Origin of the sequence: Streptomyces sp. NPDC056144 (assembly GCF_042264145.1) — a bacterium.
Taxonomy (GTDB): Bacteria; Actinomycetota; Actinomycetes; order Streptomycetales; family Streptomycetaceae; genus Streptomyces.
Map to the genome: position 1 here is coordinate 226,159 of NZ_JBHJVF010000007.1, position 218,301 is coordinate 444,459.

General features: G+C 72.7%; 189 protein-coding genes, 1 tRNA gene and 2 pseudogenes (1 of these 192 only partly in view). 110 read left to right on the forward strand and 82 right to left on the reverse strand.

The annotated features are described in order from the left end of the window. The 4 genes from ACFC0Z_RS22735 to ACFC0Z_RS22750 all read right to left on the reverse strand — a co-directional run. Positions 1–1,448 carry the 5' portion of an alkaline phosphatase D family protein gene (locus ACFC0Z_RS22735; RefSeq protein ID WP_376440845.1) on the reverse strand. 202 nt of this gene lie to the left of the window's left edge, so only the first 1,448 of its 1,650 coding nucleotides appear in the window; the start codon lies at positions 1,446–1,448; the stop codon falls past the left edge of the window. A 186-nt stretch (positions 1,449–1,634) separates the two neighbouring features. After that, positions 1,635–2,450 carry a thioredoxin domain-containing protein gene (locus ACFC0Z_RS22740; RefSeq protein ID WP_376440847.1) on the reverse strand — a complete coding sequence of 272 codons (816 nt, stop codon included), beginning with the start codon at positions 2,448–2,450 and terminating at the stop codon, positions 1,635–1,637. A gap of 53 nt (positions 2,451–2,503) precedes the next feature. Further along, positions 2,504–3,187 carry a hypothetical protein gene (locus ACFC0Z_RS22745; RefSeq protein WP_376441303.1) on the reverse strand — a complete coding sequence of 228 codons (684 nt, stop codon included), beginning with the start codon at positions 3,185–3,187 and terminating at the stop codon, positions 2,504–2,506. Positions 3,188–3,254: 67 nt separating this feature from the next. Beyond that, complete coding sequence (locus ACFC0Z_RS22750) at positions 3,255–4,580, reverse strand: DUF2252 domain-containing protein (protein WP_376440850.1); 1,326 nt, start codon at positions 4,578–4,580, stop codon at positions 3,255–3,257. A gap of 178 nt (positions 4,581–4,758) precedes the next feature. Between ACFC0Z_RS22750 and dnaE the strand changes: the two genes are divergently transcribed. Continuing rightward, positions 4,759–8,298 (forward strand): DNA polymerase III subunit alpha, encoded by a 3,540-nt coding sequence (gene dnaE, locus ACFC0Z_RS22755; protein WP_376440852.1) that lies wholly within the window; start codon positions 4,759–4,761, stop codon positions 8,296–8,298. 104 nt (positions 8,299–8,402) lie between these two features. On the opposite strand, the gene ACFC0Z_RS22760 is transcribed toward dnaE, so the two are convergent. Further along, entirely contained in the window at positions 8,403–8,573 is a 171-nt protein-coding gene (locus ACFC0Z_RS22760) for a hypothetical protein (RefSeq protein WP_360801868.1), read from the reverse strand. Between the two features lie 215 nt (positions 8,574–8,788). Between ACFC0Z_RS22760 and ACFC0Z_RS22765 the strand changes: the two genes are divergently transcribed. The 4 genes from ACFC0Z_RS22765 (at position 8,789) to ACFC0Z_RS22780 (ending at position 12,839) form a co-directional block, all read left to right on the forward strand. Then, complete coding sequence (locus ACFC0Z_RS22765) at positions 8,789–10,234, forward strand: NYN domain-containing protein (protein WP_376440855.1); 1,446 nt, start codon at positions 8,789–8,791, stop codon at positions 10,232–10,234. A gap of 20 nt (positions 10,235–10,254) precedes the next feature. After that, positions 10,255–11,226, forward strand: coding sequence for an ABC transporter ATP-binding protein (locus tag ACFC0Z_RS22770; protein ID WP_376441306.1), 972 nt, complete (start codon positions 10,255–10,257; stop codon positions 11,224–11,226). 91 nt (positions 11,227–11,317) lie between these two features. Then, positions 11,318–12,136 carry an ABC transporter permease gene (locus tag ACFC0Z_RS22775; RefSeq protein WP_376440858.1) on the forward strand — a complete coding sequence of 273 codons (819 nt, stop codon included), beginning with the start codon at positions 11,318–11,320 and terminating at the stop codon, positions 12,134–12,136. Between the two features lie 34 nt (positions 12,137–12,170). After that, a complete protein-coding gene (locus ACFC0Z_RS22780) occupies positions 12,171–12,839 on the forward strand; it encodes a DUF2567 domain-containing protein (protein ID WP_376440860.1) in 669 nt (222 codons plus the stop codon). A gap of 15 nt (positions 12,840–12,854) precedes the next feature. Here the strand turns inward: ACFC0Z_RS22780 and ybaK are convergent, their stop codons facing one another. The 4 genes from ybaK to ACFC0Z_RS22800 form a co-directional block, all read right to left on the reverse strand. Then, positions 12,855–13,355 carry a Cys-tRNA(Pro) deacylase gene (gene ybaK / locus ACFC0Z_RS22785; protein ID WP_376440863.1) on the reverse strand — a complete coding sequence of 167 codons (501 nt, stop codon included), beginning with the start codon at positions 13,353–13,355 and terminating at the stop codon, positions 12,855–12,857. A gap of 38 nt (positions 13,356–13,393) precedes the next feature. Then, entirely contained in the window at positions 13,394–14,131 is a 738-nt protein-coding gene (locus tag ACFC0Z_RS22790) for an LON peptidase substrate-binding domain-containing protein (protein WP_376440865.1), read from the reverse strand. Between the two features lie 11 nt (positions 14,132–14,142). After that, a complete protein-coding gene (locus tag ACFC0Z_RS22795) occupies positions 14,143–15,183 on the reverse strand; it encodes a hypothetical protein (protein ID WP_376440867.1) in 1,041 nt (346 codons plus the stop codon). 151 nt (positions 15,184–15,334) lie between these two features. Then, positions 15,335–16,930: an oxidoreductase gene (locus ACFC0Z_RS22800; protein WP_376440870.1), complete on the reverse strand. Its 1,596-nt coding sequence runs from the start codon at positions 16,928–16,930 to the stop codon at positions 15,335–15,337. A gap of 204 nt (positions 16,931–17,134) precedes the next feature. Here ACFC0Z_RS22800 and hisD point away from each other — a divergent pair, with 204 nt between their 5' ends. The 10 genes from hisD to ACFC0Z_RS22850 all read left to right on the forward strand — a co-directional run bounded on the left by hisD (position 17,135) and on the right by ACFC0Z_RS22850 (position 24,831). Next, positions 17,135–18,469 (forward strand): histidinol dehydrogenase, encoded by a 1,335-nt coding sequence (gene hisD / locus ACFC0Z_RS22805; protein ID WP_376440872.1) that lies wholly within the window; start codon positions 17,135–17,137, stop codon positions 18,467–18,469. After that, entirely contained in the window at positions 18,445–19,596 is a 1,152-nt protein-coding gene (locus ACFC0Z_RS22810; RefSeq protein ID WP_376440875.1) for a histidinol-phosphate transaminase, read from the forward strand. Before hisD ends, ACFC0Z_RS22810 begins: the two co-directional genes overlap by 25 nt. Beyond that, positions 19,593–20,186 carry an imidazoleglycerol-phosphate dehydratase HisB gene (hisB, locus tag ACFC0Z_RS22815; RefSeq protein WP_030205445.1) on the forward strand — a complete coding sequence of 198 codons (594 nt, stop codon included), beginning with the start codon at positions 19,593–19,595 and terminating at the stop codon, positions 20,184–20,186. The genes ACFC0Z_RS22810 and hisB overlap by 4 nt, the downstream gene beginning before the upstream one ends. 2 nt (positions 20,187–20,188) lie before the next feature. Beyond that, on the forward strand, positions 20,189–20,353 hold the full coding sequence (locus ACFC0Z_RS22820) for a hypothetical protein (RefSeq protein ID WP_015032910.1): 165 nt from the start codon (positions 20,189–20,191) through the stop codon (positions 20,351–20,353). After that, complete coding sequence (hisH, locus tag ACFC0Z_RS22825) at positions 20,350–21,000, forward strand: imidazole glycerol phosphate synthase subunit HisH (protein WP_376440878.1); 651 nt, start codon at positions 20,350–20,352, stop codon at positions 20,998–21,000. Before ACFC0Z_RS22820 ends, hisH begins: the two co-directional genes overlap by 4 nt. Then, positions 20,997–21,725 (forward strand): bifunctional 1-(5-phosphoribosyl)-5-((5-phosphoribosylamino)methylideneamino)imidazole-4-carboxamide isomerase/phosphoribosylanthranilate isomerase PriA, encoded by a 729-nt coding sequence (priA, locus tag ACFC0Z_RS22830; RefSeq protein WP_376440880.1) that lies wholly within the window; start codon positions 20,997–20,999, stop codon positions 21,723–21,725. Before hisH ends, priA begins: the two co-directional genes overlap by 4 nt. Continuing rightward, positions 21,722–22,138, forward strand: coding sequence for a RidA family protein (locus ACFC0Z_RS22835; protein ID WP_376440883.1), 417 nt, complete (start codon positions 21,722–21,724; stop codon positions 22,136–22,138). Before priA ends, ACFC0Z_RS22835 begins: the two co-directional genes overlap by 4 nt. Beyond that, positions 22,135–22,890 carry an imidazole glycerol phosphate synthase subunit HisF gene (hisF, locus tag ACFC0Z_RS22840; RefSeq protein ID WP_376440885.1) on the forward strand — a complete coding sequence of 252 codons (756 nt, stop codon included), beginning with the start codon at positions 22,135–22,137 and terminating at the stop codon, positions 22,888–22,890. The genes ACFC0Z_RS22835 and hisF overlap by 4 nt, the downstream gene beginning before the upstream one ends. 118 nt (positions 22,891–23,008) lie before the next feature. Further along, a complete protein-coding gene (locus ACFC0Z_RS22845) occupies positions 23,009–23,602 on the forward strand; it encodes an ArsR/SmtB family transcription factor (protein ID WP_376440888.1) in 594 nt (197 codons plus the stop codon). Next, a complete protein-coding gene (locus ACFC0Z_RS22850) occupies positions 23,599–24,831 on the forward strand; it encodes an MFS transporter (protein WP_376440891.1) in 1,233 nt (410 codons plus the stop codon). The genes ACFC0Z_RS22845 and ACFC0Z_RS22850 overlap by 4 nt, the downstream gene beginning before the upstream one ends. 4 nt (positions 24,832–24,835) lie before the next feature. Here ACFC0Z_RS22850 and ACFC0Z_RS22855 read toward each other — a convergent pair whose 3' ends face one another. Then, positions 24,836–25,471, reverse strand: a complete 636-nt coding sequence (locus ACFC0Z_RS22855; RefSeq protein ID WP_376440893.1) for a TIGR03085 family metal-binding protein — start codon at positions 25,469–25,471, stop codon at positions 24,836–24,838. A gap of 190 nt (positions 25,472–25,661) precedes the next feature. On the opposite strand from ACFC0Z_RS22855, the gene hisI reads away from it, so the two are divergent. The 11 genes from hisI (at position 25,662) to lgt (ending at position 35,059) form a co-directional block, all read left to right on the forward strand. Further along, positions 25,662–26,030 carry a phosphoribosyl-AMP cyclohydrolase gene (hisI, locus tag ACFC0Z_RS22860; RefSeq protein ID WP_351180773.1) on the forward strand — a complete coding sequence of 123 codons (369 nt, stop codon included), beginning with the start codon at positions 25,662–25,664 and terminating at the stop codon, positions 26,028–26,030. A gap of 11 nt (positions 26,031–26,041) precedes the next feature. Continuing rightward, positions 26,042–27,532, forward strand: a complete 1,491-nt coding sequence (locus ACFC0Z_RS22865; protein WP_376440896.1) for an anthranilate synthase component I — start codon at positions 26,042–26,044, stop codon at positions 27,530–27,532. 14 nt (positions 27,533–27,546) lie between these two features. After that, a complete protein-coding gene (locus tag ACFC0Z_RS22870; protein WP_376440899.1) occupies positions 27,547–28,206 on the forward strand; it encodes a TIGR02234 family membrane protein in 660 nt (219 codons plus the stop codon). 151 nt (positions 28,207–28,357) lie between these two features. Beyond that, positions 28,358–28,612, forward strand: a complete 255-nt coding sequence (locus tag ACFC0Z_RS22875; protein WP_376440901.1) for an HGxxPAAW family protein — start codon at positions 28,358–28,360, stop codon at positions 28,610–28,612. A gap of 76 nt (positions 28,613–28,688) precedes the next feature. Continuing rightward, entirely contained in the window at positions 28,689–29,297 is a 609-nt protein-coding gene (locus tag ACFC0Z_RS22880) for a DUF2752 domain-containing protein (protein WP_376440903.1), read from the forward strand. 144 nt (positions 29,298–29,441) lie between these two features. Further along, the gene (gene trpC, locus ACFC0Z_RS22885; protein WP_360807023.1) at positions 29,442–30,251 is read left to right on the forward strand and encodes an indole-3-glycerol phosphate synthase TrpC; all 810 of its coding nucleotides are present in this window, start codon (positions 29,442–29,444) and stop codon (positions 30,249–30,251) included. Positions 30,252–30,258: 7 nt separating this feature from the next. Then, entirely contained in the window at positions 30,259–30,528 is a 270-nt protein-coding gene (trpM, locus tag ACFC0Z_RS22890; protein ID WP_376440906.1) for a tryptophan biosynthesis modulator TrpM, read from the forward strand. Positions 30,529–30,958: 430 nt separating this feature from the next. Next, entirely contained in the window at positions 30,959–32,227 is a 1,269-nt protein-coding gene (gene trpB / locus ACFC0Z_RS22895) for a tryptophan synthase subunit beta (protein WP_376440908.1), read from the forward strand. Then, entirely contained in the window at positions 32,224–33,045 is an 822-nt protein-coding gene (trpA, locus tag ACFC0Z_RS22900; RefSeq protein ID WP_376440911.1) for a tryptophan synthase subunit alpha, read from the forward strand. The genes trpB and trpA overlap by 4 nt, the downstream gene beginning before the upstream one ends. Positions 33,046–33,117: 72 nt before the next feature. Continuing rightward, the gene (locus ACFC0Z_RS22905) at positions 33,118–33,984 is read left to right on the forward strand and encodes a DsbA family protein (protein ID WP_376440913.1); all 867 of its coding nucleotides are present in this window, start codon (positions 33,118–33,120) and stop codon (positions 33,982–33,984) included. 64 nt (positions 33,985–34,048) lie between these two features. After that, complete coding sequence (lgt, locus tag ACFC0Z_RS22910; protein ID WP_376440915.1) at positions 34,049–35,059, forward strand: prolipoprotein diacylglyceryl transferase; 1,011 nt, start codon at positions 34,049–34,051, stop codon at positions 35,057–35,059. Positions 35,060–35,132: 73 nt separating this feature from the next. On the opposite strand, the gene ACFC0Z_RS22915 is transcribed toward lgt, so the two are convergent. From ACFC0Z_RS22915 to ACFC0Z_RS22945, 7 genes are all read right to left on the reverse strand, one after another. Next, on the reverse strand, positions 35,133–35,969 hold the full coding sequence (locus ACFC0Z_RS22915; RefSeq protein ID WP_376440918.1) for an HpcH/HpaI aldolase/citrate lyase family protein: 837 nt from the start codon (positions 35,967–35,969) through the stop codon (positions 35,133–35,135). Next, complete coding sequence (locus ACFC0Z_RS22920) at positions 35,966–37,192, reverse strand: CaiB/BaiF CoA transferase family protein (protein ID WP_376440920.1); 1,227 nt, start codon at positions 37,190–37,192, stop codon at positions 35,966–35,968. Before ACFC0Z_RS22920 ends, ACFC0Z_RS22915 begins: the two co-directional genes overlap by 4 nt. Further along, a complete protein-coding gene (gene rbsK, locus ACFC0Z_RS22925; RefSeq protein ID WP_376440923.1) occupies positions 37,189–38,109 on the reverse strand; it encodes a ribokinase in 921 nt (306 codons plus the stop codon). Before rbsK ends, ACFC0Z_RS22920 begins: the two co-directional genes overlap by 4 nt. Beyond that, positions 38,106–39,689 carry an ADP-ribosylglycohydrolase family protein gene (locus tag ACFC0Z_RS22930; protein ID WP_376440924.1) on the reverse strand — a complete coding sequence of 528 codons (1,584 nt, stop codon included), beginning with the start codon at positions 39,687–39,689 and terminating at the stop codon, positions 38,106–38,108. Before ACFC0Z_RS22930 ends, rbsK begins: the two co-directional genes overlap by 4 nt. Then, on the reverse strand, positions 39,686–40,837 hold the full coding sequence (locus ACFC0Z_RS22935; RefSeq protein ID WP_376440926.1) for an ADP-ribosylglycohydrolase family protein: 1,152 nt from the start codon (positions 40,835–40,837) through the stop codon (positions 39,686–39,688). The genes ACFC0Z_RS22930 and ACFC0Z_RS22935 overlap by 4 nt, the downstream gene beginning before the upstream one ends. Continuing rightward, the gene (locus tag ACFC0Z_RS22940; RefSeq protein ID WP_376441309.1) at positions 40,818–42,017 is read right to left on the reverse strand and encodes an ADP-ribosylglycohydrolase family protein; all 1,200 of its coding nucleotides are present in this window, start codon (positions 42,015–42,017) and stop codon (positions 40,818–40,820) included. The genes ACFC0Z_RS22935 and ACFC0Z_RS22940 overlap by 20 nt, the downstream gene beginning before the upstream one ends. 587 nt (positions 42,018–42,604) lie before the next feature. Further along, complete coding sequence (locus ACFC0Z_RS22945; RefSeq protein WP_376440929.1) at positions 42,605–43,600, reverse strand: ADP-ribosylglycohydrolase family protein; 996 nt, start codon at positions 43,598–43,600, stop codon at positions 42,605–42,607. 265 nt (positions 43,601–43,865) lie between these two features. Here ACFC0Z_RS22945 and ACFC0Z_RS22950 point away from each other — a divergent pair, with 265 nt between their 5' ends. The 3 genes from ACFC0Z_RS22950 to ACFC0Z_RS22960 all read left to right on the forward strand — a co-directional run bounded on the left by ACFC0Z_RS22950 (position 43,866) and on the right by ACFC0Z_RS22960 (position 51,118). Further along, positions 43,866–44,594, forward strand: a complete 729-nt coding sequence (locus ACFC0Z_RS22950; RefSeq protein WP_376440931.1) for a VIT1/CCC1 transporter family protein — start codon at positions 43,866–43,868, stop codon at positions 44,592–44,594. A 502-nt stretch (positions 44,595–45,096) separates the two neighbouring features. After that, positions 45,097–49,665 (forward strand): glutamate synthase large subunit, encoded by a 4,569-nt coding sequence (gene gltB, locus ACFC0Z_RS22955; RefSeq protein WP_376440933.1) that lies wholly within the window; start codon positions 45,097–45,099, stop codon positions 49,663–49,665. Further along, positions 49,658–51,118, forward strand: coding sequence for a glutamate synthase subunit beta (locus ACFC0Z_RS22960; protein ID WP_376440935.1), 1,461 nt, complete (start codon positions 49,658–49,660; stop codon positions 51,116–51,118). Before gltB ends, ACFC0Z_RS22960 begins: the two co-directional genes overlap by 8 nt. A 138-nt stretch (positions 51,119–51,256) precedes the next feature. Here the strand turns inward: ACFC0Z_RS22960 and ACFC0Z_RS22965 are convergent, their stop codons facing one another. From ACFC0Z_RS22965 to ACFC0Z_RS22990, 6 genes are all read right to left on the reverse strand, one after another. Continuing rightward, positions 51,257–51,712 carry a hypothetical protein gene (locus ACFC0Z_RS22965; protein WP_376440938.1) on the reverse strand — a complete coding sequence of 152 codons (456 nt, stop codon included), beginning with the start codon at positions 51,710–51,712 and terminating at the stop codon, positions 51,257–51,259. Further along, a complete protein-coding gene (locus tag ACFC0Z_RS22970) occupies positions 51,709–52,047 on the reverse strand; it encodes a hypothetical protein (protein WP_376440940.1) in 339 nt (112 codons plus the stop codon). The genes ACFC0Z_RS22965 and ACFC0Z_RS22970 overlap by 4 nt, the downstream gene beginning before the upstream one ends. Then, entirely contained in the window at positions 52,044–57,176 is a 5,133-nt protein-coding gene (locus tag ACFC0Z_RS22975) for a caspase family protein (protein WP_376440943.1), read from the reverse strand. Before ACFC0Z_RS22975 ends, ACFC0Z_RS22970 begins: the two co-directional genes overlap by 4 nt. A gap of 69 nt (positions 57,177–57,245) precedes the next feature. Further along, entirely contained in the window at positions 57,246–58,124 is an 879-nt protein-coding gene (locus ACFC0Z_RS22980) for an alpha/beta hydrolase (protein ID WP_376440946.1), read from the reverse strand. Further along, the gene (locus ACFC0Z_RS22985; protein WP_376441311.1) at positions 58,121–58,840 is read right to left on the reverse strand and encodes an SDR family NAD(P)-dependent oxidoreductase; all 720 of its coding nucleotides are present in this window, start codon (positions 58,838–58,840) and stop codon (positions 58,121–58,123) included. The genes ACFC0Z_RS22980 and ACFC0Z_RS22985 overlap by 4 nt, the downstream gene beginning before the upstream one ends. Positions 58,841–58,845: 5 nt before the next feature. Then, positions 58,846–59,973 carry an LLM class flavin-dependent oxidoreductase gene (locus ACFC0Z_RS22990; RefSeq protein WP_376440949.1) on the reverse strand — a complete coding sequence of 376 codons (1,128 nt, stop codon included), beginning with the start codon at positions 59,971–59,973 and terminating at the stop codon, positions 58,846–58,848. Between the two features lie 105 nt (positions 59,974–60,078). Between ACFC0Z_RS22990 and ACFC0Z_RS22995 the strand changes: the two genes are divergently transcribed. Then, positions 60,079–60,654: a PadR family transcriptional regulator gene (locus tag ACFC0Z_RS22995; RefSeq protein WP_376440952.1), complete on the forward strand. Its 576-nt coding sequence runs from the start codon at positions 60,079–60,081 to the stop codon at positions 60,652–60,654. Next, a complete protein-coding gene (locus tag ACFC0Z_RS23000) occupies positions 60,654–61,373 on the forward strand; it encodes a VWA domain-containing protein (RefSeq protein WP_376440955.1) in 720 nt (239 codons plus the stop codon). The genes ACFC0Z_RS22995 and ACFC0Z_RS23000 overlap by 1 nt, the downstream gene beginning before the upstream one ends. A 1-nt stretch (position 61,374) precedes the next feature. Here ACFC0Z_RS23000 and ACFC0Z_RS23005 read toward each other — a convergent pair whose 3' ends face one another. Then, a complete protein-coding gene (locus ACFC0Z_RS23005) occupies positions 61,375–62,271 on the reverse strand; it encodes an aldo/keto reductase (protein WP_376440957.1) in 897 nt (298 codons plus the stop codon). 70 nt (positions 62,272–62,341) lie between these two features. Between ACFC0Z_RS23005 and ACFC0Z_RS23010 the strand changes: the two genes are divergently transcribed. Together ACFC0Z_RS23010 and ACFC0Z_RS23015 are read left to right on the forward strand one after the other, a co-directional pair. Then, entirely contained in the window at positions 62,342–62,707 is a 366-nt protein-coding gene (locus tag ACFC0Z_RS23010; RefSeq protein ID WP_376440960.1) for a MerR family transcriptional regulator, read from the forward strand. A 59-nt stretch (positions 62,708–62,766) separates the two neighbouring features. After that, the gene (locus tag ACFC0Z_RS23015; protein ID WP_376440963.1) at positions 62,767–63,147 is read left to right on the forward strand and encodes a VOC family protein; all 381 of its coding nucleotides are present in this window, start codon (positions 62,767–62,769) and stop codon (positions 63,145–63,147) included. A 23-nt stretch (positions 63,148–63,170) separates the two neighbouring features. Here the strand turns inward: ACFC0Z_RS23015 and ACFC0Z_RS23020 are convergent, their stop codons facing one another. After that, the gene (locus ACFC0Z_RS23020; RefSeq protein WP_376440965.1) at positions 63,171–64,172 is read right to left on the reverse strand and encodes an acyl-CoA dehydrogenase family protein; all 1,002 of its coding nucleotides are present in this window, start codon (positions 64,170–64,172) and stop codon (positions 63,171–63,173) included. After that, positions 64,172–65,317, reverse strand: a complete 1,146-nt coding sequence (locus tag ACFC0Z_RS23025) for an acyl-CoA dehydrogenase family protein (RefSeq protein ID WP_376440968.1) — start codon at positions 65,315–65,317, stop codon at positions 64,172–64,174. Before ACFC0Z_RS23025 ends, ACFC0Z_RS23020 begins: the two co-directional genes overlap by 1 nt. Before the next feature lie 58 nt (positions 65,318–65,375). Between ACFC0Z_RS23025 and ACFC0Z_RS23030 the strand changes: the two genes are divergently transcribed. The 5 genes from ACFC0Z_RS23030 (at position 65,376) to ACFC0Z_RS23050 (ending at position 71,083) form a co-directional block, all read left to right on the forward strand. Then, positions 65,376–66,512: an acyl-CoA dehydrogenase family protein gene (locus ACFC0Z_RS23030; protein WP_376440971.1), complete on the forward strand. Its 1,137-nt coding sequence runs from the start codon at positions 65,376–65,378 to the stop codon at positions 66,510–66,512. Then, the gene (locus tag ACFC0Z_RS23035) at positions 66,509–67,300 is read left to right on the forward strand and encodes an SDR family oxidoreductase (protein ID WP_376440974.1); all 792 of its coding nucleotides are present in this window, start codon (positions 66,509–66,511) and stop codon (positions 67,298–67,300) included. Before ACFC0Z_RS23030 ends, ACFC0Z_RS23035 begins: the two co-directional genes overlap by 4 nt. A 30-nt stretch (positions 67,301–67,330) precedes the next feature. Then, complete coding sequence (locus ACFC0Z_RS23040) at positions 67,331–67,957, forward strand: TetR/AcrR family transcriptional regulator (RefSeq protein ID WP_376440977.1); 627 nt, start codon at positions 67,331–67,333, stop codon at positions 67,955–67,957. Positions 67,958–67,975: 18 nt separating this feature from the next. After that, positions 67,976–69,133 carry an acetyl-CoA C-acetyltransferase gene (locus ACFC0Z_RS23045; protein WP_376440980.1) on the forward strand — a complete coding sequence of 386 codons (1,158 nt, stop codon included), beginning with the start codon at positions 67,976–67,978 and terminating at the stop codon, positions 69,131–69,133. A gap of 228 nt (positions 69,134–69,361) precedes the next feature. After that, the gene (locus tag ACFC0Z_RS23050) at positions 69,362–71,083 is read left to right on the forward strand and encodes a DEAD/DEAH box helicase (RefSeq protein WP_376440983.1); all 1,722 of its coding nucleotides are present in this window, start codon (positions 69,362–69,364) and stop codon (positions 71,081–71,083) included. On the opposite strand, the gene ACFC0Z_RS23055 is transcribed toward ACFC0Z_RS23050, so the two are convergent. From ACFC0Z_RS23055 to ACFC0Z_RS23075, 5 genes are all read right to left on the reverse strand, one after another. Continuing rightward, positions 71,008–71,931, reverse strand: coding sequence for a tyrosine-protein phosphatase (locus ACFC0Z_RS23055; protein WP_376440986.1), 924 nt, complete (start codon positions 71,929–71,931; stop codon positions 71,008–71,010). The two genes, ACFC0Z_RS23050 and ACFC0Z_RS23055, sit on opposite strands and share 76 nt — an antisense overlap. A gap of 109 nt (positions 71,932–72,040) precedes the next feature. After that, positions 72,041–73,132, reverse strand: coding sequence for an NAD(P)H-dependent flavin oxidoreductase (locus ACFC0Z_RS23060; RefSeq protein ID WP_376440989.1), 1,092 nt, complete (start codon positions 73,130–73,132; stop codon positions 72,041–72,043). Then, positions 73,132–73,896, reverse strand: a complete 765-nt coding sequence (locus ACFC0Z_RS23065) for a CoA-transferase subunit beta (protein ID WP_376440992.1) — start codon at positions 73,894–73,896, stop codon at positions 73,132–73,134. Before ACFC0Z_RS23065 ends, ACFC0Z_RS23060 begins: the two co-directional genes overlap by 1 nt. Further along, positions 73,893–74,753, reverse strand: a complete 861-nt coding sequence (locus ACFC0Z_RS23070) for a CoA transferase subunit A (RefSeq protein ID WP_376440994.1) — start codon at positions 74,751–74,753, stop codon at positions 73,893–73,895. The genes ACFC0Z_RS23065 and ACFC0Z_RS23070 overlap by 4 nt, the downstream gene beginning before the upstream one ends. Further along, positions 74,750–75,499, reverse strand: a complete 750-nt coding sequence (locus ACFC0Z_RS23075) for an enoyl-CoA hydratase family protein (RefSeq protein ID WP_376440997.1) — start codon at positions 75,497–75,499, stop codon at positions 74,750–74,752. Before ACFC0Z_RS23075 ends, ACFC0Z_RS23070 begins: the two co-directional genes overlap by 4 nt. 64 nt (positions 75,500–75,563) lie before the next feature. Here ACFC0Z_RS23075 and ACFC0Z_RS23080 point away from each other — a divergent pair, with 64 nt between their 5' ends. Next, a complete protein-coding gene (locus ACFC0Z_RS23080) occupies positions 75,564–76,331 on the forward strand; it encodes an SDR family oxidoreductase (RefSeq protein WP_376441000.1) in 768 nt (255 codons plus the stop codon). 1 nt (position 76,332) lies between these two features. Next, a complete protein-coding gene (locus tag ACFC0Z_RS23085; protein WP_376441003.1) occupies positions 76,333–77,214 on the forward strand; it encodes an SDR family oxidoreductase in 882 nt (293 codons plus the stop codon). A gap of 329 nt (positions 77,215–77,543) precedes the next feature. On the opposite strand, the gene ACFC0Z_RS23090 is transcribed toward ACFC0Z_RS23085, so the two are convergent. After that, positions 77,544–79,001: an ankyrin repeat domain-containing protein gene (locus tag ACFC0Z_RS23090; protein ID WP_376441006.1), complete on the reverse strand. Its 1,458-nt coding sequence runs from the start codon at positions 78,999–79,001 to the stop codon at positions 77,544–77,546. A 52-nt stretch (positions 79,002–79,053) separates the two neighbouring features. Further along, complete coding sequence (locus ACFC0Z_RS23095) at positions 79,054–79,938, reverse strand: hypothetical protein (RefSeq protein ID WP_376441009.1); 885 nt, start codon at positions 79,936–79,938, stop codon at positions 79,054–79,056. 189 nt (positions 79,939–80,127) lie between these two features. On the opposite strand from ACFC0Z_RS23095, the gene ACFC0Z_RS23100 reads away from it, so the two are divergent. Next, the gene (locus tag ACFC0Z_RS23100) at positions 80,128–80,931 is read left to right on the forward strand and encodes a serine protease (protein ID WP_376441012.1); all 804 of its coding nucleotides are present in this window, start codon (positions 80,128–80,130) and stop codon (positions 80,929–80,931) included. A 104-nt stretch (positions 80,932–81,035) separates the two neighbouring features. Here ACFC0Z_RS23100 and ACFC0Z_RS23105 read toward each other — a convergent pair whose 3' ends face one another. Continuing rightward, positions 81,036–82,778, reverse strand: coding sequence for a beta-galactosidase family protein (locus ACFC0Z_RS23105; protein WP_376441015.1), 1,743 nt, complete (start codon positions 82,776–82,778; stop codon positions 81,036–81,038). 83 nt (positions 82,779–82,861) lie between these two features. Between ACFC0Z_RS23105 and ACFC0Z_RS23110 the strand changes: the two genes are divergently transcribed. The 6 genes from ACFC0Z_RS23110 (at position 82,862) to ACFC0Z_RS23135 (ending at position 90,810) form a co-directional block, all read left to right on the forward strand. After that, positions 82,862–83,749, forward strand: coding sequence for an AraC family transcriptional regulator (locus ACFC0Z_RS23110; RefSeq protein WP_376441018.1), 888 nt, complete (start codon positions 82,862–82,864; stop codon positions 83,747–83,749). 89 nt (positions 83,750–83,838) lie between these two features. Next, positions 83,839–84,120, forward strand: coding sequence for a chorismate mutase (locus ACFC0Z_RS23115; protein ID WP_376441313.1), 282 nt, complete (start codon positions 83,839–83,841; stop codon positions 84,118–84,120). Continuing rightward, entirely contained in the window at positions 84,120–85,112 is a 993-nt protein-coding gene (locus tag ACFC0Z_RS23120; RefSeq protein ID WP_376441021.1) for an asparaginase, read from the forward strand. The genes ACFC0Z_RS23115 and ACFC0Z_RS23120 overlap by 1 nt, the downstream gene beginning before the upstream one ends. A gap of 29 nt (positions 85,113–85,141) precedes the next feature. After that, the gene (gene pepN, locus ACFC0Z_RS23125; protein ID WP_376441024.1) at positions 85,142–87,628 is read left to right on the forward strand and encodes an aminopeptidase N; all 2,487 of its coding nucleotides are present in this window, start codon (positions 85,142–85,144) and stop codon (positions 87,626–87,628) included. Positions 87,629–87,955: 327 nt separating this feature from the next. Continuing rightward, complete coding sequence (locus ACFC0Z_RS23130; RefSeq protein WP_376441026.1) at positions 87,956–89,380, forward strand: pyridoxal phosphate-dependent decarboxylase family protein; 1,425 nt, start codon at positions 87,956–87,958, stop codon at positions 89,378–89,380. Further along, positions 89,377–90,810, forward strand: a complete 1,434-nt coding sequence (locus ACFC0Z_RS23135) for a lysine N(6)-hydroxylase/L-ornithine N(5)-oxygenase family protein (protein ID WP_376441029.1) — start codon at positions 89,377–89,379, stop codon at positions 90,808–90,810. Before ACFC0Z_RS23130 ends, ACFC0Z_RS23135 begins: the two co-directional genes overlap by 4 nt. Positions 90,811–90,829: 19 nt before the next feature. Here the strand turns inward: ACFC0Z_RS23135 and ACFC0Z_RS23140 are convergent, their stop codons facing one another. Continuing rightward, on the reverse strand, positions 90,830–92,626 hold the full coding sequence (locus ACFC0Z_RS23140) for a bifunctional metallophosphatase/5'-nucleotidase (RefSeq protein ID WP_376441032.1): 1,797 nt from the start codon (positions 92,624–92,626) through the stop codon (positions 90,830–90,832). Between the two features lie 158 nt (positions 92,627–92,784). Here ACFC0Z_RS23140 and ACFC0Z_RS23145 point away from each other — a divergent pair, with 158 nt between their 5' ends. Both ACFC0Z_RS23145 and pyk read left to right on the forward strand, forming a co-directional pair. Next, positions 92,785–93,468 carry an SIMPL domain-containing protein gene (locus ACFC0Z_RS23145; protein ID WP_376441035.1) on the forward strand — a complete coding sequence of 228 codons (684 nt, stop codon included), beginning with the start codon at positions 92,785–92,787 and terminating at the stop codon, positions 93,466–93,468. A 136-nt stretch (positions 93,469–93,604) separates the two neighbouring features. Next, the gene (pyk, locus tag ACFC0Z_RS23150) at positions 93,605–95,032 is read left to right on the forward strand and encodes a pyruvate kinase (protein ID WP_376441038.1); all 1,428 of its coding nucleotides are present in this window, start codon (positions 93,605–93,607) and stop codon (positions 95,030–95,032) included. 11 nt (positions 95,033–95,043) lie between these two features. Here pyk and ACFC0Z_RS23155 read toward each other — a convergent pair whose 3' ends face one another. The 3 genes from ACFC0Z_RS23155 to ACFC0Z_RS23165 form a co-directional block, all read right to left on the reverse strand. After that, the gene (locus ACFC0Z_RS23155; protein WP_376441041.1) at positions 95,044–95,460 is read right to left on the reverse strand and encodes a cytidine deaminase; all 417 of its coding nucleotides are present in this window, start codon (positions 95,458–95,460) and stop codon (positions 95,044–95,046) included. Positions 95,461–95,504: 44 nt separating this feature from the next. Continuing rightward, entirely contained in the window at positions 95,505–96,293 is a 789-nt protein-coding gene (locus ACFC0Z_RS23160) for a helix-turn-helix domain-containing protein (RefSeq protein WP_376441044.1), read from the reverse strand. An 84-nt stretch (positions 96,294–96,377) separates the two neighbouring features. Next, a tRNA-Leu gene (locus ACFC0Z_RS23165) sits at positions 96,378–96,460 on the reverse strand. Positions 96,461–96,553: 93 nt separating this feature from the next. On the opposite strand from ACFC0Z_RS23165, the gene ACFC0Z_RS23170 reads away from it, so the two are divergent. After that, positions 96,554–97,207 (forward strand): response regulator, encoded by a 654-nt coding sequence (locus ACFC0Z_RS23170; RefSeq protein ID WP_360806953.1) that lies wholly within the window; start codon positions 96,554–96,556, stop codon positions 97,205–97,207. 70 nt (positions 97,208–97,277) lie between these two features. On the opposite strand, the gene ACFC0Z_RS23175 is transcribed toward ACFC0Z_RS23170, so the two are convergent. From ACFC0Z_RS23175 to ACFC0Z_RS23210, 8 genes are all read right to left on the reverse strand, one after another. Then, on the reverse strand, positions 97,278–97,994 hold the full coding sequence (locus tag ACFC0Z_RS23175; RefSeq protein WP_376441047.1) for an ABC transporter ATP-binding protein: 717 nt from the start codon (positions 97,992–97,994) through the stop codon (positions 97,278–97,280). Next, entirely contained in the window at positions 97,991–98,998 is a 1,008-nt protein-coding gene (locus tag ACFC0Z_RS23180) for an ABC transporter ATP-binding protein (protein WP_376441050.1), read from the reverse strand. Before ACFC0Z_RS23180 ends, ACFC0Z_RS23175 begins: the two co-directional genes overlap by 4 nt. A gap of 3 nt (positions 98,999–99,001) precedes the next feature. Then, the gene (locus tag ACFC0Z_RS23185; RefSeq protein WP_376441053.1) at positions 99,002–100,825 is read right to left on the reverse strand and encodes a branched-chain amino acid ABC transporter permease; all 1,824 of its coding nucleotides are present in this window, start codon (positions 100,823–100,825) and stop codon (positions 99,002–99,004) included. Between the two features lie 5 nt (positions 100,826–100,830). Continuing rightward, a complete protein-coding gene (locus ACFC0Z_RS23190; protein WP_376441056.1) occupies positions 100,831–101,760 on the reverse strand; it encodes a branched-chain amino acid ABC transporter permease in 930 nt (309 codons plus the stop codon). A gap of 129 nt (positions 101,761–101,889) precedes the next feature. Next, positions 101,890–103,128, reverse strand: coding sequence for a branched-chain amino acid ABC transporter substrate-binding protein (locus ACFC0Z_RS23195; RefSeq protein WP_376441059.1), 1,239 nt, complete (start codon positions 103,126–103,128; stop codon positions 101,890–101,892). Between the two features lie 518 nt (positions 103,129–103,646). Beyond that, the gene (locus tag ACFC0Z_RS23200; protein WP_376441062.1) at positions 103,647–104,531 is read right to left on the reverse strand and encodes a trypsin-like serine protease; all 885 of its coding nucleotides are present in this window, start codon (positions 104,529–104,531) and stop codon (positions 103,647–103,649) included. 169 nt (positions 104,532–104,700) lie between these two features. Next, positions 104,701–105,186, reverse strand: a complete 486-nt coding sequence (locus tag ACFC0Z_RS23205) for a PaaI family thioesterase (protein ID WP_376441065.1) — start codon at positions 105,184–105,186, stop codon at positions 104,701–104,703. A 67-nt stretch (positions 105,187–105,253) separates the two neighbouring features. Beyond that, a complete protein-coding gene (locus ACFC0Z_RS23210; protein ID WP_376441068.1) occupies positions 105,254–107,536 on the reverse strand; it encodes an FdhF/YdeP family oxidoreductase in 2,283 nt (760 codons plus the stop codon). Positions 107,537–107,666: 130 nt separating this feature from the next. Here ACFC0Z_RS23210 and polA point away from each other — a divergent pair, with 130 nt between their 5' ends. Together polA and ACFC0Z_RS23220 are read left to right on the forward strand one after the other, a co-directional pair. Then, positions 107,667–110,378 (forward strand): DNA polymerase I, encoded by a 2,712-nt coding sequence (gene polA / locus ACFC0Z_RS23215; RefSeq protein WP_376441071.1) that lies wholly within the window; start codon positions 107,667–107,669, stop codon positions 110,376–110,378. Between the two features lie 687 nt (positions 110,379–111,065). Beyond that, positions 111,066–111,407: pseudogene (locus tag ACFC0Z_RS23220) on the forward strand (serine hydrolase); the annotation flags it as partial. 175 nt (positions 111,408–111,582) lie between these two features. On the opposite strand, the gene ACFC0Z_RS23225 reads toward ACFC0Z_RS23220, so the two are convergent. Further along, complete coding sequence (locus ACFC0Z_RS23225; RefSeq protein ID WP_376441074.1) at positions 111,583–112,470, reverse strand: DUF4184 family protein; 888 nt, start codon at positions 112,468–112,470, stop codon at positions 111,583–111,585. Between the two features lie 252 nt (positions 112,471–112,722). On the opposite strand from ACFC0Z_RS23225, the gene ACFC0Z_RS23230 reads away from it, so the two are divergent. The 3 genes from ACFC0Z_RS23230 (at position 112,723) to ACFC0Z_RS23240 (ending at position 115,959) form a co-directional block, all read left to right on the forward strand. Further along, complete coding sequence (locus ACFC0Z_RS23230; protein ID WP_376441077.1) at positions 112,723–114,651, forward strand: lytic transglycosylase domain-containing protein; 1,929 nt, start codon at positions 112,723–112,725, stop codon at positions 114,649–114,651. A 152-nt stretch (positions 114,652–114,803) separates the two neighbouring features. Further along, positions 114,804–114,944, forward strand: a complete 141-nt coding sequence (locus ACFC0Z_RS23235) for an SPW_0924 family protein (RefSeq protein WP_360806931.1) — start codon at positions 114,804–114,806, stop codon at positions 114,942–114,944. A 10-nt stretch (positions 114,945–114,954) separates the two neighbouring features. Further along, positions 114,955–115,959, forward strand: coding sequence for a DUF3068 domain-containing protein (locus ACFC0Z_RS23240; RefSeq protein WP_376441080.1), 1,005 nt, complete (start codon positions 114,955–114,957; stop codon positions 115,957–115,959). On the opposite strand, the gene hrpB is transcribed toward ACFC0Z_RS23240, so the two are convergent. Together hrpB and ACFC0Z_RS23250 are read right to left on the reverse strand one after the other, a co-directional pair. Continuing rightward, positions 115,943–118,495, reverse strand: coding sequence for an ATP-dependent helicase HrpB (gene hrpB, locus ACFC0Z_RS23245; RefSeq protein ID WP_376441083.1), 2,553 nt, complete (start codon positions 118,493–118,495; stop codon positions 115,943–115,945). The genes ACFC0Z_RS23240 and hrpB overlap by 17 nt on opposite strands. Positions 118,496–118,580: 85 nt before the next feature. Further along, positions 118,581–119,420, reverse strand: a complete 840-nt coding sequence (locus tag ACFC0Z_RS23250; RefSeq protein ID WP_376441086.1) for a class I SAM-dependent methyltransferase — start codon at positions 119,418–119,420, stop codon at positions 118,581–118,583. Between the two features lie 355 nt (positions 119,421–119,775). Here ACFC0Z_RS23250 and rpsA point away from each other — a divergent pair, with 355 nt between their 5' ends. From rpsA to ACFC0Z_RS23270, 4 genes are all read left to right on the forward strand, one after another. Further along, a complete protein-coding gene (gene rpsA / locus ACFC0Z_RS23255) occupies positions 119,776–121,287 on the forward strand; it encodes a 30S ribosomal protein S1 (RefSeq protein ID WP_015032828.1) in 1,512 nt (503 codons plus the stop codon). 167 nt (positions 121,288–121,454) lie between these two features. Then, positions 121,455–122,393 carry a PAC2 family protein gene (locus ACFC0Z_RS23260; protein WP_376441089.1) on the forward strand — a complete coding sequence of 313 codons (939 nt, stop codon included), beginning with the start codon at positions 121,455–121,457 and terminating at the stop codon, positions 122,391–122,393. Between the two features lie 31 nt (positions 122,394–122,424). Next, positions 122,425–123,030, forward strand: coding sequence for a dephospho-CoA kinase (gene coaE, locus ACFC0Z_RS23265; protein ID WP_376441092.1), 606 nt, complete (start codon positions 122,425–122,427; stop codon positions 123,028–123,030). Between the two features lie 76 nt (positions 123,031–123,106). Next, entirely contained in the window at positions 123,107–123,475 is a 369-nt protein-coding gene (locus ACFC0Z_RS23270) for a tetratricopeptide repeat protein (protein ID WP_360806919.1), read from the forward strand. A gap of 25 nt (positions 123,476–123,500) precedes the next feature. Here ACFC0Z_RS23270 and ACFC0Z_RS23275 read toward each other — a convergent pair whose 3' ends face one another. Next, positions 123,501–123,773 (reverse strand): DUF6343 family protein, encoded by a 273-nt coding sequence (locus tag ACFC0Z_RS23275; protein ID WP_376441095.1) that lies wholly within the window; start codon positions 123,771–123,773, stop codon positions 123,501–123,503. Between the two features lie 85 nt (positions 123,774–123,858). Beyond that, positions 123,859–124,194, reverse strand: a complete 336-nt coding sequence (locus ACFC0Z_RS23280; RefSeq protein ID WP_376441098.1) for a hypothetical protein — start codon at positions 124,192–124,194, stop codon at positions 123,859–123,861. A gap of 248 nt (positions 124,195–124,442) precedes the next feature. Here ACFC0Z_RS23280 and ACFC0Z_RS23285 point away from each other — a divergent pair, with 248 nt between their 5' ends. The 3 genes from ACFC0Z_RS23285 to ACFC0Z_RS23295 all read left to right on the forward strand — a co-directional run bounded on the left by ACFC0Z_RS23285 (position 124,443) and on the right by ACFC0Z_RS23295 (position 129,546). Then, positions 124,443–127,313 (forward strand): DEAD/DEAH box helicase, encoded by a 2,871-nt coding sequence (locus ACFC0Z_RS23285; RefSeq protein WP_376441101.1) that lies wholly within the window; start codon positions 124,443–124,445, stop codon positions 127,311–127,313. After that, positions 127,310–128,581 carry an SWIM zinc finger family protein gene (locus tag ACFC0Z_RS23290; protein ID WP_376441104.1) on the forward strand — a complete coding sequence of 424 codons (1,272 nt, stop codon included), beginning with the start codon at positions 127,310–127,312 and terminating at the stop codon, positions 128,579–128,581. The genes ACFC0Z_RS23285 and ACFC0Z_RS23290 overlap by 4 nt, the downstream gene beginning before the upstream one ends. Positions 128,582–128,721: 140 nt before the next feature. Further along, entirely contained in the window at positions 128,722–129,546 is an 825-nt protein-coding gene (locus tag ACFC0Z_RS23295) for a chaplin (RefSeq protein ID WP_376441106.1), read from the forward strand. A 91-nt stretch (positions 129,547–129,637) separates the two neighbouring features. On the opposite strand, the gene ACFC0Z_RS23300 is transcribed toward ACFC0Z_RS23295, so the two are convergent. The 3 genes from ACFC0Z_RS23300 to ACFC0Z_RS23310 form a co-directional block, all read right to left on the reverse strand. Next, complete coding sequence (locus ACFC0Z_RS23300; protein WP_376441108.1) at positions 129,638–130,327, reverse strand: DUF2293 domain-containing protein; 690 nt, start codon at positions 130,325–130,327, stop codon at positions 129,638–129,640. A gap of 25 nt (positions 130,328–130,352) precedes the next feature. Continuing rightward, complete coding sequence (locus ACFC0Z_RS23305; protein WP_376441111.1) at positions 130,353–130,811, reverse strand: hypothetical protein; 459 nt, start codon at positions 130,809–130,811, stop codon at positions 130,353–130,355. A gap of 115 nt (positions 130,812–130,926) precedes the next feature. Then, complete coding sequence (locus ACFC0Z_RS23310) at positions 130,927–132,138, reverse strand: pyridoxal phosphate-dependent aminotransferase (RefSeq protein WP_376441114.1); 1,212 nt, start codon at positions 132,136–132,138, stop codon at positions 130,927–130,929. A 94-nt stretch (positions 132,139–132,232) separates the two neighbouring features. On the opposite strand from ACFC0Z_RS23310, the gene ACFC0Z_RS23315 reads away from it, so the two are divergent. Then, positions 132,233–132,946, forward strand: a complete 714-nt coding sequence (locus ACFC0Z_RS23315) for a winged helix-turn-helix transcriptional regulator (RefSeq protein ID WP_376441116.1) — start codon at positions 132,233–132,235, stop codon at positions 132,944–132,946. A gap of 13 nt (positions 132,947–132,959) precedes the next feature. Here the strand turns inward: ACFC0Z_RS23315 and ACFC0Z_RS23320 are convergent, their stop codons facing one another. Together ACFC0Z_RS23320 and ACFC0Z_RS23325 are read right to left on the reverse strand one after the other, a co-directional pair. Then, positions 132,960–133,310 carry a MerR family transcriptional regulator gene (locus tag ACFC0Z_RS23320; protein ID WP_376441119.1) on the reverse strand — a complete coding sequence of 117 codons (351 nt, stop codon included), beginning with the start codon at positions 133,308–133,310 and terminating at the stop codon, positions 132,960–132,962. Between the two features lie 26 nt (positions 133,311–133,336). Further along, the gene (locus tag ACFC0Z_RS23325) at positions 133,337–134,089 is read right to left on the reverse strand and encodes an SDR family NAD(P)-dependent oxidoreductase (RefSeq protein WP_376441122.1); all 753 of its coding nucleotides are present in this window, start codon (positions 134,087–134,089) and stop codon (positions 133,337–133,339) included. Between the two features lie 95 nt (positions 134,090–134,184). Between ACFC0Z_RS23325 and ACFC0Z_RS23330 the strand changes: the two genes are divergently transcribed. Next, positions 134,185–134,820 carry a uridine kinase gene (locus tag ACFC0Z_RS23330; RefSeq protein ID WP_376441316.1) on the forward strand — a complete coding sequence of 212 codons (636 nt, stop codon included), beginning with the start codon at positions 134,185–134,187 and terminating at the stop codon, positions 134,818–134,820. Here the strand turns inward: ACFC0Z_RS23330 and ACFC0Z_RS23335 are convergent. Together ACFC0Z_RS23335 and ACFC0Z_RS23340 are read right to left on the reverse strand one after the other, a co-directional pair. Further along, positions 134,817–135,731, reverse strand: a complete 915-nt coding sequence (locus ACFC0Z_RS23335; RefSeq protein ID WP_376441125.1) for a carbohydrate kinase family protein — start codon at positions 135,729–135,731, stop codon at positions 134,817–134,819. The genes ACFC0Z_RS23330 and ACFC0Z_RS23335 overlap by 4 nt on opposite strands. Next, entirely contained in the window at positions 135,728–136,645 is a 918-nt protein-coding gene (locus ACFC0Z_RS23340; protein ID WP_376441128.1) for a pseudouridine-5'-phosphate glycosidase, read from the reverse strand. The genes ACFC0Z_RS23335 and ACFC0Z_RS23340 overlap by 4 nt, the downstream gene beginning before the upstream one ends. 271 nt (positions 136,646–136,916) lie before the next feature. On the opposite strand from ACFC0Z_RS23340, the gene ACFC0Z_RS23345 reads away from it, so the two are divergent. After that, entirely contained in the window at positions 136,917–137,273 is a 357-nt protein-coding gene (locus ACFC0Z_RS23345; RefSeq protein ID WP_376441131.1) for a cupin domain-containing protein, read from the forward strand. A gap of 47 nt (positions 137,274–137,320) precedes the next feature. Here ACFC0Z_RS23345 and ACFC0Z_RS23350 read toward each other — a convergent pair whose 3' ends face one another. Both ACFC0Z_RS23350 and ACFC0Z_RS23355 read right to left on the reverse strand, forming a co-directional pair. Then, positions 137,321–138,613: an MFS transporter gene (locus tag ACFC0Z_RS23350; RefSeq protein ID WP_376441134.1), complete on the reverse strand. Its 1,293-nt coding sequence runs from the start codon at positions 138,611–138,613 to the stop codon at positions 137,321–137,323. Between the two features lie 54 nt (positions 138,614–138,667). Continuing rightward, entirely contained in the window at positions 138,668–139,216 is a 549-nt protein-coding gene (locus ACFC0Z_RS23355) for a methylated-DNA--[protein]-cysteine S-methyltransferase (protein ID WP_376441136.1), read from the reverse strand. Between the two features lie 234 nt (positions 139,217–139,450). On the opposite strand from ACFC0Z_RS23355, the gene ACFC0Z_RS23360 reads away from it, so the two are divergent. The 5 genes from ACFC0Z_RS23360 to ACFC0Z_RS23380 all read left to right on the forward strand — a co-directional run bounded on the left by ACFC0Z_RS23360 (position 139,451) and on the right by ACFC0Z_RS23380 (position 146,620). After that, positions 139,451–140,350 carry an MHYT domain-containing protein gene (locus tag ACFC0Z_RS23360; protein ID WP_376441139.1) on the forward strand — a complete coding sequence of 300 codons (900 nt, stop codon included), beginning with the start codon at positions 139,451–139,453 and terminating at the stop codon, positions 140,348–140,350. Positions 140,351–140,477: 127 nt separating this feature from the next. Continuing rightward, the gene (gene uvrB, locus ACFC0Z_RS23365) at positions 140,478–142,616 is read left to right on the forward strand and encodes an excinuclease ABC subunit UvrB (RefSeq protein WP_376441142.1); all 2,139 of its coding nucleotides are present in this window, start codon (positions 140,478–140,480) and stop codon (positions 142,614–142,616) included. 169 nt (positions 142,617–142,785) lie between these two features. Beyond that, positions 142,786–143,364, forward strand: coding sequence for a TerD family protein (locus ACFC0Z_RS23370; protein WP_376441145.1), 579 nt, complete (start codon positions 142,786–142,788; stop codon positions 143,362–143,364). 107 nt (positions 143,365–143,471) lie between these two features. After that, positions 143,472–145,409 (forward strand): TerD family protein, encoded by a 1,938-nt coding sequence (locus ACFC0Z_RS23375; protein ID WP_376441148.1) that lies wholly within the window; start codon positions 143,472–143,474, stop codon positions 145,407–145,409. 230 nt (positions 145,410–145,639) lie between these two features. Then, positions 145,640–146,620 (forward strand): TerC/Alx family metal homeostasis membrane protein, encoded by a 981-nt coding sequence (locus ACFC0Z_RS23380; protein ID WP_376441151.1) that lies wholly within the window; start codon positions 145,640–145,642, stop codon positions 146,618–146,620. Positions 146,621–146,724: 104 nt separating this feature from the next. On the opposite strand, the gene ACFC0Z_RS23385 is transcribed toward ACFC0Z_RS23380, so the two are convergent. The 3 genes from ACFC0Z_RS23385 to ACFC0Z_RS23395 form a co-directional block, all read right to left on the reverse strand. Beyond that, positions 146,725–148,005 (reverse strand): MFS transporter, encoded by a 1,281-nt coding sequence (locus ACFC0Z_RS23385; RefSeq protein WP_376441154.1) that lies wholly within the window; start codon positions 148,003–148,005, stop codon positions 146,725–146,727. A gap of 199 nt (positions 148,006–148,204) precedes the next feature. Then, complete coding sequence (locus tag ACFC0Z_RS23390; protein ID WP_376441157.1) at positions 148,205–148,861, reverse strand: MBL fold metallo-hydrolase; 657 nt, start codon at positions 148,859–148,861, stop codon at positions 148,205–148,207. A gap of 46 nt (positions 148,862–148,907) precedes the next feature. Beyond that, positions 148,908–149,603 carry a maleylpyruvate isomerase family mycothiol-dependent enzyme gene (locus ACFC0Z_RS23395; protein ID WP_376441159.1) on the reverse strand — a complete coding sequence of 232 codons (696 nt, stop codon included), beginning with the start codon at positions 149,601–149,603 and terminating at the stop codon, positions 148,908–148,910. 155 nt (positions 149,604–149,758) lie between these two features. On the opposite strand from ACFC0Z_RS23395, the gene uvrA reads away from it, so the two are divergent. Both uvrA and ACFC0Z_RS23405 read left to right on the forward strand, forming a co-directional pair. Continuing rightward, positions 149,759–152,821, forward strand: a complete 3,063-nt coding sequence (uvrA, locus tag ACFC0Z_RS23400) for an excinuclease ABC subunit UvrA (protein WP_376441162.1) — start codon at positions 149,759–149,761, stop codon at positions 152,819–152,821. A 119-nt stretch (positions 152,822–152,940) separates the two neighbouring features. After that, a complete protein-coding gene (locus tag ACFC0Z_RS23405) occupies positions 152,941–153,366 on the forward strand; it encodes a Rieske (2Fe-2S) protein (RefSeq protein ID WP_376441165.1) in 426 nt (141 codons plus the stop codon). Between the two features lie 27 nt (positions 153,367–153,393). Here ACFC0Z_RS23405 and ACFC0Z_RS23410 read toward each other — a convergent pair whose 3' ends face one another. Beyond that, on the reverse strand, positions 153,394–154,323 hold the full coding sequence (locus tag ACFC0Z_RS23410; RefSeq protein ID WP_376441168.1) for a hypothetical protein: 930 nt from the start codon (positions 154,321–154,323) through the stop codon (positions 153,394–153,396). A gap of 247 nt (positions 154,324–154,570) precedes the next feature. Between ACFC0Z_RS23410 and ACFC0Z_RS23415 the strand changes: the two genes are divergently transcribed. From ACFC0Z_RS23415 to ACFC0Z_RS23490, 16 genes are all read left to right on the forward strand, one after another. Then, positions 154,571–155,155, forward strand: a complete 585-nt coding sequence (locus ACFC0Z_RS23415) for a papain-like cysteine protease family protein (RefSeq protein WP_376441171.1) — start codon at positions 154,571–154,573, stop codon at positions 155,153–155,155. A gap of 5 nt (positions 155,156–155,160) precedes the next feature. Then, positions 155,161–155,982, forward strand: coding sequence for a hypothetical protein (locus tag ACFC0Z_RS23420; RefSeq protein WP_376441319.1), 822 nt, complete (start codon positions 155,161–155,163; stop codon positions 155,980–155,982). 117 nt (positions 155,983–156,099) lie between these two features. Then, complete coding sequence (locus tag ACFC0Z_RS23425; RefSeq protein ID WP_376441174.1) at positions 156,100–157,917, forward strand: hypothetical protein; 1,818 nt, start codon at positions 156,100–156,102, stop codon at positions 157,915–157,917. A gap of 71 nt (positions 157,918–157,988) precedes the next feature. Further along, the gene (gene uvrC / locus ACFC0Z_RS23430; RefSeq protein ID WP_376441177.1) at positions 157,989–159,992 is read left to right on the forward strand and encodes an excinuclease ABC subunit UvrC; all 2,004 of its coding nucleotides are present in this window, start codon (positions 157,989–157,991) and stop codon (positions 159,990–159,992) included. Beyond that, entirely contained in the window at positions 159,989–160,999 is a 1,011-nt protein-coding gene (gene rapZ, locus ACFC0Z_RS23435) for an RNase adapter RapZ (protein WP_376441179.1), read from the forward strand. Before uvrC ends, rapZ begins: the two co-directional genes overlap by 4 nt. Beyond that, positions 160,996–162,021 carry a uridine diphosphate-N-acetylglucosamine-binding protein YvcK gene (gene yvcK, locus ACFC0Z_RS23440; protein ID WP_376441182.1) on the forward strand — a complete coding sequence of 342 codons (1,026 nt, stop codon included), beginning with the start codon at positions 160,996–160,998 and terminating at the stop codon, positions 162,019–162,021. Before rapZ ends, yvcK begins: the two co-directional genes overlap by 4 nt. After that, the gene (gene whiA, locus ACFC0Z_RS23445; protein ID WP_046911893.1) at positions 162,012–163,001 is read left to right on the forward strand and encodes a DNA-binding protein WhiA; all 990 of its coding nucleotides are present in this window, start codon (positions 162,012–162,014) and stop codon (positions 162,999–163,001) included. The genes yvcK and whiA overlap by 10 nt, the downstream gene beginning before the upstream one ends. A 194-nt stretch (positions 163,002–163,195) precedes the next feature. Next, positions 163,196–166,153 (forward strand): M14 family zinc carboxypeptidase, encoded by a 2,958-nt coding sequence (locus ACFC0Z_RS23450; protein WP_376441184.1) that lies wholly within the window; start codon positions 163,196–163,198, stop codon positions 166,151–166,153. Between the two features lie 218 nt (positions 166,154–166,371). Continuing rightward, positions 166,372–167,382, forward strand: a complete 1,011-nt coding sequence (gap, locus tag ACFC0Z_RS23455; protein ID WP_376441187.1) for a type I glyceraldehyde-3-phosphate dehydrogenase — start codon at positions 166,372–166,374, stop codon at positions 167,380–167,382. Positions 167,383–167,490: 108 nt separating this feature from the next. Then, the gene (locus ACFC0Z_RS23460; protein WP_376441190.1) at positions 167,491–168,702 is read left to right on the forward strand and encodes a phosphoglycerate kinase; all 1,212 of its coding nucleotides are present in this window, start codon (positions 167,491–167,493) and stop codon (positions 168,700–168,702) included. A gap of 6 nt (positions 168,703–168,708) precedes the next feature. Next, on the forward strand, positions 168,709–169,485 hold the full coding sequence (gene tpiA, locus ACFC0Z_RS23465; RefSeq protein WP_376441193.1) for a triose-phosphate isomerase: 777 nt from the start codon (positions 168,709–168,711) through the stop codon (positions 169,483–169,485). A 109-nt stretch (positions 169,486–169,594) separates the two neighbouring features. Next, positions 169,595–169,825, forward strand: coding sequence for a preprotein translocase subunit SecG (gene secG, locus ACFC0Z_RS23470; RefSeq protein ID WP_030205174.1), 231 nt, complete (start codon positions 169,595–169,597; stop codon positions 169,823–169,825). A 77-nt stretch (positions 169,826–169,902) separates the two neighbouring features. Continuing rightward, a complete protein-coding gene (locus tag ACFC0Z_RS23475; RefSeq protein WP_309055485.1) occupies positions 169,903–170,238 on the forward strand; it encodes an RNA polymerase-binding protein RbpA in 336 nt (111 codons plus the stop codon). A 178-nt stretch (positions 170,239–170,416) separates the two neighbouring features. Next, positions 170,417–172,072 (forward strand): glucose-6-phosphate isomerase, encoded by a 1,656-nt coding sequence (pgi, locus tag ACFC0Z_RS23480; RefSeq protein ID WP_376441321.1) that lies wholly within the window; start codon positions 170,417–170,419, stop codon positions 172,070–172,072. A gap of 4 nt (positions 172,073–172,076) precedes the next feature. After that, the gene (locus ACFC0Z_RS23485; protein WP_376441196.1) at positions 172,077–172,577 is read left to right on the forward strand and encodes a PH domain-containing protein; all 501 of its coding nucleotides are present in this window, start codon (positions 172,077–172,079) and stop codon (positions 172,575–172,577) included. Continuing rightward, entirely contained in the window at positions 172,574–174,130 is a 1,557-nt protein-coding gene (locus tag ACFC0Z_RS23490) for a PH domain-containing protein (protein WP_376441199.1), read from the forward strand. Before ACFC0Z_RS23485 ends, ACFC0Z_RS23490 begins: the two co-directional genes overlap by 4 nt. A gap of 22 nt (positions 174,131–174,152) precedes the next feature. On the opposite strand, the gene pgl is transcribed toward ACFC0Z_RS23490, so the two are convergent. From pgl to tkt, 5 genes are read right to left on the reverse strand one after another with little or no spacing between them, the layout of a single operon-like run. Beyond that, a complete protein-coding gene (gene pgl / locus ACFC0Z_RS23495; RefSeq protein WP_376441202.1) occupies positions 174,153–174,923 on the reverse strand; it encodes a 6-phosphogluconolactonase in 771 nt (256 codons plus the stop codon). After that, on the reverse strand, positions 174,920–176,008 hold the full coding sequence (gene opcA / locus ACFC0Z_RS23500) for a glucose-6-phosphate dehydrogenase assembly protein OpcA (RefSeq protein ID WP_376441205.1): 1,089 nt from the start codon (positions 176,006–176,008) through the stop codon (positions 174,920–174,922). Before opcA ends, pgl begins: the two co-directional genes overlap by 4 nt. Then, positions 176,005–177,537 carry a glucose-6-phosphate dehydrogenase gene (gene zwf / locus ACFC0Z_RS23505; protein ID WP_376441207.1) on the reverse strand — a complete coding sequence of 511 codons (1,533 nt, stop codon included), beginning with the start codon at positions 177,535–177,537 and terminating at the stop codon, positions 176,005–176,007. The genes opcA and zwf overlap by 4 nt, the downstream gene beginning before the upstream one ends. A gap of 5 nt (positions 177,538–177,542) precedes the next feature. After that, entirely contained in the window at positions 177,543–178,661 is a 1,119-nt protein-coding gene (tal, locus tag ACFC0Z_RS23510; protein WP_376441210.1) for a transaldolase, read from the reverse strand. A 36-nt stretch (positions 178,662–178,697) separates the two neighbouring features. After that, on the reverse strand, positions 178,698–180,782 hold the full coding sequence (gene tkt / locus ACFC0Z_RS23515; RefSeq protein WP_376441213.1) for a transketolase: 2,085 nt from the start codon (positions 180,780–180,782) through the stop codon (positions 178,698–178,700). Positions 180,783–181,165: 383 nt separating this feature from the next. On the opposite strand from tkt, the gene ACFC0Z_RS23520 reads away from it, so the two are divergent. From ACFC0Z_RS23520 to ACFC0Z_RS23530, 3 genes are all read left to right on the forward strand, one after another. Continuing rightward, a complete protein-coding gene (locus ACFC0Z_RS23520) occupies positions 181,166–182,113 on the forward strand; it encodes a heme o synthase (RefSeq protein WP_376441215.1) in 948 nt (315 codons plus the stop codon). Positions 182,114–182,217: 104 nt separating this feature from the next. Then, positions 182,218–182,538 carry a hypothetical protein gene (locus ACFC0Z_RS23525; protein ID WP_376441218.1) on the forward strand — a complete coding sequence of 107 codons (321 nt, stop codon included), beginning with the start codon at positions 182,218–182,220 and terminating at the stop codon, positions 182,536–182,538. Positions 182,539–182,618: 80 nt separating this feature from the next. Continuing rightward, positions 182,619–183,728 (forward strand): amidohydrolase, encoded by a 1,110-nt coding sequence (locus ACFC0Z_RS23530; protein WP_376441221.1) that lies wholly within the window; start codon positions 182,619–182,621, stop codon positions 183,726–183,728. Positions 183,729–183,839: 111 nt separating this feature from the next. Here the strand turns inward: ACFC0Z_RS23530 and ACFC0Z_RS23535 are convergent, their stop codons facing one another. From ACFC0Z_RS23535 to ACFC0Z_RS23545, 3 genes are all read right to left on the reverse strand, one after another. Then, positions 183,840–184,811, reverse strand: coding sequence for a heme A synthase (locus ACFC0Z_RS23535; protein WP_376441323.1), 972 nt, complete (start codon positions 184,809–184,811; stop codon positions 183,840–183,842). 64 nt (positions 184,812–184,875) lie between these two features. Continuing rightward, entirely contained in the window at positions 184,876–185,643 is a 768-nt protein-coding gene (locus ACFC0Z_RS23540; RefSeq protein ID WP_376441224.1) for an ABC transporter permease, read from the reverse strand. Next, positions 185,640–186,584 carry an ABC transporter ATP-binding protein gene (locus tag ACFC0Z_RS23545; RefSeq protein WP_376441226.1) on the reverse strand — a complete coding sequence of 315 codons (945 nt, stop codon included), beginning with the start codon at positions 186,582–186,584 and terminating at the stop codon, positions 185,640–185,642. The genes ACFC0Z_RS23540 and ACFC0Z_RS23545 overlap by 4 nt, the downstream gene beginning before the upstream one ends. A 110-nt stretch (positions 186,585–186,694) precedes the next feature. Here ACFC0Z_RS23545 and ACFC0Z_RS23550 point away from each other — a divergent pair, with 110 nt between their 5' ends. The 9 genes from ACFC0Z_RS23550 (at position 186,695) to ACFC0Z_RS23590 (ending at position 194,168) form a co-directional block, all read left to right on the forward strand. Beyond that, on the forward strand, positions 186,695–187,507 hold the full coding sequence (locus tag ACFC0Z_RS23550) for a formate/nitrite transporter family protein (protein WP_376441229.1): 813 nt from the start codon (positions 186,695–186,697) through the stop codon (positions 187,505–187,507). A 103-nt stretch (positions 187,508–187,610) separates the two neighbouring features. After that, entirely contained in the window at positions 187,611–188,336 is a 726-nt protein-coding gene (locus tag ACFC0Z_RS23555; protein WP_376441232.1) for a helix-turn-helix transcriptional regulator, read from the forward strand. After that, positions 188,333–189,748, forward strand: a complete 1,416-nt coding sequence (sufB, locus tag ACFC0Z_RS23560; protein WP_376441235.1) for a Fe-S cluster assembly protein SufB — start codon at positions 188,333–188,335, stop codon at positions 189,746–189,748. The genes ACFC0Z_RS23555 and sufB overlap by 4 nt, the downstream gene beginning before the upstream one ends. A gap of 71 nt (positions 189,749–189,819) precedes the next feature. Next, complete coding sequence (sufD, locus tag ACFC0Z_RS23565; protein WP_376441238.1) at positions 189,820–191,001, forward strand: Fe-S cluster assembly protein SufD; 1,182 nt, start codon at positions 189,820–189,822, stop codon at positions 190,999–191,001. Next, positions 191,001–191,318: a bifunctional 3-phenylpropionate/cinnamic acid dioxygenase ferredoxin subunit gene (locus tag ACFC0Z_RS23570; RefSeq protein WP_376441240.1), complete on the forward strand. Its 318-nt coding sequence runs from the start codon at positions 191,001–191,003 to the stop codon at positions 191,316–191,318. Before sufD ends, ACFC0Z_RS23570 begins: the two co-directional genes overlap by 1 nt. A gap of 7 nt (positions 191,319–191,325) precedes the next feature. Continuing rightward, positions 191,326–192,090, forward strand: coding sequence for a Fe-S cluster assembly ATPase SufC (gene sufC / locus ACFC0Z_RS23575; RefSeq protein WP_030692513.1), 765 nt, complete (start codon positions 191,326–191,328; stop codon positions 192,088–192,090). After that, positions 192,087–193,355 carry a cysteine desulfurase gene (locus ACFC0Z_RS23580; RefSeq protein WP_376441243.1) on the forward strand — a complete coding sequence of 423 codons (1,269 nt, stop codon included), beginning with the start codon at positions 192,087–192,089 and terminating at the stop codon, positions 193,353–193,355. Before sufC ends, ACFC0Z_RS23580 begins: the two co-directional genes overlap by 4 nt. A 10-nt stretch (positions 193,356–193,365) precedes the next feature. Next, positions 193,366–193,833 (forward strand): Fe-S cluster assembly sulfur transfer protein SufU, encoded by a 468-nt coding sequence (sufU, locus tag ACFC0Z_RS23585; protein WP_360806786.1) that lies wholly within the window; start codon positions 193,366–193,368, stop codon positions 193,831–193,833. Then, positions 193,830–194,168 carry a metal-sulfur cluster assembly factor gene (locus tag ACFC0Z_RS23590; protein ID WP_351794751.1) on the forward strand — a complete coding sequence of 113 codons (339 nt, stop codon included), beginning with the start codon at positions 193,830–193,832 and terminating at the stop codon, positions 194,166–194,168. Before sufU ends, ACFC0Z_RS23590 begins: the two co-directional genes overlap by 4 nt. A gap of 66 nt (positions 194,169–194,234) precedes the next feature. Here the strand turns inward: ACFC0Z_RS23590 and ACFC0Z_RS23595 are convergent, their stop codons facing one another. Next, positions 194,235–195,335, reverse strand: a complete 1,101-nt coding sequence (locus ACFC0Z_RS23595; protein ID WP_376441246.1) for an oxidoreductase — start codon at positions 195,333–195,335, stop codon at positions 194,235–194,237. A 62-nt stretch (positions 195,336–195,397) separates the two neighbouring features. Between ACFC0Z_RS23595 and ACFC0Z_RS23600 the strand changes: the two genes are divergently transcribed. From ACFC0Z_RS23600 to ACFC0Z_RS23615, 4 genes are all read left to right on the forward strand, one after another. Next, positions 195,398–195,718 carry a DMT family transporter gene (locus ACFC0Z_RS23600; RefSeq protein WP_376441248.1) on the forward strand — a complete coding sequence of 107 codons (321 nt, stop codon included), beginning with the start codon at positions 195,398–195,400 and terminating at the stop codon, positions 195,716–195,718. Further along, complete coding sequence (locus ACFC0Z_RS23605) at positions 195,718–196,335, forward strand: TetR/AcrR family transcriptional regulator (RefSeq protein WP_376441251.1); 618 nt, start codon at positions 195,718–195,720, stop codon at positions 196,333–196,335. Before ACFC0Z_RS23600 ends, ACFC0Z_RS23605 begins: the two co-directional genes overlap by 1 nt. Positions 196,336–196,379: 44 nt before the next feature. After that, positions 196,380–197,366: a 2,3,4,5-tetrahydropyridine-2,6-dicarboxylate N-succinyltransferase gene (gene dapD, locus ACFC0Z_RS23610; protein ID WP_376441254.1), complete on the forward strand. Its 987-nt coding sequence runs from the start codon at positions 196,380–196,382 to the stop codon at positions 197,364–197,366. Positions 197,367–197,456: 90 nt separating this feature from the next. Beyond that, a complete protein-coding gene (locus tag ACFC0Z_RS23615) occupies positions 197,457–197,666 on the forward strand; it encodes a hypothetical protein (RefSeq protein WP_376441256.1) in 210 nt (69 codons plus the stop codon). Here ACFC0Z_RS23615 and dapA read toward each other — a convergent pair. Next, complete coding sequence (gene dapA / locus ACFC0Z_RS23620) at positions 197,639–198,583, reverse strand: 4-hydroxy-tetrahydrodipicolinate synthase (protein WP_376441257.1); 945 nt, start codon at positions 198,581–198,583, stop codon at positions 197,639–197,641. The genes ACFC0Z_RS23615 and dapA overlap by 28 nt on opposite strands. A gap of 131 nt (positions 198,584–198,714) precedes the next feature. Between dapA and ACFC0Z_RS23625 the strand changes: the two genes are divergently transcribed. Next, entirely contained in the window at positions 198,715–199,482 is a 768-nt protein-coding gene (locus tag ACFC0Z_RS23625; protein ID WP_376441260.1) for an SDR family NAD(P)-dependent oxidoreductase, read from the forward strand. A 9-nt stretch (positions 199,483–199,491) separates the two neighbouring features. Here the strand turns inward: ACFC0Z_RS23625 and ACFC0Z_RS23630 are convergent, their stop codons facing one another. Then, positions 199,492–199,935: a GNAT family N-acetyltransferase gene (locus ACFC0Z_RS23630; RefSeq protein ID WP_376441263.1), complete on the reverse strand. Its 444-nt coding sequence runs from the start codon at positions 199,933–199,935 to the stop codon at positions 199,492–199,494. A gap of 45 nt (positions 199,936–199,980) precedes the next feature. After that, positions 199,981–201,846 (reverse strand): endonuclease/exonuclease/phosphatase family protein, encoded by a 1,866-nt coding sequence (locus tag ACFC0Z_RS23635; protein WP_376441266.1) that lies wholly within the window; start codon positions 201,844–201,846, stop codon positions 199,981–199,983. 190 nt (positions 201,847–202,036) lie between these two features. Between ACFC0Z_RS23635 and ACFC0Z_RS23640 the strand changes: the two genes are divergently transcribed. From ACFC0Z_RS23640 to ACFC0Z_RS23650, 3 genes and pseudogenes are all read left to right on the forward strand, one after another. After that, complete coding sequence (locus ACFC0Z_RS23640; protein ID WP_376441269.1) at positions 202,037–203,524, forward strand: hypothetical protein; 1,488 nt, start codon at positions 202,037–202,039, stop codon at positions 203,522–203,524. 362 nt (positions 203,525–203,886) lie between these two features. Next, the gene (locus ACFC0Z_RS23645; RefSeq protein WP_376441272.1) at positions 203,887–205,317 is read left to right on the forward strand and encodes an alkaline phosphatase PhoX; all 1,431 of its coding nucleotides are present in this window, start codon (positions 203,887–203,889) and stop codon (positions 205,315–205,317) included. 66 nt (positions 205,318–205,383) lie between these two features. Continuing rightward, positions 205,384–206,022, forward strand: a pseudogene (locus ACFC0Z_RS23650) (GntR family transcriptional regulator); the annotation flags it as partial. A 209-nt stretch (positions 206,023–206,231) separates the two neighbouring features. Here ACFC0Z_RS23650 and ACFC0Z_RS23655 read toward each other — a convergent pair. Next, positions 206,232–207,458: a TerD family protein gene (locus tag ACFC0Z_RS23655; RefSeq protein WP_376441326.1), complete on the reverse strand. Its 1,227-nt coding sequence runs from the start codon at positions 207,456–207,458 to the stop codon at positions 206,232–206,234. 98 nt (positions 207,459–207,556) lie between these two features. Here ACFC0Z_RS23655 and ACFC0Z_RS23660 point away from each other — a divergent pair, with 98 nt between their 5' ends. After that, a complete protein-coding gene (locus tag ACFC0Z_RS23660; RefSeq protein WP_376441275.1) occupies positions 207,557–208,537 on the forward strand; it encodes an AraC family transcriptional regulator in 981 nt (326 codons plus the stop codon). 276 nt (positions 208,538–208,813) lie between these two features. On the opposite strand, the gene ACFC0Z_RS23665 is transcribed toward ACFC0Z_RS23660, so the two are convergent. Next, a complete protein-coding gene (locus tag ACFC0Z_RS23665; RefSeq protein WP_376441278.1) occupies positions 208,814–209,623 on the reverse strand; it encodes an NAD-dependent epimerase/dehydratase family protein in 810 nt (269 codons plus the stop codon). Between the two features lie 212 nt (positions 209,624–209,835). Between ACFC0Z_RS23665 and ACFC0Z_RS23670 the strand changes: the two genes are divergently transcribed. Beyond that, on the forward strand, positions 209,836–210,969 hold the full coding sequence (locus ACFC0Z_RS23670; protein WP_376441280.1) for a hypothetical protein: 1,134 nt from the start codon (positions 209,836–209,838) through the stop codon (positions 210,967–210,969). 10 nt (positions 210,970–210,979) lie between these two features. On the opposite strand, the gene ACFC0Z_RS23675 is transcribed toward ACFC0Z_RS23670, so the two are convergent. The 4 genes from ACFC0Z_RS23675 to ACFC0Z_RS23690 all read right to left on the reverse strand — a co-directional run bounded on the left by ACFC0Z_RS23675 (position 210,980) and on the right by ACFC0Z_RS23690 (position 218,073). Beyond that, positions 210,980–211,660 carry a GntR family transcriptional regulator gene (locus ACFC0Z_RS23675; protein ID WP_376441283.1) on the reverse strand — a complete coding sequence of 227 codons (681 nt, stop codon included), beginning with the start codon at positions 211,658–211,660 and terminating at the stop codon, positions 210,980–210,982. Between the two features lie 104 nt (positions 211,661–211,764). Then, positions 211,765–212,991, reverse strand: coding sequence for an amidohydrolase (locus ACFC0Z_RS23680; RefSeq protein WP_376441286.1), 1,227 nt, complete (start codon positions 212,989–212,991; stop codon positions 211,765–211,767). A gap of 88 nt (positions 212,992–213,079) precedes the next feature. Then, the gene (locus tag ACFC0Z_RS23685) at positions 213,080–215,965 is read right to left on the reverse strand and encodes a SpoIIE family protein phosphatase (protein WP_376441289.1); all 2,886 of its coding nucleotides are present in this window, start codon (positions 215,963–215,965) and stop codon (positions 213,080–213,082) included. Continuing rightward, positions 215,962–218,073, reverse strand: a complete 2,112-nt coding sequence (locus ACFC0Z_RS23690; RefSeq protein ID WP_376441292.1) for a SpoIIE family protein phosphatase — start codon at positions 218,071–218,073, stop codon at positions 215,962–215,964. The genes ACFC0Z_RS23685 and ACFC0Z_RS23690 overlap by 4 nt, the downstream gene beginning before the upstream one ends. Positions 218,074–218,301: the final 228 nt, after the last annotated feature.

Below are 218,301 nucleotides of genomic sequence, written 5' to 3' on the forward strand. Positions count from 1 at the left end.
TTGACGGCCCCCGAGGCCACCAGGGACAGCGTGCCCGGGGCCACGTGCAGCATGTCGTCGAGGTTGTCCGAGGTCACCGAGGTGACCACGAACTCGGTGGCCGCCGAGGCGGAGAGCGGATACGTCGCCGCCTTCACCGGTACGTCGTTGGCCCAGGCCATGTGGATGTCGCCGGTCAGGAAGACGGTGTTCCTGATGCCCCGCGAAGTCAGGTGCGCCAGGAGCTCCTTGCGGTCGTCGGTGTACCCGTCCCACTGGTCCACGTTGACCGCGAGGCCCTCCTTGGGCAGGCCCATGAGCTCGGCGAGCGGCTCCAGGAGGTGGGCGGGGAGGGAGCCGAAGGCGACCGGCGAGATCATCACCGAGGTGCCGACCAGCTGCCAGGCCGCGTCCGAGCCCGCGAGCCCGGCCTTCAGCCAGTCCAGCTGGGCGCGGCCGGTGATCGAGCGCTCCGGGTCGTCGACCGTGCCGCTGCCCGTCTTCGCGGGCGCGGAGCGGAAGGAGCGCAGGTCGAGCAGGTGGAGATCGGCCAGCCTGCCGAAGCGCAGCCGGCGGAAGACCGTGCCCTCGGTGGACGCGCGGACCGGCATCCACTCGAAGTACGCCTGCTTGGCGGCGGCGACCCGGGCCGCCCACTCGCCCTCGGCGCCGGGGGTGTGGTTCTCGGCCCCGCCGGTCCAGGCGTCGTTGGCGAACTCGTGGTCGTCCCATATCGCGACGAACGGGTGGGCCGCGTGCAGCGCCTGGAGGTCGGGGTCCGTCTTGTACGTGGCGTGCCGGAGGCGGTAGTCGGCCAGCGAGACGATCTCGTGGGCCGGCTGGTGCCGCCGGACGCCGTACTTCGCCTCGGGGTAGACCCCGGAGGCGTACTCGTACACGTAGTCGCCGAGGTGCAGGATCGCGTCCAGGTCGGCGCGGGCGGCGAGGTGGCGGTACGCGGAGAAGTGGCCGGCCTCCCAGTTGGCGCAGGAGACCACGCCGAAGCGGATGTTGGCGGCGGTGGTGTCGGCGGCCGGGGCGGTGCGGGTGCGGGCGGCCGGGGAGACGGCGCCGTCGGCGGTGAACCGGAACCAGTAGGCGGTGCCGGGGCGCAGACCCCGGACGTCCGCCTTCACGGTGTGGTCGGACGCGACGGTCGCGAGGGTCGAGCCGGTGGCGACGACCCGGGCGAAGGAGCGGTCCTCGGCCAGTTCCCAGTCGACCCGGGTGTCCGGGCCGAGCCCCGAGCCGGGCAGGGCCTCGGGGGTGGGGGTGACGCGCGTCCAGAGGAGGACGCCGTCGGGCAGCGGGTCGCCGGAGGCGACGCCGTGGAGGAAGACGGGTGCCGTGGAGTCCGCGCGGGCGGGGGAGGCGGCGCCGAGCAGGGCGGGCGCGGCGACGGCGGTGACGGCGGCGGCCTTGACGACCGTACGGCGCGTGGGGGCGGAGGTGAGGGGCTGTTGTGTCACGGGCAGTCAGATTACTGACGGGTAGTCCCGTTGGGCAGGCGAAAACCGGAAGTTCGTCGACTTGTCAGATAAATGTCGCCCGGCCCCGGACCTGGAGGTCCGGGGCCGGGCGACGGTGCGGGCGCGGGGCGCGGGGCGCGGGGCGCGGGGCGCGGGGTGTGGGGTGAGGGAGGCGGGGCGCGGGCGTCAGGCCTTGAGGGCCTTGTCGATCGCCGTCGTGAACTGCGCGGCCGTCATCGGGATGCCGTCGCCGCCCTCGACCGTGACCTTCTCGCCGTCCATCTTCAGCGTCGGGGTGCCGGTCACCCCGCTCGCGTCGAAGACCTTGGACATCTTCATCGCCCAGGCGTCGAACGTGCCGTTCTCCACGTTCTTCTTGAACTCCGCGTTGCTCTTGAGCGCCGGGACCGACTCCGCCGCGTCCAGGAGGTAGGAGTCCTTGGCGAACTTGTCCTGGGTCTCCTCCGGGTGGATGTCGGCCGAGTAGAGCGCGGCCTTGTACTGGAGGAAGGCCTCGGGGCTCACGTTCAGGGCCGCGCCGAGCGCCGAGAGCGCGTTCTTCGAGCCCTCTCCCGTGAGGTTGTCGTCGAGGAAGGTGGCGCCGACGTACTTCAGCTTGTACTTGCCGGACTCGACGTCCTTCTCGATCGTCGAGCCGACGCCCTGCTCGAAGGTCGCGCAGATGGGGCAGCGCGCGTCCTCGTAGATCTCCAGGGTCTTCTTCGCGGACGGCTTGCCGATCACGACCGTGGTGCCGTCGGTGCCCGTGGTGTTCTTCGGGGCGGTCACGTTCTTCGCGTCCGCCGCCGTCTCCCACTGGGTGGGCTTGTTCGACTGGACGACCGCGTAGCCGATGCCGCCGGCGGCGGCCAGGACGGCCACGGCCGAGACGCCGACGACGAGCTGCCGGCGGGCGCGCTCCTTCTTCGCCTGGCGCTCGCGCTCCTCGCGCAGTCGTTCGCGGGCGGCGGCCTTGTTGTTCTTGCTGTTGCGTGCGCTCATGATCGTGGACTCCGTGAAGGGGGAAAGACGGGGGGACTGCCCGGAGCTCGGGCTCAGGCTGCGAGGGCGAAGCCCTGCGCGGGCGGTCCCCGCCGCCCCACGGAGTGCACGAGAAGGCGCGTACGGGAGATCCGGGGCCGGACCACGGCCCGTCCGGCGCCGGCGGGCGCCGTCCCGACGCCCCGGAAGAAGGCCGCCACGAGCAGCAGCGGCCGGAACGCGAAGGCCTCCACCGCGCCGAGCAGCCGGGCGAGCGCCCGCTCCCCGCCGCGCAGCCAGCACGCGGCCCCGAACCCGACGCCGACGTGCGCCAGGAGCAGCAGCCACGGGACCGACGGATCGGGGGAGTCGAGCAGCGCGGTCACCCGCGCGCTCGCCGGGTCGGCCACCCCCGGCAGGGGCGTACCGATCGCGCCACCGCAGAGGACGTCCACGCCCATCGCGCGCAGCGACCCGGCGACCGGGCCGCCGGCGGCGCCGTAACAGACCGCCTGACCGCTGGTGAAGAGCGTGTCGGCGGCCAGCTCCAGCGGGACGAGGAGCCCGGCGATCGGGCCGAGGCCCCGCTCGCGCCCGGCCAGCAGGTACGCGACGGCGAAGACACCGGCCGCGACCGGGACGACCGTCCCGACCGGCAGGGGCGCCCCGGACAGCAGGACGTGGGACGCGACGGACAGCGTCACGACCAGGGCCGTGAAGAACGCCGCCCGCAGCACCCTCAGCTGCGTCCCCGCCATCTCTTCCATCGTCGTGGAGTGTGCCACGAAAGGGCGTAAGCGGCCCTTAAAGGAAACCTGTGGACAATCAGAGTCCCGGGATCCGGCCGTTGCGGAACAGGTCCACGAAGATCTGGTGGTCGGCCCGCGCCCGGTGGCCGTACGCGTGCGCGAAGTCCACCAGGAGGCCGGCGAAGCCGTCCTCGTCGGCCGCGATCGCCGCGTCGATGGCCCGCTCGGTGGAGAACTCCACGAGCGACTGCCCGCTCGACTCGTCCGCCGCCGCGTGCATCGTCGCCGTCGCCCGGCCCAGGTCCGCCACGGTCGCCGCGATCTCGTCGAGGTCGTCGATGTCCGACCAGTCCAGGTCCACCGCGTACGGCGAGACCTCGGCCACCAGCTGCCCGGAGCCGTCCAGCTCCGTCCAGCCGAGCCACGGGTCCGCGTGGGCCTGCAGCGCCCGCTGGGAGATCACGGTGCGGTGGCCCTCGTGGCGGAAGTACTCCCGGACCGCCGGGTCCGTGACGTGGCGGGAGACCGCCGGGGTCTGCGCCTGCTTGAGGTAGATCACGACGTCGTTCTCCAGGGCGTCGCTGTGGCCCTCGAGCAGGATGTTGTACGAGGGGAGGCCGGCAGAGCCGATGCCGATCCCGCGCCGCCCGACGACGTCCTTGACCCGGTACGAGTCGGGGCGGACGAGGCTGGACTCCGGCAGGGTCTCCAGGTAGCCGTCGAAGGCCGCCAGGACCTTGTAGCGGGTGGCCGCGTCCAGCTCGATCGTGCCGCCGCCGGCCGTGAAGCGGCGCTCGTGGTCGCGGATCTCCGTCATCGAGTCGAGCAGCCCGAAGCGGGTCTGCGCGCGGGCGGCGCGCAGCGCGTCGAGGAGCGGGCCCTCGGTGGTCTCCAGGGTGAAGGCGGGCACCTCGTCGCCCTTGGCGCCGGTCGCGAGGGCGTGGATCCGCTCGCGGTAGGAGGCGGCGTAGATCCGGACGAGCGAGGTGATCTGCTCGTCGGAGAGAGCCTTCGTGTAGCCGATCAGGGCGAGGGAGGCGGCGAAGCGCTTCAGGTCCCAGGTGAAGGGCCCCACGTAGGCCTCGTCGAAGTCGTTGACGTTGAAGATCAGACGCCCGTTGGACGCCATGTACGTGCCGAAGTTCTCGGCGTGGAGGTCGCCGTGGATCCAGACCCGGCCGGTCCGCTCGTCCAGGTACGGGCCGCCGCGCACCTCGCGCTCCAGGTCCGCGTAGAAGAGGCAGGCCGTGCCCCGGTAGAAGGCGAAGGCGGAGCCGGCCATCTTCCGGAACTTGACGCGGAAGGCCGCGGGGTCGGCGGCGAGGAGCTCGCCGAAGGCCGTGTCGAAGACGGCGAGGATGTGCTCACCGCGCTCGGCGACGGTGGGCTGCGGGACCGACATTCGAGTGCCTCCTGAGGGGCGGACGTGCTGAGAGACCGTTCGTGACATATAGGGACAGGTGTTCCCCGCCTGTCAACGCGCGACCCCCTCCCCGAGTGCCCCTCGATTGTCACTCGTGCGACGTAGACTTCCACGGTCCCCCCAGCCACCCCTGTGACCGCTACGGAGACCTTCCGCCGTGACCAAGCCGCCCTTCACGCACCTCCACGTCCACACCCAGTACTCGCTGCTGGACGGTGCCGCGCGGCTCAAGGACATGTTCAACGCGTGCAACGAGATGGGCATGACCCATATCGCGATGTCCGACCACGGCAACCTGCACGGGGCCTATGACTTCTTCCACACGGCGAAGAAGGCGGGTGTGACGCCGATCATCGGCATCGAGGCGTACGTCGCCCCCGAGTCCCGGCGGAACAAGCGGAAGATCCAGTGGGGCCAGCCGCACCAGAAGCGGGACGACGTCTCCGGTTCCGGTGGCTACACCCACAAGACGATCTGGGCGGCGAACAACACCGGACTCCACAACCTCTTCCGCCTCTCCTCCGACGCCTACGCCGAGGGCTGGCTGCAGAAGTGGCCCCGGATGGACAAGGAGACGATCTCGAAGTGGTCGGAGGGGCTCATCGCCTCCACCGGCTGCCCCTCCGGCGAGCTCCAGACCCGGCTGCGCCTCGGCCAGTTCGACGAGGCCCTCAAGGCCGCCTCCGAGTACCAGGACATCTTCGGCAAGGACCGCTACTTCCTGGAGCTGATGGACCACGGCATCGAGATCGAGCGCCGGGTCCGCGACGGGCTCCTGGAGATCGGCAAGAAGCTCGGCATCCCGCCGCTGGTGACGAACGACTCGCACTACACGTACGCGCACGAGGCCGGCGCCCACGACGCCCTGCTCTGCATCCAGACCGGCAAGAACCTCTCCGACCCGGACCGCTTCCGCTTCGACGGCACCGGCTACTACCTGAAGAGCACCGACGAGATGTACGCGGTGGACTCCTCGGACGCCTGGCAGGAGGGCTGCCGCAACACGCTGCTCGTCGCCGAGCAGATCGACACCACCGGCATGTTCGAGCCGCGCGACCTCATGCCGAAGTTCGACATCCCCGAGGGGTACACCGACACGACCTGGTTCCGCGAGGAGACCATGCGGGGCATGCACCGCCGGTTCCCGAACGGCATCCCCGAGGACCGCCTCAAGCAGGTCGAGTACGAGATGGACACGATCATCTCGATGGGCTTCCCCGGCTACTTCCTCGTCGTCGCCGACTTCATCATGTGGGCGAAGGCACAGGGCATCGCCGTGGGCCCCGGCCGAGGCTCCGCGGCCGGCTCGATCGTCGCGTACGCCATGGGCATCACCGACCTCGACCCCATCCCGCACGGTCTGATCTTCGAGCGCTTCCTCAACCCCGAGCGCATCTCCATGCCCGACGTCGACATCGACTTCGACGAACGCCGGCGCGTCGAGGTCATCCGGTACGTGACGGAGAAGTACGGCTCCGACAAGGTCGCCATGATCGGCACCTACGGCAAGATCAAGGCGAAGAACGCCATCAAGGACTCCGCGCGCGTCCTCGGCTACCCGTACGCCATGGGCGACCGCCTCACCAAGGCCATGCCCGCCGACGTCCTCGGCAAGGGCATCGACCTCAACGGCATCACCGACCCCTCCCACCCCCGCTACGGCGAGGCGGGCGAGATCCGGGCGATGTACGAGAACGAGCCGGACGTGAAGAAGGTCATCGACACCGCCCGCGGCGTCGAGGGCCTGGTCCGCCAGATGGGCGTGCACGCCGCCGGCGTCATCATGTCCAGCGAGCCGATCGTCGACCACGCCCCCATCTGGGTGCGCCACACCGACGGCGTGACCATCACGCAGTGGGACTACCCCCAGTGCGAGTCGCTCGGCCTGATCAAGATGGACTTCCTGGGCCTCAGGAACCTCACGATCATGGACGACGCCGTCAAGATGGTGAAGGCCAACAAGGGCATCGACCTCGACCTCCTCGCCCTCCCGCTGGACGACCCGAAGACCTTCGAACTGCTCCAGCGCGGTGACACCCTCGGTGTCTTCCAGTTCGACGGCGGCCCCATGCGCTCGCTGCTCCGGCTGATGAAGCCCGACAACTTCGAAGACATCTCCGCCGTGTCCGCGCTCTACCGCCCGGGCCCGATGGGCATGAACTCGCACACGAACTACGCCCTGCGCAAGAACAAGCAGCAGGAGATCACCCCGATCCACCCCGAGCTGGAGAAGCCGCTCGAAGAGGTGCTCGCGGTCACCTACGGCCTGATCGTCTACCAGGAGCAGGTGCAGAAGGCCGCCCAGATCATCGCCGGGTACTCGCTCGGCGAGGCCGACATCCTCCGCCGCGTCATGGGCAAGAAGAAGCCCGACGAGCTGGCGAAGAACTTCACGATCTTCCAGGCCGGTGCCCGGAAGAACAACTTCAGCGACGAGGCCATCCAGGCCCTCTGGGACGTCCTGGTCCCCTTCGCCGGCTACGCCTTCAACAAGGCGCACTCCGCCGCGTACGGCCTGGTCTCCTACTGGACCGCCTACCTCAAGGCCAACTACCCGGCCGAGTACATGGCCGGTCTGCTGACCTCGGTCAAGGACGACAAGGACAAGTCCGCGGTCTACCTCAACGAGTGCCGCCGCATGGGCATCAAGGTCCTCCCGCCGAACGTGAACGAGTCGGAGTCGAACTTCGCCGCCCAGGGCGACGACGTGATCCTCTTCGGCCTCTCCGCCGTCCGCAACGTCGGCACCAACGTCGTCGAGTCGATCATCAAGTCGCGCAAGGCGAAGGGGAAGTACTCCTCCTTCCCGGACTTCCTCGACAAGGTCGAGGCCGTCGTCTGCAACAAGCGGACCATCGAGTCGCTGATCAAGGCCGGCGCCTTCGACGAGATGGGCCACACCCGCAAGGGCCTGGTCGCCCATCACGAACCCATGATCGACAACGTGGTGGCGGTCAAGCGCAAGGAGGCCGAGGGACAGTTCGACCTCTTCGGCGGGATGGGTGACGAGTCGAGCGACGAGCCGGGCTTCGGCCTCGACGTCGAGTTCTCCGACGTCGAGTGGGAGAAGTCCTACCTGCTCGCCCAGGAGCGCGAGATGCTCGGCCTGTACGTCTCCGACCACCCGCTCTTCGGCATCGAGCACGTCCTGTCCGACAAGACGGACGCGGCGATCTCCCAGCTCACCGGCGGCGAGCACGGGGACGGCGCGGTCGTCACCATCGGCGGCATCATCTCGGGCCTCCAGCGCAAGATGACCAAGCAGGGCAACGCCTGGGCCATCGCCACCGTCGAGGACCTCGCCGGCTCCATCGAGTGCATGTTCTTCCCCGCCACCTACCAGCTGGTCTCCACCCAGCTGGTCGAGGACACGGTCGTCTTCGTGAAGGGCCGCCTCGACAAGCGCGAGGACGTGCCCCGGCTCGTCGCCATGGAGCTGATGGTCCCGGACCTGTCGAACGCGGGGACGAACGCGCCGGTGATCCTCACCATCCCGACGGTGAAGGTGACCCCGCCGATGGTCAGCAGGCTCGGCGAGATCCTCAAGCACCACAAGGGCAACACCGAGGTGCGGATCAAGCTCCAGGGCCCCCGGACCACGACCGTCCTCCGGCTCGACCGGCACCGGGTCACGGCCGACCCGGCGCTCTTCGGCGACCTGAAGGTGCTGCTCGGCCCGTCCTGCCTGGCCGGCTGACGGCCACCGGGGATTCCGTGCGCGCAAGGGGCGCGCCCGTCGTCACGGGCGCGCCCCTTTGCCGTGGGCGGGCCAGGGCCTGTCCGGCCCCGCGCCGCCGGCCGTCAGTTGTGGCCGAAGCGCTTCTGACGGCCCTTCCGCGCCATGTCACCCGGAGTGACCTGGGTGGCGCGCTGCTCGGCCTGCGACTCGAACGCGGACTGCTGGGCCTGCTGGGCGCCGCGCTCGGCCGGGGACTGCTTCTGACTGCGGTTCTGGTTGCGGTTCTTGGCCATGGGGATGCCTCCTCGGAGGGACCTAGGGGTCAGGGCCGCTGTCAGACTCACATACCGGACGAAGCGTCGCATTTTGGATCATTACGGACCGTACGCGTCGGGCGGACGTGATACTCGCCACGCCGATGATCCAGTTCCGGACGTCAAGCACCTGTCTCTCGGGCAGACTCGAAGGAAACCCGAAGCACCCTTGCGCACCCGAGGCCCGAAAGAGGGTGGAACACGTGGACCGCTGCGTCGTCCTGGTGGACGCCGGCTACCTGCTGGGCGCCGCCGCCAGTCTCCTCGCCGGGGAACCGGCCCGCTCCCGGATCGCCGTCGACCACGCCGCGCTCATCCAGCAGCTGCGCGAACGCGCCGAGATCGAGACCGGGCTGCCGCTGCTGCGGATCTACTGGTTCGACGGGGCACCCGACCGGGTGCCCCAGCCCGAGCACCGGCGGCTCCGCGTGATGCCCCGGGTCACCGTCCGGCTCGGCGCCCTGACCAGGAGCGACGGGCGCTGGGCGCAGAAGGGCGTCGACGCGGCCATGCACACCGAGCTGACCGAGCTCGCCCGGAACCGGGCCTGTTCCGACATCGTGCTCGTCACCGGCGACGGCGACCTCCTGCCCGGCCTCATGTCCGCCAAGGAGCACGGCGTCGCCGTCCACCTGTGGGCCGTGCAGGCCGCCGACGGCGACTACAACCAGTCCGAGGACCTCGTGGCCGAGGCCGACGAGCGGCGCGTCCTCGACCGGACCTGGATCACCCGGGCCGTCCGCGCCCGCGACCTCACCGGCCTCTGTACGCCCCCGCCCGCCCCGCGCCCCGAGATCGCCGCCATCCTCTCCGCGCCGCTGCCCGAGGCCGCCCTCGCCGCCTCCGCCGAACGGGCCGCCGAGGCCGCGGCCGCCGCCGTACGGAACGGGGGAGCGGACCCCTCGGAGGCGCCGGTCCTCGGCGTACACCCCGGAGCCCTGGTCAACGGCCGGCTGAACGGCCAGGCCAACGGACGCCCGGACGGCCGGCTCAACGGCCACGTGAACGGCGTCGGCGCACACGCCGACGGCCACCCGGACGGCCACGCCGACGGCCACCCGAACGGCCACCCGGACGGCGGCGCCCACGAGGAACCCGCTCCCGCCGCCAAGGGCGTCCCCACCCCCAAGGACCTCGCCGCGGGACTCCGCGGCCCCGGCGCCCCCGCCGGACCGCTCGCCCCCGTCCCGCAGGGCGCGAGCGCACTGCGCTGGTCCTCCGACCGGGGCTGGGTCGACCGCCCCGCCACCGCGCTCGGCGAACCGCCCGAGACCGCCTCCCTGCCCACCCTCGCCCTGCTCACCTCCGCCGAGCAGCGCTGGGCCGACCGCGAGGAGGACATCACCACCGTCGGCGGCGACCCCTTCGAGGTCGGCCAGGTCTTCGCCCGCCGCTGGATGGAACGCCTCCCCGAACAGAGCCACGTCCAGAAGCTCTCCACCCTCTACCCGCGCATCCCGCACCGCATCGACGGGGAACTCCTCCGGTACGCGGCACGGTTCGGCCTCCTCGCCCACAAGGACGACCAGATCGACGAGCACGACCGGTACGCGATCCGGGCCGGGTTCTGGCGCGAGATCGACGTCCGGGCCGCCGCCGAACACGCCCCCGCGCCCGGGCCCGGACCGGCGACCCCGTAGGCTCTTCCCCCGTGAGTACGGTGTGCGTGGTGCGGGACCTGGTCAAGACGTACCCCGCCACGCGGGGCAGGCGCGGCGCGCCCGCGACGCCCGAGGTGCGCGCCACCGACGGGATCAGCCTCGACGTGCGCGGCGGCGAGATCTTCGGGCTGCTCGGACCCAACGGGGCCGGCAAGTCCACGCTCGTGCGCCAGCTCACCGGCCTCCTGCGCCCCGACTCCGGCACCGTCGAGCTCCTCGGCCACGACCTCGTGCGCCACCCCGAGCGGGCGGCGCGGCTCCTCGCCTACCTCGGCCAGGAGTCCACCGCCCTCGACGAGCTCACCGTCTCCCTCGCCGCCGAGACCACCGGCCGGCTGCGCGGCCTCGGCGCCCGGGAGGCGCGTGCCGCGCGCGACGCCGTCCTGGCGGAGCTCGGCCTCACCCCGATCGCCGACCGGCCCCTCAAGAAGCTCTCCGGCGGACAGCGCCGCCTCGCCTGCCTCGCCGCCGCGCTCGTCGGCGAGCGGCCCTTCCTCGTCCTCGACGAGCCCACCACCGGCATGGACCCGGTCGCCCGCCGGGCCGTCTGGGCCGCCGTCGACCGGCGGCGCGCCGAGCACGGCACCACCGTCCTGCTCGTCACCCACAACGTCATCGAGGCCGAGACCGTCCTCGACCGCGTCGCCGTCATCGACCGCGGCCGGGTCATCGCCTGCGACACCCCCGCCGGACTCAAGGAACGCGTCGCCGGAGAGGTCCGCGTCGAGCTCGTCTGGCGCGAGGCCGCCCCCGTCCACCTGCCCGAGGTCGGCGCCCTGCGCGGACAGGCCCAGGAGACCGGACGGCGCTGGACGCTCCGGCTCGCCCCCGACGAGGCCCGGGCCGCCGTCGCCACCGTCACCGGCGGCGCCGCCTTCGCCGCGCTCGACGACTTCACCCTCGCCACGCCCAGCCTGGAGGACGTCTACCTCGCGCTCGGCGGGGCGACCGAGGGACTGGTGAAGGCGTGACCCCGCCGCGCCCGACCGGCACACCCTCTCCCGTACGAGCACCCCACGTGGCCCCCCACCTGCCGCACGTGACCTTCAGGAGCTGTCCGCAGTGAGCACCCTGCCCGCCGAGGTCCTGCCGACCGGCGCGCTCCCCGCCGCCTCCCCGGTCGAGGCCTCGCCCCTCGCCCCCCGCGCCCGGCTGCTGCCCTCCCTCGCCGCCGTCTACCGCGCACAGCTCTCGCGCGCCCGCGTGGCCCGCATCCCGCTGCTCTTCGTCGCCACCTTCCAGTCCGTCGGGATCATGGTCCTGATGCGCGGGGTCGTCGACGGGGGCTCCGAGGCGCGGGCCGTCGTCGCCGGGTCGACCGTCCTCGTCGTCGCCTTCGTCGCGCTCAACCTGCTCGCCCAGTACTTCGGGCAGCTGCGGGCCAGTGGCGGCCTCGACCACTACGCCACCCTGCCCGTGCCGCCCGCCGCCGTCGTGCTCGGCGCCGCCGGCGCGTACGCCTCCTTCACCGTCCCCGGGACCGTCGTCACCGCGGTCTTCGGCTCCGTCCTCTTCGGCCTCCCGCTCGGCCAGCTGTGGATCCTCGGCGCCGTCGTCCCGCTCGCCGGGGCCGCGCTGGCCGGACTCGGCGCCGCCCTCGGCCTCCTCGCTCCCCGCCAGGAACTGGCCACCCTCCTCGGCCAGCTCGGCATGTCGGCGGCGCTGCTCCTCGGCGTCCTCCCCGCCGAGCGGCTCCCCGCGCCCATCGACTGGGCACGGGACCTGCTGCCCTCGACGTACGGCGTCGAGGCCCTGGCCCGTACCTTCGAGCCCCGCCCCGACTGGGCGGCCGTCGGCCTCGACCTCGCCGTCTGCGCGGCGGTCGGCGTGATCTCCCTGGCCGCCGCCACCTGGGCCTACCGCCGGGCCGCCGTCCGCTGAGGCGGTTCATAGGGACACCTGGCACGATGGCGGGGTGACCGCACCCCTGACTCCGCCTCACCAGCCGCAGCCGCACGACCCCGCCTGGCCGCCGCCCCCGCCCGGAACGGACCCCGTCGGGGACCCGATCACCTCGGCCGAGGTCGTGCAGGGCATCGTCGTGACCCTGGTCTCCGCGGTCACGGGCGTGCTGCTCGGCGGACTGTGGCTGTGGCTGGCGCCGCGCGTCCAGCTGATCTCGGACGGCAAGGGCGTCTACCTCCGCGACTCCGAGGGCGAGTCGGCGATCGGCGCGGACGGTACGTTCGTCCTCCTCGCCCTGGCCTTCGGCGCCGTCGCCGCGCTCGTCGTCTTCCTGGCGCGCCGCAAGGGCGGGGTCCCGCTGGTGCTCGGCCTGGCCCTCGGCGGCGTCCTCGGCTCGCTGCTCGCCTGGGGCGTCGGCACCTGGTTCGGCCCCACGAATGACGTCGTCGCGCACGCGAAGGCCGTCGGCCCCCAGGTCGTCTTCGAGGCGCCCCTCGAACTGAACATGGCGGCCGCCGCGATGCTGGCCTGGCCGCTCGCCGCGATGATCGTCCACCTGACGCTCACGGCCCTCTTCGGCCCCCGCGACCCGGAGCCCGAGCACTGGGGCCCCCGGCCGCAGCCCGCGCCGCAGCCCCAGCAGGCGGCACCGACGGGGGCCTCGCAGAAGACCCTCTGAGGGTCCCGGGACGCCTCAGCCCCGGCCGATCGGCGCGACCACCGCGGAGGTGAGCGCCGCCAGGTCGGCGGGGGAGAGCTCGACCTCGAGGCCACGGCGGCCGGCCGAGACGCAGATCGTCGCGTGGCCCGAGGCCGAGGAGTCGAGGACCGTACGCAGCCGCTTGCGCTGGCCGAGCGGCGAGATGCCGCCCCGCACGTACCCCGTGGTCCGCTCCGCCGCCGCCGGGTCCGCCATCGCCGCGCGCTTCCCGCCGACCGCCGAGGCCAGCGCCTTCAGGTCCAGCTGGCCCGCGACCGGGACCACCGCGACCGTCAGCTCCCCGTCGACGTCCGCGACGAGCGTCTTGAAGACCCGGTCGGGGGAGACGCCCAGCGCCTCCGCCGCCTCCTCGCCGTACGAGGGGGAGGCGGGGTCGTGCTCGTACGCGTGCACGGTGTACGGGGTCCCGGCCGCGGTCAGCGCGACGGTCGCGGGGGTGCCCCCGGCGTTCTTCTTCTGCTGCTTCTTCGCCACGCGCTCTTCGCTCTCCGTGTCGCCGTGCCCGGGGGCTCTCAGTTGGGGTGCGTCGGACCCTGCGTCAGGTCCGTCAGCGGCAGCGAGGGCAGATGGCGGAGGACCGCCGTCTCCGCCCGCAGCAGCGCCAGCTCCTCGCGGAGCCGGGTCGCCGTGTCGGGCGCCTGGAGCAGCCGCTGCTTCGTCGGGATGTCGAGCACCGTCGCCGCCGCGACGAGGTACGACACCACCGACGGGTCGTCCGGCAGCTCGCTCGTCGTCAGCGACCGCTCCCGGGCCCCGGCCAGCCGCTTCTGGTAGTTCCTGAAGGCCCGCAGCACGCCCTCGGCGAGGGTGCCCGCGTCGTCGCCGGGCTCCTCCGGGACCTCCTCGACCTCGGCGACCAGGAACGGGCCGCTCGCGTCGACGGAGAGGAGCTTCACCCGGGTCGTCCCGGTCGTCATCACCTCGAAGGTGCCGTCGGCGCGCTCCCGGATGCTCGCCGCGTCGGCGATGCAGCCCATCCGGTGGAAGGCCTGGAGGAGGTCGGTGCCGAAGCCGGCGGCCGGGCCCTTCTCCGGCAGCGCCGTCTGGTCCGGCATGCCGGACGCGGTCGGCGCCACCTCACGGCCGTCGCGGATCGCGACGACGGCGAAGCGGCGCGGTTCCGCCTCGTCGATCGTGAGCAGCTCGCGCATCATGGCGCGATAACGCTCCTCGAAGACGTTCAGAGGCAGCACGAGGCCCGGAAAAAGCACCGCGTTGAGCGGGAACAGAGGCAGGCGAGCGGTGGTCACAGCGGCCAAGCCTAATGGCCGCCGCGCCCGCCTCGTCCGGGCCGTCCGCTTCCCGGTCGCCACAGCGGCGCCCGGCCCGCCGCCTCGGCCCGTACGCGCTCCCGCACGGCCAGGAAACGGAGCAGGGCGTCCTCCTGTGCGCCGCCGTGCGGAGCACCCCACGGGAAGGAGGTCGCGTGGGCGCCGATCCGGCGGAACTCGTCGAGCGCCTCGTCCCACCGCTCCCGCTCGACCAGCACGTACGCGAGGAGGTTGCGGACCTCCGCCGGCCAGGGGTCGCCCGGCGGGAAGGCGGCCGAGAGGGCGAGCGCCCGGTCGGCGGCCCGGTCGAGCCGGGTCGCGGCCGGTGAACGGTCCGGCCGGGGCAGCGCCCGGAGCCGGTCGTAGGCCGCGCGGACCGGCAGCGCCCTGACCAGGGAGTCGGGGGCGGCGTCGTCGGCGGCCTGCTCGGCGAAGTCGAACGCGGCCCGGTGCGAGCCGTACCACTGGGCGGAGAGGTACTTGAGGGCGGCGACGTGGCTGCCGTAGTGGTGGGGGGAGCGGCGCACGGCCTGTTCCCACAGCGACTCGAAGACCGCGTGCCCGGCGTGCGCCCCGCGCGCGTGGTCGAGGGCGAGCCGCCACGGCACCGGGTCGTGCGGGGCGCTCTCGGTGACCAGCCCGATCACCGGGTCGAGCTCCCGCAGCCGCTCGGCCCGGGCGGGGGACTCCCAGGCCCGGCGCACCGAGAGCTGCGCCGAGACGAGCAGGGCGTCCGGGTCCCGGGGCGCGGCGGCCAGCCAGTGCAGCAGCCAGTCGCTCCGGTGGTACGCGAAGGCGGCCAGCCGGGTGACGTACCGGTCGCGGTCCTCCCACTCGCCCGCGTCCCGGACCGTGGCGAGCAGCTTCGCCGCGGGCTCCGGATCGGCCAGGGCGGCGGCCACGAGAGCGGGCGCGAGCCGCTCGTCCGGGGCGTCGAGCAGCACGTCGTCGGCCGGCACGAGACCGGCGGTTTCCCGCGGGGTGTCCCGGGCCGAGCGGACGGCGCCGATCAGGGCGCGGAGCAAGGACATGGTGCGATGTATTTTCCCATCGGGACGTGATCGCGCATGTCGGGCGCACAACGCCTTCACCGCCGTCTCACCCGGTCCCCGCACCCGCGGTCCCAGGACCCGGCCCTCGCGACAGGCCCCGCCTCGGGCCCCGGCCCGGCGGGCGTTCCCCTCATCCCCGCCGCAGCAGCCGGGTCGCGCCCGCCGCGACCGTCGTGGCCAGGATCCAGCCGAGGAGTATCAGCGCCGCCGCGGCCCACTGCCACATCCCCTCGAGCCGCCAGTAGCCGTCCTGGCCGAGGTTGATCACCGGAAGCAGCAGGTCCAGCGCGTACAGCGTGCCGCTCCACTCGGGCGCCTCGTCGGCCTTGAGGGGGACCGGCCGGTAGTGGGTGAAGGCGAGCGTGCCCGCCGCCCAGAGCACCGCCATCCACAGCGCGGCCCGGCCCGGACGGTAGCCGTACGCCACCGTCCAGTCCTGCACGAAGCCCCACAGCTTCCCCGCCAGCGGCAGCGTCTCCCGCCGGCGCCGCTGCTTGGCGAGCAGCACCTCGCGCGCGTCCGCGTCCTCCCCGCTGTTCCGCAGGACCGTCGCCAGGCGTTCGTACGGCTCCGGGGCGTACTCCGGGGTCGCCGCCGCGACCCACTCCAGGCGCCGGGCCAGCGGGAAATGCCCGTACGGCACGAGGTTCTCGTAGACGAACCCGCCCATCGCCAGACCGCCCGGGCCCGGCCAGCTCGACCACAGGTCGATCAGGGTGACGATCCTGGCCCCGTTGAGCACCACCCGCCCCTCCGCCGGCCGCTCCCCGTTGAACCGCAGCTCCGGGGTGACGATCCGGCGCAGCGACACCTCCTCACGGCGCGACCCGTCCAGGAGGAAGCGCGCGTCGTGCAGGTCCACCGCGTCGCCGAACCGGCCGTCGTCGAGCCGGACCCCGCCGTGGCACTCGACGGGCTTGCGCCGGGCGCCCCGGGCGGGCGTCACCCCGTAGGGCGGGGTGCCCCGGCTGTTCCCCGTGTCCTCGTACACCCACGCCGCGTTCAGGTGGAGCGAGCGCTCCACCGTCAGCTGCGGCGCGTTGAGCGCGCGGCGCTGCTGCGCCCCGCGCAGCACGCTGCCCCGCAGGCTGAGCGAGACGCCGACCTTCGCGCCGCGCAGGCTCAGCTCCCCGTGCGTCTCGATCAGCTCGGCCTGGAGGTCCTGGGCCACCATCATCCCGTCGGCGGTGATCGCCCGTCCGCGCCCGTCGGGCCACACCCGGATCTGGTTGATCAGCAGGTCCGTGCCGATCTGGGCGTCGGTCAGCCGGATCCCGCGCCCGACCCGGCAGCGCGGCAGGTGCAGGTCGCCCGTCGTGTGCAGCCGGGCCGCCTCCAGCCGGGGCATCGCGCAGGCGACCATCCGCAGGGTGGCGAAGTGGGCCTCGGGGAGCACCACCTCGCCGTCGAACCGGCAGCCGTGCAGTTCCACGTACGGTCCTATCGTCCCGCCCGCCAGGTTGAGCACGCCCGTGATCCGCACCCCGCGCAGCTTCAGCGCCGCGACCCGCCCCGCCCTGGCCGGCGGCCCGTCGAGCAGCAGCAGGGCCACGACGTCGGCCCGCACGGACCGCTCGGGCCCCCAGTCCTGGGAGCCGAACGGATCGTCCCGTTCCTCGTCCCCCTCCGTCAGGTCGCAGGTCCTGCCGACCCGGAACGCCTGCCACACCGCCTGCTCCGGTCCCGTGAGCCCCTCCGGCACGCCGTCCTCGCGCGGCTCGGTCACCTGCCGCCCCCCTCGCTTCCCCGTGTTCGGCCGTCCGCTCCCACGAGCCCGCTGCCCGGGCCTCGTCGATTCGTACAGCCGTTCTTCCCGCCCTGTGACGGGCTGAACGCTAACGGTCAGGTGTGGCGTCCAGACGCCACTGAGGCGTGTATCAGCCAGTGATACGGAAACCGGGGCCGCGGAGCCGTCTGCGAGAATTGACCCGTGATCTCTCGAATCGATCTGCGCGGCGAGACCCTCCCCGAGGGTTCCGCTCTGCGCGACCTGCTGCCCCGTGCCGAGTTCGACGTGGAAGCCGCCCTGGAGAAGGTGCGGCCGATCTGCGAGGGCGTACGGCATCATGGCGCAGCCGCGGTGATCGAGTACGGGGAGAAATTCGACGGCGTCCGCGTCGAGAACCTCCGCGTCCCCGCCGAAGCGATCACCCGGGCCCTCGACGAGCTCGACCCGGCCGTCCGCGCCGCCCTCGAGGAGTCCATCCGCCGCGCCCGCCTCGTCCACCGCGAGCAGCGCCGCACCACCCACACCACCCAGGTCGTCCCCGGCGGCACGGTCACCGAGAAGTGGATCCCGGTCGACCGCGTCGGTCTGTACGTGCCGGGCGGCCGTTCGGTCTACCCGTCCTCCGTCGTCATGAACGTCGTCCCGGCCCAGGAGGCCGGCGTCGAGGGCGTGGCCGTCGCCTCGCCCCCGCAGAAGGACTTCGGGGGCCTCCCGCACCCGACGATCCTCGCCGCCTGCGCCCTCCTCGGCGTCGACGAGGTGTACGCGGCCGGCGGCGCCCAGGCCGTCGCCATGTTCGCGTACGGGACGGAAGGCCCCGAAGGCTGCGCCCCCGTCAACCTGGTCACCGGCCCCGGCAACATCTACGTGGCCGCCGCCAAGCGCCTCCTCAAGGGCCGCATCGGCATCGACGCCGAGGCCGGCCCGACGGAGATCGCGATCCTCGCGGACTCCACGGCCGACCCCCTGCACGTCGCCGCCGACCTCATCAGCCAGGCCGAGCACGACCCGATGGCCGCCTCGGTCCTCGTCACCGACTCCGAGGAGCTCGCCGCCGCCACCGAGGCCGAGCTGAAGACCCAGGTCGCCGCCTCCAAGCACGTCGACGACCGGATCGTCCCGGCCCTCGCCGGCCGCCAGTCCGCGATCGTCCTGGTCAACGACCTGGCCGACGGCCTCAAGGTCGTCGACGCGTACGGCGCCGAGCACCTGGAGATCCAGACCGCCGACGCCGCCGCCGTCGCCGACCGCGTCCGCAACGCCGGCGCGATCTTCGTCGGCCCCTGGTCGCCGGTCTCCCTCGGCGACTACTGCGCCGGCTCCAACCACGTCCTGCCCACCGGCGGCTGCGCCTGCCACTCCTCGGGTCTCTCCGTGCAGTCCTTCCTGCGTGGTGTCCACATCGTGGACTACACGCGCGACGCGCTCGCGGACGTCGCCCACCACGTCGTCACCCTCGCCGAGGCCGAGGACCTGCCGGCCCACGGCGCGGCGATCAAGGCCCGGTTCGGATGGAAGGTGCCGGGAAACCAGTGACCGAGATCGGGAACAGTGACCGCTCCCCCTGGGACGAACTCCCCATCCGCGACGAGCTCCGCGGCAAGTCCCCCTACGGCGCGCCCCAGCTCGACGTCCCCGTCCAGCTCAACACCAACGAGAACCCCTACCCGCTGCCCGAGGCGCTCGTCGCCCGGATCGCGGAGCGGGTCGCCGAGGCCGCCCGCGGCCTCAACCGCTACCCCGACCGGGACGCGGTCGAGCTCCGCACCGAGCTCGCCGCCTACCTCACCCGGACCGGCGGCCACCGCGTCGGCGTCGAGAACGTCTGGGCGGCCAACGGCTCCAACGAGGTCCTCCAGCAGCTGCTGCAGACCTTCGGCGGCCCGGGCCGTACCGCGATCGGCTTCGAGCCCTCGTACTCGATGCACGCCCTGATCGCCCGCGGCACCGGCACCGGCTGGATCTCCGGCCCGCGCAACGAGGACTTCACCATCGACGTGGAGGCGGCGGTCGCGGCCATCGCCGAGAACGCGCCGGAGGTCGTCTTCGTCACCTCGCCGAACAACCCCACCGGCACCGCCGTCGAGGCCGAGACCGTCCTCGCCCTGTACGAGGCGGCCCAGGCGGCCAAGCCCTCCCTGGTGGTCGTCGACGAGGCGTACGTGGAGTTCAGCCACCGCGCCTCCCTGCTGTCCCTCCTGGAGGGCCGGCCGAACCTGGTGGTCTCCCGGACCATGTCCAAGGCCTTCGGCGCCGCCGGACTCCGCCTCGGCTACCTCGCCGCCCACCCGGCCGTCGTCGACGCCGTCCAGCTGGTCCGGCTGCCGTACCACCTCTCCGCCGTCACCCAGGCCACCGCGCTCGCCGCCCTGGAGCACACCGACACCCTCCTCGGGTACGTCGAGCAGCTCAAGGCCGAGCGCGACCGCCTCGTCGCCGAACTGCTGGCCATCGGCTACGAGGTCACCCCCTCCGACGCCAACTTCGTGCAGTTCGGCAGGTTCGCCGACTCCCACGAGGCGTGGCAGCGGATCCTCGACCGGGGCGTCCTGGTCCGGGACAACGGCGTACCGGGATGGCTGCGGGTCACCGCCGGCACCCCCGAAGAGAACGACGCGTTCCTCCACGCGGTCCGTGAACTGATGAAGGAGCAGAAGCGATGAGCCGCGTAGGCCGCGTTGAGCGCACCACCAAGGAGACGTCCGTCGTCGTCGAGATCGACCTCGACGGCACCGGCAAGGTCGACGTGTCGACCGGGGTCGGCTTCTACGACCACATGCTGGACCAGCTCGGCCGCCACGGTCTGTTCGACCTGACCGTGAAGACCGACGGCGACCTCCACATCGACTCGCACCACACCATCGAGGACACCGCCCTCGCCCTCGGCGCCGCCTTCAAGCAGGCCCTCGGCGACAAGGTCGGCATCTACCGCTTCGGCAACTGCACCGTCCCGCTGGACGAGTCGCTCGCCCAGGTCACCGTGGACCTCTCCGGCCGCCCGTACCTCGTGCACACCGAGCCCGAGAACATGGCGCCGATGATCGGCTCCTACGACACGACGATGACCCGGCACATCTTCGAGTCCTTCGTCGCCCAGGCGCAGATCGCCCTCCACATCCACGTCCCCTACGGACGCAACGCGCACCACATCGTGGAGTGCCAGTTCAAGGCACTCGCCCGCGCGCTCCGCTACGCCTCCGAGCGCGACCCGCGCGCCGCCGGAATCCTCCCCTCCACGAAGGGCGCGCTGTAACAGTGAACGGCCTCTCCACCATCCTCATCGTCGTCGGGCTGTTCCTGCTCGGCGGCATCTACTCCTTCGTCAAGCAGCAGATGCCGAAGGGCCTGATCGTGCTCGTCTCGATCGGCGCCGCGATGTGCCTCTCCGCCGGTGTCCTGCGACTGGACGTGTGGTCATGAGCGTGACCGGCGGTTCCAAGAAGGTCGTCGTCTTCGACTACGGCTTCGGCAACGTCCGCTCCGCCGAGCGCGCGCTCGCCCGGGTCGGCGCGGACGTCGAGATCACCCGCGACTACGACACGGCGATGAACGCCGACGGACTCCTCGTCCCCGGCGTCGGCGCCTTCTCCGCCTGCATGGAAGGGCTCAAGGCGGCCCGCGGCGACTGGATCATCGGCCGCAGGCTCTCCGGCGGCCGCCCCGTCATGGGCATCTGCGTCGGCATGCAGATCCTCTTCGCCCAGGGCATCGAGCACGGCGTGGAGACCGAGGGCCTCGACGAGTGGCCCGGTACGGTCGAGCCGTTGAACGCACCCGTCGTGCCCCACATGGGGTGGAACACCGTGGACGCGCCCGAGGACACCCAGCTCTTCGCGGGCCTCGACGCCGACGCCCGGTACTACTTCGTGCACTCCTACGCGGTGCGCGAGTGGACCCTGGAGGTCGGCAACAAGAACATGCGCGCCCCCAAGGTCACCTGGGCCACCCACGGCGAGCCCTTCGTCGCCGCCGTGGAGAACGGCGCCCTGTGGGCCACCCAGTTCCACCCCGAGAAGTCCGGCGACGCCGGAGCCCAGCTCCTCACCAACTGGATCGGAACCCTGTGAGCACCCTCGAACTCCTCCCCGCCGTCGACGTCCGCGACGGCCAGGCCGTCCGCCTCGTCCACGGGGAGTCCGGCAGCGAGACCTCCTACGGCTCTCCTCTGGAGGCCGCCCTGGCCTGGCAGCGCTCCGGCGCGGAGTGGCTCCACCTGGTCGACCTCGACGCCGCCTTCGGCACCGGTGACAACCGCGAGCTGATCGCCGAGGTCGCCAAGGCCATGGACATCAAGGTCGAGCTCTCCGGCGGCATCCGCGACGACGCCTCGCTCAAGGCCGCCCTCGCCACCGGCTGCACCCGCGTCAACCTCGGCACCGCCGCCCTGGAGACCCCCGAGTGGGTCGCCAAGGTCATCGCCGAGTACGGCGACAAGATCGCCGTCGGCCTCGACGTCCGCGGCACCACCCTGCGCGGCCGCGGCTGGACCCGCGACGGCGGCGACCTGTACGAGACGCTCGCCCGCCTCGACTCCGAGGGCTGCGCGCGGTACGTCGTCACCGACATCGCCAAGGACGGCACGCTCCAGGGCCCCAACCTGGAGCTCCTGAAGAACGTCTGCGCGGCCACCGACAAGCCCGTCGTCGCCTCCGGCGGCGTCTCCTCCCTGGACGACCTGCGGGCCATCTCCGGCCTCGTCCCGCTGGGCGTCGAGGGTGCGATCGTCGGCAAGGCGCTCTACGCCAAGGCCTTCACCCTGGAGGAGGCCCTCGCGACGGTGGCCTCCGCATGACCGACTCCGTACGCAAGGTCGTGACCGGCGCTCCCTGGGAGGAGCAGTTCGGCTACTCCCGCGCCGTGGAGCTCCCGAACGGCACGGTCCTCGTCTCCGGCTGTACGTCGGTGGTGGACGGCCAGATCGCCGACGGCGGCCCGTACGACCAGGCCGTCAACTCCTTCAACGTGGCCTTCGCCGCGCTGAACCAGCTCGGCCTGGGCGCCGAGCACGTCGTCCGCACCCGCATGTACCTCACGCACGCGCGGGACGTGGACGAGGTCGGCCGCGCCCACAAGGAGCTCTTCGACGCCGTCCGCCCGGCCGCGTCGATGATCATCGTCTCCGGCTTCGTCGACCCGCGCCTGGTCGTCGAGGTCGAGGTCGAGGCGTACAGGAGCGAGGCGGCCCGCCCGGAGGTGTCCGCATGAGTCTCGCCGTACGCGTGATCCCCTGCCTGGACGTGGACAACGGCCGGGTCGTCAAGGGCGTCAACTTCCAGAACCTGCGGGACGCGGGCGACCCCGTCGAGATGGCCAAGTTGTACGACGCCGAGGGCGCCGACGAGCTGACCTTCCTCGACATCACCGCCTCCTCGGGCAACCGGGAGACCACCTACGACGTGGTGCGCCGCACCGCCGAGCAGGTCTTCATCCCGCTCACGGTCGGCGGCGGCGTCCGCTCGGCCGACGACGTCGACAAGCTGCTGCGGGCCGGCGCCGACAAGGTCGGCGTCAACACCGCCGCCATCGCGCGCCCCGAGCTCATCCAGGAGATCGCGGAGCGCTTCGGCCGCCAGGTCCTCGTCCTCTCCGTGGACGCGCGCCGCACCGCCACCGGCTCCTTCGAGGTCACCACGCACGGCGGCCGCCAGGGCACCGGCATCGACGCCGTCGAGTGGGCGCACCGGGCCGCCGAGCTGGGCGCGGGGGAGATCCTGCTCAACTCGATGGACGCCGACGGCACCAAGGACGGCTACGACACCGAGATGATCGCGGCCGTGCGCAAGCACGTCACGGTCCCGGTGATCGCCTCCGGCGGCGCCGGCAAGCTCGCCGACTTCGCCCCGGCCGTCGAGGCCGGCGCGGACGCGGTGCTCGCGGCCTCCGTCTTCCACTTCGGCGATCTCCGGATCGGCGAGGTCAAGCAGGCGCTGAAGGAAGCGGGCCACGAGGTCCGCTGACCTTCGTTCCGCTTCTGGGAAGGGTCCCTTCGGGGGCCCTTCTTCTTTGCCGAGACACGCAAGAGAAGTTGTGCAATTTGTGTTGCGCAACTTTCCTTTCGTATCTACGGTCCTTGTCATGCCCTCCTCCGAGAACCGCCGGATCACCGACCTCGGCACCCTCAAGGCCGTCTCCCACCCGCTGCGCATGCGCCTCTACCGCGCCCTCTTCGTGGCACGCACCGCCACCGCGTCCCAGCTGGCCGAGCAGGTCGACGAGGCCGTCTCCCTCGTCAGCTACCACCTGCGCAAGCTCGCCGAGCACGGGCTCATCGAGGCCGCCGAGTCCCCGTCGGCCGACGGCCGCGAGAGGTGGTGGCAGCCGAGCTCGTACGGGGTGAGCATCCACGAGGAGGACGTCAAGGACACCCCGGAGCTGGCCGCCGCGAGCGATGCCCTCGGCCGCACTCTCAACGAGCAGCGCGCCGAGCTCCACCGGCGCTTCCTCGACGAGCGCCTGACCTGGTCCGACGCATGGCGCTCCGCCGCCGTCAGCTCCGAATGGCTGCCCCGCCTCACCGCCGCCGAACTCGCCGCCCTCGGCGAGGAGCTCGACGCGCTGCTCCAGAAGTACGACCAGCGGGCCCGCGCCGCCGAGGCCGCCGGCGACACCGAGGGCCGCGAGAACGTCGCCGTCCACCTGCACGGCTTCCCCTACCGGGGGACGGCGTGACCACCGCCGTCGCGGCCCCCTCGGTCCCCGCCCACAGGAGCCCCCAGGTCCTGCGCTGGCTCGGCGCCTACACCGCCTCCACGCTCGGCGACAGCGTCTACCACCTCGCCCTCTCCTGGACCGCCGTCACCAGCGGCACCCCCGCGCAGGCCGGGCTCGTCATGGCCGTCTCGGCCGTACCCCGCGCGATCCTCATGCTCTTCGGGGGAGTCGTCGCCGACCGGCTCGGCCCCCGCCGGGTCGTCATCGCCTCCGACACCGTCCGCTGCCTGGTCGTCCTCGGCCTGGCCGCCGCCCTCCTCCTCGCCGCCCCCGGCCTGTGGATCCTCGCCGCCGTCGCCCTCGTCTTCGGTGTCGTCGACGCCCTCTTCCTGCCGGCCATCGGTGCCCTGCCGCCCCGCGTCGCCGACCACGACCAGCTCGCCCGCGTCCAGGGCATGCGCGGTCTCGCCTACCGTCTCGGCGCGGTCCTCGGCGCCCCGCTCGGCGGCCTCGCCGTCGCCCTAGGCGGCCCGGCCACCGCCTTCGGCATCGCGGGGATCCTCTTCGCCCTCTCGCTGCCGCTGCTTCTCGGGCTCAGGCTCCGCCCCCTGCCGGAGGAGGACCGGGCGGGCGACAGGACCGCCCTGCGCGACCTCGCCGACGGCCTGCGCTACCTCCGCGGCCACCGGACGCTCGGCCCGCTGATGATCGTCGTCCTCCTCAGCGACCTCGGCTTCGTCGGCCCCCTCAACGTCGGCCTCGCCGTCCTCTCCGACCAGCGCGGCTGGGGCGCCTCCGGCATCGGCTGGGTCCTCGCAGGCTTCGGCGTCGGCGCGGGCGGCGCCTCCCTGCTGCTGACCGTCAAGGGACACGTCCCCCGGGCCGGGCTCGTGATGGGCTGGACCATGGCCGTCGGAGCCGTGTCCATCGGCGCCCTCGCGTACGTCCCCGCGCTGCCGCTCGCCGTGCTCACAGCGGTCTCCATCGGCCTGCTCGCCGGACTCTCCGGGGCCCTCTGCAACGCCCTCGTGCAGACCGAGTGCGACCCCGCCTACCTCGGCCGCGTCAGCGCCGTCTCCAGCCTCGGCAGCCTCGGACTCGCCCCGCTGAGCTTCCCGGTGACCGGGGCCGCCATCGGTGTCTGGGGCCCCGGCCCGGTCTTCGTGGTCAGCGCGGCGGTCTGCGCCCTGTCCGGCGTGTACGCCCTCGTGGTCCCGGCCCTCCGCCGCGCCGAACTGCCCGCCTGAGGCCTCAGAGCCCCAGCTGCTTCGTCTCCCGCAGCCGCTCGATCGCCTCGGGCTCCCCGTCCAGCGCCACCTTCGCCACGTCCTGGCGGCCGTACAGGTACATCATCAGCTCGCCCGGCTCCCCGGAGGCCGTCACCACCGGGGTGCCGCGGTGGGCCACCGCCGTCTGGCCGTTCGGACGGCGCAGCACCAGACCCACCGGCGCCTTGCGGCCCATCAGCCGGGCCATCTTCTCCAGCCGCGACCAGAGCGCGTCCGAGAAGACCGGGTCGAGCTCCCGCGCCGACCACTCGGGCTGCGCCCGGCGGACGTCCTCCGCGTGGACGTAGAACTCGACGACGTTCGCCCCCTCGTCCACCTGCTTGATCGTGAACGGGGAGAACTTCGGCGGCCCCGAACGGATGAGCTGGACCAGCTCCGCGTACGGCTTCTCCGCGAACTCCGCCGTCACCCGGTCCATCCGGTCCTTCAGCGCCGGGACGACCGCCCCCGCCGCCGCGTCGGGCCGCCGCTCGCGCACCACCACATGGGCGGCGAGGTCCCGCGTCCGCCACCCCTCGCACAGCGTCGGGGCGTCCGGGCCCGCCGCCTCCAACAGGTCCGCGAGCAGAAGCCGTTCACGTTTCGCATGGGTCGACATGCCCGTCAGCGTACGACCGGGGGCACCGCTCCGCCCAGAGGACGCCCCGCAGGGCAGGGAGCGGGACCGGGGAGGGTCCGGGCCGGGACCGGAGCGCGCGGGTCCGGGACGGGACCGGGGCAGGCCCGGGGCAGGTCCGCCCAGTGGACGCCTCGCCGGACACCCTCCCGGATCGCGGCACAATGGCGCCATGACCAGCACGCCCCGGACCCCCAGCGACCTCGACCCCGCCATCGCCGCCCGCCTCAAGCGCAGCGCCGACGGGCTCGTCCCCGCCATCGCCCAGCAGTACGACACCGGCGAGGTGCTGATGCTCGGCTGGATGGACGACGAGGCGCTCCACCGCACCCTCACCACCGGCCGCTGCACCTACTGGTCCCGCAGCCGGAACGAGTACTGGGTCAAGGGCGACACCTCCGGGCACGTCCAGCACGTCAAGTCCGTCGCCCTCGACTGCGACGCCGACACCCTCCTCGTCAAGGTCGACCAGGTCGGAGCCGCCTGCCACACCGGTGCCCGCACCTGCTTCGACGCCGACGTGCTCCCCGTATCCCAGTAAGGTCTGGCGCCATGGATCTCGAGACCTTCCGCAAGCTGGCGGCCGACCGCCGCGTCATCCCCGTCAGCCGCAGGCTCCTCGCGGACGGCGACACCCCGGTCGGGCTCTACCGCAAGCTCGCCGCCGAACGCCCCGGCACCTTCCTCCTCGAATCCGCGGAGAACGGCCGCAGCTGGTCCCGCTACTCCTTCATCGGCGTCCGCAGCGACGCGACCCTCACGGTCAAGGACGGCGAGGCCCACTGGCTCGGCACCCCGCCCGTCGGCGTCCCCGTCGACGGCGACCCGCTGGCCGCCCTGCGCGCCACCGTCGAGACCCTCCACACCCCCCGCGACCTCGCGGGCGGGATGCCGCCCTTCACCGGCGGCATGGTCGGCTACCTCGGCTACGACATCGTCCGGCGCCTGGAGAAGATCGGCGACTCCACCCGCGACGACCTGGAGCTCCCCGAGCTCACCATGCTCCTCACCAGCGACCTCGCGGTCCTCGACCACTGGGACGGCACGGTCCTCCTGATCGCCAACGCGATCAACCACAACGACCTGGAGACCGGCGTCGACGAGGCGTACGCGCACGCCGTCGCCCGCCTCGACGCCATGGAGGCCGACCTGGCCCGCCCGGTCGCCACCGCCCCCGCCGCCCTCCCCGACTCCGCGCTCCCGGAGTTCAGCGCCCTCTGGGGCGGCCCGGCCTACCAGGACGCCGTCGAGGACATCAAGGAGCGCATCCGCGCGGGCGAGGCCTTCCAGGTCGTCCCCTCCCAGCGCTTCGAGACCCCCTGCGCCGCCTCCGCCCTCGACGTCTACCGGGTCCTCCGGGCGACGAACCCGTCCCCGTACATGTATCTGCTCCGCTTCGAGAACGGCTTCGACATCGTCGGCTCCAGCCCCGAGGCGCTCGTCAAGGTCGAGGACGGCCACGCGATGCTCCACCCCATCGCCGGCACCCGCCACCGGGGAGCCACCCCCCAGGAGGACCACGACCTCGCCGAGGAACTCCTCGCCGACCCCAAGGAGCGCGCCGAGCACCTCATGCTCGTCGACCTCGGCCGCAACGACCTCGGCCGGGTCTGCGCCCCCGGCTCGGTGGAGGTCGTCGACTTCATGTCCGTCGAGCGGTACTCGCACGTCATGCACATCGTCTCCACCGTCACCGGCAAGGTCGCCGAAGGCCGTACCGCCTTCGACGTCCTCACCGCCTGCTTCCCGGCCGGCACGCTCTCCGGCGCGCCGAAGCCCCGCGCGATGCAGATCATCGAGGAACTCGAACCCTCCCGCCGCGGGCTCTACGGCGGATGTGTCGGTTATCTCGATTTCGCCGGTGACGCCGACACGGCCATCGCCATCCGTACGGCCCTGCTCCGCGACGGAACGGCATACGTGCAGGCCGGAGCGGGTGTCGTCGCCGACTCCGACCCCGTCGCCGAGGACAACGAGTGCCGCAACAAGGCCGCCGCCGTCCTCCGGGCCGTCCACACCGCCAACCGGATGAACGACCACTGAGCCGGTAGGGGATAGTGGGGTACGTGAGTGCCGTACCCGTACCCCAGCCCCGGGCCGCCCGCGCGGCCGTCCCCACCGGCGGACGCCGCAGCCTGGCCGCGGCGCTCCTCCTCGGCGCCCTGGGCGCCACCGTCGTCCTGCTCTCGGCCGGCCAGATCTGGGCCGAGGGCACCGCGTCCGTCGGCGGCGGCTCCATCCCCGTCGAGGCAGACGGCGGCACCGTCACCGGCGTCCCGACGGCCCTCGCGATCGTCGGGCTCGCCGCCCTCTTCGCCGTCTTCGCGGTCCGCCGCACCGGCCGCACCCTCGTCGCCGCGCTCCTCGCGCTCAGCGGCGCGGGCGCCGCGCTCGCCGCCGTCCTCGGCGCCTCCGACGCCTCCGCCCTGGACGCCGAGGCCGCCCGCATCAGCGGCGACAGCGCCGCCGCCGTCGCCGGCCTCACCCACACCGCCTGGCCGTACGTGACCGCCGCCGGCGCCGTCCTCATCCTGCTCGCCGGACTCCTCGCCCTGCGCTTCGGCACGACCTGGCCCGCGATGGGCGGCCGGTACGAGCGCTCCGGCGCGCCGCGCGCCGCGCGCAAGGCCGCCGCGGGCGCCACGGCCGACCCGGACCGGCCCGAGGACCTGTGGAAGGCCCTGGACCGCGGCGAGGACCCCACGCGCGGGGAGTGACCCCCGGGCCGCGCCGGTCGGGCCCGTGCGCGACGCGTGATCGTCCAGGCACCCCCGATTCATCCTCCCGCGCCCTTGTGCTGGAGAATGAGCCCCGAGTGTCCGCGCACGCGAGACCTCACCACCGAGCAACAGCAACGAGGAGCAACTCATGGCGGGCAGCGCCCACGGACACACCCCGGCCGCCTGGACCGGTGTCATCATCTCCTTCATCGGCTTCTGCATCGCCGGTGTCTTCATGGTGGCCGCCAACCTGCCCGGCTTCTGGGCTGGCGTGGGTGTCATCGTCCTCGGCGGCATCGTCGGCGGCGCGATGAAGGCGGCCGGCATGGGCATGCCGAAGGAGTCGGCGGCCGTCGCCGCCGCCCGCGAGGCCGCGACGGCGACCGCGAAGGCCGCGTCCTGACGCGACACGACGCACCCGAGAGCGCGGTCCGGCCTGCCGGGCTGCGCTCTCGCGCGTAAAGGGCGAGAATCACCGGGTGGACGCGCAGCCGACGGCCCAGGCCGAGACCGACGAGCCCCTCGCCCCCGCCCGTACGGGTGAGCCTGAGGGATCCGCGCCGTGGGGTCCCGCGCGGCCGGGGTCCGCGCCGTCGGGATCCGCGCCGTCGGGATCCGCGCCGCCGGGATCCGCGCCGCGGGGATCCGCGCCGTGGGGACCCGTACCCCCGCCGACGCCCCCGCGACCGCACTCGCTCGCGCGGCGGCTGCTCGCCCCCGTCGCCACGCTCGCCGGAGCCGTCGCCGCCTTCGCGTACGTCGGGACCGTCGACCCCAACGAACCGGGGCACTACCCCGTCTGCCCGACCCTGCGCTTCCTCGGCGTCTTCTGCCCCGGCTGCGGCGGCCTGCGCAGCGCCCACGCCTTCGCCCACGGCGACCTCGCCGCCGCCATGGGCTTCAACGCGCTCGCCGTCATCGGCTACGTCCTCTTCGCCGTCGTCATGGTCGCGTGGCTGATCCGCGCCGTTCGCGGGGTCCCGATGCGCCTCACGATCACCCCCGCCTGGTGGTGGGTGATCGGATCCGTACTCGCCGCGTTCACGCTGGTCCGCAACCTGCCCATCGGCGCGGCCCTCGCCCCCTGAGCCGCCGCCCCCCGAGCTTCCGCGCATCCCAGCAGATGGACGCCACGGCGGCCGATGCGGGCCTGGAGGCATCCTGCGGATAGGATCGACATGGCTCAACCTGGTTCTTCATCAGCATCACCGTCCCGGAAGGGGGCCCCTCGCGTGAGTGTGCTCGACGAGATCATCGACGGCGTGCGCGCCGACCTCGCAGAGCGGCAGGCGCGGGTCACCCTCGACGAGCTCAAGGAGCGCGCCGCCAAGGCGCCGCAGGCCAAGGACGGCGTCGCCGCACTGCGCGGAGACGGCGTCAAGGTGATCTGCGAGGTCAAGCGCTCCAGCCCGTCCAAGGGCGCGCTCGCCGCGATCGCCGACCCGGCCGGACTCGCCGCGGACTACGAGGCGGGCGGCGCGGCCGTCATCTCCGTCCTCACCGAACAGCGCCGCTTCGGCGGCTCCCTCGCCGACCTGGAGGCCGTGCGCGCCCGGGTCGACATCCCCGTCCTGCGCAAGGACTTCATCGTCACGGCGTACCAGCTCTGGGAGGCCCGGGCGTACGGAGCGGATCTCGCGCTCCTCATCGTCGCCGCCCTGGAGCAGGAGGCGCTGGTCTCCCTCATCGAGCGCGCCGAGTCCATCGGCCTGACCCCGCTGGTCGAGGTCCACGACGAGGAAGAGGTCGAGCGGGCGGTCGACGCGGGGGCGCGGATCATCGGCGTCAACGCGCGCAACCTCAAGACCCTCCAGGTCGACCGCACCACCTTCGAGCGCGTCGCCCCCGAGATCCCGGCCGGCATCGTCAAGATCGCCGAGTCCGGCGTCCGGGGTCCGCACGACCTCATCGCCTACGCCAACGCGGGCGCCGACGCGGTCCTGGTCGGCGAGTCCCTCGTCACCGGGCGCGACCCGAAGGCGGCCGTCGCCGACCTCGTCGCCGCCGGTGCCCACCCGGCCCTGCGCCACGGGCGGGGCTGACCTCACGATGACCGCGCGCCGCGCCACGCCGACCGACCCGGGCAGTGCCCCGGGCGGATCGGTCGTGCCCGCGGACGTCGCGGGGCGCCGCGGGCGGCTCCGTACCGCCGCGGCTCCCGTCTCCAAGCACGCCCCGCTGGCCAGGGGCTGCCGACCGCGTGGCTGCCGCGCGCCCGCCCGCCGTGTCCACGGCCGCCGGGTCCGGTACGTGATCGGCTCCGAGCCGGGCCAGGTCAACGGCATGCGATGGCGCCCGCGCCCCGCGCGCACCTTCTGACACCACCGTCACTCAGACGTCTTGAGCTTCGGTGCCTTCGCACCCCCTTGTGGGCTGCGCCCCGCCGTTTCGTTGTGGGCAGTCGTTCCGCTGGGGCGGAACGGGTGGGCACAACGGAACGGCGCCCCCTGCCGGGCCTAGGCTCCCGCGCCTGAACCCGCACCCCTGGTGCGGCGTGCATCGGATGCGGGTTCAGGCACAGGGAGCTGAGGCGCCGCGAGGGGCGCCGTCCCGTGTGCCCACCCGCCCCCAAGCTCTTCGAGCAGGGGGGACCCCCGGCCCTGCGGGACGACTGCCCACACGGGGGCCCGGCGGGCGCGGCCCGCAGTCCGGCTCGGGCGCGGTGTTGGTGGAGGTGAGAGGGTCGCGCGCATACGGTGACCATCTACCGCATACATCCCGGGGCACCCACCCCGCGAGGAGCATCCGCATGTCCATCAGCGAGTTCTTCATTCCCGACCCCGACGGTCAGGTCCCCAGCCCCGAGGGCTACTTCGGCGCCTACGGCGGCAAGTTCATCCCCGAGGCCCTCGTCGCCGCCGTCGACGAGGTCGCCGTCGAGTACGAGAAGGCCAAGGCCGACCCGGAGTTCGCCCGCGAGCTCAACGACCTCATGGTCAACTACACGGGCCGCCCGAGCGCCCTCACCGAGGTCCCCCGCTTCGCCGAGCACGCCGGCGGCGCCCGCGTCTTCCTCAAGCGCGAGGACCTCAACCACACCGGCTCGCACAAGATCAACAACGTGCTCGGCCAGGCCCTCCTGACCAAGCGCATGGGCAAGACGCGCGTCATCGCGGAGACCGGCGCCGGCCAGCACGGCGTCGCGACCGCCACCGCCTGCGCGCTCTTCGGCCTTGACTGCACCATCTACATGGGCGAGGTCGACACCCAGCGCCAGGCCCTCAACGTGGCCCGGATGCGGATGCTCGGCGCCGAGGTCATCGCCGTGAAGTCCGGCAGCCGTACCCTCAAGGACGCCATCAACGAGGCGTTCCGCGACTGGGTCGCCAACGTCGACAGGACCCACTACCTGTTCGGCACGGTCGCCGGCCCGCACCCCTTCCCCGCCATGGTCCGCGACTTCCACCGCGTCATCGGCGTCGAGGCCCGCCGCCAGATCCTGGAGCGCGCCGGCCGCCTCCCCGACGCGGCCATCGCCTGCGTCGGCGGCGGCTCGAACGCCATCGGCCTCTTCCACGCCTTCGTCCCCGACGCCGACGTGCGCCTGATCGGCTGCGAGCCGGCCGGCCACGGCGTCGAGACCGGCGAGCACGCGGCCACCCTCACCGCCGGCGAGCCCGGCATCCTGCACGGCTCGCGGTCGTACGTCCTCCAGGACGAGGAGGGCCAGATCACCGAGCCGTACTCGATCTCGGCCGGCCTCGACTACCCGGGCATCGGCCCGGAGCACGCGTACCTCAAGGACAGCGGCCGCGGCGAGTACCGCGCCGTCACCGACGACGCCGCCATGCAGGCCCTGCGCCTGCTCTCCCGTACCGAGGGCATCATCCCGGCCATCGAGTCGGCGCACGCCCTCGCCGGAGCCCTGGAGGTCGGAAAGGAGCTCGGCAAGGACGCCCTGCTCCTCGTCAACCTCTCCGGACGCGGCGACAAGGACATGGACACGGCGGCCCGCTACTTCGGCCTGTACGACAACGGCGACAAGCGCGACAACGGCGCCGAGGGGGGCTCCAAGTGACCACCGGGAACATTCAGCTGCTCAGCGACACCCTCGCCCAGGCGAAGGCCGAGGACCGGGCCGCGCTCATCGCGTACCTCCCGGCCGGCTTCCCGACCGTCGACGGCGGCATCGCGGCGATCAAGGCCGTCTTCGACGGCGGCGCCGACATCGTCGAGGTCGGGCTCCCGCACAGCGACCCGGTCCTCGACGGGCCCGTCATCCAGACCGCCGACGACATCGCCCTGCGCGGCGGCGTCAAGATCGCCGACGTCATGCGGACGGTCAAGGAGGCCCACGAGGCCACCGGCAAGCCGGTCCTCGTCATGACGTACTGGAACCCGATCGACCGGTACGGCATCGAGCGCTTCACCGAGGAGCTCGCCGCGGCCGGCGGCGCCGGCTGCATCCTGCCCGACCTGCCGGTCCAGGAGTCCGCCGTCTGGCGCGAGCACGCCGACAAGCACGGTCTCGCCACCGTCTTCGTCGTCGCGCCCAGCAGCAAGGACGAGCGCCTCGCCACCATCACGGCGGTCGGCTCCGGCTTCGTCTACGCCGCCTCGCTCATGGGGGTCACCGGCACCCGCGCGTCGGTCGGCGAGCAGGCCGCCGACCTCGTGCGCCGTACCCGCGCCACCGCTGATCTCCCCGTCTGCGTCGGACTCGGCGTCTCCAACGCCGAGCAGGCCAAGGAGGTCGCCGGCTTCGCCGACGGCGTCATCGTCGGCTCGGCCTTCGTCCAGCGGATCCTCGACGCCGACGGCGACGAGGCCAAGGGGCTGACCGCCGTAAGGGAACTGGCGGCCGAACTCGCGGCGGGCGTGCGCCGCGTTTCGTAGCGCCTTCGCCCATTCGGGTGGATCTGTGACCGGGGAGGCACGCACGTGCCTCCCCGGTTCGTTGCTGTGGGCGTGAGCGAGAAGAACCGTGGTGACGGTAAGGGGAGCGCGCGGGAGCGCCTCCAGCAGCAGCGCGAGCGCGACAAGGCCCGGGCCAAGCAGCGGCGCGTCCTCGTCGTGTCGGCGGCCGTGGTCGGCGTCCTCGGCCTCGCCGCCGTCGTCGGCGTGATCGCGGCGAACAGCGGCGACGACGGCGGCTCGGACAAGGCGGGCCCGGTGGTCTATCCGACGGGCTCCATCGAGGGCGACAAGCCGGCCATTCCCACGGGGAAGACGGACGCCCCGTCGACGCTCGCGATCTGGGAGGACTTCCGCTGCCCGGCGTGCGCCCAGTTCGAGACCGTCATGCGGGACACCATCCACGAGCTGGAGGCCTCGGGCGCGCTCAAGGCCGAGTACCACCTCGCCACCCTCATCGACGGGAACATGGGCGGCAGCGGCTCGCTCCGCGCGGCGAACGCCGCCGGGTGCGCGCAGGACGCCGGCAAGTTCACCGCGTACCACGACACGCTCTACAGCAACCAGCCGCCGGAGACGGACGACGCCTTCGGCAAGAACAGCAGGCTGATCGAGCTCGCGGCGAAGGTGCCGGGACTCGACACGGACACCTTCCGGAGCTGTGTGAACGACGGCACCCACGACAGCTGGGTGAAGAAGTCGAACGAGGCCTTCCAGAGCGGCGGCTTCCGGGGCACCCCGACCGTCCTGCTCAACGGTGAATCGATCTTCCCGACCAAGGGGAACGAGCAGATCTCCCCGGAGAACCTGAAGAAGTGGGTCGCCGAGGCCAACAAGGGCAAGAAGCCCGGCACGGCCACCCCCTCGGCCCCGGCGGCCTCCGCCTCGGCCTCCGCTCCGGCCTCTCCCTCGGCGGGTTAGTTACCCATACGTTGCCGGGTGGGCTGCCGCCCCGCCCGCCCGGCAAGGTAGCGTCGGTCCTGCCATGGACCTTGCCTACATTCCCAGCCCGTCGACCGGCGTGATCAACCTCGGACCGATCCCGCTGCGCGGCTATGCCTTCTGCATCATCATCGGTGTCTTCGTCGCCGTCTGGTACGGCAACAAGCGCTGGATCGCCCGGGGCGGCACCGCCGGCACCGTGGCCGACATCGCCGTCTGGGCGGTGCCCTTCGGCCTCGTCGGCGGACGCCTGTACCACGTCATCACCGACTACCAGCTGTACTTCAGCGAGGGTCAGGACTGGGTCGACGCCTTCAAGATCTGGGAGGGCGGCCTCGGCATCTGGGGCGCCATCGCGCTCGGCGCGGTGGGCGCCTGGATCGGCTGCCGCCGCCGGGGCATCCCGCTCCCGGCGTACGCGGACGCCATCGCGCCCGGCATCGCCCTCGCCCAGGCCATCGGCCGTTGGGGCAACTGGTTCAACCAGGAGCTCTACGGCAAGCCGACCGACCTCCCCTGGGCCCTGAAGATCACCGAGAGCGCGAACCGCGAGGCCGGGCTCTACCACCCGACCTTCCTCTACGAGTCGCTCTGGTGCGTCGGCGTCGCCGCCCTCGTCGTCTGGGCCGACCGCCGCTTCAAGCTCGGCCACGGCCGCGCCTTCGCGCTGTACGTCGCCGCGTACTGCGCGGGCCGCGGCTGGATCGAGTACATGCGCGTCGACGAGGCCCACCACATCCTCGGCCTGCGCCTGAACGTGTGGACGGCGATCATCGTCTTCCTGCTCGCCGTGGCCTACATCGTGATCTCGGCGCGGCTGCGTCCGGGACGCGAGGAGGTCGTGGAGCCGAAGGCGGCCGCGGCCGCCGCCGTCGCGAAGGACGGCGCCGAGCCGGCCGACGAGGCGGACGCGGTGGACGCGGTGGACGGTGAGCCGAAGGACGCGGAGGGCGCCTCCGAGGACGGCGAGCCGAAGGACGCCGAGGAGAACGGTGCCGGCAACGGTGCCGGCAACGGTGCCGACAACGGCGCCGGGTCGGCGGCCAAGGGCTGACCTGCCCGTCACCCCCGTCGTGAGAGGGCCGCCGGAACCACTGGGTTCCGGCGGCCCTCTCGTGTGTACGGGGTCAGGCCCAGGCCGTACGGGAGGCGAGGGCGAGGACCCGGTGGGCGCCCTCGACGACGGCCGCGTCCACGAAGCGGCCGTCCGGGAGGGCCAGGGCGCCGTGGCCCGCGGACGCGGCCGCCTCGACGACCTCGCGGGCCGCGTCGATCTCCTCGGCGGTGGGGAGGTAGGCCCGCTCGATGACGGGCAGCTGGCGGGGGTGGATCGCGGCCCGGCCGAGGAAGCCGAGGGACCGGCCCCGGGCGCAGTCGGCGGACAGCCCGTCGAGGTCGCCGACGTCGGGGTGCACCGACTGGGCCGGGGGCGGGAGGGCCGCCGCGCGGGCCGCGACGACCACGCGGCCGCGCGGCCAGTCGAGCCCGGCGTCGTCCCGTACGCCGAGGTCCGCGCGGAGGTCGGCCTCGCCGAGGGCGATGCCGCGGACGGCGGGGTGGGCGGTGGCGATGGCGTACGCGTGCTCCACGGCGAGGGCGTTCTCCAGGAGCGGATAGAGGGGGAGACCCGGGGCGAGCTCCGCGATCCGGTGGATGTCAGTGGCGTGTGTCACCTTGGGTACACGAAGACCGCGGAGGCCGGGGAGGAGGGCCAGGGTGGGGATGTCGCGCGGGGTGTGGACGCGGACGTGCACCGGGACGGGGTGGGCGTCGGCGAGGAGGTCGACCGTGGCGTCGAGGGCGTACGCCTTGCGGTGCGGGGCGACGGCGTCCTCCAGATCGACGATGACGACGTCGGCGCCGGAGGCGAGGGCCTTGCGGACGACCTCGGGGCGGTCCCCGGGGGCGTACAGCCAGGTGAGAGGCGTGTGCAGCCGGTCCGTGCCGCGGTCGGGGCCGCTCATACCGCTCCCTGGGTGCGGAGGGCGTCGATCTCGGCGGGGGTGAGGCCGAGTTCGGCGAGGACGGCGGTGGTGTCGGCGCCGTGCGGGCGGCCGGCCCAGCGGATCGCGCCGGGCGTCTCGGAGAGCCGGAAGAGGACGTTCTGCATCCTGATCGGCCCGAGCTCGGGGTCCTGGACCTCGGTGACGGTGTCCAGCGCGCGGAACTGCGGGTCGTCGAGGACGTCCCGGACGTCGTAGACGGGGGCGATGGCGGCCTCCGCCTTCTCGAAGGCGGCCATGGCCTCGTCGCGGGTGTGGCGGGCGATCCAGTCGCCGACGGCCTCGTCCAGGACGTCTGCGTGCGCGGCGCGGCCGGTGCCGTCGGCGAACCAGGGCTCCTCCGTCAGCTCCGGCCGGCCGACGAGCCGGAGGACACGCTCGGCGATCGACTGGGCGGAGGTGGAGACGGCGACCCAGGAGCCGTCGGCGGTCCGGTAGGTGTTGCGCGGAGCGTTGTTGCGGGAGCGGTTGCCGGTGCGGGGCTGGACGTAACCGAGCTGGTCGTACCAGAGGGGGTGGGGTCCGATGACGGAGAGCATCGGTTCGATGATCGCCATGTCGACGACCTGGCCGCGGCCGGTCGTGTTCCTCGCGGTGAGCGCGGTCATCACGGCGTACGCGGTGGCGAGGGCGGCGATGGAGTCGGCCAGGCCGAAGGGGGGAAGCGTGGGCGGGCCTTCGGGCTCGCCGGTGATGGCGGCGAAGCCGCTCATCGCCTCGGCGAGGGTGCCGAAGCCGGGGCGCCGGGCGTACGGGCCGAGCTGGCCGAATCCGGTGACGCGGGCGAGGACCAGACGCGGGTTGACGGCGGAGAGCTCCTCCCAGCCGAGGCCCCAGCGTTCCAGGGTGCCGGGGCGGAAGTTCTCGACGATCACGTCGGCTCCGGCGGCGAGGGAGAGGAGGGTCTCGCGGCCGCCCGGCGAAGAGAGATCGAGGGTGATGTTCCGCTTGTTCCGGCCGAGGACCTTCCACCACAGACCGACGCCGTCCTTGGCGGGGCCGTGGCCGCGCGACGGGTCGGGCTTGCGGGGGTGCTCGACCTTGACGACGTCGGCGCCGAAGTCGCCGAGGAGGGTGGCGGCGAGCGGACCGGCGAAGAGGGTCGCGAGGTCGAGGACGCGCAGCCCCTGGAGAGGTGCGGGGGCGGACGCGGGTGCGGGTGCGGGTGCGGGGGACGGGCTCATACGGCGTCGGCCTCCTGGGCGGTGAGGGAGCCGAAGGCCGCCTCGATCTCGGTCCGGTACGGCATCGAGGTCGACGCCCCCTCGCGCTGTACGGAGAGGGCGGCGGCGGCCTGCGCCCAGGCGAGGGCCTCCGGGACGGGGCGGCGCTCGCCGAGAGCGACCGCGAGGGCGCCGACGAACGTGTCCCCGGCGGCGGTCGTGTCCACGGCCGTGACGCGCGGCGCGGGGACGGTGAAGGGCTCGGTGCCGCGGGCCGCGTACAGGCTGCCGGCGGCCCCCAGGGTGACGACGACCTCGGGGACGTCCCGGAGCAGGGCCAGCGCGGCGGCGCGGGGGTCGGTCAGGCCGGTCAGGGCGGCGGCCTCGTGCTCGTTGGGGACGAGGAGGTCGGTGGCGGCGAGGAGTTCGGCGGGGAGGCGCTGGGCGGGGGCCGGGGTGAGGACGGTGCGGACGCCGAGGCGGCGGGCGGTCGCGGCGCCCTCCACGACGACGGAGAGGGGGAGTTCGAGCTGGAGGAGGAGGCTGTCGGCGGTGCCGATGAGGGCCTCGTCGCCGTGGCTGAGAGAGGTGACGGTGGCGTTGGCGCCGGGGACGACGACGATCGCGTTGCCGCCCTCGTCGTCGACGACGATGTGGGCCGTGCCGGAGGGGCCCTCGGCGGTGCGGAGGAGGTCCGTGTCGACGGCGCAGTGCTCCAGGTTGGCCCGGAGACGGGCGCCGAAGTCGTCGGCGCCCACCGCGCCGATGATCGCCACCTCGGCGCCGGCGCGGGCCGCGGCGACGGCCTGGTTGGCGCCCTTGCCGCCGGGGATCGTGCGGAAGGCGCGGCCGGTGACGGTCTCGCCCCGGGCCGGGGCCCTCGGGACGTAGGCGACGAGGTCCATGTTCGTGCTGCCGAGTACGACGATGCCGGTCATGGGCGTACAGCCTCCAGGAGGGTCAGTTCGGCGAGAGTGTCGAAGCCGATGCCGTCGAAGGACGCGACCGAGGTCGCGAGACGGTTCTTGAGAGGGGAGGTCCAGCGGTCGGGCAGCCGGTCGGGGTGACCGGCGAGCAGCCCGGCGACGGAGCCGGCGGTGGCGCCGTTGGAGTCGGTGTCCCAGCCGCCCGACACCGCCGCGCAGACCGACCGGGAGAAGTCGCCGTCGGCGTGGGTGAGGGCGGCGGCGAGGAGAGCGGCGTTCGGGACGGCATGCACCCAGTGGTACCCGCTGAGCGCGGCGTGGAGCCGGTCCACGACGGAGTCGAAGTCCGGGATGGCGCGGGCGGTCTCGATGCCGAGGCGGACGGCGCGGGCGAGCCGGGAGTCCGGGGGGACCACCCCGAGACCGTCGGCGAGCGCCCGGTGGACGTCGGCGGTGCCGGTGGCGGCGGTGGCGACGGTCGCCGCGACGAACATGGCGCCGTAGATGCCGTTCGCGGTGTGGGTGAGGGCCGCGTCCCGATGGGCCTGCGCGGCGGCGGCGACCGGATCCCCGGGATGCGTCCAGCCGTGGACGTCCGCACGGATCTGGGCGCCGATCCACTCGCGGAAGGGGTTGCGGTGCAGGGCCGTCAGCGGGGGTTCGACGCCGTCGAGGAGGTTGCGGTAGGCGACACGCTCGGCCGTGAAGGTGCGGCCGGCGGGGAGCTCGTCGAGCCAGAGGCGGGCGACGTCGGCGGTGGTGAAGTCGCGGCCGTACCGCTGGAGGAGCAGGAGGTTGAGGAGGGGGTAGTTGAGGTCGTCGTCCTCCGGCATGCCGTCGATGTTCTCGGCGAGCGAGGTCCCGGCGGAACGACGGTTCCAGGGGTGGGCGACGAGGAGCGCGGGGGGTACGCCGCGGGCGGTGAACCAGGTGCGCAGCGGCCAGTTGCCGGCGGCGCGGGCGAGGGCGCGGATGGCCGGGAGAGGAAGCTTCTCGACGGGCTTGCCGAGCAGACAGCCGACGGCCCGCCCGACCCAGGCGGCGTGCAGCCGGTCACGCAGGGCGGTGCCTTCCCCCACCCCGCCCCTCCCCGCAGCGCCAACCAGCGACTCCGCCGCGGGCCTGCCGGGCCCCGGGGCCCCCGCTGCTCCGCACGGGGGCTGGCCGGGGGTCGGCGCTTCGCGCGTCGCGTGCAGGGCTTCGGCCCTTGCCCGCTGGGGTGTCGGCGCTTCGCGTGACGCGCGGGGGGTTCCCGGTGGGGGAGCGTTCTGTGGGGTCGGGTGTGAGGGGAAGGGTGTTGTCGGTGGGGGTGTGGCCGGGGTTGTCAGGGACTGGATGTCCCTCAGGGCGGAGGGCTCTTGGAGGAGGGTGGGGAGGGGGAGGGTGGTCAGGGTGTCCAGGAGTTCCTGGGCCAGGGGGCGGAGGTCCGGGCGGGGGTGGGGGGAGGCGCCTGCCGACGGCGGGGCCGGGGGGCCGCCCGCCGTTGTCCAGCGGGCCGCCAGGGCGGTGGCGTCGCGGCCGTCCTCCCGGGCCTGGCGGAGTTCGTGGCCCACCAGGTCCTCCGGCTGGACCCAGGTCAGACGGAGCGTCACCGGGCCGTGCCCGTCAGGGCGGCGAAGGCCGACTCGTGGGCCCGGCGGCGGGCCGTGTCGCGGGCGTGGATCTCGTGGGCGACCGTCGTCAGCGCCCGCGCCGGGGCGTGCAGGTCCAGGCGGCTCGCCTCGGCCACCCGCTTCGCCCACTCCGCCGGCACCGTCGCCTCGCCGTGCAGCGCGCCCACGATCGCGCCCGCCATCGTGGCGATCGAGTCGCAGTCACGGCCGTAGTTGACCGCGCCCAGGACCGTACGCCGGAAGTCGCCCTCGCCGACGAGCAGCATGCCGAGCGCGATCGGCAGCTCCTCGATCGCGTGGAGGCGGGAGGGGCGGCGGGCGCCGAGGGAGGGGGAGCGGTAGTCGGGGCCGACCGAGTCGAAGGGGGCGACCGCCTCGCGGAGGGGGGTGAGGGCGGATTCGAAGTTCGTGTGGCGGCTCGCCACTTCGGCCACGGAGTCGATGGCCGCTCTCGTGCCGTCCTTCGCCAGGGACAGCGCCGTGTCGACGACCGAGCCCGGCGTCGCGTCCGGTGCGCACGCCGCCGCGACCGCCGCCGCGAAGACGCCCGCCGCCTCCCGTCCGTACGAGGACTGGTGCGCGCCCGCCACGTCGATCGCCTCGGCGTACGCGGCGGCCGGGTGGGCCGCGTTCACCAGGCCGACCGGCGCCATGTACATGGCCGCACCGCAGTTGACGATGTTTCCGGTGCCGGCCTCCCTGGGGTCCACGTGGCCGTAGTGCAGCCGGGCCACGAGCCACTTCTCCGCGAGGAAGATCCGCTGGAGGGGGAGGGCCTCCGCCTCCAGTTCCGGGATCCAGACGGGCGTGGTGGTGAGTTCGGGGACGAGGTGGTCCGCGACCGCGTACGCGTCCAGGTGGCCGCGGACCCTCTCGTACACCCTGATCAGCGCGTGGGTCATCAAGGTGTCGTCGGTGACGTGCCCGTCGCCCTTGTGGTACGGCGCGATGGGGCGGGCCGTGCGCCACGCGTCGCCGTTCCAGGGGCCGACGATGCCGGTGACCCTGCCGCCGTGACGTTCCAGGATCTGCTGGGGGGTGTACCCCTCGACGGGGCCGCCGAGCGCGTCGCCGACGGCGGCTCCGACGAGACTGCCGGTGATCCGGTCATCCAGTGTGGGTGTCATGTCGGAATTGTCCACCTGGGGTGGCCGGTTCCGTGGCTCTGAGGATCCCGGCGAGTTCCACCAGATCCGTACCGGCGAGACGGGGCAGCGCGCAGCCCGCGAGCGTCCGGCAGGCGTCCCGCCAGGTCCCCGGGACCGAACGGCCGCCGCCCAGCGCGCCGGTGAGCGCTCCGGCGAGGGCGGGGGCCGAGTCGGCGACCCGGGACAGACAGGCGGCGGCCGGGACCGCGGCCGTCATCTCGCCGCGCGCCGCGGTGGTGAGGGCGAGGGCGACGGGGACGGTCTCGGCGGCGGCGATGCCGTAGCTGTAGACGTGGTCGACGATCTGGTGCTCCAGGAGCGGCACCAGTTCGAAGGCCGAACTCGCGGTCCTGGCCAGCTTCACGGCGTACCGGGCGTTGCGGCCGATCTCGGTGACCGGCGGGAGCTCGTCGAGCGCCGCCTCCACGGCCTCGTCGGCCGTCGCCCCCGCGAGGGCGGCGGCGACGGCGGCGGCCACGGCGCGGGCGCCGTGGACCCCGTCCCCGTCCTGGGTGTACCGGGCGTCGAACTCGGCGAGTTCGGCGGCGGCGCGGGGGTCGCCGGGGTGGACGACCGCGAGGACGGCGGCACGGACACAGGCGGCGTCGTCGAAGTAGTGCGGGTTGTCGTGGCCGGTGGCGGGCGGGCGCAGGCCGGTCGCGAGGTTGCCGAGGCCGGCACGGACGGAGATGCGGGCACGGAGGGGGAGGACGGCGGACTCGACCTCGGGGGCGCGGTCGGCGGCGGCGGCGACCTGGCCGGCGAGGGCGTTCCAGGCGAGGTCGACGGCGGCGCGGAGGCGGCGGTCGGGGGGCAGCGTGGCGAAGGCGGGGCCCGAGGCGGTGAGGATCGCCTCGGCGGTGAAGGCGGCCCACTCGGCGTCGTCGGAAGGACCGAGGCGGAGGGGCTCGGGCGGCTGGTTGAGGGCGATGGGGACGGGGAGGGTGGTGGTGGCGTTCTGCTCCGCGAAGGTGTCGAGCTCGCGGGTGAGGCGGCGGGTCCATTCGGGCATGCGGGCGGCGCGGTGGCGGGCGGCGGGCCAGCCGGCGGCGTCGCCTGCGGCGATGCCGAGGAGGAGGCCTTCGACCGCTTCGCGCGAAGCGCGTCGGCCCTGCGGCGCGCCCTGCGGGGCGGGGGCCTGCTCCTTGGTGCCCGGCACCTGGGTGTGGCCCTCGGGGCCGGGGCTCTGTGTGCCGGCGCCCGGCGCCGGGGCGTGGCCCTCCGGGCCGAGGGGCTGTGTGTCGGCGCCCGGCACCAGGGGGCGGTCCGGCGCGAGCAGGCCCTGCGGGCCCGTACCCGGCAGCGCGGGGTGGTCCCGCGGGGCAAGGCGCGAGGAGCCGGTGTCCGGCAACGGGTGCTGTGCCCACCCTCCCCCAAGCTCTCGGCTTCGCTCGAGCAGGGGGGACCCCCTTCGCCCTGCGGGACGACTGCCCACAGCGGCGGTGGCGGGGGCCACTGCGGTGGCGCGGGGCCCCACAGAGGTGGCGCCAGGGCCCGCGGCGGCGGTGCGGGGACCTGCGGCGGTGGTGCCGGGGTCCACAGCGGCGGCATGGGGACCTGCGGCGATGGTGCCGGGGCCCGCAGCGGCGGCATGGGGGTCCGCGGCGATGGTGCCGGGGCCCACTGCGGCGGCGCGGGGGCCCGCGGCGGTGGTGCCGGGGTCCGCAGTGGCGATACCGGGGTGTCGGGTCTCGGTCGTGGGGGAGGGGGTGTCCTCGGTCGGGGGTGTCGGCGGGGGCGTGGGCATCAGGTGGTCGTCTCTTTCGTCAGGAGGTCCGCGATGGCGAGGACGTGGTGGCCGCGCATGGACGGGAGGCAGCTGCCCGTCACGGGGGCGATGGCCGCGGCCCAGTCGGACGGGATCGCGGTCACCCCGCCGAGCGCGCCGGCCAGCGCGCCGGCGACCGCGGCCGTCGTGTCGGCGTCGCGGCCCATGTTGACCGCGGTCAGGACCGCCGTGCGGAAGTCGCCGCGGGCCGCCGCGAAGGCGCCGAAGGCGAGGCCCACGGCCTCCGGGGCGAGGTCGGTCCAGGGGTAGCCGCCGATGACGACCGCCGAGCGGACCTGGCGTTCGCGGGTCAGCGGGTCCGGCTGGACGCGCTGGGCGGCCACCACCGCGCGGCGCAGGGAGCGGGCCGTCCAGGAGTCCATGGGGATCACGGAGAGGGCTGCCGCGATGACGGACGTGACCGTCGCGCCGGTCATGGCCGCGGCCACGCCCGCCGCGACCGCCTGGCCTCCGTAGATGCCCTCGCCCTCGTGGCTGACGCTGCCGTCGATGGCGACCAGGCGGGCCGCTTCCGCCGGGCGGCCGGCCGCGAAGACGCCGAAGGGGGCCGCGCGCATGGCGAGGCCGTCGCTCCACGCGTGGCGGTGCTGGGCGGAGATGGGGGCCGCGAGGCCCCGGCGGAGGTTTTCGAGGGTGCCGCGTTCCGAGAAGCCCGCGCCCCGGAACGGGCCTTCGTCGAGGTCGGCGATCCAGCGGTGCCAGGCCCGTTCGACGTGGTGGACGGTCAACGCCGAGCCGTGCCGGGCCAGAAGGAGCGCCGAGAAGATCGCGTACTCCGTGTCGTCGGTGCCGGCGGGGTTGTCCGTCACGAAGCCTTCGATGCGGCCCCACTTGCGGCGGATCTCCGAGGGCCGCATGTTCTCCGCGGGCGCGCCGAGCGCGTCGCCGACGGCGAGGCCGAGGAGCGCTCCCCTCGCCCGTTCGCGCGTGTCGCATGCGGTGGTGGTCGCCATGTCGCGGCCCCTTCCTCGGGTGGGGCGCGCACGGTCGGCGCCCCGATGCCTGGATCTGTGCCACCACGGGCCGCGAACTCGCCGAAGAAACGTCTCTGTCACCCGGCTGACACCGCGCCAGATGTGCCGCGGGAAGGCCAACTGCACTGAGGCAGGCCTTAGTAAGTACGGCCTGCCTTGCTGGCGGACCCCTTACATCGGGCGTATTTTCGATGCTGTTGGGGGCGGCGGGTGCAACCCGGCCCGCCGGAACGAGGGGAGAGTCATGTCCATCATCGAAGCTCAGGCGCCACTGCACGAGGCCCACCGCGACAACCACACGCACCGTGACGTGAACGGCGGTTGGCTGCGCCCCGCCGTCTTCGGCGCGATGGACGGACTGGTCTCCAACCTCGCCCTCATGACCGGCGTCGCGGGCGGCGCCGTCTCCTCGCAGACCGTCGTCATCACCGGGCTCGCGGGCCTCGCCGCCGGCGCCTTCTCGATGGCGGCCGGCGAGTACACCTCCGTCGCCTCGCAGCGCGAGCTCGTCCAGGCCGAACTGGACGTCGAGCGTCGCCAGTTGCGCAAGCACCCCGTCGACGAGATGGAGGAGCTCGCCGCGCTGTACGTGTCCCGGGGCGTCGAGCCCACGCTCGCCCGCGAGGTCGCGATGCAGCTCTCCCGCGACCCCGAGCAGGCGCTGGAGATCCACGCCCGCGAGGAGCTCGGCATCGACCCGGACGACCTGCCCTCGCCGGTCGTCGCGGCCGTCTCGTCCTTCGGCTCCTTCGCGCTCGGCGCGCTGCTGCCCGTCCTGCCGTACCTCCTCGGCGCCACGGCCCTCTGGCCCGCCGTCCTGCTCGCGCTCGTCGGGCTCTTCGCCTGCGGTGCGCTGGTGGCCCGGGTGACGGCGCGCGGCTGGCTCTTCAGCGGCATGCGGCAGCTCGTCCTGGGTGGTGCCGCGGCGGCCGTCACGTACGGGCTCGGCATGCTCCTCGGGGCCGCGTTGTAGCGCGGAGGAAGGGGAAGCGCGGATTCCGTACCTGTACGGAATCCGTACCCGTGCGGATTCCGTACCCGTGCGGATTCCGTACCCGTACGCACCACCGAGAGGCCCTCAAAAGGGGCCTCTCCGGCATTTCGGGGCGCGATTTCGGGACGTAAGCCCCGGAAGGGTTGTGACGTATATCCCTGGTCCGATCCGCCGTAGCGGTGAGACACTATGCGGGACGCAACATATGTAGCCGGTTACCCGGCGGTTTCGAACTCGTGACCAAGGGGAATGAGAAACCACGGCATGAGCGTCCCCCCGGGCAACGAAGCCCGTCCTTCCTTCTGATCCCTTCTCGCGGGACAGCCCTCTGTCTCCGTGCCCTCATGTCGGTGATTGTCCGCATGCTGGAACGAAGTATCCACTTCGCGAGAAGCAGGTCATCATGTAACCTGCACGAAATTTCGCCAGGGCCAACGTCGTCCCCGGCATCGCACATGCCACGACGACGACGGGAGAGCCGATGCGTTCCGACGCCTGGTCGCCCATGGACGGTCGCCCCGCTCAGCAGGGGATGTACGACCCCCGTAACGAACACGACGCCTGCGGTGTCGGGTTCGTGGCCACCCTCACCGGTGTAGCCAGCCACGCGCTGGTCGAGCAGGCGCTGACCGTTCTGCGCAATCTCGAACACCGCGGCGCCACCGGCTCCGAGCCCGACTCCGGTGACGGCGCCGGCATCCTGCTCCAGGTCCCGGACGCCTTCCTCCGCGAGGTCGCCGGGTTCGAGCTCCCCGAGGCCGGCGCGTACGCCGTCGGCATCGCCTTCCTCCCCGAGGACGGCACGGACGAGACCGTCTCGCGCATCGAGACGATCGCCGCCGAAGAGGGCCTCACCGTCCTCGGCTGGCGCGAGGTCCCCGTCGCCCCCGAGCTCCTCGGCGCCTCCGCCCGCGCCACGATGCCGGTCTTCCGCCAGCTCTTCGTCAAGGACGCCGACGGCACGGCCGAGGGCATCGTCCTCGACCGCAAGGCCTTCATCCTGCGCAAGCGCGCCGAGCGCGAGGCGGCGACGTACTTCCCGTCGCTCTCCGCCCGCACCGTCGTCTACAAGGGCATGCTCACCACCGGCCAGCTGGAGCCCTTCTTCCCGGACCTGTCGGACCGGCGCTTCGCCTCCGCGGTGTCCCTGGTCCACTCCCGGTTCTCCACCAACACCTTCCCGAGCTGGCCGCTGGCCCACCCGTACCGCTTCGTCGCGCACAACGGCGAGATCAACACGGTCAAGGGCAACCGGAACTGGATGACCGCCCGCGAGGCGCAGCTCGTCTCCACCACCTTCGGCGAGGGCTCGCTGGAGCGGATCTTCCCGATCTGCACCCCGGACGCCTCCGACTCCGCCTCCTTCGACGAGGTCCTGGAGCTCCTCCACCTCGGCGGACGCTCCCTGCCCCACGCGGTCCTGATGATGGTCCCGGAGGCGTGGGAGAACCACGAGACGATGGACCCGGCCCGCCGCGCCTTCTACCAGTACCACTCCACGATGATGGAGCCCTGGGACGGCCCGGCCTGCGTCACCTTCACCGACGGCGTCCAGGTCGGCGCGGTCCTCGACCGCAACGGTCTGCGCCCCGGCCGCTACTGGGTCACCGACGAGGGCCTCGTCGTCCTCTCCTCCGAGGTCGGCGTCCTCGACATCGACCCCGCCAAGGTCGTCCGCAAGGGCCGCCTCCAGCCCGGCAAGATGTTCCTCGTCGACACCGCCGAGCACCGCATCATCGAGGACGACGAGATCAAGGCCGCCCTCGCCGCCGAGCACCCGTACCAGGAGTGGCTGGAGACCGGGGAGATCGAGCTCTCCGACCTCCCCGAGCGCGAGCACATCGTGCACACCCACGCCTCGGTCACCCGCCGCCAGCAGACCTTCGGCTACACCGAGGAAGAGCTCCGCGTCATCCTCGCCCCGATGGCCCGCACCGCCGGCGAGCCGCTCGGCTCCATGGGCACGGACTCGCCGATCGCGGCCCTGTCCGCCCGCCCGCGGCTGCTCTTCGACTACTTCACCCAGCTCTTCGCGCAGGTCACCAACCCGCCGCTGGACGCCATCCGCGAAGAGCTCGTGACGAGCCTGCGCTCCTCGCTGGGCCCCCAGGGCAACCTGCTCGACCCGACCTCCGTGTCGTGCCGCAGCGTCACCCTGCCCTTCCCGGTGATCGACAACGACGAGCTCGCCAAGCTCATCCACATCAACGCCGACGGCGACATGCCCGGCATGAAGGCCGTCACGCTCTCCGGCCTCTACCGCGTCTCCGGCGGCGGCGAGGCCCTCGCCGCCCGCATCGAGGCCATCTGCGCCGAGGCCGACACCGCCATCGAGGGCGGCGCCCGCCTCATCGTGCTCTCCGACCGGCACTCCGACGCCGAGCACGCGCCGATCCCCTCGCTGCTCCTCACCTCGGCCGTCCACCACCACCTCATCCGCACCAAGCAGCGCACCAAGGTGGGTCTGCTGGTCGAGGCCGGTGACGTCCGCGAGGTCCACCACGTCGCCCTGCTCATCGGCTACGGCGCCGCGGCGGTCAACCCGTACCTCGCGATGGAGTCCGTCGAGGACCTGGTCCGCGCCGGCACCTTCATCGAGGGCCTGGAGCCCGAGCAGGCCATCCGGAACCTGATCTACGCGCTCGGCAAGGGCGTCCTCAAGGTCATGTCGAAGATGGGCATCTCCACCGTCGCCTCCTACCGCGGCGCCCAGGTCTTCGAGGCCGTCGGCCTCGACGAGACCTTCGTCGCCACGTACTTCCACGGCACGGCCACCAAGATCGGCGGCGCCGGTCTCGACGTCGTCGCCAAGGAGGTCGCCGCCCGCCACGTCAAGGCGTACCCCGTCTCCGGCGTCCCCTCGGCGCACCGCGCCCTGGAGATCGGCGGCGAGTACCAGTGGCGTCGCGAGGGCGAGCCGCACCTGTTCGACCCGGAGACCGTCTTCCGCCTGCAGCACGCCACGCGCACCAAGCGGTACGACATCTTCAAGAAGTACACGGACCGGGTGAACGAGCAGTCCGAGCGCCTCATGACGCTCCGCGGCCTCTTCGGCTTCGCCGCCGAGGGCCGGACCCCGATCCCGCTCGACGAGGTCGAGCCGGTCTCCGAGATCGTCAAGCGCTTCTCCACCGGCGCCATGTCGTACGGCTCCATCTCCCAGGAGGCGCACGAGACCCTCGCCGTCGCCATGAACCGGCTGGGCGCCAAGTCCAACACCGGTGAGGGCGGCGAGGACCCGGAGCGCCTGTACGACCCCGAGCGCCGCTCCGCGATCAAGCAGGTCGCCTCCGGCCGCTTCGGCGTCACCAGCGAGTACCTGGTCAACGCGGACGACATCCAGATCAAGATGGCGCAGGGCGCCAAGCCCGGCGAGGGCGGCCAGCTGCCCGGCCACAAGGTCTACCCGTGGGTCGCCAAGACGCGTCACTCGACGCCCGGCGTCGGCCTCATCTCGCCGCCGCCGCACCACGACATCTACTCCATCGAGGACCTGGCTCAGCTGATCCACGACCTCAAGAACGCCAACCCGGTCGCCCGCATCCACGTGAAGCTGGTCTCCGAGGTCGGCGTCGGCACGGTCGCCGCCGGTGTCTCCAAGGCCCACGCGGACGTCGTCCTCATCTCCGGCCACGACGGCGGTACGGGTGCCTCCCCGCTGACCTCCCTGAAGCACGCGGGCGGCCCCTGGGAGCTCGGCCTCGCCGAGACCCAGCAGACCCTGCTGCTCAACGGCCTGCGCGACCGGATCGTCGTCCAGACCGACGGCCAGCTCAAGACCGGCCGCGACGTGGTCATCGCCGCGCTGCTCGGCGCCGAGGAGTTCGGTTTCGCGACCGCGCCGCTCGTCGTCTCCGGCTGCGTCATGATGCGCGTCTGCCACCTGGACACCTGCCCGGTCGGCATCGCCACCCAGAACCCGGCGCTGCGCGAGCGGTTCTCCGGCAACCCCGAGTTCGTCGTCAACTTCTTCGAGTTCATCGCCGAAGAGGTCCGCGAGCTCCTCGCCGAGCTGGGCTTCCGCACCCTGGAAGAGGCCGTCGGCCACGCCGAGATCCTCGACACCAGCCGCGCGGTCACGCACTGGAAGGCGCAGGGCCTCGACCTGGAGCCGCTCTTCTACGTCCCCGAGCTCGGCGAGGGCGAGGTCCGCCACGCCCGGATCGAGCAGGACCACGGCCTGGAGAAGGCCCTCGACAACCAGCTGATCCAGCTGGCCGCCGAGGCCCTGAACGCCGCCTCCGCCGAGGAGGCCCAGCCGGTCCGCGCCCAGGTCGCGATCCGCAACATCAACCGGACCGTCGGCACCATGCTCGGCCACCAGGTGACGAAGAAGTTCGGCGGCGCCGGCCTCCCGGCCGACACCATCGACATCACCTTCACGGGCTCCGCCGGCCAGTCCTTCGGCGCCTTCCTGCCGGCCGGTGTCACCCTCCGCCTGGAGGGAGACGCCAACGACTACGTCGGCAAGGGCCTCTCCGGCGGCCGCGTGATCGTCCGCCCCGACCGGGGCGCCGACCACCTGGCCGAGTACTCCACCATCGCGGGCAACACCATCGGCTACGGCGCCACCGGCGGCGAGCTGTTCCTGCGGGGCCGCACCGGCGAGCGCTTCTGCGTCCGCAACTCCGGCGCCCTGGTCGTCTCGGAGGGCGTGGGCGACCACGGCTGCGAGTACATGACCGGCGGTACGGCGGTCGTCCTCGGCGAGACCGGACGCAACTTCGCGGCCGGCATGTCGGGCGGCGTCGCCTACGTCGTCGACCTCGACCGGGACCACGTCAACTCCGGCAACCTGGAGGCGATCGAGGCCCTGTCGGACGAGGACAAGGTGTGGCTGCACGAGGTCGTGCGCCGCCACCAGGAGGAGACCGGCTCGACGGTCGCCGCGAAGCTCCTCGCCGACTGGGACGCGAACGCGGACCGGTTCAGCAAGATCATCCCCACCACGTACAAGGCAGTGCTCGCCGCCAAGGACGCCGCTGAGCTCGCCGGTCTCTCCGAGACCGAGACCACCGAGAAGATGATGGAGGCTGCGTCCCATGGCTGACCCCAAGGGCTTCCTGACCACCGGGCGCGAAGTCGCCCAGACCCGACCGGTGAGCGAGCGGGTCAGGGACTGGAACGAGGTCTACGTTCCCGGCTCCCTGCTCCCGATCATCAGCAAGCAGGCCGGACGCTGCATGGACTGCGGCATCCCGTTCTGCCACAACGGCTGCCCCCTCGGGAACCTCATCCCCGAGTGGAACGACTACGCCTACCGCGAGGACTGGTCGGCGGCGCAGGAGCGCCTGCACGCCACCAACAACTTCCCGGAGTTCACCGGCCGCCTCTGCCCGGCGCCCTGCGAGTCCGCGTGCGTGCTCGGCATCAACCAGCCGGCCGTCACCATCAAGAACGTCGAGGTCTCGATCATCGACAAGGCCTGGGACGGGGGTGACGTCAAGCCGCAGGCGCCCGACCGCCTCTCCGGCAAGACCGTCGCCGTCATCGGCTCGGGCCCGGCGGGTCTCGCCGCCGCCCAGCAGCTGACCCGGGCCGGCCACACGGTCGCCGTCTACGAGCGCGCCGACCGCATCGGCGGCCTGCTCCGCTACGGCATCCCCGAGTTCAAGATGGAGAAGCGGCACATCAACCGCCGCATCGAGCAGATGCGCGCGGAGGGCACCAAGTTCCGCACGGGCGTCGAGATCGGCCGCGACATGCCGGCGACGGCGCTCCGCAACCGGTACGACGCGGTCGTCATCGCCGCCGGCGCCACCACCGCCCGCGACCTGCCCGTCCCGGGCCGGGAGCTGGCCGGCGTCTACCAGGCGATGGAGTACCTGCCGCTGGCCAACAAGGTCGTCGAGGGCGACTTCGTGGCCCCGCCGATCACCGCCGAGGGCAAGCACGTCGTCGTGATCGGCGGCGGCGACACCGGCGCCGACTGCGTCGGCACCGCCCACCGCCAGGGCGCGGCCTCGGTCACGCAGCTGGAGATCATGCCCAAGCCGGGCGACGAGCGGAACGCCGGCCAGCCCTGGCCGACCTTCCCCATGCTCTACAAGGTCACCTCGGCGCACGAGGAGGGCGGCGAGCGGGTCTACTCCGTCTCCACCACCCACTTCGAGGGCGACGAGGACGGCAACGTCCAGTTCCTCCACCTCATCGAGGTCGAGTTCGTCGACGGCAAGCTGACCCAGAAGCCGGGCACGGAGCGGAAGATCCCCGCCCAGCTCGTCACGCTGGCCATGGGCTTCACCGGCACCGACGTGGAGAACGGCCTCGTCGCGCAGTTTGGTCTGGACCTCGACGAGCGGGGTAACATCGCCCGGGACGCGGACTTCGCCACCAACGTCGACGGCGTGTTCGTCGCCGGTGACGCCGGCCGCGGCCAGTCCCTCATCGTGTGGGCCATCGCCGAGGGCCGTTCCGCCGCCCGTGGCGTGGACCGCTACCTCACCGGAGCCAGCTCGCTGCCGGCCCCGATCCGCCCGACGGACCGCGCGCTGACGGTCTGAGAGGCATCTTGAACGTCCCGTACAACGACGTACGGAACTGAGCACGGCGCCCCCCGAATGTCCCCGACCGGACGACTGGGAGGGCGCCGTGGCGCGTCCGGAACCGGCACGGCACCCCGACCCCGTACCCCGGTCCGGTCAGGCGACCTGACCGGGGTAGATCCACGTGATCAGCGAGGCCGCCGTCACGGCGAGGACGCCCACCAGGCCCATCCAGCGGGCCCGGCCCGTCGTCCGGACGACGGCGTCGGCCCGCTCCTTCTCGTACGTGAGCAGGAACTCCCCGTCGGTGAGCACCTCGGTGCCGGGCCGCTCGTGCACGGCCGAGACCAGCATCCAGGAGGCCAGGAGCAGCAGCAGGAACGCCCCGGTGAGCAGGCCGATCACCCACCACCTCGGCCCCGTGGTCATGTTCCCGATGTTCTCCTGCCCCTTCAGCACGAAGATCACCGTGAGGAGTCCGGTGAGCGTGGCGAGGAAGTTCCGGTAGCCCTCGGCCTGCTGGAGCGCCGCCCGCAGCCGCTCGGGCGGGTCGGCCATCGCCCGTCCCCGCAGCTCGGCCTGGAACAGCTGGTCGTCGCTGTACTCGCTCACAGGGACAACAGCCCCTGCGGCGGAACCGCGATCCAGAACGAGGCCCCGCAGCCGTCCGGGACCTCGGTGGGCCGCTCCAGGTGCCAGGTGGCGCACTGGCAGCGGGCGGGCCGTGGCTTCCCGGTGGCCAGCAGGTCCCTCAGCGACTGGAGGGAGCTCCTGCCCTTGGTGACGTACTGGGCGCCGGTGATGACCTTCCTGGTCTCGCACTGGCACTGGGGGCACGCGCCGACGGCCTCCACGCCGTCGTCACCGCTCCGCACCCGCCAGGTGAAGGTGGTGAGGGGCCGGCTCTCGGGATAGGGCCTGCGCTGGTACGGGATGGTGGTACTCACGACTCCGGTCCTCCGGGTGAGGGAACGACGAGCGAGAACAGCCGGGCGTAACGGCGGAGGATGTCACGGACGCCGTCCTCGGACTGCTCCGTCTCCTCGGCACAGAGAACGACGTGCGCGTCGGTGACGGTTCCCGCGACGGCGGGGGCGCGGCCGGTCAACTGCTCGGTGAGGACGATGACATCTCGCCAGCCAGGGACGATCTCCCTTTCCTCGCTCGTGGGTTCGGACGTGGTGATGTCGAGCCCGAGGCAGGCGAAGGGTGCGTACCGCTCGTACGTCTCGCCGAGCGTCCAGCCGAACCGGCCCGCCACGAGGACGAGTTCGAGGGGGCCGAGGGTGCCGGGGCCCAGGAGGTCGGGCTCGAAGGCGGCGAGGTCGAAGTCGGTGGGGACGAGGTCGGCGAGGGCCTCGGTGACCGTGCCGGGGACCGGGGGTCCGCCGAGACAGCGGTACGAGTCGACGGCCCGCGCGGTCTCGCCGAGGGCAGACCCCCGGTCCTGGGCCAGGGCGAGGAACTCCCGCACTTCCAGGCTTTCCCGGAAGACCCGCCTGCGGGCGCGGAAGCGGACCAGATGCTCCGCGTCGGCCTCGTGGGGCTCCAGGGCCTGGGCCTCGGCCGTGAGGTCGGGAAGCGGGAGGGGCAGCAGGACGCGGGAACTCGCCACGCTCTCCAGGATGTCGGCCAGGCTGGCCCGGACCGTGGCCGCGTACGCGAAGAACACGGGGACGCCGAAGTGGTCGGAGTCGACGTCCTCGGGGTCCCACTCCGCTACGTGGATGGCCAGGGTGAACCTGAGGAGGCCCTCGAGCTCGACGGAAAGGCACTCCACCTGCTCCAGCAGCGTCTCGACGGGGTCCTCCAGGCAGCCGAGCGCCTCCAGGTGGAGCAGCTCCCGGCGGATGTCGTCCCGCGTCGCGCGGTGGTGCCGGCGGTGGGCGTGGAACACCACGCGCCAGCCGGGATGCGTGACCGCGGATCCCTCCGTCGTGGGCCCCGTCTCCCGTGCCGCCTCCACGACCCAGTGGTCCGGGATCCACTCCGCGCACTCCTCGGGCACGTCCGGCGCGGACACCCCGGTGGCCGCCGTGAGCCGGGCGATCTGCTCCGCCACCTCCCCGAGCGGCCGGTTCAGCTCCGCCCCGCGTTCCAGGAGCTGGCGGACGCTGATCCGCCCCGGGGGCAGCCAGGGACCCAGGGCGTCTACGTCGCGCGACAGCAGTTTCTTCTCGAAGGCGCTGAGCTGGTCGCGGTCGAGCGTCTCCTGGGGCACGCTGTCGAGGGCCGGGACGCCCAGCGGCTTCAGCGTCGCGAGGCGTTCGACGAGGTGCCGCCGCTGCGCCGGCTGGGGTGCGGTCACCAGGAGGTCGACGAGGTTCGCGTACGGGTACGAGGGGTTGCGGGCGGACCCGACGAAGAGGCCCTCGGGCTCCAGGGGCTTCGCCGACAGGTCGACCGTGTCGAGGACGCTCGTGTCCGGGAGGTCGATCCCGAGGCGCGTCAGGGAGTGGAGGGCGGGCAGGAGCCGGGAGGGGGCCATGCCGCGAAGGGCGGCCACGGCCAGGAGCGGGGCGTGCGCCGCCGGATGCCGGTCGGGCCCCGCCTGCCCGGCACCCTCGTAGGCCTGGTGGAGGGTCACCGTTTCCAGGGTGGGTGTGCCGAAGGCGCGCAGCTCCTCCATGCTCGGCGGTACGGGGACGTGGGCGCCCGCGATGGCCCACCGGCGTAACGCCCGTACGGCCTTCGCCAGAGGGACGTCCGCGGCCAGGGCGGCCTCCAGGGTCGGCCCCCAGCCGGGATCGAACATCTGATTGGACATCAGGATCGCGTCGAGGCCGATCGGCTCGGGATAGTGGCCGGGCGTGAACGGTGTCCCGGGGGGCGGCAGCACTCCCAGGGCGACCGTCCGCCAGGCCCTGAGGAGTCTGGCCCTGGCGGACCAGCCGCGCTCCCTGGAGAGGAAGCCGTCCCAGGCCCGCGCATGGGCGGAGTCCATGGCGAACACTCCCGTACCGCGCAGCGGCACCCGCACGCTGGGGACCTGGAACTCGAAGAACTCCGATTCGAGTATGCCGACCGTCTCGGCGGGCAGGTGGTCCAGGAGACAGACGGCGAGCGGGGGCGTGCTGCCGGCCAGGTCCCACAGCCACGACAGGGAGAGCTCGTCGAGGGCGGCCGCCGCGGTCGGTGCCGCGTCGAGCAGCTCCCTCATCACCGCCTTCTCGTCGTACGAGACCAGCGAGTTCCGGTTGACGCTCGGTTCCGGACGGTGCCGCTCCCGGAGGCTGAAGACGTACCCCTCGGGGCGGGGGGCGTCCTCCACGAGGATGCCGTCGAGGATCAGCTGCCCCGCCCCCCGGACGATCCAGCATCCGTCGCTCGCCTTCACGGCCGGGCCGCCCCACTCCGAGCTGCGTTTGGCCGGGGCGTGCAGCTCCCCGGGCTCCCAGACGTCCCGGCTGATCTCCGCGCCGTCCGGCCCCAGCTCCACCGCCGTCACCCGGAACTCGCTCACCCACAGCACGCGGCGCAGCGTCGCCACCACCGAGGGCAGGTCCTCCTCCTCGCCCTCCTCCTGGTTGAGGTAGAGCCGGACGACGGTTCCCCCGTGGCCCGGCGGGCTGTCCGTCGCGCCGATCTGGAGCAGTCCGGAGCCCGACTGGACGGTGGCGCGGAGCGGGGTGGCCGTGCGGGACGGGTGGCCGTACTCGTCGACCGCCTCCGTGAGGACCGCGACCTCGTCGGCCAGCATGAAGTAGCTGAACACGCCGATGCCGAAACGGCTGTTGAGCGGGACGGGTTCGATGCCGACGCGCCGCCAGTTCCGCCGCTCCTGCACGTAGTCGGGGTCCTGCGCGTACCGCTTGCCCGCCCGGGCGAACATCGTCGTGAGCTTCTCCCGGCTCATCCCGGAGCCCTCGTCGCGGCACTCGATGTAGGGACGGTCCCCGTCGTACCCCTGGACGAAGTGGATCTCGGGCTCGCGGTCCGGGGCGGCGAACCCCTTCCGCTTCACGCCGTACTGGACGCGCTGCCGCCGGTGCCGGCAGGCGTCCAGGGCGTTCTGGTACAGCTCCCGTACGGCGAGGGTCCGGTCCCCGTACAGCTGGGTTCCCATGAGCAGCGGGCGGATCTCGTCCTCGGCGAGGCGGAAGCGCTCCAGTGGCACGGTGTAGCTCGCGTCGGACGGCTTGAGGCCCTCGGTCGTCACCTTGCGCGGTACGCCCCTGAGCAGGTCGGGCGCGCTGCGCCCCTCGGCGTGCCAGCGCCGGTGCAGTGCGCGGACGGAGGCGTCGGCCGTCGCCGCGAGCTCTTCCAGGGCGGCGTACAGCGCGGGGTGCGGGCAGGCGAGGCGCAGCACGTGGCGGGTGGTCCCGTCCTCCTCGACCGGCTCCCAGGCGCAGTCCGCGAGCGCCGCGACCACGGCGGCCGGGGCGAGGGGCCTGCGGGCGCCCAGGTGGTCGACGAGCACGCTCGACATGCGGCGGGGGTCGGCGGCGAGCAGCGCCGCGAGCCACAGCAGGTAGGCGAGCTCCCAGGCGCGCCAGCTGTTGCCGGGGACGGGACGCTCGGTGCGGCTCCAGCCCGGGGTGCTGGAGGCGTCGATGCGCGGGCTCGACCCCGGCGGGACCGTCATGTGCGGCAGGACGCGGCGGAGGTGCTCGTCCACCTCGGTGGGACGCGCGCCGGTCGGCCCCTCGGCGCCCGCGGACAGGGCCTGGACGGCCCGGTCGAGCAGCTTGTTCACGGACGGGTAGTCCCCGGTGCGGTCCCACAGCCGGTCCCAGTCGGCGATGAAGCGGTGCCGCAGCCAGTGGTCGGCGGCGGTGGCGGCGTCGGTGAGCTTCCGCTGCCGCAGCGATTCGGCCGTGTGGTGCACGCGTCCGTGCGCCCGGCAGATGTCGGCCGCCTCGTCGCACACCACCCGCTGGTGGCCCTCGGTGGGCTCCTTGCCCCGGCCGCCCTCCTCCAGCCGGTCGAGCCGGTCGGGCCGCAGCTGCGCCAGCTCGCCGAGCGCGATCGCGACCACGCCCTCGTGCACGAGGGGAGCGGCGAGCAGCGCCGCCGTCTCGGCGGGGGAGAGGAGTTCGCGGCCGGTGAGCCGGGCGGCCTCGACGAGGAGGCCGAGGCTGTCCACGACCCGGATCGGGTAGTCCGGGTCGCTCCAGGGCGTGGCGAGGGCCGCGTCCGTGCCGAGGCGGCTCTTCGCGACCTCGCGCGCCAGGTCCTCCAGCTCGTCCTTGATCCGTTGGTGCGTCCCGTCCTCGCCCGAGGTGTGCCGCCAGAGGGCGGAGCCGGTGATCGCCTGCGCCCAGCGTTCGGTCTGCTGGGTGCCGCGGCAGACGATCAGCTCGTCCTCCAGGGACGGCAGGCACTTGAAGTCGACCGTCGGAGAGGCCTCCGCGAGGTCGGCGGTCAGGTGATCCACCCGGCTCTGGACGTACTCCCGGACCTCACGGAAGGTCCGCGGCGCGCTGGTGTACGACAGGGCCTGGGAGAGGGCGATCCCGAAGTAACTGCCCTTGCGGGGGTCGGCGTAGGCCGGCTGCCCGCGCCCGCTCGCGCGGAGCCACGCCACGTCCCGGTAGCCGGCGGTCGCCAGCGGGGTCTCGTGGATTCCGGCGGGCGCGGACGCGTCCTCGGTACGGCAGGTGTCGAGGCAGACGACGACCTTGACGCCCTTGGGCACGGTGCCGAGCAGGGCCTCGGGGCTGACCTCCACGATCGTGTGCGAGATCAGGGCGCCGCTGGCGCGGACCTGGGCGGCGGAGGAGAGGAGGTACTCGCGCTCGCCGACGGAGACGCCGTGGCAGGAGAAGTAGAGGAAGGCGGTGTCCCCGGCGGAGCAGGAGAGGAGGAACCTCTCCACGGCCACCACGATCGACCCGGCGTCCGTGTCGCGCCAGGCCGGGTCGGGATGGCCGGAGTACAGGGTGTCGACCTCGTAGTCGGACTCGGCGAGGGCCGCGCGGACCAGTTCGATGTCGCGGTCGACGAAGTCGAGCGGGGGGAATCGCTCGGCGAGGACCTCGTCCCGTTCCAGGAACGGGGTCCTTCCGACTCCGATGAGCAGCGCCCGGCGCCTGCCGGTGGACGCCTCTTCGGACACGTGAGTCGTCGAGCTCACCCGTACCCCCAACTCCCTTGTGCGGCACGCACGGACGTCCATGATTCCAGAACGTCCGGGGCGCTGCCCTCACTCTCGCGCCCGGAGCCACGCCTCCATTCCGTCCAGGGCCGCGTCCGCCTCCGGCAGCAGCCCCGCCGCGCCGAGGAAGCCGTGGAAGACGCCCGTGTGGAGGTGGACGGCGGTCGGGACCCCGGCCGCGGCGAGGCGGCGGGCGTGGGCGAGGCCCTCGTCGCGCAGGAGGTCGCAGTCGGCGAGGACGAGGAGGGTCGGCGGGAGGCCGGTGAGGTCCGCTGCCAGTCCGGGGGACGCGGCGGCCGGGTCGCCGTCCGGGCCCAGGTACTGGTCCCAGTACCAGCGCATGTGGGCCAGGGTGTGGAAGTACCCCTCCGCGAAGATCCGGGCCGAGGCGCCCGCGAGACGGTGGTCGAGCACCGGGTAGACGAGCAGCTGCCCGGCGAGCTCCGGACCGCCGTCGTCGCGGGCGCGCAGGGCGGCGGCCGCCGCCAGGTTGCCGCCGCTGGAGTCGCCCGCGAGGACGAGCGGCCGCCCCGGGTACGTCTCCGCCGCCCACGCCAGGGCCGTGCGGACGTCGTCCTCGGCGGCCGGGAAGCGGTGCTCGGGCGCGCGCCGGTAGCCGACGGAGACGACGGTCGCGCCGGTACGGTCGGCCAGCGCGCGGCACAGCCGGTCGTGAGTGTCCAGGTCGCACAGGACCCAGCCGCCGCCGTGCGCGAAGACGATCACGAGGGTGCTCGTGCCCTCGTAGAGGCGGACGGGGACGCCGTGGGCCGAGACGTCCGCGGTCGGCTCCGGGCTCTCCCGTACCCCTGCCCTCGCCGCCGCCCGCAGCGCCTCCACCCCCGCCTCGGGGCGGGGGAACGCCGCCGACATCGCGTCGCACAACGCCCGCGCCGCCGGTGAGAGATGGTCCGTGGTCCGTCTCATGCCGTCGCCCCTCCGTCCACCGTGAACTCGGCGCCCGTCACGTACGAGGACGCGTCCGAGAGCAGGAAGAGGACCAGCGGCGCGACCTCCTCGGCCCGGCCCATCCGGCCGAGCGGCAGATGCGACCAGTCCCGGCCGGAGGCGGTCACCGCCGCCGTCATCGGCGTGTCCACCGCGCCCGGGTGGACGGAGTTCACGCGCACCCCGTACGGGGCCAGGTCGCGGGCCGAGGAACGGGTGAGGCCCCGCAGCCCGAACTTGCTCGCCCCGTAGGCCGCGTGCCCCGGGACGCCGGTCCGCCCGGCGGTCGAGGACACGTTCACGACCGAGCCGCCGCCCGCCTCGCGCAGGGCGGGGAGCACCGCCTGGGTGCCCAGGAACGGGCCCAGCAGGTTGACCCTGAGGAGGAGTTCGAAGTTCTCGTACGTCTCCGACTCCACCGGCGCGGTCCGCCACAGGGCCGCGTTGTTGACGAGCCCGTCGACCCGCCCGTACGCGGCGAGCGCGGTCGTGACGACCGTCCGCCACTCCTCGGCCGAGGTCACGTCGTGCCGTGCGAAGACGCCCGCGCCGCCGAGCCCCGCCGCGACCGCGCGGCCCTCCTCCTCCCGTACGTCGGTGAGGACCACCCGCGCCCCCGCCTCGGCGAGCAGCCGCGCCTCGGCGGCGCCCTGCCCGCGCGCCGCGCCCGTCACGATCACCACCTTGCCGTCCATGGCGCTCACGCGGTGCCGTCCAGGCCGCGGAAGTGCGGGATGACCTTCGTGCCCCACTGCCGGACGGTCTCCAGGCAGACCTCCTGCGGCACCGTCCCCATCTGGATGAGGCACATGACCTCGTCGACGCCGATCTCCCGCAGCCGCTCCACGTAGGCGATGGCGGTGTCCGCGTCCCCGTAGGCGTGGTCGGTGTTGTACGTGCCGGTGTCGACCGGCCGCGCGGGGATGTCGGCCTCGTGGAGGCGGGCGATCAGCGCGTCCCGCTCGCGGGCCAGCGCGCCCGTGTGGTCCTCGTCCTCCGCGTACCCGGTGGGCGCGGGTGCGCCGCCGTACCAGTGGGCGATCGACTCGGCGAAGAACCGCTGGCCGCGGGTGCCGAGCCGCAGGGCGCGGTCGGCGTCGTCGAGGACGATCGTCGGGCAGAGGGCGGAGAAGTGGTCGTTGACCACGGTGGAGACGAGGCGGGAGCCGTCGCGGGCGGCGCGGGCCTCGTCGTACACCGCCCGCATCGCGCGGACGTCCTCCGCGCCCGCGAAGCCCATCACCAGCGCGCCGATGCCGAGTTCGGCGGCCTGGCGGAGCGAGTCGTGCTGCGAGCAGGCCATGAAGAGCGGCGGGTGCGGGGTCTGGACGGGGCGGGGCAGGACCGCGCCGGGGCCGATGTCGAGCGAGCCGTGCCACTCGAACTCCGGCTCGCGCCAGGCGGCGGCGAGGATCCGCAGGGCCTCCTCGGTCTGCGGCCGGGTGTCCTCGGGGCGGACCCCGAACATCCGCATCTCCTGGCGGGTCGCGCCCCGCCCGGCGCCGACGTCGAGCCGGCCGCCGGAGAGGACGTCGAGCATGGCGGCGCGCTCGGCGACGCGGACGGGGTGCTGGTAGCCGAAGGGCATGGTGACGACGCCGTGGCCGACGCGGATCGTGCGGGTGCGGGCGGCGACCCAGGTCAGGAAGATCTCGGACGCGCTCATGTGGGCGTACTGGGTGAGGGAGTGGTGCTCGACCGCCCAGACCCGGTCGAAGCCCATCTCCTCGGCGAGGACGGCCTGTTCGACGCAGTCGTGGATGACCTGGTGTTCGCGGGCGGGGGTGGGGTCGACGAGCTGTGCTTCGAAGATCATGGAGAACTTCACGGGACGCTCCTCCCGAAGGGAATGGCCCCCGAAGGGCCTATGCCTAATCGAAATACTTCTAGCAGGCATAGGTGGGGGAGGGAAGAGAGCCGTAGACTCCGGAGCGTGGATGAAGCGACCGTTCCCGATCTGCCCGCGACCGGCTGGGCGGTGCTCGGACTGCTCTCCCACGAACGGGAGTTGTCGGGTTACGACGTCAAGAAGTGGTCCGACCGGTCCCTCGGCCTCTTCTACTGGAGCCCGTCCTTCAGCCAGATCTACAGCGAGCTGAAGCGCCTGGAGAGCAAGGGGTACGCGCGCTCGCGGCTCGTCGCCCCCGAGACCGGCAGCCGGGACAAGCGCGTCTACCGGATCACCGACGAGGGCCTCGCCGCCGTCCGCCTCTGGGCCCGTACGGCCCCGCTCGACCCGCCGGTCCTCAAGCACGGGCCGATGCTGCGGCTCTGGGTCGGCCACCTCGTCGAACCCGCCCGCATGCGGGAGATCCTGACGGCCCACCGGGAGTACGCCGAGACCATGCGGCGGCGGGCCGAGACGGACGCCGCCGACGCGGGGGCGGACGAGGCATGGGCGTACCCCCGGCTCACCCTGGTGTGGGCCGAGCGGTACTACGCGTCCGAACGCGACCTGGCCGGCGCCATGCTCGCGGACATCGGGAAACTGGAGGGGGAGGACGAGTAATGGCACTCAGCCTGCGGAAGGTCGAGGAGACCGCGCCCGCGCTGGTCAGTCTCTACAAGACGGCGGGAGACTCGGTCAGGCGGCACGGCATGGACGGCCAGCGGGCCGCCGTGTACCTGGTCGTCGACTACTCGGGGTCGATGAAGCCGTACTACAACAACGGGGCCGTCCAGGCCCTCGCCGACCGGGTCCTCGGCCTCGCGGCCCACTTCGACGACGACGGCCGCGTGCCCGTGGTCTTCTTCTCCACCGACATCGACGCCGAGACCGACATCCGCCTCGACGACCACGCCGGACGGATCGACCGGATCGTCTCCGGCCTCGGCCACATGGGCAAGACCAGCTACCACCTGGCCATGGACGCCGTCATCGACCACTACCTCGACAGCGGCTCCACCGCGCCCGCGCTCGTCGTCTTCCAGACCGACGGCGGCCCGATCAACAAGCTCGCCGCCGAGCGGTACGTGTGCAAGGCGGCGAAGCTGCCGCTCTTCTGGCAGTTCATCGGCTTCGGCGACCCCGGCAGCCGCCAGTTCGAGTTCCTCCGCAAGCTCGACGAACTCGCCGTGCCGGCGAAGCGGACCGTCGACAACGCCGGCTTCTTCCACGCGGGCCAGGACCCGAGCCGGGTCCCCGACGCCGAGCTGTACGACCGGCTCGTCGCCGACTTCCCGGCCTGGCTGGCCGCGGCCCGCGCGCAGGGCATCGTCCGGCCCTGACTCAGGCGACCTCCTTGTCGAGCCGCGCGAACTGCTCCTCGGTGAGGCGGACGTCCAGCGCGCCCAGGTTCTCCACCAGGTGCGCCGCCGAGGACGTGCCGGGGATGGGGAGGACGTGCGGGGCCCGGTGCAGCAGCCAGGCCAGGGCCGTCTGCGACGGGGTCGCGCCGACCTCCGCGGCGACCTCGGCCACCGGCCCGTCCGGTCCCGCGTGCCCGCCCATCGCGACCGGGAAGAAGGGGACGAACGCGATCCCGCGCCCGGCGGTGTGCTCGACGACCGCCTCGTGGTCCCGGGTCGCCAGGTTGTAGAGGTTCTGCACGGCCGCGATCGGCGCGACTGCCTCGGCCTCCTCCAGCTGCGCGACCGTCACCTCGGAGAGCCCGATGTGCCGGACCTTCCCCTCCTCCTGGAGCCGCTTCAGCGCGCCCACCTGCTCGGCGACCGGGTAGTTCTCGTCGAGCCGGTGCAGGTAGAGGAGGTCGATCCGCTCGGTACGGAGCCGGCGCAGGCTCAGCTCGGCCTGCTGGCGCAGGTAGGCGGGGTGGCCCAGCGGCACCCACTCGGTGGGGGAGGGACGGAGGACGCCGACCTTGGTGGCGACGGCGACCTCGTCCCCGTACGGGCCGAGCGCCTCGGCGAGGAGCTCCTCGCCGGCCCCGAGGGCGTACGAGTCGGCCGTGTCGAAGAGCGTGACACCGGCCTCGGCGGCGGTCCGCAGCAGGGAGAGGGCGGCGGCCCGGTCGGCGGGGGCGTTCCAGATGTGGGCCTCGGGGCCGGTCGGGTCGCCGGGGCGGCCGTCGGCGAGGCGCATGGTGCCGTAGCCGATGCGGCGGACCGGGAGGTCCCCGCCGAGCTGGAATATCGTCTGGTCGGTGGAGTTCGTGTTGTTCGTCATGCCCTGAACCGTAGGAGCTCACATGGATGTGAGGTTCAAGCGGAGACGGGCGAATGTGAGGGGGGTCACAGTGAAGATCGGTGAACTGGCACAGGAGACCGGAGTGAACGTCCGGCTGCTCCGCTACTACGAGGAGCAGGGCCTCCTCGCGTCCGAGCGCACCCCGGGCGGACAGCGGGTGTACGGCCCCGACGCCCCCGCCGTCGTCCGCCGCATCCGCGCCCTCCTCGGCGCCGGGCTGCCGACCCGGGTGATCTCCGAGGTCCTGGACTGCGTCTGCGGCAGCGAGGCGGAGATCGAGCCCTGCCTCAGCCCGATCCTCGTCGCCCAGCTCGACGCGATCGACGAGAGGATCCACGACCTCCAGGGCACCCGCTCCTCGCTCGCCGCGCTCGTGGCGGCGACCGAGGGCCGTCAACTCGCCGCCAGCGGCTGAAGGATGGGGAATGGGGAATCGGGTGGTCGCGGGCCGCGCGGGCGGGCGATCATGACCGCATGAGTTCTCTCGTGCGACACGTGACCATCGACTGTGCCGACCCCCACGCCCTGGCGACCTTCTGGGCCGCCGCGCTCGGCTCCCAGGTCTCCGAGGACGACAACCCCGGGGACGACGAGGCGCTCGTCGAGTCGGCCGGCGCGGGCCTCCTCTTCATCCGGGTCCCCGAGCCCAAGGCCCTGAAGAACCGCGTCCACCTCGACCTCCAGCCGCAGGACCGCACCCGCGACGAGGAGGTCGAGCGGCTCCTCGCCCTCGGCGCCACCCTCCTCGACGACCGCCGCGAGCCGGACGGCACCGGCTGGGCGACCCTGGGGGACCCCGAGGGCAACGAGTTCTGCGTGGAACGCAGCGCGGCGGAGCGCGCGGCGACCGCCTGACCCTGCCGGGAGCGCCCGTCCCGTCAGACCTCCTGGAGCACCAGGGCCCGGCAGTGGGCCGGGTCGCCCCAGGTGTCGCGGAGGGGGCGGGCCTTGCGGAGCCAGAGGGCGAGGTCCAGTTCCTCCGTGTAGCCGATGGCGCCGTGGACCTGGAGCGCGCTGCGGGCCGCCGCGTAACCGGCCTCGCCCGTCGCCACCTTGGCCGCCGCGAGGTCCGGGCTCGTGAAGGTGACGGCCGCGCCGAAGAGCAGCGGGCGCGCGAACTCCAGGGCGAGGAGGGTGTCGGCCAGGCGGTGCTTCACCGCCTGGAACGCGCCGATCGGCGCCCCGAACTGGGTGCGCCCGCGCGCGTACTCCACCGTGCGGTCGAGCAGGGCCGCCCCGACGCCCAGGGACTGCGCCGCCGTCGCCAGCATCGCCCACCGCCGGGCGTGCGCCGCCGCGGCCGTCACCGAGGGCCCCGCCGCGAGGAGTTCGCCGCCGGGCGCCGGGCGGGCGAGGCGGCGGGCCGGGTCGGCGGAGACACGGACCGGGCCGTGGCCGGGTGCCTGCCACAGCTCCTCGCCCCGTACGACGAGCACCGCGTCCGCCCGGTCCGCGTCCAGGGCGTAGAGCGAGGCCGGGGCCGTTGCTCCCGCTGCCCGTATCGCGAGCGTCGCCGTCACCTCGCCCGAGGCCAGGCCCGGCAGGAGGCGTTTGGCCGGGTCCTCCTCGCCGAGGCGGGCCAGCTCGGTCAGGAGCGCCGCCGCCGCGACCGTCTCCACCACCGGGCCGGGCACCGCGTGCCGGCCCAGCTCCACGAAGGCGTGGGCCAGTTCGACGGGGAGCGGGCCGACACCCTCGTACGCCTCCGGTACCGCGAGCGCGAAGACGCCCGCCTCCGCGAGCCGCCGCCACAGGGCCCGGCCGGGCGCCGGGTCGCCCGCGCCCCAGGCCCGTACCGCCGCCGGGGTGTCCGACGCGCCGAGCATCGCGTCCAGGGAGCGGGCGAAGGCCCGCTGCTCCTCGGTGGGCAGGAAGCTCATCAGCGGCGCCCCTTCGGCAGGCCGAGCAGCCGCTCGGCGATGATGTCGCGCTGGATCTCGTTGGTGCCCGCGTACAGCGGCCCGGCGAGCGAGAAGACGTACCCCTCGGCCCATTCGGTGTCCGCCAACTCGCCCTCCGCGCCCAGGAGATCGAGCGCCGTCTCGTGCAGCGCGAGGTCGTACTCCGACCAGAAGACCTTGTTCAGGCTCGACTCGGCGCCCGACGGGGCGCCCGTCGCCAGCCGCGCCGCCGCGCCCGCCGTGAACAGCTGGTAGGCCCGCGCCCCGATCACCGCGTCCGCGACCCGGTCCCGCAGCGCCGTGTCCGCCGGATCGCCCTCCTCCCGCCAGAGGCGTACGAGCCGGTCGGCGGCGGCCAGGAAGCGGCCGGGGGAGCGGAGCATGAGTCCGCGCTCGTTGCCCGTCGTCGACATCGCGATCCGCCAGCCCTGCCCGGGCTCGCCGATGACGTCCTCGTCGGGGACGAAGACCTCGTCGAGGAAGAGCTCCGCGAAGGCCGGTTTCCCGTCGAGCCGCCCGATCGGACGGACCGTCACGCCCGGCGCGCGCAGGTCGAACATCAGGTAGGTGAGGCCCCGGTGGGGCCGGTCCGCGTGCGGGTCGCTGCGGAAGATGCCGAAGGCCCGGTCGGCGAAGGCGGCCCGCGAGGACCAGGTCTTCTGCCCCGACAGCAGCCAGCCGCCGTCCGTCCGCACCGCGCGCGAGGTGAGCGAGGCCAGGTCGGAGCCGGCCTCCGGCTCGGACCAGGCCTGCGCCCAGATCGTCTCGCCGGTCGCCATCGATGGCAGGATCCGGGCCCGCTGCTCCGCCGTGCCGTGGTCGAACAGGGTCGGCGCGAGGAGCTGGATGCCGTTCTGCGAGACCCGGCCGGGCGCCCCGGCCGCCCAGTACTCCTCCTCGAAGACCAGCCACCGCGCCAGGTCGACGCCCCGGCCCCCGTACTCCTCCGGCCAGGACACCACCGACCAGCGCTCGGCGGCGAGTTCGGCCTCCCAGGCCCGGTGCGCGGCGAAACCCTCGCGGGTCTCCAGGGAGGGGAGGGGCGTGGCGGGGACGTGGGCGCGGAGCCACTCCCGTGCCTCCTCCCGGAAGGCCAACTCGGCCCGCGTGTACGAGAGGTCCATCGGCCCACCCCACCCTCAGCCGTTCCCTAACAAGTGTTTGGTAGGTTAACGTACGGCCATGAGCAGCGTCGAGGAGTTCCGGGCCGAGATACGGGGCTGGCTGACCACCCACCTCGCCGGCGAGTTCGCCGCCCTCAAGGGCCGCGGCGGACCCGGCCGCGAACACGAGGCCTTCGCCGAACGGCTCGCCTGGGAACGGCACATGGCCGACCACGGCTGGACCTGCGTCGGCTGGCCCGAGGAGTACGGCGGACGCGGCGCCACCGTCGCGCAGCAGATCGCCTTCCACGAGGAGTACGCCCTCGCCGACGCCCCCGCCCGCGTCAACCACATCGGCGAACAGCTCCTCGGCCCCACCCTCGTCGACCACGGCACGGACGAGCAGAAGGCCCGCTTCCTGCCCCCCATCCGCGCCGTCCAGGAACTGTGGTGCCAGGGCTACAGCGAACCCGGCGCCGGCTCCGACCTCGCCGGGGTCCGCACCCGCGCCACCCTCGAAGGCGGCCGCTGGGTCGTCAACGGCCAGAAGATCTGGACCTCCCTGGCCCACGAGTCCCAGTGGTGCTTCGTCCTCGCCCGCACCGAAGCGGGCTCCCGCCGCCACGCCGGACTCTCCTACCTGCTCGTCCCCCTCGACCAGCCCGGCGTCGAGATCCGGCCCATCGTCCAGCTCACCGGCACCAGCGAGTTCAACGAGGTCTTCTTCGACAACGCCGTCGCCGACGCCGCCCACGTCGTCGGCGCCCCCGGCGACGGCTGGCGCATCGCCATGGCCACCCTCGGCTACGAACGCGGCGTCTCCACCCTCGGCCAGCAGGTCGGCTTCCGCCGCGAACTCGACGCCCTCGTCGACCTCGCCCGCCGCAACGGCGCCGCCGACGACCCCGACATCCGCGACCGCCTCACCCGCGCCTGGACCGGCCTCGCCGCCATGCGCGCCGGAGCCCTCTGCGGCACCGACCCCTCCGCCGCCAAGCTGTACTGGTCCCACTGGCACCGCGACCTCGGCGAACTCGCCCTGGAGATCGGCGGCCCCGCCGCCACCCTCGCCGCCGGACCGCCCTACGACCTCGACGACCGCCAGCGGCTCTTCCTCTTCTCCCGCGCCGACACCGTCTACGCGGGCTCCAGCGAGATCCAGCGGAACATCATCGCCGAGCGGGTGCTCGGCCTCCCGAAGGAGCCGCGCCCATGACCCGTACCCCACCGCCCGCCTACGTCCCCGGCCACGGCCTCCTCGCCGGACGCACCGCCGTCGTCACCGCCGCCGCCGGAGCCGGCATCGGCGGCGCCACCGCCCGCCGCTTCCTCGAGGAAGGCGCCCGCGTCCTCGTCAGCGACGCCCACGCCCGCCGCCTCAAGGAGACCGAGCAGGCCCTCGCCGCCGAGTTCGGCGCCGGATCCGTCGCCGCCCAGCCCTGCGACGTCACCGACGACGCCCAGGTCCAGGCCCTCTACGACACCGCCGAACGGCTCCACGGCCGCCTCGACATCCTCGTCAACAACGCCGGACTCGGCGGCACCGCCGAACTCGCCGACATGACCGACGAACAGTGGGACCGCGTCCTCGACGTCACCCTCGGCGGCACCTTCCGCTGCACCCGCGCCGCGCTCCGCCGCTTCCGCGACTCCGGCACCGGCGGCGTCGTCGTCAACAACGCCAGCGTCGTCGGCTGGCGCGCCCAGACCGGACAGGCCCACTACGCCGCCGCCAAGGCCGGCGTCATGGCCCTCACCCGCTGCGCCGCCGTCGAGGCCGCCGCCTACGGCGTCCGCGTCAACGCCGTCTCCCCGTCCCTCGCCATGCACCCCCACCTCGCCAAGGTCACCACCACCGAACTCCTCGACGAACTCACCGCCCGCGAGGCCTTCGGCCGGTACGCCGAACCCTGGGAGATCGCCAACGTCATCGTCTTCCTCGCCGGCGACTACTCCTCGTACATGACCGGCGAGACCGTCTCCGTCAGCAGCCAGCGCGCGTAGGCCCGCCGTGGATGGGCCCAGAATGGTCAGGTGTCAGCCACCAAAGCCTCCAAGAAGAAGACCCAGGTGAGCGCCGCTCCCGAGCGGCGCCGCGAACTCCTCGACACGGCGGCCGAGGTCTTCGCCGCCCAGGGGTACAACGCCACCACCGTCCGCAAGATCGCGGACGCCGCCGGCATGCTCGCCGGCAGCCTCTACTACCACTTCGACTCCAAGGAGTCGATGCTCGACGAGATCCTCTCCAGCTTCCTCAACGAGCTGTGGGAGGGGTACGACGCCGTCCTCGACGCCGGACTCGGCCCCCGCGAGACCATCGAGGCCCTCGTCACCGAGTCCTTCCGGGAGATCGACCGGCACCGCGCCGCCGTCGCCATCTACCAGAAGGAGTCCCGGCACCTCACCGACCAGCCCCGCTTCCACTACCTCACGGACTCGCAGCGCAAGTTCGAGAAGGCCTGGCTCGGCACCCTGGAGCGCGGCGTCGCCGCCGGTGTCTTCCGCGCCGACCTCGACGTCCGGCTCACCTACCGCTTCGTGCGCGACACCGTCTGGGTCGCCGCGTCCTGGTACCGGCCCGACGGCCTGCACAGCCCGGAGGAGATCGCCCGCCAGTACCTGTCGATGGTCCTGGACGGAATCGCCGTACGACCGACCTGACCCAACGGAGGAGACGTCATGCCCGAGGCCTACATCGTCGAAGCGGTCCGCACCCCCGTGGGCCGACGGGGAGGCGGCCTCTCGGCCGTCCACCCCGCGGACCTCGGCGCCCACGTCCTGAACGCCCTCGTCACCCGCTCCGGCATCGACCCGGCCGCCGTCGAGGACGTCGTCTTCGGCTGCCTCGACACCGTCGGACCGCAGGCCGGCGACATCGCCCGTACGGCATGGCTGGCCGCCGGCCTCCCCGAGGAGGTCCCCGGCGTCACCGTCGACCGCCAGTGCGGCTCCTCCCAGCAGGCCGTCCACTTCGCCGCGCAGGGCGTCCTCTCCGGCACCCAGGACCTCGTCGTCGCCGGCGGCGTCCAGAACATGTCGATGATCCCCATCGCCTTCGCCTCCCGGCAGGCCGCCGACCCGCTCGGCCTCACCGGCGGCCCCTTCCACGGCAGCGAGGGCTGGCTCGCCCGCTACGGCGACCAGCCCGTCAACCAGTTCCACGGCGCCGAACTCATCGCCGCCAAGTGGGGGATCACTCGCGACGACCAGGAGGAGTTCGCCCTCCGCTCCCACCGGCGCGCCCTGCGCGCCATCGACGAGGGCCGCTTCGCCCGGGAGACCGCGGCGTACGGGGACGTCGCCGTCGACGAGGGCCCGCGCCGCGACACCAGCCGGGAGAAGATGGCCGGCCTGCGCCCCGTCGTCGAGGGCGGCACCATCACGGCCGCCTGCTCCTCGCAGGTCTCCGACGGCGCCGCCGCGATGCTCCTCGCGAGCGAGCGGGCCGTACGGGAACACGGGCTGACCCCCCGGGCCCGCGTCCACCACCTCTCCGTCCGCGGCGAGGACCCGATCCGGATGCTCTCCGCGCCCATACCGGCGACCGCCCACGCCCTGAAGAAGACCGGCCTCACCATCGACGACATCGACCTCGTCGAGATCAACGAGGCCTTCGCCCCCGTCGTCCTCGCCTGGCTCAAGGAGACCGGCGCCGACCCGGCCCGCGTCAACGTCAACGGCGGCGCGATCGCCCTCGGCCACCCGCTCGGCGCCACCGGAGTGAAGCTGATGACGACCCTCCTCCACGAGCTGGAACGCACGGGCGGCCGCTACGGCCTCCAGACCATGTGCGAGGGCGGTGGCCAGGCGAACGTCACCATCATCGAACGGCTGTGACCGGGGGCCGGGGCGGCTTTGATCAACGGCTTTGATCTTGCCGGGAGATGTGACCTCGGCCACGTAGCAGGGGCTGGGATGGGGTGATCTGTCACGCGATCGGCCGGGCGCACTATTCTTCAGATAGACAGCCGGAGCCGTGTCACGTGTTCCGGGACAACAGCCGGGGCCCGCATCGCGCAGGTGCGGGCCCCGGCTGTGCCGCGAGTACCGGCCAGGAAGGCACGCATGACCCGCTCCGAACGCCCCCACAAGCGCAGCCCCCGCACCGCCCAGGCGAAGTCCACGTCCCAGTCGAAGGCCCCCCGCGGTGGCCGTCGTCCCGCCGCGCCCCCGCCGCCGAGCGAGTTCACGCCGCCCGAGACGGTGACGCCCGCGCTCCCCGCCGTGGCCTCCTTCGCCGACCTGGACATGCCCGAGGGCCTCCTGCGGACGCTGGGCGAGCAGGGCGTCACGGAGCCGTTCCCGATCCAGGCCGCGACGCTCCCGAACTCCCTCGCCGGACGCGACGTCCTCGGCCGGGGCCGCACCGGCTCCGGCAAGACCCTCGCCTTCGGCCTCGCGCTCCTCGCCCGCACCGCCGGCCGCCGCGCCGAGCCGACCGCGCCCCTCGCGCTGGTCCTGGTGCCCACCCGCGAGCTCGCGCAGCAGGTGACCGACGCCCTCACCCCGTACGCCGGAGCCCTCCGCCTGCGGATCACCACCGTCGTCGGCGGCATGTCGATCTCCCGGCAGTCCTCCGCGCTCCGCCGCGGCGCCGAGGTCCTCATCGCCACCCCCGGCCGCCTCCACGACCTCATCGACCGCGGCGACTGCCGCCTCGACCAGGTCGCCGTCACCGTCCTCGACGAGGCCGACCAGATGGCCGACATGGGCTTCCTGCCCCAGGTCACCAAGCTCCTCAAGCAGGTCGAGCCCGGCGGTCAGCGGCTCCTCTTCTCGGCGACGCTCGACAAGAACATCGACAAGCTCGTCAAGATGTTCCTCGACGACCCGGTCGTGCACTCCGTCGACCCCTCGGCCGGCGCGGTCACCACGATGGAGCACCACGTCCTGTACGTCATGGACGAGACCGACAAGAAGGCCGTCACGCTGCGGATCGCGGCCCGCGACGGCCGCACGATCCTCTTCCTCGACACCAAGCGGTCCGTGGACCGGCTCGTGAAGCGGCTCCTCGCCAACGGCGTCCGCGCCTCGGGCCTGCACGGCGGACGTTCGCAGCCGCAGCGCAACCGCACCCTGGACCAGTTCAAGACCGGCCAGGTCACCACCCTCGTCGCGACGAACGTGGCGGCCCGCGGCATCCACGTCGACGACCTCGACATGGTCGTCAACGTGGACCCGCCGATGGACCACAAGGACTACCTGCACCGCGGTGGCCGCACCGCCCGCGCGGGTGAGTCCGGCAGCGTCTTCACCCTGGTCCTGCCCGAGCAGAAGCGCGACATGGGCCGCCTGATGTCGAACGCGGGGATCAGCCCGCGCACGGCGCAGATCAGGTCCAGCGACCAGGAGCTCACCGACCTGACCGGCGCCCGGGAGCCCTCCGGCGTCCCGGTGGTCGTCGAGGTCCCGCAGCCGACCCCGCCGCGCAAGGCGACGGGCACGGCCGGCGGCGGCAGCGGAAGCGGCCGCAGCCGCGGCCGTCGCCGCCCCGCCCCGGCGGGCACCGGCGGCGGTACGGCCCCGGCGGCGGGCTCCGGCCGCACCGCCGGGTCCGGCACGGGCGGGGGCCGCGGCTCCGGCACCGGTACGGGTACGGGCCGGGGCTCCGGTTCCGGCAACGGCGGCGGCGGCCGAGGCCGCCAGGGCGCCGGCGCGGGCCGTCAGCCCTCCGCCGCCGGTTCCGGCACGGGCGGCGGCCGCGGTGGCCGTCAGGCGTCCGGCACGAGCCGTTCCCGCAGCGCCACGAGCTCGCGGAACTCCAGGCCGAGGCCCTCGGACACGTAACGGAACAGGCTTCCGTAGGAGACCCGGACCTGGTCGAGAGCCGCGTCGAGGTACGCGTCGCGCACCTCCTGGAACGGCACGATCAGGTCCGGGTTCTGCATGAACCCGCCCAGCTTCAGCCCCTCGCGCACCTTCGCGTCGTACGCGCCGCGGATGGTGTTCGAGGCCAGGTAGTCGGCGCGCGCCGAGGACGCCGGGACACCGAGCAGGGTGAGGAGCAGGTAGCTCGTCCAGCCGGTGCGGTCCTTGCCCGAGGTGCAGTGCAGGAGCAGCGGCCCCCGGGCCGGGTCCGCGAGGTCCCGCAGGGTCGCGCCGAACGCGGCCCGGTTCCCCGCGTCGGTGACGAAGATCCGGTACACCTCGGTCATGAACGCGGCCGCCCGCCCGCCGCCCAGCATCTGCTCCTGCACCACCGGGTCGCGGGAGCCGATCGCCTGGAGGATCTTCGCGAACAGCCCGTTGTCGTTGGTCGGCCGGGCCACGGCGGCCGGACCGGCCGGGAGCCGGTCGGCCCCGTCGTACTGCACCTCCAGGGGGATCCGCAGGTCGACGACGGTGCCGAGGCCGAGCCCGGCGAGCGTCGTCACGTCGGCGTCGGTGAGCTTGCCGAGGGCGTCGCCCCGGTAGGCGAGCCCGTGCCGGACGCGTCCTCCGTCGTACGTGAGGTACCCGCCGAGGTCGCGCACGTTGACCGCGCCCTGGAGCGGGATCTGCCGGATGGCGTTCGCCGACCAGGGGCGCGGACGGCCCGCGTGGCCCGGGCGGGCCTGGGCGGCCGCCGCGGGCACGGCCGCGAAGAGGGCGGTCGCACCGCCGGTGGTGAGCAGCGCGCGTCGGGACAGGGGCATGGCTGGACTCCCTTACGGACTGACGGACGGACGCGCCGGGCAGGCGCCTCCGGCTGACGGACTCGGGTGGGGCAGCCGTGGGCGGTGCGGGGCCCGCGGGGTTGGGCGGCTAAGGGGTGGGGGCCGATGTCGGCTGTTCGACCCGCGGCAGCCGGCTGAGGACCTCCGCGGCCTCGGTCATGATCCGGGCGACCAGGTCCTCGCAGCTCGGAAGGTCGTCGATCACCCCCGCCACCTGCCCGGACGCCATGATCCCGAGGTCCGTACGGCCCTCGACCATGGACGCCCGCAGCAGCATCGGGGTGTTCGCGGCCAGGATGACCTGGCTCCACGAGAGGTCCTTGCCGTGGCGCATCGCCAGGCCGTCGCGGACCATCGCGGGCCAGGAGAGCCCGGACAGCCTCCGGAACCCCGCCGCCCGGCGCACGGCCGCCGCCAGGGCCCGTACCCGCCCCGCGTTCTCCAGGGAGGCCACGAGGTCGGTACGGAGCATCCGGTGCGGCAGCCCGTCGACGGCCGTCGTGACGGTGACGTCCTTGACCGTGGCGGCCAGGTAGCGGGCCTTGACCGCGTCCGGCACGGTCGAGTCGGAGGTCAGCAGGAACCGGGTGCCCATGGCGATCCCGGCCGCGCCCTGCGCGAGCGCGGCGATCAGGCCCCGCCCGTCGCGGAAGCCGCCGGCCGCGATCACCGGGATGTCCACCGCGTCCACGACCTGCGGCAGCAGGACGCTCGTCGCGACCTCGCCGGTGTGCCCGCCGCCCTCGCCGCCCTGGACGAGGACCGCGTCCACGCCCCAGGCGGCGACCTTCTCGGCGTGCCGCCGGGCGCCGACGGAGGGGATGACGACGACCCCGGCGTCCTTGAGCTCGGCGATCAGCTCCTTCGACGGGGCGAGGGCGAAGGAGGCGACCCGTACGCCCTCGTCGACGATGATCCGGACCCGCTCGCGGGCGTCGCCCGCGTCCGCGCGCAGGTTCACGCCGAACGGCCGGTCCGTGCGGGATTTCACCTCGCGGACGGCGGCGCGCAGCTCGTCCACGGTCATGGTCGCGGACGCCAGGATGCCGAGCGCGCCCGCGTTCGCGGTGGCCGAGACGAGCCGGGGGCCCGCGACCCAGCCCATGCCGGTCTGCACGATCGGGTGACGGACGCCGACGAGACGGGTGAGCGGGGTCTCCATGGCGACTGTCGGGGCCATCAGGACCTGACCTCGCGGTCCCGCAGGCCCTTCGGGTCGATCACCTCGCGGATCAGCCGCAGCTCCTCCGCGCTCGGCTCGCGGGTGTGCGGGACCGCGCCGCCGACGCCGCCCTCGGTGTCGGTCGCGAGCTCGAAGCCGGTCGCGGCCCGCACCTCGTCGACGCTCACACCGGGGTGGACGGAGACGAGCCGCATCCGGTGGTCGGGGGTCGCGAAGTCGAAGACGCCGAGGTCGCTGACGACCCGCACGAGCCGGTGGAAGGGCGCGTCGCCCGCGTGGTCGTAGCCGACCCCGCAGATCATGTCGACGCGCTCGACGAAGACCCGGGGCGAGTGCCGGGGGATCCAGTAACTCACCGGGTTGTTGAGGGTGTTGACCGGCGCGCCGCGCACGCCGAGGAGCTGGCGGGCGGGCCGCTCCCAGTCGCCGACGCAGGAGATGTTCTGGTTGCCGTACCGGTCGATCTGGCTCGCGCCCATCATCACGTGCCGCCGCCCGCCGGTGACCATGGCGAGGTGGCGGCGGTACGGCAGCCAGCCCTCCGGCCGCCCGTCGAGGCCGACGACCAGCGCCTCGCCGTCGGTGAGGAGGAGCTCGGGGGAGAAGGTCCGCTTGGCGAGCTTCGCGCCGACGGACGGGACGAGCCCCATCGGGCTGGCGAGGATCTCGCCCGCGCCGCGCCAGGCCTCGGCGCAGGCGATCGCGCAGTACTCGGCGCGGGTGACGGCGGTGGCTCCGGGGGTCTTCGCTTCGGTGGTCATCGCGGCTGCTCCTCGCGCTCGGCGTGCCAGGCGCGGACGGCGGCCTGGTAGTCGTCCTCGCTCTTCCCGTCCAGGAACCGGGCCGCGAACTCGGGCCAGGGGGTGGTCGCGTAGAGCTTCTGGAAGGGCTCGTCGCGGTCGTGGTCGGGGACGCAGGAGGTGAAGTGCGCCCCGTTCGGGGTCTCGACGACGCCGGTGACGCTGTGGCGGCTGACCAGGAGCGACTGGGGGACCGTGTCGGCGGGGAAGGAGTCCACGATCCGTTCGCAGGAGACGTACGCGGTGTCGGCGGCCTCGCAGAAGAGGTCGTCGAAGTACGGGTCGGGGCCCAGGTACTGGCCGTTGCCGAGCCGGTCGGCGCGGTTGACGTGGACGAGGGCGGCGTCCAGCCGGAGGGCGGGGACGGCGACGAACTCCTCCCCGTCGGCGTACGGCGAACGCACGGTCCGCAGCTCGGGGTTGACCCGCATGACGTCGGAGCCGATGCCGGCGCGGACGGGCAGGAACGGCAGCCGGTTGGCGGCGGCGTGCAGGCCCCACATGAACATGGCCTCGTCGAGCTCGGTCAGCGCGAGGGTGCCGTTCTCGCGGGCGGCCCGGAAGTGGGGTTCGAGGGGGACGGAGTCGAGGGTGACGAAGGGGGCGACGAGCCGCCTGATCCGCCCGGCGGCGGCGAGGAGGCCGACGTCGGGGCCGCCGTAGGAGACGACGGTGAGATCGGTGATCTCGGACCGGAGCAGCGCTCTGACCAGGGCCATGGGCTTGCGGCGCGAGCCCCAGCCGCCGATCCCGATCGTCATCCCGGAGCGCAGCCGCCCCACGACGTCCTCGGGGGACATCCTCTTGTCGGCGCTCATCGCGGGTCCTCCTTTCCGAAGGTGTCGCGGACCCGGTCGGCGACACCGCTGAGGTTGGCCTCGAAGGTGAAGCCCTGCTCGAAGCGGTAGCTGCGGCGGACGTCCACGGGGTCGATGCCGTTGATGGCGGCCTTGGCGAGCCGGATGAGCACCCCGTCCTTGGCGGCGATCTCCCCGGCCAGCTCCAGCGCGCCGTCGAGCAGTTCGTCGCGGGGGACGACCTTCCACACCGACCCGTGGGCGTGCAGCTCGGCGGCGGTCGCCGTCCGCGAGGTGTAGTACAGGGCCCGCATGAGGTGCTGCGGCACGAGCCGGGAGAGATGGGTGGCGGCGCCGAGCGCGCCCCGGTCCAGCTCGGGCAGGCCGAAGACGGCGTCCTCGGCGGCGACGATCGCGTCCGCGTTGCCGGCGAGCCCGATGCCGCCGCCCAGGCAGTGCCCGGCGACCGCCGCGACGACCGGCACCTCGCACTCGTACACGGCGGCGAAGGCCTCGGCGCAGCCGCCGTTCGCGCCGATCAGGGCGGAGTGGCCGGGGTCGCGCTGGAGCTCCTTGATGTCGACGCCCGCGTTGAAGCCGCGGCCCTCGGCGGCGAGGACGACGCAGCGGACCTCCGGGTCGCGGCCCGCGGTGCGGACGGCGTCGGCGAGCGCGTACCAGCCCTTGACGGGAAGGGCGTTGACGGGAGGGAAGTCGACGGTGACCAGGGCCACGCCGTCGGTGGGGCGAGAGGTGGAGACACCCATGAGCGGATCAGCTACCTTTCCACCAAACGTTTGTTAGGTGACCTGAGGAGGAAGGTAGCAGCCCATGGAGCTGGACGGGAGGGTCGTGCTCGTCACCGGCGGAACACGCGGCGTCGGTGCGGGCATCGCCCGCGCCTTCCTCCGGGCCGGCGCCCGGGTCGCCGTCTGCGCCCGCAGACCCCCGGACGCGCCGGTCGAAGCGGCGGGCCGCACCGCCGACTTCCACCCGCTGGACCTGCGGAACCCCGAAGCCGTACGCGACTTCTTCACCACCACCCTGACCGCCCGGTACGGCCGCCTCGACACCCTCGTGAACAACGCGGGCGGCACGCCGTACCGCCTCCTGGGGGAGGGGGAGGCCGAACGGCACGCGCGGGTCGTCGAACTGAACCTCACCGCCCCGCTCGCCGTCAGCCTCGCCGCGCACCCCCTGCTCCGGGCCGCGCGCGGCTCCGTCCTGATGATCGGCAGCGTCAGCGGCACCCGCCCCTCGCCCGGCACGGCCGCGTACGGCGCGGCCAAGGCGGGCCTGGAGAACCTCGCCCGCTCGATGGCCGTCGAATGGGCCCCCGAGGTCCGGGTCAACACCCTGGTCCTCGGCATGGTCAGGACCGAACTGTCCCACCTGCACTACGGCGACGAGGCCGGACTCGACGCCGTCGGCCGGACCGTCCCCCTCGGCCGGCTCGCCGCGCCCGACGAGATCGGCGACGCGGCCGTCTTCCTCGCCTCCGACCGGGCGGCGTACGTCTCGGGGGCCTCGCTCCTGGTGCACGGCGGCGGGGAACGGCCCGCCTTCCTCGACGCGGCAACAGCGAACAAGGAGAGCTGACATGACCGATGGACTGTGTGCGGGCCGCGTGGCGATCGTTACGGGAGCGGGCCGGGGCCTCGGCCGGGCCCACGCCCTCGCCTTCGCGGCGGAGGGCGCGAAGGTCGTCGTCAACGACCTCGGCGTCGGCCTCGACGGCCGCCCCGGCCCCGACAGCCCGGCGGCGGCGGTCGTCGAGGAGATCAGGGCGGCGGGCGGCGAGGCGGTCGCCCACGGCGGCGACATCGCGACCACCGAGGGCGCGGCCGGGCTGATCGCGACGGCGCTCGACGCCTACGGCCGTCTGGACACCCTCGTCAGCAACGCGGGCTTCCTCCGCGACCGGATGCTCGTCAACCTCGACGAGGAGGACTGGGACGCCGTCATGCGGGTCCACCTGAAGGGCCACTTCCTGCCCCTGAAGCACGCCTCCGCGCACTGGCGGGCCGAGACGAAGGCGGGCAGGACCCCGGAGGCCCGCGTCGTCCACACCACCTCGGGCGCGGGCCTCCTCGGCAGCGTCGGCCAAGGCAACTACGCGGCGGCGAAGGCCGGGATCGTCGGCCTGACCCTGGTCGCGGCGGCGGAAATGGCCCGGTACGGAGTCCAGGTCAACGCCATCGCCCCGGCGGCCCGCACCCGCATGACGGAACAGGTCTTCGAGGGCCTGGAAGCCCTCCCCGAGGACGTGTCCCCGCTGGTCGTCTGGCTCGGCTCCACCGCGTCGACGGGCGTGACCGGCCGCGTCTTCGAAGCGGAAGGAGGCCGCCTCACGGTCATGGAGGGCTGGCGCCCCGGCCCCACGGACCACCACCCCACCCGCCGCACCCCGACGGAAACGGGCGAGACGGCCCGTAAACTCCTGGCCGCCTCGGAGCCTCCGCACCCGGTGTACGGGGCCTGAGGCCCGACGACTCCGGCCCCGCTCCGGTCCCGCGCCGCCCCCGCTCCGGCCTCGCGCCGCCCCGCGTCGGCCCCGCGCCTGCCCCGACCCCGGTCCCGGTCCCGACCCCGGTCCCGACCCCGGTCCCGGTCCCGACCCCGGTCCCGGTCCCGACCCCGGTCCCGGTCCCGACCCCGGTCCCGGTCCCGACCCCGGTCCCGGTCCCGGTCCGGTCCCGGTCCCGACCCCGGTCCCGGTCCCGACCCCGGTCCCGGTCCCGGTCCCGGTCCCGGTCCCGGTCCGGTCCCGGACCGGTCCCGGACCGGACCGTCAGGCCCGGTGAAGCCCCCTCACCGGCACCGCGGGCTCGTCCACTCCAGGCGGGCTCGTACGCGGGCGTCGGCGATGTGTTCCAGGGCCGCCACGGCCGTTTCGCGGGCCGGGCCGTCCGGGTCGCCGTCGGCGAGGAGGGCCGCCAGGGCGTCCACCGCGCGGGGGTCCTGGCGGATGGCCAGGCCGCGGGCGGCCTCCGCGACCGTCTCCGGGTCCTCGTCGGACAGGCGTTCCGCCAGCCCCTCCCGGACGAGCGGGGTGTCGTCGGGCAGTTCCGCCAGCGCGAGCGTCGCCCAGTCCCGTACCCGCGCGTCGCCGTCCCGGCTCAGCGCGAGCAGCACCCCCAGCGCCTCCGTGTGGCCGGGCGGGACGATCCCGGCCAGCGCGCCCGCGACCGCCCGCCGTACCGCCGCGTCCGCGTGCCCCGCCGCCGCGAGGAGCTCCGGGACCGCGCTGGCGTCCCCGCACTCCCCGAGGGAGAGGACGGCGGAGAGGAGCGGCTCCCGTGCCGGGCCCGCCGTCAGACGCCGCAGCACCGGGACCGCGCTCGGGCCGAAGCCCGGCAGCGCCCCGAGGACCCGCGCGCCCAGCGCCTGCCGCAGCGGGTCGCGGTAGGCGCACCAGCCGGCCGCCGCCACGAACGTCTCCTCGTCCGCCCGCCCCGCCAGTACGTCGACCGCCGTCGTCCAGTCGTCGAGCGCCGGGTCCCCGCACCGCAACGCCCGCGCCGCCAGCTCCTCGTGCGCCGTCCGCAGCCCCATCGCCGCCTCCAGGAGCGTCGCGATCGCCGCGTGCCCCGTCTGCCGCTCGGCACTCCGCGACGGAGCCCCGTTCTCCCGCAGCAGGTCGACGACGACGGTGATCCCGCCGTCCTCCCGTACCCGCCGCACCACCGCCTCGTACGTCTGCCCGCCGTCGTTCCCCGCGACGAGCCCCCGCCGCAGCTCGGCCGCGATGTCCGCGCCGATCCACCGCCGCGCCTCCCGCAGCGCCGCCTCCCGCCCCGCCGCCTCGTGGTCGAGCAGCGCCCGTACGCACGAGGACGAGCCCCGCCGGGCCGCCGCGACCAGCGGCACGACCCCGTCAGGACCCGGCCGGTCCGGGTCGGCGCCGTGCTCCAGGAGCGCCCGCACCGTCTCGGTGTGCCCGAGCCCGACCGCCCACGCGAGGGCCGTGTAGCCGTACGCCTCCTCCTGGTCGGCGGCCGCCCCGCCCGCGAGCAGCGCCCGCACGACCCCGGTGTGCCCGCCGCAGGCGGCCCCGCACAGCGGCAGCCCGCCGGGGTCCTCGGCGGCGCGCCCCGGGTCCGCCCCGGCGGCGAGCAGCACCCGCACGATCCCCGGCTCGTTCCCGACGGCCGCCTGGTACAGCGCGGTCTCCCCGTCCTCGACTCCCTCGGGGTCGGCCCCGCCCCGCAGGGCCCGTACGGCCCCGTCCTCGTCCCCGGCCCGGATCGCGTCGAACAGCGTGCTCATGCACCGACCCTGACCCGCCGTCGGCGTATGGCGCAAATCCGTTCCGCGCGTCTCAGGCCGCGCAGTCCACGACCGAGCCGCACACCCCGCACCGCGCCCGCAGGCTCCGACCCGCCGGGACCCGCAGCCGCTGGCAGCAGACCGGGCAGCCGAAGGCGACCCCCGCCGCCGGCGCCCCGCCGTCGAAGGCGTACGGGGCGCCCGTCGCCGCCCGCCCGAGCCGCCGCTCCCTGCCGTACCGCCGCCGCTCCGCCCATCCCGCCCCGGCCAGCGGCGGCACCCGCCGCTCCCGCTCCGCCTCGGCCCGGCCCCGTACCCACGCCTCGTACGCCACCGCGCTCGTGAACCACGGCGACGGGTCCTCCCCGAAGACCTCCGCCCGCTTCGCGAGGACGTAGCCGAACTCCTCCGGCGTCAGGTAGCCGAGCCTCTGCCGCTCCACCCCGTCCCGCCGGTACGCGTCGAGCAGCAGCCACCCGGCACCCAGATAGGTGGTCACGACGTCCGTGAGGATCTCGTTCTCCGCCGTGCCGGGGAAGCCGAGGCCGAGCCGGTGCAGCAGCACATGGGTGATCTCGTGCGCGAGGGCCGCCCCGATGTCCCGGCGGCGCGTCCTGAACCGGTCGTTGAGCTCGACGAAGTACTCCGGCCCCGCCGCGAGCTCCACGGTCGCCGCGTGCTCCATCGGGCGGAAACTCGCCACCATCCGGGCCTCGGGCAGGCGAAGGTGCGCCACGAGCGTCCGGGCGACCCGCTGGGTCCCGAGGTGGAGGTCCTCCGCGTCGCCGATGGCCATGTCGGCGGCGGCCACGCTCAGCGGGTAGCGGCGGACGCCGTCGGGGGAGACGCGGCGGTAGAGCGCGGTGAGGGAGGCGCGGACGGCGGCGAGGTGCGGAAATCCGTGCACCACACGGTCGGCCCCATCGCGGTTCGGCATACCGGATCCCCCCTTCGTTCCACTGTACGGTCATCTCACCGGTTCTGGCCGAAAAGGCTTCCTTGTGGGGGCAGTTGGGCGATGTCCATAATCCGGACATGCCTTGACGGGCGCATGTCATGTCCATGTGGCACGCCATGTGGCACGTCGTGTCGCGCCATGCCACGCCCCCGCCGGGCCCCACCCCCCATGACAGAAGGAAGACGAGTGAAGAAGAACCGACTGGTCAGCGCCCTTCAGAAACTCGCCGCCGCGGGCGCCGTGGTCCTCGCCGCGGTCAGCCTCCAGCCCACCACCACCGCGTCCGCCGCCCCCGCCCCCGTCGTCGGCGGCGTCCGCGCCGCCCAGGGCGAGTTCCCCTGGATGGTCCGCCTCTCCATGGGCTGCGGAGGCTCCCTGCTCACCCCGCAGATCGTCCTCACCGCCGCCCACTGCGTCAGCGGCTCCGGAAACAACACCTCCATCACCGCCACCGCCGGGGTCGTCGACCTCCAGTCGAGCAGCGCCATCAAGGTGAAGTCCACCAAGGTCCTCCAGGCGCCCGGCTACAACGGCACCGGCAAGGACTGGGCCCTCATCAAGCTCGCCTCGCCGATCACCACGCTCCCCACGCTCAAGATCGCCGACACCACCGCGTACAACAACGGCACCTTCACCGTCGCCGGCTGGGGCGCCACCCGCGAGGGCGGCTCGCAGCAGCGCTACCTGCGCAAGGCGACCGTCCCCTTCGTCACCGACGCCGCGTGCCAGTCGGCGTACGGCGGCTCCCTCGTCCCCGGCGAGGAGATCTGCGCCGGATTCAACGAGGGCGGGGTCGACACCTGTCAGGGTGACTCCGGCGGCCCGATGTTCCGCAAGGACAACGCCGGTGCCTGGATCCAGGTCGGCATCGTGAGCTGGGGCGAGGGCTGCGCACGGCCCGGCTTCCCGGGCGTCTACACGGAGGTCTCGACCTTCGCCGCCGCGATCACCTCGGCCGCGGCGACGCTGTAGCCCCGCACGCGGAAACCCGGGGTGTACGGGGACGGGCCACCGCCCCCGTACACCTCACCCCACCAGCACCCCGGGCACCTCACCCCATCAGCACCCCGGGCACCTCACCCCACCACCACCTCGGGCACCCCGCCCTCCAGCGCCAGCACCCACACCTCGTTCGCGCCCTCCCGCAGCACCGGGCCCGGCACGAACAACGCCTCCTGAGGGCCCACCGACCAGTACCGGCCCAGGCAGAAACCGTTCACCCACACGAAGCCCCGACCCGCCCCCGGCAGCCGCAGCTCCGCGTCGCCCGGACCCGCCACGTCGAGGAACCCCCGGTGGAGCCCCGGATCCGACACGCCGGCCGCGGGCCCGAACGGCACCTCCGCCACCGCCCCCGCCCCGAACGCGTCCAGCCGCAGCCCCCGCGCCACCACCCCGTGCAGGTACTGCCGCTCGTGCCGCACCCCGCCCGTGATCCCCTTCGCCTCCGCCAGCCGCGGCCCGTAGTTGACCCGCCCGAGCGACTCCACCCACAGCTCCACCACCGCCGGGCCGGCCACCGGCTCCGCCAGCACCGCCTCCTCCGCGTCGAGCACCCCCGCCAGGACCCCGTCCACGTACACCGTCGCCCGGTCCCGCAGCCCCGTCACCCCCAGCGGATACGGCCGCCGGGGCCCCGGCACCGCCACCCGGTAACGGACCACCCCCCGGTCCACCCCCAGCTCCTCGAAGGACGGCGGCATCGGCGCCACCACCTCCTCGTCGCCGAGCACCTCCAGGACCTCCCCGAGCGCCGCCCACTCCCCGAGCCCGCCCCGCACCGGCCCACCGATCCGCACCGGCGGCTCCGGCACCTCCGGCAGCGGCCCGTCCGCGTACTCCGCGAACACCTCGCGGAACGCCCAGAACTTCTCCGTCGGCCGCCCCGCCTCGTCCACCGGCGCGTCGTAGTCGTACGAGGTCACCGTCGGCCGCAGCTCCCCGTCGTGCAGCTCACCCGTCCGGTTCGCCCCCGCCCATCCGCCCGCGTTCGTCCCGCCGTGCGCCATGTAGAGGTTGACCGACGCCCCGCACTCCAGGATCTCCCGCAGCGCCCCCGCCGCCTCCGCCGCCTCCCGCACCGCGTGCTCCGTGCCCCAGTGGTCGAACCAGCCGCACCAGAACTCCATGCACATCAGCGGCCCCGACGGACGGTGCCGCCGCAGCGTCGCGAACGCCTCCCGCGCCCCCGAACCGAAGTTCGCCGTCGCGAGGACCCCCGGCACCGAACCACCCGTCAGCATGTGGTCCTCGGGCCCGTCCGAGGTGAACAGCGGCACACTCACCCCGCACCTGCGCAGCAGCCCCGCCACCCACTCCAGATAGCCCCGGTCGCTCCCGTAACTCCCGTACTCGTTCTCCACCTGCACCATCAGCACCGGACCGCCCCGGTCCACCTGCCGCTCCACCACCTGCGGAAGCAGCCGCCGGAACCAGCCCCCCACCGGAGCGCAGAACTCCGGATCGAGCGTCCGGACACGCCGCCCCAGCGGCCCCGTCAGCCAGTGCGGCAGACCGCCGTTCTCCCACTCGGCACAGATGTACGGCCCCGGCCGCACGACCGCCCACAACCCGGCCCGCTCCACCGCGTCCAGGAACCGGCCGAGCGCCTCCACGTCCCCGTACCGCCCCGGCTCCGGCTCGTACAGGTTCCACGGCACATACGTCTCGACACAGTTGAGGCCCATCGCCCGCAGCATCCCGAGCCGGTGCTCCCACAGCTCCTCGTGCACGCGGAAGTAGTGCAGCGCCCCCGACAGCAGCCGCACCGGCCGCCCGTCGAGCAGAAAGTCCTCGTCACCCACAGCGAACGTGCTCATGCCTCACCCTCGCCCTCTGGCGGCGAGAGGGTCCATGGACAAAGATCGTCGCAGTTTGGACGTACGAGAGGGCGGGCCGCGCGATGTACCACACCTGGATGCGCTACTTCACGCCCAGCCCCGTCCACCACCGCCTCGGACTCGTCTGCCTCGGCGTCGGACTCCAGCACGGCACCCTCCCCACCGTCGGCCCCCGCACCCTCGACCACCACGTCGCCGTCCTCGTCTCCGCCGGCGGCGGCTGGTACCGCGGCGCCGACGGCCGCCGCACCACCGTCACCGCCCCCGCCCTCATCTGGCTCACCCCCGGCACCCCCCACCACTACGGCGCCGACCCCGCCACCGGCTGGGACGAGGCCTTCGTCGACTTCTCCGGGCCCGCCACCGCCACGTACACCGAACTCGGCTACATCGAACCCGACCGGCCCGTCGTCCCCCTCTCCGACGCCGCCCCCGCCCGCGCCGCCATCGGCCGCATCGCCCGCGCCGCCCGCCCCGGCAACCCCCTCCTCGAAGTCGAGACCGGCGCCGCCGTCCACGAACTCCTCGTCGCCCTCCGCCGTGCCCGCGCCGACACCAACGCCGACGGCGACCCCGTCCTCGCCGCCCTCGCCCGCGACGCCTGCCGGCCCCTCACCGTCGCCGAACACGCCGCCCGCCACGGCATGACCCCCGCCGAACTCCGCACCGCCGTCCGCCGCGCCGCCGGATGCAGCCCCAAGGACTACCTCCTCACCGTCCGCCTCGGCCGCGCCAAGGAACTCCTCGCCGCCACCGACCTCCCCGTCGCCGCCGTCGCCCGCCGCGTCGGCTACGACGACCCCGCCTACTTCTCCCGACTCTTCACCCGACGCGTCGGCACCGCGCCCATCCGCTTCCGCGAACAGCAGGGACGTACCGTCCCCGGCGGCTGGAGCGACCGGGTTCCGGATCCCGAACACCCGCCCACCATCGCCGGAAGATCCGTCTAAGCTCCGTGACCATGAGCGACACGAGCAACCCGAACGACACCGCGGCCGGCACCGCCGCCGGCACCGCCGCGGGAACCACCGCGGACGTCATGGCCGAGCTGACCCGCCTGCGCGAGAGCATCGACAACATCGACGCGGCCGTCGTCCACATGCTCGCCGAACGCTTCAAGTGCACCCAGCAGGTCGGCGTCCTCAAGGCCGCCCACCAGCTCCCGCCCGCCGACCCCGCCCGCGAGGCCCGCCAGATCGCCCGGCTGCGGGAACTCGCCGAGAGCGCCAGACTGGACCCGGCCTTCGCGGAGAAACTCCTCAACTTCATCATCGCCGAGGTCATCCGCCACCACGAGACGATCGCGGACGGAGCACGCTGATGGCACGCGTGACGGTCTTCACCCTCGGAGGCACGATCTCCGCGCGCGGCGGCGACGCCGCCCGCATGACCGGCCAGGAGGTCCTCGCCGAACTCGGCGCACCCCACGGCGCCGAGGTCACCCTGCGCGACTTCCGCCGCGTCCCCAGCTCCTCCCTCACCCACGAGGACCTCGCCGCCCTCGCCGACGAGATCCGGCGGACCGTCGCCGACGGCTCCGGCGTCGTCGTCGTCCAGGGCACCGACACCCTGGAGGAGACCGCCTTCCTCCTCGACCTCCTCTGCACCACCGAACAGCCCGTCGCCGTCACCGGCGCCATGCGCCGCCCCGACCTCCCCGGCGCCGACGGCCCCGCCAACCTCGCCGCCGCCCTGGCCGTCGCCGCCGACCCCGCCTGCCGGAACCTCGGCGTCCTCGTCGTCCTCGCCGACGAGATCCACGCCGCCCGCCACGCCCGCAAGACCCACACCACCTCGGTCGCCACCTTCGCCTCACCCGGCGCCGGCCCCCTCGGCGCCGTCATCGAGGGCGAACCCCGCGTCCTCCTCCGCCCCGCCGTCCCCAGCGCCCTCTGCCGCCTCTCCTTCGACCCGGCCGTCCGCGTCGCCCTCGTCACCCTCTCCCAGGGCGACCGCGGCGAACTCCTCGACGCCGTCGACGACCGCTTCCAGGGCCTCGTCGTCGCCGCCTTCGGCGCCGGACACGCCCCCACCTGGCTCGTCGAACCCCTCGCCGAGATCGCCCGCCGCATCCCCGTCGTCCTCGCCTCCCGCACCGGCGCCGGAACGACCCTCACCGAGACCTACCGCGGCCCCGGCTCCGAGTACGACCTCCTCCACCACGGCCTCATCCCCGCCGGACCCCTCGACCCCGCCAAGGCCCGCATCCTCCTCCACGCCCTGATCTCCAGCGGCGCGGCCGCCCCCACGGGCTACGACCGCCCCCGCATCACCGCCGCCTTCGCCCACCTGAACGGCTCAGGGCTGGCCTGAGGAGAAATCCATCAGGCAGCATGGCACCCATGTCCGTACTGACGCGCGACGAAGCGCAGACCCGTGCCCAGCTCCTCGACGTCCACCGCTACCAGGTGGACATCGACCTCACCACCGGCGCCGAGACCTTCGAGTCCACCAGCACCGTCCGATTCACCGCCCGCGCCGCCGGGGACACCTTCGTCGAGCTCAAGCCCGAGACCCTGCACTCCGCCACCCTCGACGGACAGGCCCTCGACACCGCCGCCCTCGACGGCAACCGCCTCCCCCTCACCCTCACCGAGGGCGAGCACGAGCTCCGCGTCGCCACCACCATGCGGTACTCCCGCACCGGCGAGGGCATGCACCGCTTCACGGACCCCACCGACGGCGAGTCCTACGTCTACACCCAGCTCTTCATGGAAGACGTCCAGCGCGTCTTCGCCGCCTTCGACCAGCCCGACCTCAAGGCCGTCTTCGAGCTGAGCGTCACCGCCCCCGAAGGCTGGACCGTCCTCGCCAACGGCATCACCGAGCAGCAGGCCGACGGCGTCTGGAAGGCCGCCGCCACCCCGCTCCTCTCCACCTACTTCGTCTGCGTCGCCGCCGGCCCCTGGCACAGCGTCCGCACCGAGCACGCCGGACTGCCCTTCGGCATCCACTGCCGCCGCTCCCTCGCCCCCCACCTCGACGCCGACGCCGACGAGATCATCGCCGTCACCAAGGCCTGCTTCGACCGCTTCCACGAGAAGTTCGACGAGCCCTACCCCTTCGACTCGTACGACCAGGCCTTCGTCCCCGAGTTCAACGCCGGCGCCATGGAGAACCCCGGACTCGTCACCTTCCGCGACGAGTTCGTCTTCCGCTCCGCCGTCACCGTCACCGAACGCCAGACCCGCGCCATGGTCATCGCCCACGAGATGGCCCACATGTGGTTCGGCGACCTCGTCACCCTCCGCTGGTGGGACGACATCTGGCTGAACGAGTCCTTCGCCGAGTACATGGGCTACCAGACCGTCAACGAAGCCTGCTCCGACCTCTTCCCCGACACCTGGGTCGACTTCGGCGTCACCCGCAAGGCCTGGGGCTACGAGGCCGACCAGCGCCCCTCCACCCACCCCGTCGCCCCGGACCCCGAGGCCGTCCCCGACACCGCCTCCGCGCTCCTCAACTTCGACGGCATCTCCTACGCCAAGGGCGCCTCCGCCCTCCGCCAGCTCGTCACCTGGCTCGGCGAGGACGACTTCCTCGCCGGCATCAACATCCACTTCAAGCGCCACAAGTTCGGCAACGCCACCCTCGCCGACTTCATCGACAACCTCGCCGCCGCCACCGACCGCGACGTCCACGCCTGGGCCGAACAGTGGCTCCGCACCACCGGCGTCGACACCCTCACCCCCCGCCTCGACGGCGAAGGCACCCGCTGGCAGCTCACCGTCGACCGCGACGGGAGCCGCCCCCACCGCATCGAGGCCGGCGTCTACGACCGCCGCCCCGACGGCGAACTCGTCCTCCGCGAACGCCACGTCCTCGACGTCCCGCAGGAAGCCCCCCTCGACCTCACCGGCCCCCGCCCGGCCCTCGTCGTCCTCAACGAGAACGACCTCACCTACACCAAGCTCCGCTTCGACGAGGTCTCCGAGGAGACCGCCCTCCGCGGCATCTCCCGCATCCCCGACGCCCTCACCCGCGCCGTCGTCTGGAACGCGCTCCGCGACATGGTCCGCGACGGCGTCCTCGAACCGGTCGCGTACCTGGAGACCGCCCTCGCGCACCTCCCCGAGGAGACCGAACTCGCCGTCGTCCAGGGCGTCCTCGGCTTCGCCCGCACGCAGATCGCCGACCGGTACGTCTCCGAGGCCGAGCGCCCCGCCGCCCTCGCCACCATCGGCGAGATCGCCCGCGCCCTCCTCCGCCGCACCGAGGACGGCGACGCGCCCGGCCTGCGCCTCACCGCCGTCCGCGCGTACATCGGCAGCGCCACCACCCCCGACAAGATCGCCTCCTGGCTGGAGGAGGGCACCGTCCACGGCGGCCCCGAACTCGACCCCGAACTCCGCTGGCAGATCCTCGCCCGCCTCGCCGTCCTCGGCGCCACCGACGAGACCGTGATCGCCGCCGAGCTGGAGCGCGACCCCAGCGCCACCGGCCAGGAGGGCGCCGCCCGCTGCCGCGCCTCCCTGCCCACCGCCGAGGCGAAGGCGGCCGCCTGGTCGGCCCTCTTCGACACCGACGACCTCTCCAACTACCTGTTCACCGCCACCGCCCTCGGCTTCTGGCAGCCCGAACACGCCGACCTCGTACGGGACTACATCCCCCGCTTCTACGAGGACGCCGCCGCCCTCGGCGCCCGCCGCGGCCCGGCCATGGCCGAAGCCGCGGGCCGCTACGCCTTCCCGTCCTACGCGATCGACGAGGCCTCCCTCACCCTCGGCGAATCCCACCTGGCCGGCGACTCCGTGATCCCGGCCCTCCACCGCAAGCTGGTCGACCAACTCGACGACCTCCGCCGAGCCCTGAAGACCCGCCAGGCCTGACACCCCTGCCGGGGCGCCGCTCGCAGTCGTCTGCGGGCGCCGCCCCGCCGTTCCGTCGCGGGCCGCGCCGCCGTTTCGTTGTGGGCAGTCGTTCCGCTGGGGCCGGGGGTCCCCCCTGCTCGCAGAGCTTGGGGGCGGGTGGGCACAACGGAACGGCACCCCCTGCCGGGCCTAGGCTCCCGCGCCTGAACCCGCACCCCGTGCACGTCGCACACCCGGTGCGGGCCAGGCACAGGACCCGGGCGAGGGACCCGCAGGGTCCCTCATTCGGGTCAAAGCCCCGAATGCCCCGGACAACGCCCCGCGAGGCCCGCCACGCTGTCGTCCATGCGTGCCGCACCCCCACCCCTCGCCGGCGACACCCCCGGCCCCGCCGCCCTCCGCCCCCTCCTGGACACCGTCCTCGACGCCCTCCACGAAGGAGCCCAGGCCAGGGGAGGCCCCCTCCCGGCAGGCGGACCGGACCAGGTCGCACGGCACGTGACGGCCGCCCTCGGAGCCGTACTCCCCGAACACGGCACCGACCCCCACGAGGCCCTGCGCACGCTCGTCCACGCCCTCGCCGAAGGCGCCGCCGACCCCGCCCACCCCCTCTGCGCCGCCCACCTCCACACACCCCCGCTCGCCCTCGCCGCCGCCGCCGACCTCGCGGCCTCCGCGCTCAACCCCTCGATGGACTCCTGGGACCAGGCCCCGGCCGCCTCCGCCCTGGAAGCGGCGGTCACGGCAGCCCTCGCCGCCGAGGTCTACCCCGGGGACCCGGACCCGGACCCGGACCCGGACCCCACCGCCCCCACCCCCGACGCCCTCGTCACCACCGGCGGCACCGAGTCCAACCAACTCGCCCTGCTCCTCGCGCGAGAACGCCACGGCCGCCAAGGCCACCGACTCCGCGTCGTCGTCGGCGCCAACGCCCACCACTCCTTCCACCGCGCCGCCTGGCTCCTCGGCCTCCCCGAACCGATCCCCGTCCCCACCCCCGACGGCATCCTGACCCCCGCTGCCCTGGCCGAAGCGCTCGCACGCACCCCCGGCCCCGCCCTCGCCGTCGCCACCGCCGGCACCACCGACGCCGGCCTCGTCGACCCGCTCACCGCCCTCGCCGACGTCTGCGAGGCCCACGGGGCCGACCTCCACGTCGACGCCGCCTACGGAGGCCCCGTCCTCCTCAGCCCGACGCACCGCCGGCTCCTCGACGGCCTCCACCGCGCCCGTACCGTCACCGTCGACCTCCACAAACTCGGCTGGCAGCCCGCCGCCGCCGGCCTCCTCGCCGTCCGCGACACCGCCGACCTCGCCGTACTCGGCCACACCGCCGACTACCTCAACGCCGACGACGACACCGAGGCCGGCCTCCCCGACCTCCTCGGCCGCTCCCTGCGCACCACCCGCCGCCCCGACGTCCTCAAGACCGCCGTCACCCTCCGCGCCCTCGGCCGCACCGGCCTCGCCGCCCTCGTCGACACCTGCATGGAACGCGCCCAGGACCTCGCCGACCTCGTCGAGAAGACCCCCGGCCTCGACCTCAGGGCCCGCCCCACCCTCACCACCGTCCTCTTCCGCCCCAGCGGCGCCCCCGACCCGGCCGTCGCCGCGATCCGTCGCACCCTCCTCGCCGAGGGCCGTGCCGTCCTCGGCCGCGCCGAGGCCGACGGCCGCCTGTGGCTCAAGGCCACCCTGCTCAACCCCCACGCCACCCCCGACGACCTCGCACAGCTCATCACCCTCGTGGAAGGCAGCACGCACCGATGACCGGCAGCACCACCCCCACCCCCGACCCCGCACCCCAGGACCTCGACCAGCCCCACGACCTCGTCGGCATCGGCATCGGCCCCTTCAACCTCTCCCTCGCCGCCCTCGCCCACGGCATCCCCGGCGGCATCGCCGCCACCTTCTACGAGCAGAAGCCCGCCTTCCACTGGCACCCCGGCCTCCTCCTCGACGGCGCCACCCTCCAGGTCCCCTTCCTCGCCGACCTCGTCACCCTCGCCGACCCCGCCAGCCCCTGGACCTTCCTCAACTACCTCAAGAGCCGCGAGCGCCTCTTCCCCTTCTACTTCGCCGAGAAGTTCCACATCCAGCGCGCCGAGTACGACGCCTACTGCCGCTGGGTCAGCGAACGCCTCCCCGGCCTCCACTTCGGCCACCAGGTCGACTCCGTCCGCTGGAACCCCGAACGCCGCCTCTTCGAAGTCGACTTCACCCAGATCGACCCCACCGGCGAAGCCGAGGCCCTCGGCCGCGCCTACACCCGCAACGTCGTCCTCGGCGTCGGCACCGAGCCCTACGTCCCCGAACCGCTGCGCCCCCTCGCCGACGCCCCCGGCGTCCCCGTCGTCCACTCCGCCGACTACCTCACCCACCGCGAGACGCTCCTGCGCGCCGGCCACGTCACCGTCATCGGCTCCGGCCAGTCCGGCGCCGAGGTCTTCCTCGACCTCCTCCGCCACCGCCCCGAGGGCGCCGAGAAGATCCACTGGCTCGCCCGCACCGAGGCCTTCGCCCCCATGGAGTACTCCAAGCTCGGCCTGGAACACTTCACCCCCGACTACACCCGCTACTTCCACGCCCTCCCCGAGCCCGTACGCGGCGAACTCGTCCCCCGCCAGTGGCAGCTCCACAAGGGCATCGACACCGACACGATCGCCGCCATCCACGAGGAGCTCTACCGCCGCACCCTCCACGGCGGCTGGCCCGACGCCGTCCTCACCCCCGGCGTCCGCGTCCGCACCGCCGGACGCGTCGCCACCACCCAGGTCGAACTGCACCTCGAACACGTCCAGCAGGGCACCCGCTCCCGCCTCACCACCGACGCCGTCGTCCTCGCCACCGGCTACCGCGAACGCCCCGTCGACCGCATGCTCGCCGGCCTCGACCCGTACCTCCGCCACGACGCCGCGGGACGCGCCCGCATCGACGAGCGGTACCGCCTCGTCCTCGACCCCTCCGTCACCGGCGCCGTCTACGTACAGAACGCCGAGAAGCACACCCACGGCGTCGGCGCCCCCGACCTCGGCCTCGCCGCCTGGCGCAGCGCCACCATCCTCAACACCCTCACCGGCAAGGAGCCCTACCCCCTGCCCCGCCGCACCGCCTTCACCACCTTCGGCCTGGAAACACGAGAGGCGCCGAGCATCCCGGCACAGGACCGGAAGCTGACGCCTCTCGCGCAGAACGTGTGACGACCGGAAGGCCGGTCGACTAGAAGACCGGCACACCGTCCCGGGTCAGCTTCCAGTCCACCGAAGCGAACTGGCCCGGGTCGACCGTCCCCTTCGCCTTCACCCACTGGATGATGGTGTTACGGATCTCGTCCGAGTTCGCCCACAGCTGCTGCGCGTTCGCCACGTGCGGGAACGCGCCGCCGCCGCTCGCCCGGTAGTTGTTCACCGCGAGCACGAACCGCGCCGCCGGGTCGAGCGGCTTGCCCTCGAAGGACAGGCCGACGATCCGCTGACCGGCCGGCTTCGCGATGTCGATCTCGTACGTCAGACCCGACACGGCGTCGTAGTTGTAGTCGGGGGTGGCGGCGGCGTTGGTGAGCTTCGCCGTGTCGACGGGCGCGCCCGCCGGCGTCTGGACGTAGTACTTCGCCGAGTACTCCAGGTAGTCCTTGAGCTGGGCGCCCGTCAGGAGGCGGGCCTCCATGGTGTTCTCGAAGGGGTACAGGCCCGCCGCGTCCTTGATGGTGATCTCACCGGACGGGATGCGGGCCGTGCGGGAGAAGCAGGACGCCTGCGACAGGACCGGCAGGGCCGCGTACGCGCCACCGGCCAGCGCCGCCTTCACCGTCTCCGCCTGGACGACGTTGATCAGGTCGATGATCGGCTCGTCCTTCCACGGCGCGTCCGCCGTGGTCATCGCCGCCGTCGAGGTGCCGATGACCTGGTTGACGTACGCGACGACCTTCTTGTGCTCGTCCTCCAGGAGGCCGACGATCTCCGGGTCCTCGGCCACCGTGTTCGAGTTGAGAACCTGCGCGCCGACCTTCTCGACGACCCAGCGGCCCTTCTCCCACACCAGGTCGAAGTCGAACAGCGTCAGGCGCTGGCCCCACTTCAGCGGCTCGGACAGGACGACGTCCTGACCCGTCTCTTTGTTCTTCACCCGGTACTCGGGGATCTCGGTGTGCGCGTGACCGACGAGGATCGCGTCGATGCCCGGCACCTGCTCGGCGACGAGACCGGCCGCGTTCTCGATGTGCGGGAGCTGGTCACCGTACGAGGACGTGCCGCTCGAACCCGAGTGCGCCGACACGACGACCACGTCCGCGCCCATGGAGCGCAGCTTCGGCACCCACTTCGCCGCCTGCTCCTCAAGGCCCGGGAACACCATCTTGCCGGTGACGTTCGCCTTGTCCCAGATCGCGATGCCCGGGTTCGTCAGACCGAGGATCGCGACCTTCACGTCACGGCCGTGCGGGGTCCGCATCGTGTGCATGCTGTACGGGGCGAACGCCGGGCGCAGCGTCTTCGCGTCGAGCGCGTTGGCACCGAGCAGCGGGAAGTCGCACTGCTCCTCGAACTTGCGCAGCACCGGTATGCCGTAGTTGAACTCGTGGTTGCCGAGCGCGGCGGCGTCGTACCCGATCGCGTTCATCGCCTGCGCCATCGGGTGCACCGGGCCGCCGACCTGCGTGATCGGGTCGACCTTGGCGTAGTAGTACGAGAGCTGGGTGCCCTGGATCGTGTCACCGGCGTCGATGAGCAGCGTGTTGCACCGCCCCTTGGCGGCACGGACCTGGTCGACGAGCGTGGAGATCTTCGCGAGACCGACGTCGTTGTGCGCCTTGTCGTCGAACTCCCTGTCCGTGAAGTAGTCCCAGTTAAAGACATTTCCGTGCAGATCGGTCGTCCCCATCACGGTGAACGAGTACCGCTTGGCCGGCCGGGGACGCGGGCCGGCGGCCTCGGCGGGGGCGACGGCACCCGCGGCGAGGGCGGCTCCGGCTCCGACGGCGACGGAGCTCTCCAGGAACGTCCGGCGGTTCAACGGCATGTGCTTCTCCTTGGTTCGATGACGTCGTCACTGACGCACAACGCGCGTAGATTCTGGCTCAGGAGCAACACCCGGCAACAGGCCCTTCCGGTTACGGAGTGGGAAAATGTTGTACGGGCCACCGTTACCGCACACCACACACACCCAGGAGCGCCGACGTGACACACGACCACGCCACCCCCGACGCACCCCACGTGACGGTCCGTGGCGAAGGACGACTCGACGTCGAGCCCGACCGGGCCCGGATCTGGGTGTACGTCACGGCGCGCGGCACCGACCGCCCCACGGTCCTCGCCGACCTCACCCGCCGCAACGCCCAGGCGCTCGACCTCGTCAAAGCCCTGGGGGAGTCGGTCGAGAAACTGGAGACGGGCACCCTCTCCCTCTCCCCGGAACTCGGCAGGCGCGGCCGCGGCGAACGCGTCCACGCCTTCGTCGGCCGGGTCCGGATCGCCGCCACGCTGACCGACTTCACCGCCCTCGGCGAACTCGTCACCCGCCTCGCCGACCTGGACATGACCTCCGTCGACGGCCCCTGGTGGGAGCTGCGCCCCGACTCCCCGGCCTACGCCGAAGCCCGCCGCCTCGCCGTCACGGAAGCCGTCCAGCGCGCCCGGGCCTACGCGGACGCGCTCGGCACCTCGCTCGCCTCACTCCTCGAACTCTCGGACGCCGGCCTCGGAGGCACCGAGGCGCGCATGTCCCCGGTCTTCGCCGCGGGACCCGTCGGCTACGCCGCCGAGTCGGCGGGTGAAGGACCCTCGCTCGATCTCGAACCGCAACGGCAGACGGTCACCGCGGAGGTCGTCGCCCGCTTCACGATGACCCCTCCGACGCTCTGAAAAGAGGTGGGGAATTCGCTCATCAGAGCACCCCTGCGCACACATTCAAGACTTGTCAACAGCCTTTCACGAAAAGGTTGTTGAGTAGTCATGCACGACCAATTTCCTACCCGCCGGTAAGCCCTAGGCTCGACTCATGCGCCGAGCGAAAATCGTTTGTACCCTTGGGCCCGCCACCGACACATACGACCAGATCAAGGCATTGATCGAGGCCGGAATGGACGTGGCCCGCTTCAACCTCAGCCACGGCACCTACGCCGAACACGAGGAGCGCTACCAGCGCGTCCGCAAAGCCGCCGACGAGACCGGCCGCAGCGTCGGCGTCCTCGCCGACCTTCAAGGCCCGAAGATCCGCCTCGGCCGCTTCCGCGAAGGCCCCGTACTCCTTGAACGCGGCGACGAGTTCGCCATCACCGTCGAACCGATGGAAGGCGACCGCCACTGCTGCGGCACCACCTACGCCGGCCTCGCCGCCGACGTCACCGCAGGTGAACGCATCCTCGTCGACGACGGCCGCGTCACCCTCGAAGTCACCTCGGTCGACGGACCCAAGGTCCACACCCGGGTCATCGAAGGCGGCATGGTCTCCGACCACAAGGGCCTCAACCTCCCCGGCGTCGCCGTCTCCGTCCCCGCGCTCTCCGAGAAGGACATCGAGGACCTCCGCTGGGCCCTGCGCACCGGCGCCGACGTCATCGCCCTCTCCTTCGTCCGCAGCGCCCGCGACATCGAGGACGTCCACCGGATCATGGACGAGGAAGGCCGCCGCCTCCCCGTCATCGCGAAGATCGAAAAGCCCCAGGCCGTCGAGAACATCGACGAGATCGTCGCCGCCTTCGACGGCATCATGGTCGCCCGCGGCGACCTCGGCGTCGAAATGCCCCTCGAACAGGTCCCGATCGTCCAGAAGCGCGCCGTCAAACTCGCCAAGCGCAACGCCAAGCCGGTCATCGTCGCCACCCAGATGCTCGACTCGATGATCGACAACTCCCGCCCCACCCGCGCCGAGGCCAGCGACGTCGCCAACGCCGTCATCGACGGCACCGACGCCGTCATGCTCTCCGGCGAGACCAGCGTCGGCCGCTACCCCATCGAGACGGTCCGCACGATGAGCCGCATCGTCGAAGCCGCCGAGGAAGACGTCCTCGCCAAGGGCCTCCCGCCCCTCACCGAACGCAACAAGCCCCGCACCCAGGGCGGCGCCGTCGCCCGCGCCGCCGCCGAGATGGGCGACTTCCTGGGCGCCAAGTTCCTCGTCGCCTTCACCCAGTCCGGCGACACGGTCAAGCGCCTCTCGCGCTACCGCTCCCCGATCCCGCTCCTCGCCTTCACCCCGGACCCGGCGACCCGCTCCCAGCTCAACCTCACCTGGGGCGTGGAAACCTTCCTGGGCCCCCACGTCGACTCCACGGACGCGATGGTCGCCCAGGTCGACGAGGAACTCCTCCGCATCGGCCGCTGCCAGAAGGGCGACGTCGTCGTCATCACGGCCGGCTCCCCGCCGGGCGTGGCGGGCTCCACGAACCTGGTCCGCGTCCACCACATCGGCGACCCGCTGACGTAGGCGTCTCCCCTCTACCCTTCGTCGAGCTGATGATCCGCCCAGACATACGTCGCGGGCAGCAGCTCGACGACGGGAACGGCCCGGAGTTCCTCCCCGCTGCCGACGATGACCGTGACCTCGGGGAAGTAGTCGAGCATCACCTGCCGACACCGGCCGCACGGCGACACGACACCCCGCTCACGGTCCCCGACGGCGACGATCGTCCGCAGCTCGTAGATCCCCTGCGAGGCGGCGGCCCCGATGAGCACGAGCTCGGCACAGGGCCCACCGGTGAAGTGATACGCGTTGACGGCGGTCACGATCCGCCCGTCCACGCCCCGCCCGGCGGCGGCCATGGTGTGGTTGTCCCCACGACACCGAGTCCGCGCGACCTCGGCGGCGACCTGAACGAGCTCGTGGTCGACGGGATGCGGCTGCTGGATGCCCATGTGTTCTTCGCCTTCGTCGGTGGTGGGCCGCCGACGGTACAGGGTCAGTGCTTGGGCCCCACGTGCAGATCCATGAGCGCGACGGAGGCTTTGCGGGCGACGGAGATGTTGTACGGGTCGGTGCCCCTGGCGGTGGTCCGCCACTCGACACCGACCCGGTCGAGCGTGTCACCGAGCAGCTTGCGGATGTCGTCCGACTTGTTGGTGAAGAAGTACCGGGGGTACTCGTAGCGCTTGCGTACCCCGCCGATGACCTTCTTGGTCCAGTTGGTGATCCGGCAGCCGTCGGAGTGGATCAGCCCCCGAATGAATTCCCAGGGGTGGGCGTCGACTATCTCCTGCTGCCAGGCGGCGAGCGCGATCGTGCGCTCGTGCTTCCTGCCAGGCCCGTGCTGGGGGAACAGGCACGGTAGGTGCTGGGAGGTGATCTTCACCTCCTGGCAGCCCTGTCGTCGGACCTTGAATGCGGAATTATCAGGGAACACCGCTGTCATGGCGCTCGCGCAGTCGTCGATCAGGCCGGGCCAGGCGTCCCCGCACGTCACGGAGAGGCTTGGCACTTTCATGGCTCGGTTGTGGCTGATGTGGCCGTCGCCGAGATAGAGGCCCAGGAGGTACGCGTACGCCGCCTCGTCCAGCTCCCGGCCGTCGCAGCGGGGGCACATCGGGCTTCGCCTGCCCGGGCACTCTCCGCGCTTGGCGCGGTCCATGTGCTTCCAGTAACTGATCGTGCCCAGTGGCACGTTGAGCTCGCGGGCCACGTCCGCGTTCTTGCCGCCGTCCCGGAGCAGGGTGAGGGCTCGCTGTCGTACTTCCACGCCGTGAAAGATCATGCGATCACTCTGGGTGACGAAACGTCGCCGCGTGCAGCGAAAAGCGGACGTTCACGCGAAGGTGAACGTCCGCTTCAGAGTCTGTGCCGGGTGCGGGACTCGAACCCGCAAGCCCTCACGGGCAGATGTGTTTGAGACATCCGTGTATGCCATTCCACCAACCCGGCAGATCGCAAGTCGGAGTGTACCCGGTCACCGGTCCGGCCAGCAGCTAGGTAGGCTTCTTCGTGCAGCGTCCTGCCCTGGAACGAGGAGCCCCCGTGACCGCCCCCGAGTCGCCCCAGCCCGCCGACGACGCCGAGGCGTCGCACGTCCCGCCGCTGACGACCCGCGTCGTCATCGCCGAGGACGAGGCGCTCATCCGCATGGACCTCAAGGAGATGCTGGAGGAGGAGGGGTACACCGTCGTCGGCGAGGCCGGAGACGGTGAGAAGGCCGTCGAGCTCGCCCGCGAGCACCGTCCCGACCTGGTCATCCTCGACGTGAAGATGCCCGTCCTGGACGGGATCTCCGCCGCCGAGAAGATCGCCGGCGAGTCCATCGCCCCCGTCCTCATGCTCACCGCCTTCTCGCAGCGCGAGCTCGTCGAGCGGGCCCGCGACGCCGGCGCCATGGCGTACCTGGTGAAGCCGTTCAGCAAGAGCGACGTCGTCCCGGCCATCGAGATGGCCGTCTCGCGCTTCGCGGAGCTGCGTGCCCTGGAGCAGGAGGTCGCGGACCTCTCGCAGCGTCTGGAGACGCGGAAGCTCGTGGACCGCGCGAAGTCGATCCTGCAGACGCAGTACGGCCTGACGGAGCCCGCCGCGTTCCGGTGGATCCAGAAGACGTCCATGGACCGCCGCATGTCCATGCAGCAGGTCGCCGAGGCGGTCATCGAGGACGCCGAGGAGAAGAAGGCGGCCAAGGGCCAGTAGCCCTCGCCCTCCGCGTACGCGAGAAGGCCCGCCCCACAGCACTGTGGGGCGGGCCTTCGGTTCGTGGGGCTCAGTCCTCGCCGAGGTACGCCTTGCGGACGGACTCGTCGTGGAGGAGGTCGGGGCCCGTGCCGGAGAGCACGATCTTGCCGATCTCCATGACGTGGCCCTGGTCCGCGAGGGCGAGCGCGGCCTGGGCGTTCTGCTCGACGAGCAGGATGGTGGTGCCCTGGGCCTTGAGCTCGGTGATGGTCGCCATGATCTTCTGCATCATGATCGGGGAGAGGCCCATGGAGGGCTCGTCGAGCATGAGCAGCTTGGGCTGGGACATGAGGGCCCTGCCCATGGCGAGCATCTGCTGTTCGCCGCCGGAGAGGGTGCCGGCGGCCTGCTTGCGACGTTCGCCCAGGATGGGGAAGAGGTCGTAGGCGCGCTGGACGTCCTTGGCGATGCCGGCGGTGTCCTTGCGGAGGAACGCGCCGAGGAGGAGGTTCTCCTCGATCGTCATGCGGGGGAAGATGTGGCGGCCTTCGGGGGAGTGCGCCAGTCCCAGCGAGACGATCTTGTGGGCGGGGATCTTGCGGAGGGACTTGCCCTCGAACTTGATCTGGCCGCCGACGGGCTTGAGGAGCCCGGAGAGGGTCCGCAGGGTGGTGGTCTTCCCGGCGCCGTTGGTACCGATGAGGGTGACGACCTCACCGGCGTTGACGGAGAAGGAGATGCCCTTGACGGCCTCGATCTTTCCGTAGGCGACGCGCAGGTCCTCGACTTCGAGCAGTGCGGTCATGCGTCGTTCTCCTTGCCCGAAGCAGGGTCGTGCGGGGTGTCGTCCTCGGAGGCGTCCGCCTCGGGGGCCGCGGGGGCCTCCGGGGCGTCCTCGGAGTCGGCCTCGGAGTCGGCCTCGGCCTCAGCCGCCTCGGCCTCCGGCTCCGCGGCCTCCGGCTCCGCGGCCTCGGGGGCCTCGGCGGCCTTCGCCGGCGCGTCGACCGGCTCGCCCAGGTACGCCGCGATGACCCGCTCGTCGCCCTGGACGGTCGCGCTGTCGCCCTCGATGAGCTTCTGGCCCTGGACGAGGACGGCGACGCGGTCGCAGAGGTTGAAGATGAAGCGCATGTCGTGCTCGATGACGAGGACGGCGACGCCCATGTCCCGGATGGCGAAGATGAGTTCCTCGGCCGCGCGGGTCTCCTGCGGGTTCATGCCGGCCGTGGGCTCGTCGAGCAGGATGAGGCCGGGGTCGCTCGCGAGGGCGCGGGCGATCTCTAGCTTGCGCTGCTCTCCGTACGGCAGGTTCTTGGCGAGGTGCTGCGCCTTGTCCTGGAGTCCGATGAACTCCAGGAGTTCCATGGCGCGGTTCTCGGCCTCGGCCTCGGCCCTCTTGAAGCCGGGGAGCCGCAGGAGCGCGGACCAGAGGCCCTGCTTCATGCGGGTGTGGCGGCCGACGAGGACGTTCTCCAGAACGGTCATGTTGCCGAAGAGGCGGATGTTCTGGAAGGTGCGGGCGATGCCGGCGTCGGTGACCTTGAAGGACTTGGGCGGCAGGACCTGGCCCTTGTACCGGACTTCTCCCTCGGTGGGGATGTAGAGGCCGGTGAGGCAGTTGAAGAAGGTGGTCTTGCCGGCGCCGTTGGGGCCGATGAGGCCGACGATCTCGCCGCTGTTGACGGTGAGGTTGACGTCGCGGACGGCGGTGAGGCCGCCGAAGCGCATGGTCACGCCCCGGGCGTCGAGGACGGTCTCGCGGGCGGCCGGCTCCGTGGTGGACTCGGCCGTCTCGGTGGTGGTCGTCATGGCTCAGGCACCTACCTTGGCGGGCGACTCGTCGTGCTCGTGGAACTCCAGCTGGCGGCGGCGGTCCGCGATGATGCCCTCCGGGCGGAAGCGCATGATCAGGACGAGGGCGACGCCGAAGGCGAAGAGCTGGTACTCACCCATGAACTGGAGCTTGTTCGGGATGAGGAAGAGCAGTGCCGCGCCGACCAGGGGGCCGCTCATGGTGCCCATGCCGCCGAGGACGACGGCGGCGAGCAGGAAGGCGGAGTTGGGCGGGATGGGGCCGGCGAAGAGGTACTGCTCCGGGGTCACGGTGTACGTGACGTGGGCCTGGACCGTACCGGCGAGGCCGGCGAGGGAGGCGCCGAGGGCGAAGGCGATGAGCTTGACCCGGAAGCCGTTGATGCCCATGGCGAGCGCGGCGGTCTCGTCCTCGCGGATGGCGACCCAGGCGCGGCCGATGCGGCTGTTGCCGCTGCGGCGGAAGACCAGGACGACGACGGCCATGATCAGCAGCATCAGGAAGAAGTAGTTCGCGAAGCGGCCGATGGTGAACCCGGCGATCGTGTGCTCGGCGCCGAAGTCGAAGCCGAAGATGCTGAGGTTCGGGATCGAGGCGATGCCGTTGGAGCCGTTGGTGATGTCGGGTCCGGAGGTGCCGTCGGTGTTCATGACGGCGATGCGGAAGATCTCACCGAAGCCGAGGGTCACGATGGCGAGGTAGTCGCCGCGCAGCCGCAGGGTCGGGGCGCCGATGAGGACACCGAACACCAGGGAGGCTCCGGCGCCGACGAGGACGGCGGCCCAGAAGGGGAAGTGGACGCCGAACGGGGAGGTCGGGGCTCCGGAGACGAGGGCGGCCGCGTAGGCGCCGACGCCGAGGAAGGCGACGTAGCCGAGGTCGAGGAGACCGGCGAGGCCGACGACGATGTTGAGGCCCAGGGCGACGGTGGCGAAGATCAGGATGTAGACGCCGAGGGTCGCGTACTGGTCGTCGGTCTGGGTGAAGGGGAAGAGCGCGGCGGCGGTGAAGGCGCCGGCGATGGTGAGGTTCTGGTGCTTGGCGGTGAGCGAGGTGGCCTGTGCCATGAGGCCGGACTTGTTGACCGCGGCGAAGCCGAGGCCGGCCGTGATCAGGAAACCCATGAAGAGCTCGTCGTACTCGGTGCCGACGCCGTAGGTGAAGACGCCGAGTGCCACGGCGAGGACGCCTGCGATGATCAGGATCTCGACGGCGGAGTTCATGGCGGGCAGGCGGCGGACGGGTCCGTGGGTCGCGAAGGCGGCCTTGAACTGGGCCCAGCCGTTGCCGGACTTGTGCTTGAACTGGTCCCAGCCGGTGTCCTCGGGGTCCACGGGGTGGACGGCGGCCCGCTCGAACGGGAGGGCGAGGGCGCCGAGGAGGGCGACGAGGGAGGTGACGGCGACGACGAAGCCGCCGGGCTCCAGGTTGACGGGTCCGCCGAGCTCGATGCTGATGGCGCCGACCGTGAACCAGGTGATGGCGAAGGTGGCGAGCGCGGCGAGTTTGAGGGCCGCGTCGCCGCCGGCCGGGGTGAGCCAGCGGGTGCCCTTGACGCCGTACGTGGACAGTCCGAAGAGGACGGTCAGGACGCTGACGACGAGGACCTGGAGCTGGAGGCCCGCGGGGGAGCCGTAGTACGTGAGGTCGCCGGGGAAGCTGGGGGTCCAGGTCCAGGCGAGGAAGCAGCCGGCGGCCGTGAGGGCGCCGCCGCCGAGGGTGAGGGCGCGGGCGATCCGGGCGGGGACGAAGCCGATGAGGCCGGTTGCCGGGGTCGCGTCGGTCGCCGTGGGAACCGTCGAGTTCTCGGAGATGGTGGTCATGGTGCTCACGCCCTGTCCGCGACGCGCTCGCCCAGGAGGCCTTGTGGCCGGACGAGGAGTACGACGATGAGGAGTACGAAGGCCCAGACGTCGGCCCAGGACTGGCCGCCGAGCTGCTGCATGCCGGGGACGTGGCTGATGTACGCCGTCGCCAGGGTCTCGGTGACGCCCAGGACGATGCCGCCGATCATGGCTCCGTAGATGTTTCCGATGCCTCCGAGGACGGCGGCGGTGAAGGCCTTGAGTCCGAGGAGGAAGCCCATCTTGTAGTCGACGACGCCGTACTTGAGGCCGTAGGCGACGGCGCCGACGGCGGCCATCGCGGCGCCCAGGGCGAACGCGATCACGATGATGCGGTCGGTGTTGACGCCCATGAGCTTGGCGGTGTCGGGGTCCTGCGCGGTGGCCTGCATGCCGCGGCCGGTGCGGGTGCGCATGACGAAGAAGGCGAGGAAGGCCATGCAGATCGGGGCGGCGATCAGGAGGAAGACGTCACCGGTCTGGATGGTGACGGGGCCGAGTTCGATCGGGCCGCCGGGGATCTGGGGGAAGGTCCGGGCGGACTTCGCCTCGGGGTACCAGATCCACACCGCGTACTGGAGGGCCAGGGAGAGGCCGATGGCGGTGATGAGGGGGGCGAGGCGGGGGCCTCCGCGCAGCGGGCGGTAGGCGAGGCGTTCGGCGCCGACGGCTATGGTCGTCGCGACGAGCACGGCGCCTATCAGCATGAGCGGGAGGGCGACCCAGATGCTGGTCCCCGTCGGCATGAGGAGCCAGACGGTCAGGGCCCCGAAGCCACCGGTCATGAAGATCTCGCCGTGGGCGAAGTTGATGAGCTGGACGATGCCGTAGACCATCGTGTAGCCGACGGCGATCAGCCCGTACATGGATCCCAGTAGCAGGCCGTTGACCAGCTGCTGCGGCAGTTCGTTCACCGCATTGTCCTCCGAGACTTTCGACGGATGTGACACCGCGCGGGGTGCCTTGGTGCGGCCCCCCGCGCGATGTAGGTGGTGCTGGGTGGTGCTGTGTGGTGCTGAGTGGTTCCCCGGGAGGGGTGTGGATCAGCCGCCGAAGGTGTCGGACTTGACGGGCTTGTGGGCGCCGCCCTCGACCTTGTAGACGGTGAGCTGCTTGTTGGTGGTGTCACCGAACTCGTCGAAGGAGACCTTGCCGGTCACACCGTCGAAGGAGACACCCTGGACGGCCTCGACGACCTTGGCGCGGGCGTCCTCGGGGAGCTTGCCGCTGTTGCCGTCGACGACCTTCTTGACGGCCTCGATGATGGCCCAGGTCGAGTCGTAGGCGTAGCCGCCGTAGGCCTCGTAGGCCTCCTTGTAGCCACCGGCCTTGTAGTTGGCCAGGAACTCCTTGGCGGAGTCGAGGGACTCGATCGGCGCGCCGACGGAGGTGGCGATGTCGCCCTCGGCGGCGGCGGCGCCGGCCAGCTTCACGTACTCGGCGCTGAAGAGCGCGTCACCGCCGACGACGACGACCTTGGCGCCGGCTTCCTTGATCTGCTTGGCGAGGGGGCCGCCGGCGGGGTACTCGCCGCCGTAGTAGACGACGTCGGCGCCGGAGCTCTTGACCTTGGTGGCGACCGCGGAGAAGTCCTTGGTGTCGGGGTTGATGTGCTCGGTGCCGACGACCTTGCCGCCGAGCTTCTCGAACTCGCCCTTGAAGGTGCCCGCGAGGCCGGCGCCGTAGGTCTTCTTGTCGTCGATGATGTAGGCCTTGGTCTTCTTGGCCTCGTTGTAGACGTACTGCGCGGCGAACGGGCCCTGGATGGCGTCCGTGGTCGCGGTGCGGAAGTACGACTTGTAGCCGCGCTTCTTGTCGCCGGTGGACCAGTTGGTGCCCTGGGTGAGCGCCGGGTTGGTGTTCGCCGGGGAGATCTGGGCGAGCTTGGCGTCGTCGAAGACCTTCTGCATCGACTCGGCGACGGAGGAGTTCAGCGGGCCGACGACACCGAGGACGGCCTTGTCGGCGACGAGCTTGGTGGCGTTCTGCTGGCCGGCGGAGGGCTGGGCCTGGTCGTCCAGGGCCTCCAGCTTGAAGGTCACGCCCTTGACGTAGGCCTTCTTGTTGGCCGTCTTGACCGCGAGGTCGGCGGAGTTCTGGATGCCGAGGCCGAGGGCGGACAGTTCACCGGTGAGCGGGGCGTCGAGGCCGATGGTGACGGTGACGTTGCCGCCGTCGCCGCCCCCCGAGCCGCCCTTGTCGTCGCGGGAACCGCACGCGGTGAGGGTGAGAGCACCCGCGGTGACCGCGGTGGTGAGTATGAGCAACGAACGGTTTCGCACGAAGGGTCCTTTCCCTGGCGCGGCCCCCTCGGATGAGGCGGTGCCGTGAAGCTGCTGAGCGAGGGGTGCCGTTTGTCGAACGCCGGGCCGTACTGGGTTGGTACAGGGCCGTGCACTAGGACGCGCCCGGCGGCGCGGTGACTGGCGGTGACTCTAAGCGCAGGTGGGGAGGGTCGGGGAGCGCGGAGGTCAGGATGTGACTGTCTTGTTATGCCGAGGGGGTAAGTGGGGATGTAGGGGCGGGATTAATCGGGTGATAAGGGTGAGTAATGCGGTGTTCACATAGTGAGAACGCGCAGTTCCGCTAAGGGGCTTGAGCGATTCTTGGTACTGACGGTCCGCTGAGCGGACGCTCCGGATACCGGACAGTGGCCCAAACCTCAGCGGACGAATCGGCCCTTCCGCCCCCTCTGTGCACCTTCGATTCGAAGATCACTCAGTGTGACGATCAGCGAAGTGAGAGGGCGGGACGAGGGGGACGAGGGGGACGAGTGGCCGGATCCGTACGCCGACGGGGGTCACGGAAGACGTACGAACGGCTTCAGGAAGTCACGCGCTCCGGGCGTGTCCAGTCGATAGGTCACATTGGTCGCGTAGCAGGGCGTGTCGCCGGTGATCGTGGTCGCGACCAGGGTCCGCCTGCCGTTCAGCGTGGCGAAGTTGGGGCCGCCGGAGTCGCCGTAACAGGCGCCTCCGTTCCCCTGGGGCGCGGTCATGCCCAGCCGGATCCAGACGTTGTTGAGCGCGTTGAAGGTGACCGGTGCCTTCATGCGGACGCCGCCGCCCGGGTGGGTGTGGCCGCCGGGGCCGCGCCTGGCCTCCTCGGTGCCGTAACCGGCCACCGTGAAGGAGGTGTCGTTCAGGCCCTGCGGGCCGAGCGCGTCGAGGGCGCCGGCGCGGGGGAGCGTCGCCGGGGTGAAGGACCAGCGGGCCTTCACGGCGACGGCGGGCAGCTCGATCACCGAGATGTCGTGGGTGTCGGAGGCCGGGCCGGGGTAGGCGGGGTGGCTGTGGGCCGTGCCCTCGACGGCGACGGCGCGGGCGACGGCGGCCGGGTCGCCGGGGTGCTCGGCCGCGGCGCGGTCCAGGGCGCCCTGGACGTCCTGGTCGAGCGAGACGTGGAAGCGGACGTTCGCCGGCCAGTCGGTCGTGCAGTGGGCGGCCGTCAGGAAGGTGTCCGCGTCGATCATCGTGCCGGAGCAGACCCAGTCGACCCGGTCCGGGGTCGCCGGATCGTCGTCGGCGTCCCACGTCGCGACCAGGGCGCCGACCTCGGTGCGCTCGGGGGCGGGGGTCGCGTGGTACGTGTTGATCGCCGAGGCCGGGAGCGCGGTGGCGAGCACGGCGGCGCAGGCGGCGGCGGTGACGGCGGTCAGCGCGTAGGTGGTGCGTGCGGCGGTCACGGAGAGCCCCTCGGTGTATGAGTGGATCAGGTGTTCTCCCGCGGGGGAGGTTCGCCAGTGAAGCGGTTGTGGCCGTGTGGGGCAAGAGGGTCCGGAGAAACGGGAGTTGATACGCGAACGGCGCGGTGCGGGACGATGGTCCGTCCCGCACCGCGCCGTTCGCGCGTGCTTACGCCGCCGGGAGGTTTCCGGCGTCCTTCGGGTCGATCTCGCGGAGCAGGCAGGTGAGGCGCGCGGAGCAGACCCGCTTGCCCTGCTCGTCGCTGATCACGACCTCGTACGTGGCGGTGGACCGGCCGCGGTGCACGGGCGTGGCCACGCCGGTGACGAGGCCGCTGCGGACGCCCCGGTGGTGGGTGCAGTTGAGGTCCACGCCGACCGCGATCTTCGAGACCCCGCCGTGCAGCATCGAGCCGATCGAGCCGAGGGTCTCGGCGAGCACGCCGGAGGCGCCGCCGTGCAGGAGTCCGTACGGCTGGGTGTTGCCCTCGACCGGCATGGTGCCGACCACGCGCTCGGCGGAGGCCTCCAGGATCTGGATGCCCATCCGGTTGCCGAGGTGGCCGGCCGAGAAGAGCGCGGGCAGGTCGACGCCGAGTGTCGCGTACTCGTCGATGATCTCCTGCGGGAACTTCACGTGCTGCTGTTCACCCATGGCCCGGCTCCGTTCGTCTTCGTACGGCATCGCTTGAATCACCAGTTCGGTCAGCCTGAGCAAACGCTTAGGCGGAGGGTGATTGTTCCAGACGGACGACGACGGACTTGCTGGCGGGGGTGTTGCTGACGTCGGCGGTCGACTCCAGCGGTACGAGGACGTTCGTCTCCGGGTAGTACGCGGCCGCGCAGCCCCGGGACGTCGGGTAGTGCACGACCCGGAAGCCGGGGGCCCGCCGCTCGGTGCCGTCGGTCCACTCGCTGACCAGGTCCGTGTAGTCCCCGTCGGCGAGGCCGAAGGCCGCCGCGTCCTCGGGGTGGAGGAGGACGACCCGGCGGCCGCCCTTGATGCCCCGGTAGCGGTCGTCGAGGCCGTAGATCGTGGTGTTGTACTGGTCGTGCGAGCGGAGCGTCTGGAGCAGCAGCCGGCCCTCCGGCACGCGCGGGTACTCGACGGGCGCGGCCGTGAAGTTGGCCTTGCCGGTCTTCGTGGGGAAGCGGCGCTCGTCGCGCGGGCCGTGCGGCAGGCGGAAGCCGCCCGCGTTCGCCGCGAGGCGGGCGTTGAAGTCCTCGAAGCCGGGCACCACGCGCGCGATCCGGTCGCGGATCGTGGCGTAGTCCGCCTCGAACTCCTCCCAGGGCGTGGCCGAGGCGTCGCCGAGGACGGCCCGCGCCATCCGTGCCACGATCGCCGGCTCGGAGAGCAGGTGCGGGCTCGCCGGCGGCAGGTTGCCGCGGGAGGCGTGGACGAGGCTCATGGAGTCCTCGACGGTCACGATCTGCCGACCGCTCTTCTGGACGTCCTTGTCGGTGCGGCCGAGCGTGGGCAGGATCAGCGCGCGCCTGCCGGTGACGGCGTGCGAGCGGTTGAGCTTCGTCGACACGTGGACGGTCAGGCGCGCGGTGCGCATCGCCGCCTCGGTGACCTCCGTGTCGGGCGTCGCGCCCACGAAGTTGCCGCCCATCGCGAAGAACACCTTCGCGTCGCCGTCGCGCAGCGCCTGGATCGAGCGGACCACGTCATAGCCGTGGTGGCGCGGCGAGACGATCCCGAACTCCTTGTCCAGGGCGTCGAGGAAGGCGGGCGCGGGGCGCTCGAAGATGCCCATCGTGCGGTCGCCCTGCACGTTCGAATGGCCGCGCACCGGGCAGACCCCGGCGCCCGGGCGGCCGATGTTCCCGCGCAGCAGAAGGAAGTTGACGACCTCGCGGATCGTCGGCACGGAGTGCTTGTGCTGGGTGAGGCCCATCGCCCAGCAGACGATGGTCCGCTTCGAGGCGAGGACCATCGCGAGGGCCTTCTCGATCTCGGAGCGGTCGAGCCCGGTCGCGGCGAGCGTCTCGTCCCAGTCGGCGGCCTTCGCCGCCTCGGCGAACTCCTCGTACCCGTGCGTGTGCTCCCGTACGAACTCCTCGTCGACCGCCCCGGGCGTCTGGAGGACCAGCTTGTTGAGGAGACGGAAGAGGGCCTGGTCGCCGCCGATGCGGATCTGGAGGAAGAGGTCGGTGAGCGCCGCGCCCTTCAGCATGCCCTGTGGGGTCTGCGGGTTCTTGAACCGCTCCAGACCGGCCTCGGGCAGCGGGTTCACGGAGATGATCCGGGCACCGGCGGCCTTCGCCTTCTCCAGGGCCGAGAGCATGCGCGGGTGGTTCGTGCCCGGGTTCTGCCCGGCGACGACGATCAGGTCGGCGTGGTGCAGGTCCTCCAGGGAGACGCTGCCCTTGCCGATGCCGATCGTCTCGGTGAGCGCCGAACCCGAGGACTCGTGGCACATGTTGGAGCAGTCCGGCAGGTTGTTCGTGCCGAACTCGCGGGCGAAGAGCTGGAGGAGGAACGCGGCCTCGTTGCTGGTGCGGCCCGACGTGTAGAACAGCGCCTCGTCGGGGGAGCCGAGGGCGCGCAACTCCTCGGCGATGATCGCGAAGGCCCGCTCCCAGGACACCGGCTCGTACCGGTCGCCGCCCTCGGGCAGCAGCATGGGCTCGGTGATACGGCCCTGCTGGCCCAGCCAGTAGCCGCTGCGGGTCGCGAGGTCCGCGAGCGGGTGCGCGGCGAAGAACGCGGGCGTCACGCGGCGGAGCGTCGCCTCCTCGGCGACCGCCTTGGCGCCGTTCTCGCAGAACTCGGCGACATGCCGCTTGTCCTCCTCCGGCCAGGCGCAGCCGGGGCAGTCGAAGCCGTCCTTCTGGTTGACCTTGAGGAGGGTGCGGGCGGTGCGCAGCGCGCCCATCTGTTCGTGCGCGATCCGCAGGGTGTGCCCGATGGCGGGCAGGCCGGCCGCGGCGTGCTGTGGCGGTGTGACCTGCGGGGCGTCCTGGACCGGGTCACCGGCCGGGGGCTTGCTGACCATCGCGCTCTCCCTTGAGCGGTATTCCTGTGGCGTACGTCTCCGATCCTGTCACGCGGCACCGACAGGCCGACCACCCGGCTTCGCGGCCTGTGTGGACGGGAATGTCAGCGGTACGTGGCAGGATCGTCATGTGGCCGAGACAGCATCGAAGAACCCCGCAGACACCCGCCCCCGCCTGCTCCTCATGGACGGGCACTCCCTCGCGTACCGGGCGTTCTACGCGCTGCCCGCGGAGAACTTCACCACCGCGACCGGGCAGCCGACGAACGCGATCTACGGATTCGCCTCGATGCTGGCGAACACGCTCCGGGACGAGGCCCCCACGCACTTCGCGGTCGCCTTCGACGTGTCCCGCAAGACCTGGCGGTCCGCGGAGTTCCCCGAGTACAAGGCGAACCGCTCGAAGACCCCCGACGAGTTCAAGGGGCAGGTCGAGCTGATCGGCGAGCTCCTCGACGCGATGCACGCGCCGCGCTTCGCGGTCGACGGCTTCGAGGCGGACGACATCATCGCGACGCTCGCGACCCAGGCCGAGGCCGAGGGCTTCGAGGTCCTCATCGTCACGGGCGACCGCGACTCCTTCCAGCTGGTCACCGACCACACCACGGTGCTCTACCCCACCAAGGGCGTCTCCGAACTGACCCGCTTCACGCCGGAGAAGGTCCAGGAGAAGTACGGCCTGAGCCCCTCCCAGTACCCCGACTTCGCGGCCCTGCGCGGCGACCCGTCCGACAACCTCCCGGGCATCCCCGGCGTCGGCGAGAAGACCGCCGCCAAGTGGATCAACCAGTTCGGCACCTTCGCCGAGCTCGTCGAGCGCGCCGACGAGGTCAAGGGCAAGGCCGGGCAGAACTTCCGCGACCACCTGGAGGCGGTCAAGCTCAACCACCGCCTGACCGCGATGGTCCGGGACGTCGAGCTGCCGAAGACGGTGACCGACCTTGCCCGCGAGCCGTACGACCGCGGGGCCGTCGCGCTCGTCCTGGACACCCTGGAGATCCGCAACCCCTCGCTCCGCGAGCGGCTCCTCGCCGTCGACCCGGGCTCCGCCGAGGACGCCGCCCCGGCGCCCGCCGCGGGCGTCGAGCTCGACGGCAGCGTCCTCGGCGCCGGCGAGCTCGCCCCCTGGCTCGCCGAGCACGGCACCGAGCCCCTCGGCATCGCCACCGTCGACAGCTGGGCCCTCGGCACGGGGAACGTCGCCGAGGTCGCCCTCGCCGCCGCCGGCGGGGCCGCCGCCTGGTTCGACCCGAGCACGCTCGACGCGGCCGACGAGCAGGCCTGGGCCGCGTGGATCGCCGACCCGGACCGCCCCAAGGTCATGCACAACGCCAAGGGCGCCATGCGGGTCTTCCCCGAGCACGGCTGGACCGTCGCCGGCGTCACCATGGACACCGCCCTCGCCGCGTACCTGGTGAAGCCCGGCCGCCGTTCCTTCGCGCTCGACGCGCTCTCCGTCGAGTACCTGGGCCGCGAGCTCGCCCCCGCGGCCGCCGCCGACGGGCAGCTCGCCTTCGGCGCCGACGACACGGCCGAGGCCGAGGCCCTCATGACCCAGGCGCGGGCCGTCCTCGACCTCGGCGCCGCCTTCGACGAGCGGCTCGGCGAGGTCGGCGCCCGCGAGCTCCTCCACGACGTCGAGCTCCCCACGTCCGTCCTCCTCGCCCGCCTGGAGCGGTACGGCATCGCCGCCGACCGCGACCACCTGGAGGCCATGGAGCAGCAGTTCGCCGGGGCCGTGCAGCAGGCCGTGAAGGAGGCGCACGCCTCCGTCGGCCACGAGTTCAACCTCGGCTCGCCCAAGCAGCTCCAGGAGGTCTTCTTCGGCGAGCTCAACCTGCCGAAGACGAAGAAGACCAAGACCGGGTACACGACGGACGCCGACGCGCTCGCCTGGCTGGCCGGCCAGACCGAGCACGAGCTCCCCGTGATCATGCTCCGCCACCGGGAGCAGGCCCGCCTGCGCTCCACCGTCGAAGGCCTGATCAAGACGATCGCGGCCGACGGCCGCATCCACACCACCTTCAGCCAGACGGTCGCCGCGACCGGCCGCCTCTCCTCCACCGAACCGAACCTGCAGAACGTGCCGGTGCGGACGGACGAGGGCAGGGCCATCCGGCACGGCTTCGTCGTCGGCGAGGGCTTCGAGGCCCTCATGACCGCCGACTACAGCCAGATCGAACTGCGCGTCATGGCCCACCTCTCCGAGGACGAGGGCCTCATCGAGGCCTTCACCTCCGGCGAGGACCTCCACACCACGGTCGCCTCGCAGGTCTTCGGCGTCGAGCGGTCCGCCGTCGACGCCGAGATGCGCCGCAAGATCAAGGCCATGTCGTACGGCCTGGCCTACGGGCTCTCCGCCTTCGGCCTCGCCCAGCAGCTGAACATCGACCCGGGCGAGGCCCGCGGCCTGATGGACACCTACTTCGAGCGCTTCGGCGGCGTCCGGGACTACCTGCGCCGGGTCGTCGACGAGGCCCGCGCCACGGGGTACACGGAGACGATGCTCGGCCGTCGCCGCTACCTCCCCGACCTCAACAGCGACAACCGGCAGCGCCGCGAGGCCGCCGAGCGGATGGCGCTCAACGCGCCGATCCAGGGCACGGCGGCGGACATCGTCAAGGTCGCCATGCTGAACGTGGACCGCGCGCTCACCGAGGCGGGCCTCGCCTCCCGGATGCTCCTCCAGGTCCACGACGAAATCGTCCTGGAACTGGCCCCCGGCGAGCGCGACCAGGTCGAGTCCCTGCTCCGCACCCAGATGTCCGCGGCAGCCGACCTCCGAGCCCCCCTGGACGTCTCGGTAGGCGTAGGCCCGAACTGGGACTCGGCAGCCCACTGACAACCCCCGGCCTCAGGCGGGGGCCCGCACACCCGCCCCGCGGGCGCCGGCCCCCCGCCCTGACGGGCCGGCCGCCCACCCCCGTGTGGGCATGCGTCCCGCCGGGGCGGGACGGGTGGGCACACGGGACGGCGCCCCGTGCCGGGCCTAGGCTTCCGCGCCTGGACCCGCACCCAGGGGCCGGTGCCCCTGTCGTCCCGTACCGGCCCCCGAGCCCTGTGCGCCAGGTGGACCAGTACCAGGCGCGCCCCGCACCCCCCGCTCCCGAGACTGGGGAGCATGATCACGAGTCGCCGCCGCTCCCACCTGCGCGCCTGGATCCTCCTCGGCGCGCTCCTCAGCGCAACCGCCACGGCCAGCCCCGCCGAAGCGCACGGGCCACAGGCGCAGCAAGGGCAGCAAGGGCCGACCGGGTCGCAGAGGGCCGCGCCCCTCTGCACCTCCGCCCGCTACCCCACCCTCGCCGCCCGCCTCTCCCAGAACATCACCGCCGCCCTCAAGGACCGCACCGGCACCGTCTCCGTCGCCGTCCACGACCCGAAGCGCGGACTGCGCTGCCGCCTCGGCGACACCCGCCTGTACGACTCCGCCAGCATCGCGAAGGTCCTGATCATGCAGGCGGTCCTCGGCCGCGCCGAGGAACTCGGGCGGGAGCCCACCCGCCTGGAGGCCCAGCGGATGAAGGCGATGATCACCCGCTCCGACAACGCCGCCGCCACCGACCTCTGGCTCGGTCTCTCCCGCGCCCGGCTCAACAGGGTGCTCCGCGAGGCGGGCGCCGTGGACACCGTCCTCGGCCACGACCGCTACTGGGGCCTCACCCGCACCACCGCCCGCGACCAGCTCGCGCTGCTCGCCGCCGTCGAACGCCGTCCCGCCGCACTGACCCTGATGGGCCAGGTCGTCAGCAGCCAGGCCTGGGGCGTCACGGCCGGCGCCCCCCGTACGGTCAAGGTGCACCTGAAGAACGGCTGGCTGCCCCGCGCCACCCACGAGTGGCGCGTCCACAGCGTCGGCATCGTGCGGAACACGGCCACGGGGACCGCCGCCGCGGGCGCGACGGTCGACTACCGGCTCGCCCTCCTCAGCCACGACGACCCGACCATGAGCTACGGGGTCCGCACCCTGGAGGGCGTCGCCGTCGTCGTGCACCGGGCCCTCTCCGGTGGCCCGGCGGCCCGTGGCTTCACCCCGGAGGACGGAATCAGCGAGACCCCGGACGGGAGCGTTCCGTCGGGCGCTCCGGGACCTCTCCCGCGGGACCCTGCCCGGCCGGAGTGGGCCGCCGCCTTCCGAGGAGCCGCGCACCCGTCCCGTACAGCACGAGCCCGACGGCGAGCCCCGCGCCCGCCCCGAAGCAGGCCGTCGGAATGATGTCGAGGGGCGTCTCGATCCGGGTCCATCCCCAGTACGCGGCCCAGCGCAGCACCCGGTGGACGGCACCGGCCAGGACGCACCCGCCGATCAGCCCGGCCGCGAGCAGCCGCCCGCGCCGCGCCGGTACGGGTACGTCCGAGGGCAGTGCGACGCCGGGCCCGGCGGAGCGCAGCGCGCGCACGGTGAACCAGCAGAGGAGGGTGAGGGCGAGCGCGGAGCTCCCGTACTGCGCGTACAGGTAGACGGGGAACCCGGCCATCATCTCGCCGAGGAAGGGCAGCGCCCGGGTGCCCCAGCGGTCGAGGTGGGTGAAGGAGTCCCACACGACGTGGGTCGTCGAGCCGACGACGGCGGAGAGGAAGAACCAGCCGACGAGCGCCGCCGCCTGCCGGTCCCGCCAGGGACGGCCCCGCGCGAACCCGTACACCGGCCCGCGCCACCGGGCCGGCAGCAGCGCGGCGAGCGGCTCGCGGACGACCAGCCACAGACCCACGAGCGCCGCGGTGATCAGCACGTCGACCGTGACGATCCCGACGGGGGAGTGGGTGACGTCCCCGAGCTCCATCGCCCCGGGCACCGCCGTGGCGGCGAAGTACGTCATGTCGGGTGCGAAGGAACCGGCGACGAGGGCGCAGGCGACGAGCGGTCCGCGCCCGGTCCCGTCGCGGCGCAACCCGGGCAGGACGGCGGCGGCATGGCTGAGCGTGAACGGCAAGGCGGGCACTCCTCGTTCTGGTGCGGTGTCGGCCGGTACGGGGGGGAGCGGCCGCAGTGCAAGAGACCCCGCGACCCGCCGCCCGGTTCCCCGAACCCGTGCGCGGAAACCCTGGGACCAGGGAAGCAGGAGGTGACGAAAGCGTGAAACACGGTCAGACGTCGGTGCCTGGCGGACCTCGATTGGCATAAAGTCGCCGGAGGTCACACGCGGGGAGCGTGGGACGGACTCGATGGGGAGGGGACCACAGGTATGGCAGCGCAATTCGGCCGTCGACTGCGCAGAGGAGCCACCAGCGGTGCGGTCGTGGCCGCGGCCGTCGCCGCGCTCGCCGCCTCGCAGGCCCCGGAAACGATTCCGCAGGCCGCCGAGAACACCGGCGGCGACCGGGCCATCGGCGCGGGGGAGACCGCGACGCCTCCGGGCGACGCTTCCGCGACGGGCGACTCGGCGTACTACACGGACCTGCCGCCGCTGATCACCCCGAACAAGCCGGGTGCTCCCACCCAGCTGCCGGTGATCACCGGACCGGCCGAGGCCGGCATACCCGCGTCCGTCCTCGCCGCGTACAAGCGTGCCGAGCTCTCCATACGCTCGACCGACCCCGGCTGCAACCTCCCGTGGCAGCTGCTCGCCGGCATCGGCAAGGTCGAGTCGGGCCAGGCGCGCGGCGGTCGGGTCGACGCCAACGGCACCACCTTCTCGCCGATCCTCGGCCCCGCCCTGAACGGCAAGGGCTTCGCCCTCATCAAGGACACCGACCAGGGCGCCTACGACGGCGACGCCGTCCTCGACCGGGCCGTCGGCCCGATGCAGTTCATCCCGTCCACCTGGGCGACCTGGGGTCAGGACGCCAACAGCGACGGCAAGAAGGACCCGAACAACATCTACGACGCGGCGCAGGCCGCCGGTCTCTACCTCTGCCACGACGGCCGGAACCTCGCCCTCAAGGGCGACCTCGACCGCGCGGTCCTCAGCTACAACCGCTCGACGGAGTACCTGAACACGGTCCTCTCCTGGTTCGAGTACTACCAGCGCGGCACCCACCAGATCCCGGACGGCACCGGGGTGCTGCCGGTCGACCGCAGCGACCGGCGTGACCGCCCCGCGACCCACCCGCCGGTCTCGCCCACCCCGGCGCCGAAGACCCCCGCACCGGCGAAGCCCGAGCCGAACCCGGGCACGCCGGAGCCGAAGCCCTCCAAGACGACCGAGCCGCCGAAGGTCACGCCGAAGCCGACGCAGCCGACGGCTCCGCCGATCACGTCGCCCAGCAAGCCGCCGACGCCCACGCCCACGCCCACCCCGACGCCCACGCCCACGCCCACCCCGACGCCGACTCCCAAGCCGACGCCTACGCCGACTCCGACCCCCAAGCCGACGCCGACCCCGACGGTCCCGGCGGCCGACAAGGTCGCCCGTCTCTCGGTCGTGGCCACCGGCCCGCTGACGGCCACCACCGGCAACGCCTTCGCCAAGTCGCCCGCGGTCGCGGCGCTCGACTCCAAGGGCACGGCGGTCACCGGCGTGAGCGTCCGCTTCGAGATCGTCGGCGCCACGGACACCCGCTTCACCGGCGGCGCGACCACGGCGACCGTCACCACCGGCCCGGCCGGCATCGCCACCGCGCCCGCCCTGAAGGCGGGCGAGCAGACCGGCTCGTTCACGGTCCGGGCCACCGTCGTGGGCCGCACCCTGGACGCCGCCGTGTTCACCGGCACCGTCACCGTCCGCGGGGCCGACACCCTCACCCGCGTCGGCTCCGAGGCGCTCGTCGCCACCACCGGCACCGGCTTCACCCAGTCCGTGACGGTCAAGGCCACCGGCCAGGGCGTGCTCGTCCCCGGTGCCACCGTCACCGGTGTCATCGTGAACTCGAAGACGGATCCCCAGCAGAGCACCGAGGGCCCGTCCTTCAAGAGCGCCGCGGGCACGGCCGTGCGGACCAGGACCTTCACGACCGGCGCCGACGGCCAGATCACCCTCGGCGCCGGCGACCTCCTCGCGGGCGGCACGGCGGGCACGTACTACCTCCGGCTGTCCACGCCCGGCGGCGGCGTCCTCCACGTCGAGCTCACGGTCGAGGCGCCCGCGCCCACGACCGAGCCCCCGGCCCCGGAGCCGGCGCCCTCCGCGACGGACTCGGCCGAGTCCTCCCCGTCCCCCTCTCCCTCGGCCTGATCACGGGTTCCACCGAACGCCGTCCCCCGTCCGCATCGGACGGGGGACGGCGTTCGGCGTTACCCGGGTGAAACGTGTTCTCATCTCGCGGTCGCGTTGCTACGGTGCCCCAGCCCTGACGCCCTATCAGATCGAGCACCGGGAGGCCGACCATGCGCGCCCTTGTCGCCGTCGCCATCGGACTCGCCCCAGTCCTCCTCTTCGTCCTCCTCGTCTCCGTGGTCGATCTGCCACCCGACGGACCCACCTCGCCCAAGCCCCTGCTGACCGCCGACCCCGGCCCCAAGAAGTAAGGGGGCGACCGTGCGCCGCCGAGCCAGCCTGGTCCTCCTCGCCCTCGCCGTCTTCTGCGCCGCGATGGCACCCACCCTGCGGTGGTACGCCTTCCCCCGCCTCGCGAAGATCCCGCCGAACCAGTACCAGGAGACCGTCCTGGAGGCCCGGCCGGCGACCCTCCTCAACTACACGACCCTCAAGTCCGAGAAGGTCGAGAAGATCACGATCATCCAGACCCTCAAGGGCGACGTCGAGGCGTCGAAGCGGATCGAGCGCGACGCCGGACGGGACGTCGTCGTCTGGGACGCCCTCGCCTACGTCACCGGCCCCGACGGCAAGATGGTCTCCAAGGTCCCCGAGCGGTACATCTTCGACGCCCACACCCAGGACCCCGTCCACGCCACCGGCGAGTCGGTCGACGGCGACGCGGTCCGGCGCGAGGGCATCGAGTTCAAGTGGCCCTTCCTCACCGAGAAGCGCGACTACCAGTACTTCGACGCCCAGACCCGCACCTCCGCGCCCATCCACTACAAGGGCACGCAGAACTTCCGCGGCCTGGAGGTCTACTACTTCGAGCAGACCGTCCCGTGGACCAAGGTCCCCATGCCCAAGACCATGCCGATCGAGGGCATCACCCCGGACGTCATCGCGAGCACGGGCCTCACCCGCTGGTACACGACCAAGCGCATGTTCTGGGTCGAGCCGGTCACCGGAGCCCCGGTCAACGGCGAGGAGATCCACAAGGAGGAACTCCGCGACGCCAAGGCGCTCATGGGCAGGGACACCGTCACCGTCTTCGAGGGCCACGTGAAGATGCGCGCCGACTACGTCGACAGCATCGTCACGATGGTCGAGTCCAACCGCCTGACGGTCATGCTGCTCATCTCCTACGTGCCCTGGAGCCTCACCTTCCTCGCGCTGGCCCTGTTCGCCCTCGCCTGCTGGCTGGAGGCCCGCTCCCGCCGCCCGGAGGACCCGGACGACCCGGAGGCGGCGGCGGACCCGTGGGAACCCGTCACCGCTCCCGTCTGAGCCGCGCGCTCGTGTGCCGGGTGGGCTCCGCCACCGAGGGGTCCTCCGGCCACGGGTGCTTCGGATACCGCCCGCGCAGCTCCGCCCGCACCGCCCGGTAGCCCTCCCGCCAGAACGAGGCCAGGTCGGCGGTGACGGCCGCCGGCCGCCCGGCGGGGGAGAGGAGATGGACCAGGACCGGGACCCCCGCCACCCGGGGCGTCTCGGCCAGGCCGAACATCTCCTGGAGCTTCACCGCGAGCACCGGCCGCCCCTCGCCGTACCCGACCCGGATCCGCGACCCGCTCGGCACCTCGATCCGCTCCGGGGCCAGCTCGTCCAGCCGCCCGGCCTCGCCCGACGCCCAGGGCAGCAGCCGCCGCAGCGCCTCACCGGCGTCGATCCGCCCCAGATCGGCCCGCCGCACCGCCCGCGACAGCTCCGGTTCGAGCCACTCCTCGGCCCGCTCCACCAGCGCCCCGTCCGCCACGTCGGGCCAGGGATCCCCCAGCCGGGCGTGAAGGAAGGCGAGCCGCTCGCGCAGCTCCGAGGCCTCCCGGCTCCACCGCAGCAGCCCGAGCCCCTCGCGCCGCACCCCGTCGAGCAGCGCCTCCCGTACGAGAGCGGGCTCGGCGCCCGCCCCCAGCGGCCGTACCGTCAGCTCGACGGCCCCCAGCCGGTCCACCGAGCGCGCGACCACGTCCCCGTCCTCCCAGTGGACCTCCTCGCCCGTCGACCGCAGATGCCCCGCCGCCCGGCACGCGGTCTCCTCGTCCACCACGGCCGCGAGCCGCACCCGGGCGGTGGCGTCCCGGGCCGTCCGGTCCGCCACCGCGACCGCCAGCCACGGCGCGGAACGCACACCCGACCCGTCGGCCAGCCGGGCCCCGCTCCCCGACACCATCAGATAGCCGCCCTGCTCCCGTGCCCTGGCCACCCGCTCCGGAAAGGCCAGCGCGGTCACCAGACCCGCCACCGCGTCCTCGCCGCCCGCCGCCGGTTCCGTCCGCGCCTCCCCGGGACCGGCCACCTCGGCGGCCGAGCGCTCCAGGCGCCGGACCTCCGCCTTCCAGCGCGCCCCGTAGCCGTCGGCACCCCTGCGGGCCGACCGCCAGGCCGCCGCCAGATCGTCCCCGTACTCACGCGGCGGCTCCTCGCTGAGCAGCGCCACCACCTCGGCCGCCCGTCGGGCGCCGACCTCGGCGGCGCCGTCGAGCAGCGCCCGCCCCAGTCGGGGATGGAGACCGAGCCGGGCCAGCCGGCCCCCGCGCTCGGTGGCCCGTCCGTCCCCGTCCACGGCGCCGACCGCCGCGAGCACGGACCGGGCCGCCGCCATCGCCCCGGACGGCGGGGCGTCGAGCAGCGCGAGCCCCTCCGCCGTCGGATCGCCCCAGCAGGAGACCCGCAGGGCGAAGTCCGCCAGGTCGGCGATCCGGATCTCGGGGGCCGGGAACCTCGCCCGTGTCCCGTCCTCTGCCTCCGCCCAGCACCGGTAGACCGTCCCGAACGCCTCGCGCATCGAGCGCCCCGCCCGCTGGGCGGCCGCAGCGGTCGACACCGGCACCGTCGCCAGTGAACCGAGCCCCCGCGCGTGGTCCATCCGCGGCTCACGGGCCAGCCCCGAGTCCACGACGATCCGGACCCCCGGAACCGTCAGGCTCGACTCCGCCACCGAGGTCGAGAGGATCACCCGGCGCCGCCCGCCCGGCTCGGCACCCCGCAGCACGGCGTCCTGCACCGCCGCGGGCGCCCTGCCGTGCAGCTGGAGCACCTCCGCGTCCAGACCGGCGAGCAGCCCCGCGACCCGGGCGATCTCGCCCGTGCCGGGAAGGAAGCAGAGGATGTCGCCCTCGTGCCGCTCGGCCGCCAGCCGGACCGTCGCGGCCACATGGCGCAGCAGCGCCGGATCCACCCAGGTTCCGTGCGCCGGCCTGACCCCGGCGGGCGGCGGCGCGAACAGGGTGGCGTACCCGTGCCCCTCGCCTTCGCTCCGCACGACCGGCGCCGGACCGCCGCCGTCCTCGGAGGCGAGCAGCCGTGCCCACGCCTCCGCGTCGCTCGTCGCCGAGGCCGCGATCAGTCGCAGCTCCGGCCGCAGGGCCGCCCGGACGTCCACCAGGAACGCGAGGGCGGTGTCGGCGTCGAGGTGCCGCTCGTGGCACTCGTCGAGCAGGACGACGTCCACGCCCGCCAGCTCCTGGTCCCGCTGGAGGCGCTGGAGGAGGATGCCGGTCGTCACCACCTCGACGCGGGTCGCGGGACCGGTCCGCCGTTCGCCGCGCACGGAGAAGCCGACGGCGCCGCCGACCTCCTCGCCGAGCAGCCACGCCATGCGCCGGGCCGCCGCCCGCACCGCCATCCGGCGCGGCTCGGCCACCAGCACCCGGCGCTTCGGCCCGTCCCCTATGAGCCCCGCGAGAGCCAGCGGCACCAGCGTCGTCTTGCCGGTGCCGGGCGGCGCGTGCAGCACCGCCGTGCCGCGCTCCGCGAGCGCGGTCAGCAGCTCGGGGACGGCATGGCGGACGGGGAGCAGGTCGAGTGCGTCGTATCGGATCACGCACTCAGTCTCGTACGAGAGGGGAAAAGGCGAAGACGGTTGTCCACAGCCCTACCCCTCTCATATGACCAGTCCTCTTATACGTCTAGTTCTCGCGTTCGCAGACGAAGATCGCCGTGCCGGGGATCAGGTTCCCCCGCAGCGGGGACCAGCCGCCCCACTCCTGGCTGTTCCACGCCGGCCACTCCGGCTCGACCAGGTCCACGAGCCGGAAGCCCCCGGCCACCACGTCCCGCACCCGGTCCCCGATGGTCCGGTGGTGCTCGACGTACACGGCACGTCCCCGCTCGTCCTGCTCCACGTACGGAGTCCGGTCGAAGTACGAGGCCGCCACCGACAGGCCCTCGGGCCCCGGCTCGTCCGGGAACGCCCACCGGATCGGGTGCGTGACCGAGAAGACCCAGCGCCCGCCGGGCTTCAGCACCCGGCGCACCTCGCGGAAGACCCGTACCGGATCGGCGACGAACGGCACCGCGCCGTACGCCGAGCAGGCCAGGTCGAAGGAGCCGTCCCGGAAGGGGAGCACCCCGGCGTCCGCCTCGACGAGCGGCACGTCCCCGCCGATCCGCAGGGCGTGCTGGAGCTGCCGGTGCGAGAGGTCGAGGGCCACCGGCCGCGCGCCGCGCGCCGCGAGCCAGCGCGAGCACTGGGCCGCGCCCGCGCCGATCTCCAGGACGGACAGGCCCTTCAGCGCGTCCGCGGGACCGAGGAGCTCCGCCTCCTCCTCGTCGAGGCCCTCGGGACCCCACACGAAACGGTCGTCGCCGAGGAAGGCGCCGTGGTCGCTCTGGTACTCGTCCGCGTTCCGGTCCCACCAGCCCCTGCTGGCCCGGCTGCTCTCCGTTTCGTCGGCGTCACGCCGGGTGGCCTCGGCCTCGTCCTCGGCCGAGTCGTGCCGGTCGTCGTGCTCGTACTCTTGGTTCATCTCGCCCGCCGATGTAGTTTGCGCTCAGTGCCACCGTGCGGCCGGCCTCCCCGAAGAGGTGGAGCACGGCTCGAACGGCACGAATTTGCGCCGGGTTTGCACGGTTCCGTCCCGGGTGTGCGCTTCGCACATTGACCCTGTCCGGCTGCCCCCGTATGCTAAAGGTTGCGCTGCGGGCCTGCGCGCCTCAGACGGAGCAGGCCGCGCTCGCACCTGTTGTATGTCCCCTCGGTTTTCGAGGCGCCTCCCGTTCACGGGAAGGGGCTTCATTGGCTGTCCGGCTTCTTGGTGCGATACGGGCTCTCGGCGTAGCAGTACCTACGACTTTCTGTCCGTAACCGGAGCCCTTTCCCACATGACGAGCAGCACCGAGACCACCGCCACCAGCACCACCCCGCAGGTTGCGGTCAACGACATCGGTAACGAGGAAGCCTTCCTCGCCGCGATCGACGAGACGATCAAGTACTTCAACGACGGCGACATCGTCGACGGCGTCATCGTGAAGGTCGACCGGGACGAGGTCCTGCTCGACATCGGTTACAAGACCGAAGGTGTCATCCCGAGCCGCGAGCTCTCGATCAAGCACGACGTCGACCCGAACGAGGTCGTCAAGGTCGGCGACGAGATCGAGGCCCTGGTTCTCCAGAAGGAGGACAAGGAAGGCCGCCTGATCCTCTCGAAGAAGCGTGCCCAGTACGAGCGCGCCTGGGGCACCATCGAGAAGATCAAGGAAGAGGACGGCATCGTCACCGGTACCGTCATCGAGGTCGTCAAGGGTGGTCTCATCCTCGACATCGGCCTCCGTGGCTTCCTGCCGGCCTCCCTCGTCGAGATGCGTCGCGTCCGCGACCTCCAGCCCTACGTGGGCAAGGAGCTCGAGGCGAAGATCATCGAGCTGGACAAGAACCGCAACAACGTGGTCCTGTCCCGCCGCGCCTGGCTCGAGCAGACCCAGTCCGAGGTTCGCCAGACGTTCCTCACCACCCTGCAGAAGGGTCAGGTCCGCTCCGGCGTCGTGTCCTCGATCGTCAACTTCGGTGCCTTCGTGGACCTGGGTGGCGTCGACGGCCTCGTGCACGTCTCCGAGCTGTCCTGGAAGCACATCGACCACCCGTCCGAGGTTGTCGAGGTCGGCCAGGAGGTCACCGTCGAGGTTCTCGACGTCGACATGGACCGCGAGCGTGTCTCCCTGTCGCTGAAGGCGACGCAGGAGGACCCGTGGCAGCAGTTCGCCCGTACGCACCAGATCGGTCAGGTCGTCCCGGGTAAGGTCACCAAGCTGGTTCCGTTCGGTGCGTTCGTCCGCGTGGACGAGGGCATCGAGGGTCTGGTCCACATCTCCGAGCTGGCCGAGCGCCACGTGGAGATCCCGGAGCAGGTCGTCCAGGTCAACGACGAGATCTTCGTCAAGGTCATCGACATCGACCTCGAGCGTCGTCGCATCAGCCTCTCGCTGAAGCAGGCCAACGAGTCCTTCGGTGCCGACCCGGCCTCGGTCGAGTTCGACCCGACCCTGTACGGCATGGCCGCGTCCTACGACGACCAGGGCAACTACATCTACCCCGAGGGCTTCGACCCCGAGACCAACGACTGGCTCGAGGGCTTCGAGACCCAGCGCGAGGCCTGGGAGACCCAGTACGCCGAGGCGCAGGCTCGCTTCGAGCAGCACCAGGCTCAGGTCATCAAGTCCCGCGAGGCCGACGAGGCCGCCGCTGCCGAGGGCGCTGCCGCCCCGGCCGCCGGCAACGCCGGTGCGGGCATCTCGGGTGGTTCGTACTCCTCGGAGTCGGACGACAACTCCGGCGCCCTGGCGTCGGACGAGGCGCTCGCCGCCCTGCGCGAGAAGCTGGCCGGCGGCCAGAGCTGAACAGGCTCTCCGCTGAGCGCTAGCCGCTAGCGAAATCGAGGCCCGTTCCCCTTCGGGGGAGCGGGCCTCGGTCGTTTCCGTCCCTCTTCCGTGGAAGATCCGCCCGCCCGGGAATGGTGTTGCGGTACACGGCGTTCGCAGAGAGGAGACGAGGAGGAGCGGTAATCGTGCTTGATCCCCAGGATTTGTACGAATGGGACGCCAAGGGCCTGGCCGTCGTGGACGTGGCGCTGGCGCAGGAGTCGGCCGGGCTGGTCATGCTGTACCACTTCGACGGCTACATCGACGCGGGTGAGACGGGCGAGCAGATCGTCGAGAGACTTCTCGACACCCTCCCGCACCAGCTGGTGGCCCGGTTCGACCACGACCGGCTCGTGGACTACCGCGCCCGGCGCCCCCTGCTGACCTTCCGGCGCGACCGCTGGAGCGCGTACGAGACGCCGTCCATCGAGGTCCGCCTCGTCCAGGACGCCACCGGCGCACCCTTCCTGGTGCTGTCCGGCCCCGAGCCCGACGTCGAGTGGGAGCGGTTCGCCGCCGCCGTCCGGCAGATCGTCGAGCGCCTCGGCGTGCGCCTCTCGGTGAACTTCCACGGCATCCCCATGGGTGTCCCGCACACCCGGCCCGTCGGCCTCACCCCGCACGGCAACCGCACCGACCTGACGCCCGGGCACAAGAGCCCGTTCGACGAGGCCCAGGTTCCCGGCAGCGCCGAGTCCCTGGTCGAGTACCGGCTCTCCGAGTCCGGGCACGACACCCTCGGCGTGGCCGCGCACGTCCCGCACTACGTGGCCCGCTCGCCGTACCCGGACGCGGCCCTGACCGTCCTGGAGGCCGTCACGGCCGCCACCGGTCTCGTCCTGCCCGGGGTCGCCCACGCGCTGCGGACGGAAGCCCGCCGCACCCAGACCGAGATCGACCGCCAGATCGGCGAGGGCGACGAGGAGCTGGTCGCGCTCGTGCAGGGCCTTGAGCACCAGTACGACGCCGTGGCCGGCGCGGAGACCCGCGGCAGCCTCGTGGCGGAGCCGGTCGACCTTCCGTCGGCGGACGAGCTGGGCCGCGAGTTCGAGCGCTTCCTCGCGGAGCGGGAGGGCGACGCGTAGCCCCGCCGGGGCAGGCCCTAAGCTGCCGCTCATGCTGAAGGTGGGCCTGACCGGCGGGATCGGCGCCGGCAAGAGCGAAGTGTCGCGGCTGCTCGTCTCGTACGGAGCCGTGCTGATCGACGCGGACCGGATCGCCCGCGAGGTCGTCGAGCCCGGGACCCCGGGTCTCGCGGCCGTCGTCGCGGCGTTCGGGGAGGACGTCCTGACCCCGGACGGGACGCTGGACCGGCCGAAGCTCGGCTCCGTCGTCTTCGCCGACCCCGAGCGGCTGGCGACGCTCAACGCGATCGTGCACCCCCTGGTCGGGGCCCGGTCGGCCGAGCTGGAGCGCCGGGCCGGCGCCGGGGACGTCGTCATCCACGACGTCCCCCTCCTCACCGAGAACGGCCTCGCGCCGCTGTACGACCTGGTCGTGGTCGTCGACGCGTCCCCCGAGACCCAGCTCGACCGGCTCGTACGGTTCCGGGGCATGGCGGAGTCCGAGGCCAGGAACCGGATGGCCGCGCAGGCCACGCGCGCGCAGCGGCAGGAGATCGCGGACCTCGTGATCGACAACGACGGTCCGCTGGAAGCCCTGGAGCCGCAGGTGCGGAAGGTGTGGGAGGAACTGGAGCGCCGGGCGGGGTCCGCGGTCTGAGGCCGTCCGCGAGGACCGGCGGAATGCGGCCACGGGGTTCGGTGTTTCTCCCCACGATCGAGGGAAGGATGCCACCGTGGCCGACAGCAACCCGGAAACGCACGTCATCGACTTCCGCGCCGCCGAGCAGCTGCTGGCCGCGCGGGACCCTCGGGGCGCCGTCAAGCTGCTCGACTCGGTGATCGCCGCCCATCCCGAGAACACGGCGGCCAGGCTGCTGCGCGCCCGGGCGTTCTTCGCCGCGGCCCAGCTGCGCCCGGCTCAGCTGGAGTTCGAGCTGGTCCTGGAGCGTGAGCCGGACAACGCGTTCGCGCACTTCGCGCTTGCCCGCACCTACCAGCGCTCCGGCCAGACCGCCCAGGCCACCCGCCACTTCCGGCTCGCCGCCGCGCTCGACCCGAAGCCGGAGTACCTCCAGGCGGCGGACTTCGACCTGCCGAGCTGACGCCCAGCGGCCGCCGAGCCGACGCTCAGCGGTCGCGGCCGTCGCCGTGGTCGGGTTCGTACGGGGGGATGTCACGGCCCGGCTGCCAGTGGGGGCCCTGGTAGAGATGGCGGACGACCAGGGCGAGGTCGACCGTGACGACCAGGAAGAGGACGCCGCAGGCGGCGGCCCACCCCGGCCGGCCCACCAGCGAGAAGACCGTCGTGCCGAAGACGGCCCAGACCAGCCCCCACAGACTCAGCCAGAACCGAAGGCGCAGGGCGCTGCGCGCGGTGGCGGGCTCGTTTCCGGAACGCATGACGGTCGGCCTCCCGTCGTCCCTGTCCCTTCCAGGATGGACCCGGGGAAGGGGCGGGGGAAGGGAGGGGCGGGCGCGGACCGGGCTAGTGGATGACGCTGTAGCTGCGCCAGGGCAGGGTGTCCGGCACGATCTCGTTGCTGCTGTTGCTGGGGAGATAGGTGGAGTTCTCCCCCTTGCAGTTCAGGGTCCGGTACAGCACGACGTCGACCAGGGTCTCGTTCACGACCTTGGTCACGCCCGACGGCGCCATGCGGTGGCAGCCCTTCACCGAGGGGCTGGTCACGGTCACCGCGAACTCGCGCTCGGTCTCGTAGGAGAGGGTGCCGACCGCGCTGCGGCCGAGGCCCGAGCAGCCGGCGACCGCGATCGTGAGCAGTACGGCCCCGGTGGCCGTCGTGAGACGCCGGCGAACGGACATGTCGAATCCTCTTCTGTCGTGCGAAGGCGGCGGTCGGCAGCAGCCCGGGTCCACCCCTGGTCCTGGCGCCACCATGCCGCCTGCCGTACGCGGTGTCATCCGCTGATGGGCCGCACGGGGGAACGGGTCGCCGAGGCCGATTGTCAGACCCCACCCGTAAGGTCGGAGGACCAGGTAGGAGAACCAGGTAGGAGAACCAGGCGGAGCCTCCGGCAGGAGCCCGCCGCACACGGGGAGGAGAGCGGGGAATGCCCCTGAGCTGGATCGCGAGCGCCGCCGTCTTCCTCCCGGCCGCCCTGCCGCGCGAGGGCCGCGTCGCCTTCTGGGCGCCCGACGGGAGCCCCCTTCCCGACCCCGTGGCCTCGGTGGACGGCACCCTGGCGGACGGCGCCGAGCGGGTCGAACTGACCGTCGCCAGGAAGCACGGCAGCGGGGCGCGCGCCAGGACCGTCCCCGCCGTCACCCTTCCCGTCGTCTCCGCCCTGCCCCGTCTCGTCGCGGCCCGCCACCACCCGGCCGCGCACCCCGCCACCGCCTGCTGGGGCGCCGCCGCCCTGCACGCCCTCCAGCTGACCGCCCGCGGCAGGCTGCTGCCCGGCCTGACCGCCGAGTCCATGGACGCCTGGCGGGCCGGGCCGCTGGACGCCGAGGACATCGCCCACCTGCGGGCCGTCGCCGCGGCCATGCCGTACGAGGCCCACGCCGTGCCCGTGCCCGGCCGGGGCCCGTTGCGGCTGCCCGAGCCCGAGGCCCTCGTCCGCGCGTTCCTCGACGCGGTCGCCGACACCCTGCCGCGTACCCCCGCCGCGGCGTACGCCGTCGGCGCGCCGTTCGCCGCCCGCGAGCCGCAGCACCTGCCGCGCGCGCGTGCCTGGGCGGCGGAGGCCGCCGCCGGGATGGACGCGGGCGTGCGGGTCTCGCTCCGCCTCGACCTGTCGGGGTACGAGCTCTTCGACATCGCCGACACCGCCGCGGGCGAGGAGGGCGGCGAGCTGCGTCAGGCGGCCGCCGCGATCCTCCAGATCCACAGCCTCGCCGACCCGACCCTCGTCATCGACGCACACGACCTCTGGGCCGGCGAGGGCGAGCACTTCGGGCCGCGCGCGCGGATCGACGCGGTCCTCGCCCTGCGCAGGGCGGCCCGCGTCTGGCCGCCGCTCGCGCGGCTCCTGGAGCGGGACGTGCCCGACGTCCTCGCCGTCACCGAGGACGAGCTGTACGAGCTCCTCGGCCCCGCCGCGGCCCGGCTCGCCGACGCCGGGGTCGCCCTCCACTGGCCGCGCGAGCTCGCCCGCTCGCTCAGCGCCTCCGCCGTCGTCCGCCCCGCCACCGCCGCCCCGGGCTCGGCCACCGACGGCACGTCCTTCTTCGACAGCGAGGAGCTGCTGCGGTTCAACTGGCAGCTCGCCCTGGACGGGGACCCGCTCACCGACCGGGAGATGGACCTCCTGGCCGAGGCCCACCGGCCGGTCGTGCGCCTGCGCGACCAGTGGGTCGTGGTCGACCCCGCCCTCGTCCGCAAGGCCCGCAAGCGGGAACTGGGCCTCCTGGAGCCCGTCGACGCCCTCGCCGTCGCCCTCACCGGCACGGCCGAGGTGGACGGGGAGACCGTTCCCGCCGTTCCCGTCGGGGCGCTCGCCGCCCTCCGCGACCGGCTCATGGCCGGCCCCGAGGCCGTGCAGGCGCCGCCCGGCCTGACCGCCACCCTCCGCGACTACCAGCTCCGCGGCCTCGCCTGGCTCGACCTGATGAGCTCGCTCGGCCTCGGCGGCTGCCTCGCCGACGACATGGGCCTCGGCAAGACCGTCACCCTGATCGCCCTCCACCTGCGCCGCGCCCGCCGCGCCCCGACCCTCGTCGTCTGCCCCGCCTCCCTCCTCGGCAACTGGCAGCGGGAGATCGAGAAGTTCGCTCCGGGCACCCCCGTGCGCCGCTTCCACGGCGCGGACCGGGGCCTCGACGGCGTCGACGGCGGGTTCGTCCTCACCACCTACGGCACCCTGCGCACGAGCGTCGCCCAACTCGCCGCGCGGGAGTGGGGGATGGTCGTCGCCGACGAGGCGCAGCACGTCAAGAACCCGTTCTCCGCGACCGCGAAGGCGCTGCGCGAGATCCCCACCCCCGCACGCGTCGCCCTGACCGGCACCCCCGTCGAGAACAACCTCTCCGAACTCTGGGCGCTCCTCGACTGGACAACCCCCGGTCTCCTCGGCCCCCTCAAGGCCTTCCGTGCCCGCCACGCGAGGGCCGTGGAGAACAACGAGGAGATCGAGCACGAGCAGGCCGTCGAGCGGCTCGCCCGGCTCGTGCGGCCGTTCCTGCTGCGCCGCCGCAAGTCCGACCCGGGCATCGCCCCCGAGCTGCCGCCCAAGACCGAGTCCGACCACCCCGTCTCCCTCACCCGGGAACAGGCCTCGCTGTACGAGGCGGTCGTCCGCGAGACGATGACGCAGATCGAGGGCGCCGAGGGCATGGCCCGCCGCGGGCTCGTGATGAAGCTGCTGACCTCCCTCAAGCAGATCTGCAACCACCCCGCGCAGTACCTCAAGGAGCAGGCCCCGCGCGGCGGCGGCACCGCCCGGCTCGCCGGCCGCTCCGGGAAGCTCGCCCTGCTCGACGAGCTGCTCGACACGATCCTGGCCGAGGACGGGTCCGTGCTCGTCTTCACCCAGTACGTGACGATGGCCAGGCTCCTCGCCGACCACCTGGCGGCACGCGGCGTTCCCGCCCAACTGCTCCACGGCGGCACGCCGGTGGCCGAGCGCGAGCGGATGGTCGACCGCTTCCAGGACGGGGAGGTCCCCGTCTTCCTGCTCTCCCTCAAGGCCGCAGGCACCGGCCTCAACCTCACCCGAGCCGGACACGTCGTCCACTACGACCGCTGGTGGAACCCGGCCGTCGAGGAGCAGGCCACCGACCGGGCCTACCGGATCGGACAGACCCAGCCGGTGCAGGTCCACCGGCTCGTCGCCGAGGGCACGGTCGAGGACCGCATCGCCGAGATGCTCCGTGCCAAGCGGGCCCTGGCCGACGCCGTCCTCGGCTCGGGCGAGGCCGCGCTCACCGAACTGACCGACCGGGAGCTGGCCGACCTGGTGTCCCTGAGGAGGTCCGCGTGACCCCGCCACGCCCCACGCGCGGGGCAGGCCCCCGCCACGACGACCGCCGCCGCACCTTCCCGCCGGTGGCGCCGAGGAAGGCGCCCGACGGCGGGTTCGCCGCCACCTGGTGGGGCAACGCCTGGGTGGAGGCCCTGGAGGACACCGCCCTCGACCCGGCCCGTCTCGCGCGCGGGAAGGCGTACGCGGGACGCGGGCACGTCGACGCGATCACCGTCACCCCCGGCCGGGTCGTCGCCTACGTGCACGGCACCCGCCCCCGGCCGTACCGCACCGAGCTCAGGATGCGGACCCTCGGCGACGACGGCTGGGAGCGGTTCCTCGACGAGGCCACCGCCCGGCCCGAGCACATCGCGGCCCTGCTCGACAAGGACGTGCCGCACGCCCTGGAGGCGGTCGCGGGACTGCTGCCCGCACCCGGCGACCTCGTCCCGGACTGCTCCTGCCCGGACGACGGCTACCCCTGCAAGCACGCGGCCGCCCTCTGCTACCAGGCGGCGAGGCTCCTGGACGAGGACCCGTTCGTCCTCTTCCTGATGCGCGGCCGCGGCGAGCAGGAGCTGCTCGCCGAGCTCACCCGGCGGAACGCGGCGGCGTCCGCCGCCGAGACGACCGCCACCGCCCCGCCGATGGCGACGGTCTCCGCCCGCGTCGCGCTCGCCACGGCCGGCGGGTCCGGGCTCCCGCCGCTGCCCCCCGAGCTGCCGGTCCCGGACAGGCCCGGCCGCCCGGCCGTCTTCCCGCCCGACCCCGAGGCGCCCGACCCGCTCGCGCTCGACCTCCTCGCGAGCGAGGCCGCCGTCCGCGCCCACGCCTTCCTCGCGAGCGGGTACGACGCGGTCGCCGAGCTCACCCCCTGGCAGGACGCGGTACGGCTCGCCGCCGCGCACCCCGGCTCGGGGCTCACCGCCTCGACGCGTGCGCTCTACCGCGACCTGGCGTACGCGCTCGACCGCAGCCCCACGGAACTGGCCCGTGCCGTCGCCGCCTGGCGGCAGGGCGGTGCCGCCGGCCTCGCCGTACTGGAGGAGCCCTGGGACCCGCCGGCGGGTCCGTTCGACCGGGCCAGACCCGCGCTGCTCGCCGCCGACTTTCCCGCGTTCCGGCCGTGGCGCAACCAGCTCTCCACCGAATCGCTCCAGCTCAGGCTGGGCCGGGACGGACTCTGGTACGGCTACGAGTCGGACGCGGGACGCGAGGACTGGTGGCCGCGCGGAGCCCCCGACCCCGACCCGGTCGGTGCCCTCACGGACCTCCTGGGACGCTGAGTCGAGGGACGCTCCGACACCCGAACGGCACTCCACTCGAAGGGGTGAATCACGCCAACGGCCGGATCCGGCAACCGCGTTCGTCGCGTTTATTCCGGTACGGGCACTTGCCCGTGCACATCTCCGGAAGGCAGGAAGCCATGAGGCAGATTCGCCGAAGTGGTCTGGCCACTCTGATGGTCACGGGCGGAGCGCTCGCGCTCTCGGCGGGCGCCGCGCACGCCGACGCGGGCGCGCAGGGCGCCGCGGTCGGTTCGCCGGGAGTGATCTCCGGCAACACGATCCAGCTGCCCGTGCACGTCCCGGTCAACCTCTGTGGCAACACGGTCAACGTCGTCGGGCTGCTCAACCCGGCGGCGGGCAACACGTGTGCCAACACCTCGTCCGCGCCCGAGTCCGGTGGGTACGGCGAGGAGCGCGGCGGCGACCGCGCGCACAAGGACCTGCCCGGCACCCCGCGCGGCGGCGAGCAGGGCGGGGGCGGCTCCTCCGACAACGGCTCCGCGCACGGCGGTTCGTCCAACGGCGGCGGTGCCACGGCGGAGACCGAGGTCAAGGGCTCGCCCGGCCTCCTCTCCGGCAACGGCATCCAGCTGCCGATCGACCTCCCCGTCAACGTCAGCGGCAACTCGGTCAACGTCGTCGGCATCGGCAACCCGGCCGTGGGCAACACCGCGGTGAACGGCCCCGCGAAGCCCGAGCAGCCGGTCGAGATCCCGACGCCGCGCCCGCAGACGCCCGTCAGGAACGTGCCGGTCCCGCAGGCCGAGGAGACCGAGACGCCCACCCCGGCGCCCGCCCCCGTACCGGCTCCGGCGCCCGCCCCGCAGGGCGAGTCCCGCTCGGTCGCCCTGGCCTCCACCGGCTCGGACACCGTCGGCTACGCCGCCTCGGCGAGCGCCGCGCTGCTGCTCGGCGGCGCGCTGATGTACCGTCGCGCCCGCCGCGCCGGGGACCAGGCCTGACGGTCCCGCTCGCGCGCCGCACGGGCGCGTCCGACGTGCGCTGACGTCCGAGCCGTCAGCGCCGTGGGCGCCCCCGGTGTTCCCGGCGCCGTCAGCCGCGCCCCCGGCCGTACGCGCCCCCGGCCTCGGCGCGCCAGGTCCTGAGCACCGCCTCGATGGTGGGCGCGACCCGTGTCCGGGCCTGGTGCCGGGGAACCCCCTGCATCAGCAGGGTGTCGTACGGCGTGTCGACATGCCGTACCGAGGCGCGGACCGCGGCGGTGACGGCGCCCCGGTCGAGGGCCCGGCCGGCGGCCGTGCGCCCCACCCGTCCGCTGCCCTTCGCCGACGCGTGCTCCGAGATCTCCGTGGCACGGTCGACGGGGCAGGACGGGAAGAGCCGCAGCACCTCCGCCCTCAGGGCCGCGGTGATCTCGGCGTCGAGTGCGGCCCGCCGGGCCGCGTCCCGCGCCCGCCGCCGGGCACGCGCCTCCGCGTCCGCCAGACAGGCCGCCTCGGCCCGGGCGAGCGCCGCCTCCTCGACGAGCAGTCCCTGACGCTCGTACCGCGTCCGGCGCCGGTTGTGGCGGAGGACCACGGCCCAGAGGGTGCTGCCCTCCCGGGCCCGCCGGGTGAGCGCGGTGTCGCCCCGGCGCAGGAAGACCAGGTGTCCGAGGTCGGCGCAGTCCAGGCAGACCAGGGCGTTGAACTCGACGATCATCCGCTGCATCGGCCCCCGGTGGCACTCCGAGCACCGGCGGCGGCGCAGTGGTTCGACGACGACGGGTGCGACGAGGTCCATGTCCGGTCCTCTCTCCGGTGGCGCCTCAGCGGACGCCGGGCGCGGCGGCGGCGATGAACGTGTCGAGGGCTTCCTTCGCCTGCGCGGACCGGCGTGCGCGGTCCGCTTCGTCGACGGCCTCGTGCATGCAGTGGGAGTCCACGAAGGCGGCCTCGGCGAGGCGCCGGGTCTCCGGGTCGTCGCAGACCAGCTGGACGCGGAAGAGTGCCTGCCGGGCGGCGGTGCGCTGCCGGTAGGAGGCGTGGCGTGACGCCTCCGCCTCCTCGGATCCGGGGTTCGCGGCGGCGCGGAACCACCGGTCGTTCTGGCTGTGGCGGTAGTCGACGACAGCGCCCGCGAAAGCGCTGTAGGTCGAGATCCGTTCCTGGCGGAGCTGTTCGGTCCGGGCGAGCGCCGCCGTCCGTTCGGCGGCCCTGGCCTGGAAGTAGTGGGTGGCGATCACACCCAACAGCGTTCCCATCACGGCTATCAGCGCCACATCCATGGCCGGCTGCCCTCCCCGTCTCCCCGTGCGATGCCCTTGTGTCATGCCCGTATGTGGACCGGAGGATCCTCCGGACGCGAAGATCATGGCAGCTTCGGGGAGACGGCGCCGGACGTCACTGGCGGTAGCTGCTCAGGAAGCGGCCGATGCGGCTGATCGCGGCGTCGAGGTCGTCGGCGTACGGCAGGGTCAGGATGCGGAAGTGGTCCGGGCGCGGCCAGTTGAAGCCCGTGCCCTGGACGACCTGGATCTTCTCGCGGAGCAGGAGGTCGAGGACGAACTTCTCGTCGTCGTGGATCTTGTGCACGGCGGGGTCGAGGCGCGGGAAGGCGTACAGCGCGCCCTTGGGCTTCACGCAGGAGACGCCCGGGATCTCGTTGAGCTTCTCCCAGGCCCGGTCGCGCTGTTCGCGCAGCCGGCCGCCCGGGGCGGTCAGTTCGTGGATGGACTGCCGGCCGCCGAGCGCGGCCTGGATGGCGTACTGGGCGGGGGCGTTGGGGCAGAGCCGCATGGAGGCGAGCATCGTGAGCCCCTCCAGGTAGTTCCGCGCGTGCTGCCGGGGACCGCTGACGACCAGCCAGCCGGAGCGGAAGCCGGCCACCCGGTAGGTCTTGGAGAGGCCGCCGAAGGTGAGGACGACCAGGTCGGGGGCGAGCGTGGCGGCCGGGTGGTGGACGGCGTCGTCGTAGACGATCTGGTCGTAGATCTCGTCGGCGAAGACCATCAGGCCATGGCGCCGGGCGAGTTCGAAGATGCCCTCCAGGATCTCCTTCGGGTAGACGGCGCCGGTGGGGTTGTTCGGGTTGATGACGACGATCGCCTTGGTGCGGTCGGTGATCTTCGACGCCATGTCGTCGAGGTCCGGGTACCAGTCGGCGGACTCGTCGCACAGGTAGTGCACGGGCTTACCGCCCGCGAGCGTGACCACGGCCGTCCACAGCGGGTAGTCGGGGGCGGGGACGAGGACCTGGTCGCCGTCCTCCAGGAGGGCCTGGACGGCCATGGAGATCAGCTCGGACACGCCGTTGCCGAGGAAGACGTCGTCGACGTCCACGTCCGGCAGGCCCATCGACTGGTAGCGCTGGGCGACCGCGCGGCGGGCGGAGAGGATGCCGCGCGAGTCGGTGTAGCCGTGGGCCTTGGGGAGCATCCGGATCATGTCCTGGACGATCTCCTCGGGCGCCTCGAAGCCGAAGAGCGCGGGGTTGCCGGTGTTGAGGCGCAGGACGCTGTGGCCCGCCTCCTCCAGCGCGTTGGCGTGTTCGATCACCGGGCCGCGGATCTCGTAGCAGACCTCGCTGAGCTTGCTCGACTGCCGGAACTCCATGTCGGATCTCCCCAAGGTCCCCGTCGGTTTTGTGTTGCTTGGTTTTACCAAGTTAGAGCTTGGAAAGTCCAACAACATGTCTAGACTGCGTCGCATGCCACGTCAGCCACGCCGCCGCAGCTACGACCAGCACTGCGCCGCCGCGCGCGCCCTCGACCTCGTCGGCGATCGCTGGACGCTGCTCGTCGTCCGTGAACTCCTCGCCGGGCCGCGCCGCTACACCGACCTCCACGCCGACCTGCCAGGCGTCAGCACGGACATGCTCGCCGGCCGCCTCAAGGACATGGAGAGCGCCGCTCTCGTCACCCGCCGCCGACTCCCGCCGCCCGCCTCGGCGTTCGTGTACGAGCTCACGCCGCGCGGCCGCGACCTCCTGCCCGTCCTGCGCTCGCTCGCCGCGTGGGGCGCGCCCGACCTGGGCGAGCCCCGGCCGACCGACGCCGTCCGCGCGCACTGGTACGCCATCCCGCTCCTCGACGCGCTCGCCGAACTGGGCGCGGGCGTGGTCCAGCTGACCCTGGACGAGGGGGAGTTCCACGTCCGCGTCGGCGAGGACGGGGCGGTGGAGTACGGGGACGGGCGGTACGGCGGCGACGGGGTCGGGGCCGACACCCATCTGCGTACCGACGGGGCGACCTGCCGTGCCCTCGCCGAGGGGGCGCTGACCCTCGCCGAGGCGATCGGGGAGGGGCGCGCCGAACTCGTACCGGCGGGACTCGCATCGGCGGAACCCGTACCGACGGAACGGGCACCGGCCGGACCCGTGTCGTCGGCCGAACTCGCGCGTGAGGCCGCCGGGAAGGCGTGAGCGCGGACGGCTCTCAGAGTCCGGCGCCCGCCAGGCTCGCCGCGAGGCGGTCGCGGGCCGCCGTCTGCGCCGCGATCCGCGCGTCGATGACGGCGAGCCGCTCGCGGGCGATCTCCAGCCCCCGCGCCGACGGCGCGGCGGACCGCATGTCGCCGTCGAGGCACGAGCGGAACGCCGACACGTCGTCCAGCGTGAGCCCCGCGTCCAGCAGGTACCGGATGTTCGCGACCCGCGCGACGGCGCCCTCCTCGTACACCCGGTAGCCGTTGGCCGCCCGGGCCGACGCGACCAGTCCCGCCTGCTCGTAGTGGCGCAGCGCGCAGGGTGACACCCCGGTCCGCCGGGCCAGTTCACCGATGCGCAAGGGCGCCACCTCCTCGCGCAGTCGTATCACGTGACCAGCGCGCCGCCGTCGACCGGCAGGACGGTGCCGGTGAGGAAGGCCGCGTCGGGCTCGGCGAGCGCGGTGATCGCCCAGGCCACGTCCTCGGGCCTGCCGAGGCGGCCGAGCGGGGTGTGGGCGAGCTGCCAGGCCCGCAGCGCCTCGCGCCGCGCGGGGGAGAGGCCCATGTGCTCCGCGATCGGGGTCTCGATCGCGCCGGGCGCGACCGCCACCACCCGTACGCCGTCGGGCGCGAGCTCCACCGCCCAGCAACGGGTCAGGGTCTCCACGGCGCTCTTGGTCGCCGGATACACGGAGTTGCCGGGCCAGCCGCGCTGGCCGACCGTCGTCGACACGTTCACCACGACGCCCCGGGACTCCTTGAGCGCCGGAACGGCGGCCTGCGTGAGGAGGACCGGGGCGACGAGGTTGGTCTCCAGGAGCGGGGCGATGACGGAGCGGTCGAGCGTGCCGAGCGGGCCGCCGGCGGCGACGCCGGCGTTGTTGACGAGCACGTCGAGGCGGCCGTACGCGGCCAGGGCGGACCCGACGATCTCCTCGGGGGCGCCCTCGGCCGTCACGTCGGCGACGAACGGGTGGATGCCCGGGTGGCCTTCGGCCGCCTCGCGCAGCGGCTCGCTCCTGCGCCCGACGGCGACGACCGTCGCTCCCTTCACGGCGAAGGCGCGCGCGGTGGCCCGGCCGATGCCGGTGCCCGCGCCCGTGACGACGACGACCCTGGTGGGTGTGGTGGTGTCCATGGGGTCGATGGTCGAACCGTGACGCCAGTGGCAAGGTCAAGTCCCGAGGTGGCGCCGACGGGCGGGGCGCCGGGCAGGATGGGCGGATGAGTGGGATGCGATACGAGGCGATCAGCTGGGAGCGACTGGCCGAGGCGCTCGCCGGGTTCCTGGAGGCGGCGACGCCGTCCGACGGCGGTCCGTGGCTGAAGGTCGGCGTCGACGGGGCGCCCGCCGCGCCCGGCGGCGAACTCGCCGCCCTGCTGGCCGAGGCGCTCCGGGCGCGCGGGCGCGCCGTCCATCTGGCCGGGACCGGGGGGTTCCTGCGGCCGGCCTCGCTGCGGTACGAGTACGGGAAGCAGGACCCGGACGCGTACTACGACGGCTGGACCGACACCGGGGCCCTGTGGCGCGAGGTCTTCGGGCCGCTGGAGCCCGGCGGGACCGGGCGCGTCCTTCCCGACCTGTGGGACCCGGCCACGGACCGGGCGACCCGCAGCCCCTACGTCACGCTGCCGCCCGGCGGGGTGCTGGTGCTGCACGGCCCGTTCCTCCTCGGCCGCTGGTTCCCCTTCGACCTCACCGCGCACCTGCGGCTCTCGCCCGGCGCGCTCGCCCGGCGCACCGAGGAGACCTGGACGCTGCCCGCCTTCGCCCGGTACGAGACGGAGGTCGACCCGGCCGACGCCGCCGACGTCGTCGTACGCGCCGACGACCCGCGCCACCCGGCGTGGACGGGACTGCCCCGCTAGCGGTCGTCGCCGGGTCTTCCGCCGACGAGTGTGACCGCCTCCGCGCCCGCCCGGCATCCCGCCTCCGCGGCCTCCGCGGCGTCCGCGCCCGCGATCCGGGCCGCGAGGAAGGCGCCCGTGAACGCGTCGCCCGCGCCCGTGGAGTCCACCCGGAGCTCCTGCGGCACCGGCGGCGCCGTCACCCGCGCCGTCACCGCGCCGCCCTCGGCCACCACGGCGCCGGCCGCTCCGAGGGTGACGACGACCAGGGGGTGACGTCGGCTCAGCTCGGCGGCGGCCGCCGCCGGTTCGCGGCCCCCGGCCAGCATCCGCGCCTCGTCGGCGTTGGGCAGCAGGGCGGCGGCCCCGGCCGTCGCCGCCAGGAACCGGTCCGTCCCCAGCTCCGCGAGGAATCCGGCGGACGCCGGGTCGACGCTCACCGGAACACCCGCGTCGCCCGCGTCCCGCAGCGCCCGCAGGGCCGTCTCCCGGCTGGGCGGGGCGAAGAACAGGTAGCCGGACAGGTGCAGCGCGGCGATCCCGTCGAGCAGGTCGGGCGACCAGTCGGCGGGGGAGAGGCGCAGCGCGGCGCCGCTGTCGGTGAGGAAGGTCCGCTCCGCGGAGGCGTCGACGAGCGCGATCACCGTGGCCGTCGCCGCCTCCGGGTCCGCCACGAGCAGCGGGCGCACGCCCGCCCGCCGCAGCGCCCGCTCGTGCCACGCGGCCGCGTCCGTCCCGACCCGGCCGAGGAGCCGCACCTCGCAGTGGCCCGAACGCGCCGCCCAGCAGGCCGCGTTCGCCCCCGCGCCGCCCGGCAGGGTCCGGATCTCCGCCGCCGTGTCCGTCGCGGACGCCAGGGGCGTACGGTGCCGGGCGACGACGTCCGTCACCACGTCCCCGACGACGAGCAGCGCACCCGGTTGCGGGCTCACCGTCCCGGCCGCGCGGCGTAGGCGCCCGCGATCTCCGCCGCGAGCCGCACGTTGCCCCGTACCGCCGCGAGGTTCGCCTCCAGGGAGGCCCCTTCCGTGTGCACCGTCAGGTATTCGAGCAGGAACGGCGTCACCGCCTGCCCCGTGATCGCCTTCTCCCTCGCCTCCGCGAGGCCGCGCGCGAGGACCCGGTCGTGGAGGGCGGGGTCCAGCTGCTCCGCCTCCGGGACCGGGTTGGCCACGACGAGCGCCGCTCCCGGTCCGCCGAGCGCGTCCCGCGCGCGTATCACCCCGGCCACCTCCGCCGGGGAGCGCAGGGTCCAGTCGACGGGCTCTCCGGAGGAGGAGAGGTAGAACCCGGGGAAGTGCTCCGTGCCGTACCCGACGACCGTCACCCCGAGGGTCTCCAGGCGCTGCAGGGTCGCCGGCACGTCGAGGATCGACTTCACCCCGGCGCACACCACGGTGATCCCGACCTCGGCGAGCAGGCGGAGGTCGGCGGACTCGTCCTGGGTCTCGCTCCACTCCCGGTGGACGCCGCCGAGGCCGCCGGTCGCGAAGACCCGTATGCCCGCGGCGTCCGCGAGCCAGGCCGTCGCCGAGACCGTCGTCGCCCCCGTCACTCCCGCCGCCACGGCCGGGGCGAGGTCGCGGTGCCCCAGCTTCCGTACCGCCGGGTCCTCCGCGATCCGGGTCAGCGCCGCCCGGTCCAGGCCGACCCTGGCGGTGCCGTCGACCACCGCGACGGTGGCGGGGACGGCGCCCCCGGCCCGTACGAGCGCTTCGAGCTCCAGGGCCACGGCGAGGTTGCGCGGGCGCGGCAGGCCGTGGGCGATGATCGTCGATTCCAGCGCGACGACGGGACGGCCCTCGTGGAGCGCCTCCCGTACCTCTTCGGACACCTGTGTGGACATGTCCCATTCCTGGCGCGGCCACGGACCCCGCAAACCTCGGTGGCGAGCTCCTGCCACACGGGAACCGGGGGTACGGAATCCGTGACGGCGTCCGGGGTCCGGCGGGCGTCGCGGCGGCGGGACCCCGGCAGGCCCCGGCGGGGGCGTGGTGCGGAATCCGTCGCCGTCCTCACGTTCGGACAAGTGCCCTGGTGGGAGGCGAAGCGGAGGGCTTCCGTCCAGCGGATACCGGTCTTCTGACCGCCCAGGGCCCCGGCTACAGTCACCGCCCATGACCACTCATGACCTGCCGTCCTTCGTCGTGCACATCCCCGACGCCGAGCTCGAAGTCGAGCCCCTCGACCCCGACCAGATCATCTCCGGCACGCCGGAGGTGACCGGCAAGGTGCTGTGGGAGTCCGCCGACGGCAAGCAGCTGCGCGGCATCTGGCAGATCACGCCCGGCGTCGTCACCGACACCGAGGCGAACGAGCTCTTCGTGGTGATCAGCGGCCGCGCGACCGTCGCGGTCGCGGGCGGGGACACCCTGGAGATCGGCCCCGGCGACGCCTGCGTCCTGCGCGAGGGCGACCAGACGACCTGGACCGTGCACGAGACCCTGCGCAAGGCGTACCACATCAGCCTCTGAGGACCCTGTGTGTGGGGGGCCGTCTGCCCGCGCCCCCCACGCGTACGTCAGGCCGCGCGGACCGCGCCGCGCACGGCGAGCGCGGCCATCGGCAGCAGCAGGCACGCGGCCACCGCCGTGAGCGGCCCGTAGCCCGCCTGCGAGACGATCAGGCCCGCCGCCAGCCCGCCCAGACCGGCGGCCGTGTTCATCACGAAGTCGGAGAGGCCCTGGACCGCGGCCCGCGCCTCCTGCGGCACCGAGTCCGTGAGCAGCGCCGACCCGGACACCAGCCCGGCCGACCAGCCGAGGCCGAGCAGGAAGAGGCCCAGGGCGGTCTGTCCATGGCTCGACCCGGCCGTGCCCGCGACCAGCGCCGCCACGCCGATGAGGCCCACCGCGAGCCCGATCACCGACAGCCTGCCGAGCCGGTCGGAGAGCCAGCCCATCAGGGGCGAGAACGCGTACATGCCCGCGATGTGTCCGCTGATCACAAGGCCGATCAGCTGGATGTCCGCGCCGTGGTGCGTGAGCGCCACCGGGGTCATCGACATGATCGAGACCATCGCGGTGTGCGTGACGGCCACCGTGACCAGGGCGAGCCGGGCCCGCGAGGACTCCCGTACCGCCCGCAGCCCCGCGCGCAGGGAACGGCCCTCCGGCCGTGCGCCGGTCTCGGAGGCGGCGAGCGCGCGGGCGGTGAGGAGCGGGTCGGGGCGCAGGAGCAGCGCGACCACGACCGCCGAGACGACGAAGACGCCGGCGGCCCACACGAAGGGGCCCGCCGTCGCGGGGATGCCGAGGCCGGAGACGCTCTTCCCGGCAGGCGCGGCGATGTTCGGACCGAGGACCGCGCCGATCGTGGTCGCCCACACCACGGTCGAGATCGCCCGGGCCCGGTGGTCCGGCTCGGCGAGGTCGGCGGCGGCGAAGCGGGCGGCGAGGTTGGCGGAGGAGCCCGCGCCGAAGCCGACGAGTCCGACGAGGAGCAGCGGGAAGCTGCCGACGGCCGCGCCGAGCACCACCACGCCGGCGCCGAGCGCCCCGAGGAGGTAGGCGAGCACGAGCCCCGCCCGGCGGCCGCGCGAGGCCATCAGGGCGGCCAGGGGCATGGCGAGCAGCGCGGGGCCCGCGACGGTCGCGGTCGAGGCGAGCCCGGACAGCGCCTCCGTGCCGCTGACGTCCCTGGCCAGGACGGCCGCGAGGGCGACGCCGATGGCGATGCCGAGACCGCCGAGGATCTGGGTGACGATCAGGACGATCTGGATCCGGCGGCGCAGCGCGGGGAGCTCGGCCTCGGCCACGGGGCGGGATATGCGATCGGACAGGGCGACGTCAGGAGTGTCGGGCGTGTGGGTCACTTACGAGAGTGTGCCAGTCGTCCCACATGGTGGGAACGGCGAGTCCGGCCCCGGTCAGAACAGCGGCGCGGGCAGGACGCCCTCCAGGGCGAGCAGCTGTCTCTTGGTCTCCAGGCCGCCGCCGAACCCGCCGAGCCCGCCGTCGCTCTCCACCACCCGGTGGCACGGCACCACCACGGGCAGCGGGTTGGCGCCCATCGCCGTGCCGACCGCCTGGGCCGCACCCGGCTGCCCGACGCGCCGCGCCAGCTCCCCGTACCCCACGACCGTGCCGTACGGCACGCCGGTCGCCAGCTCGCGCAGCACCTGTCGGTTGAACCCGGTCGTCAGGCTCCAGTCCAGCGGGAGGTCGAAGGCGCCCGCGGCGCCCGCGAAGTACGCGTCGAGCTGCCGCACCGGCTCCGCGAGCAGCCCCGTGGCGCACTCCACCGGCTCCGTGCCCAGCTGCCCGGCGAGACGGTCGAGCATCCGCTCCCGCCGCGCCGCGTCGGCGTGGAACTCGACCCGCACCAGCCCCCGGCCGGTCGCGGCGAGGAAGAGCGGACCGATGTCGCTCGGCACCACCGCCCACTCGACGCCCGTCGGCTCCGCTTCGATCTCCATGCCGCCCACGGTACGACCCGCCACTGACAACCCGGCACGGAACGGCGGGACGAAAACGGCACGAAGGTCCCGTCCAAGATCACGTGCCGGTCTCACTCCGGTCTCACGAGCGGAAATTCCCCGGTCACGTGGTCGCCGGGCCCCCGGCGCGCCATAATCTCGCCCCGGTAGTACTACCCAGCGGTACCGACTGTTCTCGGACGACGGGGCACCAGGGGTGGAGGACACACGCTCATGCAGGGCACGGTCGACGGATTCAGCTACGGGCTCGTCACCCCGGTGGCCGCTTTCATCATGGCCTGTCTCGGCGGCGCTCTCGGGCTGCGGTGCACCACCCGGTCCCTCCGGCACCACGACACCTTCAAGGCCGGCTGGCTCGCCCTCGGCGCCACCTCCATCGGCACCGGCATCTGGACCATGCACTTCATCGCCATGATGGGCTTCTCGGTCCAGCAGGCGCCCGTCACCTACGACCGGCCCATCACCTTCGCCAGCCTGGGCGTCGCCGTCGTCATGGTCGGCATCGGGATCTTCATCGTCGGCTACCGCGGCGCGACCGCCCTGACCCTCGTCACCGGCGGCACCATCACCGGCCTCGGCGTCGCCACCATGCACTACCTCGGCATGGCCGGAATGCGTCTGCACGGCCGCGTCGAGTACGACACGACGACCGTCGCCCTCTCCGTGGTCATCGCCGTCGTCGCCGCCACGGCGGCCCTCTGGGCGGCCGTCTCCGTCCACGGCTTCCTGGCCAGCCTCGGCGCCAGCCTGGTGATGGGCGTCGCCGTCAGCGGCATGCACTACACCGCCATGTCCGCCGTCAGCGTCCACCTCCAGGGCGCCGCGGCCGTGCCGGGCCGCGGCGACACCGCGACCTCGCTCCTCCTGCCGATGCTGATCGGCCCGGCGGTCTTCCTCATCCTCGCCGCCGTGGTCGTCATGTTCGACCCGCTGCTCGTGATGGGCGACCCGGACTGGCAGCGCCCCGCCGCCCAGAGCGTGCACCGCCCGGGCGTGCCCGCCCCGCGCCACACCCCGTCCTACGGCGAGCCCGCCAACTGGACGGGACGGCCCGCAGGCCGCGGCGCCCGCAGGGCCGCCCCGCGGGGCGGCCACCGCTCCCAGGACTGGTGACGCGGGCCTTCCGCAGGCCTTCCGCAGGCCTTCCGCAGGTCTGATACGAGCCCGGTGCCCGGCCCTTCCGGCCCGGCGCCGCGCCGATCACCACCCGACTGTCAGTGGCGGGTCGTACGGTGGTTGCATGCGGCCCGTTTCCAAGATCGAACGTTCGGTGGCGCCCTTCGAGGTCGTCAGCTCCTACCAGCCCAGCGGCGACCAGCCCACCGCGATCGCCGAGCTCGAGCGGCGCATCCGCGCGGGCGAGAAGGACGTCGTGCTGCTCGGTGCCACCGGCACCGGCAAGTCGGCCACGACCGCGTGGATGATCGAGAAGCTCCAGCGCCCCACCCTGGTGATGGCGCCGAACAAGACGCTGGCCGCCCAGCTGGCCAACGAGTTCCGCGAGCTCCTGCCGAACAACGCGGTGGAGTACTTCGTCTCGTACTACGACTACTACCAGCCCGAGGCGTACGTCCCCCAGTCGGACACGTACATCGAGAAGGACTCCTCCATCAACGAGGAGGTCGAGCGGCTGCGCCACTCCGCGACCAACTCCCTGCTCACCCGCAGGGACGTCGTCGTGGTCGCCTCCGTCTCCTGCATCTACGGCCTCGGCACGCCCCAGGAGTACGTGGACCGGATGGTCCCGCTCAAGGTCGGCGAGGAGGTCGACCGCGACCAGCTGCTCCGCCGCTTCGTCGACATCCAGTACACGCGCAACGACCTCGCGTTCACCCGCGGCACCTTCCGGGTCCGCGGCGACACCATCGAGATCTTCCCGGTGTACGAGGAGCTCGCCGTCCGCATCGAGATGTTCGGCGACGAGATCGAGGCCCTCTCCACCCTCCACCCGCTCACCGGCGAGGTCATCAGCGAGGACCGCGAGCTGTACGTCTTCCCCGCCAGCCACTACGTGGCGGGCCCCGAGCGCATGGAGCGCGCGGTCAACGACATCGAGCGCGAGCTGGAGACCCGGCTCGCCGAACTCGACAAGCAGGGCAAGCACCTGGAGTCCCAGCGCCTGCGCATGCGCACCACGTACGACATCGAGATGATGCGCCAGATCGGCTCCTGCTCGGGCATCGAGAACTACTCGATGCACTTCGACGGCCGCGAGCCCGGCTCCGCGCCCAACACCCTCCTCGACTACTTCCCCGAGGACTTCCTGCTCGTCATCGACGAGTCGCACGTCACCGTGCCCCAGATCGGCGCCATGTACGAGGGCGACGCCTCCCGCAAGCGGACCCTCGTCGACCACGGCTTCCGGCTCCCCTCCGCCCTCGACAACCGCCCGCTGAAGTGGGAGGAGTTCCAGGAGCGGATCGGCCAGACCGTCTACCTCTCCGCGACCCCGGGGACGTACGAGCTCTCGCGCGGCGACGGCTTCGTCGAGCAGATCATCCGCCCCACCGGCCTCGTCGACCCCGAGGTCGTCGTCAAGCCGACCGAGGGCCAGATCGACGACCTGGTCCACGAGATCAGGCTGCGCACCGAGCGGGACGAGCGCGTCCTCGTCACCACCCTCACCAAGAAGATGGCCGAGGACCTCACGGACTACTTCCTGGAGCTCGGCATCCAGGTGCGCTACCTGCACAGCGACGTCGACACCCTGCGCCGCATCGAGCTGCTGCGCGAACTGCGCGCCGGCGAGTACGACGTCCTCGTCGGCATCAACCTGCTCCGCGAGGGCCTCGACCTCCCCGAGGTGTCCCTCGTCGCCATCCTGGACGCCGACAAGCAGGGCTTCCTGCGCTCCGGCACCTCCCTCATCCAGACGATCGGCCGTGCCGCGCGCAACGTCTCCGGCGAGGTCCACATGTACGCGGACCGGATCACCCCGGCGATGGAGCAGGCCATCGACGAGACCAACCGCCGCCGCGAGAAGCAGGTCGCGTACAACACGGCGCACGGCATCGACCCGCAGCCGCTCCGCAAGAAGATCAACGACATCGTCGCGACCATCGCGCGCGAGGAGGTCGACACCGAGGAGCTGCTCGGCTCCGGCTACCGCCAGGGCAAGGAGGGGAAGGCCGCCAAGGCGCCCGTGCCCTCGCTCGCCGCGCACGGCACCAAGGGCCGTGCCAAGGGCGGGAAGCAGGGCTCCACGGTCGAGCTCGGCGACCGTCCCGCGACGGAACTGGCCGCGATCATCGAGGAGATGACCGAGCGGATGCGGGCCGCGGCGGCGGAGCTCCAGTTCGAGGTGGCGGCCCGGCTCCGCGACGAAGTGGGAGAGCTGAAGAAGGAGTTGCGCCAGATGAAGGAGGCGGGAATCGCCTGACCTGAGGCGGGTGAGGGAGGCCGGTGGCGGGCGCAGGCGGTCCGGTGTGTTGCAAGACCGACACAAATCCGGACCGCGACGCTGCGGTGTCAGTGCCCCTGGCTAGGGTGCTGGACAACCGCACGCGCCGGACAGCGGGCGCGGGGAACGCAACGAGAGGGGCACACGCGTGACGGTCAACATGACCAAGGGTCAGGCCATCAGCCTGGAGAAGCAGGGCGGGGGCAGCCTCACCCAGGTGCGGATGGGGCTCGGCTGGCAGGCGGCACCCCGCAGGGGCCTCTTCGGCTCCCGTACCCGCGAGATCGACCTGGACGCCTCGGCCGTCCTCTTCGCGGACAAGCAGCCGGTCGACGTGGTCTTCTTCCGTCACCTCGTCAGCGACGACGGCTCCGTCAAGCACACCGGCGACAACCTGGTCGGCGGCGCCGGCCAGGGCGGGGACGACGAGGCGATCCTCGTCGACCTCCAGCGGGTCCCGGTTCACATCGACACGATCGTCTTCACCGTGAACTCCTTCACGGGCCAGTCGTTCCAGGAGGTGCAGAACGCCTTCTGCCGCCTCGTCGACGAGACGAACGGCCAGGAGCTCGCGCGCTACACCCTCGACGGCGGCGGCAACTACACCGCGCAGATCATGGCGAAGGTGCACCGGGCCGGTTCCGGCTGGCAGATGACCGCCCTGGGCAACCCGGCCAACGGCCGTACGTTCCAGGACCTGATGCCCGCGATCCTGCCGCACCTCTAGGCAGCACCGCGCGGCATCCCACCACAGCTCCCGGAGGCAGCAGGCCGCCGGGAGCTGTCCCGCATGAACGTGCTCCGGCACCAGGAAACACCGAGGGGACAGAGTCGATGACGGCCGAACTGGTCCGGGGGCAGAACCACCCCCTGCCCGACACCCGACTGGAGATCAGGGTGTCCGCCGGCCATCCCGTCCTCGTCGGAGCCACCCTCGGCGACGAACAGGGCAGGGTCCCCGGCGCCGAGGCGGTCGCGCACCCCGCCGCGCCCTCGCTCCCCGGCGTCGACGTCCCCCGGCAGGCCGCCGCCGACCAGCGCGTCGGCGTCGACCTGACCGCCGTCCCCGAGGCCGTCCACCGCGTCTCCCTCCTCCTCGTCCTCCCCGAGGGCTCCGGCGGCCCGGCCCGCTTCGGCGCGACCGCGGCCCCGTTCGTCGCCGTCACCGGGACCGACGGCGCCGGCATCGCCGGCTACACGATCACCGGACTCGGCAGCGAGTCCGCCGTCGTCGCCCTGGAGCTCTACCGCCGCCAGGGCGCCTGGAAGGTCCGCGCGATGGGCCAGGGGTACGAGGGCGGGCTCGCCGCCCTCCTCGGGGACCAGGGCCTGGAGCGCGCCGCCGACACGGCCGCGGCGATCCTGGGCGCGGCCACCGCCCCGGCCCGGCCGCCGCTCACCGAGCCCGCCCCCGTCCAGCCCCAGCCCGCCCCCACCCTGCCCGTCCCGGTCCTGCCCGCCCCGAGCGACGGAGCCGTACCCACCGGAGCCGTACCCACCGGAGCCGAAACCGCCGGCGCCGAACCGGCCAGTGGCGGTCCGATCAGCTACGCCCACCCCCGTCGTCGTCCCGCCCCGCCCGAAGCCGCGCCCCAGGCGACGCAGACGGCCCAGGCGCCCCAGCCCCCGCAGGGCCCGCCCGTCCCCGTCGCCGGGGACGCCTCCGGCTGGTCCATGGACGAGCGCCTCTACAACCAGGTGTGGGGGATGTTCGAGGACCTGGCCCGTACCGTCTCCGCCTACCGGGGCGCCTGCGAGTTCGCCGAGTCCCGGCTCGACCGCGAGCTCGACGAGGCCCTCACCGACTACCGCTCCCGCGTCGGCGACGCGAACGACGCCGCCCGCGCGACCGCCCGCGCCCGCCACGACGAGCTCGTCGGGCGCGCCAAGGAGGTCCTCGACCGCGACCTCGCCCAGCTCGTCGCCGAGTCCCAGGTCGTCGAGCCGGCCCTCCCGCCCGCCTACGCCCGCTGGGACAACCCCGTCTGGCAGGCCTACCGGCCCCCGGCCGAGGAGCCCATGGCCGTACGCCTGGGCGACCTCCACCTGCCCGAGAGCCCCGGCCTGCGGATTCCGATGCTGGTCCGGCTGCCGCTGGAGCGCGGGCTGTGGGTGGACAGCGGACGCGGCCACTCCGAGGCGGCCAACCTGCTCGACGAGGCCGAGCTGCGCCGGCTCGCCCTGGACAGCGCGGTCGCCCACGCGGCCCGGCTGCTCGCGGCCCACCCGGCCGGATCGTTCGCGGTCCACGCCGTCGACGCGGCGGGCGCCGGGGCGGCCGCGCTCGCCCCGCTGGTGGAGGCCGGCGTGCTGGCAGCCCCGCCGGCCCGGGGAGCCGCCGGGGTCACGGCGGTGCTCGAACAGCTCACGGAGCGGGTCGACCTGCTGCAGATGGCCCTGCGGAACGGCGCGACCGACGCCCTGCCGCCCGGCCTGGACACGGCACGGCAGCTCCTGATCGTGCACGACTTCCCGCACGGCTTCGACGACCGGGCGGTGACCCGGCTCCGGTACCTCGCCGACGAGGGCCCCGGCGTCGGCGTGCACCTCCTCATGGTGGCCGACCGGGAGGACGCCGCCGCGTACGGTCCCGTGCTCGACCCGCTGTGGCGTTCGCTGCTGCGGATCACTCCCGTGCCCGACGACCACCTCGCCGACCCGTGGGTCGGCCACGCCTGGTCGTACGAGCCCCCGGTCTTTCCGCCGGGCAGCGCGATCCTGCGGCAGGTCCTCGCGCGCATTGCCGAGGCTTCCCCGGTAAAGCGGTTCTGACCTGGGATTTTGAGGTCTCTTTATCCAGTCCTTTACCTTCTCTTGGTCTTTCGGGTACTGTTCTTCGTGCGGAGGGGAGTACTCCCCTATGTGCGGCGTTCCCGTCAATACGGACGGATCTCATCGATCCGGCCCGGGGCGTCGGCCCGGCGCGGCGTGAGCCGACCGGGTGGAAGAGACCTCCGGCAGCGACGAAGCTGATCATGTAGCCGTACGACGCCGGAGGCGCAGTGGACGTTTCTATGACCCTGTGGGTGCTGACCATTCTCGGTCTGTGCGCCCTCATCGGAGCCGACTTCTTCATCGGGCGGAAGCCCCATGACGTCTCGGTCAAGGAAGCCGGAATCTGGACGATCGTCTGGGTCGTGCTCGCCGTGCTCTTCGGACTCGGCCTGCTGGTGTTCGGCAACAGCCAGGCGTCCGGCGAGTTCTTCGCGGGCTACATCACCGAGAAGTCGCTCAGCGTCGACAACCTCTTCGTCTTCGTCCTGATCATGGCGAAGTTCTCGGTCCCCTCCCACCTCCAGCAGCGCGTGCTGCTCGTGGGCGTGCTGATCGCCCTGGTCCTCCGCGCGATCTTCATCGCCGCGGGCGCCGCGATCATCGCGAGCTTCTCGTGGGTCTTCTACATCTTCGGCGCGTTCCTGATCTACACCGCCTGGAAGCTCATCCAGGAGGCGCGCTCCGACGAGGAGGAGGACGAGTTCGAGGAGAACCGTCTCCTCAAGACCGTCGAGAAGAAGTTCGGCGTCGCCGACCGCTACCACGGCACGAAGCTCTTCATCCGGAACAACGGCAAGCGGATCATGACCCCGCTGATGGTCGTCATGCTCGCCATCGGCACCACGGACATCCTGTTCGCCCTCGACTCCATCCCGGCGATCTTCGGCCTGACCCAGGACCCGTACATCGTCTTCACGGCCAACGCCTTCGCCCTCATGGGTCTGCGCCAGCTGTACTTCCTGATCGGCGGCCTGCTCAAGAAGCTGGTCCACCTCAGCTACGGCCTGTCGGTGATCCTCGGCTTCATCGGCGTGAAGCTGGTCCTGCACGCGCTGCACGAGTCCGGGGTGCACGTCCCGGAGATCTCCATCCCGTTCTCGCTCGCGGTCATCTGCGGCGTCCTGATCGTCACCACGATCACCAGCCTCATCGCCTCCAAGAAGCAGGCGGAGCGCGAGAAGGAAGAGAAGGAAGCCGTCGAGGCCTGATACCGGTCGCCTGATACCTGACACGTCAGGCGCACGGCGAACGGCCGGCCAGGGGCACCCGCCCCGGGCCGGCCGTTCGCCGTTCCGCTGTCTCCGCCGGCCCGTCAGGCGGGCGCCGCCTCCGGCGCCTCGGCACGGGCCGGAAGCGTCTCCGGCAGGAGCGCGAAGCAGCCCAGGCTGACCAGGGCGACCAGGGTCAGATAGGCGGCGACGCCCCACGGCGGACCCGAACCGCCGTCCGAGAGCGTCGTGGCGACGATCGGCGTCAGGGCGCCCCCGAGGACCCCGGCGAGGTTGTAGCCGACGGCCGCCCCCGTACAGCGCACACGGGGCTCGTAGAGCTCCGGGAGGTACGCGGCGACCACCGCGAACATCGTGATGAAGGCCAGCATCGAGCCCAGGAACCCGAGGAACATCAGCAGCGGCCGCGCGGTGTGCAGCAGGGCCACCATCGGGAACATCCAGAGCGCCGAGGCGGCGCACCCGGCCAGACAGAGCGGTCGGCGGCCCCAGCGGTCCGCCAGGAGCGCGACGAACGGGGTGGCGGCCCCCTTGATCGCCACCGCCGCCATGACGCAGGTCAGCATGACCGTGCTGCTCACCCCGAGCCGCTCGGTGCCGTAGGCCAGCGCCCAGGTCGAGACCGTGTAGAACACCGCGTACCCGACGGCGAGCGCCCCCGCCGTGAGCAGCACCAGACGCCAGTGGCCGCGCGCGACCTCGGCCAGGGGCGCGCTCGCCCGCTGCCCGGAGGCGGAGAGCTCCTCGAACTGCGGGGTCTCCGCGAGCGAGGAGCGCAGCAGCAGCCCGGCCGCCGCGAGGACGCCCGCCGCCCAGAACGGCACGCGCCAGCCCCACGCGCGGAACTCCGCGTCGCTCAGGCCCGCCGTGAGCGCGAGCATCACGCCGTTCGCGAGGAGGAAGCCCACGGCGGGCCCGACCTGCGGGAAGCTCGCCCACAGCGCGCGCCGGTGCGCCGGGGCGTGCTCGGCGGTGAGCAGGACGGCCCCGCCCCACTCGCCGCCGAGGCCGAGGCCCTGGAGGAAGCGGAGCAGGAGCAGGAGGAGGGGAGCGGCGATGCCGATCGTCGCGTACGTGGGGACGCAGCCGACGGCGACGGTGGCGCAGCCGGTCAGCAGCAGCGAGGCGAAGAGGACCGGCCGGCGGCCGTACCGGTCGCCGACGTGCCCGAAGAGGACCGAGCCGAGCGGGCGGGACAGGAAGCCGATCGCGAAGGTGCCGAAGGCCGCCAGGGTCCCGGCGAGGGGCGAGAAGGTCGGGAAGAAGAGCGGTCCGAGGACGAGCGCGGCGGCGGTCCCGTAGACGAAGAAGTCGAAGAACTCGATGGCGGTGCCGACGAGCGAGGCCGTGGCGAGCCGGGTCATCGAGGGCGGGGCGGCCGCCGGGGGAGTGGACGTCGGGGGAGTGGACGCCGGAGGCGTCGGTGGCGACGGAGAGTCACTGGTGCGCATGTGGCGCCAACTACCCGACGGCGCTCGCGGTTACGCGGGGCGTGCGGTAGCGCGCGGCCGTCGGGCCGCGCGCCGTCCGTGCGACCGGGGCACCGGCCCCGGGCGCCTCCGGTCACCAGCCGCGCTCGCGCCACTCCGCGAGGTGCGGGCGCTCGTCACCGAGCGTGGTGTCCTTGCCGTGGCCCGGGTAGACCCAGGACTCGTCGGGCAGGACCGCGAAGAGCTTGGACTCGACGTCGTCCATGAGGGTCGTGAAGTTCCTCGGGTCCTTCCAGGTGTTGCCCACCCCGCCGGGGAAGAGGCAGTCGCCGGTGAAGACGTGCGGGTGGCCGTGCGGGTCGTCATAGACGAGCGCGATCGAGCCGGGGGTGTGCCCGACGAGGCGGCGGGCGGTCAGCTCGACGCGGCCGACCCGGATCGTGTCGCCGTCCTCGACCGGCACGTCCGTGGGGACCGGGATGCCCTCCACGTCGTACGCGCCCGCGTACGTGCGCGCGCCGGTGGCGCGGACGACCTCGGCCAGGGCCTGCCAGTGGTCGCCGTGGCGGTGGGTGGTGACGACGGCGGCGATGCCGTCGTCACCGATCAGCGTGAGCAGCGTGTCGGCCTCGTTGGCCGCGTCGATCAGCAGCTGCTCGCCGGTGGCCCGGCAGCGCAGCAGATACGCGTTGTTCTCCATCGGGCCGACCGCGACCTTCGAGATCATCAGGTCCGTCAGCTCGTGCACGTCCGCCGGTCCGCCGACCTTCACCGCTCCGCTGTACGTCATGGCCTCAGCCTAGCCCCGGCCACCGACAGGAGAGGGGCACCGGCCGCTACAGGGCGGGAAGCTCCGGGAGCGGGCCGCCCTCGGTCTTCAGGGCGGAGCCGTCGCGGCGGCCGGAGAGCCAGCCGAGGAGCTCCGGCGCGGGGCCCGACACGGTCACCGGGGTGCCGGTGCCCTCGGGCGCGCCGGTGGTCCAGGTCCCGGTGCCGTCGGTGGCCTCGATCCGGGTGGGCGGCACGCCGGCGGCGCCCGTCCAGCGGTCGGCGAGGAAGTCGACCTCCCGCCGGACGAACTCCTCGGGCAGGTCCTCCAGCTCGTAGCCGAGCCCCAGGTCGACGTGGTGCAGGTCCACCTCGACCCAGCGCCGGAAGGGGATCCGGTAGGCGTTGTCGGTGATGCCGTTGCGGAGCTCGACGACACGGTTCCAGTCGGCGGGCTCGGCGCTCACGGCCTGGAAGGCCTCGGCGGTCGCGCGGACGTCGGCGAGCTGCTCGGCGAGCGGGCGGCCGGAGTCGCGCTCGATGTCGGCGTCGCGGGTCGCGGCGTCGGGGTACATCGGACGGCCCTGGAACACGTTCACGAGAGCCTCGGCGTTACGGGCGAGGTGGGCGAGCACATGGCCGCGCGTCCAGCCGGGAAGCCGTGACGGCTCGGCCGTCACCGCGTTGTCCCAGGAGGCGGCCGCGGTCAGCAGGCGGTCGGTCGCTTCTTTGACGGAGACGAGATCACGTTCGTGGTCGATCATGGCGCCGACCCTAGCGCGCCACTCGTTCGGGTGAAGCGGTCTTCGGAACGCCGGAAATCGAATGTGCGTGCTATAGGCTCGGTGGAAGCATCCGGCATCCTTGGTTGTTGGGTGTGTCAGGCACATCCGCTCTCTCAAGAAAGGTGCGGACCGGCGTGACCGACCGTCTCATCGTCCGCGGCGCCCGCGAGCACAACCTCAAGAACGTCTCGCTCGACCTGCCGCGCGACTCCCTGATCGTCTTCACCGGACTCTCGGGGTCGGGCAAGTCCTCCCTCGCGTTCGACACGATCTTCGCCGAGGGGCAGCGCCGGTACGTCGAGTCGCTCTCCTCGTACGCCCGCCAGTTCCTCGGCCAGATGGACAAGCCGGACGTCGACTTCATCGAGGGTCTGTCGCCCGCCGTCTCCATCGACCAGAAGTCGACCTCGCGCAACCCGCGCTCGACGGTCGGCACCATCACCGAGGTCTACGACTACCTCCGGCTGCTCTTCGCCCGCATCGGCAAGCCGCACTGTCCGGAGTGCCGCCGGCCGATCTCCCGCCAGTCGCCCCAGGCCATCGTCGACCGGGTCCTGGAGCTCCCCGAGGGCAGCCGCTTCCAGGTCCTCTCGCCGCTCGTGCGCGAGCGGAAGGGCGAGTTCGTCGACCTCTTCGCCGACCTCCAGACCAAGGGCTACAGCCGCGCCCGGGTCGACGGCGTGACCGTGCAGCTGAGCGAGCCGCCGACGCTCAAGAAGCAGGAGAAGCACACGATCGAGGTGGTCGTCGACCGCCTCACCGTCAAGGACAGCGCCAAGCGCCGGCTCACCGACTCCGTCGAGACCGCGCTCGGGCTCTCCGGCGGCATGGTCGTCCTCGACTTCGTCGACCTCCCGGAGGACGACCCCGAGCGCGAGCGGATGTACTCGGAGCACCTCTACTGCCCGTACGACGACCTGTCCTTCGAGGAGCTGGAGCCGCGCTCCTTCTCCTTCAACTCGCCCTTCGGCGCCTGCCCCGACTGCACCGGCATCGGCACGCGCATGGAGGTCGACGCCGAGCTGATCGTCCCCGACGAGGACAAGTCCCTCGACGAGGGCGCTATCCACCCCTGGTCGCACGGCCACACCAAGGAGTACTTCGGCCGGATGATCGACGGCCTCTCCCAGGCCCTCGGCTTCCGCACCGACATCCCGTACGCCGGTCTTCCGCAGCGCGCGAAGAAGGCCCTGATGTACGGCCACAAGACCCAGATCGAGGTCCGCTACAAGAACCGGTACGGGCGCGAGCGCGCCTGGACCACCCCCGCCTTCGAGGGCGCCGTCTCCTTCGTGAAGCGGCGGCACAGCGAGGCCGAGAGCGACTCCAGCCGCGAGCGCTTCGAGGGCTACATGCGTGAGGTGCCCTGCCCCACCTGCGAGGGCACGCGCCTCAAGCCGATCGTCCTCGCGGTCACGGTCATGGACCGGTCGATCGCCGAGGTCTCCGCGATGTCCATCAGCGACTGCGCCGAGTTCCTCTCCCGCCTCACGCTCAACGCCCGCGACAAGAAGATCGCCGAGCGGGTCCTCAAGGAGGTCAACGAGCGGCTCCGCTTCCTCGTCGACGTCGGCCTCGACTACCTCTCGCTCAACCGGGCCGCCGGCACGCTGTCCGGCGGCGAGGCCCAGCGCATCCGGCTCGCCACCCAGATCGGCTCCGGCCTCGTCGGCGTGCTGTACGTGCTCGACGAGCCGTCCATCGGCCTCCACCAGCGCGACAACCACCGGCTCATCGAGACCCTCGTCCGGCTCCGGGACATGGGCAACACGCTCATCGTCGTCGAGCACGACGAGGACACGATCAACGTCGCGGACTGGGTCGTCGACATCGGTCCCGGCGCCGGCGAGCACGGCGGCAAGGTCGTCCACTCCGGACCCCTGAAGGAGCTCCTCGCCAACGAGGAGTCGATGACCGGGCAGTACCTGTCCGGCCGCCGGGCGATCCCCACCCCGGAGATCCGCCGCCCCGTGGACCCGGGCCGCGCGCTCACCGTCCACGGCGCCCGCGAGAACAACCTGCGGGACATCGACGTCTCCTTCCCGCTGGGCGTCCTCACGGCCGTCACCGGCGTCTCCGGATCCGGAAAGTCGACCCTGGTCAACGACATCCTCTACACCCACCTGGCGCGCGAGCTGAACGGCGCCAAGTCGGTGCCCGGACGCCACACGCGCGTGGACGGCGACGACCTCGTCGACAAGGTCGTGCACGTCGACCAGTCCCCGATCGGCCGCACTCCCCGGTCGAACCCGGCGACCTACACCGGCGTCTTCGACCACGTCCGCAAGCTCTTCGCGGAGACGATGGAGGCCAAGGTCCGGGGCTACCTGCCCGGCCGGTTCTCCTTCAACGTGAAGGGCGGCCGCTGCGAGAACTGCTCCGGCGACGGCACGATCAAGATCGAGATGAACTTCCTCCCGGACGTCTACGTCCCGTGCGAGGTCTGCCACGGCGACCGGTACAACCGGGAGACCCTGGAGGTCCACTACAAGGGCAAGTCCATCGCCGAAGTCCTGAACATGCCGATCGAGGAGGCCCTCGACTTCTTCGAGGCCGTCCCGACCATCGCCCGCCACCTGCGCACGCTCAACGAGGTCGGCCTCGGCTACGTCCGCCTCGGGCAGTCGGCGCCGACGCTCTCCGGCGGTGAAGCCCAGCGCGTCAAGCTCGCCTCCGAGCTCCAGAAGCGCTCCACGGGCCGCACGGTCTACGTGCTGGACGAGCCGACCACCGGTCTCCACTTCGAGGACATCTCGAAGCTGATCAAGGTCCTCTCCAACCTCGTCGACAAGGGCAACTCGGTGATCGTCATCGAGCACAACCTCGATGTGATCAAGACCGCCGACTGGCTGATCGACATGGGCCCCGAGGGCGGCAGCGGCGGCGGCCTCGTCGTCGCCGAGGGCACGCCCGAGGAGGTCGCCTCGGTCCCGGCCAGCCACACCGGCAAGTTCCTCCGCGAGATCCTCGGCGCCGACCGGATCAGCGACGCCGACGCCACCGTGCCGGCGGCACGCGGGGCGAAGAAGACGGCGGCGAAGAAGGCCCCGGCCACCGCCAAGGCCCCGGCGAAGAAGGCCTCGGCCACCGCCAAGGCCCCGGCCAAGAAGGCGGCCGCCACCAAGGCGACCGCCAAGAAGGCCACGCCCGCCAAGGCCCCGGCCAAGAAGGCGACCACCCGCGCCCGCAAGGCGTGAGACGGGACTGAGGCCGTCGCGGGGCCCCACCCCGGGGCCCCGCGACAGTCTCCCGGAGGCCGCCGGTATCGTCGGTTCGGTCACCCTTGCCCCGATCCCGACGCCCCCGTGGAGCACACATGTCCGGCCAGTCCAGCCGCCGCACCGTCCTGAAGGGTGCCGCCCTCGCGGGCGCCGCCGGGCTGGGAGTCGCCGCCTGCTCCACCGATTCCAAGCTCGGCCACGCCCAGGTCCCGACCCCGACCGCCCCGGTCCCGCTCGGCTCCCCGGACGAGGTCCCGGTCGGCGGCGCCAAGCTCTACCGCGAGCAGCGCGTCCTGGTCAGCTGCCCCGCCAAGGGCGAGTACAAGGCATTCAGCGCCCAGTGCACCCACGCCGGCTGCGTCCTCGACAAGATCGAGGACAACGAGGGCAACTGCCCCTGCCACGGCAGCCGCTTCGACGTGACGACCGGCAAGGCGCTCAAGGGCCCCGCCACCGTCCCGCTCCCCGAGGTCCCGGTCCGCGTCGAGGACGGCAAGCTCATCGCGGGCCCGAAGGCCTGACCCCGCCCCGCCGCGAGCCCGGATCCCTCACGACCAGTCCCAGTCGATCCCCAGGATCCCGGGCCGTACCCCCTGCTCCACGAGGTGCACCGTGCGGTGCCTGCCGCTCAGCGTCAGCTCCGCACGGCCGCCGCGCGGCGCGCCCGCCGAGGTCTGGGCGAACCTCCGGCACCGTACCGGCAGCGCCGCCTCGTCGAAGCGGACCTGGAGGACGTACTGCCCGCCGGCGAAGCTGAAGCCCCGCAGGTACTCCCCGCTCGGCCCCGCCGTGCCGTCCTCGAAGCCGTACGAGAACAGGTGCGTGTCCCCGGCCCGCAGCCGCGCGTCGAAGAGCAGCTCCGCGACGACCACCCCCGTACCGGCGTGCCAGCGCACCCGGCCCGTCCGGCAGTTCTCCACGGCCCGGACGCCCACCCGGGACGGATCGCACCCCGGGTCCCCGTGGTGGATGGCGAGGTAGCGGTCCACTCCGTCCCGGTGGGCCCGTACGACGTGCTGCGACTCGCGCCCGATCAGCTCGCGCCCCGCCCCGATCCGTACCCGCTCGTGGTGCCCCACCGTGTGCAGTCCGCCGTCCGTCGGTGACTCCATCTCCGCGAGGAGCTCCTCGACCGAGCCCGACGCCTCCACCAGGGAGCGGTACGAGCGGCCCGCCGGGCGCTCCACGTCGGACCGCCCGGCCGCGTCGTCCGCCAGGAGCCGCAGCAGCGAGTTCCCGGGAAGCTGGAGCACCTCCTCCAGGGCGCGCACGGCCTTCAGGGACTCCGGCCGCTGCGGGCGGCGGGCGCCCTGCTGCCAGTAACTGAGGCTCGTCACCCCGACCCGTACGCCGCGGTGCGCGAGATGGTGCTGCACCCGCTGGAGCGGCAGCCCGCGCACGGCGAACGCGGTGCGCAGCGCCAGATGGAAGGGGCCGGTGTGCAGCAGCTGCACCAGATCGGCCTCGGTGTGGCTCATGAGCACTCCTCGGAGAACTCGGTGAACGTTCACGACGGGGGAGCGGACCGTCGCGCCGCGTGCGGTGGGCGGGCAGGTGGGGCGAGGGCGTCCGTTCACACCCCGGCCGCACTGTTCACAGTCCGATGTCACCCCGCATTGAAGCGTGTTGACCCGCTTCCGACAACGGCCGATGCTCCTGACCAGCGTCCGGACGCGCTCCTCCACCACTCCCCACATCCCCACCCCCCGCCATGGGAGGAACGCGATGCGCAGCAGAAAGACCGTCCTCGCGGCACTCGCCGCAGCAGCCCTCTTCCTCGTCCCCACGACCTCGGCCTCCGCCGCGCCGACGGGCGAGGACTCCGCCCTCGCCTACCGGCAGCTGAACATCACCATGCAGGCGCAGCAGAAGACCAACTGGTGCTGGGCCGCGAGCGGCAACACCATCGCCACCTGGTTCGGCCGGAACTACAGCCAGAACCAGTTCTGCAACGCCGCCTTCAACCGTCAGCAGGGCTACGAGTGCCCCAACGACCAGGCGACCCTCGGCAACGTCCAGAACGGCCTGAGCTGGGCGGGCATCAACCCCGGCTCGTACGTCACCGGCTGGCTCCGCTACTCGACCGTCCAGACCGAGATCAACGCGAACCGGCCGATCGAGACCCGGATCCAGTGGTCGAGCGGCGGCGGGCACATGCACGTCCTGTACGGCTACGACGACTCCGGCAGCTGGGTCTACTGGGGCGACCCGTGGCCGTCCAGCGACCGGTACAACTGGGCCTCGCACGCCTGGTACGTCAACAACAACTCCTTCTCCTGGACCCACTCGCTCTACCGGATCGGGGCGTGACGACGATGAACGGACGTGCCATGGGCGCCGGTCTGCTGACCGCCGCCGCCCTCGTCGCCCTCGGCGCGCTGGGAGCCCCGCAGGCCGCCGCGGCGGAGAGCCTCCCGCCGGCGCCGACCCCCGAGCAGGCCGCGTCCGCGCCGGGGACCCTGGACACGCTGTCCCGGTTCTTCGCCCGCGACGGGGCGCTCGCCCGCTCGGCGGCGGCCCCGCGCGTCGAGGGCGGGTCCGTGCCGGTACGGATACTCTCCCCGGACTTCGTCGCCGGGAAGGCGGGAGCACCCGTCGCCCGCGTCGAGTTCCGGGCCAGCCGGGCCGTGGCCTCGGACGGGCAGAAGGCCTCGCTGTGGACGGTGAAGCAGCCCGGCGGCTGGCAGGTGGTGAACATCGCCACCGGTGACGACGAGATCCGGTACGCGGAACAGGGCGGGCGCGTGCTGCCCGGCGGGCTCGTGTTCCGCGAGCCGCAGATCGACGCGTGGTACGTCCAGAAGGGGGCGAAGGTGCTGCCCCTCGACGAGGACGCGGTACGCGCGGTCGGCAGCGCCGGGACGAGCCTGGAGGCGTACCGGAACCGGGTCGCGGCGGCGTACGGGGACAAGCTGCCGGGGTCGGCGTACGCGAAGAAGGGCACGGCGGGCGGGTACGCGCCCCAGGCGGCGGGAGCTCCCGCGCCCGCGGTCCGGGCGGCGGCCTCCGGGAACGGGGACGCGTCCCTCGTCACGGCCGGCTCCGCCGCGGCGGGCGCGGGCGCGCTCCTCGCCCTCGGTCTGACGGCCACGGCGACGGCGGCGATACGGAGACGGGGCGGCGCCCACGAGGGCTGACCCCGCTCGGCCCCGGGCGGGGCGGCACCGGCACCCCGGAGCCGCCCCGCCCGGCGGCATGCCCACGGACGGCCGATTCGGATCATCGGACTGATCCGGGCCTTACGTTCTGTCTTCATGTGTGCACGAGCAGTGTCCTCGGGGCGTGTGTGGGCGGTGCTGATGGCGGCGTTGCTGACGCCGAACGTCGTGGCCGGGGCCGTTCCCGCGACCGCGCGGGCCGTGCCGCCGCGCGTGCCGGAGGCGGCGCCCTTCCCGGCGGACACCGTCTGCGCGAAGCCGCAGCGGCTCGTGAACGGCGGCTTCGAGCTGCCGGGGATTCCCGACGCGGACTGGGACCAGATGGACGAGGACGCGGACCCCGGCTGGGACACCACCGCCTCCGACCGGCTCATCGAGGTGTGGTCCAGCGGCTTCCGGGGGGTGATCGCCGAGGAGGGCCGCCAGTTCGCTGAGCTGAACGCGACCGAGCCGTCCACGCTCTTCCAGGACATCGACACCGTGCCCGGCTCGCGGCTGAACTGGCGGCTCGCGCACCGGGGCCGCAGCGGGCTCGACACGATGGAGGTGCTGATCGGCCCGCCGGACGGCCCCTTGGTGAGCCAGGGGGCGCTGAGCGACGACGTGCAGGCGTGGGGCGTCCACCAAGGGACCTACACGGTCCCGGCCGGCCAGCGCCGGACCCGGTTCGGCTTCCACGCGGTAAGCGCTCAGGGAAGCCTGAGCAACGGGAACTTCCTGGACGGGATCTCCTTCGGCACCCCGCCGTGCCTCACGATCGACAAGAGCGTGGCCAACCTGTCCGGGCGGGCGGTGGCCGAGGTCGGTGACGTGCTGGAGTACACGGTCACCGTCGGGAACGGCGGCGGCGGCCAGGCCGACGGCGTGGTCCTCGACGACCTCCTGCCCGCCGCGCTCGCCTACGTACCCGGAAGCCTCGCGATCGTCTCCGGGCCCGGAGGTCCCGGCCCGCTGACCGACGCCGTGGACGCCGACGGCGGGGCCGTCGCCCCCGACGGGGGCCTGCGCGTCAACCTGGGCGAGGACGCCACCGGTTCGGCGGGCGGCAAGCTCATGCCCGCCGCGCGGACCACCGTCACCTTCCGCACGACGGTCCTCCCGCAGGGCCGGAGCACCTTCGCCCGCAACACCGCCACCGCCGGGTACACCGACCCCGTCGACGGGGCGCGCCTGACCGCCCGTGACACCGTCGCCGTCCCCGTTGCTCCCACGCTCGACCTGGCGGTCACCACGGCCGCCCGCAAGCCCGAGGTCCTCGCGGGGAAGGACGCCGTCGCCTACGACGTCGCCGTGACCAACCACGGCCCCATCGCCGCGACCGGCACCTCCGTCACGATCACCCTGCCCGCCGGGCTGAGGAACCCCGTCGTCACGGGCCCCGACGGCACGCCCTGCCCCGTCGACAAGGGGCGGGCGGTCTGTCCCCTGGGCGCGCTCGGGGTCGGGGCCTCGGCCGCCCTGACGGTCACGGGCACGACCGCGCCCGGCACCCGGCCCGGAACCCGGCTCCCCATCGCCGCGACGGTCGAGGCCGACCAGCCCGACCACGACCCCGCCAACGACACCCACGACACCCAGGCCCTCGTCATCGCCCCGCCGGTCTCCCAGCCCACGCCCACGCCCACACCCACACCCACGCCCACGCCCACACCCACACCCACACCCACGCCCACACCCGCACCGAGTGCGACGGCGAGCCCCGTCCCCACCACGACCGCGACTCCGCGGCCGACCTCGACCGCCACGCCCGCTCCGCCCCCCGGACCCGGCGACCACACGGGCCGGCCCAGGCCTCCGGGAGGCTCCCTCGCGGACTCGGGCCTGCCCGTCTCGCCGCTCGTCCTCCTGGTCGCCCCCGCGGGCGCGGCGCTCGTCCTGTGGGGCCGGCGCCTGTCCGGACGCCGTCGGCCGTAGCCGGCGCGCGGCCGTCGCCCCGGCCCGCGCGCCCATACGGGGTGTCAGTCCCCGCCAGTAGGGTGGGGAGCATGGCAGACCCCTCCAGCTACCGCCCCAAGCCGGGGCAGATCCCCGACTCCCCGGGGGTCTACAAGTTCCGCGACGAGCACCGCCGGGTGATCTACGTGGGGAAGGCGAAGTCCCTGCGTCAGCGGCTGGCGAACTACTTCCAGCCGATCGTCAGCCTGCACCCGCGCACGGCCACCATGGTGACCACCGCCGCCTCCGTGGAATGGACCGTCGTCTCGACCGAGGTCGAGGCCCTTCAGCTGGAGTACTCCTGGATCAAGGAGTACGACCCCCGGTTCAACGTCAAGTACCGGGACGACAAGAGCTATCCGTACCTCGCGGTCACGCTCAACGAGGAGTTCCCGCGCGTCCAGGTCCTGCGGGGCCACAAGAAGAAGGGCGTGCGCTACTTCGGGCCGTACGCGCACGCGTGGGCGATCCGCGAGACCGTCGACCTGATGCTGCGGGTCTTCCCCGTGCGGACCTGCTCGGCGGGCGTCTTCCGGAACGCGGCCTCGGCCGGCCGCCCCTGTCTCCTCGGCTACATCGGCAAGTGCTCGGCGCCTTGCGTGGGCCGGGTCACGCCCGAGGAGCATCACGAACTGGCCGAGGAGTTCTGCGACTTCATGGCCGGCCGCACCGGCACGTACATCCGCAGGCTCGAGAAGCAGATGATGATCGCGGCCGAGGACATGGAGTACGAGAAGGCCGCCCGGCTCCGCGACGACATAGAGGCCCTGCGGCGCGCCATGGAGAAGAGCGCGGTCGTCCTCGCCGACGCCACCGACGCCGACCTCATCGCCCTCGCTGAGGACGAGCTGGAGGCCGCCGTCCAGATCTTCCACGTGCGCGGCGGACGCGTGCGCGGCCAGCGGGGCTGGGTCACCGACAAGGTCGAGGCCGTGGACACGGCCGGGCTCGTCGAGCACGCGATCCAGCAGCTGTACGGCGAGGAGAGCGGCGACACCGTCCCCAAGGAGGTCCTGGTCCCGGCGCTCCCGGAGGACGTCGACGCGGTCACCGCCTGGCTCTCCGGCCGCCGCGGGTCGAACGTCTCGCTGCGGGTCCCGCAGCGCGGCGACAAGAAGGACCTGATGACGACGGTCGCGCGGAACGCGCAGCAGGCGCTCGTCCTCCACAAGACGAAGCGCGCGAGCGACCTGACGACCCGCTCCCGGGCCCTTGAGGAGATCGCCGAGGCCCTGGACCTGGACGCGGCGCCGCTGCGGATCGAGTGCTTCGACATCTCGCACCTCCAGGGCGAGGACGTCGTGGCCTCGATGGTCGTCTTCGAGGACGGGCTGCCCCGCAAGAGCGAGTACCGCCGTTTCCAGATCAAGTCCTTCGAGGGCCAGGACGACGTCCGGTCCATGCACGAGGTGATCAGCCGCCGCTTCAAGCGCTACCTCGCCGAGAAGGAGAAGACGGGGGAGTGGGGCGACGGGGAGAGCCCCGACACGCCCGGGGGCTCCGTCGCCGCCGACACGCCCGAGGACGACGGCCGGCCCAAGCGGTTCGCGTACCCGCCGCAGCTCGTCGTGGTCGACGGCGGGCAGCCGCAGGTCGCGGCGGCCCGGCGGGCCCTGGACGAGCTCGGCATCGACGACGTCGCCGTCTGCGGCCTCGCCAAGCGTCTGGAGGAGGTCTGGCTGCCCGGGGACGACGACCCGGTGGTGCTGCCCCGCTCCAGCGAGGGGCTCTATCTCCTCCAGCGGGTGCGTGACACGGCTCACGACTTCGCCATCCGCTACCAGCGCTCCAAGCGGACGAAACGCATCCGGACCAGCCCTCTCGACGCGGTCCCGGGCCTCGGTGAGACCCGGAAGCAGTCCTTGATCAAGCATTTCGGCTCGGTGAAGCGGCTCCGACAGGCGACAATCGAGCAGATCTGCGAGGTTCCGGGCATGGGCCGGAAGACCGCGGAGGCGGTCGTCGTGGCCCTCGCCCAGGCGGCCCCGGCGGCGCCCGCCGTGAACACGGCGACAGGAGAGATCATGGAAGACGACGGGGGCGGCACGGCATGACCGGGTACGGACAGCAGGACGATCAGCAAGACCAGCAAGACCAGCAGGACCGGCACGACCAGCGCGACGAGCACGACCGAGAAGACGGAGCACGACACGTGAGTACGGGCACCAAGGAGACCCCCGGCGACGACGGCGCCGAGGCGGCCATCCCCGAGCTGGTGATCATCTCCGGCATGTCCGGAGCCGGCCGTTCCACCGCGGCGAAGTGTCTGGAGGACCTCGGCTGGTTCGTCGTGGACAACCTGCCGCCCGCGCTGATCCCCACCATGGTGGAGCTCGGCGCCCGCTCCCAGGGCAACGTGGCCCGGATCGCGGTCGTCGTCGACGTCCGCGGCCGGCAGTTCTTCGACAACCTCAGGGAGTCCCTCGCCGACCTGGACGCCAAGCAGGTCACCCGCCGGATCGTCTTCCTGGAGTCCTCCGACGAGGCCCTCGTCCGGCGCTTCGAGTCGGTCCGCAGACCGCACCCGCTCCAGGGCGACGGCCGGATCACCGACGGCATCGCCGCCGAGCGCGACCTCCTGCGCGAGCTGCGCGGCGACGCCGACCTCGTGATCGACACCTCCAGCCTCAACGTCCACGAGCTGCGCGCCAAGATGGACGCCCAGTTCGCCGGCGAGGAGGAGCCCGAGCTGCGGGCCACCGTCATGTCCTTCGGCTTCAAGTACGGCCTGCCGGTCGACGCCGACCTCGTCGTCGACATGCGCTTCCTGCCGAACCCGCACTGGGTCCCCGAGCTGCGCCCCTTCACCGGCCTCAACGAGGAGGTGTCGAACTACGTCTACAACCAGCCCGGCGCCAAGGAGTTCCTCGACCGCTACACGGAGCTCCTCCAGCTGATCGCCGCGGGCTACCGTCGCGAGGGCAAGCGGTACGTGACCATCGCCGTGGGCTGCACCGGCGGCAAGCACCGCTCCGTGGCCACCGCCGAGCGGCTCGCCGCCCGTATCGCCGCCGAAGGGGTCGAGACCGTCGTCGTGCACCGGGACATGGGGCGAGAGTGAAGCCGTACCGTCGTCGCGCCTCCACCCTGACGGGGCGGCGCACGCTCCGCAGGAGGGGCGCCCAGCCCAAGGTCGTCGCCCTCGGCGGCGGCATGGGCCTCTCGGCGTCCCTCGCCGCGCTCCGGCGGATCACCGGCGACCTGACGGCCGTCGTCACGGTCGCCGACGACGGGGGCTCCAGCGGCCGGCTCCGGGAGGAGCTCGGCGTGCTGCCCCCCGGTGACCTGCGCAAGGCGCTCGCCGCGCTCTGCGGCGACGACGACTGGGGCCAGACCTGGGCCCGGGTGATCCAGCACCGCTTCCAGTCCAAGGGCGAGATCAACGGCCACGCCGTGGGCAACCTGCTGATCGTCGCCCTCTGGGAGCAGCTCGGCGACCCCGTGCAGGCCCTGGACCTGGTGGGCCGGCTGCTCGGCGCGCAGGGGCGGGTGCTGCCCATGTCCGCCGTGCCGCTGGAGCTCCAGGCCCTGGTCAAGGGCCACGACCCGGAGCGGCCCGACGACGTGGACACGGTCCGCGGACAGGCGACGGTGGCGCTCACCCCCGGCGAGGTGCACTCCGTGCACCTGGTCCCGCACGACCCGCCGGCGGTGCCGGAGGCCGTCGAGGCGGTCCTCGACGCGGACTGGGTGGTCGTGGGTCCCGGCTCGTGGTTCTCCTCGGTGATCCCGCACCTTCTCGTCCCCGAGATCCTGGACGCCCTGGTCGAGACCAAGGCCCGGAAAGTGCTCTCCCTGAACCTCGCGCCCCAGCCCGGAGAAACCGAGGGCTTCTCTCCGCAGCGTCATTTGGAGGTTTTGGGACGACACGCCCCTAAACTCGCCCTGGACGTGGTGCTCGCCGACGAGGCCGCCGTGCCCGATCGCGAGTCCCTCGCCGATGCCGCCAAGCGGCTCGGTGCCGCGGTCGAGCTGGCGCCGGTGGCCGGGCCCGACGGCTCCGCGAAGCATGACCCGGAGCTGTTGGCTGCCGCGTACGACCGTATTTTTCGGATGCATGGAAGGATCGGCCCATGGCGATGACGGCAGCGGTGAAGGACGAGATCTCCCGGCTTCCCGTCACCCGGACCTGCTGCAGGAAGGCAGAGGTCTCGTCGATCCTGCGGTTCGCGGGCGGGCTGCACCTGGTGAGCGGACGCATCGTGATCGAGGCGGAACTCGACACGGCGATGGCGGCGCGCCGCCTGAAGCGGGACATTCTGGAGATTTTCGGACACAGCTCCGAACTGATCGTGATGGCACCCGGCGGACTGCGGCGCGGCTCGCGCTTCGTCGTGCGGGTGGTGGCGGGCGGCGACCAGCTGGCCCGTCAGACGGGGCTCGTGGACGGCCGAGGCCGCCCCATCCGGGGTCTTCCCCCGCAGGTGGTCTCCGGTGCGACCTGTGACGCGGAGGCGGCCTGGCGTGGAGCCTTCCTCGCCCACGGCTCGCTGACCGAGCCCGGCCGGTCCTCCTCCCTGGAGGTGACCTGCCCCGGTCCCGAGGCGGCCCTCGCCCTGGTCGGCGCGGCCCGCAGGCTCTCCATCGCGGCGAAGGCCCGCGAGGTGCGCGGCGTGGACCGGGTCGTCGTCCGCGACGGCGACGCCATCGGCGCCCTGCTGACCCGGCTCGGCGCGCACGAGTCGGTGCTCGCCTGGGAGGAGCGGCGGATGCGGCGCGAGGTCCGCGCCACCGCCAACCGCCTGGCCAACTTCGACGACGCCAACCTGCGCCGCTCGGCCCGTGCCGCCGTCGCCGCCGGAGCCCGGGTGCAGCGCGCCCTGGAGATCCTCGCCGACGAGGTGCCCGAGCACCTCGCCGCCGCGGGCCGGCTCCGCATGGAGCACAAGCAGGCCTCCCTGGAGGAGCTGGGCGCGCTCGCCGACCCGCCGCTGACGAAGGACGCGGTGGCCGGCCGGATCCGCCGTCTGCTCGCCATGGCCGACAAGCGGGCGCAGGACCTGGGCATCCCCGGGACCGAGTCCAACCTGACCGAGGAGCTCGACGACAGCCTGGTCGGCTGACCCGGTCCGTCGCGCCGCCCCCCCGGGCGCCCGTCGACGGAATCCCGAACTCCGGGCCGCCGGTGCCTTTCTGAGGCGCCGGCGGCTTCGTCGTACACCCGTACGCCATCCGCGAGGCGCCCTTGACAGCCCCATGGGCCCCCACGAGCCTGGCGTCTGTTCTCTTCCGTGGCAGACGACAGCAAGGGGGGCACATGAGACGCAGAGCGAGTTCGATCCTCGCCGCGGCTTCACTGGTGATCGCGGGTCTGGCGGCGGCACCCGGCGTCGGGGCGCAGCCCGACCCCACCGGGGGCGACTACGAGCACCTTTCCGTGTGGCGGGCGACGGTCACCAAGGAGCAGGTCCCGCTGCTCCTCGAAGCGGGCGCCGACGCCCACGAGATGACCGAACAGGTGCCCGCGAAGGGCTCCGCCACCGTCGAGCTCTTCCTCACCGGGCGGCAGGCGGGGCAGCTGCGCGGCCGGGGCGTCCAGCTCGCCGAGCACCAGCTCACCGACGGGGCCGAGCGGCGGGTCGCCGCCGCGGGGGACGGCGTCTTCCGCCCGTACGGCGGCCCGAACGGCCTCAAGCAGGAGGTCCTCGACACCGCGCGGGCCAACCCCGGCCTCACCAAGGTCGTGTCGATCGGCAAGACCCTCAAGGGGCAGGACATCCTCGCCCTCAAGGTCAGCAAGGGCGCCCAGCGGACCAAGGACGGCTCCAAGCCCGCCACGCTGTACCTGTCGAACCAGCACGCGCGCGAGTGGATCACCCCCGAGATGACCCGGCGGCTGCTCCACCACTACCTCGACAGCTACGGCAAGGACGAGCGGATCACCCGCATCGTCGACTCCACCGAGCTGTGGTTCGTGCTCTCCGCCAACCCCGACGGCTACGACTTCACCCACGCCGACCCCGCCAACCGGCAGTGGCGCAAGAACCTCCACGACAACGACGGGGACGGCCGGATCACCGCCGGCGACGGCGTCGACCTCAACCGCAACTTCTCCTACAAGTGGGGCTACGACAACGAGGGTTCGTCGCCCGACCCGGCCGACGAGACCTTCCGCGGCACCGGCCCCATGTCGGAGCCCGAGACCAAGGCCCTCGACGCCCTCCAGAAGCGCATCGGCTTCTCGTACGGCGTCAACTACCACTCGGCCGCCCAGCTCCTGCTGTACGGGGTCGGCTGGCAGGTCGCCACCGACACGCCCGACGACATCGCCCTCAAGGCGCTCGCCGGCACTCCGCAGAACTCCGCCGTGCCCGGCTACCGGCCGCAGGTCTCCTCGGAGCTGTACATCACCAACGGCGAGGCCGACGGACACGCCGCCAACGTCAACGGCATGCAGATGTTCACCCCGGAGATGTCGACCTGCGCCACCGCCTCCCGGGTCGACCCGAACGACGCCTGGAACCCGGCCGACTGCGCCTCCGTCTTCACCTTCCCGGACGACGAGAAGCTGATCCAGGCCGAGTTCGCCAAGAACATCCCCTTCGCTCTCGCCGTCGCCGAGAGCGCCGCCCGCCCCGACCGGCCCGTCTCGCCCGTCGGCGCCGAGGCCGCCGCCCTCACCCCGAAGACCTTCACCACCTCCTACGCCCGCGGCGGAGACCAGGAGGTCGCGGTCACGGCGCGCAAGTCCCTGCGCGACAAGACCCTCACGTACCGGATCAACGGCGGCCGCCTCCACCGCGAGCGCCTCGACGCCTGGAAGGGCGGCGAGACCTACGGCGGCGAGGACAACCTGTACTACGACGAGTACCGCGCCGAGGTCGAGGGAGCCAGGCCGGGCGACTCCGTCGAGGTCCGCTTCACCGCCCGCACCCGCGAGGGCGCGGCGACCGCCTCCGCCCCCTTCACCTACACCGTCGCCGAGCGGCCCCGCGGCGACGTCCTCGTCCTCGCCGACGAGGGCGGCACCACGGCCGCGCGGCACACCGCCGCGTACGTGAAGGCGCTCGCCGACAACGGCAGGAAGGCCGTGGTCTGGGACGTCGCCACCCAGGGCACGCCCGACGCCCTCGGCGTCCTCTCCCACTTCCGCACCGTCGTCTGGTACACCGGCGCCGAGCAGCCCTCCGGGCCCACCCAGCTCGCCGTCCGCGCCTACCTCAACGAGGGCGGCAAGCTGATCAACGCGGGCGAGAAGTCCGGCGGACTCACCCGGGTCGGCCGGGCCGAGACCAACGACTTCGCCCAGTACTACCTCGGCGCCTACCACCGCGCCGCCCTCGGACAGCCGCCCGCCTTCGCCGGCGGCGGCGCCCTCGCGGGCGTCCGCGCGAGCCTCGGCGCCGCCGAAGGCAACCCGCTCGACAACGCCGGCGCGTACACCGTCACCTCCGACACCCTCACGCCGGACGCCTTCCCGCAGTTCGCGAGCAGCGCCTCCGCCGGCGACTATCCCGGCGTCCGCACCCCCTTCGAGCCCGCCGAGGGCACGACCTTCGCCGCCGTCCGGCACGCCGACAACACCTGGGCCCGGCTCGCCAGGACCGTCGACCTCACCGGCGTCACCGCCGCCGACCAGCCCCGGCTCGACTTCCAGGTCAGCTACGACACCGAGCCCGGCTACGACAACCTCGTCGTCGAGGCCCACACCGTCGGCCAGGACGACGACTGGACCACCCTGCCCGACCGGAACGGCTCCACCTCCACCGAGCCCCCGGCCGACTGCGGCGAGGGCTACTACCTGCGCGGCCACCCCTTCCTCACCCGGTACCTCACCCTCGGCGCCGACGGCTGCGCGCCCACCGGCACCACCGGCTCCTGGAACGCCTTCACCGGCCCCTCCAACGGCTGGCGGCAGGCCTCCGTCGACCTGAGCGCCTGGGCCGGCAAGCAGGTCGAGCTGTCGATCTCGTACGTCTCCGACCCCGGTACGGGCGAGATGGGCGCGTTCGTCGACGACACCCGGCTCGTCACCGCCTCCACCACCCAGGCGGAGGGCTTCGAGACCGGCCTCGGCCCCTGGACCACACCCGGCGCACCGGCCGGCAGTCCCGGCAACGCCGCGGACTGGGCGCGCTCCCCGGCGCTCTTCCACTCGCAGGCCGCCGTCACCACCGACGACACCGTCCTCCTCGGCTACGGCCTGGAGCACGTGCCCGCCGCGGCCGACCGGGCGAGGCTCGTCGGACGCGCCCTCGGGGTGCTCCGTCGCTGACGGAGAGTAATGGGGGCGAAGGTCCCACGGCGGCCCGTACCCCTTGGGGGGTATGGGCCGTCGGCCTTTTCCGTTCACTTTCCGGACGCGCGCGGTCGCGCTGGATGTCTCCCCCGGGCGCCTGGAGCGGTAGGGTCGTAAGCGGTCGGGGACATCCCAAAAATCAGATTTCTCGCCGGCGTCGAACACACCGGCGTAGCTAACGAGGAGATCGGTTCGTGACGATCCGCGTAGGCATCAACGGCTTTGGCCGCATCGGCCGGAACTACTTCCGAGCGCTCCTTGATCAGGGTGCTGACATCGAGATCGTTGCCGTTAACGACCTGGGTGACACCGCCACCACGGCCCACCTGCTGAAGTACGACACCATCCTGGGCCGCCTCAAGGCAGAGGTCACGCACACCGCCGACACCATCACGGTCGACGGCCACACCATCAAGGTGCTCTCCGAGCGCAACCCGTCCGACATCCCCTGGGGTGAGCTGGGCGTCGACATCGTCATCGAGTCGACCGGCATCTTCACCAAGAAGGCCGACGCCGAGAAGCACATCGCCGGTGGCGCGAAGAAGGTCCTCATCTCGGCTCCGGCCACCGACGAGGACATCACCATCGTCATGGGTGTCAACCAGGACAAGTACGACGCGGCCAACCACCACGTCATCTCCAACGCGTCCTGCACCACCAACTGTGTCGCCCCGATGGCGAAGGTTCTCGACGAGAACTTCGGCATCGTCAAGGGCCTCATGACCACGGTCCACGCGTACACCAACGACCAGCGCATCCTGGACTTCCCGCACAAGGACCTGCGCCGCGCCCGCGCCGCCGCGGAGAACATCATCCCGACCACGACCGGTGCCGCCAAGGCCACCGCCCTGGTCCTCCCGCAGCTCAAGGGCAAGCTCGACGGCATCGCGATGCGCGTCCCGGTCCCGACCGGCTCCGCCACCGACCTGGTCGTCACCCTCGACCGCGAGGTCACCAAGGACGAGGTCAACGCCGCCTTCAAGAAGGCCGCGGACGACGGCGCCCTCAAGGGCATCCTGTACTACACCGAGGACCCGATCGTCTCCTCGGACATCGTCAGCGACCCGGCGTCGTGTACTTTCGACTCCCTCATGACGATGGTCCAGGACGGCAAGACCGTCAAGATCCTGGGCTGGTACGACAATGAGTGGGGCTACTCCAACCGTCTCGTCGACCTCACGGTCTTCGTCGGTGGCCAGCTCTAAATAGACTTCAGGGCAGGCTTTCGATGTGAGCAGGGCTCGGGCAGCGCAACGCCGCGCTGTGCGGGCCCTGTTTGTGTGCTCCACCGCGTACCAAGGAGTCAGTGACAGATGAAGACGATCGACGAGCTTCTCGCCGAAGGCGTCTCCGGCAAGCGGGTGTTCGTCCGCGCCGACCTCAACGTGCCCCTCGACGGCACGGCCATCACCGACGACGGCCGCATCCGCGCCGTCGTCCCCACCGTGAAGGCGCTCGCCGACGCCGGCGCCCGCGTCGTGGTCGCCTCGCACCTGGGCCGCCCGAAGGGCGCCCCGGACCCGGCGTTCTCCCTCGCTCCCGCCGCCGCCCGCCTCGGCGAGCTGCTCGGCGCCGACGTGGCCTTCGCGACCGACACGGTCGGCGAGTCCGCCACCGCGACCGTCGCCGGCCTCGCCGACGGCCAGGTCGCCGTGATCGAGAACCTCCGCTTCAACGCCGGCGAGACCTCGAAGGACGACGCCGAGCGCGGCGCCTTCGCGGACCAGCTGGCCACCCTCGCCGACGTGTACGTCGGCGACGGCTTCGGCGCCGTGCACCGCAAGCACGCCTCGGTGTACGACCTGCCGGGCAAGCTCCCGCACGCCGCCGGCTACCTCATCGCCACCGAGGTCGGCGTCCTCAAGAAGCTCACCGAGGACGTCAAGCGGCCCTACACCGTGATCCTCGGCGGCGCCAAGGTCTCCGACAAGCTCGCCGTCATCGACGAGCTGCTCGGCAAGGCCGACCGTCTGCTGATCGGCGGCGGCATGGCGTACACCTTCCTCAAGGCCCAGGGCCACGAGGTCGGCATCTCCCTCCTCCAGGAGGACCAGATCCCGAAGGTGACGGAGTACATGGAGCGCGCCGCCGCGACCGGCGTCGAGCTGGTCCTCCCGGTCGACGTCCTCGTCTCCCGGGACTTCCCCGACCTGAAGACGAAGGCTCCGGCCGACTTCGAGACCGTCGACGCGGACAAGATCCCCGCGGACATGGAGGGCCTGGACATCGGCCCCAAGTCCCGGGAGCTCTTCGCCTCGAAGATCGCCGACGCCGAGACCGTCTTCTGGAACGGTCCGGTCGGCGTCGCCGAGCACCCCGACTACGCGGGCGGCACCGCCTCCGTCGCGCGGGCGCTGCTCAACTGCGACGGATTCACCGTGGTCGGCGGTGGCGACTCGGCCGCCGCCGTCCGCAACCTGGGCTTCGACGAGAATGCCTTCGGACACATTTCGACCGGCGGCGGCGCCTCCCTCGAGTACCTCGAGGGCAAGACGCTTCCCGGCCTCGCCGCACTGGAGGGCTGAACCCTTATGACCACCCGCACCCCGTTCATGGCCGGCAACTGGAAGATGAACCTCAACCACCTTGAGGCCATCGCGCACGTCCAGAAGCTCGCCTTCGCCCTGACGGACAAGGACTACGACGCCTGTGAGGTCGCCGTCCTCGTCCCCTTCACCGACCTCCGGTCCGTCCAGACCCTGGTCGACGGCGACAAGCTGAAGATCAAGTACGGCGCCCAGGACATCTCGGCACACGACTCCGGGGCCTACACCGGCGAGATCTCCGGCCTCATGCTGTCCAAGCTGAAGGCCGCCTACGTGGCCGTGGGCCACTCCGAGCGCCGCCAGTACCACGCCGAGAACGACGAGGTCTGCAACGCCAAGGTGAAGGCCGCCTTCAAGCACGGCGTCACCCCGATCCTCTGCGTCGGCGAGGGCCTGGACATCCGCAAGGCGGGCAACCAGGTCGAGTACACCCTCGCGCAGGTCGACGGCGGCCTGAAGGACATCCCGGCCGAGCAGGCCGAGACCATCGTGATCGCGTACGAGCCCGTCTGGGCGATCGGCACCGGCGAGGTCGCCACCCCCGAGGACGCGCAGGAGGTCTGCGGGGCGATCCGCGGCCGTCTCGCGGAGCTGTACTCGCAGGAGCTGGCCGACAAGGTCCGCATCCAGTACGGCGGCTCGGTCAAGGCCGGCAACGTCGCCGCGATCATGGCGCAGCCGGACGTCGACGGCGCCCTGGTGGGCGGCGCGGCGCTGGACGCCGACGAGTTCGTCAAGATCGTGCGCTTCCGCGACCAGTGACCTCACCGGTGAGTATGCGGTAGCGGAGTTACGTCGTACCCTTGCGGGGGTCGGGCAGGTGCCCGGCCCCCGTCCGTATAAGTCCGAGGAAGTTGGTCCAGCCGTGGTTATGGGGTTCTCGATCGCCCTGATCGTCTTCAGCGCGCTGCTGATGCTGCTCGTGCTGATGCACAAGGGGAAGGGCGGCGGCCTCTCCGACATGTTCGGTGGCGGCATGCAGTCGTCCGTCGGTGGCTCCTCGGTCGCCGAGCGCAACCTGGACCGGATCACCGTCGTGGTCGGTCTGCTCTGGTTCGCCTGCATTGTGGTACTCGGTCTGCTGATGAAGTTGGACGGGTAACTCCAATCACTGGACGCGCGTTGGGCCTTACGTAGACTGGGGCATCTTCGAGCACCATCACGCAGGGAGTTACGACCGTGGCAAGTGGCAACGCGATCCGGGGAAGCCGGGTCGGAGCGGGGCCGATGGGGGAGGCCGAGCGGGGCGAGTCGGCACCGCGCCTCCGCATCTCCTTCTGGTGCTCGAACGGGCACGAGACGCAGCCGAGCTTCGCCAGTGACGCGGCGGTCCCGGAGACCTGGGACTGCCCCCGTTGCGGATTCCCGGCAGGTCAGGACCGTGACAACCCGCCGGACCCGCCGCGCACGGAGCCGTACAAGACCCACCTCGCCTATGTGCGGGAGCGGCGCAGCGACGCGGACGGCGAGGCGATCCTCGCCGAGGCGCTCGCCAAGCTGCGGGGCGAGATCTGAGCATGGCGTGATGCAGTGATTCTTTGAAGACCCGACGAAGGGCCTTGGGCGCGAACTTCCGTTCGCGGCCAAGGCCCTTCGTCGCGTTCCGCTCGGCGTCGCGTCACCACCCTTCCGCATCAATTAGGTTGGAGGGGCAGCGGGGCAGACAAACGAGAAGAAATGGGCGATGTCCGATATGAATAACGAAGGCCGCACGAGGCTCAACCGACTGCCCGAGTGGGCGGCTCTCGGCAAGCACCGTGAGCAGCTGGGCGACACCCACCTGCGCGAGCTCTTCGCCGCCGAGCCGACGCGCGGCACCGACCTCACCCTGCGGGTCGGCGACCTCTACCTGGACTACTCCAAGCAGCTCGTCACCGGCGAGACGCTGAACCTGCTGCGCGAACTCGCCGCCGCCACCGGCGTGGCCGAGCTGCGCGACGCCATGTTCCGCGGCGAGAAGATCAACACCACCGAGGACCGTGCCGTCCTCCACACCGCGCTGCGCGCCCCCCGCGGGGCCGTCGTCGAGGTCGACGGAGAGAACGTCGTCCCCGGCGTCCACGCCGTCCTCGACAAGATGGCCGTCTTCGCCGACACCGTCCGCGCGGGCGAGTGGACCGGTCACACCGGCAAGCCGATCAAGAACATCGTGAACATCGGCATCGGCGGCTCCGACCTCGGCCCCGCCATGGCCTACGAGGTCCTGCGCTCCTTCACCCAGCGGGACCTGACGTTCCGTTTCGTCTCCAACGTGGACGGCGCCGACCTCCACGAGGCCGTCCGCGACCTCGACGCCGCCGAGACGCTCTTCATCGTCGCCTCGAAGACCTTCACCACCATCGAGACGATCACCAACGCCACCTCCGCCCGGAACTGGCTCCTCACCGAGCTGCGGGCCGGCCAGGACGCCGTCGCCAAGCACTTCGTCGCCCTCTCGACCAACGCCGAGAAGGTCGAGGAGTTCGGCATCGACACGGCGAACATGTTCGAGTTCTGGGACTGGGTCGGCGGCCGCTACTCGTACGACTCCGCCATCGGCCTCTCCCTCATGATCGCCATCGGCCCGGAGCGCTTCCGCGAGATGCTCGACGGCTTCCACCTCGTCGACGAGCACTTCCGCACCGCCCCGCCCGAGGAGAACGCGCCGCTGCTCCTCGGCCTCCTCGGCGTCTGGTACGGCGCGTTCTTCGACGCCCAGTCGCACGCCGTCCTGCCGTACTCCCACTACCTCTCCAAGTTCACCGCCTACCTCCAGCAGCTCGACATGGAGTCCAACGGCAAGTCGGTGGACCGCGACGGCAACCCCGTCGACTGGCAGACCGGACCCGTCGTCTGGGGCACCCCCGGCACCAACGGGCAGCACGCCTACTACCAGTTGATCCACCAGGGCACGAAGGTCATCCCCGCCGACTTCCTCGCCTTCGCGCGGCCCGTCGACGACCTGCTCCCCGGTCTCGTCGCCCAGCACGACCTGCTCATGGCGAACTTCTTCGCCCAGACCCAGGCGCTCGCCTTCGGCAAGACGCCCGAGGAGGTCAGGGCCGAGGGTGTCGCCGAGGAGCTCGTCCCGCACAAGACCTTCCAGGGCAACCACCCCACCACCACGATCCTGGCCGACGCGCTCACCCCGTCCGTCCTCGGCCAGCTGATCGCGCTCTACGAGCACAAGGTCTTCGTCCAGGGCGCGGTCTGGAACATCGACTCCTTCGACCAGTGGGGCGTCGAGCTCGGCAAGGTCCTCGCCAAGAAGATCGAGCCGGTCCTGACCGACGGCGAGGGCGGCGAGCGGCTCGACAGCTCCACCGCCGGACTCGTCTCCGCCTACCGCGCGCTGCGCGACCGGAGCTGATCGCATGACGGGGGAGAACGCGATACGGCTCCGGCCGCCGAGGAACGCCGTGGACGAGCGGGCCGTCGCCTGGTGGCGGAGCCAGCTCCTGGCGACCACCGCCGTGCCGGTGGTGGTCCTCGCCGTCCTCGGGGCGCTCATCGGGCCCGCCCGGTTCTGGCTGCTCCTCGCGGCCGGGTCCGTCGCGGCCCTGGGCCTCGCTTGTACCGCGTTCTTCCCCGCCTGGTGGTTCCGGGTGCACCGCTGGGAGACCACCGACGAGGCCGTCTACGTCCGCACCGGGGCCCTCTGGCAGGAGTGGCGGATCGCCCCGATGTCCCGTATCCAGACCGTCGACACCGTGCGCGGCCCGCTGGAGCAGTACTTCAAGCTGGCCACGGTCACCGTCACCACCGCCTCCTCCAAGGGTGCCATCCGGATCGAGGGCCTCGACCACGAGCTGGCCGCGAGCCTCGCCGAGCGGCTCACCGCCCTCACCCAGGCCACCCCCGGGGACGCCACGTGAACCCCGGCGCCCCCGACGACGACGAGGAATGGCGGCGGCTCGACCGCCGCACGCTCCTCGCCACCCTCGCGGTCCTCTGCGGGGTCGCGAGCGGCGCGGGACTCTCCGCGACGCTCGCGCTCGCCGGAAGCAGGCCGCTCTGGCAGGCCCTGTCCTGGGTCCTCGCCGGAGCGCTGCTCCTCCTCGTCGGCGGCACCGCCGCGGACTACGTCCGCTGGCGCCGCACCCGCTACCGCGTCGGCCCCGAGCGGGTCGAACTCCACACCGGCCTCCTCCTGCTCAAGCGCCGCTCCCTGGCCCGCGAGCGCATCCGCAGCGTCGACCTCAGTGCCAACCTCCTCCAGCGCGTCCTGGGCCTCGTCAAGGTCCGCATCGGCAGCGGCGAGCACAGCGGAGCGGGGGAGTCCACCCTCGAACTCGATCTGGTGAACCGGGCGGAGGGCGAGCGCCTGCGTCAGGAGCTCCTCGCCCGCACCGCGACCGCCCCCGAGGACCCCCGCCACGACGGGGCCCTCGCCACGCTCGACCCGCGCTGGATCCGCTACGCCCCGGTCTCCTTCGTCGCCCCCGCCCTCGGCGGCGCGGCGGCCGGAGCCGTCATGCAGGTCAGCGAGTGGTTCGGCGCCCAGGGCAAGGTCATCGACTGGATAGGGGACCGCTTCCAGGAGGTCTCCGTCACCTGGATCGTCATCGACCTGGTCCTCCTCGTCACCCTCGTGGGAGCCGTGGGCGCCCTCGGGCTCTGGGTCGAGATGTGGTGGAACTACCGCCTGGAGCGCGAGCCCGGCGGCACCCTGCGCGTCTCCCGGGGCCTCTTCACCGCCCGCTCCGTCTCCATGGAGGAGCGGCGGCTGCGCGGGGTCGAGATCGTCGAGCCGCTCGGCGTCCGCATGTGCGGGGCCGCCCGCGTCGACGCCGTCGCCACCGGCCTCGTCCAGGACACCGACCAGAGGCACGCCGACCTCAAGACCCTCCTCCCGGCCGCCGAACGGGCCCGCGCCGACCAGGTCGCCGCCCAGGTCCTGCGCGAGCCGGAACCGCCCACCGGGACGCCGCTCGCCCCCCACCCCCGGGCCGCCCGCGCCCGCCGGATCCGCTGGGCCCTGTGGTCCGTGTCCGGCCCCGTCGTCCTCCTCGCGGGCCTCGGCCTCCTCCTCACCCCCGTCCTGCTGTACGTGGCGGCCGGCTGCGCCCTCGTCCTCACCCCGCTCGCCCTGCTCCTGGCCCTCGACGCCTACCGGAACCTCGGACACGCCGTCAACGGCGGCTATCTGGTGACCCGTTCGGGCGCGGTCCGGCGCGCCACGGTCGCCCTCCAGCGTTCCGGGGTCATCGGCTGGACGGTGAAGCAGTCGTACTTCCAGCGGCGCGCAGGGATCCTGACCCTCACCGCCACGACGGCCGCGGGCGAGGGCGCCTACTCCGTCCTCGACACGGGGGAGAGCGAGGGCCTGGCCTTCGCCGCCGAGGCGGTGCCCGACCTCCTGGGTCCCTTCCTGGAACCCGTACCCCTCCCCGTACACACGACGGAGGCCCGGCCCACCGACAGGTGAACCGGGCCTCCGGGAGACCGCGTCAGGCCGAGGCCGGCGGGTACAGCTCCCGCGGCAGCTCGGACGCGGCGGCCGCGTCGAGCAGCCACAGCGTGCGCGAGCGCCCGTAGGCACCGGCCGCCGGGGCCTGCACCTCGCCCGCGCCCGACAGGGCGACGGCCGCGGCCTTCGCCTTGTCCTCGCCGGCCGCGAGCAGCCACACCTCGTGCGCCGACCGGATCGCCGGAAGGGTCAGCGAGACCCGCAGCGGCGGCGGCTTCGGAGCGCCGTGCACCCCGACCACCGTCCGCTCGGTCTCCCGGACAGCCGGGAGCTCCGGGAAGAGCGAGGCCACGTGGGTGTCCGGGCCGACGCCCAGCATCAGCACGTCGAACTCCGGCACCGCGCCGTGCTCCGCCGCGGCGGCCAGCTCCTCCGCGTACGCGGCGGCGGCCGAGTCGACGTCGCCGTACGGCCCGTCCGACGCGGGCATCGCGTGCACCCGCGCCGGGTCGAGCGGCACCCGGTCGAGCAGCGCCTCGCGGGCCTGCGTCACGTTCCGCTCCGGGTCGCCCTCGGGCAGGAAGCGCTCGTCGCCCCACCACAGGTCGAGCCGCGACCAGTCGACCGCGTCCCGCGCGGGCGCCGAACCGAGCGCCGCGAGCAGGCCGTTGCCGTTGCGGCCGCCGGTCAGGACGATCGAGGCGGAGCCCCGGGTGGCCTGGGCGTCGACGATCCGGGTGATGAGCCGGGCCGCGGCGGCCTGGGCCATCAGCTCCTTGTCGCGGTGGACGACCAGCTGAGGGGTGCTCACTTGGCCGCCGCCTTCTTGGCCGGGGCCTTCTTCGCGGCGGGCTTGGCGGCGGGCTTCGCCGGAGCGGAGACCTCCGCCTCGGACACGGAGACCTCGGAGACGGAGACCTCGGCCGTCACGTCGACGACCGGCTCGGGCTCGGGGGCGACCGTCGCCGCCTCCTCGTCCAGCCGTTCGAGGCCGAACTTCAGCGCCGTCGCGTACGTGTCGTCCGGGTCGAGCCGGCGCAGCTCCTCCGCGATCAGCTCGGCCGTGTCGCGGCGCTTGAGCGCCACGCCCCGGTCCGGCTGCCCCTGGATGGAGAGCGTCGCGAGCGAGCCGTCGGGCCGGTCGAGCACGATCGGACCCGCGCTGGACTCCAGGCGTACGGAGGTGAGGCCCGGGCCCGCCGACGTCGTGCGCCGCACCGGCACCTTCAGCCGCTCGGCCAGCCACATCGCGAGCAGCTCGACGCTCGGGTTGAACTCCTCGCCCTCGACCTCGGCCGAGGTGACCTCGCACGCGACCTGGTCGAGCGCGGCGGCCAGCATCGAACGCCACGGGGTGATCCGGGTCCACGAGAGGTCCGTGTCGCCGGGAGTGTACGTGTCCGCCCGCGCCGTCAGCTCCTGGATGGGCTGCTCGGCGGAGTAGGTGTCGGTCACCCGGCGCTGGGCGAGCGCGCCCAGCGGGTCGTTCGCCGGGTCGGTCGGCGCGTTCACCGGCCACCAGACGACGACGGGGGCGTCCGGGAGGAGCAGCGGAAGGACCACCGACTGGGCGTGGTCGACGACCTCGCCGTACAGCCGGAGGACAACCGTTTCACCGGTGCTGGCGTCGGCGCCGAGGCGGACCTCGGCGTCGAGCCGTGCCTTCGCGCGGTCCCGCGGCGACCGCGAGACCCGCTTGATGACGACGAGGGTCCGCGAGGGGTGCTCGCGGGACGCCTCGTTGGCCGCCTTCAGCGCGTCGTAGGCGTTCTCCTCGTCGGTGACGATGACGAGGGTGAGCACCATGCCGACGGCCGGCGTGCCGATCGCCCGCCGCCCGAGCACCAGCGCCTTGTTGATCTTCGAGGACGTGGTGTCCGTCAGGTCGGTCTTCATGGCCGGCGCCAGCTCCTGCCGTCTCGTGCGAGCATCTCGTCCGCCTCGACCGGACCCCAGGTCCCGGACTGGTACTGCGCGGGCTTGCCGTGCGTGTCCCAGAACCGCTCGATCGGGTCGAGGATCTTCCAGGACAGCTCGACCTCCTCGACGCGCGGGAAGAGGTTCGAGTCGCCGAGCAGGACGTCGAGGATGAGCCGCTCGTACGCCTCGGGGCTGGACTCCGTGAAGGACTCGCCGTAGGCGAAGTCCATGGACACGTCCCGGATCTCCATCTGGGTGCCGGGCACCTTGGAGCCGAACCGCACCGTCACGCCCTCGTCCGGCTGGACCCGGATGACGATGGCGTTGCGGCCGAGTTCCTCGGTCGCGGTGTGGTCGAAGATGGAGTGCGGGGCGCGCTGGAAGACGACCGCGATCTCGGTGACGCGGCGCCCCAGGCGCTTGCCCGTGCGGAGATAGAAGGGGACGCCCGCCCAGCGGCGGTTGTCGATCTCCAGCTTCACTGCCGCGTAGGTGTCGGTCTTCGACTCGGGGTCGATGCCGTCTTCCTGGAGGTAGCCGACGGCCTTCTCGCCGCCCTGCCACCCGGCCGCGTACTGGCCGCGGACCGTGGACTTGCCCAGGTCCTTCGGGAGCTTCACCGCGCCGAGGACCTTGGTCTTCTCCGCGGCGAGGGCGTCGGCGTCGAAGGTCGCCGGCTCCTCCATCGCGGTCAGCGCGAGCAGCTGGAGCAGGTGGTTCTGGATGACGTCACGGGCGGCGCCGATGCCGTCGTAGTACCCCGCGCGGCCGCCGATGCCGATGTCCTCGGCCATGGTGATCTGGATGTGGTCGACGTACGACCGGTTCCAGATCGGCTCGAAGAGCGTGTTGGCGAAGCGGAGCGCCAGGATGTTCTGGACGGTCTCCTTGCCGAGGTAGTGGTCGATCCGGAAGACCTCGTTCGGCGGGAAGACCTCGTGGACGACCTCGTTGAGCTCCTTGGCGGAGGCCAGGTCGTGCCCGAAGGGCTTCTCGATGACCGCGCGGCGCCACGAGCCGTCCTTCTGGTCCGCCAGGCCGTGCTTCTTGAGCTGCTGGACGACCTTGGGGAAGAACTTCGGGGGTACCGAGAGGTAGAAGGCGAAGTTGCCGCCGGTGCCCTGCGCCTTGTCCAGCTCCTCGACGGTGTCCTTCAGCTGCTCGAAGGCCTCGTCGTCGTCGAAGTCGCCCTGGACGAACCGCATGCCCTGGATCAGCTGCTGCCACACCTCCTCACGGAACGGGGTGCGCGCGTGCTGCTTGACGGCCTCGTGGACCTCCTGCGCGAAGTCCTCGTCCTGCCACTCACGGCGGGCGAAGCCGATGAGCGAGAAGCCCGGCGGCAGCAGGCCGCGGTTGGCCAGGTCGTAGACGGCGGGCATCAACTTCTTACGGGACAAATCGCCCGTGACGCCGAAGATCACCAGGCCCGACGGCCCCGCGATGCGCGGGAGCCGTCGGTCGGCGGCGTCACGGAGCGGGTTGGCTCCGTCGACTGCGCTCAAAGTGCTTACGCCTCCGAAGGTGCGAGGCGCTGGAGCTCCGCCTCGGTGGACTTGAGCAGGTCGTTCCAGGACTGCTCGAACTTCTCGACGCCCTCGTCCTCGAGGAGCAGGACGACCTCGTCGTAGCTGATGCCCAGCTCCGCGATGGCCGCGAGCTCCGCGCGGGACTGGTCGTAGGTGCCGCGGACGGTGTCGCCGGAGACCTCGCCGTGGTCGGCGGTGGCCTCCAGGGTGGCCTCCGGCATGGTGTTGACCGTGCCGGGGGCGACCAGGTCCACGACGTACAGGGTGTCCTTGTACGCCGGGTCCTTGACGCCGGTCGAGGCCCACAGCGGACGCTGCTTGTTGGCCTGCGCCTTGTCGAGGGCGGCCCAGCGCTCGGAGGAGAAGATCTCTTCGTACGCCTCGTAGGCCAGACGGGCGTTGGCCAGGGCGGCCTTGCCCTTGAGGGCCTTGGCGGCGTCGGTGCCGATGCCGTCCAGGCGCTTGTCGATCTCCGAGTCCACGCGGGACACGAAGAAGGAGGCCACCGAGTGGATCTTCGAGAGGTCGAGGCCGCGCTCGCGGGCCTTCTCCAGACCCGCCAGGTAGGCGTCCATGACCGCGCGGTAGCGCTCCAGCGAGAAGATCAGCGTCACGTTCACGCTGATGCCGAGGCCGATGACCTCGGTGATCGCCGGCAGACCCGCCTTGGTGGCCGGGATCTTGATGAGCGTGTTCGGGCGGTCCACCAGCCAGGCGAGCTGCTTGGCCTCGGCGACCGTGGCGACCGTCTCGTGGGCGAGACGCGGGTCGACCTCGATGGAGACCCGGCCGTCCTGGCCCTCGGTCGCGTCGAAGACCGGGCGCAGGATGTCGGCGGCGTCGCGGACGTCCGCCGTCGTGATCATGCGGATGGCCTCGTCGACCGTCACCTTGCGGGCGGCCAGGTCGGCGAGCTGCTGCTCGTACCCGTCGCCCGAGGAGATGGCCTTCTGGAAGATCGAGGGGTTCGTGGTCACACCGACCACATGGCTCTGGTCGATGAGCTCGGCCAGGTTGCCGGACGTGATCCGCTTGCGCGAGAGGTCGTCCAGCCAGATCGCGACGCCTTCGTCGGAGAGGCGCTTGAGAGCGTCTGTCATGAGAGTTGCATCTCCATTAAGTCGTACGTATGAGCGTCAGCGCGCGGCGGCGGCCAGCGATTCCCGGGCGGCGGCGGCGACGGCCTCCGGCGTGAAGCCGAACTCACGGAAGAGGACCTTCGCGTCGGCCGAGGCACCGAAGTGCTCCAGCGAGACGATCCGGCCGGCGTCCCCGACGTACTTGTGCCAGGTGAGACCGATGCCGGCCTCGACCGCCACACGGGCCTTCACCGACGGCGGCAGGACGGAGTCCTTGTACGCCTGGTCCTGCTCCTCGAACCACTCGACGGACGGCATCGAGACCACACGGGTCGGGACGCCGGCGGCCTGCAGCTGCTCGCGGGCCTCGACGGCCAGGTGCACCTCGGAGCCGGTCGCGATCAGCACCGCCTGCGCGTCGCCGTCCGCCTCGAACAGCACGTAGCCGCCCTTGGCCGCGTCCTCGTTCGGCGCGTACGTCGGCACGCCCTGGCGGGTGAGGGCGAGACCGTGCGGGGCGCCCTTGCCGAAGACCTTGGTGTGCCGCTTCATGATCTCGCGCCAGGCGATCGCCGTCTCGTTGGCGTCGGCCGGACGGACCACGTTCAGACCCGGGATCGCGCGCAGCGAGGCCAGGTGCTCCACCGGCTGGTGGGTCGGGCCGTCCTCGCCGAGGCCGATCGAGTCGTGCGTCCAGACGTACGTCACCGGCAGGTGCATCAGGGCCGACAGACGCACGGCGTTGCGCATGTAGTCGGAGAACACCAGGAAGGTGCCGCCGTAGATGCGCGTGTTGCCGTGGAGCGCGATGCCGTTCATCTCGGCGGCCATCGAGTGCTCGCGGATGCCGAAGTGGATCGTGCGGCCGTACTTGTCCGCCTCGGGCAGCGGGTTGCCCTCGGGCAGGAACGACGAGTTCTTGTCGATCGTCGTGTTGTTCGAGCCGGCGAGGTCGGCCGAGCCGCCCCACAGCTCCGGGATGACCGCGCCGAGCGCCTGGAGGACCTGGCCGGAGGCCGCGCGGGTGGCGACGCCCTTGCCGGGCTCGAAGACGGGGAGCTTCTCCTCCCAGCCGGCCGGCAGCTCGTTCGCCTGGATCCGGTCGAACAGGGCCGCCTGCTCCGGGTTGGCCGTACGCCACTCGGCGAGGGACTTCTCCCACGCGGCGCGGGCCTCGCCACCGCGGGCGCCGAGCGCGCGGGTGTGCGTGATGACCTCGTCGGTGACCTCGAAGGTCTGCTCCGGGTCGAAGCCGAGGACGCGCTTGGTGGCCGCGATCTCCGCGTCGCCGAGCGCCGAGCCGTGCGAGGCCTCGGTGTTCTGCGCGTTCGGGGCGGGCCAGGCGATGATCGAGCGCATCGCGATGAACGACGGGCGCTCGGTCTCGGCCTCGGCCGCCTTGACCGCCGCGTAGAGCGCGGCCGGGTCGAGGTCGCCGTTGGCCTGCGGCTCGACGCGCTGGACGTGCCAGCCGTACGACTCGTACCGCTTCATCGTGTCCTCGGACACGGCGGTCTCGGTGTCGCCCTCGATCGAGATGTGGTTGTCGTCCCACAGCAGGATCAGGTTGCCGAGCTTCTGGTGGCCCGCGAGGGAGGACGCCTCGGCGGAGATGCCCTCCTGGAGGCAGCCGTCACCGGCGATCACGTAGATCCGGTGGTCGAACGGCGAGGTGCCCTCGGCGGCCTCCGGGTCGAACAGGCCGCGCTCGTAGCGGGCGGCCATCGCCATGCCCACGGCGTTGGCGACACCCTGGCCCAGCGGGCCCGTGGTCGTCTCGACGGCGGCGGTGTGGCCGTACTCCGGGTGGCCCGGGGTCTTCGATCCCCACGTGCGGAAGGCCTTCAGGTCGTCCAGCTCGAGACCGAAGCCACCCAGGTACAGCTGGGTGTAGAGGGTCAGCGAGGAGTGGCCCGCGGAGAGGACGAACCGGTCGCGCCCGACCCACTCGGGGTCGGCCGGGTCGTGCCGCATCACCTTCTGGAAGAGGGTGTACGCGGCCGGTGCGAGGCTCATCGCCGTACCGGGATGGCCGTTGCCGACCTTCTGTACGGCGTCCGCGGCCAGGAGGCGGGCGGTGTCGACCGCGCGCTGGTCCAAGTCGGTCCACTGGAAGTCTGTGGTGGTCGGCTGAGTGCTCACCCTGAGTCAGGGCTCCTCTCCACATGTTCGGAAGCCGGTGACTGAGGGTGTACCGGCGGTGTCGAGCCTACCTCCGACGAAGGCCCCGCCAGAGCCCCACGACCCCTGTGCTGCCCCCTCAAATGAGCGCACGGACCCAGAGTGCCGGGCCTTGTGCCACTTCGCCTCCCGAACGACGTCCACCCCTTGGGACGTACCGGGCGACGGGCCGGGGACCCGCCGGGGGCGCACGGCGGACACACCCCCTCAACACACCCCCTCAACACGACCCCACCCCCGCGAAGATCGGCGTCTGGGCAACGTCTACAGTGGCGTGGTACGTGCGAGCTTTACCCCGTCTTCATCCGGGGAACTCGCTGGGAATTTCTCTGTCAGGGGTGTGCGTGACGGCCGTCGAGTCCCGACCCGCAGGGGTCGTCTTGACTCCCAGCCCGGGGGGCCATCGGCCGTTCGGGGCCCTCGTCAAGGCATACGTGGCGCTGACCAAGCCGCGGATCATCGAGCTGCTGCTCATCACGACCGTTCCGGTGATGTTCCTCGCCGAGCAGGGCGTGCCGAACCTGTGGCTGGTGCTCGCCACCTGCTTCGGCGGCTACCTGTCGGCGGGCGGCGCCAACGCGCTGAACATGTACATCGACCGCGACATCGACGCCCTGATGGACCGGACCTCCCAGCGCCCGCTGGTCACCGGCTTCCTGTCGCCGCGCGAGGGCCTGGTCTTCGGCCTCACCCTCGCCGTCGTCTCGACCCTCTGGTTCGGGCTGCTCGTCAACTGGCTCTCCGCCGCGCTCTCGCTCGGCGCGCTGCTCTTCTACGTCGTGATCTACACGATGCTCCTGAAGCGCAGGACCACGCAGAACATCGTGTGGGGCGGCATCGCCGGCTGCCTGCCGGTCCTCATCGGCTGGTCCTCGGTGACCAACTCGATGTCCTGGGCCGCGGTCATCCTCTTCCTCGTCATCTTCTTCTGGACGCCGCCGCACTACTGGCCGCTGTCGATGAAGGTGAAGGACGACTACGCGCGCGCCGGCGTGCCGATGCTCCCGGTCCTGGCCTCCAACAAGGTCGTGGCCAAGCAGATCGTCGCGTACAGCTGGGTGATGGTCGCCGTCTCGCTGCTCCTGACGCCGCTCGGCTACACCGGCTGGTTCTACACGGCCGTGGCGCTGCTCACCGGCGGCTGGTGGCTGTGGGAGGCGCACGCGCTCCTGAACCGCGCCAAGTCGGGCGCGACCGGCGCCAAGCTCAAGGAGATGCGCCTCTTCCACTGGTCCATCACCTACGTCTCGCTGCTCTTCGTGGCGGTCGCGGTGGACCCCTTCCTCCGGTAGGACACGGGGAGGACGGCGCTACGGCTCCGGCGGCCGGGTCACGTGGGATAGACCACGCGACCCGGCCGTCGCCACTTTCTCTACCCATCGGTAGCATCCCTGCCATGGCAGACACGAAGCAGGAAGAGCGCAAGGCGGCCAAGCTCGCGAAGCGGATCCAGGCGTTCTCCTCGGAGCACGGCGGCGCGGAGGGGCACCTCGCCCACATCGGCCAGGCCGGTACCCGGATCGTCCTCGTCGGCACGGACGGCGGCTGGGGCGACGTGGTGGCCCCCACGTACCCGATCGCCCAGCAGGCCGCCGAGAAGGCCGGACTGACCCTCCACGAGGAGTTCGACGGCGAGTTCGCCGCCAAGGTCGTCACGGGGCCGTACGAGTGGACCCGGATGGCCGGCATTCAGATCGGCGGCCCCTCCAACGGCTGACAACAGCCGAGACAACAACCTCGCGCGGGGCTCACCCGTTAGGACGTGTGGAGAGACGTCCACGCAGGGAGCCCCCCGAGATGATCGACCCGCCGAGCCTGGTGGACCAGTACTGCCACGGAGTGCTCCGTACGGAGCTCGGCCTCGGCACCTTCGAGACCCACCTCGGCGCGCACCTCGGCGAAGGACCGGGGCGCCGAGGGCCGGCGCGGCCCGCCGCCGCGGGCACCACGTTCTTCGACACGCAGACCGGTTTCGCCGTACGCCGCTGGTGCCCGCCGCTCCTCGGCCTCGAACCGCACTGCCCGCCCGCCCGCTACCTGGCCCGTCGCCGTGAGCTCGGCGCCGCCGAGGCGGCCCGCCGGCTGCTCAGGGCCACCGGGATCGCCGCGTACCTCGTCGACACCGGCCTCCCGGGCGATCTGACCCGGCCCGCCGAGATCGCCGCCGCGGGCGGCGCCGAGGCCCACGAGATCGTCCGCCTCGAACCCCTCGCCGAACAGGTCGCCGACACCTCGGGGACCGTCGACGCCTTCCTCGCCAACCTCGCGGAGGCCGTCCACGGGGCCGCGGCGGGCGCCGTCGCCTTCGCCTCCGCGGAGGGCGTGGGCCGGGGGCTCGCGACGACACCGGAGCCTCCGGGACCCGGGGAGGTGCGCGGGGCGGCGGGCCGCTGGCTGACCGGCCGTCCCGCGGGCGCACCGCTGACCGACCCCGTCCTGCTGCGGCATCTCGTCTGGATCGCGGTCACGGCGGGGCGTCCGCTCCAGCTCCACGCCGGTGGGCGGAATCCGGCCGTCCTCGCGGACTTCGCCGCCGCCACGGCGAGTCTCGGTGTCGACATTGTTCTGGTATGCGGCGATTCGAGCCGCCGGGACACCGCTCATCTGACGGCTGTCCATCCGCATATTTACGCGGATCTCGGCCGGATTTTCGGTCAGGGAAGCCCCAGGGCGGCGGTCGCCCTGTGCGAAATCCTGGATTCGGCGCCCTTCGGCAAGCTTCTCTTCTCCAGCGGAGCCCACGCCCTGCCGGAGCTCCACGTGGTCGCCGCGAACACGTTCCGTGCGGCGCTCACCCGGGTGCTCGGCGAATGGGTGATGGACGGCGCCTGGTCCCGTACGGACGCGCAGCGCGTCGCCACGATGATCGCGGGCGGCAACGCGCGACGGGTCTACCGGCTCGCGTGACCTTTCAGGCCACGGAGCGTTACCCAAGGGCCGCACGCACGCGGGGCTGATCCGTACTGGACGTATCCGATCTCGCCTTGCGCGAGTTGCTCCTCGCCGCGTGCGGCACTCTCATGCGGCGGAGAGAGTCGCCTCGCCAGTCTGCGAGGGGACAGAGACCGTGCCCTGCGGGCGCTCGCGCAGGCTGAGAGCCAAGCGCAGCACCGCGATCCACATCAGCGAGGAGCCGAGCATGTGGGCGGCGACCAGGATCTCCGGGACGCCCGTGAAGTACTGCAGGTAGCCCACGCCACCCTGCGCGAGCAGCACGATCAGCAGGTCGCGGGCGCGGGCGCGGGTGTCGTCCGGGGCGTCCACCACGCGCAGGACCAGCCACATCGCGACCGCGAGGGCGCAGACGAGCCAGGCGGCGATCGCGTGGACGTGGGCCGCGTTCGTCCAGTCCCACGGCATGCGCGGGACGGCGCTGCTGTCACCGGCGTGCTTGCCGGCGCCGGTCACCGTCGTGCCGAGCACGATGAGGAGCGCGGAGGCGAGCGTGATCGCCCACGACAGCTTGCGGACCGGGCCGGGAACGCGCGGCCGGGGGGCGGTGTCGCCCTCGCCTGCGCGGTGCCAGGTGATGACCGCGACCGTGAGGAGCGCGTTCGCGGCGATGAAGTGGCCGGCGACGGTCCACGGGTTGAGGCCCATCCACACCGTGATGCCGCCGATGACGGCGTTGCTCATCACGATCCAGAACTGCGCCCAGGCCCAGCGGGTGAGGTTGCGGCGCCACGGCTTGGTGCACCGGGCGGCGACGATCGCCCAGCCGACGGCCGCCGACAGGACGTACGTCAGCATCCGGTTGCCGAACTCGATCAGGCCGCGGTAGCCCTGTTCGGGCGTCACGATGAGGCTGTCGTCCGTGCACTTCGGCCAGGTGTCGCAGCCGAGACCGGAACCGGTCAGCCGGACCGCGCCGCCGGTCACGATGATGAGCACGCTCATCACGACGGCGGACAGCGCGGCGCGCCGGAGCGTCCGGGGGGACGGGGTCCAGCGTTTGGCGAGGGAGGCGAGGGGGGTCAGCACGGGCCCTATCGTAGGGCGGCGCTTGTGCGCGCTTTCACGAGGGGGGCGTATGTGGCGGAACGGAATCTTACGGTTACTCCCAGCGGAAGAACCGTGCCGCCGCTCCGAGGCCCAGGACCGCCCAGACGGCCAGGATCAGCGCGTTGCCCCAGGGCATCGACGCGCCGTTCTGCAGGACGTCCCGGAGGCCGTCGGAGAGCGCCGAGATCGGGAGCAGCTCCAGGACGCTCCTGGCGGGCTCGGGGAACTTCTCCAGCGGCACGATGACCCCGCCGCCGACCAGGAGCAGCAGGAAGACCAGGTTGGCGGCGGCGAGGGTGGCCTCCGCCTTCAGCGTGCCCGCCATGAGCAGGCCGAGGCCCGAGAAGGCGGCCGTGCCGAGGACCAGGAGCAGCGCCACCGAGAAGGGGTCGCCGTGCGGCGACCAGCCGAGGGCGAGCGCGATGGCCGTGAGCAGGGCGACCTGGAGCACCTCGGTGACGAGCACGGAGAGCGTCTTGGCGGTCATGAGCGCCCAGCGGGGGAGCGGTGAGGCGCCCAGTCGCTTGAGGACCCCGTACCGCCGCTCGAAACCGGTGGCGATGGCCTGGCCGGTGAAGGCGGTGGACATCACGGCGAGCGCGAGGACGCCGGGGGTGAGGAAGTCGACGGCCTTGTCCGCCCCCGTGTCGATGATGTCGACCGTGGAGAAGAGCACGAGGAGCAGCGAGGGGATGATCACGGTGAGGAGGAGCTGCTCGCCGTTGCGGAGCAGCATCCGGGTCTCCAGCGCGGTCTGCGCGGCGATCATCCGGCCGACGGGCGCGGCGCCCGGCCTGGGGGAGTAGGTGCCCGTGCTCATGACCGCAGTTCCTTGCCCGTGAGTTCGAGGAAGACGTCTTCCAGGGTGTGGCGCTCGACGGAGATGCCGTCGGGCATGACGCCGTGCTGGGCGCACCAGGTGGTGACGGTGGCGAGCAGCTGCGGGTCGACGGTGCCGGTGATCCGGTACGTCCCGGGGAGCGGCTCCGTCGCGGCCGTGCCGTCGGGCAGGGCCTTGAGGAGCGAGCCGAGGTCGAGGCCGGGGCGGCCGGTGAAGCGCAGGGTGTTCTCGGCGCCGCCGCGGCACAGCTCCTCGGGGCTGCCCTGGGCGGCGACCCGGCCGGCGTCGACGATGGCGACGTCGTCGGCGAGCTCCTCGGCCTCCTGCATGAAGTGGGTGGTGAGGACGACCGTCACGCCGTCGGCGCGCAGCTCGCGGACGAGGTCCCAGGTGGCGCGGCGGGCCTGCGGGTCGAGTCCGGCGGTGGGCTCGTCGAGGAAGACGAGTTCGGGGCGGCCGACGACGGCCATGGCGAGCGCGAGGCGCTGCTGCTGGCCGCCGGAGAGCCGCCGGTAGGTCGTACGGCCGCAGGAGCCGAGGCCGAGGCGCTCGATCAGGGCGTCCACGTCGAGGGGGTGGGCGTGGAGCCTGGCCATGTGGCGGAGCATCTCGTCGGCGCGGGCGCCGGAGTAGACGCCGCCGGACTGGAGCATGACGCCGATGCGGGGCCGCAGGGCGGCGGCGTCGGCGACCGGGTCGAGGCCGAGGACGCGGACGGTGCCGCCGTCGGGCCTGCGGTAGCCCTCGCAGGTCTCGATGGTGGTGGTCTTCCCGGCGCCGTTGGGGCCGAGGACGGCGGTGACCGTGCCGGCCCGCACGTCGAGGTCGAGGCCGTCGACGGCGGTCTTGTTCCCGTACCGCTTCACCAGGCCGCGTACCTGGACGACGGCGGCGGCGCTGTCGACGGACTCGTTTCGCATGGAGGGAAGTCTAGAGAGGGGCGAAGGTCCTCCCGGTCCGGGGCCCGGGTCCCTGGAATCGGGACCTTTACGTGCGGTTCACCCGCGCGGGCGGGCATAGCGTCGGCAGGGTGATCAGTGTCGAGCAGAACCTCCAGGAGACGGTCGGGCAGGCCGAGCACAAGGCCCACGACCTGGCCCGTCCGGGCCGGTACGCGGTCTCGGCGATGCTCGCGGGGGCGTACATCGGGATCGGCGAGGTGCTGCTGCTCGTCGCGGTCTCGCCGTTCGTCGCGGAGCACGCGGCGGTGACGAAGCTCCTGGAGGGGGCCGTCTTCCCGATCGCGCTGACGATCGTGATGTTCGCGGGGGCGCAGCTCTTCACCAGCAACGTCATGGTGATGCTGGTCGGCGCGCTGTCCGGGCGCACGGGCGTCAAGGACCTGGTGGGGAGCTGGACGCTCTCCCTCGCGGGGAACTTCGCGGGCGCCTTCGCCTTCGGGGCGATGGTCCATGCCTCCGGGGTGCTCTCGGCGCCGTCGGCGAAGGCGATGCTGGCGGAGCTGGTGGCCGGCAAGGAGGCGCTGGCGGGCGGGCAGCTCTTCTGGCGGGCCGTGCTCTGCAACATGCTGGTCTGCCTGGGCGTGTGGATGTTCTACCGGGTCAAGGGGGACGGGGCGAAGGTCCTCGTGCTGTGGCTGCCGGTGCTCGTCTTCGTCGCGGTGGGCTTCGAGCACTGCGTGGCGAACATGTCGCTCTTCTCGCTCGCGATCCTCGACGGGACGGCCGGATTCGGGGACCTGGGACGCAACCTGCTCTACACCGTGCCGGGCAACATCGTGGGCGGCGGAGCGCTCGTGGCCTGCGTGTACTGGTTCACCGGGCGGCCCGGCGCGGACTCCGCGCAGGCCGGGGAGACGGCTGTCGATTCATCCCACGAATGATCGTTTTCGCAGGTCAGGTAAGCCTTACCTGAGTGATGCACGGCACCGCCGGTGATCCGGGCGTGGCTTGTCAGTCCCCGATTAATTACGCAACAATGGCGTTGTGAAAAACGTTGGCGCGGCTCCGGTGGAGGAACTCGCGACCCGAGAGCGTTCGACGCGCAACCGGGTCGCGCGGTCGATCCTGGACCACGGTCCCTCGACCGTCGCCGACCTCGCCGGACGGCTCAGCCTCACCCAGGCCGCCGTCCGCCGCCACCTCGACTCGCTCGTCGCCGACAACGTCGTCGAGGCCCGCGAGCAGCGCGTCTACGGGACCCGGTCCCGCGGCCGCCCCGCCAAGGTCTTCGCGCTCACCGACTTCGGCCGGGACGCCTTCGACCAGTCGTACGACTCGCTGGCCGTCGAGGCACTCCGCTGGATCGAGCGCAACGCCGGCGGGGAGGCGGCCGTCGCCGCCTTCGCCCGCGACCGGATCGAGACCCAGGGCGACCGCTACCGCGAAGCCGTCGAGTCGGCCGATCCCGAGGACCGCGCGGAGGCGCTCGCCAAGGCGCTCACGGCGGACGGGTACGCTGCCACTGCGCGGAACGCGCCGGTCGGCGAGCAGCTCTGCCAGCACCACTGCCCGGTCGCCCACGTCGCCGAGCAGTACCCGCAGCTGTGCGAGGCGGAGACGGAGTTCTTCTCCCGCCTCCTGGGAACGCACGTCCAGCGTCTGGCCACCATCGCGCATGGTGACGGCGTCTGCACGACGTTCATCCCGCACAGCACCCCACAGACCACGTCAGAAGCATCTGTCAGCACGGCCGGGAGGAACCCCGCATGACCACCGAGATCAGCCACCCCGAGCTCGAGGGCCTGGGTCGGTACGAGTACGGCTGGGCCGACTCCGACGCGGCCGGCGCCACCGCGAAGCGCGGTCTCAACGAGGACGTCGTCCGCGACATCTCCTCGAAGAAGAACGAGCCCGAGTGGATGCTGAACCTGCGTCTCAAGGGTCTGCGGCTCTTCGGCAAGAAGCCCATGCCGACCTGGGGCTCCGACCTCTCCGGCATCGACTTCGACAACATCAAGTACTTCGTGCGGTCCACCGAGAAGCAGGCCGAGTCCTGGGAGGACCTGCCGGAGGACATCAAGAACACGTACGACAAGCTCGGCATCCCGGAGGCGGAGAAGCAGCGCCTCGTCGCCGGTGTCGCCGCCCAGTACGAGTCCGAGGTCGTCTACCACCAGATCCGCGAGGACCTGGAGGAGCAGGGCGTCATCTTCGTCGACACCGACACCGCGCTGAAGGAGCACGAGGAGCTCTTCAAGGAGTACTTCGGCACCGTCATCCCGGTCGGCGACAACAAGTTCGCCTCCCTGAACACGGCCGTGTGGTCCGGCGGCTCCTTCATCTACGTGCCGAAGGGCGTGCACGTCGAGATCCCGCTCCAGGCCTACTTCCGTATCAACACGGAGAACATGGGCCAGTTCGAGCGGACGCTGATCATCGTCGACGAGGACGCCTACGTCCACTACGTCGAGGGCTGCACCGCCCCGATCTACTCCTCGGACTCGCTGCACTCCGCGGTCGTCGAGATCATCGTGAAGAAGGGCGGCCGCTGCCGCTACACGACCATCCAGAACTGGTCGAACAACGTCTACAACCTGGTGACCAAGCGCGCCGTCGCCTACGAGGGCGCCACCATGGAGTGGGTCGACGGCAACATCGGCTCCAAGGTCACCATGAAGTACCCGGCCGTCTACCTCATGGGCGAGCACGCCAAGGGCGAGACCCTGTCCATCGCCTTCGCGGGCGAGGGCCAGCACCAGGACGCCGGCGCCAAGATGGTCCACCTGGCCCCGAACACCTCCTCCAACATCGTCTCCAAGTCGGTGGCGCGAGGCGGCGGCCGGACCTCCTACCGCGGTCTCATCGAGATCGGCGAGGGCGCCCCGGGCTCCAAGTCCAACGTCCTCTGCGACGCCCTGCTCGTCGACACGATCTCCCGCTCGGACACGTACCCCTACGTGGACGTCCGCGAGGACGACGTCTCCATGGGCCACGAGGCCACCGTCTCCAAGGTCTCCGAGGACCAGCTCTTCTACCTGATGAGCCGCGGCCTCACCGAGTTCGAGGCCATGGCGATGATCGTCCGCGGCTTCGTCGAGCCCATCGCCAAGGAGCTCCCGATGGAGTACGCCCTGGAGCTCAACCGGCTGATCGAGCTGCAGATGGAGGGTTCGGTCGGCTAAGGCCGCCGCCCCGCCCCGTCAGCAGCGCCCGATTTCTTTTACGTACGCAGGAAGAGAGCAACACGACAGCCATGGCTGAGGCTCAGAACATCCCCGCGGGCTCCACCACCGCGGGCTCGATCGCGGTGGCCGCCGAGTCCACCGTCGCCACGCGCATGAGCGCGCCCCCGTCCTTCGACGTCGCGGACTTCCCCGTCCCGCACGGCCGCGAGGAGGAGTGGCGGTTCACCCCGCTGGCGCGTCTGCGCGGCCTTCACGACGGCACCGCCGTCGCCTCCGGCGAGGGCGTCAAGGTCGAGGTCCAGGCTCCCGAGGGCGTCACGGTGGAGACCGTCGGCCGCGAGGACGAGCGGCTCGGCAAGGCCGGCAAGCCGGTCGACCGCGTCGCCGCCCAGGCCTACTCCTCCTTCGAGAAGGCCTCGGTCGTCACCGTCGCCAAGGAGGCCGTCCTCACCGAGCCGATCCGCATCGCGGTCCACGGCCAGGGCGGGGTCGCCTTCGGCCACCAGGTGATCGAGCTCGGCGCCTTCGCCGAGGCCGTCGTGGTCATCGACCACACCGGTGACGCCGTGCTCGCCGCCAACGTGGACTACGTCCTCGGCGACGGCGCCAAGCTCACCGTCGTCTCCGTCCAGGACTGGGACGAGACCGCCGTCCACGTCGCCCAGCACAACGCGCTGGTCGGCCGCGACGCCTCCTTCAAGTCGGTCGTCGTCACCTTCGGCGGCGACGTCGTCCGCCTCCACCCGCGTGTCCAGTACGCGGCGCCGGGCGGCGAGGCCGAGCTCTTCGGTCTGTACTTCACCGACGCGGGCCAGCACCAGGAGCACCGCCTCCTCGTCGACCACAACACCCCGCACTGCAAGTCCAACGTGGCCTACAAGGGCGCGCTGCAGGGCCAGGACGCGCACGCCGTCTGGATCGGCGACGTGCTCATCCAGGCCGCCGCCGAGGGCACCGACACGTACGAGCTCAACCGGAACCTGGTCCTCACGGACGGTGCCCGGGTCGACTCCGTGCCGAACCTGGAGATCGAGACCGGCGAGATCGCCGGCGCCGGCCACGCCTCGGCCACCGGCCGTTTCGACGACGAGCAGCTCTTCTACCTGATGGCCCGCGGCATCCCGGAGGCCGAGGCCCGCCGCCTCGTCGTCCGCGGCTTCTTCGCGGAGCTCGTCCAGCAGATCGGTCTGCCCGACGTCCAGGAGCGCCTCCTCGCCAAGATCGAGGCCGAGCTGGAGGCCTCCGTCTGATGGCCTTCGTCCGAGTCTGCGCGCTGAGCGAGCTGGAGGCCGACACCCCGAAGCGGGTCGAGGTCGACGGCACGCCGGTGTCGGTCGTCAGCACCGAGGGCGAGGTGTTCGCGATCAACGACATCTGCTCGCACGCGAACGTCTCCCTCTCGGAGGGCGAGGTCGAGGACTGCGCCATCGAGTGCTGGCTGCACGGGTCGAGCTTCGACCTGCGCACCGGCAAGCCCTCCGGCCTTCCCGCGACGCGGCCCGTCCCCGTATACCCCGTAAAGATCGAAGGGGACGATGTGCTCGTCTCCGTCACCCAGGAGTCCTGAGTCACCCATGGCAACGCTTGAAATCCACGACCTGCACGTCTCCGTCGAGGCCGAGAACGGCCCCCGGGAGATCCTCAAGGGTGTCGACCTGACCATCAAGCAGGGCGAGACCCACGCCGTCATGGGCCCCAACGGCTCCGGCAAGTCGACCCTCGCGTACTCGCTCGCCGGCCACCCGAAGTACACGGTCACCGGCGGCACCGTCACCCTCGACGGCGAGGACGTCCTGGAGATGTCGGTCGACGAGCGCGCCCGCGCCGGCGTCTTCCTGGCCATGCAGTACCCGGTCGAGGTCCCCGGCGTCTCGGTCTCCAACTTCCTGCGCACCTCCGCCACCGCCGTCCGCGGCGAGGCCCCCAAGCTGCGCACCTGGGTGAAGGAGGTCAAGTCCGCGATGGAGCAGCTCCAGATGGACCCGGCCTTCGCCGAGCGCAACGTCAACGAGGGCTTCTCCGGCGGTGAGAAGAAGCGCCACGAGATCCTCCAGCTGGAGCTCCTCAAGCCGAAGATCGCGATCCTCGACGAGACCGACTCCGGCCTCGACGTCGACGCGCTCCGCATCGTCTCCGAGGGCGTCAACCGCGTCCGCGAGACCGGCGAGGTCGGCACGCTGCTGATCACCCACTACACGCGCATCCTGCGCTACATCAAGCCCGACTTCGTGCACGTCTTCGCGAACGGCCGCATCGCCGAGTCCGGCGGCGCCGAGCTCGCCGACGTCCTGGAGAACGAGGGCTACGACAAGTACGTGAAGGGTGGCGCATCCGCGTGACTTCTGCCCATCAGGGGCTCTCCGGCCTCCTCGACACCGAGGCGATCCGCAAGGACTTCCCGCTCCTGGATCGCGTGGTCCACGACGGCAAGAAGATCGTGTACCTGGACTCCGCGGCGACCTCGCAGAAGCCGCGCCAGGTGCTCGACGCGCTGAACCAGTACTACGAGCGGCACAACGCCAACGTGCACCGCGGCGTGTACACGGTCGCCGAGGAGGCGACGGCGCTGTACGAGGGCGCGCGTGACAAGGTCGCGGCCTTCATCAACGCGCCGAGCCGCGACGAGGTGATCTTCACCAAGAACGCCTCGGAGTCGCTCAACCTCGTGGCCAACATGCTGGGCTGGGCCGAGGAGCCCTACCGCGTGGACCACGAGACCGAGATCGCCATCACGGAGATGGAGCACCACTCCAACATCGTGCCGTGGCAGCTGCTCTCGCAGCGCACGGGCGCGAAGCTGAAGTGGTTCGGCCTCACCGACGACGGCCGTCTCGACCTCTCCAACATCGAAGAGGTCATCACCGAGAAGACCAAGATCGTCTCGTTCACGCTGGTCTCGAACCTGCTGGGCACGGTCAACCCGGTCGAGACGATCATCCGTCGCGCCCAGGAGGTCGGTGCGCTCGTCTGCATCGACGCCTCGCAGGCGGCCCCGCACATGGTCCTGGACGTGCAGGCGCTCCAGGCCGACTTCGTGGCCTTCACCGGCCACAAGATGTGCGGCCCGACCGGCATCGGCGTGCTGTGGGGACGGCAGGAGCTCCTGGAGGACCTCCCGCCCTTCCTCGGCGGCGGCGAGATGATCGAGACCGTCTCGATGCACTCCTCGACCTACGCCCCGGCCCCGCACAAGTTCGAGGCGGGTACGCCCCCGATCGCCCAGGCCGTCGGCCTCGGCGCGGCCGTGGACTACCTGTCGGCGATCGGCATGGAGAACATCGCGCGCCACGAGCACGCGATCACCGAGTACGCCGTCCGCCGCCTCCAGGAGGTTCCGGACCTGCGGATCATCGGCCCCACCACGGCCGAGGACCGCGGCGCGGCGATCTCCTTCACGCTCGGCGACATCCACCCCCACGACGTGGGTCAGGTGCTCGACGAGGAGGGCATCGCGGTCCGCGTCGGCCACCACTGCGCGCGCCCCGTCTGCCTGCGCTACGGAATTCCGGCGACCACGCGAGCGTCGTTCTATCTGTACTCCACTCCGGCCGAGGTCGACGCCCTCGTCGCGGGGCTGGAGCACGTACGGAACTTCTTCGGGTAGGGGTACGGTCGTGAAGCTGGATTCGATGTACCAGGACGTCATCCTGGACCACTACAAGCACCCGCACGGGCGCGGTCTCCGGGACGGCGACGCCGAGGTGCACCACGTCAACCCGACGTGCGGCGACGAGATCACGCTCCGCGTGAAGTACGACGGCTCGCGGATCGCCGACGTCTCGTACGAGGGCCAGGGCTGCTCCATCAGCCAGGCCTCGGCCTCGGTCCTCAACGAGCTGCTCGTCGGCAAGGAGCTCGCCGAGGCGCAGAAGATCCAGGGCACGTTCCTGGAGCTGATGCAGTCGAAGGGCCAGATCGAGCCCGACGACGCGATGGAGGAGGTCCTGGAGGACGCGGTCGCGTTCGCGGGCGTCTCCAAGTACCCGGCCCGTGTGAAGTGCGCGCTGCTCAGCTGGATGGCGTGGAAGGACGCGACCGCCCAGGCCCTGGGTGACGGTGTCGCTGAGAGGAAGTCGGCATGACCGAGAACGCCGAGGCCACGATGAAGCCGGCCTCCGAGGAAGAAGTCCGTGAGGCGCTGTACGACGTCGTCGACCCCGAGCTGGGCATCGACGTCGTCAACCTGGGCCTGATCTACGGCATCCACATCGACGACTCGAACGTCGCGACCCTGGACATGACGCTGACGTCCGCGGCCTGCCCGCTGACCGACGTGATCGAGGACCAGGCCCGCTCCGCGACGGACGGCATCGTCAACGAGCTGAAGATCAACTGGGTCTGGATGCCCCCGTGGGGCCCGGACAAGATCACCGACGACGGCCGCGAGCAGCTCCGCGCGCTCGGCTTCAACGTCTGATCGAGCCTGTACGACGGAACGGCCGCACCCTTCGGGGTGCGGCCGTTCTCGCGTGTGCGGGGCCCGTCAGAGGCCGGCGGCGCGGGTCAGGTCCGGGGCCAGGTTCTCCTTGCGGATGCGGAGGTCGACGTAGAGCAGGGCCGTCGCCATCGCGGGGAAGACCGAGACGGCGAGCTGGCTGACCAGCTGGCCGAGGATCAGGAACGAGAGGACCACCACCACGACGACGACCGCCGCACCGGCGCTGTCGCCGCCGTGCATGCCCAGGAGCGGGATCCACGCCACCATGGACAGGATCTGCTGGATCACCATCGCGACGGCGCTCGCGATCAGGCCGACGAGCAGGATGACGCCGAAGGAGCGCCACCAGTTGTCGCGGATCAGGGCCGAGGAGCGGCGCATCGAGGCCGTCACGCCCTGGCCCTCCATGACCGCGACCGAGGGGGCCAGGCTGAACTTCACCCAGAGCCAGGCGGACAGCGGCGCGAGGAGCAGCGCGAGGGCGACGCCGATGAGCGGCAGGGCGATGTAGTCGCCGACCGGGGGGTCGTCCGAGTCGACCGAGGCGGCGAAGGCCGCGAAGAACATGCCGACGAACCCGGCCATCGCGAGGAGCATCGGGAGCATCGTGGCGAGGACGGTGAGGATCGTCGTGCCGAGGACCGTTGCTGTCCGGGACCAGGCCCGGCGCCACAGCTCGCCGAAGCGGAGCGGGCGGCCGAGGACGGCCTCCTGGACCACGGCGGGGCAGGCCGCCGCGAGGACCGCGCCGGCGACGGCCATCGCGACCGTGGCGACGAGGCAGACGAGGCCGAAGGCCACGAGCAGCGGACGGACGTCGGCCCACTGCGGTTCCTGGTACGTCGGCAGGTCGAAGACGGCCGGGAGGAGGTCGGCCACGGAGGCGTAAGCGATGCCGATGGCCCCGAGGACCACGACGATCGCCGCGCCGTAGACGGCGCCGGTGACGCCGAGCAGCTGCTTCCAGTGGCGGCCGAACGCGGCGAACGTTCCCGAGAGGATGGCGCCGACGCCGAGCGGCGCCAGGGGTATGACCCCCGGCTTCGGGGGCGGTGGCGGATAGCCGGGGCCGTATCCGTATCCGTACCCGTACCCGCCGGGTCCGTTTCCGGGGCCGTACGGCGGCGGTCCTGGGGGAATCGTCATGGGGGACAAGGTAGCGGTCGCCCGTGCGTACTGTCGTACATATGTTGTGTACGCTCGTACACATGGGATACGGACTCCTCGCGGGCGCCATCGCGGCCGAGATCCTCGCGACCACCTCGATGAAGTACAGCGACGGATTCACCAAGCTCTGGCCCTCGCTGATCACCGGCGTCGGCTATGTCGTCGCCTTCGCCCTCCTCGCCCAGGCGCTCAAGACCCTCCAGGTCGGCACCGCGTACGCCATCTGGTCCGGCGTCGGCACCGCCGCCGTCGCCGTCATCGGCTTCCTCTTCCTCGGCGAGAGCCTCAACGCCGCGAAGATCGCGGGAATCGTCCTCATCATCGCCGGGGTGGCCGTCCTCAACCTCGGTGGAGCCCACTGATGCCCCGGACGCGGCGGTACGACCCCGAGCGCCGCGACCGGATCCTCGAGGCGGCCCTCCGGGTCGCCCGCGAGGGCGGGATCGCCGGGATCACCCACCGCACGGTGGCCGCCGAGGCGGACGTGCCGCTCGGCTCGACCACGTACCACTTCGGCTCCCTCGACGAACTCCTCGTCGCCGCCCTCCGCAAGGCCAACGAGAGCTTCGGGCGGGTCCTGGCGGACGGCCTCGGCGCCACCGGACCCGGCGCCACCGGACCCGGTGAGGGCCTCGCCGCCACCCTCGCGCGGCTGCTCGGCGAGTGGCTCGGCGGCGAACGCGCGCGCGTGGAGCTGGAGTACGAGCTCTACCTCGCCGCCCTCCGCAGGCCCGCCCTGCGGCCCGTCGCCGCCGAATGGGCCGACACCGTCACCGCCGTCCTCGCCCCCCGCACCGACCCCGTCACCGCCCGGGCCGTCGTCGCCCTCATGGACGGCGTCTGCCTCCAGGTCCTGCTCACGGACGGGGTGTACGACGAGGAGTTCGCGCGCGAGACGCTCGCCCGGGTCCTGAAGGAAGAGACGGAACCCGCAGGTGGGACCTCGTCGGAAGCGCCGACGCGCTCGACCGGAACCTGAGACCGGTTGGCCCGGGCGGGGGCCCGGCGGTTAGGTTTTCCGTCATGACGACCACTGCTCCTCGTACCACCGGCGCCGTCGCCGCCGGCCTCGCCACCATCGCCGGTGACGGCTCCGTTCTCGACACCTGGTTCCCCGCCCCCGAGCTGACCGACGAGCCCGGCCCCGCCGGCACCACCCGGCTCACCGCCGACGAGGCCCTCAACGCCCTCGGCGAAGGCGCCGTCAAGGCCCTCGGCGTCGACGCCCGCCGCGGCGTCGAGGTGGTCGCCGTCCGCACCGCCGTCGCCTCCCTCGACGACAAGCCCCTCGACGCCCACGACGCCTACCTGCGCCTGCACCTGCTCAGCCACCGGCTCGTCCGGCCGCACGGCCAGAACCTCGACGGCGTCTTCGGCCTCCTCACCAACGTCGCCTGGACCTCCCTCGGCCCCGTCGCCGTCGAGGACGTCGAGAAGGTACGGCTCAACGCCCGCGCCGAAGGCCTCCACCTCCAGGTCACCTCGATCGACAAGTTCCCCCGCATGACCGACTACGTCGCCCCCGCCGGCGTCCGCATCGCCGACGCCGACCGCGTCCGCCTCGGCGCCCACCTCGCCGCCGGCACCACCGTCATGCACGAGGGCTTCGTCAACTTCAACGCCGGCACCCTCGGCACCTCCATGGTCGAAGGCCGCATCTCCGCCGGCGTCGTCGTCGGCAACGGCTCCGACATCGGCGGCGGCGCCTCCACCATGGGCACCCTCTCCGGCGGCGGCAACGTCGTCATCTCCATCGGCGAGCGCTGCCTCATCGGCGCCGAGGCCGGCGTCGGCATCGCGCTCGGCGACGAGTGCGTCGTCGAGGCCGGTCTGTACGTCACCGCCGGCACCCGGGTGACCATGCCCGACGGCCAGGTCGTGAAGGCCCGCGAGCTCTCCGGCGCCTCGAACATCCTCTTCCGCCGCAACTCCGTCACCGGCACCGTCGAGGCCCGCCCGAACAACGCGGTCTGGGGCGGCCTCAACGACATCCTGCACAGCCACAACTGACACCACCCCGTGGCGCGGTGACTCTGCGTCAGCGCATGCCGTTAGGCAGGACGCAGAGTCACTTGTACGCAATCACGGCGAGGAGTCGACATGAGGACGAAGCCCACGGTCGTCGGGGTGCTCACGATGGCGGCGGTTCTGCTGCCGGCCGGCGAAGCCCTGGCGGACGAGACGCACAGTCACTCGCACAACGGGCCGAACGTCTCCCTGATCTCCACCGGGCAGATCGACGACCCGCTGGAGGACGTCCTGGAGCACGCCGCGATCCTCGGTCACACCACGACGACCGACTCCGCCTGAACCGAGTCCTCCCGGCCGAGTGCCTCGTACGCCGCCCGCAGCCCGTCGACCGCCTCCCGGCCGGCGGGCTGCAGCGGTTCCCGCAGCGCCCCGCCGAGCAGTGTCCCGCCGAGCAGCGCCTTCGCGGTCACCGTCCCCGGCAGGCCGGAGTTCATCATCAGCTCGGCCAGCGGCAGCACCCGCGCGTTCAGCCGGGTCGCCTCCGCCGTGTCGCCCGCGTCGAACGCGTCCAGGATCGCCCGCAGCTCCCGGGGGACCACGTTGGCGACCGTGCTCACGTAGCCCGCGCCGCCGACCGCGTACAGCGGCAGGTTCAGCTCCTCGCACCCGGAGTAGTACGCGAGGCCGGTCTCCGCGATCAGCCGGGCGGCGGCGAACAGGTCGTACGAGCAGTCCTTCACCGCCACGATCCGCGGGTGCTCCGCGAGCCGCCGCATGGTCGCCGGTTCGACGCGCGTGCCCGTACGCCCCGGGATGTCGTAGACCATCACCGGCAGCCCGGTCGCGTCCGCGACCTTGAGGAAGTGCGCCTCGACCGCGGCCTGCGGCGGGCGGCTGTAGTACGGGGTGACGACGAGCAGCCCGTCGGCGCCCGCCTCCTCCGCCTGGCGGGCCAGCTCGGCGGTGTGCCGGGTGTCGGCGGTGCCGATGCCGGTGAGGACCGGCGTGCCCGGGCCGACGGCGTCCCTGACCGCGCGGACGAGCGCGGACTTCTCGGCGTCGGAGGTGGTCGGGGACTCCCCGGTGGTGCCGTTGAGGACCAGTCCGTCGCAGCCCTCGCCGACGAGGTGGACCGCGAGCTTCGCCGCCTCGTCGAGGTCGAGCCCGCCGTCGGGGGCGAAGGGGGTGACCATCGCGCAGAGCGCGCGGCCGAAGGGGCGTTCCGTGCCGGGGCTGTTCATCGTGCTCGTGCTCATGGAACGAGTCTGGGCGCGCGGGACCGTGAAGGTCTACTTAGATCTTCTTGGTTCGAGGATTCAGTTCCCGTGAACAGTCGGGTCTGGCATGATCGGCCCGGCGCGACAGGGGGACATGGAGAGAACAGCACATGAGCGAACAGCACGCGAGTGAACAGCACACGAGTGAACAGCGCGTCGCACTCGTCACCGGCTCGTCCTCGGGCATCGGAGCCGCCGTCGCCCGGCGGCTCGCCGACGCCGGTCTGCGGGTCGTCGTCAACTCCGCGCGGTCGGCCGAGGCGGGCCGGGCCCTCGCCGCCGAACTGCCCGACGCCGTCTACGTCCAGGCCGACGTCTCCGTCGAGGCCGAGGCCGCCGGGCTCGTCGCCGCCGCCGTGGAGGCGTACGGCCGGCTCGACATCCTCGTCAACTGCGCCCGGACCACGCGCTTCATCCCGCACGAGGACCTCGACGCCGCCACGCCCGAGGTCTGGCGGCACCTCTACGACGTCAACGTCATCGGCGTCTGGCAGACGATCACCGCCGCCGTCCCGCACCTGCGGAAGACCGGCGGCGCCGTCGTCACGGTCTCCTCGCAGGCCGGGGTCAGGCCGGGCGGGAGCTCCATCCCGTACGCGGTCTCCAAGGCGGCCGTCAACCACATGACGAAGCTCCTCGCCAAGACCCTCGGCCCGGAGATCCGGGTCAACGCGGTCGCGCCCGGACTGATCGACACCCCCTGGTTCGACGGGGTCGAGGGCGCCGACGCCGCCAAGGAGCACGTCGCCGCCGTGGTGCCGCTGCGCAGGACCGGGCGACCCGAGGACATCGCGGGGGCCGTCTTCGACCTCGCCCACTCCTCGTACATCACCGGCGAGGTGCTCCTCGTCGACGGCGGCGGGCACCTGCTCGGCTGAACCGCCCCGTCAGAGCGTCAGCTTGAAGCCGTCGTGGCTGCGGGCGAAGCCCAGTGAGGCGTAGAAGCGGTGGGCCTCGGTGCGCTGCTTGTTGCTCGTCAGCTGGACCAGGGCGCAGCCGCGCTCCTCGGCGCGGGCCAGGGCGCCCTTCATCAGGACCCGGCCGAGGCCGCCGCCCCGCCGGTCGGCCCTGATCCGGACCGCCTCGATCAGGGCCCGTTCGGCGCCGCCCTTGCCGAGGCCGGGGATGTACGTGGCCTGGAGGCAGCCGACGACCAGGTCGCCGTCCACCAGCACCAGCACCTCGTTGCGCGGATCGGCCTCGATGTCCGCGAACGCCCGCTCGTAGGCGGGGGTGACGGTCATCGAGGCCGGGTCGGTCACCCGCTCCTCGTCGGCGAGCAGCGCGAGGACGGCGGGCAGGTCGGCACGGGTGGCGGGGCGCAGGTTCACGGCCCGCAGTCTCGCACGCCCGTGCCGACGGGGAACACGGGGGAACTACGGGCGGAAGCGCAGCACCTGCGGGTCGTGGTCGCTGTCCTGGTCGGCGAACTCCGCGTTGATGTGCACGCTGTCGTACTCGAAGTGGTGCACGCCGAAGCTCGTCAGGATCTGGTCGAGGACCTGGCTGTTGCCCTGGTAGACGTACGAGTAGCGCTCGGACTCGGGCAGCGAGGTCACGGCCGGGAGCAGCGCGCCGCCGTCCGTCAGCGCCTGGGTGGTGCCGGAGAACTCGAAGTCGTTGATGTCACCGACCACGAGCACGTCGGCCTGCTTGTCGATCGCGGTGATCTCCTTCACGAAGGCGTTGACGGCCTGCGCCTGGAGGAGACGCTTCGCCTCGGAGGAACGGTTCGGCGGCTGGTGGTGCGAGACGATCGACTCGTCGCCGCCCTTCGAACCGAAGTGGTTGGCGATGACGAAGACCGTGCGGCCGCGGAAGACGAACTCGCCCGCGAGCGGCTTGCGGCTGTTCTCCCAGGCGGTGTTCGCCGGGTCGATGCGGCCGGGGGAGACCGTCAGGGCGGCGTTGTTCTTGCGGCCCGTGACGCCGGTGGCGTGGCTCGGGTCGACGGCGGCGCGGTCCGTGAAGGAGACGCGCTCCGGGTTGAAGAGGAAGACCTGGCGGATGTTGCCGCCGGGCTCGCCGCCGTCCTTGCCGTTCTGCGGGTCGACCGAGCGCCAGTCGTACGCCGGGCCGCCGGCCGCGACGATCGCGTCCGTGAACTTCTTGACCGTCTGGTCGGCGGCGACCGTGCCGTCGTTCTTGGCGCCGTTGTTGTCCTGGATCTCCTCCAGGGCCAGGATGTCCGGCGAGGCGAGGTTCTCGACGACGGCCTTCGCGAGGGCGTCGAACTTCTCCTGCGGGTCGGTCGGGTCGAGGTTCTCGACGTTGTACGTGGCCACGGCCAGCTCGTTCTTGTGCTGCTTGTCCGTGACCTCGCGCTCCAGGCCGTTGTCCTGGACCGTGCCGAGGGTGCGGGCCGTCAGCGTGTAGCCGCCGAACTGGTTGAAGTCGAGCGGGCCCTCGGTCTCGCCGGTCAGCACGTCGCCGACGTTCGCCTTGGGGAACGGCTGCTGGGCGAGCGGGACCAGGGACTGGATCTGGAGACGGCCGGTGTTCTGGGACTCGTACGAGCCGTAGACCGTGCCGCCGCGCACGTTCGCGTTCTCCTCCGGCTTCACCGTGACCCACAGCTCGGAGTACGGGTCGGTGGCGCCGACCACACGGGACTCGCCGATCCGGACGTTCGTGCCCTCCAGGGACTCGTAGTAGTCCAGGGCGTACGTCTCCGGGTCCAGCTCCAGGTTGTTGATCGAGCCGCCGTCCGCCGGGTCGCCGGCGGGGGCGTACTCCTCCGGGACGGAGTCGGCGTCGATGGTGACCGGGGCCGGGACCGCGTTGCCCTTCGACAGGACCGTGACCACCGGCTTGGAGATCTGGGTCAGCGACTGGTTGCCGGAGGTCAGGCCGCCGGGGACGTACTCCGTGACCGTGCCGTTCAGCCGGACCGCGTCGCCGACGGCCACGGTCGGGACCGAGCTGGTGAAGACGAACAGGCCCTCGCTGGTCGCCGGGTTGCCGTCGCCCTCGGTGTCCTGGATCCAGAAACCGCGCGAACCGTAGGTGCGGACGCCGGTGACGACGCCCGTGACGCCGGTGACCTGCTTGCCCACGAGGGGGGAGACGCGGGTCGTGCCCTGGATGTCGTGGATGCGGACGTTCGCGGTGGCGTCCTCGGTGGCCGCGTTCGCCGAGCCGGCGAGCAGACCGGCGGCGAGAGCGGCGGCGACGACGGCGGAGACGGCAGTGGGGCCTCCCCAGCGGAGCGAGGGGACGGTTCTCGGTATGGAGGAAGACATCAAGGGCTCCGGAGGGTGCTTGGAGGAACGGCAGATGGTTCTACGCGCGTCAATCTCTGGTGAGAAGGGGGAACTTGTCAAGAGTCGACGGGTGTACGAAGGCTGACTGATATGTGAACCGGCGGACGGACCGCCGGAAACGTCTACGCTGAACACCGCTCTTTCCGTACGCGTCGAGGAGACCCCCCACATGTCAGCCGAGCAGCCCACCCTTCCCCCCGTCCGGCTCCCCGCGGACGCGGAGCTGGCGCGGGAGGCCCTGGCCGCGCCCCTGGTCGCCCGGGCCGTGCGGCTCGCCCGCTGGGCCGGGCCGGAGACGCGGGTCGGCGCGGGCGGCGAACTCGTCGACGAGCAGCTGCCCGAGGCGGTGGAGGTCCTGGGCCTCACGGTCCCCACGGACGACGGAGCCGACGAGGAGGCCTACGAGGACGCGGTCGAGGAGGCCGAGATCCTCGCGGGCGACGCGTGGCGGCTCGCCGTCGACACCGGGCTCGTCGAGGTCGAGGACGGCGCCGACGACGACACCCCCGGCGGGGCCGGGCCCGGCGAGAACCTGCCGCTCGTCACCGGCGGTTCGCCGCAGGACGTCCTCGCGCTCTGGCTCGACGGCTTCGACGCGGTCTTCGGCGACGCCGTCGCGCCCGTCCTCGGCGAGCTGGACGCGATCGTCGGCGAGGACGGCGAGATCGACCTCGAGTCGCTCGACTGGGACCCGGAGGCGGAGGCGGAGTTCCTGGAGGGCGTCCTCGGCAACCTCTACCTGCTGACCGTCAGCGAGGGCGGGCCCGGCGACGGACCCGTGCCGCTGCCCGCGCTCGCCGCGTCGATGGTCGTCCCCGACGACATGGGCGAACCGACCGACGACATCCTGGAGCAGGTCTCCGACGCGATGATGCGGCTCGACGAGCAGTTCCGGCTGCTCGAACCGATCGGGCTCGTCGAGTACCAGCCCGTCGACGAGGCCCTCATGGCCGAGGAGGGCGAGGAGCCGGCCCCGCCGGTCGACGACGAGGACGTCACGCGGTACGGCATGGTCCGGCTCACGCCGCTCGGCCTGTACGGGGTCAGGGCCCGGATGCTGGACGCCGGCGTCGACGCTCCGGCCGTCGGCGACCTCGCGGACCGGGGGGCCGAGGTGCTGCTCGCCGGCATCGCCGCCTACCCGGAGGCCGCCGCGCGCGCCGAGACGGTGGGCTGGCTCGCCGGGCGGGGCCCGCAGGACGCGGCGCGCGAGCTGCTCGCCGCGGCGCGCGGCACGGACGCGGGCTCGCCGCTGCGGCGCCTCCACTGCCAGCAGGCGCTCTCGCTCGTCGGCGCGGAGGCCGAGCCCGCCGTCCGCGAGGTCCTCGACGACCCCGAACTCGGCGGTCTGGCACGGGTGTGGCTCGCCGAGCGCGGCGCTGCGGACGTGCCGGCCCCCTCCGAGACGATGATCTTCTGGCTCGCGATCGACACGATCGCGGCCCAGCTCGACGCGGCCGGTGACCTGGAGGAGCTCCAGGACCTCATCGAGGGCCTCACCGGCCGCCACAGCGGCTTCTTCGACGAGGCCTGGCGCGTCGACCACCCGGCCACGGCGGAGGTCCTGGAGGCGATGGGCCGCCTCCACCGCGACAAGACCTCCGCCAAGGAAGCCCGCAAGTCGGCCTTCAAGGCCCGCTCCCGAGCAGGCAACTGACCCAGGCGGGGCGACCCGGGTCCGAGATCCCTCCGGCCTCCGGCCCCGGCCCCGGCCTCCGGCCCCGGGCCCGGCCTCCGGCCCCGGCCTTCGGCCCCGGTCTCCGGGCCCGGCCTTCGGCCCCGGTCTCCGGCAAGGGCCGGGCTTCGTGCGGTTCCTTCCGGCGTGGCCGGTCTTGGCCCGGCGCGAAGCCGTCGTTCGTCCCGGGGCGCGCGGCCCCCGGCCCCCGGCAGGGTTTCGGGAAGGGGCGGGGTGGGGGAAAGCCCCTGCCCCGCGGGTGTTCCCGTGGCGTTCAGGTGGTGTTCGCGGGCGCGCGGCAGGGTGGGGGCGAGAATCGGCCGTCGCAGGGAGACCCGTACACCATGCCTCTCAACCGCAGAGAGTTCGCCAAGCAGTCCGCCGTCGCCGGTGCGGGGCTCGCCCTCACCGGGGTCGTGGGGGCCCTCGCCACCGCGCCCGAGGCGCTCGCGTCCGACGAGCCGTTCGGGCACGGGGACGCGCACGGGGAGGGGCACGGGCGGCCGCTCGGGTACGGGGAGCTCGTCGCCGACCCGGCGGGAGTGCTCGCGCTGCCCGCCGGGTTCTCCTACCGCGTCCTCACCCGCGCCGGCGTCACCCGCCTGGAGAGCGGCGAGTTCACCCCGCAGAAGCACGACGGCACCGCCGCCTTCGCCGGGCCGCGCGGGACCACGTACCTCGTCAACAACCACGAGCTCAAGGGCGCCCGTACGAAGTGGGACCACCCCGTCCCGCTCGCCGAGGGCCTCGTCTACGACCCGGCCGCCGCCGGCGGCTGCACCGTCGTCGAGGTCCACCGCGACGGCACCGTCACCGAGTGGGTCGGCATCGCCGGCACCTCCACCAACTGCGCCGGCGGCGCCACCGCCTGGGGCACCTGGCTCACCGGCGAGGAGAACTCCGACCTCGCCGGCGTCAACGGCATGACGAAGGACCACGGTTACATCTTCGAGGTCGACCCCCGCGACGCCCGCGCCAACCGCGACCCGCGCCCGGTGAAGGCCTTCGGCCGGTACGACCACGAGGCCGTCGTCATCGACCCGAAGCGCGGCCACGCCTACCTCACCGAGGACGCCTCCAACCCCAACGGCCTGCTCTTCCGCTGGACGCCCCCGCGGGGCTTCGAGCACGGCCGAGGGCGGCTCCGTACCCTCGCCGACGACGCCGGCCTCCTCCAGGCCGCCAAGTGCATCGACTCCTCGGGCCGCTTCGTCGACGACCTCTCCCGCGCGACCCGCATCGGCACCGTCTACGGCGTCGACTGGACCGACGTCCCCGACCGCGACGGCCGCACCACCCCCGTCCGCAAGCAGTTCGCCGACGGCCAGGTCACCCGCGCCCGCAAGCTGGAGGGCATGTGGTGGGCGGACGGCGGCACCTACGTCGTCTCCTCCTACGCCCGCGCGGAGAGCCCCGGCGCCGCCCACGACGGCCAGGTCTGGTTCTACGACCCCAAGCGCCGCACCCTCACCCTCAAGGTGCTCCTCGGCGTCAACGCCGCGCCCGACGAGGACGGCGCCTTCGACGGCCCCGACAACATCACCGTCTCCCCGTACGGCGGCATCGTCATCGCCGAGGACGGCGAGGGCGTCCAGCACCTCTTCGGCGCGACCGACTCCGGCCGCACCTACCCCATCGCCCGCAACGACCTGAACGACAGCGAGTTCACCGGCGTCTGCTTCTCGCCCGACGGGGACACCCTCTTCGCCAACATCCAGGACCCGGGGATCATGGTCGCCGTCACCGGACCCTGGCGGCGTCAGCCCCGCCGCTGAGACCCGCCGCGGAACGGGACGTGATCCCTGGTCACGTCCATGATCGGACAACTACGATGTCAGATCATGGACGTTTTGCGGCCCGTGAGCCGGACCCCCCTGCGTGACCGGGCGTACGAGGCGCTGCGTGAGGCCATCGTGCGCGGCGATCTCGCCCCGGGAGCCCCGGTGAACGACGCCGATCTGGCCGACCGGCTGGGGCTCTCGCGCGCTTCCGTGCGCGAGGCCCTGGCCCGGCTCTGCGACGAGGGGCTCGTCGAGACCCGGCCGCAGAGCTACACCCGCGTCACCCGCCCCGTCAGCCGCGTCGTCCGCGACGCCGCCACCGTCGTCCGCGTCATGCACGAGCTCGCCGCCCGCACCGGCGTCCCGCTCCTCGGGCCCGACGGCGTCCGCGCCATGCGCGAGGCCAACGAGCGCTTCGCCGCGGCCGTCGCCGCGAACGACGTCGACGCCGCGCTCTGCGCCGACGACGCCCTCCACCACGTCCTCGTCGGCGCCAGCGGGAACCACGCGCTCGCCGCGACCATCGCCCGCTACACCCCGCTGATCCGCCGCGTCGAGCGGCGGCTCTTCGGCGACGCCGAGAGCTGCGGCTCCGCCGACCTGCACGCCCGGCTCATCGACGCCTGCGAGGCGGGGGACGCGGAGGAGGCCGTCCGCGTCACCACGGAGATCTGGACCGCCCTCGAACAGCTCGCGGACGACGCCGTGGAGGTCGCCGAGGTCACCGGCATACCCGCCCCGGCCCTGCCGGCCGCGATGTGTCCCGTCCTGGGCCTTCCCGGCACGACGGGCACGACGGGCACGACGGGCACGACCGGTACGACCGGTACGACCGGTACGACCGGCGCGCCCGAGAACGCGTGAGGGGCGCGTCTCCCGACGCGCCCCTCCTGCCGTGCCCGCGGCGCCTACAGCGCCTGCGCCGCCGGCTTCACCATGCCCCGGACCGTCCGCGACTTCACGAACTCGCCCATCGCCGTCATCTCCCACTCGCCGCTGAACTGCTTGATCAGCTTGGCCATCATCACGCCCGTCTGCGGCTCGGCCGTCGTCAGGTCGAAGCGGACCAGCTCCTCGCCGGTCGTCGCGTCCATCAGCCGGCAGTACGCCTTGGCGACCTCGGTGAACTTCTGGCCGGAGAAGGAGTTCACCGTGAACACCAGGCCCGTGGCGTCGGCCGGCAGCCGGCCGAGGTCGACGACGATCACCTCGTCGTCGCCCGCGCCCTCGCCGGTGAGGTTGTCACCGGAGTGCTTGATCGAGCCGCCGAGGATCGACAGCTTGCCGAAGTAGCAGCTGTCCAGGTGGTTGCGCTGCGGCCCGTACGCGATGACCGAGGCGTCCAGGTCGATGTCCTTGCCCCGGTACGCGGGCTCCCAGCCGAGGCCCATCTTGACCTGGGAGAGCAGCGGGCGGCCGCCCTTGACCAGCGAGACCGTCTGGTTCTTCTGGAGGCTGACCCGGCCCTTGTCGAGGTTGATCTTCCCGGTGGAGACCGGCGCGGGGGGAGCCGGGGGAGCCGGAGGGGCGACAGGGGCGGCCGGGGCCGACGCGGCGGCGATCCGCGGGTCCACCGGGGGAGCCGGCGGGGCCGGGGGGACCGGGGGAGCCACGGGCGCGGCGGCGGCCGGGGCCGCCGGCTCCTCCTCCACGGAGACGCCGAAGTCCGTCGCGATGCCGGCCAGCCCGTTCGCGTACCCCTGGCCCACCGCGCGGGCCTTCCACGCCCCGTTGCGCAGGTAGATCTCCACGACCACCAGCGCCGTCTCGGTGGCGAGCCGCGGCGGGGTGAAGGTGGCGAGGACACCGCCGGAGTCCGCGTCGCGGACGGTCGCCGTGGGCTCGATGCCCTGGAAGGTCTGGCCCGCCGCGTCGGGGCTCGCCGTGACGACGATCCGCTCGATGCCGGGCGGGAGCGCCGTCGTGTCGACCACGATCGCGTCGGGCGCGGTGCCGCCGCCGGAGCGGTAGGTGACACCGGGCCCGGCGGGCTGGTTGTAGAAGATGAAGTCGTCGTCCGAGCGCACCTTGCCGTTGGCGCCGAGCAGCAGGCCCGAAACGTCGAGCCGCACGGGGGCGGCGACGTCCACCGCCACGCGCGCGGCGGAGAGAGGAATGTTCGAGCCGGGGGTCATAGCGGTCATGCCAGGGGTAACGAACCGCACACCTTTGCCGTTCCCTTACCCTCATCCGGTTCGACCACAAGAAGATTCGTTCGAAGACAATGGGTGTCATGGGTGGGATCTCGTTCCGCACGCGGGACGTCGACGAGGCGCGCGAGGAGCTCGGCGCCCGGTACTACGCGAACCGCATGGACGTCCTCGGCGGCCAGGGCCAGGGCCGGAGCGGCCCCTTCGCGGCGCGCTTCGACACCGTCGCGCTCGGGCCCCTCGTCCTCGGCGACCTGAGCTGCGGGGCGGACGTCCGGATGACCTTCGGCGAGCTCGGCGCGTACCACGTGAACGCCCCGCTCGGCGGGAGCATGGCCGTCCGCCAGGGCGCCGGGCCCGCGGTCGTCGCGACCGCCACCGAGGCCGTCCTGCTCGACCCCGCCGGTGACACCGTCCTCGACCGCTGGACCGGCGACTGCCGGAACCTCGCCGTGAAGGTCGGGGCGGCGGAACTGCGGGAGTGCCTGGAGCGGTTGCTCGGCCGCCCGCTGAACGGCCCGCTCACCTTCCGCCCCTACCTGGACATCACGCGCGGTCCCGGCGCGAGCTGGGTCCGCCTCGCCCGGCAGGTCGCCGCCGAGGCCTTCGCGGGGGAGGGCATCGCCCGGCACGAGCTCGTCGCCAAGCCCCTCCAGGAGGCCCTGCTCAACGGGCTGCTCCTGGCCGCCGACCACCCCTGGCGCGAGGCCCTCGACCACCCGGGCGAGGCCCGCCGCCCCGCGCCCGTCAAGCGGGCGATGGACGCCGTGCGGGAGCGCCCCGAGCACCCCTTCACCACCGCCGAACTCGCCGCCGTCGGCCGGGTCAGCGTGCGGCGCCTCCAGGAGTCCTTCCGGGAGTACGTGGGCATGTCCCCGATGGCGTACGTGCGCGAGGTCCGCCTCGACCGGGTCCGCGAGGAGCTGCGGGCCGCCGAGCCGGACGAGGTGAGCGTGAGCGAGGTGTCCTGGCGCTGGGGCTTCGCCCACCAGGGACGGTTCGCGGCCCGGTACCGGGAGAAGTTCGGCGAGACGCCGTCCTGGACGCTCAGGAACGCCGGATGACCGGATGACCGGATGACTGGGTGGCCGGAGCGCGAGAGCGAGCGGCTGCCATGCCGCCGGGGGAGTCCGTCAGGTCTTCGGGAACGTCGTCGCGCATTGCGGACAACGGCCGCGTTCCGCGGCTCGCGGTGATCCAGATCTGCACTTAACGTGGACATGTCCGGTTTTGCCAGCGCACGCCGTGACGCGGGCCCTGGCCGGCTCCATCCCCCCGTAAGGGCCGGCCGGGTGTCACCGCCGACCGCCGCGCCGGCCACACTGCGCTCTCCCCCGCGCTCAGTGCGGCCAGCGCGGCGGGTCCACAGTGAACCGGCCGCCGAGGTACACGTCGTCGGCGCTCCCCTCCTCCGGCAGCCCCTGCTCCGCGATCAGCTTCTCCGCGTACGCCTCGGAGTCGTCCCGCGGCTCGTAGCCGAGCGCCCGGGCCGTGGAGAGGTCCCACCACGTACGGGTGTTGGCCGAGGAACCGTTCACCACGGTGTGGCCCACGGACCCGGCGGTGAGGGCGGCGTGCAGGAGGCGGGCGCAGTCCCCGGGGCTGAGCCAGAGCGACAGCATCCGGACCGAGGTGGGCTCGGGGAAGCAGGAGCCGATGCGCACGGAGACCGTCTCGACGCCGTGCCGGTCCCAGTAGAGCTGGGCCAGGTCCTCGCCGAAGCACTTGGAGAGTCCGTAGAAGGTGTCCGGGCGGTGCGGGGTGGTGACGGGGACCGGCGGCTCGCCCTCGCGCGGGCGGCGGGTGAAGCCGACGGCGTGGTTGCTGGAGGCGAAGACGACGCGCCGGACGCCCTCCTCGCGGGCCGCCTCGTAGAGGTGGTGGGTGCCGGTGATGTTCGCGGCCACGATCGCGTCGAAATCGGCCTCCAGGGAGATCCCGGCGAGGTGCACGACCGCGTCGACGCCCCGGACGGCCTCGCGCAGCGCCGCGCGGTCCGCGAGGTCGGCGACGAGGGCGTCCGGGGCGCCCGCGACGGGGACGGCGTCCAGGAGGCGGAGCTCGTAGCCGTACGCGGGCAGCAGCTCCCGCATCAGCGTGCCGACGCCGCCGGCGGCGCCGGTGAGGAGGACGGTGCGGGGTGCGGGCATGGAGCGGATCTCCTCGGCCGAGTCGTGTTCACAACCGTGGACACGCTAGGGACTGGGGAGACGGAGCGTCAAGAGTTGGTCGGGCTAGGTCCTTTCTGTCGTACCCCCGGATATTGACCCGCACTTCGGAGCTGCTCTAGCGTGCGCCGGGTCGTGGTCGTTCAAGGATGTAGACGACCGTCCGGGCAAGTCGACGGCTGGGAGGCCGGAGCGTGAGAGCGGGCGTCTTCCTCTACCCCTGGGACGTCGACGGCGATCCCGCCGCCCCCGGCCGCCTCGCCGCACTCGGCGTCGTGCAAGTCACCCTCGCCGCCGCCTACCACTCCACCCGGGCGCTCAGCCCCCGCCACCCGGCCCACCGGATCGTCACCGCCGAGCACGCCGCCGTCCTCTACCCGCCGGACCCCGCCCGCTGGGCCGATCGGGCCTTGCGCCCGTACCCGGCGGGGGAGTGGGCCCCCGGCGACGCGTACGGCCGCGCCGCCGAGGCCCTCGAAGGCACCGGGCTCGACGTGCACAGCTGGGTCGTCCTCGCCCACAACTCCCGCCTCGGCGCCGAACACCCCGAGACCTCCGTCGTCAACGCGTACGGCGACCGCTACCCCTGGGCCCCCTGCGTCGCCCGCCCCGACGTCCGCGCCTTCCTCGTCGAGCTCGCCGCCGAGGCCGCCGTGCGGCCCGGCGCCGCCGGCACCGAGCTGGAGTCCTGCGGCTGGTACGGCTTCGCCCACCTGCACGCCCACGACAAGACCTCCGGGGTCCCGCTGGGCGAGCGCGAGCAGTACCTCATGTCCCTCTGCTTCTGCCCCTCCTGCCGCGAGGGGTACGGGAACGGGGGCGCCGATCCCGACGTGCTGGCCGCCGCCGTCCGCGAGGCCCTCGCGCCCGTGTGGGCCGGCGCCGGACCGGCCGGCGGGCTCGGCGCCCTGGAGGCCCCGGCCGCCGCCTGGCGCGCCGGGGCGGCGCGCTCCTTCCAGGACGAGGCCGTGGCGGCCGTCCGCGCCGCCGCCCCGCCGGGCTTCCGCGTCCTGCTGCACGCGGACCCCGACCCGTACCGCTGCGGCGCAGACACCGGTACGGACCCCGCGCACGTCCTGGCCCTCGCGGACGGCGTCGTCGCCCGGCCCCCGGCAATCGCCGCCTTCGCGGGCCACGCCCGGCCCGGCACGACCGTCGCCGCCAACCTGTCCGTCGTCACCGGCATGGGCGGCGCCCCGTCCCGCCTCGCCCGCGACGCCGAGCGGGCCCGCGCGGCCGGCGCCACCGAACTCCGGCTCTACCACGCGGGACTGGCCTCGGACGCGGACCTCGACAGGGTCCGAGAGCAGCTGGCCGCGAGCAGCTAGCCGAGAGCGGCTAGCCGCGCTCGGCGAGGAGCCGTAGGGCCGAGGCGCGGGTCGCCGCCACGTGGGCGCGGGCCAGGGACTCGGCGGCCGCCTCGTCCCCGTCCCGTACCGCCTCGAAGAGCCGCTCGTGCGCGCCGCACATCGGCTCGCCGTCCGACTCCGCCGACGTCAGCCGGAAGAGCCGCCGCAGCCGGGCGTCGAGCGGGGTCATCAGCTCCACCAGGAGCGGGTTGCCGGAGAGTTCGACGACCGACCGGTGGAAGTCGGCGTTGAGCGAGACCGCCTCGCGCAGCCGGCCCGCCTCCACCGCCCGTCGCGCCCGCGCGAGGAGCTCCTCCAGGGCGCGCAGGGCCTCGGGGCCGGCGTGCCGGGCGGCCAGGCGGGCGGCGAGGCCCTCCAGGTTCTCCCGTACGTCGAAGAGGTCCTCGGCCTCCTCGGGCCCGAACTCCGTCACGACCGAACCGTGCCGGGGCCGCACCGAGAGGAAGCCCTCCGATTCGAGGCGCTGCACGGCCTCCCGCACGGGCACCCGGGAGACCCGGAGCTCCTCGGCGATCTCGCGCTCGACGAGCCGGGTCCCCGGCGGGTACTCCGCCTCGATGATCCGCTCGCGCAGTTCCGCGTACACCCGCTCCCGCAGGGACGGCCGGGCCTCTCCTGCGGTGGGTTCGGCGGGGAGGGGCAGGGGCATGGGGGCTCCGGTGCTGCGCGGTGGTCGGCGGGCGGTGGCGGGCGGCGGTCGGTGGCCGGTCGACCGATCTTCGCAGAACGCGTCGGCCGGGCGGTCGCCGGCGGTCAGACCAGGCGGCCGTCCCGGGCCACCACCCGGCCCGCCCGCACCACGAGGTCCCGGCCCGGCTGGTCGACGACCGCCTGCGGCACGCACTCGCCGTCGAGGAGCATGAAGTCGGCGGGGGAACCGGGGCGGAGCTCCGCCCTCGGCAGGCCGAGGAGGTCCGCGCCGCCGTCCGCCGCGAGCCGGAAGCAGGCCTCCAGTTCCTCGTCGAGGCGGGCGTCCAGCGCCCAGGCGGCGAGCCAGGCGCGGTGCAGCATGTCCCCGTTGCCGAACGGGCTCCAGCTGTCCCTGACGCCGTCCGAGCCGAGCCCGACCGTCACCCCGCGCTCGGCCAGGCGCCGGAACGGCAGGACCGTCGTCTCCGACAGGGCGACCGTGGTGAGGGAGACCCCGGCGTCCGCGAGCAGGTCGGCCGTCTCGTCGAGCTCCCGCCCGGAGAGCTGGGCGACCGCGAAGGCGTGCCCGACGTTCACCTTGCCCTGGAGGCCGAGCGCGCGGGTCCGGGCGGCGATGTCCCGCAGCGGCCCGAGGCCGGACTCGTCCCGGTCGTGCAGGTGGATGTCGAGGCCGAGGCCGTGCTTCTCGGCGAGGGCGAAGACCGTGCCCAGCTGGTCGCCGTCCCGGCCGCCCGCCCCGCCGCCCTCCGCGTCGAAGCCGGCCGGGTCGATGCCGCCGATGTGGGAGACGAGTCCGCTCGCGGCGGCCTCCGCGAGGAGCTCGGCGACGCCCGGCTCGCGGACCACCCCGTGCTGCGGGAAGGCGACGAGCTCGACGTCGACGACCCCGGCGAGCTTCCGGGCCGCCTCGGCGACCCCTTCGAGCCCCGAGAGGCCGAACGCGGGGGCCACGTCCGCGTGGGCGCGCATCGCGCGCGTGCCCCGGGCCGCCGCGTGCGCCATCAGGCGCAGCGCCCGCTCGCCCACCGGGGTGGGCAGCGCGCGGGCGAGCTCGACGTCGCCGGCCACGTACTCCGCGATGCCCCGCGCGGGCCGCCTGCTGTGCCAGGGCTCGCCCCAGGACGTCTTGTCGGGGTGGATGTGGGCGTCGACCAGGGTCGGCAGCGCGAGCCGCCCGCCCCCGTCGACCCGCTCGACGACGGCGTCCGCCGGGACCTCGGCGAGGCCGGCGACGAGGACCCCGTCCACGGCGACGAGGTCGCCGGCCGGGCCCCCGAAGGGCCGTACGTCGTGGAACACGGTCGCGGTACGGGGCGGGGGCGTGGTCACGGGGGCTCCTCGGATGCAGGGGTTCTGGTATACCACCCTGGTATACCAGAAGCGGCGGGTGCGCGACCGGCTCCGGGGCTTCCCGCCCTCACCAGGCCAGGTCCTCCAGCGCGTCCAGGTCCGGCATCCCCGGGGCCTCCGGCTCCGCCTCCTCCGCGCCGCCCGCGTCCACCCGCAGCTCCGCCCAGATCGTCTTGCCGCGCCGGCCGTACCGCGTGCCCCAGCGCTCCGCGTACCGCGCCACCAGGTACAGACCGCGCCCGCCCTCGTCCGTCGCCGCCGCGTGCCGCAGGTGCGGGGAGGTGCTGCTGCCGTCCGAGACCTCGCAGATCAGCGTCGCCCGGTCGTGGAGGAGCCGTACCCGCACCGGGTCCGCCCCGTACCGCACCGCGTTCGTGATCAGCTCGCTCAGGACCAGCTCCGCCGTGAACGCCAGCCCGTCGAGCCCCCACTCCGACAGCTTCGCCGCCGCCGCGTTCCGCACCGGCGAGACCGCCGACGGGTCCCGCTCCACGTCCCACTCCGCGATCCGCTCCCGGTCGAGCATCCGGGTCCGCGCCACGAGGAGCGCGATGTCGTCCCGAGGCGAGGCCGAAAGCAGCGTCGCGAGGACGTCCGCACAGGTCTGCTCGGGCGTACGGTCCCGGCGCGCCAGCGTCGACCGCAGCAGCGCGAGCCCCGTGTCCAGGTCCCGGCCCCGGTCCTCCAGGAGCCCGTCCGTGAAGAGCACCAGCTTGCTGCCCTCCGGCAGCCACAGCTCCGTCGTCTCGAACGGCATGTCCCCGAGGCCGAGCCCGAGCGGCAGCCCCGGCGCGAGCTCCGGGAACTCCACCCGCCCCTCCGGGTCCACGAACGCCGGGCCCGGATGCCCCGCGCTCGCCACCTCGCACCGCCCGGACGCCGGGTCGTAGATCGCGTACAGACAGGTCGCCCCCGTGATGCCGATGTCCCGCCGCCGCTCCTCGCCCGCCGGGCCCTCCCCGCCCTCCCAGCCCTCCGCGTCCTCGACGCCGCCCGTCTCCGCGTCGTCGATCCGGCCCGTCAGCTCGTCGAGGTGGCCGAGGATCTCGTCCGGCGGCACGTCGAGCGTCGAGAAGTTGTGCACCGCCGTCCGCAGCCGCCCCATCGTCGCCGCCGCGTGCAGCCCGTGCCCCACCACGTCCCCGACCACCAGCGCCACCCGGGCCCCCGGCAGCGGGATCACGTCGAACCAGTCGCCGCCCACACCCTCCTTCGCCGGGAGGTAGCGGTAGGCCACGTCCACCGCGCTCCGGTCCGGCAGCACCCGGGGCAGCAGACTCCGCTGGAGGGTCACCGCCATCGCGTGCTCGCGGGTGAACCGGCGGGCGTTGTCGATCGCCACCGCCGCCCGCGCCGACAGCTCCTCCGCGAACGACATGTCCTCCTCGCCGAAGGGCTCCGGGGTGTCCGCCCGCCAGAAGTTGGCCATCCCGAGGACCACCCCGCGCGCCATCAGCGGCACCGTGAGCAGCGAGTGCATCCCGTACGCGAGGGCCCCCGCCGCCCCATCCGGATCCTGGGCCCGCCACGCCTCCGCCGTGGCCAGCTCCGTCTCCACCGCGTGCCCCGCCGCGAGCGCCGTCGCCATCGGCGCGCCCGCCACGTCGTACCGGACCGTGTCGCCGACCGGCTGGAGCGGCTGGTCGGGCCGCAGCCCGCTCATCGCCGTCCGCCGCATCTCGGCGGTCGCGAGCGCCGACGCCGGGGGCTCCTCGCCGCGCAGCACCGGTTCGAGGAGCTCCACCGTCGTGAAGTCGGCGAAGCGCGGCACCGCCACCTCCGCGAGCTCCTCCGCCGTCCGGACGACCTCCAGGGTCGTGCCGATCCGCACCCCGGCCTCGTACAGGAGCTGGAGCCTGCCCCGGGCGACCGCCGCCCGGCCGGTCACGGCGGCCAGCTCGGTCGTGTCCCGCATCGTCATGACGCTGCCCGTGCCGACCCCGTCCGGGATCGTGGGCCGCACACTGACCGCGATCAGCCGGTCGCCCGCCCGGTGGACCTCGTCGGTGGCCACCCGGCCCGAGACGAGGAGCTCGACCGTACGGGGATCGAGACCGAGCTCCGACACGTGCCGCCGCTCCGCCTCCGCCTCCGCCGACAGACCGAGCAGACGGCGGGCCTCGTCGTTGGCGAGCAGCAGACGGCGGTCGGGGCCCAGGATCAGGACGCCCTCCCGCACGGCGTGCAGCACCGCCTCGTGGTGCTCCTTCATCCGGGTCATCTCGGCCGGGCCGAGGCCGTGCGTCTGCCGCCGCAGCCGGCGGCTCACCAGGCCCGCGCCGCCCACGGCGAGCGCGAGGGCGCCGGCCGCCGCGCCCACGAGGAGCGGCACCCGGTCCCGCAGCGCGTCCGAGATGCTCTGCACCTCGATGCCGCTGCTGACCATGCCGACGATCCTGCCCCGGTCGTCGACGACCGGGACAACGGCCCGTACCGCGTCGTTCGGCTCGCCCCGGAAGACCTCCGTGAAGGACTCGCCGTCCACCGTCGCGCGGGTGAGGTCCCCGGTCGTCGTCCGGCCGATCAGCTCCGGCTGCGAGTCGGTGTACCGGATCCCGGACGGGCCGAGGACCGCGACGAAGTCGACGCCCGTGGCCCGGCGGGTCGCCTCCGCCCGGTCCTGGAGCTCGGCCGTGGGGTCGGCCGAGGTCAGGGCGTCGTCGACGCCGGGAGCGTGCGCGAAGGCCTCCGCGACGGCGAGGGAACGGATGCGGGCGTCGCGCTCGGTGTCGCGCTGGGCCTGGTGGAAGACGACGAAGAGGGCGGCGGCGATGACGAGGAGGGCGATGAGGGCCTCCAGGGCGAAGACCTGGCCGGCGACGCTGCGGAGACCGGTGGCGTGCTCGCCGGGGCGGGGGCCGGTGCCGGTGCGGGGGCCGCTGCCGCTGCCGCGCTTGGCGTTGCCGCGCCCGCCGTTCGTACGACGGCCGCGGGGAGCCGGACGGGGAGTCATCCCGGCCTCCTGCTCCTGGCGACGAGCAGCGCCACGTCGTCCTGCGCACCCGGCCGCCGCAGGGACCGGAGCAGCAGGTCACAGGTCTCCTCCAGGGGCCCCCGCGCCCCGTCGAGGAGCCCGACGAGCACCGCGAGCCGGTCGTCGATCGCCTCGTCGCGGGTCTCGACGAGCCCGTCCGTGTACAGGACGAGGACGTCACCGGGCCGGAACGGGACCCGGGCCGTACGGAACGTGCCGCCACCCACCCCGAGCGGGACCCCCGGCTCGACCCCCACCAGCTCGGCGGGGCCGTCCACCGGGACCCGCACGGGCGGCAGGTGCCCCGCGTTCGCGATCCGGCAGCGGCCCAGGCGCGGATCGTGCACGGCGAAGAGGCAGGTCGCGATGTAGTGCTCCAGACCCGCCGTGATCCGGTCCAGATGGCGCAGGACCCGCGCCGGGGACAGGTCCAGGTCCGCGAAGGCGCAGGTCGCCGTCCGCAGCCGGCCCATCGTCGCCGCCGCGTCGATCCCGCTGCCCATCACGTCCCCGACCACCAGCGCCGTCTTGTCGTCGGGCAGCGGGATCACGTCGTACCAGTCCCCGCCGACCTCGCTCGACGCCTGCGCCGGCTGGTAGCGGGCGGCGACCTCCAGACCGGCGCGCTCCGGCGGCGTACCCGGGAGCAGGCTCCGCTGAAGGGTCACGGCCGAGTTCCGCACGCTCTGGTACCAGCGGGCGTTGTCGATGCTGACGGCCGCCCGCGCCGCCAGCTCCGTCGCGAGCAGCACGTCGTCCCCGTCGAACGGCAGCGGATTGCGGTCCCGCTTGAGGTCGAGCGCGCCGAGTACCTCGCCGCGGGCGATCAGCGGCACCGCCAGGTACGAGTGGACCCCGGCCCGCCCGAGGAGCTCTGCCGCCTCGGGGCTGCGCGCGATCCGGAGCAGGTCGCCGGGGCCGACGTGCCGCACCAGGACCGGCATCCCCGTGTGGACACAGCGGGTCACGAGCCGGTCCGCCCCGTACATCGCCACCTCGCCCGGCGGGTCGGCCGCCGGGAACGCCTCCGTCGGGCCCGAGGCCTTCACCGCGAGCGCGCGGAAGAGCTCCGGGCCCTCCTCGCTGTCGCCGGGCCTGCGCAGGGCGAGGACGGAGTCGAGGACGTCGACGGCGGCGACGTCCGCGAGCTCCGGCACCACGACCCCGGCCAGCTCGTCGGCCGTCCGCTCGACCTCCAGGGTCGTGCCGACCCGCGCGGAGGCGTCCGCGACGAGGGCGAGGCGCCGCCGCGAGCGGCCCGCCGCCGCGTCCGCGTCGTGCCGCTCGGTCACGTCGATCACCGAGGCCGCGACACCGAGGACCCGGCCCTCGGGGCCGTCGAGCCGGTAGAAGGAGACCGACCAGGCCCGGTCGTGGCCCGGGTCGGACGGGGTCCGGCCGGTGGTCTGGTGATCCAGCAGCGGCGTGCCCGTGGCGAGGACGGCCCGCAGCGCCGTCTCCAGGGCCTCGGCGTCGACGAGCGGCAGCATGTCGCCGATGCGGCGGCCGATGTGCAGCGCGGCGGGGACGCCGTTGATGCGCTCCAGCGCCGGGTTCACGAGGACGTACCGGAGCTCCGTGTCCAGGACGGCGAGACCGATCGGGGACTGCGAGACGAGCCGGTCGGAGAGGGCGAGACCGGTCTCGACGCGCTCGACGACGGAACGGTCGGCGGCGATGCCGAGCGCGTACAGACCGCCGAGGTCGTCGGTGAGCCGCATGTTGCGGAACTCCACGTCACGGGTCGTGCCGTCCTTGTGCCGTACGGGGAAGGTGCCCGCCCACGTCGTGCCGCCGTGCAGCACCTCGCCGAAGAGACGCATGGCCTCCTCGCGGTGCTCGGGGCCGACGATCAGGCGGGCGACGTAGCGGCCGAGAGCCTCGTCGGCGCGGTAGCCGAAGAGGGACTCCGCCTGGGGGCTCCACAGGACGACGCGGCCGCGGGCGTCGATGACGACGGCGGCGACGCCGAGCATGTCGAGGAGGCCCGTCCCGTCGAACGGCACGCCCGCGGGCCCCGCCGTCTCCGGGAAGGAACCGGCCGTCACACTGCCCTCCTCCCGCCGCGCCCACGCGCCTGTCTCCATGCTCCCCGGGGAGGGGCGGGGGCGCATCGTGAGAGGGCGGGCCGGGGGTAGGCGGGGCCGCTGCGCGGGGCCTTCCCCCCACCCCGCCCCTTCCCGAAACCGGGGGCAGGCCCCCGGACCCCCGTACGGCCTGGCGGCCGTGCCCTCAAACGCCGGGCGGGCTGGAAAATCCAGCCCCGCCGGCGTTTGAGGCGCGGGGTCCGGGGCGGAGCCCCGAACGCTTCAGCC

Excerpts from the sequence above, each read along its gene's own strand:
- ACFC0Z_RS22740 (WP_376440847.1), bottom strand. The coding sequence starts at position 2,450 with ATGAGCGCACGCAACAGCAAGAACAACAAGGCCGCCGCCCGCGAACGA.
- ACFC0Z_RS22745 (WP_376441303.1), bottom strand. The coding sequence starts at position 3,187 with ATGGCGGGGACGCAGCTGAGGGTGCTGCGGGCGGCGTTCTTCACGGCC.
- ACFC0Z_RS22750 (WP_376440850.1), bottom strand. The coding sequence starts at position 4,580 with ATGTCGGTCCCGCAGCCCACCGTCGCCGAGCGCGGTGAGCACATCCTC.
- ACFC0Z_RS22760 (WP_360801868.1), bottom strand. The coding sequence starts at position 8,573 with ATGGCCAAGAACCGCAACCAGAACCGCAGTCAGAAGCAGTCCCCGGCC.
- ACFC0Z_RS22795 (WP_376440867.1), bottom strand. The coding sequence starts at position 15,183 with ATGTCCTTGCTCCGCGCCCTGATCGGCGCCGTCCGCTCGGCCCGGGAC.
- ACFC0Z_RS22810 (WP_376440875.1), top strand. The coding sequence starts at position 18,445 with ATGGAAGGTGCCGGGAAACCAGTGACCGAGATCGGGAACAGTGACCGC.
- hisB (WP_030205445.1), top strand. The coding sequence starts at position 19,593 with ATGAGCCGCGTAGGCCGCGTTGAGCGCACCACCAAGGAGACGTCCGTC.
- hisH (WP_376440878.1), top strand. The coding sequence starts at position 20,350 with ATGAGCGTGACCGGCGGTTCCAAGAAGGTCGTCGTCTTCGACTACGGC.
- ACFC0Z_RS22835 (WP_376440883.1), top strand. The coding sequence starts at position 21,722 with ATGACCGACTCCGTACGCAAGGTCGTGACCGGCGCTCCCTGGGAGGAG.
- hisF (WP_376440885.1), top strand. The coding sequence starts at position 22,135 with ATGAGTCTCGCCGTACGCGTGATCCCCTGCCTGGACGTGGACAACGGC.
- ACFC0Z_RS22845 (WP_376440888.1), top strand. The coding sequence starts at position 23,009 with ATGCCCTCCTCCGAGAACCGCCGGATCACCGACCTCGGCACCCTCAAG.
- ACFC0Z_RS22855 (WP_376440893.1), bottom strand. The coding sequence starts at position 25,471 with ATGTCGACCCATGCGAAACGTGAACGGCTTCTGCTCGCGGACCTGTTG.
- hisI (WP_351180773.1), top strand. The coding sequence starts at position 25,662 with ATGACCAGCACGCCCCGGACCCCCAGCGACCTCGACCCCGCCATCGCC.
- ACFC0Z_RS22865 (WP_376440896.1), top strand. The coding sequence starts at position 26,042 with ATGGATCTCGAGACCTTCCGCAAGCTGGCGGCCGACCGCCGCGTCATC.
- ACFC0Z_RS22875 (WP_376440901.1), top strand. The coding sequence starts at position 28,358 with ATGGCGGGCAGCGCCCACGGACACACCCCGGCCGCCTGGACCGGTGTC.
- trpM (WP_376440906.1), top strand. The coding sequence starts at position 30,259 with ATGACCGCGCGCCGCGCCACGCCGACCGACCCGGGCAGTGCCCCGGGC.
- trpB (WP_376440908.1), top strand. The coding sequence starts at position 30,959 with ATGTCCATCAGCGAGTTCTTCATTCCCGACCCCGACGGTCAGGTCCCC.
- lgt (WP_376440915.1), top strand. The coding sequence starts at position 34,049 with ATGGACCTTGCCTACATTCCCAGCCCGTCGACCGGCGTGATCAACCTC.
- ACFC0Z_RS22915 (WP_376440918.1), bottom strand. The coding sequence starts at position 35,969 with ATGAGCGGCCCCGACCGCGGCACGGACCGGCTGCACACGCCTCTCACC.
- ACFC0Z_RS22920 (WP_376440920.1), bottom strand. The coding sequence starts at position 37,192 with ATGAGCCCGTCCCCCGCACCCGCACCCGCACCCGCGTCCGCCCCCGCA.
- rbsK (WP_376440923.1), bottom strand. The coding sequence starts at position 38,109 with ATGACCGGCATCGTCGTACTCGGCAGCACGAACATGGACCTCGTCGCC.
- ACFC0Z_RS22935 (WP_376440926.1), bottom strand. The coding sequence starts at position 40,837 with ATGACACCCACACTGGATGACCGGATCACCGGCAGTCTCGTCGGAGCC.
- ACFC0Z_RS22945 (WP_376440929.1), bottom strand. The coding sequence starts at position 43,600 with ATGGCGACCACCACCGCATGCGACACGCGCGAACGGGCGAGGGGAGCG.
- ACFC0Z_RS22950 (WP_376440931.1), top strand. The coding sequence starts at position 43,866 with ATGTCCATCATCGAAGCTCAGGCGCCACTGCACGAGGCCCACCGCGAC.
- gltB (WP_376440933.1), top strand. The coding sequence starts at position 45,097 with ATGCGTTCCGACGCCTGGTCGCCCATGGACGGTCGCCCCGCTCAGCAG.
- ACFC0Z_RS22960 (WP_376440935.1), top strand. The coding sequence starts at position 49,658 with ATGGCTGACCCCAAGGGCTTCCTGACCACCGGGCGCGAAGTCGCCCAG.
- ACFC0Z_RS22980 (WP_376440946.1), bottom strand. The coding sequence starts at position 58,124 with ATGAGACGGACCACGGACCATCTCTCACCGGCGGCGCGGGCGTTGTGC.
- ACFC0Z_RS22985 (WP_376441311.1), bottom strand. The coding sequence starts at position 58,840 with ATGGACGGCAAGGTGGTGATCGTGACGGGCGCGGCGCGCGGGCAGGGC.
- ACFC0Z_RS23000 (WP_376440955.1), top strand. The coding sequence starts at position 60,654 with ATGGCACTCAGCCTGCGGAAGGTCGAGGAGACCGCGCCCGCGCTGGTC.
- ACFC0Z_RS23005 (WP_376440957.1), bottom strand. The coding sequence starts at position 62,271 with ATGACGAACAACACGAACTCCACCGACCAGACGATATTCCAGCTCGGC.
- ACFC0Z_RS23015 (WP_376440963.1), top strand. The coding sequence starts at position 62,767 with ATGAGTTCTCTCGTGCGACACGTGACCATCGACTGTGCCGACCCCCAC.
- ACFC0Z_RS23020 (WP_376440965.1), bottom strand. The coding sequence starts at position 64,172 with ATGAGCTTCCTGCCCACCGAGGAGCAGCGGGCCTTCGCCCGCTCCCTG.
- ACFC0Z_RS23025 (WP_376440968.1), bottom strand. The coding sequence starts at position 65,317 with ATGGACCTCTCGTACACGCGGGCCGAGTTGGCCTTCCGGGAGGAGGCA.
- ACFC0Z_RS23030 (WP_376440971.1), top strand. The coding sequence starts at position 65,376 with ATGAGCAGCGTCGAGGAGTTCCGGGCCGAGATACGGGGCTGGCTGACC.
- ACFC0Z_RS23035 (WP_376440974.1), top strand. The coding sequence starts at position 66,509 with ATGACCCGTACCCCACCGCCCGCCTACGTCCCCGGCCACGGCCTCCTC.
- ACFC0Z_RS23045 (WP_376440980.1), top strand. The coding sequence starts at position 67,976 with ATGCCCGAGGCCTACATCGTCGAAGCGGTCCGCACCCCCGTGGGCCGA.
- ACFC0Z_RS23050 (WP_376440983.1), top strand. The coding sequence starts at position 69,362 with ATGACCCGCTCCGAACGCCCCCACAAGCGCAGCCCCCGCACCGCCCAG.
- ACFC0Z_RS23055 (WP_376440986.1), bottom strand. The coding sequence starts at position 71,931 with ATGCCCCTGTCCCGACGCGCGCTGCTCACCACCGGCGGTGCGACCGCC.
- ACFC0Z_RS23060 (WP_376440989.1), bottom strand. The coding sequence starts at position 73,132 with ATGGCCCCGACAGTCGCCATGGAGACCCCGCTCACCCGTCTCGTCGGC.
- ACFC0Z_RS23065 (WP_376440992.1), bottom strand. The coding sequence starts at position 73,896 with ATGACCACCGAAGCGAAGACCCCCGGAGCCACCGCCGTCACCCGCGCC.
- ACFC0Z_RS23070 (WP_376440994.1), bottom strand. The coding sequence starts at position 74,753 with ATGAGCGCCGACAAGAGGATGTCCCCCGAGGACGTCGTGGGGCGGCTG.
- ACFC0Z_RS23075 (WP_376440997.1), bottom strand. The coding sequence starts at position 75,499 with ATGGGTGTCTCCACCTCTCGCCCCACCGACGGCGTGGCCCTGGTCACC.
- ACFC0Z_RS23080 (WP_376441000.1), top strand. The coding sequence starts at position 75,564 with ATGGAGCTGGACGGGAGGGTCGTGCTCGTCACCGGCGGAACACGCGGC.
- ACFC0Z_RS23085 (WP_376441003.1), top strand. The coding sequence starts at position 76,333 with ATGACCGATGGACTGTGTGCGGGCCGCGTGGCGATCGTTACGGGAGCG.
- ACFC0Z_RS23090 (WP_376441006.1), bottom strand. The coding sequence starts at position 79,001 with ATGAGCACGCTGTTCGACGCGATCCGGGCCGGGGACGAGGACGGGGCC.
- ACFC0Z_RS23095 (WP_376441009.1), bottom strand. The coding sequence starts at position 79,938 with ATGCCGAACCGCGATGGGGCCGACCGTGTGGTGCACGGATTTCCGCAC.
- ACFC0Z_RS23100 (WP_376441012.1), top strand. The coding sequence starts at position 80,128 with ATGACAGAAGGAAGACGAGTGAAGAAGAACCGACTGGTCAGCGCCCTT.
- ACFC0Z_RS23105 (WP_376441015.1), bottom strand. The coding sequence starts at position 82,778 with ATGAGCACGTTCGCTGTGGGTGACGAGGACTTTCTGCTCGACGGGCGG.
- ACFC0Z_RS23110 (WP_376441018.1), top strand. The coding sequence starts at position 82,862 with ATGTACCACACCTGGATGCGCTACTTCACGCCCAGCCCCGTCCACCAC.
- ACFC0Z_RS23115 (WP_376441313.1), top strand. The coding sequence starts at position 83,839 with ATGGCCGAGCTGACCCGCCTGCGCGAGAGCATCGACAACATCGACGCG.
- ACFC0Z_RS23120 (WP_376441021.1), top strand. The coding sequence starts at position 84,120 with ATGGCACGCGTGACGGTCTTCACCCTCGGAGGCACGATCTCCGCGCGC.
- pepN (WP_376441024.1), top strand. The coding sequence starts at position 85,142 with ATGTCCGTACTGACGCGCGACGAAGCGCAGACCCGTGCCCAGCTCCTC.
- ACFC0Z_RS23130 (WP_376441026.1), top strand. The coding sequence starts at position 87,956 with ATGCGTGCCGCACCCCCACCCCTCGCCGGCGACACCCCCGGCCCCGCC.
- ACFC0Z_RS23135 (WP_376441029.1), top strand. The coding sequence starts at position 89,377 with ATGACCGGCAGCACCACCCCCACCCCCGACCCCGCACCCCAGGACCTC.
- ACFC0Z_RS23140 (WP_376441032.1), bottom strand. The coding sequence starts at position 92,626 with ATGCCGTTGAACCGCCGGACGTTCCTGGAGAGCTCCGTCGCCGTCGGA.
- pyk (WP_376441038.1), top strand. The coding sequence starts at position 93,605 with ATGCGCCGAGCGAAAATCGTTTGTACCCTTGGGCCCGCCACCGACACA.
- ACFC0Z_RS23155 (WP_376441041.1), bottom strand. The coding sequence starts at position 95,460 with ATGGGCATCCAGCAGCCGCATCCCGTCGACCACGAGCTCGTTCAGGTC.
- ACFC0Z_RS23160 (WP_376441044.1), bottom strand. The coding sequence starts at position 96,293 with ATGATCTTTCACGGCGTGGAAGTACGACAGCGAGCCCTCACCCTGCTC.
- ACFC0Z_RS23175 (WP_376441047.1), bottom strand. The coding sequence starts at position 97,994 with ATGACCGCACTGCTCGAAGTCGAGGACCTGCGCGTCGCCTACGGAAAG.
- ACFC0Z_RS23180 (WP_376441050.1), bottom strand. The coding sequence starts at position 98,998 with ATGACGACCACCACCGAGACGGCCGAGTCCACCACGGAGCCGGCCGCC.
- ACFC0Z_RS23185 (WP_376441053.1), bottom strand. The coding sequence starts at position 100,825 with ATGACCACCATCTCCGAGAACTCGACGGTTCCCACGGCGACCGACGCG.
- ACFC0Z_RS23205 (WP_376441065.1), bottom strand. The coding sequence starts at position 105,186 with ATGGGTGAACAGCAGCACGTGAAGTTCCCGCAGGAGATCATCGACGAG.
- ACFC0Z_RS23210 (WP_376441068.1), bottom strand. The coding sequence starts at position 107,536 with ATGGTCAGCAAGCCCCCGGCCGGTGACCCGGTCCAGGACGCCCCGCAG.
- ACFC0Z_RS23230 (WP_376441077.1), top strand. The coding sequence starts at position 112,723 with ATGGCAGCGCAATTCGGCCGTCGACTGCGCAGAGGAGCCACCAGCGGT.
- ACFC0Z_RS23235 (WP_360806931.1), top strand. The coding sequence starts at position 114,804 with ATGCGCGCCCTTGTCGCCGTCGCCATCGGACTCGCCCCAGTCCTCCTC.
- ACFC0Z_RS23250 (WP_376441086.1), bottom strand. The coding sequence starts at position 119,420 with ATGAACCAAGAGTACGAGCACGACGACCGGCACGACTCGGCCGAGGAC.
- rpsA (WP_015032828.1), top strand. The coding sequence starts at position 119,776 with ATGACGAGCAGCACCGAGACCACCGCCACCAGCACCACCCCGCAGGTT.
- coaE (WP_376441092.1), top strand. The coding sequence starts at position 122,425 with ATGCTGAAGGTGGGCCTGACCGGCGGGATCGGCGCCGGCAAGAGCGAA.
- ACFC0Z_RS23275 (WP_376441095.1), bottom strand. The coding sequence starts at position 123,773 with ATGCGTTCCGGAAACGAGCCCGCCACCGCGCGCAGCGCCCTGCGCCTT.
- ACFC0Z_RS23280 (WP_376441098.1), bottom strand. The coding sequence starts at position 124,194 with ATGTCCGTTCGCCGGCGTCTCACGACGGCCACCGGGGCCGTACTGCTC.
- ACFC0Z_RS23285 (WP_376441101.1), top strand. The coding sequence starts at position 124,443 with ATGCCCCTGAGCTGGATCGCGAGCGCCGCCGTCTTCCTCCCGGCCGCC.
- ACFC0Z_RS23295 (WP_376441106.1), top strand. The coding sequence starts at position 128,722 with ATGAGGCAGATTCGCCGAAGTGGTCTGGCCACTCTGATGGTCACGGGC.
- ACFC0Z_RS23300 (WP_376441108.1), bottom strand. The coding sequence starts at position 130,327 with ATGGACCTCGTCGCACCCGTCGTCGTCGAACCACTGCGCCGCCGCCGG.
- ACFC0Z_RS23305 (WP_376441111.1), bottom strand. The coding sequence starts at position 130,811 with ATGGATGTGGCGCTGATAGCCGTGATGGGAACGCTGTTGGGTGTGATC.
- ACFC0Z_RS23310 (WP_376441114.1), bottom strand. The coding sequence starts at position 132,138 with ATGGAGTTCCGGCAGTCGAGCAAGCTCAGCGAGGTCTGCTACGAGATC.
- ACFC0Z_RS23315 (WP_376441116.1), top strand. The coding sequence starts at position 132,233 with ATGCCACGTCAGCCACGCCGCCGCAGCTACGACCAGCACTGCGCCGCC.
- ACFC0Z_RS23325 (WP_376441122.1), bottom strand. The coding sequence starts at position 134,089 with ATGGACACCACCACACCCACCAGGGTCGTCGTCGTCACGGGCGCGGGC.
- ACFC0Z_RS23330 (WP_376441316.1), top strand. The coding sequence starts at position 134,185 with ATGCGATACGAGGCGATCAGCTGGGAGCGACTGGCCGAGGCGCTCGCC.
- ACFC0Z_RS23340 (WP_376441128.1), bottom strand. The coding sequence starts at position 136,645 with ATGTCCACACAGGTGTCCGAAGAGGTACGGGAGGCGCTCCACGAGGGC.
- ACFC0Z_RS23345 (WP_376441131.1), top strand. The coding sequence starts at position 136,917 with ATGACCACTCATGACCTGCCGTCCTTCGTCGTGCACATCCCCGACGCC.
- ACFC0Z_RS23355 (WP_376441136.1), bottom strand. The coding sequence starts at position 139,216 with ATGGAGATCGAAGCGGAGCCGACGGGCGTCGAGTGGGCGGTGGTGCCG.
- ACFC0Z_RS23360 (WP_376441139.1), top strand. The coding sequence starts at position 139,451 with ATGCAGGGCACGGTCGACGGATTCAGCTACGGGCTCGTCACCCCGGTG.
- uvrB (WP_376441142.1), top strand. The coding sequence starts at position 140,478 with ATGCGGCCCGTTTCCAAGATCGAACGTTCGGTGGCGCCCTTCGAGGTC.
- ACFC0Z_RS23375 (WP_376441148.1), top strand. The coding sequence starts at position 143,472 with ATGACGGCCGAACTGGTCCGGGGGCAGAACCACCCCCTGCCCGACACC.
- ACFC0Z_RS23385 (WP_376441154.1), bottom strand. The coding sequence starts at position 148,005 with ATGACCCGGCTCGCCACGGCCTCGCTCGTCGGCACCGCCATCGAGTTC.
- ACFC0Z_RS23390 (WP_376441157.1), bottom strand. The coding sequence starts at position 148,861 with ATGACGTACAGCGGAGCGGTGAAGGTCGGCGGACCGGCGGACGTGCAC.
- ACFC0Z_RS23395 (WP_376441159.1), bottom strand. The coding sequence starts at position 149,603 with ATGATCGACCACGAACGTGATCTCGTCTCCGTCAAAGAAGCGACCGAC.
- ACFC0Z_RS23405 (WP_376441165.1), top strand. The coding sequence starts at position 152,941 with ATGTCCGGCCAGTCCAGCCGCCGCACCGTCCTGAAGGGTGCCGCCCTC.
- ACFC0Z_RS23410 (WP_376441168.1), bottom strand. The coding sequence starts at position 154,323 with ATGAGCCACACCGAGGCCGATCTGGTGCAGCTGCTGCACACCGGCCCC.
- ACFC0Z_RS23415 (WP_376441171.1), top strand. The coding sequence starts at position 154,571 with ATGCGCAGCAGAAAGACCGTCCTCGCGGCACTCGCCGCAGCAGCCCTC.
- ACFC0Z_RS23420 (WP_376441319.1), top strand. The coding sequence starts at position 155,161 with ATGAACGGACGTGCCATGGGCGCCGGTCTGCTGACCGCCGCCGCCCTC.
- ACFC0Z_RS23425 (WP_376441174.1), top strand. The coding sequence starts at position 156,100 with ATGTGTGCACGAGCAGTGTCCTCGGGGCGTGTGTGGGCGGTGCTGATG.
- uvrC (WP_376441177.1), top strand. The coding sequence starts at position 157,989 with ATGGCAGACCCCTCCAGCTACCGCCCCAAGCCGGGGCAGATCCCCGAC.
- rapZ (WP_376441179.1), top strand. The coding sequence starts at position 159,989 with ATGACCGGGTACGGACAGCAGGACGATCAGCAAGACCAGCAAGACCAG.
- whiA (WP_046911893.1), top strand. The coding sequence starts at position 162,012 with ATGGCGATGACGGCAGCGGTGAAGGACGAGATCTCCCGGCTTCCCGTC.
- ACFC0Z_RS23450 (WP_376441184.1), top strand. The coding sequence starts at position 163,196 with ATGAGACGCAGAGCGAGTTCGATCCTCGCCGCGGCTTCACTGGTGATC.
- ACFC0Z_RS23460 (WP_376441190.1), top strand. The coding sequence starts at position 167,491 with ATGAAGACGATCGACGAGCTTCTCGCCGAAGGCGTCTCCGGCAAGCGG.
- tpiA (WP_376441193.1), top strand. The coding sequence starts at position 168,709 with ATGACCACCCGCACCCCGTTCATGGCCGGCAACTGGAAGATGAACCTC.
- secG (WP_030205174.1), top strand. The coding sequence starts at position 169,595 with ATGGGGTTCTCGATCGCCCTGATCGTCTTCAGCGCGCTGCTGATGCTG.
- pgi (WP_376441321.1), top strand. The coding sequence starts at position 170,417 with ATGAATAACGAAGGCCGCACGAGGCTCAACCGACTGCCCGAGTGGGCG.
- ACFC0Z_RS23485 (WP_376441196.1), top strand. The coding sequence starts at position 172,077 with ATGACGGGGGAGAACGCGATACGGCTCCGGCCGCCGAGGAACGCCGTG.
- opcA (WP_376441205.1), bottom strand. The coding sequence starts at position 176,008 with ATGAAGACCGACCTGACGGACACCACGTCCTCGAAGATCAACAAGGCG.
- tal (WP_376441210.1), bottom strand. The coding sequence starts at position 178,661 with ATGACAGACGCTCTCAAGCGCCTCTCCGACGAAGGCGTCGCGATCTGG.
- ACFC0Z_RS23525 (WP_376441218.1), top strand. The coding sequence starts at position 182,218 with ATGGCAGACACGAAGCAGGAAGAGCGCAAGGCGGCCAAGCTCGCGAAG.
- ACFC0Z_RS23530 (WP_376441221.1), top strand. The coding sequence starts at position 182,619 with ATGATCGACCCGCCGAGCCTGGTGGACCAGTACTGCCACGGAGTGCTC.
- ACFC0Z_RS23540 (WP_376441224.1), bottom strand. The coding sequence starts at position 185,643 with ATGAGCACGGGCACCTACTCCCCCAGGCCGGGCGCCGCGCCCGTCGGC.
- ACFC0Z_RS23545 (WP_376441226.1), bottom strand. The coding sequence starts at position 186,584 with ATGCGAAACGAGTCCGTCGACAGCGCCGCCGCCGTCGTCCAGGTACGC.
- sufB (WP_376441235.1), top strand. The coding sequence starts at position 188,333 with ATGACCACCGAGATCAGCCACCCCGAGCTCGAGGGCCTGGGTCGGTAC.
- sufD (WP_376441238.1), top strand. The coding sequence starts at position 189,820 with ATGGCTGAGGCTCAGAACATCCCCGCGGGCTCCACCACCGCGGGCTCG.
- ACFC0Z_RS23570 (WP_376441240.1), top strand. The coding sequence starts at position 191,001 with ATGGCCTTCGTCCGAGTCTGCGCGCTGAGCGAGCTGGAGGCCGACACC.
- sufC (WP_030692513.1), top strand. The coding sequence starts at position 191,326 with ATGGCAACGCTTGAAATCCACGACCTGCACGTCTCCGTCGAGGCCGAG.
- ACFC0Z_RS23590 (WP_351794751.1), top strand. The coding sequence starts at position 193,830 with ATGACCGAGAACGCCGAGGCCACGATGAAGCCGGCCTCCGAGGAAGAA.
- ACFC0Z_RS23595 (WP_376441246.1), bottom strand. The coding sequence starts at position 195,335 with ATGACGATTCCCCCAGGACCGCCGCCGTACGGCCCCGGAAACGGACCC.
- ACFC0Z_RS23600 (WP_376441248.1), top strand. The coding sequence starts at position 195,398 with ATGGGATACGGACTCCTCGCGGGCGCCATCGCGGCCGAGATCCTCGCG.
- ACFC0Z_RS23605 (WP_376441251.1), top strand. The coding sequence starts at position 195,718 with ATGCCCCGGACGCGGCGGTACGACCCCGAGCGCCGCGACCGGATCCTC.
- dapD (WP_376441254.1), top strand. The coding sequence starts at position 196,380 with ATGACGACCACTGCTCCTCGTACCACCGGCGCCGTCGCCGCCGGCCTC.
- ACFC0Z_RS23615 (WP_376441256.1), top strand. The coding sequence starts at position 197,457 with ATGAGGACGAAGCCCACGGTCGTCGGGGTGCTCACGATGGCGGCGGTT.
- dapA (WP_376441257.1), bottom strand. The coding sequence starts at position 198,583 with ATGAGCACGAGCACGATGAACAGCCCCGGCACGGAACGCCCCTTCGGC.
- ACFC0Z_RS23625 (WP_376441260.1), top strand. The coding sequence starts at position 198,715 with ATGAGCGAACAGCACGCGAGTGAACAGCACACGAGTGAACAGCGCGTC.
- ACFC0Z_RS23635 (WP_376441266.1), bottom strand. The coding sequence starts at position 201,846 with ATGTCTTCCTCCATACCGAGAACCGTCCCCTCGCTCCGCTGGGGAGGC.
- ACFC0Z_RS23640 (WP_376441269.1), top strand. The coding sequence starts at position 202,037 with ATGTCAGCCGAGCAGCCCACCCTTCCCCCCGTCCGGCTCCCCGCGGAC.
- ACFC0Z_RS23645 (WP_376441272.1), top strand. The coding sequence starts at position 203,887 with ATGCCTCTCAACCGCAGAGAGTTCGCCAAGCAGTCCGCCGTCGCCGGT.
- ACFC0Z_RS23655 (WP_376441326.1), bottom strand. The coding sequence starts at position 207,458 with ATGACCCCCGGCTCGAACATTCCTCTCTCCGCCGCGCGCGTGGCGGTG.
- ACFC0Z_RS23660 (WP_376441275.1), top strand. The coding sequence starts at position 207,557 with ATGGGTGGGATCTCGTTCCGCACGCGGGACGTCGACGAGGCGCGCGAG.
- ACFC0Z_RS23665 (WP_376441278.1), bottom strand. The coding sequence starts at position 209,623 with ATGCCCGCACCCCGCACCGTCCTCCTCACCGGCGCCGCCGGCGGCGTC.
- ACFC0Z_RS23675 (WP_376441283.1), bottom strand. The coding sequence starts at position 211,660 with ATGCCCCTGCCCCTCCCCGCCGAACCCACCGCAGGAGAGGCCCGGCCG.
- ACFC0Z_RS23685 (WP_376441289.1), bottom strand. The coding sequence starts at position 215,965 with ATGACTCCCCGTCCGGCTCCCCGCGGCCGTCGTACGAACGGCGGGCGC.
- ACFC0Z_RS23690 (WP_376441292.1), bottom strand. The coding sequence starts at position 218,073 with ATGGAGACAGGCGCGTGGGCGCGGCGGGAGGAGGGCAGTGTGACGGCC.